We start from the raw sequence: 228,849 nt of genomic DNA, 5'->3' as shown, positions 1-228,849 counted from the left end.
GCGATCCACTTCGCGCGCATCGGGTCACCGGGCAGCAGGACGACGGGGGCGATGGCGCCCTCGGGCGCCCCGATGTGAGTGCTCATCGCCCCAGCATAGGCATCGACGGCCTCCCCCGGACGGGAAAACCCGCCCGACCCGCGGACCAAGCTGACAGCACGGCTCCCGATGGGTAACCCTGGAGGCATGAGTACCGATCTCGCCGCGCGCCGACGCGCCCTCCTCGCGGAGACCGAGCGTCTCGATCCGGGGCTGCACCCCCTGCTGGAGCAGGTCGTGGCCCACGTCGCGACCGAGGACCTCCTCGACCGCTCCCCCGCCGGGCTCGTCGGCGCCGCGGGATCCCTGCGCGAACTGGCCGCCCTCCGCCGGCCGGGCGAGGCCCTCGTGCACGTGTTCACCCCGACCGTGAGCGAGCACGGCTGGACCTCGCGGCGCACGATCGTCGACATCTGCATCGACGACGCCCCGTTCCTCGTCGACTCGATCACGGCGGCCGTCGTCGCGCTGGGCTGCTCGCTGCACCTGCTCGTGCACCCGATCCTCGACGTCGAGCGGGACGCGGGCGGGGAGCTGGTCCGGGTGCACCCGGGCCCCACCGAGCACACCCGGTCGGAGTCCTGGATGCATCTCGAGGTCTCACGCCTCACGACCGCTGCCCATCACGAGGAGGTCGGCGCGCGCATGCGCGCGGTGCTCGGCGACGTCCACGCCGCCGTGACCGACTGGCAGGCGATGCGCGCGGCCTGCCGTGACATCGTCACCGGCCTGCGCGCCGGCGCCCCGACCACGGTTCCGCCGGAGACGGTCGAGCCCACGATCGACTTCCTCGCGTGGCTCGCGAACGATCACTTCACCTTCCTCGGCTACCGCGAGTACGAGCTGACCGAGCGCGACGGCGAGGACGTGCTCGTGCCGGTGGCCGGCTCCGGCCTGGGGATCCTGCACGCGGAGTCGGCGGCGGTCGTGCACCTGCGCCCCGAGGCCCGCGCGAGCGCCCGCGCGGCCCGGCTCCTGACGATCACCAAGGCCAATTCGCGGGCGACGGTGCACCGCGACGCCTACCTCGACTACATCGGGGTGCGCACGTTCGACGCCGCGGGGAACGTGACCGGCGAGCGCCGCTTCCTCGGCCTGTTCACCTCGACGGCGTACGCCTCCTCGGTCACCGAGCTCCCGATCGTCGGGGCGAAGGTCGCCGAGATCCTCGCCCGCTCCCACCTCTCGCCCACCTCCCATTCGGGCAAGGACCTGCACCAGGTCCTCGAGAACTACCCGCGCGACGAGCTGTTCCAGGACTCCCTCGAGCACCTGGCGGCCGTCGCGGGCGAGGTGGTGCTGCTGACGGAGCGGCGCCGCCCGCGGGTGTTCCTGCGCCCCGACGAGTTCGGCCGCTTCGTCTCCGCGCTCGTGTACCTTCCGCGCGACCGGTACACGACCACGGTGCGCCTCGCGATCGAGGCGCTGCTGCGGCAGACGTTCGGTTCGGACGCGATCGATCACACGACGAAGGTGAGCGACGCCCCGCTCGCCCAGCTCCACTTCGTGGTCCGGCTCCCGAAGGGCACGCCGGTGCCCGACGTCGACGAGGGCGCCCTGAACGATCGCCTCGCCGCCGCGATCCGCACGTGGCAGGACCGGCTCGTCGATCACCTGCAGCACACGCTCGACGACGACGAGGCCGCCGCCGTCCTCAGCCGGTACGGGCGCGCGTTCCCCACCGCCTACACCGAGTTCACGGACGTGGCCGAAGCCGCCGCCGACATCACCCGGCTCGCCTCCCTCGAACGCGACTCGGACGTGCGCCTGCACCTGTACGCCCCCGCCGAGGGCGATCCGGGCTCCGCCGCCGGCGAGCTCGAGGACGGCGCAGCGCACCCGGGTGGGATGCGCCGGTTCAAGATGGTCACGTTCCGCGAGTACCCCCTGACCCAGGTGATGCCCGTGCTCACCGCGCTCGGGGTCGACGTCGTGGACGAGCGCCCCTATCGGCTCACGCTCGCCGACGGCACCACCCGGCACATCTCCGACTTCGGTCTCACCCTCCCCGCCGGCGCCGACCCGCAGCGGCCGGCCCGCTGGGGCGGGCAGGAGGAGGCCACGGCCTTCGAGGAGGCCTTCCGCGCGACGTGGACCGGCACGTGCGAGAACGACACCCTCAACTCGCTCGTGCTCACCGCGGGCCTCGGCTGGCGCGACATCGTGATCCTGCGGGCCCTCGGCCGCTACCTGCGCCAGGGCGGCACGGCGTTCTCGATGGAGTACATCGAGGTCGCCCTGCTCGCCAACGCCGCCCTCGCGGCCGGCATCGTGGCCCTCTTCCACACCCGCTTCGACCCCGACCTCGAGGGCGACCGCGAGTCGAGGAGGCAGCGTGAGGACGAGCTCGCGGCCGACCTGCACGAGCGCCTGGACGACGTCGCCAGCCTCGACCACGACCGGATCCTGCGGTCGCTGGTCGCCATCGTGCAGGCGACCTGGCGCACGAACTTCTATCGGGTGGACGCCTCCGGGCAGCGCCGGCCGTGGCTGTCGGCGAAGATCGACTGCACCCGGGTGCCGGGGCTGCCGAAGCCGCATCCGATGGCCGAGATCTGGGTGTACTCCCCGCAGCTCGAGGGCGTGCACCTGCGCTTCGGGGAGGTGGCCCGGGGCGGGCTCCGCTGGAGCGACCGGCGCGAGGACTTCCGCACCGAGGTGCTCGGGCTGGTCAAGGCGCAGATGGTCAAGAACGCGGTCATCGTCCCGACGGGGTCGAAGGGCGGCTTCGTGGCCAAGCAGCTGCCGCCCGCGAGCGACCGGGCCGCGTGGCTGGCCGAGGGGCGCAGCGCGTACGCCTCGTTCATCCGCGGCCTGCTCGACCTGACCGACAACCGGGTCGGGGACCGGGTCGAGCCGCCGGATCGGGTGGTGCGCCACGACGGCGACGACCCCTACCTCGTGGTGGCGGCGGACAAGGGCACCGCCTCCTTCTCCGATCTCGCGAACGAGATCTCCCGCTCCTACGACTACTGGCTCGACGACGCCTTCGCCTCCGGCGGCTCGGCCGGCTACGACCACAAGGGCATGGGGATCACCTCCCGGGGCGCCTGGGAGTCGGCGAAGCGCCATTTCCGCGAGCTCGACGTGGACATCCAGTCCGAGGACGTCACCGTGGTGGGGATCGGCGACATGAGCGGGGACGTGTTCGGCAACGGCATGCTGCGCTCGCGCCATCTCCGGCTCGTCGCGGCCTTCGACCACCGGCACGTGTTCCTCGACCCCGACCCCGATCCGGCGACCGGGTTCGCCGAACGGGAGCGGCTCTTCCACCTGCCCCGCTCCTCCTGGGACGACTACGACCGCTCCCTGCTCTCGGCGGGCGGCGGGATCCACCCCCGCACCGCCAAGTCCGTGCCGATCACGCCCGAGGTGCGCACGGCGCTCGGCATCGCGGACGACGTGGGCGAGCTGACGCCGTCCGAACTCATCCGGGCCTGCCTGCTCGCGCCGGTCGACCTGCTCTACAACGGCGGGATCGGCACCTATGTCAAGGCCCGGTCGGAGACCCATGCCCAGATCGGCGACCGGCTCGGCGACGCGGTGCGGGTCGACGGCGCCGACCTGCGCGCCCGTGTCGTGGTCGAGGGCGGGAACCTGGGGGTGAGCCAGCGCGGCCGGATCGAGGCGGCCCAGGCGGGGGTGCGGATCAACACCGACGCGATCGACAACTCCGCCGGCGTGGGCACCTCGGACAAGGAGGTGAACCTCAAGATCGGCTTCACCGAACTCGTGCGCTCGGGGGCGATGACCCTGACCGAGCGCAACGACCTGCTCGCCGCGATGACCGACGAGGTCGCCGCCCAGGTGCTCCGCGACAACTACGAGCAGAACGTGCTGCTCGGCAACTCGCGGGTGAACGCCGCCCGGATGCTGCCGCTGCATCAGCGGCTCATCCAGTCCCTCGAGGCCCGTGGCGACCTGGACCGATCCCTCGAGTTCCTGCCGGAGGACGCCGAGATCGCCACCCGGATCGACCACGGCCGGGGCCTCGAGCGCCCGGAGTTCGCGGTGCTCATGGCCTACGTCAAGCTCGCCCTCAAGGAGGATCTGGCGGCGACCGACATGGCGGCGGATCCGTGGTTCGCCGCCGCCCTGTCGTCGTATTTCCCCTCGGCGGTGCGGGAGCGGTTCGCCGGTCACCTCGCGGACCATCCGCTCCGCTCGCGGATCATCGTCAACGCGGTGGCCAATTCGATGATCAACCGCGGCGGGGTCTCCTTCCCGTACCGGGCCGCGGACGAGACCGGCGCCGGACCGGGCGAGATCGCGCGCGCGTTCGTCGCCGCCCGGGAGATCTTCTCGCTGACGGAGTTCACGGCCGCGGTCGAGGCCACGGACACGGTCGTGGCCACCGACGTGCAGACCCGGCTCTACCTCGACTTCCGGCGGGTCCTCGACCGGGCCTCGCGCTGGTTCCTGCACCACCGGGACCGGGTGCGGATCGGGGCGGAGGTCGAGGCGTTCGGCCCGGTGCTCACCGAGCTGCGCCCACGCATCGCCGACTTCCTGCGGGGCCGGGAGCTGGCCGAGTACACCGACGCGGTCGCCGCGTACCGGGCGGCGGGCGCGGACGCGGAGCTCGCCGAATGGGGTGCGGGGCTGCTCGCCTCCGTTCCGCTGCTCGACATCGCCGAGGCCGCGCGGGCCCACGGCCGGCCGGCGGCGACGGTGGCCCGCGTCTACTACGCGCTCGCGGATCGGGTCGGGTTCGCCGACCTGCTCGGCAAGGCGTCCTCGCTCCCGCTCGGGGACCGGTGGACGGCGCTGGCCCGCTCGGCGCTGCGGGACGACCTGTACGGGGTGATGATCGCGCTCACGGTCTCGGTGCTCGCGGGCGGCGCGATCCCGGCCGATGCCGAGGCCGACGCCGACGCCGTGACCGCCGCGATCGCCGACTGGCTCGAGGCCGGCGGCGTGACGAGCACGCGCGCGCTCGAATCTCTCGAGGCGATCGCGGCCGTGGATGAGCCCGGCATCGCCACGGTGTCGGTAGCGTTGAGGAAGCTGCGTTCGTTGACCCGCTGATATGGAGTGACATGACCGAGCACACCACCAGGAACGAACCCGAACCGCACACCGATTCCATCCCGGTTCCGGCTCCCGGGGTCGAGCTCCCCGAGGAACTCGCCGAGGCGGTGGAGACCGAGATCAGCTACGACGAGCAGTTCTATCCGGCCCGGCCGCGGTCGCTGCGTCCCCGGGCGCGGCGCCGGCACTCGTTCGCGGGGGATCTGCATCCGCCCTTCGACCCGGTCGCCTCGAACAAGGCGTACGTGGAATGGCTCGTGAACCAGTCGATGCTCCACGACGCCACCACCCTGAGCCGTCAGCTCTCCGGCCAGCCGGAGATGTGGTCGATGCCGTACGCGCGCCCCAACCCGCGCCGCGCGGTGGACACGGCCTCGGTGTGGTTCACCGCCTATCCCCTGAGCTTCATCACCCGGCCGGGGCAGTCGTTCCTGGCGGCCCTCGGCGGGGAGGACCTGTGGGACGCGTTCGCCCGGATCGGCATCCGCGCCATCCACACGGGACCGGTGAAGCTCGCCGGGGGGATCTCCGGCTGGTCCCCCACCCCGAGCATCGACGGCCACTTCGATCGCATCTCGCTGACGATCGACCCGCTGTTCGGCACGGAGGAGGACTTCCGGTCGATGCAGGAGGTCGCCGCGGCCCGCGGGGCCACGATCATCGACGACATCGTGCCCGGCCACACGGGCAAGGGCGCGGACTTCCTGCTCGCGCAGATGAACCACCACGACTACCCGGGGATCTACCACATGGTCTCGATCCCGCGGGAGGCCTGGTCGCTGCTGCCGGACGTGCCCGAGGGGCTCGACTCGGTCAACCTCGACCCGGGAACCGAGCAGCGGCTGAAGAAGGCCGGCTACATCATCGGCGAGCTCCAGCGGGTCATCTTCTACGAGCCCGGCGTCAAGGAGACGAACTGGTCGGCGACCCGGGAGATGCTCGGCACGGACGGGCAGACCCACCGGTGGGTGTACCTGCACTATTTCAAGGACGGTCAGCCGTCGATCAACTGGCTCGATCCGAGCTTCGCCGGGATGCGGCTGGTCATGGGGGACGCGCTGCACTCGCTGCTCGACCTGGGCGCGGGCGGGTTGCGGCTCGACGCGAACGGGTTCCTCGGCGTGGAGCGCGCGGAGGAGGACGACGAGGCGGAGGAGCAGGACGACGCGACCGCCCCCGCCTGGTCCGAGGGGCATCCGCTGTCCGTGGCCGCGAATCAGCTCATCGGGTCGATGGTGCGCAAGGTCGGCGGCTTCACCTTCCAGGAGCTCAACCTCACCGTGGACGCGATCCGGGCCACGTCGGTCTCCGGGCCGGACCTCTCCTACGACTTCATCACCCGGCCCGCCTATCACCACGCGTTCGCCACGGGGGACACCGAGTTCCTGCGGCTCACGCTGCACGAGGGGGTGAAGATCGGAATCGACCAGGCCTCGCTCGTGCACGCCCTGCAGAACCACGACGAGCTCACCTATGAACTCGTGCACTTCGCCACGGCCCATCGCGCCGACGAGTACACCTACCAGGGCCGCACCCTCCTCGGCGCGGAGCTCGGCGACCAGATCCGGGCCGAACTGCGCCATCACCTCACGGGTGAGGCCGGACCGTACAACGCCGTCTTCACGCAGAACGGCATCGCCTCGACCACCCTGTCGGTCGTGGCGGCGGCGCTCGGCTACCGGGACCTGGCCGAGATCACCGCCGACGACGTGCCGCGGCTGCGGGCGGGCCACCTCCTGCTGGCGGCCTACAACGCGCTCCAGCCGGGGGTGTTCGCGCTGTCCGGCTGGGATCTGGCGGGCATCCTCCCGCTCGACCACGGCGAGGTCGCCGACCTCATCCGGACCGGCGACACCCGCTGGATCGAGCGCGGCGCGCACGACCTCATGGATTGGAATCCCGCGGCGACCGAGTCCTCCGCGGGGATGCCGCGCGCCCGCTCCCTCTACGGCGCGCTGCCGCAGCAGCTGGAGGATCCGGACTCGTTCGCCAGCCGGCTCTCCTCGATGCTGCACCTGCGCGAGAGCCACGGGATCGCCACCGGCGCCCTGCTCGAGGTACCGGAGGTGGGCGACCCGGCACTCCTCGTGCTCGTGAACCGGCTGGCCGTGGGGGCGGTGCAGCTCTCGGTGTTCAACTTCTCCGAGCGGGAGCTGACCGTTCGGATCGCCTCGGAGCACCTGAGCGAGGGCCAGTGGATGAAGGACCTGGGCACGTGGCACCGCGCCGGGGACGTCGATGCGGCCGGCGGCTTCCTGCTCGAGCTCGGGCCCTTCGGATTCCGGGCCCTCATCGCCGAGGAGCCGGACGCTCCGGACGGAGGAGAGACAGGAGACACAGCGGACACAGCGGACACAGCGGACACTGGCGACACTGGCGACGTGACAGACACAGCGAGCGCTGCCTCCGACCGCGCCGTATCCTGATCCCGTGATCATTCTCGGCTCGAAGGGGTACCTGCGGATCCTGCGGACCCTGACCATGGTGTGCTGGAGCTGCCGGCAGGCCGCGCCGCACCGACTGATCGAGCACCTGACGAAGCTGACGCTGTTCTTCATCCCGACCGTGCCGGTCTCGCGCCGCTACCGCCTCGAGTGCGTCGGCTGCGGCGTGGCGCAGGATCTGGAGAAGCCGGTCGCCCGGCAGATCCTCCACGACGGTCGCGTGGCCCCGGCCTCGTAGCCCGGGGAGACGGGGTTCGTCCGTTCGGGCCGGACTCGGTAGCCTGCACACATGGCCGGTACCCACGTGGCAGCACGGATCGAGGACGGCGTCCACCGGCGCCTCACTCCCTACCTGCGCCGACGTGGCTGGCGCCCGCGCACCATCAGCTATACCGGCTACGGCAGCGAGAGCTTCGTGCGCGTCCTCGGCCGGGTGGTCCTCGGACGGCGGTTCGCCGCCGAGGCCAACGTGGAGCGGGCGAGCACGAGCGAGGAGCTGGCGCACGCGGTGTTCAACCAGCGGGGCTGGCGCTCCTACGTCACCGCCCCGGTCGGCTACATCCCGGTGACCATCCGGATCGGGGCGCGGGAGTTCCGCACGAAGACCGACCGCTCGGGCTATATCGACCACACGATCCGCGGCCACGACCTCGCACCGGGGTGGCACACGGTCGAGGTGCTCACCAAGGCCGCCGAGCCCGCGACCGCCCGGGTGCAGATCATCGGCGCGCGGGCACGCTTCGGACTCGTCTCGGACATCGACGACACGGTCATGATCACGTCCGTGCCGCGCCCGCTCATCGCGCTGTGGAACACGTTCGTGCGGCACGTGCGCGCGCGCCGGCTCGTGCCCGGGATGGCCCGGATGTACTCCGACCTCCTGGCCGAGCACCCCGGCGCCCCGGTGTTCTACCTCTCGACCGGGGCATGGAACATCACCCCGGCGCTCACCCACTCCCTCGCCGCCGGGGCCTACCCGGCCGGGCCGATGCTCATGACCGACTGGGGGCCCACGAACACGGGCTGGTTCCGGTCCGGTCAGGAGCACAAGCGCAATGCCCTGGGGCGCCTGCACCGCGAGTTCCCGGACATCTCCTGGGTGCTCATCGGCGACGACGGTCAGCACGATCCGATGATCTACCGCGAGTTCGCCGCCGACCACCCCGAGCATGTCTGCGCGATCGTCATCCGCGAGCTCACCCCCGGCCAGCAGGTGCTCGCCCACGGCACCCCGACCGCCAACCTCGACACCCTGTGGACCCCGCCGACCTCCGACGTGCCCGAGATCCACGGCGCCGACGGGGTGGCCCTCGGGCCGAGGCTCCGGGTGCTGCTCGCCGGGCGCACGGCCCCCTGAGGATCCCGGCCGCGGCGACCTAGACTGCGGGCGTGGAGATCAGGCTGCGAGTCGAGGGCGGGGTGTCCTGGCAGGGCCGCCCCGTGCCCGGGGACCGACTCCGCAGCCTGCTGACGGCGCTCGCCGCCGCGCATCCCGACGGCGCCGGCTCCGCAGCGCTCATCCGGGCGGTCTGGGGCGAGGACCTTCCGGCCCATCCCCTCAAGGCGCTGCAGATCCTCGTCTCGCGGGCCCGCGGCGCGACCGCACCGGAGGTGATCGAGCGGACCCCGGCGGGATACCGGCTCGGGCTGGCCCCCGGCTCGGTCGACGTGCTCGCCCGCGCCGAGCTCGCCCGCGCGGCCGATGCGGCCCTCACCGCCGGCGAGCCGGTCCGGGCGGGTGCACACGCCCGGGCCGCGCTGGCCCTGGGCCCCGAGCCGCGTGCCCGGCGCGTGCTGGCGCTGGCGGATTCGCGGCTGGGCCGGTTCGGACACGACCTCGAGGACCTCGAGGAGCTCGTGGCGGCCGAGCCGCGCGACGAGGAGCTGCAGGCCGCCCTCCTGCGCGAGCTGGCGGCGACCCGCGGCCCCGGCGCCGCGCTGGCCCGGTTCGAGGCGATCCGGCGCGGGCTGAGCGAGGACCTGGGAACCGGCCCCGGACCGGCGCTGCAGGCCGTCCACCGGGAGCTGCTCGCATCCGATCGGCCGGTGCGCTCCGGCGTCGCCCACGCCGCCACGAGCCTGCTCGGGCGCCGCGCGGATCTCGAGGCGGTGCGGGGGATGCTCACGACGGCCCGGCTCGTGTCGATCATCGGCACCGGCGGTCTCGGCAAGACCCGGCTGGCCCAGGAGATCGCGGCCACGAGCACCCGCCCGGCCGTACACGTCGTCGAGCTCGCCGGCGTCTCCGCGCCGGGGGAGGTCGCCGGGGCGGTCGCCACGGCCCTGAATATGCGCGAATCGGTCTCCCGTCCCGGCAGGCGCGGCCTGCCCGCGGACCTGCCGTCACGGGTGGCCGGGCAGCTCGAGGGCGCCCCGAGCCTCCTCGTGCTCGACAACTGCGAGCACGTCGCGGGTGCCGTCGCGGATCTCGTCGCGTTCCTGCTCTCACAGGTGCGAGACCTGCGGGTGCTCACGACCTCGCGGGCGCCGCTGCGGCTCACGGCCGAGCACGTCTATGCCCTCGGCGGCCTCGGCGCGGACGACGCCGCGCGGCTGTTCCGGGATCGCGCGACGGCGGTCCGGCCCGGCGCCGTCGTCGAGGAGTCCGACGTCGCGCTCCTGGTCGAGCGACTCGACGGCCTCCCGCTGGCGATCGAACTCGCGGCGGCGACGGTGCGGACGATGTCGGTGCCCCAGATCCTCGCGAGGCTGCCCGACCGATTCGCCCTGCTCCAGGGCGGGGACCGCAGTGCGCCCCGGCGGCACCGCACCCTCGAGGCGGTCATCGACTGGTCCTGGCAGCTCCTCGACGCCGGCGCGCAGGACGCGCTCGCGCGGCTGTCGGCCTGGCCCGACGGCTTCACCGCGGAGGCCGCGCAGTCGATGCTCGGTGCCGATGCGCCCGGTGCGGTCGCCGCGCTGGTCGACCAGTCCCTCCTCGGAATCGACGAGTCACGCGGGCTCCCGCGCTATCGCATGCTCGAGACCATCCGCGAGTACGGTGCCCGCCGCCTCGCCCGGGCGGGTCGCCACGCCGAGGCCCGCGCATCGGTGCGCGCATGGGCCGCGGGCGCCTGCCGTGAGTACCTGCGCGGCGTGTACGGGCCCGGGCAGCTCGATGTCCTCGATGCCCTCCACCGGGAGGAGGCGACGCTGGCCGACGTGCTCCGCGAGGCGTTCGAGCGCGGCGAGATGGACGTCGCGGTGCCGGTCTTCGCCGCCCTCGTCTCCTCCTGGCTCATCTGCGGCGAGCACCTCCGCATCGTCGACTCCTTCGGGCCCGTCGAACGGCTCCTCACCGGCAGATCGGTCCCGCCCGAGCTCGAGGAGGAGGCCCGGGCGGGGCTGTCGATCCTCGCCGTCACGTGGGCGATGTTGCCGGTCTCGAGCCCGCTGACGCAGACACACCGGGTGCTCGCGGACCTGCGGCGGCAGCCGGGCCGCGATCCGGTCGTCTCGGCCCTGACCCGCATCGCCGGACAGCTTGCGGATGCGCCCGGCCGGATGGCGCCCCTCGTGCCGATCCGGCTCCGGGGCCTCGCCGCCGACCCGGACCGGCTCACCGCCGTCGTCGCCGCGCCGTTCCTCGCGCTGCACCTCGAGAACGCGGGCGACCCCGCGGGCGCCGTCCACACGCTCGAGCGATCGCTCGGGCGGATGGCACCCGAGGATCCGCCGTGGCTGCTCGCGAACCACCACGCGATCCTGGCTCAGTTGCACGGCCAGCTCGGTCAGTTCGAGGCCAGCCGCGCGGAGGCCCGCCGGGCCCTGCCGGTGCTCGAGCGGCTCGGGGCCGTCGAGGACGTGCTCCAGTGCCGGGCGGTGATCGCCGCGGCCGCCCTCGCCGCGGGTGATCTGGCCGCGGCCGAGTCCGCGCTGCGGGAGATCGCCGCGCAGCAGCGCCGGGGCCGCGGGCTGGGCGCCCAGGTCGCCGTCCTGCTCGGCCTCGCGGAGATCTCCTACGCCCGGGGCGAGGTCTCGTCGGCACGGGCCCTCCTCGTCGAGGTGGGGCGACGCGGGGACGACGCGCGGGCCCTCTCCCTGCCCGCCCCGGACGGCCTCGATCCGTGGGCGTTGGTCACGCGCGCGGCCACGCTCGCGGTGCGCACCCGGCACGATCCCGACACCCCCGACGTCTGTCAAGACGCCTTCGACGACCTCGTGCGGCGGGCCCGGCGGGCGTCGGATCCGGTGCGCCGCGACTACGACTTCCCCGTGCTGGGGACCGTCTGCTTCGCCCTCGCCGCCGCCGGGATGCTGCACGACCGGCTCGAGCCGGTCGACGTCGCCGGACTGCTCGCCCTCGCGGACGCCTTCGGCTACAACAGGTTCCTCCCCTCGCTCGCCCGGGAGCCGCTCGCCGGCGCCGTGGCCGCGCGCGACCCGCTCGCGTTGCCCGCGGCCACGCGGGCCCTCGCCGGGCACCGGGGCGCGGACCTCGTGCCGCTCATGCACGAGCGGATCGGGCTCATCGCTCGCGCTGGTAGCTCCTGACCGACAGCGGGGCGAAGATCGCCACCACGACGGCGCAGCCGAGCAACGCCCACCCGACCTCGGCGGTGACGGAGCCGGTATTGGCCAGGTCCCGCACGGCCGAGACCACGTGCGAGATGGGGTTGACCCGGACGAATCCCTGGAGCCAGCCCGGCAGGGTGTCGACCGGAACGAACGCGTTCGAGAGGAACGTGAGCGGGAACAGGACCATCATCGAGATGCCCTGGACGCTCTGGGCGGACCGGGCGATGGTGCCGATATAGGTGAACGCCCACGAGAGCGACCACCCGGTGAGCACGACGAGCGCGAGCGCCGCGAGCACGCCGGCCGCGCCGCCGCCCGGGCGGTAGCCCATCGCCATGCCCGCGGCGAAGGTGAGCGACCCCGCGATCGCGTAACGGAGCAGGTCGGCGACCATCGGGCCGGCCAGGGGTGCGATCCGGGCGACCGGGAGGGAGCGGAAGCGGTCGAAGACTCCGGTGTCCATGTCCTCGCGCAGTTGCACCCCCGTGGCCATGCAGGCCGTCAGGCAGGTCATTGCTAGGATCCCCGGGATCATGATGGGCAGGTAGCTCGCCACGTCCCCGCTGATCGCCCCGCCGAAGATGAACGCGAACATCGCCGTGAACAGGAGCGGCTGAACGGTCACGTCCGAGAACTGCTCCGGGTTGCGGAACATCTTCTTGATCGCGCGGGAGGCGAATCCGAGGGTCTGGCTCCACGCGTCGGCCAGGCTCACGCGCGGGGGCAGCTCGGTGGGTACGGGCGGCCGGGTGCGTGCCGGGCCGGAATCGGTTGTCGTCAGGGTCGTCATGGCTCAGACCTCCTCGAGAACGTCGGTGCGGGTGGGCGACTCGGTGCGGGTGGGCGATCCGGGGCGGGTGGGCGAGCCGGTGATCGTCAGGAAGACCTCGTCGAGGCTCGGCTCCCGCACGGTCATGGTGTCGATGCCGACGTGGGCCTCACGCAGGGCCACGAGCACCCCGGCCGCCTCGTCGGCCGCCCGGAGCCCGACGCGGAGCTCACCCGGTCGGGGCTCGTACACGACATCGGCTCCCATGACCGCGCCTGCGAGCCGGCGGGCCGACTCCGATTGGGCGGGGTCGGTGAGCACGAGCTGCAGGCTCGAGCCGCCGATCGAGGCCTTGAGCTGCGCGGGGGTTCCCTGGGCCACGAGGCGTCCGTCGTCGATCACGGCGATCCGGTCGGCCAGTTCGTCGGCCTCCTCCAGGTACTGGGTCGTGAGCAGCACGGTCGCCCCGCCCGCCACGAGCGAGCGGATCGTGCTCCACATCTGGTTTCGCGTGCGCGGATCCAGCCCGGTGGTCGGCTCGTCCAGGAAGATGAGGGGCGGCCTGGTGATGAGGCTGGCGGCCAGGTCGAGGCGTCGGCGCATCCCGCCCGAGAACTTCGCGAGCGTCTTGTCGGCGGCCTCCGACAGCCCGAACTCCTCGAGCAGTTCGCCGCTGACCCGCCGGGCACGGGCCGAGCTCAGGCCCTGAAGTCCGGCGAAGAGCCGCAGGTTCTCCCGGGCGGTCAGTCCCTCGTCCACGGAGGCGTACTGACCGGTGACCCCGATGAGCTGACGCACGCGATGCGCCGAGGTGGCCACATCCACGCCGAAGATCTCGGCCCGGCCCGCGTCGATGCGCAGGAGGGTGGCCAGCATGCGGATCATGGTCGTCTTCCCGGCGCCGTTGGGTCCGAGCACTCCGAAGATCTCCCCGGGCTCGATGTCCAGGTCGATGCCGTCGACGGCGCGGTGGCTCCCGAAGGCCTTGACGAGGCCGCGGGCACGGACCGCGGGTGCAGATGTCCGGTCGTTCGTTGGTGTGGCTGTCATGACCTCAGTGTGCGACCGTGGGGTTTCACCGCAGTTTCATCGGTTGCCCCGGCCCGGTTTCACGACGCCGGCCCGCGGGCCCGCCCCGGCGCAGAGGAGGTGGCCGTGCAGGCGGACGTGTGCATCGTCGGTGGCGGGATCGTCGGGCTCGCCACGGCCCACGCCGTGCTCGGCCACGATCCGGGCGCCCGGATCGTCGTGCTCGAGAAGGAGCGCTCGGTCGCCGCACACCAGAGCGGGCACAACTCGGGGGTCGTCCATTCGGGCGTGTACTACCCGCCCGGAAGCCTCAAGAGCCGATTCTGCCTCGCCGGTGCCCGCGCCACCGAGGAGTTCGCCCGGGCCCACGGGGTGCCGATGCGCCGCTGCGGAAAGCACATCGTCGCCGTCGACGCCGCCGAGGTCGCCGGCCTCGAGGAGTTGGCCGCGAACGCGGCGGCGATCGGCCTGCCCCACGAGCTCATCGACGGCGCCGAGCTGCGGCGTCGGGAACCCGCCCTGGTCGGGGTGTGCGCCCTGCACATCCCGAGCACCGGGATCCTCGACTACGGCCTGCTCACCCGTCGCCTGGCGATGGACCTCGTCCGCCGGGGCGTCCGGCTCGTGCTCGGCGTGGAGGTGACGGCCGTCGACGAACGCCCCGGCCGCGTCGAGGTGGTCGCGGGATCCGGCACGGGCCGGCGGCGGATCGAGGCGGGCCGGCTCCTCGCCTGTGCGGGGCTGCAGAGCGACCGGCTCGCTCGCCTGGCCGGGCTCGATCCCGGGGTTCGGATCGTGCCCTTCCGCGGCGAGTACCACCGCCTGGCCGGACCGCCCCTCGCCCGCTCGCTCATCTACCCGGTGCCCGATCCGCAGCTGCCGTTCCTGGGCGTCCACATCAGCCCGCTCATCGGCGGCGGGACGAGCGTGGGGCCCTCGGCGGTCCTCGGCCGCGCCCGGGAGGGCTACGGCAAGGCGAGCGTGAACCTGCGCGACATCGCGGACTACCTCACCTATCCGGGTCTCTGGCACCTCGCGGCCCGGCACCTTCACGTGGGCTGGGACGAGGCCCGCGGCTCGGCGTCGAAGCACGCCTACGCCGCCCGGGTGCGCCGCTACGCCCCCTCGCTGCGCACGGCGGACCTGCGGCCGTTCCCGGCGGGGATCCGCGCCCAGGCACTACGCCCGGACGGCCGCCTCGTGGAGGACTTCCTGCTCGCCCGCACCGAACGGATGGTGCACGTGCTCAACGCCCCCTCCCCCGCGGCGACGGCCGCGTTCCCGATCGGGGAGCACCTCGCCGGCCTCGCGGGACTCGCGGGCTCAGCCGATCCGGCCGATCCCGCCGATCCCGCCGATGCCACCCACCCCGCCGAGTTCACGCGCCCCACCGACTCCACCCACCCCACCGGCTGAGCGGGGAGACTTCTCCGCCCCGGCGCCGGGCGCTCCTCCCCGCTCGCGCCGCCGGTCGACATGACGACATCCTCACTTTGACAACGTTGCCAGACGTGGACCACTATGACTGACATACCGCATCGACGCTGGTATAGGCCGGCGCACCATGGCGTGCCCGGCCAGATCGTCACGACCAAAGGAGTAGTTGATGAGTTCAACGTGGACCACACGGCCGCGACGCGTCGCGGCCGTCGCCGCGATCGTCGGGGCGGGAAGTCTGGTGGGCGCCGGCGGCGCGATCGCCGCACCCATCGACGCTCCCCCGACGAGCGCGTCCTACGTCGAGGCGCCCCTGGACTACGTCGACCCGCTCATCGGTACCGGTGAGGCCTCCGGCGCCGCGGTGACCGAGGTGAACAACTTTCCCGGGGTGTCGATGCCCTTCGGGATGATGCAGCTCTCGCCCGACACGCTCGGGGCGTATGCCGGCTATCGCTATGGCCACGACCAGATCCGCGGCTTCAGCATGACGCACGCCTCGGCCGGCTGCTGGATCTTCGGCGACCTGCCGATCCTGCCGGTCACGGGCGATGTCGGCGACGAGCCCTGGAACCTGACGGAGCACTTCTCGCACGACGACGAGACCGCTGCGGTCGGCCGCTACCAGGTGCGTCTCGACGCCGCGGGCACCGACGTCGACCTCGTATCCGCCACCCGTGCCGGCGGGTTGAGCTTCGACTACTCCAAGCAGGCGGAGGCCTCCCAGGTCATCGTCGACGCGGGCGGGTCGCTCGCCGACGTCCGCGACGCCGAGCTGACCGTCTCGGGAACACGAACGGTCACCGGATCGATCACGACCGGCGGCTTCTGCGGGAAGAACAACGAGCACACGCTCTACTACGCGATGGAGTTCGACCAGGACTTCGAAGAGTTCGGAACCTGGGAGGGAACCGACCTCGAGGTGGGCCGGGCGTCGGTGCGGGACCGCCGCGCCGGAGCCTGGTTCACGTTCGCGCCCGAGGCCACCGTGAAGAGCAAGGTCGGCATCTCCTATGTGAGCGTCGCCGGCGCCCAGGCGAACCTCGCCGCCGAGATCCCCGGATGGGACTTCGACGCCGTCGAACAGCAGAACCGGGACGCCTGGCTCGACCTGCTCGGGAGCGTGAAGGTCGAGGGCAGTGACAGCGACGACCTGACGATGTTCTACACCTCCCTGTACCAGTCCCTCCTGTTCCCCAACACGTTCAACGACGTCGACGGCCGCTATATCGGCTTCGACGACGCCATCCACGAGGTCGAGCCCGGACACACCCAGTACGCGAACTTCGCCGGTTGGGACACGTACCGCTCGCTCGGAGCCCTGCAAGCGCTCATCGCACCCGATCGGGCATCCGACATGGCGCAGTCGCTCGTCAACGACGCCGTCCAGGGCGGTTGGCTCCCCAAGTGGCCCGTGGCCAACAGCTACAGCGGGCAGATGACCGGAGACCCCATCCCGCCCCTGATCGCAAGCATGCACGCCTTCGGCGCCACCGACTTCGATACCGACACCGCGCTGGAATACATGATCAAGGGCGCCACCACGGCGGGCCAGGCGAGCAACGGCTACCGCCAGCGGCCCGGGGTCGAGGCCTACCTCGACCTGGGCTATGCCCCGCAGACCGAGGAGCTGCGCGGCGACCATCAGGTCGTCGGGGCCTCGGTCACACTGGAGTACGCCATCTCCGACTTCGCGATCGGGCAGTTCGCGCAGGCGCTGGGCGAGTCAGCGACGGCCACCGAGTTCGCCGAGCGCGGCCAGTCCTGGCAGAACGTGTTCAACCCCGCCACCCGGCTCAGCTCCGCCCGCACCGCCCAGGGCGCGTTCGTCATGCCCGGGGGCAGCGGATTCGGGCAGGCCGGCTTCGACGAGGGCAGCGACGTTCAGTACACCTGGCTCGTTCCTCAGAACGTGACCGCGCTCATTCAGGCCCTCGGAGGAGACGACGCCACGGTCGCGCTGCTCGACGAGTTCACGTCCGAGCACAACGCCGGCGGAAACAGCGACCACCTGTGGATCGGCAACCAGCCCGGCCTGGGCGTGCCCTGGCTGTACAACTACACCGGGCAACCGTGGCGCACCTCCGAACTGGTGGACGCCGTGATCGCCAGTTCGTTCCAACCCCGCCCCGACGGCAAGCCCGGCAACGACGACCTCGGTGCGATGGCCGGCTGGTACGTCTGGGCGGCGACCGGAATGTACCCCGTCACCCCCGGGACCGACGTCGTCAGCGTCAACACCCCCCGGTTCGACCGCGTGCTTTTCGAACGCGACGGCGCCAACTCGATCGAGATCAAGGCCCCGGGTGCGGCCGACGGGAAGCGCTATATCTCGGGCATGACGGTCAACGGAGAGGCATGGGATCGGACCTATCTCCCGAGCGACCTGTGGACCGAGGGCGGGGTCGTGGAGATGACGCTCGCGCAGGAGGCCGACGCCGAATGGGGAACGGCCCCGTCGTCGGCACCGCCCTCGTTCACCGCGGGTAGCGCGGACGTGATCATCGGAACGATGAGCCCGCAGATCACGGCGCAGCCCGGCGCGTCGGCGGAGGTCGACGTCACGGTGCAATCCTTCGGTGACGGTGGCGAGCGCGTGGACGTTCGGGTGACCGACTCCGCCGGAACCGAGCTGGGCGCCGAGGACGTGAGCCTCGACGACTTCGGTCGCGCTCACGCATCGATCCCGCTCGAGATCCCTGCGGACTCCGCCGAGGGATACTCGCTCCTGACCGTGTCGGCGACGGGCACCGGCTCCCCGGCGACCATGCCCGTCTCCATCCGCATCGCGCGCCCCGGCAGCCTGCTCGCCGCATACAACACCGTCGGCAGCGCCGACGAGTTCAATTCGGGGCTCGGAAACCTCGACAGCGTGGGCAACAGCCTCTCGCAGCAGGCGCTGGCGGACGTGGGGCTCACCCCCGGGGCCGAGCGCAGCGTGCACGGCCTCGACTACACGTGGCCGGATGTTCCCGCAGGGCTGCCGAACACGATCACGGCGGCAGGCCAGCAGGTGACCCTGGCCCACGAGTCGACCGCGATCTCGTTCGTGGGCACCGCCACGAACGGCACCCAGCGGGGCGAGGTCGAACTCACCCTCTCCGACGGATCCGTGGTCCGCGCGCCGCTCGCCTTCGGCGACTGGATGTATCCCACCGAGACCGATGAGCCGATCGACGGCAATTCGGTGGTGGCCAGGATGGACCGGCGAAACGGCGACAGGGACCGGGCCTTCGTGTTCGCCACGGACCGCTTCGAGGCCCCCGACGGGTTGCTGATCACGGCGGTCACGTTCCCCGAGAACAATCAGCTGCACGTCTTCGCCATGGCGACCGATGTTCCCGAGCCCACGGACCCGACCGAGCCGACGGACCCCACGGACCCGACCGACCCCACGGAGCCCACGGACCCGACGGAGCCCACGGACCCGACGGACCCGACCGAGCCGACGGACCCCACGGAGCCCACGGAGCCCACGGACCCGACCGACCCCACGGAGCCCACGGACCCGACCGACCCCACGGAGCCGGCCGAGCCCACGGACCCCACGGACCCGAGTGAGCCGACCGATCCCACGGACCCGGGTGAGCCGAGTGAACCGAGCGGGTCGAGTGGGCCGACGGATTCCTCTCCGGGGCCGGATTCCGAGGAGGACGGCCGCGCCCCCGCGCTCCCCGTCACCGGAGTCACAACGGCGGCGGGACTACTCCTCGCGGCGGGCCTGCTCCTGGGCGGCGCGGCCCTGCGTCGCGCGCGGGTCAGGCGCGGGTGACGAGCACGGAGAGGATGTCTCCGGTGCACACCTGAGCCATCCCGGGCGGCACACTGGCCAGCCCATCGGCGTGAGCCATCGAGCTCACCCGGTGGGCGGCCACGCCGCCGGGGATGACGGGGGAGATCCCCTCGGGCCCGATCGTCACGGGCACGAACTGGCGCAGGCCCGGGCGCGCCGTCCAGCCCCGGGCGACCGGCAATCGCAGCGGCGCGGGAAGGCGCACCCCGCCGAGACGGGCGAGCACGGGCCGCACGAGCGCGTGCAGGCTCGCGTGCACGGCGCCCGGATTACCCGGGAGTGCGAGCACCGGCACGCCGCGGACGATCCCGAAGCCCTGGGGCTTCGCGGGCTGGATCGCGACCGCGGCGAACCGCACGCCCCGGGTGGTGAGCACCTGCCGGGCCACGTCGTGCGCGCCGACCGAGGCCCCGCCGGTCGTGATCACGAGGTCGACATCGGCCGCGGCGTCGTCGATCAGGGCGCCGAAGGCCTCCGGGGAGTCGCTGCAGGTGTGGTGCCGGCGCACGTCGGCACCGAAGTCGCTTAGGGTGGCCCGCAGCAGGATCCCATTGGAATCGGGCACCTGCCCCGGGGCCAGGTCGGCCCCCGTGGCCGCCAGCTCGTCACCCGTGACGATGATCGCCACCCGCACGCGCGGATGCACGCGCACCGACCCCACCCCGACGGCCGCGAGCGCGGCGAGCGCCGCGCCGTCGAGCCGGGTGCCGGCCGCGAGGATCTCGGCCCCGGCCGGAACGTCGGAGCCCCGGCGCGCACGTTGCGGCCGGCCGGCCAGTCCGCGGGGATCCGAACGCGGGCGGGCAGCGGGGCGCGCATGAGGGGCTGATCGGTGAACTCCACCGGGACGACCGTGTCGGGACCGTCGGGACCGGACGGCAGCGGCGCACCCGTCATGATCCGCACCGCGGTCCCCGGCCGCCACGGCGGTGCCGGCACGCACGCGCCGCGGGAAGGTCCGCGCTCACCTCGAGTCGGACGGTCGACCCGTCGGCGGCCCCGACCTCCCCGCCGGCGGCGGCCGCGACGAGATCCGCGGCCCGCACGGCGAAGCCGTCCATCGCCGAGTTCGTGAACACCGGGGCCGGCAAGCGCGAGCGCACGGGCGCGGCGGTCACGAGCCCGGCCGCCGCCAGGGGATCCCCGAGCCCGACGTCCTCGGACGGGAGCGGACCCGTGGCCGCGAGGATCCCGGCGAGGTAGTCCTCGTAGGGAACCCGTTCGCCGGTGCCGGTCGGGGTGGTCATCGGCCGCTCACGCCCGGTCGCCGCCCGCACGCGGGTCGGCCGCCTCCTCGGGCAGGGTGGCGACGATCCGGTCGACCAGCTCCCGGGCGAGCGCGGCCTGGTCGGCGCCGCCGTCACCCGCTGCGCGTCCCAGCGCGACGCCGAGGAGGAAGGAGGACACGGGTGCCATCGGCCGGTCGTACCGGTGCGCGACCTGTTTGGTCAGGTCGTGGATGAGCGGCACGTCGACGCACGCCGGGTCGACCCCGGCCGCCGCGGCCGCCCGCTCGATCCACGGCCGCCAGACGTCGCTGCCCATGTCGCCGTTCGTGCTCATCTCTCCCGTCCTTCCCCGGCTCGCGCGAGCCAGTACCGATGGTCCTCCCACGTGTCGACGTCCCGCGTGGATCCGGGTGGTGCCGCGATCGTCGCCTGCCGCATCGAGGCGAAGAGACGACGCACGGATCCGTCGATCAGCCCCTCCCCGCGCGCTGCGATCACCCGCCGCAGGGCCCCGGCCCGGTGGATGCCGGTGAGCCATTCGGTGCGGCCCTCGACGTCGCCGGCCCGAGCGCCGGCCCGGTCGCCGGCCCGATCGCCGCCCCGATCGCCGCCACGGTCGCCGGGGGGCAGGTCCGCCGCGGGGGTCCGGGCGAGGATGCTCTCCACCTGCGCCGGCGCCGCCGCGGCGGCCGCGAGGAGCTCCGGCACGATCTCCCCCGCCCCGGGCAGGTCGCACGCGAGCACGAGCACCCAGTCGGCGCCCGCCCCGACCCGGGCCATCCCGGCGGCGATTCCCGCCGCGGGCCCGGACCCGGGCGGATCCTCGCGGGTGAGCACGACCCCCGCGGGCACGTCCAGGTCCGGGAAGCCGACCACCACCCGCTCCGAGCACGCCTCGACGGCGGCGAGGACGTACGCGAGGAGCGCGTCGCCGTCCACACGCAGTTCGGCCTTGCGCACCCCGCCGAGCCGCGAGCCGCGGCCGCCGGCGAGGATGACCGCCGCGCACCGCATCGTCAGAAGCCGACCTTCTCCCAGCCCCGGCGCTCCCGCTGCGCGCCCCGGCTGCGGTAGACGATATAGGGGCGGGTGAGGTAGCCGATCGGCGCGCTGAACACGTGCACGAGGCGCGTGAACGGCCAGATCGCGAAGATGAGCAGGGCGCTGATGACGTGCAGCTGGAAGAAGACCGGCGCGCTGGTCATGTGCGCCGGGTCGGGCTGGAAGCTCCAGAACTCACGGAACCAGAGCGAGACCCCCTCCCGGTAGTCGTAGGTGCCGATGGCCGTGTGCACGACCGTGGCGAGCACCCCGAACACGATGACGAGGGCCAGGAACAGGTACATCGCCTTGTCCATCACGGTCGTCACGCCGAACACGCGCCGGTTGGTGCGCCTGCGGTAGATGAGCAGGATGAGCCCGCCGACGCAGGCGACCGCGGCCGCGAGCCCGATCGTGATCGCCATGATGTGATACCAGTGGTCGGACAGCCCGATCGCCCGGGTCCACGTGTTCGGGACCCCCAGGCCGACCACGTGGCCGAAGAAGATGCCGATGATGCCGAAGTGGAAGGCCGGCGAGCCGATCCGCAGCAGCTTCGACTCGTACATCTGGCTCGAACGGGTGGTCCAGCCGAACTGGTCGGAGCGCCACCGCCAGATGTGCCCGCCGATGAAGATGGCGAGCACCACGTAGGGGAAGGCGACCCACAGCATGGTCTCCCAGGTCGTCGTCATGAGCTCGCTCCTTCTGATCGGGCCGGGGTGAGCGGGAACTCGCGCATACCCTCGGGAACGGTGCGGCCTTGGGTGGGGCCGGTGCCGGGCACGGTGCCGGGTCCGTACCCGGGCTGCTCCGTGGCGGAACCGCAGCCCGTCGGGCCCGGGCGCGAGGCGGGATGCAGGTTGTGGGCGTCGGCCCCGTAGCCGTCGAGGCCGACCTCCTCGGTCTCGGGGCCGTCGGCGGCGAGCTGGGCCATCTGCTCGATGTCGACGTCGCCGAGCGGGGGCATCGTGGCGCAGATCGCCTCGAGCGCGCCGTGCCACGGCGAGGAGATCGCCTCGAGGTGCATCCGCAGCAGCTCCACCCCGGGGCGGTTCTGGGTGAGGATCTTCATGCCGCCGGCCGCGTCGTGCCCGGCGGCGAACTCGAGCACGAGGGTCAGGTGGTCGGGCAGTTCGGTCTCGGGCACCTCGAGCCCGGCGCGCCGGTACGTGTCCTTGATCCGCACGAGCGCCATCCCGCGCCGGCGGGTGTCGCCGTTCGAGTAGTAGGTGAGGAACAGGCAGCCGCGCCGGCGCGTGTCGAACGTGTCCACGTAGAGGCTGCGCAGCTCGAGGACGTCGGAGCTCGCCAACGCGCGCGCCGTGCGTGCCAGCGGCTCGCCCAGGCGCGGGTCGAGTCCCGCGGCGATCTCGCCGAGCTGCGGCAGCCGCTCGATCAGATCGTCGCCCGGATAGCCCACGAGCCAGGAGGCGCAGGCGTGGGCGGCGCGGACGTCGGGCAGCGCGAGCTCGGTGTTGCGGCGCCGGTCCAGCAGGGCCTTGAGCATGCTCATGCCGGGGCCGTTCCGAGGCGCGGCGGGAACATCTTCTCCGGCCGGTCGTCCGGGTTCCAGGCGAGGAGGGTCACCTTGCCCTTGCCGCCGACGCCCACCCCGAGCGGGTCGCTGCCCATGGCCTCGGACATCCCGGGGCCGCCCTCGCCGTTGAGTGGGCAGTCCGTGTGGCTGCCCTCGATGTCGTGCGCCTGCTCGGAGTGGGCGGCGGGGATGACGTAGCGCTCGTCGTATTTGGCGATGGCGAGCAGCCGGTACATCGCCTGCATCTCCCGGCCCGTGAGGCCCACGGCGTTGGCGATGCCCTCCTTCGGCTCGTTGCCGAGGTTGATGTCGCGCATGTACGAGCGCATCCCGGCGAGCCGGTAGAGCACCCGCTCGACGGTGGGCACGTGCCCGGCGGTGAACAGGTTCGCCAGGTACTCCACCGGGATCCGCAGCGTGTCGATCGCGGAGAACAGGTTCTCGGCGTCCTCGGCGTCGTAGCCCGTGTCCTGCACGGCGTCGACCACCGGCGACAGCGGCGGGATGTACCAGACCATCGGCATGGTGCGGTATTCCGGGTGGAGCGGGAGCGCGACGCCGTAGGTGTGGATGAGCGCGTAGATCGGCGAGCGCTGGGCGGCCATGACCCAGTCGTAGGGGATGCCGGCCCGGTCGGCGGCGTCGAGCACCTCCGGGTCGTTCGGGTCGAGGATGAGGCTGCGCTGCGCCTCGTACAGGTCGTGCTCGTCGGGGGTCGAGGCGGCCTCGGTCACGCGGTCGGCGTCGTAGAGCACGAGGCCGATGTAGCGCAGCCGGCCCACGCAGGTCTCCGCGCACACGGTCGGCTCGCCGTTCTCGATCCGGGGATAGCAGAACGTGCACTTCTCCGCCTTGCCGGTGCGGTGGTTGAAGTACATCTTCTTGTACGGGCACCCGGAGACGCACATGCGCCAGCCGCGGCACTTGTCCTGGTCGACCAGCACGATGCCGTCCTCGGCGCGCTTGTAGATCGCGCCGGTCGGGCAGGAGGCCACGCACGTCGGGTTGAGGCAGTGCTCGCAGATGCGCGGCAGGTAGAACATGAAGGTGTTGTCGAAGTCGAGCTTCACCTTGTCCTCGATGCCCCGGATCATCGGGTCCTTGTCCTTGTGGGCGTACGTGCCGCCCAGGTCGTCGTCCCAGTTGCCCGACCACTGGATGTCGACCCGCTCCCCCGTGATGAGGGACTTCGGCGGCGCCGTGACGATCTGCTGCTGGGCGGGGGAGTTGAGGAGCTTGTCGTACTCGTACGTCCACGGCTCGTAGTAGTCCTCGATGCCGGGCAGGCGGGGGTTGGCGAAGAGCTTGAGCAGCTTGGCCACGCGGCCGCCGTCCTTGAGCTTGAGCCGGCCGTTCTTGCCGAGCTCCCAGCCGCCGCGCCACTTCTCCTGATCCTCGTAGCCGCGGGGATAGCCCTGGCCGGGCCGGGTCTCGACGTTGTTGAACCAGACGTACTCCATCCCGGTCCGGTTGGTCCACGCCTGCTTGCAGGTGACGGAACAGGTGTGACAGCCGATGCACTTGTCGAGGTTCATCACCATTGCCATTTGGGCCATGACGCGCATGTCTTCAGTCTCCTTCTTCCGACGCTTCAGTAGGTCACCGGGCTGGTGCGCTTGCGGATCACTGTGACCTCGTCGCGCTGGTTGCCCGTGGGCCCGTAGTAGTTGAATGCGAACGCCAGCTGGGCATAGCCGCCGATCAGGTGGCTCGGCTTGAGCATGATCCGGGTGAGCGAATTGTGGATGCCGCCCCGCTGGCCGGACGTCTCGGAGATCGGCGTGTTCACCGTGCGGTCCTGCGCGTGGTACATGAACGCCGTGCCCTTCGGCATCCGGTGGGAGACGATCGCGCGGGCCGAGACGACGCCGTTGCGGTTCGTGGCCTCGATCCAGTCGTTGTCGGCGATGCCCACGGCCTCGGCGTCCTCGACGCTCATCCAGATGGTCTGCCCGCCGCGGGACAGGTTCATCATGAAGAAGTTCTCCTGGTACATCGAGTGGATCGCCCACTTCTGGTGCGGGGTGAGGTACCGCACGGAGATGCCCGTCTGCGCGTTCCCGTCGCCGATCGCGGGTTCGCCGAACAGCGCGGTCATGTCGAGCGGGGGCCGGAACGCGGGCAGCTCCTCGCCCATCTCGAGCATCCAGTCGTGGTCGAGATAGAAGTGCTGTCGGCCGGTGAGCGTGTGCCACGGCTTCTTGCGCTCGACGTTGATCGTGAACGGGGAGTACCGGCGCCCGCCGGCCTCCGATCCCGACCACTCCGGGGAGGTGATGACCGGCACGGGCGCGTTCTGGGTGTCGGAGAAGGCGATCTTCTTGCCCTCGTGCTCGGCGGCGAGGTCGTGCATCAGGTGCCCGGTGCGCTTCTCGAGGGTCTTGAACCCGTCGGTGGCCATCTCCCCGTTCGTCGTTCCGGACAGCCGCAGGATGAACTCGCAGGCGTGCAGATCGTCGGTGAGGCGGGGCTGCCCCGCCCCCACGCCGCTCGCGACGACGCCGTTGAGTCCGCGCAGCTCGTCCACGTACTTGCGCACGTCGAAGGTGAGGCCCTTCGTGGTCATGCCGAGCTTCTCCAACAGCGGGCCCACGGAGACGTACTTGTCGTAGACCGCGGCGTAGTCGCGCTCCACCTCGACCAGGTTCGGCAGGGTGATGCCCGGGATCGGCTCGCACTCGCCCTTCTTCCAGTCCCGCACCCTCCCGCGGGGCGTGGCGAGCGCGCCGATGCTGTCGTGCTGCAGCGGCGCCGCGACGACGTCGGTGCGCACCCCCAGGTGGGTGGCCGCGAGTTCGGAGAACTTCTCGGCGATCGTCGCCCACGTCTGCCAGTCCGTGCGCGACTGCCACGGGGTGGAGATCGCCGGGTTGAACGAGTGGATGAACGGGTGCATGTCCGTGGTGTTGAGATCGTATTTCTCGTACCAGGTCGCCGCCGGCAGGATGATGTCCGAGTGGAGCGTGTGGGTGGTCATCCGGAAGTCGAGGGTGAGCACGAGGTCGGTCTTGCCGGTGGGTCCCTCCTCGCGCCAGCGCACGTCCTTGGGGCGGAACTGCGGCGCGGTCTCCTCGGCGCCGACCGTGTTGTCCACGCCGAGGAGGTGCTTGAAGAAGTACTGGTCGCCCTTGGCCGAGGAGCCGAGGGTGTTGGCCCGCCAGATCGACCAGATCCGCGGGAAGTTCTGCTCCGCGTCCGGATCCTCGACGGCGAAGTTGATCCCGCCGCTCTTGAGCTGGTCCACGAGGTACTCGACCGTCGGGCGCTCCGCGGCGGCCGCCCGGTCGGCGATCTCGAGGGGGTTGACGTCGAACTGCGGGAAGAACGGCTGCCAGCCGAGCCGGGCCGACAGGGCCACCGCGTCCGCGGTCGTCATGTCGGCGAACGAGCCGGCCCCGGTCGTCGCCGCGAGGGTGTCGGCCCCGAACTGGTCGTAGCGCCACTGGTCGGTGTGCATGTACCAGTAGGTGGTCTGGGTCATCTGCCGGGGCGGGCGGGACCAGTCGAGCGCGTTGGCCAGGTGGGCCCAGCCGGTGAGCGGGCGCACCTTCTCCTGCCCGACGTAGTGGGCCCAGCCGCCGCCGTTGACCCCCTGCGTGCCGCACAGGGTCGTGAGGGTGAGGAAGGCGCGGTAGATGAGGTCGGAGTGGAACCAGTGGTTCGTGCCGGCGCCCATGATGATCATGGAGCGCCCACCCGAGTCGATGGCGTTCTGGGCGAACTCCCGGCCGATGCGGGCGCAGATGCCGCCCGGCACCCCGGTGATCGCCTCCTGCCAGGCCGGGGTGTAGAGCGCATCGGCGTCGTCGAGGCCGCGCGCCCACTCACCGGGCATGCCCGGGCGACCGACGCCGAACGTGGCGAGCATGAGGTCGTAGACGGTGGTGACCAGCCGCTCGCCGAGACGCCGAACGGGAACGCCGCGGACGACGTCCCCACGCCCTCCCTGACCCGTCGTGTCGAAACGCGGCATGAGGATCTCGACCGTATCGGCTGTATCGGCTGTATCGGCTGTGCTGTCGAGGAGGCTGAGCGCCGGCTCGATCCCGCCGAGGTCGAGGTGCCAGCGGCCGATGCCCTCGTCGTTGAAGCGGTGCCCGAGGGTGCCCGGGGGCACGACCGGTGCGTTCGTGCGCGTATCCATCATGACCGGCTTGAAGTCGGCGTGCTCGCTCGCCTGCTCCGGCACGGCGGCCGGGTCGAGGTCCGCCGCGACCACGAACTTGCCCGGGCGGTAGGCGCCCGCGTCGTCGCGGCTCACCTCGACGAGGAACGGCAGGTCGGTGTACTGCTTGGCATAGGAGACGAAGTACTCGTTCGGGTTCTCGACGTAGAACTCCTTGAGGATGGTGTGACCCATCCCGAGGGCGAGCGCCGCGTCGGTGCCGGGGTGCGGGCGCAGCCACTCGTCGGCGAACTTGACGTTCTCGGCGTAGTCCGGGGCGACCGCGATGACCTTCTGCCCCCGGTAGCGGGCCTCGGTCATCCAGTGCGCATCCGGGGTCCGGGTGAGCGGGACGTTCGAGCCCCACATCATCAGGTAGGCCGCGTTCCACCAGTCGCCCGACTCGGGCACGTCGGTCTGGTCGCCGAAGACCTGCGGGGAGGCCGGGGGCAGGTCGGCGTACCAGTCGTAGAACGAGAGCATCGGCCCGCCGATGAGCTGGTGGAACCGGGCGCCGGAGGAGAAGGAGATCTGGCTCATCGCCGGGATCGGTGAGAAGCCGGCGATCCGGTCGGGGCCGTACTCCTTGATCGTGTGCACGTAGGCCGCGGCGATGATCTCCGTGACCTCCTCCCACCGGGCCCGCACGAGGCCGCCCTTGCCTCGCTGGGCCTTGTAGCGGGCCGCGCCCGCGCGATCGGCGACGACGGCCGCCCAGGCGTCGACGGGGTCGCCGAGGCGCTTCTTCGACTCGCGGAACTGCCGGAGCAGTTCGGCCCGGACGTACGGGTACCGCACCCGGGTCGGCGAGTAGGTGTACCAGGAGAACGACGCCCCGCGCGGGCAGCCGCGCGGTTCGTACTCGGGCAGGTCGGCACCGGCCGTGGGGTAGTCGGTCTGCTGCGACTCCCACGTGATGATGCCGTCCTTGACGTACACCTTCCATGAGCACGAGCCCGTGCAGTTGACGCCGTGGGTCGAGCGGACCACCTTGTCGTGACTCCACCGGTTCCGGTAGAACGCGTCGCTCTCGCGGCCACCCTGCCGGTGGATCTCCCGGTTGTCCTCGGTGATCCGCGCCCGGGGCTGGAAGAGCTTCCGGGTTCCGATGAGCGCGTCGACCAACGCGTTGTCGGGTCCGGCCGATTCGGTGGTGGTCATGAGAGTGCCTCCTCAGCGGCAGAGTCCGGGGTCTCCTCGGCGGGAGCCCCGGCGGAACGGGCGGGACGGGCGGTCGCAGCGGCCGGCTGACCGGCCCACACGGCGACGAGCATCGCGAACACGGTGGCCATGGCGAGCAGGGCGATCCCCGTGGAGTAGTCGCCCCGCTGGACCCACATGAAGCCCAGCAGGAGCGGCGGCACGAAGCCGCCGAGGCCGCCGGCGGCGCCGACGAAGCCCGTGATGGATCCGACGTCGGCGGGATCGGAGCGCTTGGCGATGAGCGCGAACACCCCGCCGGACCCGAGCCCGAGGCCCGCGGCCATCCCGATGTAGCCGACCGTGCCGACCGGGATGAGCGAGGGCGCGTCCTGCCACATGTGCAGCACGATCACCACGATCGCCATGACGGCCACGACCGCGTACCCCACGAGCAGGGTCGTCGTGGCGCCGATCCGGTCGGAGAGGATGCCGCCGAGGGGTCGCATCGCGACGGCGACGATGACGAAGCCCGCCATCCGCAGCGACGCGTCGCCGATCGAGACGTCGTACCAGTTGTGGAGCAGGGTCGGCAGGTACACCGAGAACGCCACGTACCCGCCGAAGGCGACCGCGTAGAGGTAGCAGGCCTGCCAGGTGAGCCGGATCCTCGCGACGTGGGCGAGCTGGGAGATCATCGACTTGGTCGCGGGCGCCCAGGTGGGCGCGTTGCGCATCATGGTCCAGGCGGCCAGGGCGTAGACCGCGAGCACGACGGCGACGAGCACGAACGGGGCGACCGAGCCGACGTTCTTGAACAGCGGCACCGTGACGAATGCGCTGATCGCGGTTCCGCCCATGCCGATCCCGTATACCCCCGTGGCCATTCCGCGCTTTTCCGGGGGGAACCAGCTATTGACGTACGGCACCCCGATCGAGAAGGTCGCCCCGGCGATTCCCAGGAAGAATCCGCCGACGAGGAGCGTGCCATAGGTGTATTGCCCGATGAATCCCACGAAGAGCACGGGCACGATCGTGATGATCGACAGCAGCGGCATCATGACCCGGCCGCCGAAGCGGTCGGTCAGGGCGCCGATCGGGATCCGCCCGAGCGAGCCGACGATCACCGGCACCGCGACGATGAGGGCGGGGCTGGAGACCATGCCCTCGCTCACGAAGAGCGGCCCGAGCGGGCTGAGCAGCGCCCACGCCCAGAAGTTGACACCGAATCCGAGCGTCGCCATAATTAATGCGACGCGACGATTGCGTAAATGCGTGGAGTCTGGGGTGGTGGTTCCGCTCGAGGACATCGACTCTCCAGGGGAAAACAGGAACGCGCTCGATCAGAGCACTGAGGACTCACGCTAGTTACGCTCTGTTGCCTGGCCCTAGGCTATAGGTCCCAGAGCGAGCTGTCAGGGCCTCGCTCGGGCACGACGGCGCGCTCAGGCTCCCGAGTTGAACAGCAGCCCGAGCGCGTAGGTCGCCGCCGCCGCGCCCCAGCCGATCGCCAGTTGCCGCAGCGCGCGCAGCGCCGGCGGCGCCCCGGAGAGCAGCCCGACGATCGAGCCGGTGATCACCAGCGCCAGGCCCACGAGCGCGGCCGAGACGACCACGGCCGCCATGCCGGTCATCCCCACGAGGTAGGGCAGCACGGGGATGATCGCCCCCATCGAGAACAGCAGGAACGAGGACAGCGCCGCCGACCAGGCGGAGCCGATCTCCTCGTGATCGTCCGCCTCGTGGTCGCCGGCGAAGTCGAGCCGGGCGAGCACGTCCTCGGCGTGGGCGTCCGCCTCGTGCGCGGGCATCCCCCGGGCGCGGTAGACGAGGGCGAGTTCGTTGGCGTCGACGTCGAGGCCGGGCAGCGCCTCGTTCGCGGTGGGGCTCGGGCTGGAGGCGGCGAGCAGTTCGCGCTGCGACCGGATGGAGACGTACTCCCCCGCCCCCATCGACAGGGCCCCGGCGAGCAGGCCGGCCATGCCTGCGAGGAGGATGGCGACGGTGTCGACACCGGCGGCCCCGACCCCGAGCACGAGCGCGAGGTTGGAGACGAGCCCGTCGTTCATGCCGAAGACGGCGGCCCGGAACGAGCCGGACATGCGCTGCCGGCCCCGGGCCGCGAGGGAGCGGACGACCTCCTCGTGGATCCGCTCGTCGGCCGCCATGGTCGGCGTGGCGTGCTCGTCCTCGGCGTAGGCCGACCGGGACTCGGCCCGTTGCGCGAGGGTGAGCACGACGACGCCGTTGAAGCGACGCGCCATGAAGGTGAGCATCCGCGAGGCCAGGCTCGGGCGCAGCGGCAGGCCGATGTTGACGCCGAGCAGGTCCTCCCAGTGCGCCGCGTGCCGGCCCTCGGCCTCGGCGAGCTGGAGCAGGATGTCACGTTCCTCGCCGTGACGGCGCATCGCCAGTTCCCGGTAGAGCGCGGCCTCGGCCCGTTCCTCGGCGAGGTAACGGCGCCACCGGCGAATCTGACTGGCGCTCGGCCCGACGGAAGACGTGGTCACTGTGCCTAGTCTGCCAGTTCCGCGGCGCGCCTCGTCTGCCACACTGGGCGGGCCGGCACACCGGCCACCGCCGAGGAGGAGGACGACCATGAGATCCACGCTGACGTTCGCGCTCGGGGCGGGGGTGGGCTACGTGCTCGGGACCCGCGCAGGCCGGGAGAAGTTCGATCGAATGTCGGCGGCACTACGGCAGGCCTGGGAGACCCCGGCCGTGCAGGAGCAGTGGGGCCGGGCGAGCGAGCGAATCGCCGAGACGGTCCGGGAACAGCGTGCCTCCCTCACCGAGCGCGCCGTGCACGCCGCGAAGGACACCCTCGGGATGGCGCCGCCGCGCCGCCCGGACACGCCCGCGGGCTGACGCCGGCCGGCGCGTCGGACCCGCTGGGGCTCACCGGGCGCGTCACCTCCCGGGCTGCGCCGCCCGCGCGCGTCACCGCCCGCGTTTCGTCTCGAGTGGCCGGAGCAGTCGCGCGAGCGCCGCGACGCCGGGGAGCACGTCGGCCTCGCGTGGCATGGTCTGGAGCAGTTGATCCGAATGGACGACGCGGATCACCTCCCGCGCCCGGCCCACCAGGCGCTCCCACACCTCGCGATCGAGGATGGAGGCCGGTCCGCCGACCGCCTCGGCCAGGGTCGAGGCGACGACGCTGACGATCACCGCATCGGCCGGTTCGGTGCCGGATTCGGCGACCGCCTCGACCCGGACCGAGGGCATTCCCGCCGCCGCGAGCTCATCTCGCAGGAGGTCCGCCTGGTCCGACGTGAACGCCACCACGAGCACGTCCGCCGGCCTCGGTCCCGAGTCTCGCACCGCATGCCGGCCCAACTCCCCGGCGGGCTCGCGGCCCGAACGCTGATCCGAACCCCCACCCGAATGTCGGCCCGAATCCTGCCCCACTGCGGCCCCACCCTCCGGTCCGAGCAGCCGGTCGCGGATGGCCGCGGCCTCCTCCGGGGCGGTCGCGCTGCGATGACGGTGCGCCACCTCCTCCGACTCGATCCGCGGGCGCGACGCGGAGGCCGCCCACCCCGACCCGCCCCCGAGGCGCCGGGGTTCGGGCATGCCGTCGACCGCCGCGCTCTCGAGCCTCGCGCCCGGTTCGCCCGGTTCGACCGACTCACCCGGTTCACCCGGGTCGCCTGGTCCACCCGGTTCACCCGGGTCGCCTGGTCCACCCGACTCACCCGGTTCACCCGGGTCGCCTGGTCCACCCGGGTCACCCAGTTCGCCTGGTCCACCCGGTTCGCCCGGGTCTCCCAGCTCAGCCGGGTCGTCGCGATGGGCGAGCAGCCAATCGCGCAGCCGTTCGGTGGAGCGGCAGTCGTAGGCGTTGTACTCGGCCAGGTCGGCCAGCCGCTCGCGCCAGGTCTGCCCGTCCCCGCGCTGCCTGGCGCGGGTTGCCTCCTCGTAGACGAGGATCGATGCTCCCCCGTCGGTCACGGCCGAGTCGGTGCGCAGCTCCTCGCCCATGTAGAGCGGTTCGAGCTTCTTGAGGGAGAAGGAGCGCTGCGAGACGTGCACGCCGTGCTTGACCACGTCGTAGAGATCCACGAAGACCCCGGCGTCGAGCAGGTCGGTCACCTCCTCCGCGCCGACCCCGTGGCGCTGCGTGAGCCGTCGGAGCGTGGCGGGCTCGTAGAACGCGTAATGGTAGATGTGCATCCCGGGACGGGCCCGTCGCCGCTCCCGTACATAGTCGAGGAATCCCAGGAGCGCGCGCTTCTCCTCAGCGAGTGAATGAGCCCAGAAGGTCACGTAGTCGCTCGTATCGGCTTCCCTGATCCCGAAGAGGTATTCGAGTCCCCACTCCCGGCCGTCGTGCCACCACGGGTCCCCCTCGAAATCGAAGAAGAGGTCGCCTGGATCGGGCATCGGAAGCCGCGCGAGCACGCCGGGGGAATGCACCTCGGCGAACACGGTCACGTCGGCGCCGGCGGCCTCCGCCCGCTCCTGCCGGAGCTGCAGCCGGGCCTGGCCGCGGAGGCGGTCGAGATCGGCATGGTCGAGGTGGGGCACGGGCCCGTCCGTGGCGGCCAGCTCGTCGATCGTGCGGATGCCCGCACCGAGGAGGGCGGCGCGATGGTGGCGGCGCAGGCCCCAGACGAGGCGGACGTCCCGATGCTCCTCGATGCCCCGGCGACAGGGGGAGCAGTAGCCGCAGGACCACCAGGTCTCGTCGCCCCATTCGGGCCCCACATCCGCCCCGGCGCCGGTCGCGAGGAGTCGTTCGAGCCGCTCCCGGCGGAGCCCGGCCACGACCTCGAGATCCTCGAGGGCGTGGGTCGTGGCCGGGCCGGTGGATTCCACGACGGCCTCCGGGTCGAGCACGATGCCCGCCGCCCGGGCCGCGGCCGCGATGGCGCCGACGCGCACGAGGTCCTTGACCCGGGTCTGCCGGGCCGTGGTCACGAGTTGAATCCGATGACCCCGCGGCGTGGCCACGAGGAAGTCGGCACTCACCTGGAGTCCGTCGTGGAAGAAGGCGGCCCCCGCGACGACGGCGGCGCCCGAACGAATCGCGGCGATCGTTCGTTCCTGCTGCTCGACGTAGCCGCGTCGGGTGCGTTCTGCCCGCCCGATCCGGGTGAGGGCGGGCTTCGCGCCGCCCGCCTCCTCGACGAGTCGGGTCGCCACCTCCTCGCGGCGCTCGCGGGCGAGGGCGCCGATCCGCTCCCCGATCGTGCGGCCGCGCTCGGGCCGGCCGCCACGTCCGGCCCCACCAGCCTCACCAACCCCAGCGGCCCGAGCGGCCCCAGCAGCACGGCCTGCACGACCAGCGCTGCCGGCCGCACCCGCACGACCGGCATTGCCGCCCCGCAGCCGATCATGCAGTGCCGCCGCCTGGTGGAGGAGGCCATATTCGCACTCCTCCGCAAGGTCGGCGGCGGTGAGCACCAGCGTCTGGTCGAGTACGAACACGGTGTCTCTGCTTTCCGGACCGCTGGGGTCCCGGGTCGGTTCGGGGAGTGGACACAACGTATCCCGCCCGACCGACACGACCACGACCACGACCGCCACCACGACGCGTGCCCCCGTGCCGAGAGACACGTCCGCCCCTGGCCCGAGGCCCGCGCAGAGACGTGCTCCTGGCCGTGGCCCGTGACCCGCCCCGACAGCTGCCCCGAGACGTTCCCACGGACCCGCTCCGCCGCCCGGCCGCGCCGCCGGAGGCCGACCCGCCGGCGACCGACACGGGCGCGGGCGTCGGGCCGCTCGCGACCGGGCAGTCGCGCAGTTCCTCCCCCATCGCCCCGACCTCCTCGGAGCTGACGCCGAGCCCGTACGCCTCCTTGACGAGGATCTGTTGGACCACGTACGCGCACCGGTATCCGCGCGCGGGCGGCAGCCAGCCCGACGCGTCGGCGGCCCCCTTGGCCTGGTTCGCTGCGCCGTCCGTGGGAATGAGGTTGCTCACGTCGTTGGCGAAGCGCTGCGCACGCCCGCGCGGCCAGGCATGGGCGCCCTTGCGCCAGGCGTCGGCGAGCGCGATGAGATGATCGATCTGCACCTCCCGGCTCGTCCGCGGACCGCGCTCGAACGTGAGCATGGCGCCGGTGTACGGGTCCACGAACCAGCCTGAGTCCACGAGGCAGGGATTGCTCGGATCGACGGTCACGTCTTCGAGCCAGGCGGCGAGCACCCGGTTGCGGGTATCGCAGACCGCGCCGTCCGGGTCCTGCCAGGCGGGGCCGAAGAAGTCCCGCTCGTAGTCGTCGAGGTCGAGCGGGACCACGACGGGCAGCCGCCCGAGCGCCTCCTCCGCGACCGCCAGCTGTTCCTGCGCCACCGGGGTGGCGCCGTGGGGGCGAACGAGCATCCACCAGCGCGGGATCACGAGCGCGAGTGCGCAGGCGAGCAGGGCCGCGGCGATCACGGTCCCGGCCGTGCGCGCTCCGGAGCGGGATTCCTGCGCCATCGGGCCAGTGTGCGCGGCCTTCCCCGGCGGGTGCGCGGCCGGTGCGGGCACCTGTGGATTGCCCCGCAGCCTGGGGATCGCGCCGCGTCCCGGAGCCCGCGAGCACGGCACAATGGGTTCATGACCACCGACGCCGCGCCGCCGACGAACCGCCTGTGATCCACCGATGAGCCGGCAGTACAGCACGATCTCCGGGGAGGCCTCGGCAGAGATCGAGGTGAAGCGGTCCCGGTTCCGCTGCGACCTCACCCGGGTGGCGACCGAGGAGGCGGCCCGGGAGGCGATCGCCCGGGCCCGCGCCGAGTTCTGGGATGCCCGCCACCACTGCTCGGCCTTCGTCCTCGGCCCCGCCGGCGACCCGGACTCGATGGAGCGCAGCAGCGACGACGGCGAACCCGCCGGCACCGCGGGCGCCCCGATGCTCGAGGTGCTCCGCGGGGCGGAACTGCGCGACGTCGTCGCCGTGGTGACCCGGTGGTTCGGTGGCACCCTGCTCGGGGCCGGCGGGCTCGTGCGCGCCTATTCGGACTCCGTGCGGGCCGCGGTCGAGGTCGCCCCGATTCAGCGCCGGGAACTCGTGACCGAGGTCGAGGTGACCCTGGGCGAGGACGGCTACGTGCGCGCCGGCCGCCTCGAGGCCGACCTGCGGGCCCGCGGGATCGCGGTGCTCGACGTGGCCTACGCGGAGCGGGTCACGTTCCTGCTCGGAACCCCGGGTGAGCCGGGCGAGCTGGCCGCCCAGATCGCCGGGCTCACCGCGGGCACGGCGAACACGCGGGTGCGCCGCACCACCTGGGTCGACCGCTGAGCCGGCCCGGGCAGGCCGGCTGAACCCAACCGGGCCGACCCGCCACCAGGGCACAACCGTCGATCCTGCGATCGACCAGGGCCGAACCCGCACTACAGCGATCGACCAGGGCCAAACCCGCACTGCCACGATCGACCAGGGCCGAACCCGGGAAGTCGGTGGGGAAACCCCGGGTTTCACCCTGGTCGACCGCGATAGGCGCAGCGGGGGCCGACCGCGATAGGTCCAGCGGGGCCCCCGGGGCGGACCGCGATGGCCCGCCCCGGGGCGCGGCGCCACCGCCGGCGACCCGTGGCCGGCGCTATAGGCGCGCCCGGACCGCCTTCGTGGCACCGACGAGGTGCTCGAGGGAGGCGACCGTCTCGGCGTAGCCGCGGGTCTTGAGGCCACAGTCCGGGTTGACCCACAGCTTCCGCTCACCCACGGAGGCGAGCGCCGCCGTCAGCAATCCCTCGATCTCCTCGGCGGAGGGCACGCGCGGGGAGTGGATGTCGTACACGCCCGGGCCGATGCCGCGACCGAAGCCGGAGCCGGCGATCGCCGGGAGGATCTCCATCTTCGAGCGGGCCGCCTCGATCGAGGTGACGTCCGCGTCGAGGCCGTCGATCGCGCCGATCACCTCGCCGAACTCGGAATAGCACAGGTGGGTGTGGATCTGGGTGGCGTCCGCGGCGCCCGCGGTCGCGAGCCGGAACGAGCGCACCGACCAGTCGAGGTAGTCGGCCTGGGCGGCCTCCCGCAGCGGCAGCAGCTCACGCAGCGCCGGCTCGTCCACCTGGATGATGCCGATCCCGGCGGTCTCGAGATCGGCGATCTCGTCGCGCAGGGCGAGGGCCACCTGGTTCGCGGTCTCGGCGAGCGGCTGGTCGTCGCGCACGAACGACCACGCGAGGATCGTCACCGGGCCGGTGAGCATGCCCTTGACCGGGGCGTCCGTGAGGGAGTCGGCGTAGCTCGACCACTCGGTCGTGATCGGCGCCGGCCGCGACACGTCGCCCCACAGGATCGACGGGCGGGTGCAGCGCGAACCGTAGGACTGCACCCAGCCGTTCTGCGTCACCGCGAAGCCGTCGAGGTGCTCGGCGAAGTACTGCACCATGTCGTTGCGCTCGGGCTCACCGTGCACGAGCACGTCGATGCCGAGTTGGGTCTGCAGCTCGATCACGCGACCGATCTCCGCGCGCATCTCGTCGGTGTACTCGGCCTCGGTGATCTCGCCCTTGCGCAGCTTGGCGCGCGCCTGGCGCAGCTCGGTGGTCTGCGGGAAGGAGCCGATCGTGGTCGTCGGCAGCGCCGGCAGGTCCCAGGTCTGATCCTGGACGACGACGCGGCTCGCGTACGGGGTGCGGTCGAAGTCGGCGTCCGTGAGGTTCGCGAGCCGCTCCCCCACGGCGGGCACGTGCACGCCCGCGGCGGCCTCGCGGTCGTCCCGGGCGGCCCGCGCGGCGGCGAACTCGGATGCCGCGGCCTCGGGGCCTGCGGCGAGTGCGAGCACCTCGCCCACCTTCTCGTCGGCGAAGGAGAGCCAGCTGCGCAGCTGCTCGGGCAGGTCGGGCTCGTCGGTCGTCGTGTGCGGCACGTGGAACAGGGAGGTCGACGTGCTCACGGCGACCGGGACGCCGTCCCCTGCGGCCGAGCGGAGTGCGGTGAGCTTCGCGTGGGCGGCGTCGAGGTCGGTGCGCCACACGTTGTGGCCGTCGACGAGGCCGGCCACGAGCGTCGTGCCGGCGAGCGCGGCCCGCAGGTCCGCGTCGATCTCCGGCAGGCCGCCCTTGACGAGGTCGAGCCCGATGGCCTCGACCCCGGTGCGGGCGAGCGCCGCGAGCGCATCCCGGCCGAGCGTGTCGTAGGAGGTGGACACGAACAGCGCGGGCCGCTCGGTCGTCTCGATCGCTGCGAGGGTGGCATAGGCCTCCTCCGCGGCGGCGAGCACCTCGGCCCGGTCGGCGTCCCACGTGTCCGAGACCAGGGCGGACTCGTCCAGCTGGACCCACTGCGCCCCGGCGGCGGCGAAGGAGCGCAGCCAGGCGGCGTAGGCGGCCACGAGGTCGTCGAGGCGGGAGAGCGGGGCGAAGCCCTCGGGGGCGTCGTCCGCTGCCTTGGCCAGCAGGAGGAAGGTGAGCGGGCCGACCACGACGGGGCGCTGGGCCACGCCGGCGGCGATCCCCTCGGCGACGGCGTCCGCCGAGTCGCTCGCCACGAGCGCGAACTCGGTGTCCGGGCCGACCTCGGGCACGAGGTAGTGGTAGTTCGTGTCGAACCACTTGGTCATCTCGAGGGGGGCGAGGTCGCCCGCGCCGCGGGCCACGGTGAAGTGGCCGGCGAGGTCGAGCGCGCCCGTGTGGGAGTCGCCGGCGCGCAGGTGCGCGAACCGGGACGGGATCGCGCCGAGCTGGGAGGCGGCCGACCACACCTGGTCGTAGTAGGCGAAGTCCGCGGGGATCGCGGCCGGTTCGCTCAGGCCCGCGGCCTGGAGGCGCCGGCGCGTGCCCTCCCGGAGCCCGGCGGCCGTGACGGTCAGGTCCTCGGCGCTGCTGCGCCCGCCCCAGAAGGATTCGAGGGCGCGCTTGAGTTCGCGGCGGGGCCCGATCCGGGGGTAGCCAAGGATCGTGGCCGCCGGGAACGGGGTGGTGGGCTGGGGCTGCTGGGACATTCGTCGACCTCGGTGACTCGGTGTGAACGGTGGGTGATCAGTGGGTGATCAGTGGCTGATCGGGGGGTGGTGGGTGTGGGCGGTGCGCGCGAGCGGCTACCGGTGGGCGGCGCTCGTGGACGGGGCCGGTTCCCGCAGGCCCGCACCTCGAAGGAGGTCGAGGGCCGCGCGGGAGGTGTTGAAGGTGTACAGGTGGAGGCCCGGTGCGCCGACGGCGAGGAGTTCCTCGACCAGTTCGATGCTCGCGGCCAGCCCGATGCGGTACTGCTCGTCGGCGTCCCGGGCGGCGCTCAGCCGGAGCTCGAGCGCCTCGGGAACGGGCACCCCGGTCAGCTGGGTCAGCCGCTGCAGCCGGGCCAGGTCGGTCAGGGGGATGACCCCGGGCACGATCGGCAGCCGGATCCCGGCAGCGCGGGCCGCCTCGACGTGGGCGGCGTACTCCGGCGCCGAGTAGAACAGCTGGGTGATCGCGAAGTCCGCCCCGGCCTCCTGCTTGGCGTGGAGGGCCTCGAGGTCGCGGGGCGCGGCGAGCACGCTGCCCTGGGCCGCCTGGAACGTGCGGGCGGGGTAGGCGGCCACGGAGATGCTCAACGGCCGGGGCTGCCCTTCGGCCAGTTCGAACCGCTCCGATTCGATCTCCCGCAGCAGGCCGACGAGTTCGGCCGCGCGGGTGAGCCCGCGCGGGTGCGGCTCCCACGGCGCGCCGCCGGTCGGCGGATCCCCCCGGAGTGCGAGGACGTCGCGAACGCCGTCCTCGAGCAGTTCCTCCACGGTCACCCGCAGCTCCTCGCGACTGGCCCCGACGCAGGTGAGGTGGGCGATCGGGGTGACGTCGGTCTCGGCGAGGATCTGACGGATGAGCCCGCGGGAGGTCGCATGCGTGCGGCCTGCGGCGCCGTAGGTCACGGAGAAGAAGTCCGGACGCGCGGCGGCGAGCTCGGCCACGGTGCGGGTGAGGCGCTCCTGCGCGGCCGGACTGCGCGGGGGGTAGAGCTCGAAGGAGACCCGCGGCGTGGTCCCGGGCACGCTGAAGAGGCCGGCGGTGCTCATCGATCCCCCGGGCAGCGGCGGGCAGGTCGGGCGTCGGTCGACATCGATTCCTCCATCGAACCTGGCGTTAGCACCTGCCCCGGGCACGGGGTGGTTGCTGCGGCATCAGCGAGCCAGGACTCTCCGCCGCTCTGGATGGGATGTCTCGAGCGTACGTGCCCGATCCGCGACCATCGCGCCTGGACGAAACCGTCTCGCCATCTGGAATCGGGGCGGCCAGGCCGGGGGAGGGCAGGATCGGTGGACCGGCCGCCCTGCCGGCCGACCCCGGTCACACGGTGACGACGCGAAGCTCTCCCAGTTCGGCGAGCGGCCCATAGTCCGCATCCCGTGTGTAGACGGCGAGTCCGTTCGCCCGCGCGACCGCGGCGATCCACAGGTCGTTCACGTTGACGCGCCGTCCGCTCTCGGCCAGCCGAACCCTCATCCGCGCCCAGTGCGCCGCTGCGGCCGCGTCGATCGGGAGCGCCACGAGCGCCGAGACCCGTGTCAGGGTCGCCAGCCGGCGGGACCGGATCGTCTGATCGCCTGCTGCGAGGACTCCGGCCTCCAATTCGGCGAGTGTGATGACGGAGACGTACCCCTCCTCCGGGAGTGACGACGCCTCGAGCCGGCGCCCCGACTCGTGCGCGATCAGGACGCTCGTGTCGAGCAGGCCCCGCTCGTCTCGATCGGGCACACCGGGTTGCTTCACGATCACGCGATCGGTCCGAGGTCGTCGGTGGTCTCGCCTGCGAGGATCGAGAGCTCGTCGCGGAGAGCGGGATCGGCCTGGCCGGCCAGGAGCAACTCCGCCAGCTCGGCACGGGAGAAGAATGCGGGCCGCGTGGGGGCGGCGGGGCTGATCTCGGCCACCGGACGACCGTGCTGTGTCACCGTGATGCGCTCGCCCTCGGTCACGCGCCGCAACACGTCACCGGTGTGATTTCGCAAGTCTCGGGACGCGACGTTTGCCATGTGCGCAATCGTAGCCGACTGCGCACGATCGCGGGAGAGCACCTCGCCATCGCCCCCGGGAGTCGTTCGGCACGGGGACTCCCAGCGGACCGTCACCATGGGCCGCGGGGCACCTGCACGGCCCACGCGCTCGCCGAAGCCGGCGGGTGATACCGCGACCCGGCGCGCAGACGCCGGGGGATACTGAAGGAATGACGGGCGACGGCGACGTACTCCACTGGACCGAGGGCCACCTGGGCCGGATCCGCCTCAACCGGCCGCGAGCGCTCAACGCGGTGTCGTCGGCGATGGTCGAGGAGGTCTCCGCCGCCCTGGCCCGCTTCGACGCCGACGATCGGGTCCGTGCCGTCGCGCTCGACGGCGCCGGGGAGCGCGGGCTGTGCGCGGGCGCCGACGTGCGATCGATCCGCGCGGGCGCCCTCGACGGCAGCGCCGATCCGGTGGCGTTCTGGGAGCGCGAGTACGCGCTCATCCGATCCCTGCTCACGCCGGCGACGCCGCTGGTCGCGTTCATGGACGGCATCGTCATGGGCGCCGGCGTCGGCCTCTCCGCGTACGCCGGGCTGCGGCTCGTGACCGGCCGCACCCGCCTGGCCATGCCCGAGACGGGGATCGGCCTGTTCCCCGACGTCGGCACCCTCTTCCCGCTCTCTCGCGCGCCCGGGGAGATCGGCACGCACCTGGCGATGACCGGTGAGGTCGCCACGGGCGCCGACGCGATCGCGCTCGGCCTGGCCGATGCGCTCGTTCCCGCATCGATATGGGACGACGTGTGCGCGCGTCTGGCGGGCGGCGCGGCGGTCGCGCAGGTGCGCGCCGAGCTCGTGTCCGCCGAACCGTCCGAACCATCCGAACCCTCGGAATCATCCGAACCCGCCGCACTATCTGAACCATCTGAACCGTCCGAACCCGGGGCCGCCGCCCCGCTCGTCGAGGCGACGTGGATCGGCGAGTGCTACCGGGGCGGGGACCCGGTCGCCATCCGCGACCGACTCCGCTCCCACCCGCACCCCGGAGCCCGGGCCGCGGCCGAGGTGCTCGACACCCGGTCGCCGCTCTCGGTCGCGGTGGCCCTGGCGGCGCTGCGCCGGGCCGCACACTGCCGCGGCGTCGAGGGCGTGATCGAGCGGGACCTGCGGATCGCGCGGGCGCTCATGGATCGGCCGGACTTCAACGAGGGGGTCCGGGCCCTGCTCGTCGACAAGGACCGCGCCCCGCGCTGGGAGCACGCGGACCTCGCCGAGGTGGACCCGGCCCTCGTGGCCGGCATCGTCGGGCCCTGAACTCGCAGTGATCTTCATTCCACTAACCGGACTCCGCGTGACCACCACGCGAGAACTTGACATGATGGCGGTTGCGTTTTTGCACTGCACGCGACTGTGATTGGCTGAAACATGACCTCTGCAACCGAAGATCCCGTGCTCGTCGAGTCCGCGGGAGCGACCCGAACCGATCGCGACTCCCTCGGCCCGGTCGAGATTCCGGCGACCGCCTACTACGGCGCCCACGCGGCCCGCGCCCTCGAGAACTTCCCGATCTCCGGCCGCCCCACGCACACGATCCCCGAGCTCGTCATCGCCCTCGCGGAGGTCAAGAAGGCCGCCGCGCTGGCGAACGGCGAACTGGGCGCGCTGAGCGCGGAGAAGGTCCCGGCGATCGTCCAGGCGTGCGAGGAGATCGTCGCGGGGCGGTGGCACGAGGAGTTCGTCGTCGACTGCATCCAGGGGGGCGCGGGCACGTCGTCCAACATGAACGCGAACGAGGTGATCGCGAACCGGGCGCTCGAGCTGCTCGGCCACCCCCTCGGCGCCTACGACGAGCTCCACCCGCTCGACGACGTCAACCGCAGCCAGTCCACGAACGACGTGTTCCCCACGGCGCTGCACATCGCCGCGTACCGTGCCACGGGCCGGCTGCTCGAGGCGATGTCCGCGCTCGAACTCGCCTTCGAGGAGAAGGCGGCCGAGTTCGCGACCGTGCTCACGATGGCGCGCACGCAGCTGCAGGACGCGGTGCCCATGGCGCTCGGGCAGACCTTCGCCGGCTTCGCCGCCGGCCTGGCGACCGACCGCGCCCGGGTGACCACGGCGCGGGAGAACCTCGCCGAGATCAACCTCGGCGGCACCGCGATCGGCACCCAGATCAACACCCCGGCGGGCTACACCGCCCGCGTGACCGAGCTGCTGCGCGAGATCACGGGCATCGAGCTGCGCTCGGCCGACGACATGATCAACGCCACGAGTGACCTGGGCTCGTTCGTGGAGCTGTCCGGCGCGCTCAAGCGCACGGCGGTCAAGGTCTCGAAGATCAGCAACGACCTGCGCCTCATGTCCTCGGGCCCGCAGACCGGCCTGGGCGACGTGCAGTTGCCCGCGATGCAGGCGGGCTCCTCGATCATGCCGGGCAAGGTGAACCCGGTCATCCCCGAGGTCGTGAGCCAGGTCGCCTTCGTGGTCATCGGCAACGACGTGACCATCTCCATGGCCGCCGAGGGCGGTCAGCTCCAGCTCAACGCCTTCGAGCCGGTGATCATCGCGAAGCTGTACGAGTCGATCACCCAGCTGACCCGCGCCATCCGGACCCTCACCGAGCGGTGCGTGCGCGGGATCACCGCCGACCAGGAGCAGCTTCTCGGCCGCGTGCACCGCTCGGTCGGGCTCGCCACGGCCCTGACGCCCCTCATCGGATATTCGGCCGCCGCGACCCTGGCGAAGGAGGCGCTCGCCACGGGCGCCAGCCTCGTCGACCTCGTGCTGCGCGACGAGCTCGCCACCGCCGAGCAGCTCGAGGCCGCACTCCAGGCCGATCGGCTCGCCCGCCCGCACGCCTGAGTAGCAGCGTATGGACGACGCCCGCTCACCTCGCGAAGGTGAGCGGGCGTCGTCGTCCATCTGCCGGCGAACGCGCGCTCGATCCTGGTGGCCGATGCGCTTCAGTACGCGCAGCGCAGCGGCGCGTGCGTCGATCTCGTAGGACGCGGCGCTACCACCCGAGATCGGCCTCGACCTGCTCCCAGGGAGTGGTCGGCCCGTCCTCGGCCATGGCCGCGTCGAAGGCGGCGATGTCATCGAGCTCCTCGGCGGCGTCCACGAGCCGCTCGTACTCCGCGGGGCTGAGGACGATCGCCTGAGGCTCACCGGCGAGGCGGACTCAGCCGGTGACGCCGGCGCGGATGAGGCCGACTCCGGCCGTGACGAGCCCGGCCGTCAGGCAGAGGGCGCCGACCCACACCAGGGCGATGAGCCGGTTCGGGCGCTGCGGATCGCGACCGAGCACGGAGAGGAAGAACCCGGCCGGCATGAGGATCGCCGCGACCGGGACCCCGAGTCTGGCCACGGTCATCCAGGCGCCGTCGAGCCGTGCGGCGTCGATGAGGCCGAGGATGGCGATGCTCAGCACGAGCAGGACGCCGGCATGGGCGTGTCCGGCCCGGAAGAAGCTCGTCTGCAGCGCGTTGGCGTCGTGGTGGCCACGGCTGACCCGGGTGAGGAACCAGCCTCCCGACTCCACCGTGACGAGCGCGAGGAGGAGGATGCCGGCAAGCAGGAGGGTGGAGGGGTTCATGCGAGGCTCCGATAAGATAGTGAGACTATCCAGGGTAGATAGTTCCCCTATCCTTGTCGAGGCCAATTCCATGCGCATCTCCGAACTCGTCGCCGAATCGGGCGTCCCGCTGCCCACCGTCAAGTACTACCTGCGCGAGGGGCTCCTGCCCGCCGGGGAGGCGACCGGGGCGCGCAGCGCCGCGTACGGCGACCATCATCTGCGGCGCCTGCGCATCATCCGCGCGCTCGCCGAGGTCGCCGGGCTGCCACTGGGGCGCATCAGGGTGATCGTCGCGCTGATCGACCATCCCCGCGACGATCTGTTCGACGCCCTCGGTGCCGCGGTCGCCGCGCTCCCCCCGCAGGTCGACACGGCCGCGGACTACCCGCGTGCCCGCGCCGCGCTCACCCGGCTCGGGCAGCTCTATGATCCGCAGTACGCCGCGGTGGCGCAGCTCGAGGAGGCGCTCCGAGCGGCCGACGAGGCCGGGCTGCCCATCTCCGATGCCCGCATCGACGCCTACGGCGGCGCGGTGCGCGCCCTCGCCGAGTTCGATCTCGACCATGCCCCGGAGCCCGCGGACGCCTCGGCCGTCGTCGAATACGCCGTGCTCGGAACGGCACTGTACGAGCCGGTGCTGCTCGCGCTGCGCCGGCTCGCGCATCAGCACCTGGCGGCGGAGCGCTGGCGGGCACCGGAATCCTGAGCCCGGAAGCGACCTGGGTCGGCTCGACCCTCCGGGGTGGGGTCCCGACGGCCCAGTCAACCCAGTCAGTCCGGGCAGCCCGAGTAGGCCGTGTCGGCCGTGTAGCCCGCGCGGCCCGGCAGACCGCTCGGCGCGCTCAGCCCACGGCCTTGAGCCCGACGATGCAGCCGACGAGGCCGCAGATGAGGAGCAGCCGCACGAGGGTCACGGGTTCGGCGCCGGTGATCATCGCGTAGACGACCGTGAGCGTCGCGCCGATGCCCACCCAGACGGCGTAGGAGGTCCCCGTGGGCAGGGTGCGCATCGCGTAGGCGAGCCCTCCCATGCTCACCACGAGGGCGCCCGCGAAGATGAGGGTCGGCACGAGCCGGCTGAACCCCTCCGACTTGCCGAGGGCGGTCGCCCAGACGGCCTCGAAGGCGCCCGAGACGATGAGAACGGTCCATGCCATGACGAACTCCCGACCTGCCGTCTTGTCGCGCACCGGGTACGGCAGCCTCGTCCGGAGAACCTGGTCGGCTCCGCATCCATCGTGGCACAACTCGAGCCTGCGAAGAGGGGTCGGGCGAAGCAGGACGGCGGCGACGGCACGGTGGGGCGCGGCCGGCCGGGTAGGTGGACACCGGATGCCGTCGACCGCGGCGCCGCGGGCTGCACCGAGCCTGCGGCCGGGGGCTACTCGGGCGGGATGCGCTCGAGCGTGGATCCCTTGTGTGCGGCGACGTGATCGGTCTTGTCGGAGGCGATCTCGTACTGCGGCTCGTCCTCGGACGCGCGGCGGTTGTGCCCCTTATAGGTGAAGTCGCTCGTGTGCACCCTCGTGATCGTGCCGGTCACGTGCCCCGCCTCGGAGTTCCAACGCACGTGATCGCCGACCTCGAACCGCTCGCTCATGATCGCCTCCCTCGTAGTTCGGGACCCTTCGACCGTATCGCCGCGCGGGCCCGGGCGGGAAGGTCCCCGGCGAGTCCGCGGCGGCCCGCGATTCCGCGCGGGCGCACCGGCGGTCGACCGCTCAGGCGGCGGCGAGCTCCTCCACGGCCGACAGCACCGGATGGCCCAGGCGCGTGAGGGTCCAGGCGATCTCGCTCCCGGCGATCGAGTCGGCGTTGTAGTCGACGTGCACCTGGTTCGTGGAGAACCGCACCGACACGTGGCGCACGCCCGGCGCCCGGCCGAGGACCCCCTCGATCGTCGCGATGCAGTCGGCGCATGTCATCGGCTGGGTCGTCAGGGTGAGTGTGTGCATGGCTTCCTCCCGGTGCCTCTCGACTGCCTCTCGTCTCGGCGGCGTCACCCACCAGTGGAACCCATTCCCGACCCCGGCGCCTTGATCCGGGTCAAGTGCGCCGGCCGTGGGCACGAGCGCGCCGCTACGCTCCATCAGATGCAGCCCGACGTGCTCCGGGCCGGCCCGCGCGGCCGGCGCCTGTGCCTCGAACTCGCCGGCACCCTCGACGACGGGATCCGGGAGTCGATCTTCTGGCGCGCCGACGAGCGGGAGGAGTCGAGCGGCACGGCGATGCTCACCTTCAGCCGGGGAGGGCGCCGGCTCCACCACCTCCTGCGGCTCCTGTACCGCCTCCCCGGCGGCCGGGCGATCATGCGGTGGCGGGCGAACGCGGCGGTCGCGGCCATGTCCGCCGAGGCGCCGAGCCTGACCGAGCTGGCGGGACTGCTCGAGTCGGTGCCGCTGCCCGCCGGCGGCCCGGACCCGGACGCGCTCCATGCGGCACTCGTGGCCGCCGTCGGTTCCGCGATGTACTGGCAGCCGCCCGACGGGACGGACGTGCTCGCCGCCGAGCCGCAGCTCCGGGCCGGCCTGCACCGCATCGCCGCCTGGGCCGCCCCCGCCGCCCCGGCATGGTGGACGGCGCCGGCCCCCGGAGAGCAGCACACGCTCGGCTGGTGGGGCCACGATCCCCGCGAGGCGAGCACGCCGATCGGCGAGTGGCGGGCCGGGACGCTCGCGGCCGAGGAGGAGGCCCGGCGCGAGTATCCAGCGGAGGTGACGGCCCCCTATTCGGGCACATGGTGGTCGTTCCCCGACGGCGTCGCCGGTTGCCGCGAGGTGGACGGCGCCCCCGCGGGTCTCGACCTGGAGGAGGACATCGGCGGCACGGAGGACGTCACCGTGCACGAGCTCCGGCTCCCCACCGGCGCGCGGATCCTGGAGGTCGACTCGCCGCGCGTCTGGGCCGAGCTCTGCCGCGCCCACCCGCTCGAGGTGACCGCCTCCCGTCGCCACGACTGGTACCGGGTGACCGGCCGGGACGGCCGCTGGGTCATCCCGGACTGGGCCGCCGTCGCCGGCGAGTGGGACGGCGTCCACCTCACCGTGGCCGCATACCTCGCCGGCGCGACCCGCGCGCTCGACGTCGACGAGTCCACCGCGAGCCTCATCGCCGGCTGGACGCCGGACTACACCCGCTGGCTCACCGGGCCGACTGGCGGCCCGGAGATCGGCCCGCCCGTCACGTGGCGATGGAGCGAGGACGGCGGCTACCGCCCGGATGGGCGGCCGATGCCGACATGAACCGGCATGAGTCGGGGCCCGCACTAGGCTGAGCGGGGCACACGCGCCCGCGGGCCCCGGACGGAGCAGAGGAGCCACCCGAGTGGAGAACCTCGACGACGTCATCCGCCTGCTCGACCTGCTCGGGGTGTTCTTCAACGCGATCCTCGGCGGTGTGCTCGCCCGCGCCCACCGGCTCGACGCGGTCGGCTTCGCGGTGCTGGCGATCCTGTCGGGGCTCGGCGGCGGCATCATTCGCGATACGCTGCTGCAGGCGGGTCCACCGGTCGCACTCACCGACACGTGGTACCTGCTCGTCGCCCTGGTGGGGGCCGGGGTCGCGTTCGCCATCCGGGTCGAGGGCCGGATCTGGGACAGGGCGTTCGCCCCCATCGACGCCCTCGCTGTGGGGTTGTGGGCCACGGTCGGCGCCCAGAAGGCCCTCGGGGCCGGCCTCGGGCCGATGCCCGCGATCCTACTTGGGGTGATCACGGCGGTCGGAGGCGGCTTCACCCGAGACGTCGTGCTGCGGCGCATCCCCGGAATCCTCGGGGGCACGCCCCTGTACGCCACGTGCGCGTTCGCGGCCGCGCTCGTCATGGTGCTGTTCTCCTACACGGACGCGGTGACGCTCGGTTCCCTCGCCGCGACCGTGGTCGGCACCGCGTTCGTGCTCCTCGCCCGCCATCGCGGCTGGATGCTTCCGCCGGGCGCCGGTTGGAAGCCGCCCCGCCCGAGGGCGCCGGGCTTCCGGCGCGGCCGGAGGCCGATGGACGACGCGGCGTGAATCCCACAGGCACCTCACCGGCGCGGGCCGGTAGCCCCGCCCACCGTTTCGACTCGAGGCCGCTCCCGGTTCGATAAGGTCGGTCGACACCGGCGTCAACTGTCGACGTCGGTCCCCTCGCGAGCAGGGGTACTCGAAGAAGAGGAGAGAAGAGTGTCGATCATGAAGAGGATGATGCGCAGGGGGGGGTAGTTGTTGTTGGCCTTGCGCTCATGGCCGCCGTACCGACCGCGGCGAGCGCAGATTCACCGATCCAGCCCCTGGCGTCGTCGACGCGGCAGTGCACGAACATGGGCCAGATCTTCGGTAGCAACAACAGCACCTCGGCCGTGACGAGCAGTAACAACTGCGGACAGATCGGCGTCCGAGTCCACTACGTCCACCCGGGCGGATCGACCTGGAAGCCATGGAAGTACCAGTCGTCCGGGACGGTGGAACAGTTCGCGACCAACATCACCCAGAGTCAGCACTTCGGCGCGAACTACGGGACGTTCACGCTCAACCGCTGAGCCGCCGCCAGTTCTGCGGCCCGGGGCCCGTTCTCCCGCCGCAGACCCGGCAGCGCCGTGCACGGCGACCGACAGCAGAGACACCTCAGAGGGCATGTAATGACCGCGAAACAAGCAATGACCAGAAGGCTCGGTATTCCTCTGGCCGCCGTCGCGCTCCTCACCGCGCCGACCCTCTCCGGCTGCGGGAACGAGGCCGACGAATTGGAACCCGGCACCGTGGCGGTGACTAATCCCGACCCGCGGCCGATGATCCGCGAGTTGGAGGGCGTGCCGATGAGCCCCGAGCAGACCTCGGCGCTGGCCGACGCCGTTGTCACCGAGGAGGAATACCTCGCCGGCTTCGAGCGATTCCGCGCCTGCGTGCGTGACGGCGGCTTCGACCTCGAATCCGTCACACGCCACGGCCCGCTCGTCTGGTACGAGTACACGGAGGAAGCGCGTCCGACCGCCGACGAGTGCTACTGGCGCGAGTGGCAGGAATTGGACGGTTCGTGGCAGATCGGGCATCCCGACGCCACCGAGGAGTTCGAGGCATTGAACTACTGCCTGGAGCTCGATGGCCATCACACCGGCACCACGATCGAGGAGGTCGAGAAGCTCTTCGCCGAGTCCGGCCTGGATCGCCAGACGTGCATCGAGCAGTGGCTGGACAGCGGCTTGGCCTGGGGTGAGTGAGGTGAGCTCGTGATGCGTTCCGTATGGCGGATCGTGATCATCGCCGCCCTGTGGGTGATCCCCATCGCCGCCGTGGTGGTGGCGGTGCCGCTGGCCTCGCAGCGGGAGGAGGCGAGCGTGAGTGTCGATCCACCCGCTGTGGTGACCGTCGGCAGCCGCTCGATCGACAATGCCACCTCCGTCGAGGTCCAGGTCCGACACGCCGAGCCGGTGGTCGCCACCGCACCGATCGGCGGCACCGTGACCACGCTGCGCGCACCCGGACCCGTGGAAGTCGGGGACCAGTTATTCTCCATCGACGGTGTGCCGGTGCTCGCCTACCTCGGCTACCCGCTGTTCCGCGACCTGAGCTACGGGGATCGGGGTGAGGACGTCGCAGGTCTCGCCGATTTCCTCGTCACGCTGGGACTGCTCGATGAGCACGCGGCCGACGACCGCTACGGCGAGAGTGTCCGGGCGGCGGTCCGAGCGCTCCAGGACGATCTGGGGGTGCGGGTCGACGGGGTGTTCCGCGCCGCCTACGTCACCCGGATGCACCCCGAGCTCGATCCGACCGTCACCCACCTCGTCGAGGTCGGTGACGTCGTCGATTCCGGAGCCGCGGTGCTCGAGGGCGACCGGCCGGTCGCCGCCGTGACGATCACGTCCCCGGAGGGCGCCGCCCTGACCCGGCTCAGCGGCGAGCCGCTCGTGCTGCGCTTCCGCGACGTCGAACTGGATCTCCCCGATGCCCGCCCCACCGGGGTCCGGGCAGTGGACCTCGCCGAGGAGCTGGCCGAACTGGCCACGCGAGGAGACATCACTGGCGCCGGTGAGATGGGCGCATCGGGCAGCCTCCCGGAGGGCACGATCGCGTACGGCGGTGGCGTCGTGGCCCTGGCCGAGCCGGTCGAACGCGGCGTCGTGCCGGCGAGCGCGGTGCGCACCGATGCCGCGGGCGCCACCTGCCTCGTGGGTGCCGATGGCGTGACCATCGCGCTCAGCGAACTCACGAACGGCAATGAGCTGGGCACCGCCCTGGTGGACCGGGCGCTGGCCGGGACCGCCGTGCTCCGCGACGGTGGTAGCGGTGAGTGCTGAGGCCGTGCGGGTCGAGGTGCACGACGCGGCGATCGCCTTCGGCGATGACACCGTCTTCTCCGGACTGAGCGCGTCGTTCGAGGCGGGGCACGTCACCGCCCTCGTGGGTCCGTCGGGCAGTGGGAAGTCGTCGCTGCTGGCGGCGATCGCCGGCCACCAGCCGCTTGCGCGCGGCCGCGTCGAGATCCACCGCGGCGACGGCGCCGATCCCCACCGCCCCTCGGCCGCCCTGGTGGCCTGGGTGCCCCAGGGGTCCAACGCTCTGGGGCGACGCGACGTGCTCGACAACGTCCTCATCGCCTCCCTGGCCGACGGGCGCCCGATGTCGCGGGCCCGGGCCGTGGCGATGACGGCGCTGGACCAGGTCGGTCTGGCCGACCGCGCCTCGGAGCAGGCGCGGCGTCTCTCGGGCGGCGAGCTGCAGCGCGTGGCGCTGGCTCGTGCCCTGGCCTCGGGCCGGCCCCTCGTGCTGGCCGACGAACCCTCGGCCAACCTCGATGCTGCCAACACCGACATGGTCGCCGACATCCTCGCCCGCGTCGTGTCGCAGGCGACGATCATCGTCGCGACCCATGACCCGATCCTCGTCGAGGCCGCGACGGCGTCCGTGCACCTGCGTGGCGGCTCCCATGAGTGACGGCTGGCGGCTGCGGTACCTGGCGCGGGAGGCGGTGCGCAACGTGCTCGGACACGGCGCGCGGATGGCCCCGATGCTGCTGCTCGCCGTCCTGCTCGGTGCGGGCGCCGTGGCCTTCGCGGCCATCGAGACCGCCGCGCTGCGCACAGACCTCGACGACCTGGCCGCGCGCGGGCGCGGCGTCGCCGCCTACGCCTCGTCGGCCGCGGGTCAACCGGTAAGCATCACCCGCGCCTCCTGCGAATCGCTCACCGCTCAGCCCGGGGTGCTCGCCGCGGGGCTGGTCACCGACCCGGTCGAACGATCACTCGAACCCGGGGCGATCGAGATCATGACGCGCCGCGCCTCGACCACCCTGCTGCCCCAGCTCGCGCACACCGACGCGGTCATCGGCGCCCCGATCATCGACCGCGCCGGCACCTTCCGCACGCGCATCGACCAAACCCTGCTCGACGCCCAGACCGTGACCGAGCAGCGCGAGGGGCTCGGTGCCAGTCACTCGGTCTTCCTCGCGCTGGGCCCCGACGACACGAGCGGGCCGTACTGCCTTGCCGTGCTCGACCACTTCCTCGACGCCGCCACCATCGCCCCTGTGCACCTCGCCGCGCTCGACGTCGCCGGCGGGCCGTTGACCGCCACCGAGGCTCTCCGGGTGACGAGCGACCCGGTCGAGGCGTTCCTTGCCCGTCCCGCCCGATTCCTGCCACTGCTGCTCGGCCTGCTGGGCGCCGTCGCCACCGTCATCGGCTACCGGTTGCGCACGAGCGAGTTGGCCGTCTACCGACTCTCCGGCACCGCACGCGCCTCCATGCTCCAACTTCTCACCCTCGAGATCCTCACCATCACCGGCGCCGCCGCCACCTCCGCCACGGCAGCCGCCCTCACGTTGCGCGCTCACCTGCTCGACCCCGGCACCTCGGTGCTGTGGGGCCTGACGATGGCCGGCACCTGGGCCCTGGTCACCCTCATCGCCACGGCAGACCTGGCCGTTCGCCGGCCCACCGACCTGGCCAAGGACCGCTGATCCGCGGCCGAGCCGGAGTATGGACGACGCGGCCCGAGTCGGGCGACCAGCTCGCCTCTCGCGACGGCGCCGCCCGAGCCGAAGCCGGGCGACGCCGTCCATACGCCTGGATCAGCAGTCGATCGGATCGCGCACGATCGGGCAGGTCACGCAATGACCGCCGCCGCGGCCGCGGCCGAGCTCGGCGCCGACGATCGTGACGACCTCGATCCCGGCCTTGCGCAGCAGCGAGTTCGTGCGGGTGTTCCGGTCGTAGGTGACCACGACCCCGGGTTCGATGGCGACGGCGTTGTTGCCGCTGTCCCACTGCTGGCGCTCGGACTCGTACACGTCGCCGCCGGTGGGCACCTCGTTGAACCGGTCGAGGCCGAGGGAACCGGCGACGACGTCGAGGAAGCGCCGGTCGCCTTCGTCGGTCAGGTGCACGCCGCCGCCCTCGTCGGCGGGCCGCAGCGAGAAGGCGTGGATGCCGTCGACGATCGAGGGGAAGTAGGTGACGACGTCGCGGTCGGCGAACGTGAACACGGTGTCCAGGTGCATGGCCGACCGCAACTTCGGCATGCCGGCGACGATGACCCGCTCGGCTGCGCCGCGGGAGAAGAGCGCGGAGGCGACCTGGGTGATCGCCTGCCGGGATGTGCGCTCGCTCATCCCGACGAGCACGACGCCGTTGCCGATCGGCATGACGTCCCCGCCCTCGAACACCCCGCCCTCGAACGTCGCCTGGCCCCAGTCCTGCTCCGGATCGCCCCACCAGATCGTGGCGCCGGTGAAGTCGGGGTGGAAGGTGTAGATGAGCTTGTACAGCAGAGTCTCGTCGTGGCGGGCCGGCCAGTAGAGCGGGTTGAGGGTCACGCCGCCGTACAGCCAGCAGGTGGTGTCGCAGGTGTAGAGGGTGTTCGACAGCGGCCGCATGAGGTACTCGCGGCCGCCGAGCGACTCCCGGGCGAGGGCGACATAGGGCGAGCGCACCTCCTCCGGCAGGTCGTTCGTGGCGAGGCCGCCGATGAGGAACTCGGCCAGCTCCCGCGAGCCGAGGCCCTCGAGGAACGCGCGCGCCGGGCACGTCGAGGGTCCGGGCGAGCAGGTCGTGGAGTTCGACCACCTCGACGCCGCGGTTGGTCAGCTTGTTCACGAATTCGGCGCGATCGCCCATGCCGACTACTCGACCGGCGCGCGAATCGTCGTGACCGAACTCAAGGACCGCGTGATCCTCGAGAATGATGGTGGCTTCATCGATGGGCTGCCGGAGGACTACCTTCTCGCGGATCGGACACCGCGCCGGTACCGGAACCCGTTCCTGGTGGACGCGATGACCGAGCTGAACATGATCGACCACATGGGTTACGGGATCCAGCAGATCCACCAGTCGCAACGGAAGCGATTCCTGCCACTACCGGACTACGACCTGAGCCGGGGGGCGGTGAGGTTGACGATCTACGGCGCCGAGTTGAACGGGGACTACGGTCAGCTCCTCATGTCACGTCCCGATCTTCCGTTGGGTGATGTCGTCGCCCTGGACCGGGTCCAGGAAAACCAACCACTTCCCGTCGAAGCCGTCGCCAGACTGCGTCGGGCCGGACTCATCGAAGGGAGAACACCGAACCTTCGCGTCACCTCTCGCGTCGCGGCTGCCACAGGAAATCAAGCTGAGTTCATTCGGACTCGCTCCCAGGAGAAGCATTACGCGCTCCTTATTCGGGAGTTGCTCAGCGAGTACGGCCACGCGACGCGTCACGAGATCGACGACGTACTCGCCAAGTCCCTTCCAGAAGCGTTGACCGAGCAGCAACGTCGATCCAAGGTCTCGAACCTGCTGACCAAGATGCGGCGGGCGGGTGAGATCCGCAACTGCGGCACGCAGCAGAAGCCTCGCTGGGAGCTTGTTTACCACCCGGGACGAGAGCGCAACTAAGCAAGGTCTCTACACATGTCAGGATGTATCCGCGCAGGTCACAGCCATAGACCCTTGTTTTCTCAGGCAGCCACGAAAACAAGACTTAGTCATGACGGACCGGCACCGGCACCGATCCAGCAGACCGTCGCTTGCGGAACCGGGAGAGCATCGCACCGGTGGGCTCACCGGAGTATCAGCTCGCGCGACCTGCGAGAATGACCCGTTGTGAGCACCTCCGACCACGGCACCGCGGACCAGGGCCCGACCCGGCCCGGCGGCTCCGACGGCCCCCGCGACCAGGCCGGCGGGGCGGGCCGACGCGGCAACCGTCCGCGGCGGGGCGGACGATCGCGCGCCGGCACCCGCGGAGTAGGCGGAGTCGACCACCGCCGCTCCGGTCATCGGCCGCCGAGCGAACGGGTGCTCGCAGCCCGGCGCGCCGCGCTGCCGACGGTCACCTATCCCGAGGACCTGCCGGTGTCGGCCCGGCGCGACGACATCGCGGCCGCCATCAAGGAGCACCAGGTGGTCATCGTGGCCGGGGAGACCGGCTCGGGCAAGACCACCCAGCTGCCGAAGATCTGCCTCGACCTCGGTTACGGCATCGACGGCACGATCGGCCACACCCAGCCCCGCCGGCTCGCGGCCCGGACCGTGGCGGACCGGATCGCCGAGGAGCTCGGGGGCACCCTCGGCGACGCCGTGGGATACCAGGTCCGCTTCACCGACCGGTTGAGCGAGGGCACGCTCGTCAAGCTCATGACCGACGGGATCCTGCTCGCGGAGATCCAGCGCGACCCGCTGCTGCGCGCCTATCAGGTGATCATCGTCGACGAGGCGCACGAGCGCTCCCTCAACATCGACTTCCTCCTCGGGTACCTGCGCTCGCTGCTGCCCAAGCGCCCCGACCTCAAGGTGATCATCACCTCCGCCACGATCGACTCCGAGCGCTTCGCCGAGCACTTCGGCGCACCCGGCCGGCCGGCGCCGGTGATCGAGGTGACCGGCCGCACCTACCCGGTCGAGCTGCGCTACCGGCCGCTCGTGCCCGACACCGACGACGAGTCGGGCACCGGCGAGGCCGGCGACGAGGCCGGCGGCGGCGCCGGAGAGCAGTCCTGGGCGGACGACGACCTCGACCAGCCGAGCGCGATCTGCCGGGCGGTGGACGAGCTCATGGCGGCCGGGCCGGGCGATGTGCTCGTGTTCTGCTCCGGCGAGCGCGAGATCCGCGATGCGACCGAGGCGCTCGCCGATCACCTCGGCCCGCGCTACCGGCGCCCGGGCGAGGCGCGCTCGAGCGCCCACGCGGCCAGCGCCGTCGAGGTGCTCCCGCTGTACGCGCGGCTCTCCGCGGCCGAGCAGCATCGCGTATTCGAGGCCCACACCGCCCGGCGGGTCGTGCTCGCCACGAACGTCGCCGAGACCTCGCTCACGGTGCCGGGCATCCGCTACGTGGTCGACCCGGGCACGGCGCGCATCTCCCGCTATTCCACGCGGACGAAGGTGCAGCGCCTCCCGATCGAGCCGATCTCCCAGGCGAGCGCGAATCAGCGCTCCGGGCGCTCGGGGCGGGTCGCGCCGGGCATCTGCATCCGCCTGTACTCCCGCCGCGACTTCGACTCCCGCCCGGAGTACACCGAGCCGGAGATCCTGCGCACCTCGCTCGCCTCGGTCATCCTGCAGATGACGGCCCTCGGGCTCGGGGACATCGCGACGTTCGGTTTCGTCGATCCCCCCGATTCCCGGGCGATCCGCGACGGCGTGCAGCTGCTGCAGGAGCTGCGCGCGCTCGAGGAGGCGGCACCGCACGAGCCGGGCCCGCACCGGCTCACCGACGTCGGCCGCAAGCTCGCCCAGCTGCCGATCGACCCGCGGCTCGGGCGGATGCTCGTCGAGGCCGAGCGGCTCGGCTGCGTGCGGGAGGTGATGATCATCGTGTCGGGGTTGAGCGTGCAGGACGTGCGCGAGCGGCCGGCCGAGCATCAGCAGGCCGCCGACGAGAAGCATCGCCGCTTCGCCGACCCGACCTCGGACTTCCTCTCGATGCTCGCGCTCTGGGACTACCTCAAGGAGCAGCAGGCCGCGCTCTCGGGCAGCGCGTTCCGCCGCCTCGTCAAGTCGGAGTTCCTCCACTACCTGCGCATCCGGGAGTGGCAGGACGTCCACGCCCAGCTGCGCCAACTCGCCAAACCGCTCGGGCTCACCGTGCACGCGCGCGGCGACGCGACCGATCCCGACCGGGTGCATCAGGCCCTGCTCGCCGGCCTCCTCTCCCATATCGGCTCGTGGGACGAGCGCCGCCGCGAGTTCGCCGGCGCCCGCGGCACCCGGTTCGTCGTCTTCCCGGGCTCGCACCTGGCGAAGAAGCCGCCCGCGTGGGTCATGGCGGCCGAGCTCGTGGAGACCTCGCGGCTGTTCGCGCGCCAGGTCGCTCGCATTCAGCCCGAATGGGCCGAGGAGCTCGGCGCGCACCTGGTCAAGCGCAGCTATTCCGAGCCGTACTGGTCCACGAAGCACGGCGCGGCGATGGCCCGCGAAAAGGTGCTGCTGTACGGGGTGGCGATCGTGGCCGATCGTCCCGTTCCGCTCGCGCGTGTGGACGGCGCTCTCGCCCGTGAGATGTTCGCTCGCCACGCGCTCGTCGAGGGTCAGTGGCGCTCCCGGCACGCGTTCCTCGACCGGAACGCGGAGCTGCTCGCGGGCGCGGAGGACCTCGCGGCGCGCACCCGCCGGCCCGAGATCGTGGCCGATCCGGAGGCGCTCGTGGAGTTCTATCTCGCGCGGCTGCCCGAGAGCGCGACGACCGCCCGCCACTTCGACTCGTGGTGGAAGAAGGCGCGGCGCACCGATCCCGACCTGCTCACCTTCACCCCGGAGCTGCTCACCCCCGGCGCGGAGACCCTCGACACCGACGCCTTCCCGGAGCAGTGGCACCAGGGGGATCTCACCCTGCCGCTCACCTACCAGTTCTCCCCCGGCCAGGACGCGGACGGCGTGACCGTGCACATCCCGATCGCGGTGCTGCCGCGGGTGCGCCCGGGCGGGTTCGACTGGCTCGTGCCGGGGATGATCGAGGAGCTGACGATCGCCACGATCCGGGCGCTGCCCAAGCGGGTGCGGGTCCAGCTCGTGCCGGCACCGGACACGGCACGGCTCATCGTCGCCGCGCTGCCGGATGCCCGCGCCGCCGCCGAGGGGGCCGCCCCCGGGGCGGCCGGGCCCTCGTTCGCCGAGGCGTTCGCGGCGGCGGCCCGGCGGGTGCGGGGCGTCGAGGTGCCGGTCGCCGACATCGACCCCTCGAAGCTGCCCGCGCATCTGCGGATGACGTTCCGCGTGCACACCGAGCGGAGCGGGCACCGCGCGCTCCTGTCCGAGGGGCCCGACCTGGCCGCCCTCCAGCACGAGCTCGCCCGCGAATCCGGGGAGGCGGTGCGCACCGCCGTCCGAACGGCACTGACCGAGGCCCGCCGCCGGGCCGGGAAGTCCGACGTGCCCACTCCGGCGGAGCTCGCGGATCCGGCGGGCCCGTCGGGCGACGCGGCCGACGGGAACGATCCAGGCGGACCGGCCGGCACGGCCGAGGAGGGCGGCGACGCGCCGGGCCCGGTCACCGGGCCGATCGAGCAGGCGCCGCTGACCGCCTGGCCGGCCACGGCCGCGGGCGAGCCGTGGGGAGAGCTGCCGGGCGTCGTCTCCACGCGGCTCGGGACCGTGACGGGAGGCGCGCCGGGGACGGTCGGAACGGCCGGTGGAGCGCAGGTGCGCGGCTATCCGGCGATCGTGCACGAATCGGCCGGGACGGGTCCCGGGCAGATCGCGCTGCGGATCCTCTCGGAGGAGGCCGCGCAGGCGCCGGCGCACCGGGACGGCGTGCTGCACCTGCTCGCGACCACGCTCGCGCTGCCCACGAACCGGGTGACGAGCCGGTGGAGCCCGGCCGAGGCGCTCACGCTCGCCGGCGGTCCGGACCGCTCGACCGCGGCGCTCGTGAGCGATCTGCACATCGCCGCGATCCGGCGGCTGAGCGCGGGGGCGGACCTTGCGGGCGTACGGACGGCGGCCGCGTTCGCGCGCCGGCAGCAGCAGCTGCGGGACGGGCTCGAGGACGAGATCTACGCGGTCGCGCGGCTCGTCACGGCCATCCTGACCCAGGCCCGGGCGACCGAGAAGACCATCACGGCCACCACCTCCCTCGCCCTGCTCGACACGCTCACCGACGTCAAGGCGCAGGTCGCGGCGCTGCTCGCCCCCGGCTTCGTGGCAAGCACGCCCGCGGAGCGGCTGCCGCACCTGGGCCGCTACCTCGCCGCCGCCGAGCATCGGGTGCGCAAGGCGGCCCAGAATCCGCGCGCGGACGCCGACAAGGCCTGGATCGTGGGCGAGCTGACCGAGGCCTGGTGGGCGGCGACCCAGGCGGCCACGCACGGCCCGTCGCCGGATCCGGGCCGGCGGGAGGCGCTGGCGGCGGTGCGCTGGCAGCTCGAGGAGCTCCGGGTCAGCTTCTTCGCCCAGCAGCTCGGCACGGTGGGAACCGTGAGCGAGAAGCGGATCCGGCGGGCCCTCGCCGAGGCCTAGCTAGGGGCGGGCCGTGAAGTCGTATTCGCGGGGCACGACGATCATCGGCACCGGCAGTGCCCGCAGCATCTTGCGGGCCGAGGCGCCGATGAACAGTTGGCGCGGCCCGGCGAGCCTGCTGGAGCCCACGATGACGATCTCGCTCGGCTCGAAGTCGAGGCTCTGCGCGGCCTCCTCGAGTGACTTCCCGCGGCCGATGACGCTCGTGACCGGCGACGCCTCGGACAGGTCGGCGGCCGCCCGTTCGGCCAGCGCGCCCGCATGGAGCTCGGCCTCCTCCAAGAGGGCACGGTCACCGCGGTCGTCGGACTGGCCGGCTCCCAGGGCCACGAGCGACATGATCCGCAGCGGCACGCGCCGCCCGGCCGCCGAGTCGATCGCCACCTCGAGGAGCGCCTGGGCGCCCTCGCGGTTTCCGGTCGCGCACGTGACGCGGGTGACGGTGGGGTGACCGGGGTACCCGGCGGGCGGGAGGGCGACGGGCACGGGGGCGGCGTGCAGCAGCCCGGAGGCCACCGAGCCGAGCGTGAACCGTCCCTGGATGCCGCGGTGGGTCGCGCCGATCGAGATCGCGGCCGCGGTCTCGCCGAGCTCGGGATCGGTGGCGGCGGCGATGAGCCCCTCCGCGATGGACTCCGCGCGGCGCAGGTGCCCGGTGGCCTTGATCCCGGCGGGCACGTACTGCAGCGCCTGCTCGAGCCATTCGTGGCCCTGGCGTTCGAGCTCGAGCTGATACGACCGGTCGGGTGAGAGCGAGTCGTAGTGCTCGACCGGCAGCACGGCGACGATGTCGAGCGCGGCACCGCGGTTCGAGGCGAGCGTGGATGCCAGCCGCACCGCATCCGCACCGCGCCGATCTGGCGCATATCCGACGACAAAACGCATGGTGTCTCCTTCGGCCCGGGGTGATCCGCAGCCGGCGATCGCCGGCGGTGGCGGTGCCTCGAAGTTAGCAGCGTCGCGGGGGTGAGTCCACGCATCCTTGGTCACACCTTGGAGCCTCAGCCGTGCGCGCGGGCGGCGAGTTCACCGGGGTCGAGGATGTGCACGCGCGGGCCGTCGAGCCGCACCGTGCCGGCCTCCGCGAGGCCCGCGAGCCGCCGACTCAGGGTCTCCGGGGTGGTGCCGAGCAGGGCGGCGATGTCCTTCTTCGACAGCGGCAGGTCGACCGTGGCGGTGCCACCGGCCCCCCACCGCGCCGGCAGGTCGAGCAGGTAGGCCGCCAAGCGCGAGCCCACGTCCATGCTCACCTGCCCGAGCATCCGTTCGGCCTGATCGAGGCGGCGCGTGACGACCTCGAGCATCCGCACGGCGATGCTCGGATAGGCGCGCACGAGCGCGGCGAGGTCCGCGTGGTCGAAGGCGCACATCTGGACCGGGGCGAGCGCGGTGACCGAGTACTCCGGCGCCGCGCCGGTGAGGAAGCCGCTCTCGCCGGTGAAGTCGCCGGGGCCGAGCACGCGCAGCAGCTGCTCCTGCCCGAGCGGGGAGACGTGGGAGATCTTCGCGCGCCCCCGGTGCACGACCAGCAGTTGGGACGACGCCTCGCCGGGTCGCACGATGAGCTCGCCCCGGGCGCGGCGTACGGGGCGGGCGAACCGCGCGACCTCGAGTTGCTCGGCCGGGGTGAGCGCGGAGAACACGGGCACGATCGCCACGCACGTGTCCGGCTCCGTCACGCCGTCCCCGTCCGTCACGCCGTCGGTCGCGCCGGTCATGCGGTCCTCCTCGGATGCGGGAGCGTCAGTCACGACGAGTGTAGGCAACATGGTCATCGCCGCTTCCGCCATCGGGCATGGAGGTGGGCGTGACCGTCGGTGCGGGCGCGGGCCCCTCGCCGAGAGATCCCTGCGGCGCGCCGAACGCGGGTTCCTGTCGAGGTCCGGGGGCCACGCCTCCGCGTCCCGCGTTCGACCCGATCCGGGTGTGCCGGTCGCGGCGGCGCACGAGCCGGGTGGCGTTGAGGATGACGGCCAGCACGCTGATCTCGTGCACGAGCATCCCCCCGGCGAGGCCGACCACGTGCAGGAGCACGAGGGCGACGAGCACCGCGACGGTGGCCAGGGCCAGCGCGGTGTTCTGCTTCATGATCCGCACCATCGCCCGGGTGGTGCGGCGGGCGTGCGCGACCGATCCGAGCCGGTCGCCGAGGAGCACGACGTCCGCGCTGTCGATCGACACGTCCGCGCCGGTCGTGCCCATCGCGATCCCGACCCGGGCCGTGGCGAGCGCGGGGGCGTCGTTCACGCCGTCGCCGATCATGATCACCCGCTCCCCGGCGGCCTCGAGGCGGGCGACGAACTCGGCCTTCTCGTGCGGCAGCAGCCGGGCGTGCGCCTCGTCGATGCCGACCCGGGCCGCGACCGCACCGGCGGCGAGCGCGTTGTCGCCGGTGAGCATGACGACCCGGTCGATGCCGGTGGCCCGAAGGTCGGCAACCGCGGCGGCGGCGCCGGGCCGAACCGCGTCGGCGATCGCGATCGCGCCGAGGTAGTCGGCGTCCGCCGCGACGAAGACGACGCTCGCGCCCGCCGCCTCGTGCTCGGCGATCCACTCGCTCGAGCCGCCCACCCGGGCACCCGCCTCGGCGAGCAGGTCGGGATGCCCGACGCTCACGAGCCGGTCGCCCACCCGGGCCGTGAGTCCGCGCCCGGGGTGGGTGACGACGTCCGAGGGTCGACCGGGGTCGGGCGCGCCGGAGCGTTCTGCGGCCGCCACGATGGCGCGGGCCAGGTGGTGTTCCGAGGCGGTTTCCACCGTGGCGGCCAGTCCGAGAAGATCGAGGGGTCCGGCGCCGACCGGGTCGAGGGCGGTGACCACGGGCCGCCCGCCGGTGAGGGTGCCCGTCTTGTCGACGACCGCGACCGTGGCCGCGGCCAGGTCCTCGGCCGCGGCGCCGGAGGTGATGAGCACACCCGAGCGGGCGAGCGTGCCCAGCCCGGCGACCATCGCCACGGGCACGGAGCTCACGAGCGCCCCCGGGCAGGCGATGACCAGGAACGTGAGCGCGAGGGCCACGTCACCGGAGACGATCCCGGTGAGCACGGCCCCGGCCACGATCGCGGGGGTGTAGATCCGCGCGAACCGTTCGAGGAAACGCTGCCCGCGGGTGGCCGAGGACTGCGCCTGCGCCACGAGGTCGATGATGTGCGCGAACGTCGTGTCCCCGCCGACCTCCTTCGCCCGCACCTCGAGGTAGCCGAGTTCGACCGTGGTGCCGGCGTACACGGTCTCGCCGGCGGTCCGGATCACGGGCACGGGCTCGCCGGTGATCGTCGCCTCGGCCACGCTCGCGCTCCCGGTGAGCACCTCGCCGTCGACCGCGATCCGAGTGCCCGGGGTGAGGATCACGGTCTCGCCGGATCGCACCTGCCCGGCCGGCACCTCGGCGCGCGCGCCGTCCCGGATCACGACGGCGGTGGTCGGCGCGAGCGCCACGAGTCCCTGGAGCGAGGAGCGGGTGCGGGCGAGCGTGCGGGCCTCGATCCACGCCCCGAACAGGAAGAGGAAGGAGACGACCGCCGCCTCCACGTATTCGCCGATGACGAGGGCGCCGATCACGGCGACCGTCACGAGCAGGTCGATGCCCAGTGCCCGCACGCGCAGCGCCCGGGCCGCCCGCAGCCCGATCGGCCCGAGTGCCACGAGGGCGGCGGTGACGAGCACGCCGTCGCGCAGGCCCGGGGCCCCCGCCAGGTGGGCCCCGGCCGCCGCCGCGAGCAGGACGGCGGCGGCGAGGGTGATTCGGGCACGGCCGAGCGGGCCGAGGAGGCCGTCGAGGGCGGACGTGAGCGCCCGGGGCATCCGCATCTCAGGCCGCCACGGGCGCCGGCGCGCTCGAGAGCACCGGGTATCCGAGCCGGGTCACCGTCGTGGCGATCTCGGCGGGGGTCACGGCGGCCGGGTCGTAGTCCACCTGCACCCGGCTCAGGGCGAAGCGCACGCCCACCGCGGTCACGCCGGGCAGCCGGCCGAGCGCGCGCTCGATGGTGGCCACGCAACTGGGGCAGGTGAACGGCTGGGTGGTCAGGGTGATCGAGCTCATGGCTTCCTCCGCGGGTCCGGATCGAATGTGATGACCCCAGTCCATCGCCGACGGCCCGGACCCGCCTTGACCCACGTCAACGAGCGGCTCGCCCGGTTTGTGAGACGCGGCATCTCGTTCCCCGGTATTGGCCCAAGATGGACGGGAGCGCGTGTCGACCACGACCACGACGAGTCGCAGCCACCCATGGAGAGTTCATGACCGCATCCCGCCGTATCCTCGCAGCCGTGACCGCGACGGCCGCCGCCCTCGCCCTCGCCGCCTGCGGCAGTTCCGCCGGCGACGAGCCGGCCGAGGGGTCCGAGTTCCCGGCCATCAGCTTCATGTACTCCCCGTACGCCGACTACGCCCCCTTCTTCGTGGCGTTCGAGAAGGGCTATTTCGACGACGCCGGCGTCGAGGTCGAGCTCATCGCCAAGGGCGGCAGCTCCGGGGAGACGTTCCAGCACGTGAGCACCGGCAACGTCACCGGCGGCGGGGCCTCCTGGGCCGCGGGCCTGTACAACGCGACGGCCGCCGGGGCCTCGCTCGCCGTCGTCTCGAGCGTCTCGCGGGTGCCGGAGTCCGGCCCGAACCCGGCCCCGCTCATGGTCCGCGAGGGCTCGGGGATCACCGAGGGCGCGGACCTCGCGGGCAAGAAGATCGGGACCACGGGCGAGAGCGGCTTCTCCTACTACTCGATCAGCCTCGCGCTCGCGTCGGTCGGCCTGAGCCTCGAGGACGTCGAGACGGTCAACCTCGGCGCGGGCGACATCATCCCCGCGCTGGCGAACGGCTCGATCGACGCGAGCTGGACCATCGAGCCCATCAGCACCGCCGTGGCCGACGAGGGCTTCGGGCACGAGCTGCTCGACATCGACTACCACGCCGGCACCGAGCTCGGGGCGATCATCTTCAACGCCGAGTTCACCGACGAGCACCCCGACGCGGTCGTCGCCTTCCTCACCGCGTACCTGCGGGCCACCCAGGAGCTCGCGGGCGGCGGCTGGGAGGACCCCGCGACCCAGGAGATCATCGCCGAGTACACGAACCTGCCGGTCGAGACCCTCACCTCGCTCGCCCTCTCGGACGTCGACCCGGAGGGCAAGGTGAACTGGGAGTCCGTGCGCGCGCAGGAGGAGTTCTTCCGGGAGCAGGACTCCCTCGAGTTCGAGGGCGACTCCGGGATCGAGGACGTCTACCGCGACGACCTGCGCCAGCAGGCCGTCGACGCGCTCGAGGCGCTGCAGGAGTCCTGATGAACCCGGCGAACGCAGTCGAGGTACGGGACCTGTGGAAGGCCTATCCGCACGCCGAATCCCCGGGCGGGATCCGCGTCGTCCTCGAGGACGTCTCGGTCGACATCGCCGCGGGTGAATTCGTCTCCGTGGTCGGCCCGTCGGGATGCGGGAAGAGCACGCTGCTGCGGCTCGTCGCCGGGCTCGAGCAGCACAGCCGCGGACAGATCACCACCGGGAGCCGGCCGGCGGTCGTGTTCCAGGAGCACGGCCTGTTCCCCTGGCTCACCGTGACCGAGAACGTCGGCTACCCGCTCCGGCTGCGGGGCCGGTCCCGCAGGCAGCGTGCCGCGGTCGTGGCGGAGTTGCTCGACATGGTCGGGCTCACCGACTTCGCGGACTACTATCCCGGCCAGATCTCCGGCGGCATGCGCCAGCGCACGTCCGTGGCGCGGGCACTCGCGGACGATGGGGACGTGCTCCTCATGGACGAGCCCTTCGGCGCGCTGGACGAGCAGACCCGCATCTCGCTCCAACTGGAACTGCTGCGCATCTGGGAACGCACCTCGAAGGCCGTCCTGTTCATCACGCACAGCGTCGACGAGGCGCTGCTGCTCTCGGACCGCGTGCTCGTCATGTCGACCCGGCCGGGCCGGATCATCCACGAACTGCACGTGCCCTTCGGGCGTCCCCGCAACCTGCTCAGCCTGCGGCAGGATCCGCGTTATACCGAGATCACGGCCCAGATGTGGGAACTGCTCGGGCAGACTTCCGCGCTGGGGAGGGAGTGACATGAGCGAGTTGCACACCGACACGACAGACACCACCACCGGCACTGCCGGCACTGCCGGCACCGGCGGCACCGGGGCACCGGGCCGGGCCGCGATCGAGGCGGAGCTGGTCGAGGCCGTCGCCGCCACCCAGGGCTCGCCTCTCCTCCGGCGGATCGGGCCGTTCATGCCGATCGCGCTCCTGCTCATCTGGGAGGTGTCCGGGCGCGTGGGTCTGCTCGACGAGCGCTTCTTCCCGGTGCCCACCTCGATCGTCGGCACGTTCCTCGAGATGCTCACGAGCGGTGACCTCTTCGACGACGCCTCGATCACCCTGACCCGGATCGCGATCGGCTTCACCATGGGCGCGGTGCCCGGGGTGCTGCTCGGGCTCCTGCTCGGCTCGGTGCGCCCGCTGCGTCAGCTCCTCGAACCGGTGTTCTCGAGCCTGCTGCCGATCCCGAAGATCGCGATCTTCCCGCTGCTGCTGCTCATCTTCGGCCTCGGCGAGACGAGCAAGTACCTCATCGTCGCGATCGGCGTGTTCTTCTACCTCTTCTTCAACACCCTCACCGGGGTGATGCAGACGCCGCCGCTGTACAACGACGTCGCCGTGGCCAACGGCGCCTCCCCGCTGCAGCGCCGGCTGACCGTCTCGCTGCCGCACGCGTTGCCGTCGATCTTCACCGGCACGAAGCTCGCCGCCGGCGGCGCGTTCGTGATCATCGCGGCCGCCGAGTTCGTGGGCTCGCAGAGCGGGCTCGGCTACCTGATCTGGAGTGCGTGGTCCACGTTCGCCGTCTCGAAGATGTACGTCGGGATCGTGACGATCTCCGTGCTCGGCTACGTGGTCACGCTGCTCATCGGGCTGCTCGAGCGCAAGCTCGTGCCCTGGGTGAAGTACTGATCGCCGTGCCGGAGGAGTCGATCGAGCTCGGGCGGGAGGAGCTGGCCGGCCTGCTGCGGGCCTCGCTCACGGCCCGCACGGCGGCGGGACCCTTCACGCCCGCGGACGTCGACCTCGCCACCTGGTGGCTCCTGCAGGCGGAGCTGCTCGGGCTGCCCCAGTTCGGGCTCGCGATGCTCGTGCGCGAACTCGCGCGCCTCGACGCCGCGGCGGCCCCGATCGCCTCGGGCGACGCAGGAGCCCCGGCTCGTTCGGGTGGCTCGGCCGGCTCACACGATCCGGCCGCACTGATCGACTCTGCCGGCTCTCCCGACTCGGGCGGTGCCGACCGGACGTGGATCGACGCCCGCCGCGTGCCCGGCCACGTCGCGATGGCCGCGGCCGTGCGGCTGGCGAGCCGCGTGGCCCGGGAGCGCGGCGACGCGATCGTCTCCCTCACCGGGGTGGGCGCGCTCGGCATCCTCGGGTCGCCGGTGCGCAGCCTCGCGGACGGCGGCCTCGTGGGCGTGGCGTTGGCGAACTCGGCGCCCATCGTGGCCCCGTGGGCGGCCACGGACCGGCGATCGGCACGAACCCGATCGCCGCCGCCGCACCTCGGGCGGGCGGACCGCCCCTCGTGGTCGACTTCGCCACCTCCCCGACGACCGTCGCCGACCTGCGGCGGGCACGCGACCGGGGCGCCGACCTCGACGGCCCGGGCGGCTTCGACGCCGCCGGCCACCCCGTCCGGGCCGCCGCCGATGTGCGCGCGCTCGCCCCGGCCGGGAGGCTCGGATCCCTCACGGGGCTCGTGGTCGAACTCCTCGCCGGGATCGGGGCCGGCGGGCGCGGCATCGGCCCGGAGCCGGCGGGCCGCAGCGCCCTGGTCATCGCCCTCGATCCCGGAGCCCATGGCGGCATCCGCGCGGCCGAGGTCGCGGCCGGGCTCGGGGTCGACTGGGGTGCGGCCGGCGGACACGTGCCCGCCCGCTTCGACTCCCTCCCCGCGACCCTCGCCGCCGCCCCCGCCCGGCTGCGGGTGGCGCGCGCCGCCGTCGAGGCGCTCACCGGTGCACGGGCCGGACGGGCCGGATGGACCCAGGCACCACAGGGGACCCAGACATCACAGGGAACACAGGCATCACGGGAAGGACGATCATGACCGAACACTCCGCCCTGCGGCTCGAGGTCTCCCCCCGCACCGGCCCGCTGAGCCGGCGCCGGGAGATCCGGGTGAGCGGCGCCGTGCCCGGGTCGATCGTGACGATCCGGTCGGCCACGCAGCGCCCGGGCGGCACGTGGTCGGCCCAGGCGCGCTTCCTCGCCGACGATGCCGGCACCGTCGACCTGTCCACGAGCGCCCCGGTCTCGGGCGACTACCGCGTGGCCGATCCGATGGGCCTGTTCTGGGCGCAGCAGCCCGAGGACGCGGCCGGGCCGCTCGTCGGCGACGACGCGCGCGTGCCGCTGCGCACCCGGCTCAGCGCCACGATGGTCCCCGGCACCGGTCTCCTCGACGGCGCGCACCCCACCAACCCTGGGGCCGGCTCCGAGGCGGACGGGATCGGCGAGGCGCACGCCGAGGTCGAGCAGTGGCTGCTCTCCCCCACGACCGAGCGGATCGAGGTGCGCGAGGACGGCCTCGTGGGCACCCTGTTCCGGCCGGCGGGCCCGGGCCCGTTCCCCACGATCATCGTGCTCAACGGCTCGGGCGGCGGGATCAACGAGCATCGCGCGGCGCTCTACGCCGAGCGCGGCATCCAGGCCCTCGCCCTCGGCTATTTCCGCGCCGAGGGCCTGCCCCGGTACATCTCGCGCACCCCGCTGGAGTACTTCGAGCGCGGCCTCGACTACGTCGTGCGGACCTGCGACCCACTCGGTGGCCGGCCGCTCGTGAGCGGGCAGTCCCGGGGCGGGGAGCTCACCCTGCTGCTCGCCTCCCGCTTCCCCGAGAAGATCGCCGGCGTCGTCGCGTTCGTGCCGGGCGCCTTCGTCTTCGGCGCGCAGGGCGCCGCCGATCCGGCCGAGGGCTGGGACGGCCCGACCTGGACGAGCGGGGGCGCGCCGCTCGAGCACTTCTGGCGCGCGAACGCGGGCGTGACCTGGCAGCCGTGGGACGGCGCCCCCCGCCCCCACCGGCACACAGACGTGTTCATCGACGGCCTCCGCGACCGCGACCTCGCCCGCGCCACCCGGATCCCGATCGAGGCCTTCGACGGCCCGGTCGCGTGCGTCTCGGGGCTCGACGACCGCGCCTGGCCCTCCTCCCTCGCCTCCCGCCTGGTCATGTCGACCCTCGAGCGGCACGGACACGCCGCCGAACGGCTGCACCTGGACTACGAGGCCGCCGGTCACACGATCGGGGTGCCATTCCTGCCGGCCACCCGGATCGAGGTGACCCACCCGGTCTCGGGAACGACCTACTCCAACGGCGGCACCCCCGCCGGGAACGCCCGCGCGAGCGAGGACTCCTTCGAGCGGGTCTGCGAATTCATCCACCGGTCCGCCGCCGATCGACCCCGGTGAGCGCCGGCGGTCGCTCGATCCGGTCGCCGGCAGTCCCCCAGAGCCACCAGCAGTCCCCAGTAGTCACCAGTAGTCACCCGAAACGAGAGGTCCCGGTCATCATGACGGTCGTGGAGCACCTGGAAGGTCAGTGGCGTCAGTGGCGCCACGACCACGTCGCGGAGATGTTCCGCCCCTACGGCTGGACGGCGCTCGTCGCCCAGCACTGGCTGCGGCCCGGCGACGAGGGGGTCGAGCTCGACGACCTGCCCGGCACGTGGTCCGTCGCGGACGGCCGGGTGATCTTCACCCCGCCGGCCACGGGCCCGACGCTCGCCGTCGACGGCTCCCACCCCACCGACCCCGTGGAGATCGTGCCCGGGCGCAACCAGACCTACGGCCACGGCCGCAGCGTGCCGGTCTACTTCGGCGTCTGCGAGGTCGAGACGATCGAGCGCTCCGACAACGCCGGGAACCGGCTCTTCGCCGTGCGCGTGCGCGATCCCCGCTCGGCCGCGAGCGCGGGCGACGCGGGCGTGCGGGCCTTCGACTACGACCCCACCTGGCGGATCCCCGGGGTCTTCACCCCGTTCGACCGGCGCGACGTCGAGGCCGAGACGGTCGAGGCCGGGGTCCGCGAGCTCACCCCCCACATCGGCACGTTCACGTTCACCCACGCCGGCGCGAGCCACGAGGTGGTCGTGCTGGGCAAGGAGACCGCCACCGGGGTCCAGCCGGTCGTGCACTTCCGGGACGCGACGAACGGCGACCTCACCTACGGCGCCGGTCGCGTGGTCGAGATCGACTTCGTGGACGACGGGGCCCCGCATCCGGCCCGGATCGACTGGATCGACTTCAACTACGCGGTCGCGCTGCCGTGCGCGTTCACGAACTTCGTCACGTGCCCGCTGCCGCCCGCTCAGAACCGGCTCGACCTGGCGGTGCGCGCGGGCGAACAGCGGCCCGCCCGCGACGTCGCCCGCGTGCTCACCTTCGACGAGGAGTGAGAGCGCCCGGGCGGCACTAGGCTTCGTGTCCGTGGGAGGTCGAGTGAGCACGCGCCGCCGGGCCGAGGCGCGCGCCGGGTACCTGCTCCTGATCCCGAGCCTCATCGGCGTCGTCGGGTTCCTGCTCGTTCCGGTGGTCATCGTGATCGGGCTGTCGTTCACGACGTACGACCTGCTGAGCCCGCCCGAATGGTTCGGCCTGGGCAACTACGCCTACCTGCTCACGTGGGACAAGTTCGGCAACTCCCTGCTCGTGACGGCGCTGTTCACGCTCATGGCCATCCCCACCTCGATCGCGCTCGGGCTGTTCCTGGCGGTCGCCGTCAATCGCAACCTGCCGGGCACCTCCTGGCTGCGGGTGCTGTACGTGCTGCCGTGGGTGTGCGCCCCGCTCGCGCTCGGCGTCGTGTGGAAGTGGCTGCTCGATCCGACCAACGGCGCCGTCAATGCGCTGCTGGGGCACCGGGTCGAGTGGCTCACGAGCCCGGGGACGGCGCTGCCGGCGGTCGCGTTCGTGCAGGTGTGGTCGAGCGTGGGCTACATCTCGCTGTTCTTCCTCGCCGGTCTCCAGCAGATCCCCGAGTCGGTGTACGAGGCCGCACGGATCGACGGTGCCGGCCCGGCGCGCACGCTCTGGTCGATGACGCTGCCGCTGCTGCGCCCGACCATGTTCTTCGTGACCGTCACCTCGATCATCGCGAGCTTCCAGGTGTTCGACACCGTCTACGCGATGACCGGCGGCGGCCCGGGCGGCCGCACCGACGTCATCGCCTCCCGCATCTACAACGAGGCGTTCGTCTCGCTCCGGCTCGGGCGGGCCGCCGCGATGGCCGTGATCCTCTTCCTCATCCTCGTCACGGTCACCCTCGTCCAGCAGCGCTATTTCCGGCGCCGGATCACCTACGACATGTCGTGACGCCATGAGAATCCAACCCACCACCCCACCCTCACCCCCGCCCGTGGCGACCGCGCCTACGAGGGGCGCGGGGACGTCGTCCACACGCCTCGAGCAGGACGGGCGGAGGGCACGCCGCGCTCGCCCTGCGCGCGTGGCCCGGTTCTGGGCGAACCTGGCCACCTACGCGTTCCTCGTCGCGGGGGCGCTGCTCATGCTCGGGCCGTTCGTGTTCTCGGTGGTCACCTCGCTCAAGACGCCGCACCAGTTCAACACGACGTGGCCGCTCACGCCGCCCGATCCGGTCACGACGGAGAACTACACGGCCCTGTTCGGCGAGCAGTACGACTTCTTCGTGCCGATCGCGGTGACCGTGCAGGTGGTCCTCGTGCTCGTGGCGGGGCAGCTGCTCAGCTCGATCCTCGCGGCGTACGCGTTCGCGCAGCTGCGGTTCCCGGGGCGGGACGCGCTGTTCTGGGTGTACCTGTCGACCCTGATGATCCCGGCGGTCGTGACGATCATCCCGCTGTATTCGATGATGACGGCCCTCGGCTGGAAGAACACGTTCGCGGGCCTCGTCGTGCCGTTCATGTTCGGATCCCCGTATGCGATCTTCCTGCTGCGGGAGAATTTCCGCTCGACGCCGGCCGACGTGCTCGACGCCGCCAAGATCGACGGGGCCGGGGTGCTGCGGCGGCTGTGGCAGGTGATGGTCCCGATGAACAAGCCGATCCTGGCGACGCTGCTGCTCATCACGGTGGTGAGCCAGTGGAACAACTTCATGTGGCCGCTCATCATCGCCCCGGCCGAGGAGTGGAACGTGATCACCGTGGCCACCGCCGCCCTGCAGACGCAGTACGCAGGCAATTGGACCCTCGTCATGGCGGCCACGACGATCGCGCTCGCGCCGCTGGTCATCCTGTTCCTGGCGTTCCAGAAGCAGATCACCTCCTCGCTCGGGGTGACCGGCGTGCGCTGAGCCGTGGTCGGGACCCGTGGTCGGGAGCCGGATCGGGGGTCGGCGCGCGGGGCCGCTGGTAGTCTGCCCGTGGCCGCCCATTCCGTCCCGAGCCGATCCTGCGCTCCAGCGCGCGATGAGTCGACCACACCGCCGTGCGCCGACCCCGAGAAAGGCAATGATGACGAGTAGTCGACCCATGCCCACCGCCCGGCCCCGCCGGGCCCTCGCCGCGCTCGCCGCCACCGGCCTGCTCACCCTGGCCGGATGGGGAGGATGGGGCGCCACCGCGGCGACCGCGGCCACCGGCACGACGACCGACGGGCTGACCTTCACCACCTCGGCGGACGGCGCCACGATCACCGGCTACACGGGCGAGGACGTCGTCCTCACCCTCCCGGCCGAGGTCACCACCGGCGGCGAGACCGTTCCGGTGACCGGCATCGGCTACCGCGCGTTCAGCGGCGCCGGACTCACCGCCGTCACGCTGCCCGAGACGCTCGTGACGATCACGGCCGCGGCGTTCGAGGCGAACGAGTTGACGGCGATCGAGATCCCCGCGGGGGTCGAACGGATCGGGAACAACGCGTTCGACGGGAACGGGATCACGGGGCTCGTGCTGCCCGACTCCGTGACCAGCCTCGGGAGCATGGCCTTCGCCGACAATGCGCTGGTGAGCCTGGAGCTGTCGGCGGGCCTGACGGAGATCCCCACCCGGGCCTTCGAGGACAACCGACTGGAATCGGTGACGATCCCGCCCGCGGTCACCTCGATCGGGGACTACGCCTTCAACAGCAACGCGCTCGAGGAGCTGGTGCTTCCGGAGGGGATCACGTCGATCGGCATCAACGCGTTCCAGTTCAACGAGCTCACGTCGGTATCGCTGCCCGAGTCGATCACCGAGATCCCCGAGTACGCCTTCAGCGGCAATCGCCTGACCACGGTGACGATCCCGGCGTCGATCACCGCGATCGGTGCGGGCGCCTTCAAGGACAGCCCGCTCGAGTTCGTCGTCTTCCTCGGCCAGGCCCCGGCCCTCGGGGAGGCGGACGGCACCGGCGCCCTTCCCGCGGCGGTCGGCACCGTCTACGTGATGCCCGGGGCCACCGGCTTCGACGGCCCCGCGTGGGAGCCCTATTCGATCGAGGTGCTCGAGCTGACGGTCGCCGTGACCGGGCCGGCGGCCGGGCCCGTGGCCACCGGTGACGACGTGGTCGTCTCGGGCACGTGGCCCATCGCGGGCGCCGAGGTGGCGCTCAGCCTCGATGGAGCCGACCTCGGCACGGCCACCGTGGGCGAGGACGGCGACTACTCGATCACCGCGACGATCACCGCCGAACCGGGCGACCACTCGGTCCTCGCCACGACGGTCATCGGCGGCGTCACGATGGAGGCCGCGACCGGCCTCACGGTCGCCGCCCCGCCGGTGGAGGAGCCGGACCCCACGGATGAGCCCGACCCCACGGATGAGCCCGAGCCCACGGATGAGCCCGAGCCCACGGAGGAGCCCGCGGCGAGCGACGAGCCCGGTTCCACCGAGGAGCCCGCGGGCGAGGACGTCGTCGTCGGAGCCGGCTCCGACGAAGCGACTCCCCCGGGTGAGGCCCTGGCCGAGACCGGCCCGCCCGCGCTGTTGCCGTGGGCCGTGACGGCGGCGGTGCTCGGCCTCGCCGGGCTCGCGCTGCGGCGGCGCGCGCACCTCGCCCGCTGAGCCTTCGCGTCGGCCGGGCGTTCGCGTCGGCCAGGCGTTCGCGTCGGCCGGGCACGGCCGGGAGTTCTGGCCGGGCCGGGCAGGCGCGATCGGCCGTTCCAGATGGTGACCCTTCGCGGCATCGGCGGGCCGAGACGCCCCGTTCCCGTTACCGTGGGACGGGGCGGGGCGAGCGCCACCGCCGAGGACGGAGAGAGACATGACCATCGGACTGCGGCGTTCGCTGCTGTCGACCTGTGCCATCGCCGGCGCTGCCGCGCTCGCGCTGTCGGCCTGCTCGCCCGGGGCGCAGGCGGAACCCGACCCCGACGAGAGCGGGGAGACCACCACGGTGACGTTCCGGCTGTGGGACGAGAACGCGGCGGACGCCTACGAGAAGTCGTTCGACGAGTTCACGGACCAGAACCCGGGGATCAAGGTCGATATCGACGTGGTGCCGTGGGGGAACTACTGGGATCGTCTCCCCCAGGACATCTCCTCAGGCACGATGGCCGACATCTTCTGGACCAACACGTCGAACTACGGCATCTACGCCGACCAGGACCGGCTCATCGACATCGGCGCGGCCCTCGGCGACGACCACGACGCGTGGAACCCCTCGGTGGTCGACCTGTACACGCGCGACGGCTCCCTGTGGGGGGTGCCGCAGCTGAGCGACTCGATCGCGCTGTTCTACAACAAGGACCTCACGACCGCCGCGGGCGTCGACCCGTCGGCACTGACGTGGAGCCCCGACGAGGCGGCCGACACCCTCCTGCCGGCGCTGCAGAAGCTCACGGTCGACGCCGCCGGCAAGCACCCGACCGAGGAGGGCTTCGACGCCACCGACGTCGACGTCTGGGGCTTCAACGCCCAGGCCGACCTGCAGGCGATCTGGCTCGACTTCCTCGCGCAGAACGGCGGCACCTTCCAGAACGGCGACGAGTACGCGTTCGACAGCCCCGAGGGCGTCGAGGCGTTCCAGTACCTCGTCGACCTGATCAACACCTACCAGGTGGCCCCACCCGCCGCCGACACGAACGCGAACGGCGACCTGAGCCGCGACCTCTTCGTGCAGGGCAAGCTCGCGCTGTTCCAGTCCGGGCAGTACTCGCTGCCGGCGATGGCCGACGCGACCGACTTCGAGTGGGCGATCGCCCCGATGGTCGCGGGCCCGCAGGGCCGCATCGGGGTCGTGCACGGCGTGGCCGCCCTCGGCAACGCGGACACCCCGCACCTCGAGGCCACAACCGCCGTGCTCGCCTGGCTCGGCTCGGCCGAGGGGCAGCGTCCGCTCGGGGAACAGGGTGCCGCGTTCCCGGCCGCCCTCGACGCCCAGGACACCTTCACCGCCTACTGGGACGAGCAGGGAGTGGACACGAGCGCGTTCGCCGAGGCCGCCGCGGGCCCCACGACCCCCGCACCGGTCGGCCCCCGCTCGAACGCCGGCCTCAACGCCATCGGCGAGGTGTTCCCGGAGATGTTCGCGGGCCGCCTCGCGGTCGCGGATGCCCTGGAACAGGCACAGCAGAACGCGAACGAGGCGATCGCCGACTGACCTCGGCCGGATGCCGCAGCGAGCGCCGGTCCCGATGTGGGCCGGCGCTCGCTGCCGATCAGCCGGCCACCGTCGGACCGGCCTGTTCGGGGGTGAGCACGACGACGCAACGCTGCTCGCCGATCATCGCCGCCCGGTAGTCGTCCCAATTCTCGTGCTCCCCGCTGGCGCGGCGGTAGTAGTCGATGAGCAGGTCCATGGCCTCCGGCAGCGAGACGATCTCGACCGGGCCGGTGAGCTGGACCCAGGCGCCGAAGAAGGCGTCGGGCAGCACGAGCAGGGAGGCGCGGGGCTCGCGCCGCAGATTGCGGGTCTTCATCGCCGTCTCCCGGGTGCTCACGAGCACCCGGCCCGCCTCGTCGGCGACGGCGAGCACCGGCGAGAGCTGGGGATCGCCGCTGCGGCGCCGGGTGGCGAGCACGGCGCGGTGGTTGGTGCGCAGGAAGTCGAGCGCGTCGGGGAGGTCCATCTCCCAGGTGTACCGCAGTTGTGCCGCCAGGGCACGGCATGATGGCCGCGGGGTCGATCACCTACCCTGACGGTGGTCGATCGACCCCACTACGCGATGTGGTGCTCGGGCGGCGTCCTCAGCCGAGCCGCTTGCGCAGCCAGGCCATGTCGGCCCGGTGCTCGTCGACCCCGCCGGGGGTCTCGAGCATGACGGGCGCCCCGGCCTCGGCGACGACGGCCACGAGGTCGGCCTCCGGGATCGTGCCGTGGCCGAGGCCCGCGTGCCGGTCCGCCCCGGAGCCCTGCGCGTCGCGGGAGTCGTTGCAGTGGAGCAGGTCGATCCGGCCGGTGATCGCGGTGATCCGCTCCGCGAGGCCGGGCAGGTCTTCGCCGCTGGCCCACGCGTGGCAGGTGTCGAGGCAGAAGCCCACCCGATCACCGCCGTCGGCCGCGCCGATCGCCTCCCAGAGTCGGGCGATCCGCTCGAGGCCCCGGGCCATTGCGCCGTCGCCGCCGGCGGTGTTCTCGATGAGCACGGGCACGCGCTGGTCGAGGCCGTCGATGCACTTTCGCCAGTTGTCGAAGCCGACCGCGAGATCCTCGCCCGCCCGCACGTGCCCGCCGTGGACGACGATCCCGGCCGCACCGATCTCGGCGGCCGCATCGATCTGCACCTGCAGCTGCTTCCGGCTCGGGATGCGGATCCGGTTGTTCGTGCTCGCCACGTTGAGCACGTAGGGCGCGTGCACGTACAGCTCGACCTGCGCCGCCCGCGCGGCCACGGCGAGGGCCCCGGCCCCGCCCGGGTAGGCCACGTCGGCCCCCTTCCACCCCTTCGGGTCGCCCAGGAAGATCTGCACGTGCGCGGCCCCGCGCTCCCGGGCGCCGGCGATAGGGTCGGCCGCATCCACGTGCGCACCCAGTCCGAACTCAGGCATGCCGTCTCCTCCACAGTCTGCTGGACCATCCACAGGTCAACGTACCGGCCGGCGGCGCCGGGAGCCAGGCGTGCGAGCATGAGTCATGGCCAGGTGTTTCGGGGACGGTGATCCCCTCTACGAGAGCTACCACGACCACGAATGGGCCGTGCCACCGCCGGCGGGTGCCGACGAGCGCGAGCTGCTCGAGCGCCTCAGCCTCGAGGCGTTCCAGTCCGGCCTGTCGTGGCTGACGATCCTGCGCAAGCGGGAGTCGTTCCGCCTCGCGTTCGCGGGTTTCGATCCGGCCGTCGTCGCGCGGATGGGTGAGGACGACGTCGCCCGCCTCCTCGCCGACGCCTCGCTCGTGCGCAACGAGCGCAAGATCCGGGCGACGATCACGAACGCGCGGGCCCTCGAGGAGCTGCACGCGGGCGGCACCCGGCTGTGGGACGTGCTCGCCGCCCACACCCCCGATCGGGCGTTCTACGCCCACGACGGCACCCTCGTGCGGTGGCAGACGCACGCGCAGGTGCCGTCCCGGACCCCGTACTCGGTGGCCCTCGCCGCCGATCTCAAGTCCCGCGGCTTCACGTTCCTCGGGCCCACGACCGCCTACGCGACCCTGCAGGCCGTCGGCCTCGTGGACGACCACCTGGCCACCTGCCCGGTCGGCCTCGCCCGCGCCGAGGCCGAGGCGCGGGCACGGTCCGACGGCCGGTCGGTGAGGCCCCTCACAGCCCGCACCCCCGGCGATCCGATCCCCCTACAGTGGAGCTACTGTTGAAAACGTAACTACCTGTGGAGGTTCATTCGTGAAGATCGCGATCATCGTCGGCAGCACCCGTCCCGGACGCCTGGGCAGCCAGGTGGGCGCCTGGGTCGCCGCCCACGCCACCGACCGCGACGAGGCGACCTTCGAGGTGCTCGAGGTCGCCGACTTCGGGCTCTCGCTCCTCGACGAGGCCACGATCCCCGGCGCCGCCGATCGCGAGTACGAGAACCCCCGCACCCGGGAGTGGAGCACGGCGGTCGATTCCTACGACGGCTTTGTGTTCGTGGCGCCCGAATACAACCATTCGGTATCGGCCGCAATGAAGAACGCGTTCGACGTGCTCTACCCCGAGTGGGCCGGCAAGACCGTGGCCTTCGTCGGCTACGGGGCCTCCGGGGGGATCCGCGCGGTCGAGCATTGGCGCGGCATCGTGGCGAACGCCTCGATGTTCGCCACGCGCAACCAGGTCGCCGTGAACACCCTCACGGACTTCCCGGGCGGCGAGCTCGCGCCGTCCGACCGGCTCGCGGCCGACCTCACCGGGGTTCTTGATGAACTTGTTACATTAACTTCCCGGATCGGGTCGCCCGCGCTGGCGATCTGATGCATACTGGGTCCAGGATCTGCACTTAGCAGGTCCCAAGGCCGTCCCCCCTAGCGGCCTTAGATCGCTCAGCGATCCGCTCGGGCGCGCACTTCCCCTCGTGCGCGCCCGACGTGTTTCTCCAGGCGGTTACTCCGCCACCCGGAGCTATCGCCGGGTCAGCCGGCGATGCCGGAGAGGGAGAGGAACTCCTGGCGCGATCGCGGGTCGTCACGGAGTTGCCCCAGCAGCGCGGACGTCACGGTGGCCGCCCCCGTGGCCCGCGCCCCGCGCAGGCTCATGCACGAATGCTCGGCGGTGACGACCACCCCGACCGCCCGGGGATGCAGGTGCTCCTGCAGCCAGTCGGCGACCTGCTTGGTCAGCCGCTCCTGCGTCTGCGGGCGGCAGGCGACGTACTCGACCACCCGGGCGAGCTTCGAGAGCCCGACGATCCGCTCGTCCGGGAGGTAGCCCACGCAGGCGCGGCCCGTGAACGGCAGCAGATGATGCTCACAGACCGACCGCACGGGCACGTCGCGCACGACGACCATCTCGTCGTAGCCCTCGTCGTTCGGGAAGGTGGTCAGGTCGAAGGGGCGGGGAGTGAGCAGCTCGGCCCACGCCCGGGCCATGCGCCCGGGCGTGGCGGCCAGGTGCGGCTGGTCGAGCCGGATCCCCAGCGCCCGCAGGAACTCCGCGGCCGCGAACTCGGCCCGGTCCAGGTCGGCGGCGGGCCGCTCGGAGGCGACGCGCTCGGGCACGAGCTCCAGCGTGGTCATCGCGCGACCACCCCGCCCCACGGCCGGTCGTAGGCGGCGGCGAGCCGCGCGAGCGCAAACGCCGCGACGAGCAGGCCGACGTCGCGCAACGCCACGTCGTAGAAGCCCGAGTAGGTGAGCAGATTGATCACGATCCCGGCCAGCCACAGCGCCACCACATAGCTCGCATACCGCGGCTTGATCGCGATCGCGACGCCCGCGAGGATCTCGACCACGCCGACCACCATCATCGCCGTCGCCGCCGAGAACGGGATGATCCCCACGATCCACGGCGCCAGGTAGTCCGGCCAGAACGTGAGGCCGTCGATGAACTTGTCGATCCCCATCCACATCGGCAGGACCACGAACCCGACCCGCAGGAGCCAGTAGGCGGAGAACGCGGGCTCGCGGCGGAGTCGCTGCCCGAAGCCCACCCGATCGACCGTGCTCGATCCGCCCGATCCGCCCGATCCGCCCGACCCTCCCGCGCCGTCCGGCCCACTCGAGCCGTCCGGCCCACTCGGTCCACTCAGTCCACTCGATGTGCGCGATTCACTCGATCGGCTCGATGCGCTCGACACTCGCGACGCTGACTCGGTCATCTCCGACTCCTTCTAACGAACAATTGTCTTGTTCTTAGATTGCTCACCCCGACCCCTGTTTGTCAAGATCCGCTGTTGCTAGACTCGTGGCATGAGTTCGCACACCTCCCGCACCGCCCTGGCCGAGCTCAGTTCGCTGGCCGACCCGCTGCGCCGGCGCCTCTACGACTTCGTCGTGGCACAGGACGCCCCGGTCGGCCGGGACGAGGCCGCCACCGCCGTCGAGATCGGCCGCACCCTCGCCGCCTATCACCTCGACAAGCTCGCCGGCGCCGGCCTCCTCGACGTGAGCTATGCGCGCCGAGAGGGACGCACCGGCCCGGGAGCCGGCCGGCCGGCCAAGCTCTACGCCCGCGCCGAACGCGAGGTCGCGGCGAGCGTCCCCCCGCGCAACTACGCCCTGCTGGCGCGCCTGCTCGCGGGCGCCGCGGCCGCCGACGAGACCGGCGAGGTCTCCGCTGCCCTCGCCCGCGCCGCCGCCGCCGAGGGCACGCGCAGCGCCGACGGCGGCGCGGACCTCCTGGACGCCCTCACCGGCCTCGGCTTCGAGCCCGCGGTCTCGGAGTCCGGCGACATCACGCTGCGCAACTGCCCGTTCCACGCCATCGCCCAACACCAGAGCGAGCTCGTGTGCGGGATGAACCACGCCCTCATCCGGGGCCTGCTGTCCGGGGCCGGGTCCGATCCGGACCGCGCCGAGCTCGCCCCGCGCCCCGGGCGCTGCTGCGTGGTCATCCACCCGGCCGGCGCCCGACCCGCCGGAATCTCCTGAGGACGACCGCGGTTTAATCCCTGGCGCGAGCGCGGGCGGCGACGTAGCGTATGCGTACGCAAGGAAGGAGGTGATCCCAGCAGTGATCGAACGTGGGACATGTGAGGTGACTGTCCGCTGAGTCGGATGCCGGCATTCGCTCAGCGAATTCCAGCAGTCATCGGCGCCCGTGGGGGCCGCACCCAGTCCAGTGCGGCGGCCTGATCCAGGACCCCACGGGCGTTCCCCTGCCCACGGCCGGTCGGAAGGCCGATCAGAGCAGCGCCTCGGCGAGGGCAGGCAGGGCGCGCGGGTCGGTCTGCACGATGAGCCGGGTCACGCAGGTCGCCTCCCAGCGCCGCGCCTGCTCGCGGATCTCGGCGGGTGAGCCGGCGAGCGCGAGGTCGAGCACGAGCTCGGTGGGCACCGCCGCGGCCGCCGCGCGCCGGTCGCGCGGATAGAGCTCCGCTATCTCCTCGCAGGCCTCCGCCCAGCCGGCGCGGGCGATCGCCTCGCGGTGGAAGTTCGCCTCGCTCGAGCCCATGCCCCCCACGTAGAGGGCGACGTGGGGGGCGAGGAGCCGGGCCGCCTGCTCGACGTCGGCCCCGAGCGCGACCGGCACGATCGCGCTCACCTCGAAGGCGGAGGCCGGGCTGCGCTCCGGGGAGCGCCGGTCGAACCCGGCCGCCAGGTGTTCACGGGCCTGGGAGTCCCGACTCGGGGTGAAGAAGGCGGGCAGCCAGCCGTCGGCGATCTCGGCGGCGAGGGCGACGTTCCGCGGGCCCTGCGCCGCGAGGTGGATGGGCAGGTCCGCGCGCAACGGATGAACCGTCGAGGTGAGCGCCTTGCCCCGACCCGACCCGCCGTCGTCCTCAGGCAGTGGGAGCGGATAGTGCGGCCCGGGCGCGGTGAGTGGACCGCTCCGGGCGAGCACGGAGCGCACGATCTCGACATACTCGCGCGTGCGGGCCAGGGGCCGGGCGTACGGGCGTCCGTACCAGCCCTCGACCACCTGCGGGCCGGAGACGCCCAGGCCGAGGATGAAGCGGCCGCCGCTCAGGTGGTCGAGCGTGAGGGCGGCCATCGCCGTGGCGGCCGGCGTGCGCGCGTCGAGCTGGGCGATGCCGGTCCCGAGCAACGCGGTGGACGTGCGGGCGCCCCACCACGCGAGCGGGGTGAGGGCGTCGGAGCCGTAGGCCTCCGCGGTCCAGACGGAGTCGAATCCGAGGGCGTCGGCGCGGGCGACCGCCTCGGCGGCCCCCGGGGGCGGCCCGGCGGACCAGTAGCCGGTGTGGAATCCGATCTTCATCCACCCATCCTGACCGATCCGATTCGTGCCCGCAGGGCGGATGCGCCAGGCTGGTGGCATGGACTTTCGCATCTTCACCGAACCGCAGCAGGGCGCCCGCTACGACGACCTGCTCACCGTGGCCCGAGCGAGCGAGCGGCTCGGCTTCGAGGGCTTCTTCCGGTCGGACCACTATCTGGGGATGGGCACCGACGGGCTCCCCGGCCCGACCGACGCCTGGACCACGCTCGCGGGCCTCGCCCGGGAGACCGAGCGGATCACGCTCGGCACCCTCGTCGCGTCCGCGACGTTCCGCCACCCCGGCGTGCTCGCCATCCAGGTGGCCCAGGTCGACGACATGTCCGGCGGGCGCATCGAGCTCGGGCTCGGGGCCGGGTGGTACGCCGAGGAGCACGCGGCCTACGGGATCCCGTTCCCGGCGCGCCGGTTCGGCCTGCTGACCGAGCAACTCGAGGTGCTCACGGGCCTGTGGAACACGCCGGTGGGCGGGCGCTTCGACTACGCGGGCGAGCACTATGAGCTCGTCGACTCCCCCGCCCTGCCCAAGCCGACCCGGAGCGTGCCGATCATCGTCGGCGGCCACGGCGCCAAGCGCACCCCGGCGCTCGCGGCCCGCTTCGCCTCGGAGTTCAACACGCCGTTCGCGAGTGAGGACGACGTACCCCGGCTCTACGCGCGGGTGCGCTCGGCGTGTGAGGAGATCGCGCGCGACCCGGCCGAACTCACCTATTCGAGCGCGTTCGTCGTGTGCGTGGGCGCCGACGAGGCCGAGTTCACGCGCCGCGCCGAGGCCATCGGCCGGGAGCCGGGCGAACTGCGCGAGAACGGGATCGCCGGCACCCCGGCCGAGGCGATCGAGCGGCTCGGCCGGCTGCGCGCGGCGGGCACCGAGCGGATGTACCTGCAGGTGCTCGACCTCGCCGACCTCGACCACCTCGAGCTCATCGCCACGGAGGTCGTGGCGCGGCTCTGAGGCTCTGAGGCTCTGAGGCCCCCGAAGCCGCAGTCCCGGGACTGCGGCCCGGGGCTGCGGTCTGGGCGGGTCAGCGGCTTTGGGCGGGTCAGCGGCTCAGGGCGAGGTCCGCGGCCAGCGCGTCCACGACTCGGCGCGCGAGCAGCGGGTCGGTGCGTTCGTAGCCGCCGTCGTCGGCGGAGCCGAGCGCGAGGGCGTCGCCGGCGACGATCTCCTTGGCGGAGAAGTGCACGGCGTCGACCCCGGTGGCGGCGACCGCCGCGACGTTGCCGGGGTTGATGCCCGAGCCCGCCATGACCTGCATCCGGCCGGCGAGCCGGTCCACGAGCTCGCTGAGCACGGCGGTGCCGTCGGCCGCGAGGAGCGCGCCCCCGCTGGTGAGCACGCGCGTGATGCCGTGGCCGAGGAGCGTGTCGGCCACCTCGAACAGGTTGCCGCTCACGTCGATCGCCCGGTGGAACGTCACCTCCGCGCCGTCCGCGGCCGCCACGAGCGCATCGACCGCGGGAAGGTCGACCTCGCCGGTCGGGGTGAGCGCGCCGATGACCACGCCGGCGGCCCCGGCGGCCACGGCGTGGCGCACGTCCGCGATCATGACCGCCGTCTCGGCGGGGGTGAACACGAAGTCACCGGCGCGGGGCCGGATGAGCACATGTACCTCGACCCCGTGCGGTGCGCCGGCTGCGACGGCCGCCTCGATGACCCCGCGGGAGGGGGTGAGACCGCCGACGCCGAGCGCCGAGCCGAGCTCGACCCGGTCCGCTCCCACCTCGGCCGCGACGAGGGTCCCCGCCACGTCCTGCACGGCCAGTTCGATCGCTGTGTTCATCCTCGTCAGGGTAGTCGACCCACCGCCCCGAGCATGAGCGGCCGTGATCGGCTCCACACGGGATCACTCACCAACTGTGCGCAGCCTCACCCGTCGGCGGCGGCGAACTCGGAGTTGATCCTGAGTACGTCGAATTCGCAGTCGTCGGTGGCGCAGTACGCCTCGCCGATCGCATCGATCGTTGCGAGATCGCCGTCGTAGACGGCGTCGAGGAAGGCGGGCACGAGCCGGCGCGAGGCCTCCGCGTACTCCTCGGCCGTGATCTGCGTATAGGGCATCTGAGGGTAGGTGACGTTGCCCTGCGGCAGGAACGAGGCGGTCTTCAGCCGGCCGGAGAAGTCGGCGAGCACGCCGGCGATCTGGTCGGCCTCCGACTCCGGCTCGAAGGAGAGGGTGACCGAGACCGAGTTGTCCGACCAGTACGCCTGCGCGAGCGCCGCCAGCTCCGCCTTCTCCCGCAGCGGCACGTCCCGCTCGGAGCGGCGGGCGCCCGACTTGATGGGGAAGAAGACGACGGAGGTGCCGGCGGGATCCTCGGCGGCCGCCTCCACCCGGTACCCGGCGGCCCGGAAGAGGGTGACGAGCGGATCCTCGTTCCGGAAGCGGATGGCGCGGTTGAAGTAGGTTCCCCCCGGCGCCCAGTGCACCCCCGGGGAGACGCCGGCGACGATGCTCACGGTGCCGCTCGGCTTGACGGTCGTGGTTCGGATCGACTCGCGCACCGCGAGCCGCTCCGACAGCTCGCGGTCCCAGTCCCGGACGAGCCGGTAGCCGTCGTCCATCCACTCTCGCAGCGCCTCCCGGCCGTGGGTGTCGGCGAAGTCGGCGATGCCGGACATCGACGTGCCCACGCGCCGGTTGCGCTGCATCACGGCGTTGGTGCGCTCCCAGTGGGTGGGCAGCAGGGTGACGATCTTTCCGTAGAGGAACGCGATCCGCAGGGTGGCCAGGTAGTCCTCGAGCGACGTGGCCCGGGAGGGGAAGGTCTCCACGAGCGTGCAGCATTCATAGGATTCCAGCGGCTGCTCCGCGCAGGGGTTGTAGCCCGCGACCCGGTGATCCCGGTGATCGGCGGGGTCGGCGAGCCGGCCGTACGCGCGGGTCGTGTCGAGCCAGATGACGCCGGGTTCGCCGTTGCGGGCGATCGCGCCCGTGAGGGGCGTCAGGTCCGTCTCCGTGTCGACCACCACGGAGTTGTTCGACATCCACGCCCAGCCGGGTCGGGCGGGGTCGTAGGAGTTGCGTTCGGGGAAGACCTCGGGGTTCTTCAGGTCGAGGAAGTCCGGGTCGTCGATGCGGCCGAGGAGGATCTCGGCGGAGCGGCGCACGTTGCCGGCCACGACGCACACGCCGATGAGGTTGCCGAGGTCGGCGATGTCGCGGGTGCTCAGGGGCTCGCCGCCGCGACCGTGGAGGACCCCCGCGAGCGCGGTGTGCAGCCGGTGCAGCGGCTCGGGCCCCGCGGCGGTGCCCCCGAAGGTGCGGATGGGGGCGCCCTTGGGGCGTACGAGGGAGTAGTCCATCACCGGCAGGTCGGCGCCCGAGAGGTAGGCCTCGAGCACCAGGACCGTGGAGTCGACCCAGCCCTCGCGGGTGTCGGGGATGCGGAACACCGGTGTTCCCGGCTCGACGACCGGTGCCGACGCCGTCCCGCGGGCGTCGAGCTCGAATCCCGTGGTCGCCGCGTGCACGACCGGGTCGTGGATTGTCAGCCCCTGCGCGGCGCCGGCGGTGTCGAATCCGACGCCGACCCCGAGCATCGAGGCCTCCATGAGGAACGCGAACGGGGCGGCGGGGTTCGCGGGCGTCATGTCACCGGTGGAGACGAAGGCGCAGTTCTGCAGGGGCGCGGAGTTTCCGACCTCGTTGACCAGGGGGGTGCCCATGATCCACAGGCCCCGCCCGGGCGGGGTCCACTTGAGTTCGAAGAGCCGCTCGTAGGCGTCCTGGGCAAGTTCCTGCGCAGCGGCCTCGTCCCAGGGCAGGCGGCGGGTGCGCTGATGGTCGGCGAGGATGGAGAACATCCCCTCGACGACGCGCCGGCACACGTGGTGCCAGCGCTCCTTCGATCCGTCCTCGCGTTGGCGCGAGTAGGTGCGCAGGAAGGTGATCTCGCCGAGGGAGTTTCCGGCGGCATCGGCGAAGCCCCAGGGCACGGGGCGGTCGGCGAAGCGGGCGAGGAAGGAGTCGGGCAGCTGGAAGGAGAGCATCGGAGCGGTCTTTCGTCTCGGGATCGGTGGGGTCGGCCGGTCGGTGTGGTTGGTCGGCCGGTCGGTGGGGTCGGCCGGTCGGTGGGGTCGGCCGGTCAGTGCGCCGGCTGGAGCGCGGCGGCGGGCGCCTCGAGCCGGCCGCGCAGGGCGTGGGCGGCGACCGCGGCCGCGGGCACGAGCACGAGGTTCGCTGCGAGCGGGTAGAGGTAGAACGGCAGCCCCATGCCGTACGCGGTGAGCAGGCCGGCGAATGAGTCGGCGTACCACTCGCCGCGGCCGAGCATCCAGGTGCCGAGGTTGGTCACGAGGAAGAACAGGGTGGAGGCGCCCGCACCGATCCCGAGGCCGACGAGGGCCGTGGCCGTGCGCGACCGGTCCCGGCGCATGACGAGGGCAGCGATCGCGATGACGACCCAGGCGCCCCACACGTACAGGAAGATGACCGAGTGCGAGCCGAGCACGAGATCGCCCACGGCCACGGTCAGCAGCGGCACCGCCACCGCGACCACCCGCGGCAGCAGGATCGCCGAGACCACGGCGAGCACGGTCACGAGCTCGACCCCGGGGGCGAGGAAGGTGTTGAGGTTGTAGTCGCGCCACAGCAGCGAGGCTGCGGCGAGCAGGACGACGACGGCGTACCGGAGGGCGGTGGACATGGCGGGCTCCTTGGCGAGGACGATCGATGATCGGCTCGGCTTGTCGAGAACGATTGAGAACTGTTGAGGATCGCTGAGAACTGTTGAGAACGGGACTGGGCGGATGACGGTGGGGTGGCCTGGCGCGGAGGCCGGGAAGGCCGCCGGGGTGGCGGGGCGAGGCCGGTGCGACGCGGACCCGGACTCGCCGCCGACCTCTCCCACCGGCCGCGAATCACATGGGCGTCATTCATGAACTCTCAGTCACAGACACTACACCTTGTGGTTGCGCGATCCAACGACCACTAGATGTTGTGTTTTCTGTCGTCTTGTCATTCAAAACCGGGACCATGGTCCATCGCCGTGATGGCATCCTGGGGGTATGCGCGCCCCCACGGTCCTCCTCACCTGTGGCTCGGCCGGCTCGGGCAAGACCACCTACGCCCGCGCGCGGGAGGCCGAGGGCTACGCGATGCTGTCGATGGACTCGCTCGTGCGCTCCCGCTTCGGCGTCTACGGGGTCGACATCCCGGTCGAGCGCTTCCAGGAGTACAACGATGCGGTCCGCCCCGAACTCGAGCGCCGGCTCGTCGACCACCTCCGGGCGGGGCGCGACGTCGTGCTCGACAGCCCGCTCCCCCGCCGCGCGGACCGCGACGCGTATAAGGACCTCGTGCTCTCGGCCGGGGGCCGGTGGCGGCTCGTCTACTTCGACGTGCCGCCGGCCGAGCGCCGCCGCCGGGTGCTCGCCCGACGGGAGCGGGGCACCGACCCCGATGCGTTCCCGGCGACGGACGAACTCCTCGAACTCTTCCACGCGAACTTCGAACCGCCCCACGGCGAGGGCGAGGAGGTAGTGCATCCATGAGCAACATCAGCGTGACTCACGCCGAATCCGGGCTCGTCCACACCACCGTGCTGCGCGCGGAGCGCGTCACCCCGAACATGATCCGGGTGACGTTCTCCGGCGGCGACCTGGCCCACCTCGCCTATCGGGGCTTCGACCACTGGGTCCGGCTGGCGATCCCCGTCCACGCCGGGGACCGGTTCGACAACCTGCCGGAGCGGTTCGGTCTCGGCGGCTACCTGCGGTACCTGCGGCTGCCGAAGGGCACCCGCCCGGTGATCCGCAACTACACGATCCGTCACTTCCGCGGCGAGGCGGAGGAGCTGGACATCGACTTCCTCGACCACGGCCCGGGCGGCGTGGCGGGCCCGTGGGCCGCGTCGGTTCGGCCGGGCACCGAGGTGGCGCTCATCGACCAGGGCTGCGGCTGGCAGCCGAGGTCGGCGAGCCGCTCACTCATCGTCGCCGACGAGAGCGGCCTGCCCGCGGCGCTGGGGATCCTGCGGGACCTGCCACGCGACGCCACCGGCGATGCGCTCATCGAGCTGTTCGACGAGCGCGACCGTCAGCACGTCGACGCACCGGCCGGGATGACCGTGCACTGGCTCACGCGGGAGCCGCACGCCGTCCCGGGCGCGGCGGCGCTCCCGGCGCTCAGGGCGCTCGCGCTCCCCACCGACCTCTACGCCTTCACGGTCGGGGAGTCCGCACTGGCGACCGGCGCCCGCCGTCACCTCGTCTCGGAACGCGGCGTTGCGAAGTCACACGTCACGTTCTCGGGCTACTGGCGGCTCGGAAGGGCCGCCCACTCCTGAGGTGCCCCCGCAGACGACGCCGGTCCAGCCGCCCTCACGTCCGCGCAGCGCGGTCTCGAGCTCCTCGGGTCCTCCTCCCGCGCGACGTTCGACGTGCCCCGCGGCGGGGGTGAGGAGATCCCCCGAAATCGATCGGCCCGGGGGTGATGTGCGACGGCGCCGGCGGAGGCACACTCGTGACTTCGCCTCACCCACCCCTCACCTGGAGCACGCGATGACCGATCACACGACCCCGTGGCCCGCCGGCGCGCCCGCCTGGACCGACCTCTCGGTCACCGACGTCGCGAGGAGCACGCAGTTCTACACCGCCGTGTTCGGCTGGGTGTTCGAGGGCGGCGACGAGGAGTTCGGCGGCTACCTCAACGCCACCTCCGGTGGCCGGCTGGTCGCCGGGATGGCTCCTCCCATGGACGGGATGCCCGAGCCGCCGCACGTGTGGACCACCTACCTCGCGGTGACCGACAGCGCCGCCACCCAGCGCGCCGTCACCGCCGCCGGCGGCACGACGGTCCTGGACCCGATGCAGGTCGGCCCGTTCGGAACGATGGCGCTCTACGCGGACCCGACCGGCGCCGGCTTCGGCACGTGGCAGCCGGGAGATCACGCGGGCTTCGGCCGCACCGGCGAGCACGGCTCCCCCTCGTGGTTCGAGGCGATGGTCGGCGACTTCGCGGCGGGGAAGGCCTTCTACGCCGCCGCCTTCGGCTGGACCTACTCCGACGACCTGCCCGGCGACATGCGGTACGCCATGTTCGGAACGGCCGGTGAGGAGCCGCCGATGAGCGGTGGCATCGGCGAGGTGGAGGCGGGCACGGCCCCGTACTGGGCCGTCAGCTTCGAGGTCGACGACGTCGACGCCGCGGCCGACCGGGTCCGCGGCCACGGCGGGGCGATCACGACCGAGCCGTTCGACTTCGAGTTCGGCCGGCTGGCGCTGGCGACCGGCCCGGACGGTGAGGCCTTCGGCCTCGTGGCGAGCACCCCGATGGAGTCGAGCACGACGCCGTGATGCGCCGCCGGACCGACGCCCCGCAGACGGCCGTCAGACGACGCCGGTCCAGTCCACGTCGAGTCCGAGCAGGGCGTTCTCGAGCACCTCGGACATCGCGGGGTGGATCCAGAACTGCCCGCGCGCCATCTCCTGCACCCGCAGGCCGAACTGCATCGCCTGGATCGCCTGGTGCACGATGACCGAGGCGTCCGGGCACATGAGGTGCGCCCCGAGCAGCCGCCCGCTCGCCCGGTCGGCGACGAGCTTGACGAGACCGGTCGCATCCTCCATCGCCCAGCCGTAGGCGACGTCGCCGAAGGCCTGGACCGCGGTGGTGACGTCGAAGCCCTGGGCGCGGGCGTCGTCCTCACGCAGTCCGACCGAGGCGATCTGCGGATGGGTGAACACCGCCGCGGGCACGAACCGCTCGTCGATCGCGCGCAGATCGCCCGGGTGGGCGAGGTTGTGGGCGACGATCCGGGCCTCGGCGTTGGCCACGTGCTTGAGCTGGTGCGCGGAGGAGACGTCGCCGAGCGCCCACACGCCCTCGGCGCTCGTGCGCCCGTGGGCGTCGACCTTGATCCGCCCGTCGGGATGGGTCTCGATCCCGCCGGCGGCCGGGTCGAGCCGGTCGGCGTTGGTGGTCCGGCCGGTCGCGACGAGCAGGAGCTCGGCCTCGGCGTGGGTGCCGTCGGTCAGGTCGAGGCGGACGCCTCGCTGCGTGCGGACGGCGGAGCTCACCTGGGCGCTCAGCCGCACGTCCCAGCGGCTCACGGCCTGCGCCGTGAAGGCGGCGGCGATGTCGGGATCCTCGGCGCGCAGCATGGCCGGGCCGCGGGTGACGATCGTGACGGCGACGCCCAGGGAGGAGAAGACGTGCGCGAACTCGGCCGCGATGAATCCGCCGCCGACGATGGCGATCGAGGCGGGCAGCTCGTCGATGCGCATGACCGTGTCGGAGGTGTGGAACGGCACCCCGGATTCCGCGATGGGGGCGGGGATCACGGGCCGGGAGCCGGAGGCGAGCACGATCCGTTCGGCGCTCAGCCGCTCCGGGCCGGCCGCGGTGGCGACCTCGAGGAGGCGGGGCCCGACGAAGCGCGCCTCGCCCTCGTACAGGCTCGTGTTCGGCTCGCCGCTGCGGCGGTAGTCCCTGCCGCCGGCCGAGATCGGGTCGATCCGGCCGAAGATGCGGTCGCGGATGTCGCGCCAGCGCACCCCGTCGAGGGTGGCGTCGATCCCGTAGCGGGCCGATTCGCGGATCGTCGTGGCCACCTGGGCGGCGTAGACGAACATCTTCGTGGGGATGCAGCCGACGTTGAGGCAGGTGCCGCCGAAGACGGGGTTCGCCTCGATCATCGCGACCGTCAGATCGTCGAAGTCGGGGGTGATGAGGGAGTTTCCGGAGCCGGAGCCGATGATCGCGAGGTCTACATGGGTCACGGGGTCAGGCTAGCCCGGCTCGCTCACCCGACTCGCCCGGGGCCGTGCCCCGCCACCGGATGGAGCGTTCGCGCGACGCTCAGCCCGAGCGTGCCGGGCGGGGCATCGCGCGGGCCCGGAGCACCGTGAGGTAGACGTGCCGGATCATCGCCACGAACACGGCCGCCCAGACCGCGATGGCGAGCCAGAGCTCGGCGGCGCCGATCCAGCCGACGATGGGCAGGTCGTCGGCCTGTCCGAGGTAGATGCCGGCCACGGCGTACATGCCGAGCGGGAAGACCATCGACCACAGGGTGGCCTCGTAGTCGAGCGGGATCCGGTGGCGCCAGTGCCGCCACAGCCCCACGCAGAACAGCACCGGGATGAGCCAGGTGGCGAAGCTCCAGAACACGACCGACAGGCCGGCCACGAGGCCGCGGGTGGCGTCGACCATCGGCGCGGCGGCCATCTCCACGACCCGGGCCCCCGCGAGCACCGTGATCGCGCAGGCGCCCATCGCCACCCAGTACGGCGGGTTGAGATCGACGGGCTTGAGCTCGTACTGCATCATCCGCAGCGCGACCATGACCCCGGCCGCCCCGTAGAGGAACACCCCGACCGACCAGGAGAGCACGGCCACGATCGCGAGCGCGCCGCGCACCTCCTCGCTCACCGGTTCGAGCGTGGCGGCCGCCACGGCCACCGACTGGCTCGCCACCACCCAGATGAACCACGTGCCGTTGGCGTACTTGACCACGGGGCGCTCCGTCTTCGAGAGCACCGCGGTCCAGGGCACGACGTAGCCGAGCACGATCCAGGCGATGAGGGTCGCGACGAGGAACACGGCGGTGATCGTGTGATAGCCGGCCATGAACAGCCGGACGCCGAGCACGTTCGTGCCGGCCACGTAGGTGAAGAAGCCGAAGGCCCGCGCCGGGTCGAGGAAGTCGGCCACGATCGATTCACGGTGACGCACGAGCCGGAGCACGGTGAGCGCCCCGAGCAGGAGGAAGCTCGCGATGCACACGACCAGGAGCACGGCGGAGACGACTGCGAAACCCTCGAGCGCCGTCCCCACCGACAGGATGCCCGTGGCCATGACGAGCGCGAAGTAGCCCGGCGTCAGGCCGGCGACGGCAGCGTCTGCGCGCGCGATCAGCGAAGTTCCCACGCCTGCGATGCTATCGGCGCTGCCCGCTGCGCCGTGGGCCAACCGTCCCACCCCCCTTCCGCGGTGGCCGCGGGATGAGTAGTGTTCCTCGAACCGCCCATCCGGCACCCTCATCGACGTGCGTGCCGGCACCGCGCTCGAGAGGTACATCATGCGTCAGCACACTGCCGGTGGCATCGTCGCCGCCGTCATCCTGGCCGGCCTGGCCGCAGCCCCCGCACACGCCGCGCCGGCGGACGGGGTCGATCTCACCCTGCTCGGCACGACCGACACCCACGGTCACGTCTACAACTGGGACTATTTCGCCAACGAGCAGTACACGGATCAGGACGACATCCTCGGTCTCACGCGGGTGGCGACCTACGTGAGCGACGTCCGCGACGAGGTGGGCGCGGAGTCGGTCATCGTCATGGATTCCGGCGACGCGATCCAGGGCACGCCGCTGACCACGTACTACGGCCTCGGGGACGGCGCCGCGGGCGTGCTCTCCGGCGAGACCGAGCACCCGATGTCGCAGGCGTTCAAGTACATCGGCTACGACACTCTCGGCATCGGCAACCACGAGTTCAACTACGGCCTCGACATGCTCAAGGCCTACGAGCGCGACCTCGACACCGCCGACGGCGGACCGACCCTGCTCGGGGCGAACGTCATCGACGTCGACACCGGCGAGCCCTGGCTCGAGCCGTACACGATCGTCGAGCGCGAGATCGACGGAGAGACCGTCAAGGTCGGGGTCATCGGGCTCGTGACGCCGGGCGTGCGGGTCTGGGACCGGAAATTCGTCGAGGGCAAGCTCGAGTTCCAGGACCTGGTCGAGGCGGCGCGGCACTGGGTGCCGATCGTCGCCGAGGAGGCCGACGTCGTCGCCCTCAACGTGCACAGCGGCAAGGGCGAGGTGCCCAACGAGGACTACGACACGTCCGCGCTGTACGAGAACGTGGTGAACAACGTGGCCTATCTCGTGCCGGGGATCGACTACATCCTCTTCGGGCACAGCCACCAGGACGACCCGGAGACGATCGTCACGAATAAGGACGGCGGGAAGGTGCTGCTCACCCAGCCGTACTACTGGGCCCGGTCGGTCACCCGCACGACCCTGCACCTCGTGCCCGACGGGGACGGCTGGCAGGTCGACTGGAGCGAGGGGAACGAGCCGCACGCGCAGGCCACCTACGGCTATCAGATCGGCGAGCCCGACGAGGGTCTGCGGGAGCTGCTGATGGACAAGCAGACTACGACGATCGACTACGTCAACACCCCCGTGGCGACGTCGGTGACCGACCTCAAATCCGAGAAGTCCCGCTACGAGGACACCCCGATCATCGACTTCATCAACCACGTGCAGCTCGAGGCGATCACGACCGCGCTCGGCGACGTCGGCGATGCGACGATCATCTCCGCCGCCGCCCCCTTCTCCCGCACGGCGATCTTCCCCGAGGGCGACGTGACGATCCGCGACATCGCGGGGCTGTACGTCTTCCCGAACACGCTCTACGGGGTCGAGTTGACCGGCGCGCAGGTGCGCGACTACCTCGAGTACTCGGCGAGCTATTTCGTGCAGGTGCCCGTGGGCGCGGACTTCGATCCGGCCACGGGCACGAACGCACCCACCGACCACTACCCCGACGGGATGCCGGACTACGCCTACGACGCGATCGCCGGAGTGGACTACTACATCGACATCTCCCAGGATGTGGGTGAGCGGATCACCGATCTGCGCTACCCGGACGGCACCCCCGTGGGCGACGACGACACGTTCATCCTCGCGCTGAACAACTACCGGCAGAGCGGCGGGGCGGGCTTCCCGCACGTGGCCGACGCGGAGATCGTCTACGACGGGCAGCAGCAGATCCGGCAGATGCTCATCGACTGGGCGGTCGAGCACGAGGTGATCGACCCGGACGACTTCTTCGTGCCGAACTGGTCGCTCATCACCGAACCGATCGCCGAGCCCACGCAGGAGCCGACCGACACGGCCTCCCCGACCGAGCCCGCCTCACCCACCGAAACGGGCTCGCCGACCGATACGGGCACGAGCCCGAGTGCCGGCCAGACGCCCGGCGGGTCGATGCCCGACACGGGTGCGCCGGTGGGCCCGCTCGCCGGCACGGTCGCGCTGCTCCTGCTCGCGGGCGCCGCGGTGCTCGCCGTGCGCCGCCGACTCGCCTGAGGCCGAGCCTGAGGCGTCGGCCCGCTACCGGTGGACCGACGCCTCAGGCGAGCGGATCGACCATGCGCAGGCCGTCGAAGCGGCGGAAGCCGCGGTCGGTCGTCGCCATGGTCGCCCCGGCCTCGAGGCAGAGGGCGGCCAGGTAGGCATCCGGCACGTCGTTGCCGCGCAGCTTGTTCTGCAGCAGGAGCTCGCGGAAGAACGGCCAATGCCGGTCCCTGCCGCGCACCACGCTCACCCGTGGGTGAGCCAGAAGCGAGTCGGCGAATGCGAGTGCCGATGCCGGCGTCGCGGGCTCGTTGAAGATGCGACCGTTCGTGGCTATCCGCACGAACGCCGAGAGCACCAACTCGCTGACACCCATCTGCTCACCTCGGTCGAGCCGGTCGAGGAGCCAGGTGCGCACGGCCGCAGCCCGCTCGCTATCCGATGGCCGGAACGCGTAGACGACCACGTTGACGTCGGGGAAGAGCATCAGCGGATGCCCGCGTCGTTCTCTCCGAGTAGCTCGGCGATCTGTTCTCGATCGTCGAGATCGACCCCGGGCCTCAGCCCCGGATCTGTCGGCTTGAACTCCGGCAATTCGGCCGGCTGACCCTCATCCTCGCGACCGCGCTCGTTCAGGTACCGCCGCAGCGCCTCCTCGAGGATCGAGCCCATCGGGCGGCGAGATCGGACAGCGAGCAGCCTCGCCTCCGCCAGCAGGTACTCATCGATGTTGACCGTCGTCCGCATACGTACATCTTATCATCGGCAGCTGCGCATCATGATGCGTCCCGGTGGGTCCAGCCGCGCGGGAGAAGTCGGGCGACCCGTCTGCGGTCATCGCGGACCGGCGCGACGAGACCCATCGGGCCGGTCGGCCCCGCGAAGCACCCCGAAGCACGGGCCGCCCGGCGTCGTAGCCGATAGTCTTGATGGTTCGATCCGTTGGGAAGTGGGAGCGCACAGATGCGAGCAAGACAAGCGGTGGGGACTACTGCGGCGGTACTCATCACCGCGGTCATCGGCGGGTGCAGCGCGGACGCGCAAGCCGTTGAAGCAGAGGGAACGCAGAATACGGCCGCCCCGAACGAATCGACCACGGGCGAGCAGGTACGCGACAAGCCGCTCGACGATGCCGCTCCCTGCGTGGGCTTTGGCGATGTGATGACCATCCTCGACAACGCCGACCTCGCACTCGATGAGGGTCGGATGGAGACGCAGGAGCACCAGGGCTGGTACCGCCTGGCGACGCGTGTGCTCGACCTTCTGCCCTCGGACGGCGACAGTACGGTCGCGCGCGCGATCGCCGAGCTCCAGGCGATCGCACCGGCCATACCGGCCGGTGGCGGTGAGGAACCGACGAGCGTGAGGTCGCCGGAGTGGATCACCGCCGAACAAGGCTTGAGTCTCGCCTGCGACGAGCTCGGCGTTCCCTTGACGATCAGCGTCTTCACCGGGGGATGAACGACTTCCCGGCTTGGGGGCACGTAGCGTCGACTCCTCGTCGAGGGCGCTGGTGGGGATGCGGGCGGGCCTTGGGTGAGGGATAGATGTGCTGAAACCGACCGATCCTCGCCCCAAGGCCTCCCGTGGAATCCACCTCCTGCGTCCCTGCCGGTTGTCCCGTCGTGGACGTGATCTGCCGAAGGACGGGACTCGACTTGACGATCACTGGCGCCCAGGCCGAGGGGAGGTAACGATCATCGAGGCTCGCCCGCGTGAGCTCCTGCCGTTCTGCCCCAAGCGCGGAGCCGGTGACGCCCTGCGTAGACCACATAGTGCGCCAGCCGACTGATGTCCCGGTCGCGGGGCATCCGACTCGACTGCACGTGCGCCAGCCCCGCTCCCTGTGCCCGGGCACGGAGTGCGGGTGCCGGATCTTCCACCAGCCCCTGACCGCGGGGCCCGACCCGAGCAACGCCGACCGTCGCCGCGCCCCGGGCCGACCCAACCGGCCCCACGTGAAGGTTCCCGTCCGGGAGGTGTTCGCGACCATCCTGGTCGACCCGACCCGATCATCGACCAGTCCGGCCCGGCACGGCTGCTCGACGTGAAAGCCGGCCGTTCAGCCAAAGTCCTCGAGGACTGGCTCGATCAGCGTGACCAGTGCTTCCGGGACCCGGTCGACGTCGTAACCGTGGACGGCTTCACCAGCTACCGGTCCACGACGAACGCCGCGCTGCCGGACGCGGCAGCGGTCATCGCACTGGCGGCGTGACTAGAACTGTCACCTATCCGTGCAGCAGTCCCAAACAGCAAGCGCTGTTCGCTTGCCCCTCGGGTGAGTGTGCGGAGCCTCGACAGGAAATCGTCCTCATCGACCGAGGCCGTCACCTCGACCTTACCCGGCGTCAGGATGGTGAGAACGCCGCTCCCCTCAGCTCAGGTAACGCCGCAGCGCCTCCTCGAGGATCGAGCCCATCGGACCGCGAGCAGCTTCGCGTCCGCCAGGAGGTGCTCATCATGTCGACCGCCGTCCGCACGAGCGCTTCATATCATCGGCGCCCGCGCATCATGATGAGAATGCTGCTCAGGGTTCAGGTGCCACCGCCGGGACCTCGGTGGTGCGGACCCGCTGTGATGGGGTCGGGACCACCCTTGTCGTCGAGTCTCGGGGACCCGGTGAACCCGACAACCACGAGGACCCGGAGGCGGGTCGAAAACGCCGTCCCGCACCCGGTTCTCCAGCGACCTATCCGACCATCGAAGCTCGACTACCGCGTGTTCCACGTGGAACCTCGTTCCGACGATACAGCGGACCGTAACGATCGGGTCGCCGGATATCCCCGCGAGCGCCCCGGGTCCGCGCTGACCGGCGACCGGCGACCGGCGCCGCACGATTCTCGACTCCGCTCAGGGATTCGCGTGTACCGCGGTGGACGTACTCACCGGCCCTCGTAGCGCAGCTCGACGCGGCGGTTGATGCGGCGGGCCTCGTCGTCGTCCGGTCCGCTCTCGCGCTTCTTCGGGCGCGTGTCCGCGAAGCCCTGGACGTCGAGGGTCAGATCGGAGCGCACGGAGCGGACGGCATCGGCCACCGCGCCGGCCCGCTTCTCGGAGAGCTCCTTGTTGTCCACGGCACCGTCGATCGAGTCGGTGTGGCCGTGGATGGCCAGGTCTGCTCCCTCGGGCACGTCGGAGATCAGCTCCTCGATCTTGGCCCCGGCGTTCGCCGACAGCTCCCAGCTGTCAGGGGTGAAGAGGATGTCGGACGACAGGGAGATGATCGTCTCGCCGGCCTCTTCCTCGGTGGTCTCCAAGGCTTTGATCGACCCCTCCGCCGAATACGCGATCGGCGAGCCGATCTCGTACACCCGGATCGACTCCTGTGCCTGGGCGGGCACGGGGGCCTCGAAACCCATCTCGGCGAGCGTCAGCCAATGATCCTGGACGGCGTCCGTGTTGGCGGTCACCGACGTGGTCGTGCCCCAGGCGAGGCAGCATGACATGAGGGCCGCGGCGGCGAGCCGGGCGCTCGTGCGACCTCGGCCAGAAGCAGGCTGCTGCGCGGTGTTCTCCACGGCGCTCAGTCCTCGAACGTCAGCGGGACATCCTCGAACAGAGGAAGATTCTCACCGAGTTCGACGTCGACGTGATCGATGTCGTCGACCGGGGCCGGATAGAAGGCCTGGAAGCCGACCGACTCCCCGAGCCTGGCCTTGACGTCACTGTCGGTCTGATAGAGGCCGCCGCCGTCGACCTCGGTGAGCACGGTGTACCGCTTGAGGTTCTCGCGGTCGATCAGGGCAATGGGGACCTCGTGCCACATGTTCTTCGTGATCTCGTTGAGCCGCACCTCCTCGACATTCTCCTCCGGGGTGAAGACGAGCCGAAGCTCCATCGTCTCACCGCTGACGACGATCGACTGGATGCCGATGCGGACCTTCTGCTTCTCCGACTTAAGGGTGGGGAAGACGTCCTCGGCGATGACGTCGTCGGGGTCGGGCCAGGTCGCGTTGATCGGGTCGCCGGAGGCGACCGGCTCGCCGTCCGGGTCCTCCGAGCCCCCCGTGGCGGACCGGCCGGAGTCGCCGGCAGCGGGCGACGACTGGTCCGCGCGGTCGAACTCGGCGTCCTGGCCACTGCACCCTGCGAGCGTCAGCACGCCGGCCAGGGCGATGGCCACCAACGGGCGGCGGATCGGCGTCTTCATCAGAGGTTCTCCTTGAGATCGGTGGGGCAACACATCCATGAGTCGGACGTGGTCGCCGGATAGTTGCACGCTGTAAGTCATGTCACAGGCGGCCGGGTCACTCGGTGACCACGAGGCGTCGCGTCGCCTCGATCGTGACGCCGGCGGCGTCGCGTGCGTGGATCGTCACGTCTGCGGTGCCCGCGCTGTTCGCGGTGAGGGACACCTCGGTCTGGTCGAGCACGTAACGGCCGTCGGGCAGGATCCAGACCCAGGTGTCGGCGCCGTGGACCTCCGCGGTGAACGATGCCCCCTCCCCGACCGGAACACTGCCGGGTCCGGTGATCGAGATCCGGGCGGCCCCGGTGTGATCCGGCGTGCCACCGAACCAGTGCGTGAGGCCCGCGCCGATGGTGCCGCCGATCACGAGTGCGCCCGCCGCGACGACGCCGGCAACGCGGTGCCCGCGGCGGCCCCGGGGCCGCCGCGGCACGCGGGGTTCGCCAACACTTGGTACGCCGGGCCCGAGCCGCGTCGGGACCAGCGCGGACCTGACGTCGGCCAACCAGCTCGCGGTGTCCGGGTGCCGTGCGGCGGGATCCGCGGCGAGGCTGCGGCGCAGCGCGACGCTCAGAGTCGAGGGAAGGTCGGCGCCCTCGGTGGCCCAGACGAGCAGCCGCGACATCGCCCACAAATCCGCGCGGTGGTCCACGAGCGCGGGGCCGCCATGCTGCTCGGGCGGCCGGAAGCCCTGCGTGCCGCCCGCGACCGTCAGGCCCGAATTGACGGCAAGATCCTTGCACAGGCCGAGGTCGGCCAACACGATTCGCTCACCGGGAGCCACGAGCGAGGCCTCACCAGTCGGCACCGATCCATTCCCGGGTTCAGCTGCCGCGGGGCGCCCGGGGCCGGCCGGGTCGGTGGCGAACAGCACGTTGCCGGGGCTCAGGTCCCGATGAACGAGCCCGGCGGCATGGACGGCCTCGACGGCAGCCGCCAACCCGTGGGCGAGGGCGAGGGCGTCGGCGGGGGACGTCGTCCATGAGCGTGCTCGGAGACGGCGCACTCGATCGGCGAGCGTGCCGCGATCGGCGTACTCGAGCACGAGGTAGGGCTGTTGGCGCTCGGTCTCGCCGATGTCGTGCACGGCGATCACGTGCGGGCTGGAGATCTTGCGCAGGCTGCGGCCCTCGCCGATGAAGCGTTCACGGATCTCGGGGTTGAGGCTGTGGTTCTCGGCGAGGATCTTGACCACGACGGTCGAGTCGAGCCAGTCGTCACTCGCGCGGTAGACGGTGGCGAACGAGCCGACTCCGATGACCTCGCCGAGCCGGTAGCGGCCGACCTCAGCCACGGGCCCCGCCCGGTGCCACAGCCTGGAGGGCGCCGGCGACCATCGCCCGGCCGCGGGCCACCTGGGACTTCGCCGTGCCGACCGGTACGTCGAGGCGGCCCGCGATGCTCGCATAGTCAAGGCCCTCGAGATCGCGCAGCACCACGGGCACCCGGTACAGGTCGGGCAGGCTCTCGAGCGCGGCGCGCACGGTGGCGCGGGTGGCGATCATGGAGCTCATCCGGGCGCCCTCACTCAGGTCGCTCTCGGGTAGGGGCGCGGTGGCGCGCTGCCGGCGCAGGTGGTCGGTCACGCGGTGGCGCACGATCCGGTGCGCCCAGGTGGTGAACTTCGACCGGGCCTCGAAGGTGCCGATCGCCGAGGCGATGGAGATGAGCGCCTCCTGGGCAACGTCGTCGACGGCCGCCTGGTCGAGGAGTGCGCCGCGGGCGAACCTGTGCAGGAGGCCCGCCGCTTCGATCCGCTCGAGCAGCAGTTCCGTGGCGAGCCTCGACCCCGCGGCGGCGCGGCGAGCCAGGGCGGTGAGCAGATCCTCGTCACGATCCGCGGCCGGCGTCTCGTGGTCGAGCGCCTGCACGCACCGCCGCGCCACGGTCGCCTCGCCGGCCGCGAGCGCGGCGTCGAGATCGACCCAGGGCGTTGCCATAGGGGCGATGCTAGCCGCCTTGAAGCGGCGGCCTGGCAGGAAGAAGCCCTCCGATCGTGCGCGGACGGCTCAACGGCGGTCGGTGTCGGAACAGTTCCTGTCGCTCCTGGTCGTCCGGGAGAGCTTCCACTTCCAGCTGGTCCTTCCAGACTTGAACAGCGGCGCCGTCAAACCCACGCCGATTCACCGTTTCGGAAGGGCGGGGGCGGCCACGACCGGCTCGCCGGGCTGGGCGCGCGCCCATCGCTCGCCGTCCAACTCGATGAACGACCGCGTGTCTGCCTCGCTGACCGGCACGACCCGCACGGCTACCCATTCACCCTTGACCGGCACCGGGAGCCCCAACCCCCGTGCCGCGTGTGGATGCGACTCCTGGTGCCCGAGTATCAGGATGCCCTCAGGCCGAAGCTTGATGCGTGCATCGCGCACGCGCTTCGGTGCGTCGTCCTGTTGGGCGACCGTGAGGATAGTCCGGCGACCGACCAGCTGTCCCTGCACTTCACGAAACAGCTGGTCGACCCGTTTCTGTCCGGACTTCGCGAAGGAGAAGACCCGGGATCGTGCGTCCGGCGCGAGGTGCAACAGGTGATTTCTCGGCAGGTCGGTCTGCCTCCCGCCCCAGAGCCAGTAGACCTCGCCTGCGACCGTATCCGACAGCTGCCGCTTGTTGTCACGGTTGTAGGCGCGGACCCGTCTGCCGTCGACGAGTTTCGCGCGCCGGCGCAGCCGCTCGTCCGTGATCGTGATGAGGCCGGCGGCCCACTCGCTCGAATCGTCGTTCATCCAGGTGAGAAGTGCCGGTTGATCGGCCTGTCCCTGCCGGTCCCCATGGTCCGAGCAGAGATACATCTCCATCGGTATCTCCCAGCCGCCCATGTCCTTCGAGAACTTGCAGTCGATGTCTCGGCCGTCAACGGACCAGTCGAGATCCATCCCGTTGGCGATCTCGAACTCCTTGGTGAGATTCACCTCGACGGCGGTACCGAGGTAGGTCTTCTCCGTCTTCGAGAGATGCTGATAGGCCCAACGGCCCGTCCGCTGTCCATCGAGCAGTTCATCGAGCGAGTCCCGCAACGCCCATCGAAACCGGTCGCGGTTGTCCTCACCGAACTCCAACCAGTTGGCGAACGGCGCCAGCTCCGGCTCCAGAAGTTGCTGCATCCCGCTGCCGATACACCACGCCGACGGAACGCGCCCCATGGGCTTGGTCGGAGCGGGGTGCGAGCGAAACACATTTCGGCGCCGCCGGATCGCCCGTGCACGAGAGTCCTGAATCGAGGGGGTGTCCTCGTCGAGGTCGTCGAAGTAGAAGCCTGCGTCTGGAGCCACAGCCGTAGTCTGGCAGTCCGACCGCTTTCCGGCCCTCGATTTGCCGTCGGCCGCGCTCTAAAGGTGCTTTTTGACGTGCCTCGCGATGGCCTGCGCGAGGCCGACCGGGACGGCGTTACCGATCTGTCGGGCGATCTCGATCTTGCTGCCGCACCAGAGGTAGTCCTCGGGGAAGCCCTGCAGTCGGGCGGCCTCCAGGTGGGTGATCGGGCGGTTGACCCGGTTCCGCCCTTCCACATCCCACTGGGGGTGCAGGTACGCACCCTTCTCCGGCTTGTAGAACTCGGTACGGATCGTGTGCGATGGGAAGTCCCACCGCATCCGCCCCATCACGTCGGTCGTTCCGGTCGGCTTCTCGCGCCAGCACCGCGGGAGCAGTTCGGTAGGGATGTTGAAGCGCCCTCCGCCCGGGGGCACGTGATCGTAACGGTCGAGCGACAGCTGGGTCGGATTCCTTCCGACATGGAGGTCGAGGCCCTTGAAGATGCCGGGAACGCGGACTCCGAAGAAGTCGCTGAGACTGTCCGGCAGCTTCGTCGTCGCCGGGCGCGCCGGGAGTCCCTGGATGCGCGTAGCCGTGCCCTGCCACGGTTCGAGAGCCGACCCCGCCTCGCGGGTCCGCGCGTGGGTCGGAGACGGCAGCTCGATGGGACCGACTCGTGAACCGATCACAATGGTGCGGATGCGCCGCTGAGCGACCCCGAAGTCGGCCGCGTTCAGGTGACCGTATCGCAACTCGTAGTCCTGTAGCGCGCCGCTCTCCACCTCGCTGAGCAGGAGTTGGAACTCGGAGGACTTCATGAAGCGGTCCACGTTCTCGATCACGAAGACCTTCGGGTTGGCGACGCCGACGACACGCAGGTACTCACGCCACAGCTTGTTTCGCGGGTCGTTGATGTCCTTGGATCCGAGGTTGGAGAATCCCTGACAGGGTGGCCCGCCGATCACGAGATCGGCGTCCGGGATCTGCTCTGCGGCGACATCCTGGATGTCCCCGTAGATCGTGTGCTCCTCACCGTAGTTCGCGGCGTAGGTGGCGGCCGCCGGCAGATTGAACTCGACCGAGAGTACCGGCGTGCACCCCTCGGCGACGAAGCCCGTCGTCATGCCGCCACATCCAGCGAAGAGGTCTATCAAATCCACCATACGTGCATGGTATGGGACACCACCGACAAGGGTTGAAGCCGCGCCGGCACGGCGTAGGGTCGGACGTTGTGGAGTGGGACACCTCGTGGGCGTCGTCACCCGGCGTGCGCACCTCGATGCGAGGAAACAAGGGACGGGACACCCGTCCCGAGCTGGCCGTGCGCCGGGCGGTCCACGCGCTCGGACTGCGCTACCGGGTGAATATCCGACCCGAGCCGGCGCTGCGGCGCACTGCCGATCTCGTGTTCACCAAGCAGAAGGTCGCGGTCTTCATCGACGGCTGCTTCTGGCACGGCTGCCCCGAGCATCACACGGTCGCGAAGACGAACGCCGACTACTGGGCGACCAAGGTGCGCGACAACATGGCACGGGATCGCGAGACGACCTCGCAGCTCGTCGCCGCCGGCTGGAGGGTCCTGCGGTTCTGGGAGCACGAGGGAACCGACGATGTCGCCCGGCGGATCCAGAAGGCGGTCCTGGGCTGACCCACCCGCGACTCCAGCCGTCGACGGCTCCCGCCCGCGGTGATCGGGTAACGCCCAAACGCTGGGCGAGTTGCGCCGTCCCCAATCCCCCACAACGAGAACCGCCGCCCCCTCCACTCGGGAAGGGGGTGGTCGGTGAGCGCTGCCGCCACCAGGACTCCTGACATAGCTATTGCTTGACCGGCGTGTTTACTGGCAAAGGTGCTGGTCGTCGCGGTCAGCATGTGAGATAATTATTGGGTGAGTTTGTATCGGTTGGTCGGGGTGGTGAGATGGCGGTCATGACTGTCCAGGCACCGCTACCGTTGGCACCGTTCGGCGCGGTTCAGATCGGTGAGGTGGCCGCGCTCGTCGAGGACGCCGACGGGGCTGGTCGGGTGTACGTGCGCGGGGAGCTGGCGTACCTGTGGGACGGCCAGGACGAGGCCGGACGCAGGCTCGCGGCGGTGGCGCTGGTGCGGATCGGGGCCGCGACGGGGGCGGCGGTGGCGACCGGGTTCGACATCGGCCGAGAGACGTTGCGCCGGTGGGTGCGGGCCGCGCAGAGCGCGGGGACGGCCGGGCTGGTCCCGGAGCGGCGCGGGCCGAGAGGCCCGTCGAAACTGACGCCGGCGGTGGTCGCCGAGATCGGGACCCGCCGCGCGGGTGGGGCCTCGTTGCGGGCGGTGGCCTCGGCGGTCGGGGTCTCGACCGATTCGGTGCGCCGGGCTCTGGCCGAGGGGGCGGGCGGTGGCGAGGCCGGGGTGGGGCCGGGCGCGGCGGGGGCGCGGGTCGAGGCCGTGCCGGTGGTGCTGGCCGAGCCGGAGCCGCGTGTTGGTGAGCGTGCCGCGGCTCGGGCGCATGTGATCGAGGCCGCCGACCCGTGTTCGCCCCGGCCGCGCGGGTCCCGCTGGCCGGGCTCCTACTCGCCCTGCCGGCCCTGGCGGCCACGGGTCTGCTGTCCTGCGCGAGGGAGGTCTACGGCAAGCTCCCGGCCGGGTTCTACGGGCTCGAGACGATGCTCCTCGAGGGGGTCTTGCGGGCCCTGGCCGGTCAGCCGCGGGCGGAGGGCGCGGGCCGGTTCGCGCCGGTCGACCTGGGCCGGGTGCTGGGGATGGACCGGGCCCCGGAGGTCAAGACCATCCGCCGCAAGATCGGCCAGCTCACCGCCCGGGGCCGGGCCGGTGACCTGCTCGCGGGCATGGCCGCCCACCACCTCGGCCGGCCCGGCGCTGCCAGCAGGGACGAAGACCTCGGTCTGGTGCTGTATGTCGACGGGCACGTCCGGGCGTATCAGGGCACGAAGAAGATCGCCAAGACGCACCTGTCCCGGCTGCGGTTCCCCGCCCCCGCGACGGTGGAGACCTGGATCAGCGATGCCGCCGGCGACCCGGTGCTGGTGGTGATGTCCGCACCCGGCGCCTCGCTCGCGATGGAGCTGCGGTCCCTGCTGCCGCAGCTGAGGAAGGCGGTCGGGGACGACCGGCGGGTCCTGGTCGGCTTCGACCGCGGCGGCTGGTCCCCGGCCCTGTTCGCCCACATGGCCGAGCACGGGTTCGACGTGCTGACCTGGCGCAAGGGCCACACCGAGAACGTCGCCGGCGACCTCTTCGCCGAGACCGTCTCGATCGACGAGACCGGTCGGGAACACCACTGGATCCTTGCCGACACGATCGTCGAACTGCCGATCAAGAACGGCGGCGGGACGTACCCGATGCGGCAGGTCACCCGCCTCGACACCAAGAAGGGCCTCACCAAGCAGGTGCACGTGCTGACCACCCGCACCGACCTGCCCGCGGTCGAGATCATGTACCGGATGGGATCGCGCTGGCGCCAGGAGAACTACTTCCGCTACGCCCGCGGCCACCTGGGCCTGGACTCTCACGACTCCTATGCCGCGAGCCAGGACGACCCGGACCGGTCAGTACCGAACCCGGCCAAACGCCATTCCCACCTGGCCGTGCAGAACGCCACGGCCAGGGTCGAGCGCGAACGCGCCCGCACCGACGCCGCCCTCCTGGCAGCCCGCACTCCCACGCCCGGCCAGGCCGGCGTGGTCGTAACAAACACCCTCCATAACGCCCTGACCGCGGACCTGCACGCCGCTGAGGACGACCTCGCCGCCGCCCGCGCCGACCACAAGCACGTCCCGGCCAGGGTCCGCCTCGGTGACCTCGCGCCCGGCCAGCAGGTCCTGGACACCGAGACCAAGCTGATCCACCACGCCATCAGGATCGCCGCGTTCAACACCACCACCGCGATCGCCCGCGATATCCGGATCAACACCGGCTACGCCCGCGCCGACCAGGAGGCCTACACCCTCGCCCGGCAGGCCCTGACCCAGCCCGGCGACATCATCCCCGACGAGGCCGCCGGCACGTTGACGATCCGGCTCGACCCGCTCCCCACCAGCCGTGAGACCGACGCCATCGCCGAACTCTGCGAGCACCTCACCGCCACGCGCACCACCTACCCAGGCACCGACCTGACCCTGCGCTACGAAATCAAGAACCGGACCTGACCCCCCACAAACTTTCATGACATGTCAGGAGTCCTGGCCACCTGGCCAGGCTCACGATTGCGCGGTGGCCGGCCTCGGGGTGCGCAATGACCGTACTTGCCGCAAATCTGTAGGGTCTGACCACCTCGACGGACGCGGCGCACAACGACTCCGACGTCTCCATCCCCGAGCGAGTGTCATCGGTGACGACTGCGTCAGCCTTACCGATGATGGCCGCGTGTACGACGTGCGCGTCATCCGGATCCTTGACGTCGTAGTGGTATTCCCCTGATTTTGGGGCCTCGATCGTGGACCCCGGAAAGGCAGCCTGCCAGTCCCTGGCCCGGATTCATCACTCAACGCGCGCGCCGGGCCTTCTCCAACGACTCCGCAACTTTCTCGGCTCTACGCGGTTCGTGGTGAAAGGCCTGCTGTGATTGGTGTTCGCGCTGCTGCTCGAGCGGCGCTGGCCAGGAGTATACGGGCCTTGTAGTTGGCGGAGTTCCTGAATCCGCGGCCGGTGCGTTTGATGTTCTTGATCGTGGTGTTCGCGGCTTCGACCTTCGCGGTCGTGGCGCCGGTGACGATGAGGACTTCGATGGCCTCCCACCAGGTCACGATGGTCTCGTAGAGGCGGTCGGTCTCGGCCATGTTCGCGGTCTGGACGTAGTGACCCAGTCTCATCCGCTCTTGCCACGCCTGGGCGAGGGTATCAGCGCCGAGGAGGCGGCGGAGCTGCTCCTTGACGCCCCACGCGGCGGAGAGCTCATCCGTGGGGTCATCGTCGGTGAAGACCTTCTCCAGCCTGGCCCAGCCACGCGGGGACAGCGTATCGGCGCCCCGCAGCAGCAGCATCCGGTGTGCCCAGGACGCGTCGCTCTTGCGCCCGCGGCGGCCGTGCTGGTCTCGGGCGAGGCGCTGGCGGACCTTGGTGAGCATGTCGCCTGCGAGTTTGACGAGGTGGAACTTGTCGACCGAGACCGCGGCGTGGGGCAGGTGCTCGCGCAGGGCCTTACGGAACGCGGCCGAGGGGTCGATCGCGACGACCTCGATACGGTCCCGCCATGACTGTGGGCGGGCGCTGAGCCACGCGCCCACGCCCGTGCTGTCGCGGCCATCGACGATGCCCAGGACCTGTCCTGTGGCCAGGTCGACCAGGGTCGTCATCCACGGCTCGAACCGGCGCCAGGCCCCGTGCTCATCACGGAAGAACCGCACGGACCGGTACCGGTGCTCATCGATGCCCAAGCGCGTCACGACCCAGTCGTCGGCGGCGGGTAGGACGAGCGCCGCGGCAGCCAGCGCCGATTGGACCAGCCACCATGAGACCCCGTGAGCGCGGGCAACCTCGCTGGCGGCTCGACCGGAGTCGACCACCGCGGCCACGACCTGATTCTTCAGCCGCGTAGTGGACCGGGCGAACCTGGGGACCTGGATGGTGGACTCGGCGAACGTGCCACGCCCGCACAGCTCTTCCCGGCAGAACCAGCGCCGCTTGGCCCACCACACCTCGACCGCACCCGCGATCGGCAGATCACGCAGACGCTGCCGGCGCCGGGAATGGATCTTCACCGCGATCACACCACACGCCGGGCAGCCAGGCGGGGCGAGTGACTCGATCACGACCCGACGGCCTCCGCCGGGAAGATCGATCGCGTCGATGACACGGTAGTCAGACAGATTGAAGATCGTGCTCGCAGCATCACGCTGCGAGCCAGTAAACTCGTCCATAGCTCGTGGTCCTCTGCTCTTGTGGATGTCTCGCAACACCCATCACAGCAGGACCACGAGCCCTCACACGCCTACGACGCGCGGGCCACTTTCACCACGAACCACGAAGAGCCACTTTCTCCGGGTGTTCGCCCACGTCATAGAATTCCTCCGAGGAATCAGAGATGAACTCAGTGCGGCGGGCGTGGAGGAGATCGCGATATTTCAGAACTTCAGCCAGCCGAAGTTTCCTGCGGCTCCTACCTGGGACGGTCGCTGTCAATTCGCCGTCTTCAATTAGCTTCACAACCGTTGGTCGGCTGAGGCCCAAGAGGTCCGCGGCCTGCTGTGTGCTGATCTCCTGCTCGAGGGCGAGGATACTGATCGATCGCCCCTTGCTGAGTTCGTCGGCCGCGGCCTTCAGGACGGTGAAGAGCTCTTGGGTCAACTCGACCCGCTCGTGGATGTCAGCACCGGACAGGTAGAACCGCGGCTCCGGAGCCGATCCGTACCGATTGATGTGCGCGTCGACGAAGTCGATGACGCGAGCTAGATCCTGAGCACCTTCCGGACTCGCCGCGACGACGTCAGCGCCGTCTCGATGCGGGTGAGCGTGGGCTGCGGTCATGTGCGCCACTTCCTCTCCTTAGGGGTTGCCACACTAACACGCGTTACGAAAGATCCGAAAGAGCGTTGGCTTCCCGTGGCGTGCGCGGCGCGCTACGCCGTCCCCAATCCCCCACAACGAGAACCGCCGCCCCCTCCCGTGCGGGGAGGGGACGGCGGCCAGGCGCGAAGAACCTCAGAAGTCCCAGTCGTCGTCCTCGGTCTCCTCGGCCTTGCCGATGACGTAGGACGAACCGGAACCGGAGAAGAAGTCGTGGTTCTCGTCGGCGTTCGGGCTGAGCGCGGCGAGGATCGCGGGATTCACGTTCACGGCCTCGGGCGGGAAGATGCCCTCGTAGCCGAGGTTCATCAGGGCCTTGTTGGCGTTGTACTTGAGGAACGCCTTGACGTCGTCGGTCAGGCCGAGCGGGTCGTAGAGGTCCTCGGTGAAGGTCTCCTCGTTGTCCATGAGGTCGTCGAGGAGCCCGAGGGTGAACCCGTACAGCTCGTTCTGCCGCGCCTGGGTCTCCTGCGCCACCGCCACCTGGTACTTGTAGCCGATGTAGTAGCCGTGCACTGCCTCGTCGCGGATGATGAGCCGGATGAGGTCGGCGGTGTTCGTCAGCTTCGCCCGGCTCGACCAGTACATCGGCGCGTAGAAGCCGGAATAGAACAGCAGCGACTCGAGCATGACCGAGGCGATCTTGCGCTTGAGCGGGTCGTCGCCCTCGTACAGCCCGATGATCGAGTTCGCCTTGTACTGCAGCTCCTTATTCGTGACCGACCAGTCGAACGCGTCGTCGATCTCGGCGGTCGAGAGCAGCGTGGAGAAGATCGAGGAGTAGCTCTTGGCGTGCACCTGCTCCATGAACACCATGTTGGCGATCACGGCCTCCTCGTGCTGGGTGCGCACGTCGGGAAGGATCGAGACCATGCCGACCGTGCCCTGGAACGTGTCGAGCAGCGTGAGGCCCGTGAGCACCTTGGTGGTCATGTCCTTCTCGGCGGCGCTGAGCGTGGCCCACGAGGAGATGTCGTTGCTCAGCGGCACCTTCTCGGGCAGCCAGAAGTTCTGGGTGAGGCGGTTCCACACCTCGAGATCCTTCTCGTCCTCGATCCGGTTCCAGTTGACCGGGCGCACGACCGCAGTCTTGAGGTCCACTTTGTCAGGCTCCTTCGATACACGCGAGCGGCGCCCGGGCGGGCGCGGGGAGGGATGGGTCGCCACGGCGGCGACTGGTCACAGCATGCAGGATACGCAGCCCTCGACCTCGGTGCCCGAGAGCGCCAGCTGCCGCAGCCGGATGTAGTACAGGGTCTTGATTCCCTTGCGCCAGGCGTAGATCTGCGCCCGGTTGAGGTCGCGCGTGGTGGCCGTGTCCTTGAAGAACAGCGTGAGGCTCAGGCCCTGGTCCACGTGCTGAGTGGCCGCCGCGTAGGTGTCGATGACCTTCTCGGGGCCGATCTCGTAGGCGTCGGCGAAGTACTCGAGATTGTCGTTGGTCATGTGGGGGGCCGGGTAGTACACGCGCCCGATCTTGCCCTCCTTGCGGATCTCGATCTTCGAGACGATCGGGTGGATCGAGCTCGTCGAGTTGTTGATGTACGAGATCGATCCGGTCGGCGGCACGGCCTGCAGGTTCTGGTTGTAGATGCCGTGTTCCATGACGCTCGCCTTGAGCTCGCGCCAGTCCGCCTGCGTGGGGACGACGACGCCCGCCCGCGTGAACAGGTCCGTCACCCGGTCCGTGGCCGGCTTCCACTCGTTCTCGGTGTACTTGTCGAAGTACGCCCCGCTCGCGTAGGTGGAGGTGTCGAAGCTGGCGAACTTGGTGCCGCGCTCGATGGCCAGCCGGTTCGAGGCGCGCAGGGCGTGGTAGAGCACCGTGTAGAAGTAGATGTTCGTGAAGTCGATGCCCTCCTCGGACCCGTAATGGATCCGCTCCCGGGCGAGGTAGCCGTGCAGGTTCATCTGCCCGAGGCCGATCGCGTGGCCCTCGTCGTTGCCGCGCACGATGGAGGGCACGGACCCGATGTGGGTCTGATCGGAAACGGCGGTGAGCGCCCGGATCGCGGTCTCGACGGTCAGGCCGAGGTCCGGGGAGTCCATCGCCATGGCGATGTTGAGCGAGCCGAGGTTGCAGGAGATGTCCCGGCCGATGTGCTCGTAGCTCAGGTCGTCGGCGTAGGTCGAGGCGGTCGAGACCTGGAGGATCTCCGAGCACAGGTTCGAGTGGGTGACCTTGCCCTCGATCGGGTTCGCCCGGTTCACCGTGTCCTCGAACATGATGTACGGGTAGCCGGACTCGAACTGGATCTCCGCGAGGGTCTGGAAGAAGTCGCGGGCCTTGATCGTGGTCTTGCGGATCCGCTCGTCGGCGACGAGCTCGTCGTACTTCTCGGTCACGTTCACCTCGGCGAACGGCATGCCGTAGATGCGCTCGACGTCGTACGGCGAGAACAGGTGCATGTCGGCGTTCTGCCGGGCGAGGTGGAACGTGATGTCGGGGATGACGACGCCGAGGGAGAGGGTCTTGATGCGGATCTTCTCGTCGGCGTTCTCACGCTTGGTGTCGAGGAAGCGCATGATGTCGGGGTGGTGGGCGTTCAGGTACACCGCACCGGCACCCTGACGAGCGCCGAGCTGGTTGGCGTAGGAGAAGGAGTCCTCGAGGAGCTTCATCACCGGGATGACGCCGGAGGACTGGTTCTCGATCCGCTTGATCGGGGCGCTGTACTCGCGCAGGTTGCTCAGCAGCAGGGCCACGCCGCCGCCGCGCTTGCTCAGCTGGAGGGCGGAGTTGATGCCGCGGGCGATCGACTCCATGTTGTCCTCGATGCGCAGCAGGAAGCAGGAGACCGCCTCGCCGCGCTGGGCCTTGCCGGAGTTGAGGAACGTCGGGGTCGCGGGCTGGAACCGGCCCTCGAGGATCTCGTCCACGAGGCTCAGGGCGAAGGTCTCGTCGCCGGCCGCCAGCGTGAGGGCGACCATGATCGTGCGGTCCTCGAAGCGTTCGAGGTACTGCTTGCCGTCGAAGGTCTTGAGCGTGTACGAGGTGTAGTACTTGAACGCGCCCATGAAGGTCTGGAACCGGAAGTCGTGCGCGTCGGCGTAGTCCCAGATCCGCTGCAGGAACTCGGGGCTGTACTGATCGAGCACGTCGGCCTCGTAGTAGCCGCCCTCCACGAGGTAGGCGAGCTTGTCGGCCAGGTTCGGGAACTGCACGGTCCGGGGCAGGACGTGCTGGAGGAAGTACTGCCGCACGGCCTCCCGGTCCTGCTCGAACTGGATCGTGCCGTCGGGCCCGTACAGGTTGAGCATCGCGTTGAGCGCGTGATAGTCGAGTTCCTGCCCCTGCTGCACGAAGGCCTCGGGGGCGGCGTCCGAGCCGGAATCCGCTGCGCTCGTCGGGCCGGCCGTCGTCTGCGCACTTTCTAGAATCGCTGCCAAAACTCTCCCAATCCCTCACGGACCCGCGCCACGTCGTGGCTCGTGCCCAGTAGTTCGAAGTTGTACAGGTGCGGCACCTGACATTTGCCGGAGATGACCTTCCCGGCGAGGCAGTACGCACTGCCGAAGTTCGTGTTCCCGGCGGCGACCACGCCCCGGATGAGCGCCCGGTTGTCGGGGTCGTTGAGGAACTTGATCACCTGTTTGGGCACGGCGCCCCGGGGGGTGCCCCCGCCGTAGGTCGGCACGATGAGCACGTACGGGTCGGTCGCCTTGAGGTGCGGCTCCGTCCGGCGCACCGGGATCCGCAGCGCCGGCAGCTCCAGCCGCTCGACGAAGCGGCGGGTGTTCTCCGAGACGGAGGAGAAATAGACGACGGACGACACGACCAACGCCTCCTCTGGGTGATGACTGGTTGAGCCTGCGCCGACCCGGGCCTGGTACCGGCCGGCCCTGGGCCGGTACCGGACCGGAGTCCGACCGGCGTGGCCGCTGTTGCGCCGCGAGGTGCGTCGCTTGTGGCGGCGCGGGCTCGATGGTGCCTGGTGCTCAGGCGGTGACCGCGACCGGGGTGTCCAGTCGGGCCGTCGCCGCGAGCGCCTTGATCTTGTCGGGGCGGAACCCGGACCAGTGGTCGCCGTCGGCGAAGACGACCGGAGCCTGCTGGTAGCCGAGCGCCTTGACGGACTCGAGCGCCTCGGCGTCGGTGGAGATGTCGACCACGGTGTACTCCAGGCCGTGCTTCTTCAGGGCGCGGTAGGTGGCGTCGCACTGCACGCAGGCGGGCTTGCTGAAGATGGTGATGGCCATGGCGTGGGCTCCCCTTCTCAAGGTGTCGGATCGCGGTCCCCCGTGCGGATCGAGCGACCCGGGCAAGAGAATCTCGTGATGATAATTACAAGGATGTGGTTCGTTCGCGCACGGTTTTCGCCGCCACCCCATCCACTGACCACAACACTACACCTAGTGTCTGGCCCCCGGGGAGACCCCAAGACCTAGTGGTCGGCGTGTCTTCACTTTCGCGCGGTCCGCGTGTCGTGCACAGGTCCGGGGCGCAGCTGTGGACCATGCCGGGGCTCCATGTGGACACCCCACGGGCTTCTGTGCACATCCTGCGGATAACCCTGTGGACGGACCTCGACCGACGTCTGACTGTCCACAGGCGGGGTCGCCCGTCCGAGTCCGAAATCTGCCCCCGACCCGCGTCCCGAATCGCCCCGCGACACCCGCGTGTCGGCGTGTCGCGTGACCATCGACGCATGAGTCCGAATCGAGCCGAACACCCCCGCTCGGCCCGAGCAGAGCACCCGGCGCGGCCCCAGCCGGCGACGTCGTATCAGCGCCGCCGTGTCAGCGAGCGGGCACCCCGCGCAGCGTGCGCAGCGCGAGCACCACGGCGCCGGCCATGAGGGCGGTGCCGACACCGGCCGTGAGCCACACCCCCGAGGCGAAGGCCTCCTGCGCCGCGGTCAGGAGCTGGTCGCCGGCGCCGCCGCCGAGGCGTTCGGCCACGGCGGTCGCGCCGCCGAGGGTCTGCCGCGCCGCCTCGGCGTCCGCGCCCGTGACCCCGGCGGGGATCGCGATCGATCCGCGGAAGTGTGCGGTGAGGAGGCCGCCGACGAGGGTCGTGCCGAGCACGGCCCCGACCTCGTACGCGGTCTCGCTGATCGCCGAGGCGGCGCCGGCCTGGTGGGGCGGGGCGGCGGTGAGGATGAGGTCGTTCGAGACCGTCTCCCCCGCACCCACGCCGGCTCCGAGCACGGCGAAGGCGACCATGAGCACGGCGGGCGTCGCCGCCCCGGCGCTCAGCGCGGCGATGCCGTAGCCGAGCGCGGAGAGGGCGAAGGCCGCGGCGACCACGTAGCCCGGGCGCACCCGCGAGACGATCGGCACGACCAGCAGGCCCGCGACGATCGTGGCCGCGAGCCCCGGCAGCAGCGCCATCCCGGCGACCATCGGGCTGAGGCCGAGGATGAGCTGGAGATCCTGGGTGACGAAGAAGAGGAATCCGACGATCGCGACGACGCTGAGCAGGTTGATGAGCACCGATCCGGTGAACACGAGGTTGCGGAACAGGCGCACGTCGAGCAGCGGGTGCTCGAGGCGGAGCTGGCGGCGCACGAACCCGGTTCCCGCGACGAGTCCCGCGGCGATCGTTCCGAGCGCCACCGGCGCGCCCCCGCCCGTGGCGAGCGCGGTGATCCCGTAGACGATCGGGGCCATCGTGGCGGCGACCAGTGCCACGGAGGCCAGGTCGAGGCGCCCCGGAGCCGGGTCGCGGGACTCGGGGATGAGCAGGGGGCCGGCGACGAGCAGCGGGAGCAGGATCGGCACCGCCATGAGGAAGATCGAGCCCCAGTGGAAGTGCTCGAGCAGGAAGCCGCCGACGATCGGGCCGAGCGCGGCGCCCGCCGAGAACGCCGAGGCCCAGATGGCGATGGCGAGCCGGCGGCGGCGCGCGTCGGGGAAGAGGTTGCGGATGAGTGCGAGGGTCGAGGGCATGAGGGCCGCACCGAAGAGGCCCATACCGGCGCGGGCCACGATGAGCGCCCCGGCGCTCGGGGCGAAGGCGGCGAGCACGGAGACCGCCCCGAAGCCGATCGCCCCGATGATCAGCATCCGCCGGCGTCCCCACCGGTCGGCCGCCGCGCCCATCGGCACGAGGAGCGCGGCCAGCACGAGTGGATAGACGTCCACGAGCCACAGCAGCTGCGCGCTCGAGGGCTCGAGGTGCCGGCTCAGCTGCGGAACGGCGAAGGAGAGCACGGTGTTGTCGACCGAGACGAGCAGCACCGGCAGCATGAGCACGACGAGCGCCCACCACGGGTGCCGGGCCGGACTCGGAAGACGGCCGGCGCGGGCCGGCCCCGCGCCGGTCTCCACCTGCCGCGGCGTGGCCGAGTCGTGGCGAACGGCGATATCGCCCCGGGTGTCGGGGTCGTGCGGTGCGGCGGAGGTGGTGCCGACGGTCGAAGCGGTGCTCATGCCGCCAGGTTACTGTACCGTCTGGACGGTTGGTTGAAGTTTTCTCGTTACACTGGCCACATGCCCCGCCCCCCGACCGCCCGCCGGCGCGCGCTGGACGCCTTCGTCGACCTCGTGGTCGAGTGCGGTGAACGGGCCGCCACGCTCGAGGCCGTGGCCAAGGCCGCCGGGATCTCCAAGGGCGGGTTGCTCTATCACTTCGGCTCCAAGGACGCGCTCGTCACGGGCCTCATCGAGCACCTCACCCGCCTGACGGAGGAGGACGTCGCCGAGATGCGCGCCGACCCCGACGGGGCCACGGCCCACATCCTGCGCACGAGCGCGGAATTCGACTCCGAGTTCGAGCCCGCATACATCGCGGCCGTCAACCTCGCCCAGGCCGGCTACGCCGAGGCCCGCGCCGCGCTCGCCGCGGCCGACGAGGCCTGGCGGGAGGCGGTGCTCGAGGAGGTGGGGGATGAGGCGGTCGCGCGCGCCGTCGTCCTCATCTCCGACGGCATCTACGCCCACGCGGCGATCCACGGCGGCCCCACCGGGCACGACATCGCCGAGCTCCGCGGCCTCGTCGCCGAACTGCTCGAGGCCCGCCGCGGCTGAGCGACATGCCGACCGGGTCACAGTTGCTGGCCCCACCCGGAGGAGCGACATATCGTTTCCGCTATGACCGCTGTGACCTCAGCCCCCGCCCCCGCCACCGAGATCGGCACCCTCATCCGGGCCGCCCGACAGGCCAAGGCCATCACCCAGAGCCAGCTGGCCGAGAGCCTGGGCACCACCCAGTCGGCGATCGCCCGGATCGAATCGGGCGGACAGAACCTCTCGGTCGACCTACTCACCCGGATCAACGCCGCACTCAACGCGGATCTGGTCACGATCGGCGCGGCGAAACCGACCCACCTGCGGGTCTCCGGCGGCACCCCCCTGAGCGGGACGATCAGCGTCAACTCCTCCAAGAACGGTGCGGTCGCCCTCCTGTGCGCCTCGCTGCTCAACAAGGGAACGACCCGGCTGCGCAACGTCGCCCGGATCGTCGAGGTCGAGCGGATCGTCGCCGTGCTCACCTCGATCGGGATGCGGGCCACCTGGTCGGCGGACGGGCGCGACCTCGAGCTCGTGCCGCCGGCGGTCTTCGACCTCGACGCGATCGACGCCGAGACCGCCAAGCGCACCCGCAGCATCATCATGTTCCTCGGGCCGCTCATCGCCCGTGAGGACGACTTCGCGATCCCCTACGCGGGCGGCTGCGACCTCGGCACCCGCACGGTCGAACCGCACATGATCGCCCTGCGCCCGTTCGGTCTCGACGTGCTCGCCACGACCGGCGCGTACCGCGCGACGGTGCGCGGGCGCAGCGGAGGCGACCTGACCGTCGTCCTCACGGAGCGGGGCGACACGGTGACCGAGAACGCGATCATGGCCGCGGCCGCGCACGAGGGCGTGACCACGATCCGCAACGCCTCCCCCAACTACATGGTGCAGGACCTGTGCTTCTACCTCGAGCTGCTCGGGGTGCGGATCGAGGGCATCGGCACGACGACCCTGCGCATCCACGGCCGCTCGGCCCTCGCGGCGGACGTCACGTACACGGTGTCGGAGGACCCGGTCGAGGCGATGAGCCTGCTCACCGCCGGCATCGTGACCGACTCGGAGATCACCGTGGCCCGCGCCCCGATCGAGTTCCTCGAGATCGAGCTCGCCACGCTCGCGGAGATGGGCCTGAACTACACGCTCAGCCCCGAGTACCTGAGCGCGAACGAGCGCACCCGGCTCGTGGACATCACCGTGCACCCGAGCGAGTTGCGGGCCCCGATCGACAAGATCCACCCGATGCCGTTCCCGGGCTTGAACATCGACAATCTGCCGTTCTTCGCGCTCATCGCCGCCTGCGCGAGCGGGTCGACCCTCGTGCACGACTGGGTCTACGACAACCGCGCGATCTACCTGACCGAGCTCACCCGGCTCGGCGCCCAGGTGCGCCTGCTCGACCCGCACCGCCTCGACATCACCGGGCCCACCCGCTGGCGCGGCACCGAGGTGAGCTGCCCGCCCGCGCTCCGCCCGGCCGTCGTGGTCCTGCTCGGAATGCTCGCCGCGACGGGCACGAGCGTGCTGCGCAACGTCGACATCATCGCCCGCGGCTACGAGCAGCTCGCCGACCGCCTCATCAGCCTCGGCGCGGATATCGAGACGTTCCGAGACTGAGGACGGCGCCCGCTCACCCGGGCGTGAGCGGGCCCGCCGTAGGGGGCGCGCCGGGTCGGGCGCCCGGCGTGCCCGGCCGCCACGGCGCCTCCCGGAATAGCGGTCCCCGGCCGGGGGTTGAGCCGGACATGAGCGCACGCAAGAGCATCGGCTTCCTCTCGTTCGGCCACTGGGTGGACCATCCGGCCTCGGCCACCCGGAGCGCGGCCGACGCGCTCGCCCAGAGCATCGAACTCGCCGTGGCGGCGGAGGAGCTGGGCGCGGACGGCGCGTACTTCCGGGTGCACCACTTCGCCCGCCAGCTCGGGTCGCCGTTCCCGCTGCTCGCGGCGGCGGGGGCGCGCACCGGGCGGATCGAGATCGGCACGGGCGTCATCGACATGCGGTACGCGAATCCGCTCGCCTTCGCCGAGGACGCCGCCTCGGCGGACCTCATCTCCGGCGGCAGGCTCCAGCTCGGGATCTCCCGCGGTTCACCCGAGCAGGTGATCGACGGCTGGCGGCACTTCGGTTTCTCACCCGTCGAGGGCGAGACGGACGCGGACATGGCCCGGCGCCACACCGACGTCGCCCTCGACGCGCTCACGGGCAGGCAGTTCGCCGAGCCGAACCCGCGCCCGATGTTCCCCAATCCGCCCGGGCTGCTGCGGATCGAGCCCTATTCACCCGGCCTGCGGGAGCGGATCTGGTGGGGCGCCGGATCGGATGCGACCGCCCGCTGGGCCGCGGCCAACGGCATGAACCTCATGTCCTCCACCCTCAAGGACGACGAGTCCGGCGAGCCCCTGCACGTGCAGCAGCGCCGGCAGATCGAGGCGTTCCGCACCGAATGGGCGCGCCACGATCACGGCTTCGAACCACGGGTGTCCGTGTCGCGGTCGATCTTCGCGATCACCTCCGACGAGGACCGCCGCCTCCTGCTCGGCAGCGGCGACCGCGCCGACCTATTCGGCTCGATCGGCGGGGTTCGCTCGGTCTTCGGGCGCACGTACGCCGATGAGCCCGAGGCGCTCGTCGATCAACTCCGCGCGGACGAGGCGATCGCCGCCGCGGACACCCTGCTGCTCACGGTGCCGAGCCAGCTCGGCGTCGACTACAACGCCCACATCCTGGGCGCGATCCTCACCCATGTCGCACCCGGCCTCGGCTGGCGCTGACGCTGACACTGACCATTTCACAGCGAGCACTCGGCCGCTCGATGGCACGATGACACGCGTGCCCATCGAGTCCATCGAGCCTTCCGTGCCCGCCAATTCTTCCGACCGGTCTATCCGGATCCGGACCTATGAGGAGCGGGACTCCGCCCCAACGCTCGCGATCTTCCTCGCCGCGATCACGCGGACCGCCGCGGCCGACTACACCCCGGAGCAGGTGCGGGCCTGGGCCCGGCCGGATGAGCGGGAGCCGGCGAGCTGGCACGCCGGGATGGCCGCCCGGAATAGCTTCGTCGCCACGGTCGGCAGCGAGGTCGCCGGATTCTCCGACGTCGACCGGCACGGCTATATCGACATGATGTTCGTCGCGCCCGAGCGGCAGCGGCGGGGCGTGGCCCACACCCTGCTGGCCGAGGCCGAGCGGCGGGCACGCGAGTACGCCGCGGACGAACTCCACGCCGATGTGAGCCTCACCGCCCGGCCGTTCTTCGAACGCCACGGCTTCCGCGTGGTGGTCGAGCAACACCCGGTCCGGGCTGGGGTCGAGCTGATCAATTTCCGGATGAGCAAGGCCCTCGATCGGCCCCGTCCACCCGCGTCTTGGTGAGCCCCGAGCTCATTCTCACCCGACGAGTCATGCTTGCTATGAGGTGCCGGCCTCAACTCACCCTGACAGGTCGGGGCACGACGACTTGCGCGCGAGCAACGCGCCCGCCCTACTGCTCCGGCCGGCCTGGACGTGGCGGTGCTCAGAATGCGCGAAGCCGCTCAATATTGTCGAGTACCGGCCCACTGGGCGGCGCTGCGACCGTGTACTTCAGCTTCCGAAGTGTTGCCGCTGCGGTCTCTGGAGCGTCTCGCACCGCGGCTGCGGTTTGTTGGAGCCGCCATGCCACGCGGCCCGCGATGAGGGCGCCGCGCCACCCATCTTCGTGGTCGATCCCTAGTTCGGAGATGAGTGCTTCGAGTACGTCTTCGAGGCACGGGCGGAAACGCTCACCACCGAGCGGGTAGTGGAAGTCCTGGTGCCTTGGGTACTTGCCGCGATCGATGTCTGCTTGGCGCACGCGGCCGCGACGGGTCGCCCCGCCGGACATCGCAATGACGGCATCCATGTCGGTCGGGCCATCATCGAACGGCGTTCCTGAGCCATGCACGTGGAAGTGCGCGACTGGGACGGATCGCGCCGCTCGCTGGAACTCGTATCGAATCAGCGGCGCATGACGAGGGCTCTCATTGGGCGAGTAGAAGAGAGTCATGCGCGACGCATCGACACGGAGGTACTCCTCTTCGCGATCGAGGCAGCAGTCGTACTCGGCCCGGAGTAGGTAGGTCGGCGTTCCATCTATCGCCAGGGGGATACCAGCGCTCGCACCCTGCCAGACCGTGAACAGCGAGGGTTCGTCGCCGACGGCTGTGGCAGTGAATTGCGGGCAGGAACGGCCGACGACGGCACGGGTCGTCGTCGTGAGAGAATCCGCGAAGTCGCCGGCGAGATCTTCGAGGCTCACCGAGAGCCGGTCAGGAGGAACTGCAGTCGCGAGTACTCCTCGGCGAGGACCTGGTCGTCGAAGTCGAAGTCGTACCGCTCGACGCGTTCGAGCAGATCATGAGCGCTCACGCGCAACGCCTTCAGGATCTCGCGCTGGCGCGCCAGTGCGTCCTGGCGCGAGATGCGTTGGATCGTTGCGCTCATCATCATCTCCTCACTCGCTGATATCCGCGTCGACAGTCAGCCATCCGCAGGACTGTCCACAGATTCGCCTGAGTTGTCCACAGTGCTGCATCGGTGTCTCCACGGTATACGACGAGGGAGGGTGATACTAGCCAGGCCGGGTGGCGGGTCCGTGTGATCTTGTCAGCTCGACGCCCCTCAGAAGGTCATGACCCGAAACATCTAGCCGGCGACCGTGATCCCCAGGTGCTCCGCGAAGAGGCCCGTGAGTTCGGCGGCCTGCCTGGAGGAGATGACGGCGCCGTCCATCGACTCAATCCCGCTGATCCCACTGATCCCGCCCAGCCCAAGGCCGCGAAGATCAACGTGGCGCAGCTGTGCATGATCGAACCGGATCCGCCCCACGGTGCAGCCCTCGAACGCGATCCGCTCGGCACGCGCCTGCGCGAGGTCGAGCTCGTCGATGACGCAGTGAGCGAAGTGCACATCCCGCAGCGTCGCCGAGCGGAGGTTCACGAACGAGAGCTTGCTATCCGAGACGCGCACGGATTGCAGATCAGCGTCGAACAACTCGACCGCGCCGAACCTGGAACCCTCGATCCAGGCGTCGCGCCAGGTGGAGCGGGCGGCCTGGAACATCGGTGCGTTGACACGCACGAGACGTGTCTCGGCGAACCGAGCTCCCCGCAGTTGTACCTCGTTGGCCGCGAGATCCAGGAACTCACACTCGCTGACAACCACCCCGGTCAGGTCACGACCAGCCAGATCGGCCCCGGTGTACCGACGTGCCTCGTAGTGCCCACCGGCGACGAGCTCCTCGCCGATCGCGTCGGCCAGGTCGACCAGGTGCAACCCGTCGATGATCGGGGCGGCGACCTTGGGGCGTCGGCTCACCACGTCAGGCGTTCCCGACCGGCTCACCACTCCCGGTGCGGCGGGATGAGTGTGCCCGGATTGAGGTTGCGCTTCGGGTCGGCGGACTTCAGCAGGCCGACCATGAGGTCGACCCCGCCCTCAGAGAGGTCCTGTTCGAGCCACGGCGCATGGTCCACGCCCACGCCGTGGTGGTGCGAGAGCGTGGCCCCGGAGTCCATGAAGGCCTGCTGGATCGCGGACTTGACCACGTCGTACTGGTCGAGCATCGCCCCCGTGGGGGCGGCCTCGCCGTTGACGTCGGCCGGCCGGAACGCGAACGTGAAGTAAAGGCAGGCACCCGAGTGGTACGAGTGCGACAGGTGGCACATGACGAAGCCCTGCACGCCGATCTCCGCGAATGCGCCCTTCGCGGCCCGCATCGCGCGGTGGTACACCTCGCCGAGCCGGTCCCACGGGGCGGCGGTCTCGGACACATCGCCCACGGCGCCGCGGTCGAGCAGGAAGTCGCGGATATAGGGCGTGTCGAACTTCTTCTGGTCGTACAGGTCGCCCGGCCCCTTGCCGAGCCGGATCCCACCGTTCTTCGACACGATCTTGCCCACGATCGACTTGTTCGAGCGCACGAGCGCGGAACCGCCCTCGTAGCCGATATAGCTCAGGCACACCTTGTCCAGGTCCCAGCCGCGCTTGGCGAGCAGGTCGAAGAGCATCGGCCCGACCTTCGAGGCGAGCGAGGTCGACTCCTTCTGGGTCGAGAGCGAGAACGCGGTCTCGGGGGCGTCGGAGACCCGGGTGATGCTCGGGGTCGCGTCCGAGATCGAGATCTGCCGCATCGCCTCGAGGCCGGCCGCCCAGTTCGGGAACAGGTAGGCGATGACCTCCCGGTTCTCCGGGAGCCGGTGCACGTTCACCCACGCCTCGGTGATCACCCCGAGGCGGCCCTCGGAGCCGAGGATCATCTCGCGCACGCTCGGGCCGGACGACGTCGCCGGCAGCGGGCGCAGCTCCACGACCTTCCCGGGACGCACGAGCCGCAGCCCCCGGGTGATGTCGGCGATGTCGCCGTACTTGTCGGACTGCATGCCCGAGGACCGGGTCGCGATCCAGCCGCCGAGGGTCGAGTGCTTGAACGAGTCGGGCTGGTGGCCCGTGGTCCAGCCGGCCGCACCGAGCTGGTCCTCCATGTCCGGGCCGAGCACGCCGGCCTGGATCCGGGCGAGCCCGGAGTTCTCGTCGATCTCGAGCACCCGGTTCATCCGCCCGAGGTCGAGGGAGATGATGAGCCGCTTCTCCCCCGCCTGCGGCGTGAGGGACCCGGAGATGTTCGAACCGCCGCCGTAGGGGATGAGGACGGCGTCCCGCTCGTCGACCATGTCGACGACCGCGCGCACCTCCTGCTCGTTCGCCGGATAGACGACGACGTCCGGCACCCTGGGCAGGTCACCCGCCCGCACGCGCACGAGGTCGCGCAGGCCCTTGCCGTAGGTGTGCACGACGCGCTCGAGGTCGTCCGTGGTCACGTGGTGGTCGCCGACGATCCCCCGCAGCCGGTCGGCGTCGCCGTCGCCGAGCAGGGAGGTCGGCACCGTGATGTCGTCGAACGCGGGCGGCTTCCCGCCCGGCTCGGAGAGGTCGATGGCGACCTTCTCCAGCACGAACGGGGCGAACCGCGGCTTGTTGTCGTGGGTGAACGCGATCCCCTCGACGCCCCAACCCCACCACTTGTGGTGCATGACTTCGCTCATCGCTCGTCCTCCTGTTCACGGATGTCCTCGTCGCCGCCGTCGGCGGCGGGCAACGCGGTGCCGGTCGTGTGCATGGTGACCACCCGGGCCTCGACCCGGGAGTTGAAATCTGTCAGTGACTCCCCGCTGCGCACGCGCACCGGCTCACCGATGAGCACGCGCACCTCGGGGCGGCCCGGCACCGGCCAGTTCCGGCCGACGGGCATCGCATCGTGGGCGCCCACGAGCGCGACCGGCACCACCGGCACCCGCAGCGCCCGCGCGAGCGCCGCCGCCCCGGGTTTGAACCGCGCCATCTCCCCTGTCCGCGAGCGCGTGCCCTCCGGGAAGATGAGCAGCGGGATGCCCTGCCGCAGCAGCGACACGCTCAGGCCCGCCCGCTTCGACTTCCTCCCCTCCCGGTCCACGGGATAGGAGTTGAAGAACACCGACGTGAGCGTCGAGCGCCACTTCTGCTCGTAGAAGTAGTCCGCCGCGACTGCGGTCGCGAGGTCCCGGGTGAGCGAGTACGGCAGCGAGGTGATGAGCACGGGTGCATCGAGGTGCGAGGAGTGGTTGGCGACCACGATGAACGGTCCCTCGAGCCCGGCGACGTTCGCCTCGCCGTCCACACGCACCGAGACGAGCGAGCTCATGAGCGCGCGCATCGGTCCGCGCTGGGCGACGCGCCGCAACGCGCGATGCCAGGCCCAGTGGTAGCGGTCGGTGGGCTTACTTCTCACGGCGTCCCTTCTTGATCCGGGAGGTCGCCCACTCCACCGCCGGTCGAGGTGCGTGCGAGGCGAGCCACGCGAGGATCTTGAACCGCTTCGACGGCACCACCCGCGACTTGCCCTTCTCCACGGCCGCCAGGGTATCGGCCGCGAGCCGGTCGGCGCTCAGCCACAGCCAGCTCGGGATCCGGGAGGCCTCCACCTTCGCGCGCTGGTGGAACTCGGTGCGCACCCAGCCCGGCAGCAGGGTCATGACGTGCACGCCCGTGCCGATGAGCTCGAGCCCGAGCGCATCGGAGAACGTGTTCATCCACGCCTTGATCGCCGAATAGTTGTTCATCGCGATGAGCCCGGCCACCGAGCCGACGTTGATGATGAGGCCGTGCCCGCGCGGGGTCATCGCCGCGGCGGCCGCGCTCCCGAGCAGCAGCGGGGCCGTGACCATGAGGTCGATCCCGCGCGTGTGGGCCGCCATGTTCTCGGTCACGAACGGCTCGTGCAGCCCGGAGCCCGCGTTGTTCACGAGGATGTCGATGGGCGGCTCCGCCGCCAACCGCGTGGTGACGGCGTCCGTGCCCTCGCGCGTGGACAGGTCCGCCGCGATGAGGCTCACCTCGACCCCGTAGGCCGTGCGCAGCCGCTCCGCCGCGCGTTCGAGCGCCGCCTGGGTGCGGGCGACGAGCACGAGGTCGCAGCCGCGGGCCGCGAGCGCCTTGGCGAACGCGAGGCCGATGCCGGCCGATCCCCCGGTGATGAGGGCCCGGCCGCGGACGACCGATGGTTCGGGTGCGCTCACCGGTCCTCCTTCACGGGGCGCAGCGAGCGCACGATCGAGGTGAGTCCGCGGTCGGCGGTCGTGGTCCAGCTGAGCACCGGCCACCGCTTCGACTTGGCGTACCGGTACAGGGCCGTGTCGGGGTTGACCACGCTCGGGTGCCCCACGATCTCGAGCCACGGCCGGTCGGCGTAGGTGTCCCCGTAGGCGTAGGAGGCGCTCAGGTCGAGATGGTGGTCGCGGGCGTACCGCTGCAGCCAGGCGACGCGGGCCTCGTCGACGAGCGGGGAGGTGGCCAGGTAGCCCGTCCAGAGCCCGGCGGCGTCCTTCTCCATCGAGCCGGCGGCGATCTCGTCGAAGAGGTCCGCGAGCGGCTCCACGAACACGTCGACCTGGCCGGTGATGAGCAGGGTGCGGTGCCCGGCGGCGCGGTGCTCGGCGATCCGGGCCACCGCCTCCTCGAGCAGCCGTGCCCGCAGCCTCGGGGCGATCTGGGAGGCGATGACCTCCCGCAGCTCGGACTCGTCCACCCCGGCGTAGCGGCGCATGAAGTTGCGGATGAAGTCGCCGCGGTCGCGGTGCTCGGCCTGCAGGTACGTGGGCGAGGAGGCGACCATGGCGCTCAGGTCGGCCAGGGCCCGGCCCTTCCCGGTCGCGAGCGAGACCCAGACGTAGTGCTCGAGCAGGTTCGCGGCCGCGACCGTGCCGTGCATGTCGAACACGGCGAGCACGTCGGTGCGCTGCGGCAGCGCCTTGGGCGCGCCGCCCGCGGTCGGGCGGGCCTGTCGGGATCGCGTCAGGCCCGGCACGTTCGGGATGTGGACGTCCTGGAGGTAGTGCTCCCAGTCGATCTCGGTCACGTCGAAGCCGTGCAGCTCCTTCGACTCCGCCGGGATCGCCTCGTGCAGGGCGCGGGTGTGGGCGTCGTCGAAGATGATCTCGGTCTGGGTGTACGGCTGGTACAGGTCGCTGAACTTGCGCAACGTGCCCAGGTCCCGCTTGGCCTTGTACAGACCCGAGAGCCACTCGCGGCTGCGGTTCGTCGCGGGCAGCCGGCCCACGGCCCGGTCGGCGACGTCGACCGCCCACTCGCGGCGGCGCATGCTCCGTTCGACCTGCCGGCCGAACGGGAACGACCACTTCGGCACCTGCACGACCGAACCGGCGTCGTCCTTGAGGGGGTGCTCCGAGAAGTAGTCGCGCACGATCCGCAGGAGCCGGCCGAACCGCAGCGGGTTCCGGATGCCGGAGGCCACCTGATAGTAGTTCGGCTCCGACGGCTCGGGCGGGGTGGCCGCGACGGCCAGGATCGCGTTGACCACGTGGTCGACGGGGATGATGTCGAGGATCGTGTCGGCCAGGGCCGGGAACTCCGGCAGCATGCCGCGCCCGTAGGCCGCAATGAGCGGGTCGGCGACCTTGAACCCGTCGATCCAGCCCGGGTACGGGTGCCTGAACGAGGACTCGATGACCGTCGGTCGCACGACCGAGAGCCGGTGGCCGGCCCGGCCCCACAGGTCCTCGGCGACCCGCTCGCCCAGGGCCTTGGTGAACGTGTACACGTCGGGCCAGCCGAGCGACTGCGAGCGCAGTCGGCCGGCGCGCACGAGCTTGTCGTGCACCCAGGTCGTGCGGGCCTCCTCGGCGGCCTCGGCGACGGCCTGGGCGCCGGCGCGGCGGTGCTCGGCGCGGGCCCGCTCGAGGATCGGTCCGAGCACGGCCGGGCGGCGCGATGCCGCCTCGAGTTCGGTGCGGGCCCCGAGGGCGCGGGCGGTCTCGATCACGCGGTCCACGTGGTGCTCGAGGGAGCGTTCCTCGCTCACTCCCTTGCGCATGCCGGCCACGTAGCAGGTCGACACGTGCACGACGTGCGGGTCGGAGCCGGAGGCGAGGAGCGCCTCGTAGAGCGAGACGGGGCCGTCGACGTTCGCGGCGAACGCCTCGTCGATCGGCGGATCGAAGGAGACGGTCGAGGCCGAGTGGACCACGACGTCGATGTCCCCCGGCAGCGGCGGCACGTCGCCGAGGTCGCCGGAGATCACGGTGACGCGCTCGGCGGCGATCCGGTCCGCCTCCGCGGCGCCGACGCTCTCGCGCCACGGGGTGAAGCACGCCTTGCGCAGCAGCTTGGTCACGCGGACCTCGGCGCTCAGGGCCCCCCGGGGCCGCACCAGCAGCGAGATGCGGGTCGTGGGGTAGCAGGCCAGCAGTTTCTCGAGCACGGCTTGCCCGACGAATCCGGTGGCACCCGTGATGAGGACATGGGCATTTTTCATCGGCTCGGACACCTCGGCCACTTTACGCGGATTCCCGCGACGGTGGGCACACTCGTCCGGCGCGCGGGCGCCGGCGGGCGAACGGGTGACATTCCCCGCCCGGCGTCACGAATGCGGGCCGGCGAGAATCCACGCGGCGGCCGAGGTCAGGGGGTGGGTGGGCCATCGGAGCGAGAGTCCGTTCGGCGCTCGGTCACGCCCCCGGGGCCCGACTGTTGGATCGTCGTCGTGGTCCGGCCGCGGCGGGCCGAGAAGACGACGCTGAGGATGAGGCCGAGGAGCCCCCCGGCCATGAGGATGTAGCCGATGAGCGTGAGGTTCACGCCCTCGACGACGTCCGAGATCGCGAAGGCCAGGATGGCCCCGATGATGATCAGGGCGATGCTCGATCCGATTCTCACGAGGGTCCACCTCCGGTTCGGCGTGCGGGCGCCCGCTTGGTCGGCGCTACTTCGAACGTACGGCCGGGGGCGACCGGTGTCCACGCCTGCGCCCGACGGGTTCTGCGCGGGTGGGCGGGCGAACGGGCCTCGGGGCGCGGCGGTGCGCGCGTAGAGTACGTCCATGGGCAAAGCATTCGACGACGTCGCCACCGATCGGGAGTTGGAGATCCTCACCTGGGAGGGTTTCGGTGAGGCGACCCGGGAGTTGGCGAGGTCGGTCGTGGCCTCGGGCTGGATGCCCGATCTCGTCGTCGCCGTGGCGCGCGGCGGGCTGCTGCCGGCCGGGGCGCTCTCCTACGCCCTCGGCGTCAAGGCGATGGGCACGCTCAACGTGGAGTTCTACACGGGCGTGGGCGAGACGCTCGCGGAGCCCGTCGTGCTGCCGCCGCTCATGGACACCTCCGAGTTGCCCGGGCGCAAGGTGCTCGTGGTCGACGACGTGGCCGACTCGGGCAAGACGCTGCGGCTCGTGATGAACCTCGTGCGCGACAAGGGCATCCTGGCGGAGGTCGACGACGACGGTAGCCCGACCGAGATGATCTCCGTGGAGGCGCGCTCGGCCGTGCTGTACACGAAGCCGGTGAGCGTGATCGAGCCGGACTACACGTGGAAGCACACGCCCCAGTGGATCGCCTTCCCGTGGTCGGACAAGCCGCCCGTCACGCAGGAGTAGCGGCTACGCGCCGGTGGCATCCTCGAGATCGGCGGCATCCCCGATCTCAGCAGTATCCCCGATATCAGCGGCATCGGCAGCATCAGCAATCGCAGGAGGCCACACGAGCGTGAACCGCTCGAGCAGGAGTTCGTCGGTCTCGGCGAAGGTCGCCCCACGCGCGGCGCACGTGCGCTCGCAATAGCGGCGGTGCTCGCGCCGCCACGAGGCGAGTGAGCCGTCGTCCTCCCCCTCGTCGCGCGCGAACCGCTCGTCCACCTCGGCGAAGCGGGCGATGCGCAGCTCCGTCGTGCGCAGGATCGCCCGCGGCACCCCGTGGCCATCGCACGCGACCCAGTGCGCGCCGATCACCGGCGGCGCCTCGCCGGCCGCCTCGAAGTCCGCGAGCAGCGAACTCGTGGCCCGCTTGGTTCCGTGCGTGACCGCCGCGAGCAGGCTGTTCGCGAGCTCGAGGGAGTCGCCGAAGGTGTCCGCCTCGTAGGTCTGATCATGGACGGCGCCCGTGGCGGCCCCGTAGGCCGCCCACAGCCGGCGGGCGGCGTCGTGATCGATCGGCTCGGCCGGTGTGCGGGTCGCGACGGGGACGTCGGGGGTGCGGGACGCGACGGGGGCAGCGGGGGTGCGAGTCGCGTCGGGGTCAGCGGGGGTGCGGGTCACATCAGGGGTGTGGGTCGCGTCGGGGGCAGCGGGCATGCGGGCCACGGTAGCGGGCCCGCAGCGGGACATCACTCGGCCCGTCGATCGGTCGGTCGGCACGTCGGGGTCGGCCCGTCAGTCGCTCGGTCGGCACGTCGCTCGGTCGGTCGGTCGGTCGGCACGTCGCTCGGTCGGTCGGTCGGCGAGAGCCTGGACAACGGCGGCGCCGACCAGGGCCAGAACCCTGAACCGACAGCCGACCAGGGCCAGAACCCTGAACCGACAACCGACCAGGGCCAGATCGTTGATCCGACAACCGACCAGGGCCAGATCGTTGATCCGACAACCGACCAGGGCCAGATCGTTGATCCGACAGCCGACCAGGGCCAGATCGTTGATCCGACAGCCGACCAGGGCCAGATCGTTGATCCGCGCCGGGATTTCAACCCTTCGGCCCTGGTCGACGTCAGGTAGCCACCCGCGGCCGCCCGCGGTCACCCCCGGCGGGGCGTCACTCGGCCCGGTCGACGAGCACACCGCGCTCGAGCACGTCTGCCTTCGCTGCGTCTCCTGTGTCCACCGTGTCCGCTGCGTCCACTGCGTCCACTGAGTCCACTGAGTCCACTGAGTCCACTGCGTCCACTGCGTGCGCTGTGTCCCCTATGTCTCGTGTGTCTCGTGTGTCTGCTGTGCCTCCCGCGACCGCTGCGTCCATGACAGCCGCTGCGCCCACTGCATCCTCAGCATCCTCGGCATCCTGGGCGGCGTCCTCGGAGAGCACCTCCTCGACCTGCTGCCCGGACGGCTCGTGCAGGGTGTCGCGCAGGGGCAGCTTCTTGATGAACAGGGTGGCGAGGAAGGCGATGAGCACGATCGGCGTGGCCACGACGAAGACCTGATGGAGGGCGTCCGACATGCCCATGCGGACCGCGTCGACGATCGGGCCCGGCAGGTGCGCGAGCTTGTCGGGGTCGAGCACGCTGCTCGCATCCATGCCGCCGATCGCGCCCGCATCGGCCCCCGGGGCCAGATGCCCGGCGATCGCCGGGCCCATGCGGGAGGTCATGATCGTGCCGAGGATCGCGATCCCCACGGTGCCCCCGGCGCTGCGGAAGAACTGCACGGCCGAGGTGGCCACGCCCATATCGCGCATCGGCACCTTGTTCTGCACCACGAGCACATAGGTGCTCATCCCGGTGCCGAGGCCGAGGCCGAGCACGACCATCGCGATCCGCAGGTGCCAGATCGGGTCGCCGTAGGAGAGGTCGACGAGCAGGAGGAAGCCGACCACCATGAGCAGGTTCCCGGTGAGCATGAAGCCCTTGTACCTGCCCGTGCGGGTGATGAGCAGCCCGACCCCCACGCTCACGAGGATCATCGCGAGCGACATCGGCATGACGATGAGGCCCGAGTTCGTGGCGTTCACACCCATGACGCCCTGGGCGTAGACCGGGATGTAGAAGATGGAGCCGAACATGCCCATCGCGATGACGAACGAGGCGATGTTCGCGGCAGTGAAGGTGCCGTCCCGGAACAGGTGCAGCGGCATCACCGGCTCCTTCGCCCGCAGCTCCACCGGGATGAAGATCGCCAGCATCACGAAGCCGAGGATGTATGCCCCGAGCACCTCCCACGAGCCCCACGGGTAGGTGGTCCCGCCCCACGAGGTCGCGAGCAGGATGGCGACGAGCGCGACCGTGAGGAGCGAGATCCCGGCCACGTCGAGCTTCGCCTCCCGCCGGGTGTGCGGGAGGTGGAGGTTCTTCACGATGAAGACGAGGGCCGCGATGCCGATCGGCAGCGTCACGTAGAACAGCCAGCGCCAGCCCCAGTGGTCGGTGATGAACCCGCCCGCGAGCGGCCCGGCCACCGACGTGATGCCGAAGACGGCGCCCATGATGCCCTGGTACTTGCCGCGCTGCCGGGGCGGGATGATGTCGCCGATGATCACCTGCGACAGCGGCATGAGGGTGCCCATGCCCAGACCCTGGATCACCCGGGCGCCCACGAGCCACCAGAAGTTCCCGGCCAACCCGGCGAGCACCGTGCCCAGCATGAACAGCACGAGGCCCCAGATGTAGAAGACCCGGCGCCCGTACAGGTCCGAGAGCTTGCCCACGACGGGCACGATGACGGCCGAGGCGAGCATCGCCGAGGTCGCCAACCAGGAGTAATAGGACATGCCGCCGAGCTCGGCCACGATGATCGGCATCGCGGGCGACACGATCGTCTGGCTGCCGGCGGCCACGAGCATGCCGAGCATGAGGCCGATGAACACCCGCTTCGACTCGGGTGTGAGGGTGAAACCGGCCGGCTGTTGGGACGTCCTGGAGACGGGGGTGGCTGTCACGAGGGGGCGGGATCCTTCCGAAGTGCGAGCCCTCATGCTAGAACCGTCATTGCAGATTGTGCAAACATTCATCGCATGCATATATTGGGTTGTGATGAACATCGCCGCGCATGAGGACCGCCCCGGCCTGCGGGAGCGCAAGAAGCGCGCCACCTGGGCCGCGCTCCACCGCGCCGCGCTCACCCTCGTGGACTCCCGCGGCCTCGACCAGGTGACCGTCGACGACATCGCCGCGGCCGCCGACGTCTCACCCCGCACGTTCTTCAACTACTTCCGCACGAAGGAGGATGCGCTCACCGGGGTCGACCCCCACTACGTGGACGAACTCGTGGCCACGCTCCGCGACCGGCCGGAATCCGAGTCGCCCGTCGCCGCCTGCCGCGCCGTGCTGCTGTGGGACTGCGAGCGCGTCCTGCGCGGTGAGGACCTCTGGGAGAAGCGGGTCCGCGTGGCCACCCGCCATCGCGACCTCTTCCAGTCCGCTTGGGCGACCTCCGCCCACCTGGAGATCGAGCTCACCCGCGCCCTGGCCCACCGCATGGGCCTCGATCCCAAGCGCAGCCCCCTGCCGGGGATCCTCGCCGGCACGACGATCGTCGTGCGCCGGAGCGCCGTGCGCACGTGGGTTCTCGGCGGCTTCACGCAGGGCTACCGGGACGTGCTCGACTCCACCCTCGCCCAGCTCGCCCACATCGCCGCCCTCGATCCGGCCGCGACCGGCTCGAGTCCCCAGAGTCCCCCGAGTACGCCGAGTACGCCGAGTACGCCTGGGCCTCCCCCGCCCGCGTGAGCGCGCGCCGGCGCCTCATCCGAAATATGGATTGCGCCGCGGCGGCGAAGCCCGAACAATAGACCGTCGCACCATCACGCCATTCCGTCCCGAAACACCTTCCCCTCCCGACGCCTCCCCTCCCGACGCCCCGGGCCGATCGCCCCCATTGGATGAAACCGTGTCACTCCTGCACCTGGCCTGGAGCCACCTCAAGCCGTATCGCGGCTGGGCGCTCCTGGTCATCCTCTTCCAGCTCATCGCCACGATCGCCGCACTGCTGCTCCCGAGCCTCAACGCCGAGATCATCGACCGGGGCATCGCGCTCGGCGACGTCGACTTCATCTGGTCCACGGGCGTCTGGATGCTGTTCGTCTGCTTCGTCCAGGCCGTGAGCGCCGTGCTCGCCGTCTACTTCGGCGCCCGCACGGCCATGGCGCTCGGGCGGGACATCCGGCGCAGCGTGTACCGCCAGGTCGACCGGCTCTCCGCCCTCGACCTGGGCCGGTTCGGCTCGGCCACGCTCATCACCCGCGGCACGAACGACGTGCAGCAGGTGCAGATGCTCGTGCTCATGACCTTCAACTTCATGGTCACCGCGCCGATCATGTGCATCGGCGGCATCATCATGGCGCTGCGCGAGGACGTCGGCCTGTCGTGGCTCGTGTGGGTCTCGGTGCCGCTGCTCGTCGTCGTCGTCGGTCTGCTCGTGGGCCGCCTCATGCCGCTCTTCCGGCAGATGCAACACCGCATCGACGGCATCAACGGCGTGCTGCGCGAACAGATCATGGGGATCCGCGTCGTCCGTGCGTTCGTGCGGGAACCGCACGAGACCAAGCGCTACGACGACGCCAACGAGGCGCTGACGAACGTCTCGGTGCGCGTGGGGAACATCTTCGTGCTCATGTTCCCGATCATCATGATGGTCCTGCACGTGGCCACGGCCGCCGTGCTGTGGTTCGGCGGCTACCGGGTGGAGGCCGGCCAGATGGAGGTCGGGGCGCTCACCGCGTTCCTGCAGTACCTGCTGCAGATCCTCATGGCGGTCATGATGGGCGTGTTCATGACGATGATGATCCCGCGCGCGGTCGTCTGCGCCGAGCGCATCGAGGAGGTGCTCGAGACGGAGCCGTCCATGGACTCCTCCGGACTCACCGACGACCTCGCGGCCCAGCTCACCGCCGAGGGGTCCGGTCGGGTCGAGTTCTCCGGCGTCTCCTTCGGCTACCCGGGGGCGGAACGACTGGTGATCGACGACGTGAGCTTCGTGGCCGAACCGGGCCACACGACCGCGATCGTCGGCTCGACCGGCTCGGGGAAGACGACGCTGCTCCAGTTGGCCTCGCGGATGTTCGACCCCGCCTCGGGCGAGGTGCGCATCAGCGGGGTCCCGCTCACCGCGCTCACGACCGAGGACCTCGCGGGCGTGGTCGCCGTCGTACCGCAGAAGCCGTACCTGTTCTCCGGCACGATCGCCACGAACCTGCGCTTCGGCCGCACGGACGCCACGGACTCCGAGCTGTGGGAGGCGCTGCGCGTGGCCCAGGGCGAGGACTTCGTCCGGGACCGCCCCGGCGGGCTCGATTCCGGGGTGTCCCAGGGCGGCACGAACGTCTCCGGCGGGCAGCGCCAGCGGCTGTGCATCGCCCGGGCGCTCGCCGCGCGGCCCCGGGTGTACCTGTTCGACGACTCGTTCTCGGCCCTCGACGTGGCCACCGACGCCCGGCTGCGCGCCGCGCTCGCGGAGGCGACGACGGACGCGACCGTCATCATCGTCGCCCAGCGCGTGGCGACGATCCGCGACGCCGATCAGATCCTCGTGCTCGACGCGGGCGTGCTCGTCGCGCGCGGCACCCACGACGAGCTGCTCACCACGAGCGAGACCTACCGCGAGATCGTGGAGTCCCAGCTCAGCACCGAAGGAGCCGACCGATGACCCGGGAGGACGCGCCGGCCGAGGGCCCTCTGAACGAGGTGCCCGAGGAGGAGTTCATGGGCGGCGACACCGACATCTTCAGCGAGGGCCCGCCGCCCCGGAAGGCCCGGAACTTCTGGTCCTCCGCGAAGCGGCTCGCCGGCCTCATCCGGCCGGAGCGGGTGCTGTTCTCCCTCGTCATCGCGCTCGTGGTCGTCTCCGTGGTGCTCACGGTCATCGCCCCGAGGATCCTCGGCCAGGCGATGGACGTCATCTTCTCCGGGTTCATCGGCTCGAAGCTGCCCGCGGACGTGAGCCTGGACGAGCTCATCGCGCAGGCGCAGGCGAGCGGGAACGGCCAGTACGCCGAGATGCTCGGCAAGTCCGGGGTGGTGCCCGGGCAGGGGATCGACTTCGGCCTGCTCGGCGAGAAGATCCTCATCGTGCTCTCGCTGTACATCGTGGCCTCGGTGCTCATGTGGGCCAGCGGCTACCTGCTCAACCGCATGGTCATGCGGATCGTGTACAGGCTCCGGGCCGATATCGAGACCAAGCTGAACAACCTGCCGCTCTCCTATTTCGACACCCGCCAGCGCGGCGACCTGATGAGCCGCGTGACGAACGACGTGGACAACATCCAGCAGGCGTTGCAGCAGGGCTTCAGTCAGCTCGTCCAGTCGGCGCTGCAGGTCGTCGGGATCGCGATCATGATGTTCGTCGTGTCCTGGCAGCTCGCGCTGCTGGCCCTCGTGGCGCTGCCGCTCAGCGCGATCATCGCCGGCACGGTCGGCGCCCGTTCCCAGAAGCGCTTCCAGGCCCAGTGGAAGGAGACCGGCTCCCTCAACGGCCACATCGAGGAGACCTTCTCCGGGCTTGAGCTCGTGCGGATCTTCGGGCGCTCCCGGGAGATGATCGCCGAGTTCGACGAGCGCAACGAGCGGCTGTTCAAGGCCTCGTTCGGCGCCCAGTTCCTCTCCGGCTCGATGATGCCGCTCATGCAGTTCACGTCGTACCTGACGTATGTGCTCATCGCCGTCGCCGGCGGGCTGCGGGTGGCCTCGGGGCACCTCACCCTCGGCGACGCGACGGCGTTCATCCAGTATTCGCGGGAGTTCTCCCAGCCGCTCGGGCAGATCGCCGGGCTCGCCCAGATGATCCAGTCGGGCGTCGCCTCCGCCGAGCGCACCTTCGAGCTTCTGGACGCCGAGGAGCAGGTTCCCGAGGTCGTCACCGCCGAGCTGCCGCGCCGGACCGACGGGCACGTGGCGTTCGAGCACGTCTCGTTCTCCTACGACCCGGACACGCCGCTCATCGACGACCTCTCCCTCGAGGTGCAGCCCGGCCAGACCGTGGCGATCGTGGGGCCCACCGGCGCCGGGAAGACCACCCTGGTCAACCTCGTCATGCGCTTCTACGAGCTGAACTCGGGCCGCATCCTGCTCGACGGGGTGGACATCACCGCGCTCAGCCGCCACGCCGTGCGCTCCCGGGTCGGGATGGTGCTCCAGGACGCGGTGCTCTTCGAGGGCACGATCGCCGAGAACATCCGTTACGGGCGGCTCGACGCCACGGACGAGGAGATCGTCGAGGCGGCCCGGGCCACGATGGTCGACCGCTTCGTTCGGCAGCTCCCGGACGGCTACGACACGGTCGTGGACGAGGACGGCGACGCCGTCTCCGCCGGCGAGCGGCAGCTGCTCACGATCGCCCGGGCGTTCATCGCGAATCCGTCGCTGCTCATCCTCGACGAGGCTACGAGCTCCGTGGACACCCGCACCGAGCTGCTCGTGCAGCACGCCATGAACGCCCTGCGCACCGATCGCACGAGCTTCGTGATCGCCCACCGGCTCTCGACGATCCGCGACGCGGACCTCATCCTCATGATGGAGTCCGGCCGGATCGTTGAGAAGGGCACCCACACCGAGCTCCTCGAGGCCCGCGGCCCGTACCACGACCTGTACATGACCCAGTTCCTCGGGGCGGCCGTCGACATCGACGCCGATCCCGACCTCGCACCGGTCGGAGCGGCCGCACCGCCGGCCGCCGCGGGGGCCCCGGGAACGGAGCCGAGCGGCGCGCCCGCCGAGGGGGCGCAGGCCGGGTCCGAGGAGGGCTGATCGCTCCTGGCCCGTGAGCGCTGCCGGCCACCCGCATCCCACGCACCTCCCGACGCCTGCCCACCCCACCTTCGTCGAAGGGCCGGCACCCCGCGTGGTATCGGCCCTTCGACGCGTTCGCGCAGGGACGGTACACCTCGCCCAGGGTGCGGCCCACCGCTATCGTGACCGCCTCGGTCAGCCATCAGAACTCAGCAGCCACAGGTCGGCGGCCGGCAGTGAACGGGTCAAGAGTGAAAGGTGGACCTCAGCACGAGCCCCTGCGGCGGCCGCGTGGGCCCCATCACCGTTCGCTCCAGGCACGTGCCGACGGCGCGGCTCTCATCCCAGGTGGCTGACCGGCGGTCACCGGCGACTCGACGCGCCGGTGGATCCGGCTAGGAGGTCTCGTAGTCGCGGATACGCGCCACCTTCTCAGCCGATGCCGACGTGTCGTCGAAGCGGTAAGCGAGCCATTCGGATGCCAGCCGGCGGGCGAGCTCGAGGCCGATGACCCGCTGACCAAAGGTCAGCACCTGGGCGTCGTTGGACAGGACCGACCGCTCCACCGAGTAGGAGTCGTGAGCCGTCACCGCCCGGACCCCGGCCACCTTGTTCGCCGCGATTGCCACCCCCATGCCGGTGCCGCAGATCAGCAACGCCCGGTCGACCTCGCCGCGAGCGACCTTCTCTGCCGCCGCTATGGCGACATTCGGGTAGTACGTGCCGTCGTCGGCGGCGCCGACGCCCACATCGACGACGACGGCGACGCGTGCGTCTCCCTGGAGGTCTCGCTTGATGGCCTCCTTGTACTCGAAGCCGGCGTTGTCCGCGCCGACGGCAATTCTGAAGGTCATGGTGATCGTGTCCAATCGCTTGAGGGTCTATCGATTCGTGGATCGTGTCGATGCGTCAGGCTTGCGTCGCGAGGCGCTCGACTGCACCCCGCAGCGCACTCGCATTCGTTCGTAGGTCGCCGCGATGGAGCGCGCCACCGACCAGATACACGGCGTCGGCGCCGTAGGTGTCGTAGAGAGCACCCACCCGCTCGATCGACATGCCGCCGCCGGGCACGGGCATCGACGGCTCGACTGTCCCGAGCGGGCGGCGGCACTCATCCCGGATCCGCTCGCATTCCGCCGCGCTCGGGCCGAACCGGCCTCCATGGCTGACGAACACGCACAGGTCCGCTCCGCACAACCGATTCAGCAGGCCGTAGATCAGCCCCGGCTCGAAGCCGTGGCCTCCCCGTGCGGTCAGTGAGCCGAGGCCCGCGGGGTGGGAGATGACCGGCAGCCCGATCGAGGGATCGCTCGCCAGCACACGAACCATCTCGAAGGAGGAGAGTCCGGGAAGTGCGAGCAGAGCACCGGCGCCCGCCTCCCGCGCCGCGTGGGCGCAGTCGACCACGCGGTCGAGCGGAACGTTGAGAGACGGCGCATAGAGCGCCGACCGACCTGTCCGCTCGTTGGCTTCGGCAACGGCCTCGGCGCACCGGACGAGCCGCTCGCGCCAGCGAGCCCACGGCTGATCAGCCAGGCCATGGTCGTCTTTGATGACGTCGATGCCGGCACCGGCTAGCAGGCCCGCATGAGCCGCGAGCTCATGTGCCGGCATGCCCATCGGCTTGAGTGCGGTCATGAGGAGTGGACGTTCGGCCGCGCCGACGAGCCTGCGGACCCCGGAGGTCCCGAAGCGGGGCCCGGGCAGGGAGTCGAGAAGCGTCCGCGGCGGCTCGATCGAGACCACCCGAACGTCGTCCATGAGCGAGACGTTGCCCCAGACGACGTTGAGGAACTGGGTCACTGCGCCGTCGGCCTCGAGGATCCTCGGGTCATAGGAGAAAGTCACCCGATCACCGGCGACTTCCTCGACCCGGCCGACGAGCGTCTCCCGAATCCACTCCTGCGCCAAATCATGCGGGAACTCGATGGTCTGCTCGACCCTGATCGCCTCGATGGTCCCGGACAGGTCGGCGGAGCCGAGCCGGTACGTCACATACAGACGTTCGGGATCGGTCAGCACCGTTCGTCCTCTGCTGCGAGGCTGGCGACCACAGCACGAGCGATGAGGGCGAAGGAGACCGCGCCAGGATCGGGCGCCCCCCGGCTCCGGCCGGCGTTGGGGCGGGCTCGGCCGATCCTCGGCTCGAGGTCGGCCGTCGCCTGAGCCGCGGCCTCGGCAGCGCGCACCGCCGCCTCCGCTGCACCCGGTCCCGAGCCGATCTCGGCGCCGAGGGAGGCCGAGAACGGAGCCATCGCATCGAGCATCGTCTTGTCTCCCACCCGGGCTCCGCCGAGCCCGCCGATGGTTCCCACGAACTCCTCGACCGCGGCGGCGACCCTCGCCGGGTCGACATCGCCGTCCCCGAGCCGCCGCCCCGCGGCTCCGAGTGCCGAACCCCACAGCACACCGGACGTACCGCCCGCTGCATCCGCCCACGCCTCGCCCGCGCGCGCGATTGTCGTGCCGAGCCCGGCGCCGGCACGGGCCGCCTCCCGAGCACCGACGCACGCGGCGCTCACCCCGCGCGTCATGCCACGGCCGTGGTCGCCGTCACCGGCGACGGCGTCCAGCCGCCCCAGCTCGGCCTCGTTCGCCAGGATCGCGGCGAGCGCCTTCTCGGCGGCGCGCACCGCACTGCGCGCATGCTCCAGGGAGGCGGCCGTGGCCTCGGGGATCTCCACCACGTCCGCGGCTTCCTCGGCCCCGGCGCCGTCCTCGACCGATGCCGGGGTCGGTGTCTGGGCCGATGCCGATGCCACCGTTGTCCCGCGCCGCCAGGCGGGCGTGTCGCAGGCGGCGCGCCATAGCGGTTCGAGTTCATCGTTCAGCCAGGTGATCGTGAGGGAGACGCCGCCCATGTCGAGGCTGGTCACGATCTCGCCCACCTCAGGCTCGACCAGGTCGTAACCGGCCGCGGTGAGCAGGGGGGCGATCTCCGCCCAGAGCAGGAAGAGCTCCTCGTACTTCGTGGTTCCCAAGCCGTTGAGCACGACGGCGATCCGCCGATCGTCACCGGGATCCTCGGCGAGCAGGGGCTCGACCAGGTGGTGGGCGATGTCCGCGGCGGTGCCGAGCTCGACGGTCGTGATGCCGGGTTCGCCGTGGAGCCCGAGACCGATCGCCATCGTGCCTGCCTCGACCGTGAAGAGCGGCTCGGCCTTGCCAGGCATGGTGCAGCCCGACAATCCGATCCCCACCGTCCGGGTGCGGTTGTTGGCCAGGTTACCGAGCCGTTCGACCTCGTCGATCGGCGCACCGGTCTCGGCGGCCGCGCCTAGGACCTTGAAGACCGTGAAGTCCCCGGCGATCCCCCGTCGGCGCGAGATCTCGTCCGTGCCCGCCGCGTGGATGTCATCCGTCACGACGACCTGACGCGCGTCGACCCCCGCGTCGAGGAGGGCCTGCGTCGCCATCCCGAAATTCATGACGTCGCCCGCGTGGTTTCCGTATGCGAAGATCACCCCGCCTCCGCGCTCCGAGGCCCGAGCGACCGACTGCGCGTACTGGGCCGACGGGGCGCTGAAGATGTTGCCGACCACGGCGCCGTCCGCGAAGCCGGGACCGACCCAGCCGGCGAAGGCGGGATAGTGTCCGGTCCCGCCGCCGACGAGAACGGCGACCTTTCCGTCCGGTCCGGGGGAGCGCCGGACGACTCCGCCGCGGACTGCGCGGACGTATCGCTCGTTGACCATGCAGAATCCGCGCATGGCATCTTCGGTGAAGGTGGCCGGGTCGTTGTGGATCTTCGTCATCGTCACTCCATGCTCGGAAATGGTCGCCCGCTCGGGCTACTCGAAGTTGCGGTGCCGGGCAGCCAGGGCATCGAAGTCGAGGCCGCGCGACTCGGCGAGCCGGAGCACGATGAGGTCGAACATCAGCCCCGTCGCCTGCTCGAACAGGCTGCCCATCGGTTGGATCGAGGTCACCAGGTCGCCGCTGCCCCGGTAGACCGTGGCCGGGATCGCGATCGTCAGATCCGCCTCCCGCGGAGTGCGCCCATCGGGCACGCCGGTGACCACGAGGGTCTGTGCGCCCGCCGCGCGCACCTGCTCGAACACGTAGTCGAGGTGGCCGATCGCGCCCGAACCGTTGACGAGGAGGAACGTGTCTCCCTCGGCGACGTTCGGCGTCGTGTCGTCCCAGCCCCAATGGCAGTCGAAGCCCAGGTGCATGAGCCGCATGGCGAATCCGCGCGCGGCGAGGCCCTCGCGGCCGACCCCGAGCACGAAGACGCGACCCGCACGCTCGAGCGCAGCCACGAGCGCGTCGATCCGGGTGGCATCGATCCGGCCGAGCGTCTCGCCGAGCTCGCCGAGGACCGTGCGCGCGTCCGTCTGGAAGTCCGACATCTCAGGCCTCCGCGTCCACGAGCGTCTGCTGCGGGCCGGCGATCGGCGGTGTGCCCGGCTCCTTCTCGCGACTGCGCCGGCCCGAGCCGATGTTGAGCACGTGGTGGATCACCATGATCAGGAGCAGCGCGGCGCCCCAGATGAAGGTCTTCATATAGGGGTCGAACCGGAGGATCGTGAACGCACTCTGCAGCGATTGGAGCAACACGAGGCCCAGCACGAGGCTCGCGACCCGACCGCGCCCACCGTAGGGGTCGAACCCGGCGAGGACAACGACGAGGATCGCCTGCAGCAGATAGGACTCGCCGAATCCGACGCGCGCGGAGTTGACGCGCGAGACCATGATCATCGCCGCAACGCCGACGATGAGGCCGATGAGCACGTAGGTGATGATGACGAGCCGCTCGTTGCGAACCCCCGTGAACCGCAGGGCGACGTTGTTCTCGCCGTAGAGATAGATCCGTCGGCCGGTCCGCGTCCGTCGGAGCATGAAGCCGACGACTAGGAACACGAGCGCCATGACCACGAACACCACCGGGACCGTGGCCACCGTGGCGACCCCCAGCTCGGCGAAGCCCGGGATCGTCACCGGTACGCTCTGTCCGTCGGTGATCACCATGCCCACTCCGGCGAAGAAGATGAGCGTCGCCAGCGTCGCCAGGATGGGCGGCACGGAGACCTTGGCGATGAGGAGGCCGTTGAGGAGTCCGCACGCCATCCCGGTCACGAGCATCGCGACCGCGCCGAGGACCATGACCATCGACTCGTTCCCCGGCGTGATGGCGATGACATCGCCCGCGAGGAACTTCGTGCCGACGATCCCCGCCAGGACCGCCGCCGAGACGATCGACAGGTCGATCCCGCCGAGCAGCATCGCCAGGCCCATCGCCAGTGCGAGCAGGCCGAACTCGGCCACCTGGGTACCCATCGACTGGAGGTTGCCGGCCGAGAGGAACCGGCCGCCCAGCGTGGCGATGAGCACCATGAGGGTCGTCAGGGTGAGCACGCTGATCACCGAGAGGTTCCGGTCCTGCGAGAACTTTCGCACGACTGCGTTCATTGTCTGTCTCCAGTTCTGGGTCACGCCGCGGCGAAGACGAGGTTCTTGCGATCACTCAGGCGCTGACGGCGATACATGACGCCCAGGCTGATGAGGAGCACGGTTCCGAAGAAGAGGCCGTTCCACGAGGAGCTGAGCCCGAGGAAGACGAGGGTCGCGCCGAACAGCCGGAAGATCACGACACCGAGGAAGGCACCGAGGATCGTGCCCTCACCGCCTGTGAGCTTGGCCCCGCCGATGACCACGGCCGCGATGATGAAGAGCTCCTCCCCGATGAGCGACGTGGGATTCACGTACTTCAGCTCGGAGAAGTAGAGGATCCCCATCATCCCGGCCAGCGCGCCGGTGTAGCAGTACACGAAGAGCTTGGTCCGCAGCACGTTGATGCCGAGGCGCTGCGCGGACTCCTCGCTCGATCCGATCGCGAAGACGGACCGGCCCAGCATCGTGCGATAGAGCAGGAACCAGGTGAGCACGGCCACCGCGAGCACGATCGGCAGGAAGACAGTCAGACCGAACACTCCCGCGTCGGTACTGATCGTGACGAGGTAGCTCGATCCAAACTCCACCAACGAGGCGGGCATCTGGCCGACCGAGTACGACTTCGTGCCGAGCAGGACCGCCATGAGGCCGTGGTAGACGCTCATCGTTCCCAGCGTCACGATAAGCGTCGAGAGCTTGAGGTAGTGGATGAGCAGCGCGTTGACGGCGCCGAGCAGGAGGCCGACGACCACCGCGACGATCAGGGCGAACAGGATGTCGTCCACCCCGAGCGCCAGCATCGTCCTGACCGAGATATAGCCGGAGACGACGGCGACGGCGGTGAACGAGACGTCGATCCCGCCCGAGACCAGCACGACCAGGACCCCGAGGGCTAGCAGCATGACGCCGGAGCCGCTGTAGATCATGTCGAACAGGGTTTCGACGCTGAAGAACAACGGGTTCTTGAGCGCGACGATCACGACGTACGCCACGATGATGGCGCCGAGGTACTTCTCCATGCCCGTCGCACGACGGTTCATGATCGCTCGGAAGGGTGAGCTTCTCATCGGGTCTCTCCTGGTGCAAGGGCCTGAGCGCTGGTGGGATCGGCGATGACGTCCGCGAGCCGCTCCGTGAATCCGGGCAGACGACGGTCGTCGTCGCCGAAGGTCGCGATCACGTCGCCCTCGTGCATGACGATGACGCGATTGCAGTTCGCGACGATCTCCTCGGGCTCGTCCGAGATGAGGACGACGCCCATTCCGGCGGCGGTCAGGGTCTGGATCTGGTCGTAGATCTCGGCCTTGGAGCCGATGTCGATCCCGACCGTCGGACTGTCGAGGATGAACACGGCCGGATCCGTGGCGATCCACTTGCCGATGACGACCTTCTGCTGATTGCCACCGGACAGCCGCCCGGCGATCGCGTCCGGGTTCTTGTTGTTCACGCGCATCTCGTCGATGACGGCCGTGGCGATGTCGTGTTCCGCCTTCTGATCGAGCGTGCGCCACCGGGTGAGGATCTTGTCCAGCTGAGGCGACGTCGAGTTGATCGCAGTGCTTTGCTCTCCGAAGAGCCCCTGGGTGCCGCGGTCCTCCGGCACGAGGGCGATGCCGAGATCGATGGCATCCCAGGGTTGCTCGATCCGCACTGCCCGGCCGTTCACCAGGATCTCGCCACTGTCGGGCTTGTTCAGGCCGTACAGGCTCAGGGCGAGTTCCGTACGCCCCGCCCCGAGCAGGCCCGTGAGGCCGACGATGTCCCCCGCGCGCACGGCGAAGCTGATGTCGCGGTAGTTCCCCCGGCGGGTGAGATTGCGGACCTCGAGCAACGGCGGCCGGGTCGCGTCGTCGGGCCTGGGGAAACGCTCGAACTCGTTGTACAGCACCTCTCGGCCGGTCATGTGGTAACTCAGAGACGCCGAGTCCAGGTCCTCGGCCGCGAAGTCGCCGACCTTGGCGCCGTCCCGGAAGACCGTGATCGTGTCGGCGATCTCGAAGACCTCGTCCAGCTTGTGACTGATGAAGACGATCGCGAGGCCCGACTCCTTCAGCTCGTGGACGATCGTCAGGAGTCGCTTGACCTCTTTCGTGGTCAGCGCCGTGGTCGGCTCGTCCATGAAGAGGATGCGCGCGTCCAGGCTCAGGGCCCGGGCGATCGCGACGAGTTGCTTGTTCGCCATGGACAACGTGCCCACCGACGCATCGAGAGGCAGGTCCACGCGCATCCGCTCGAGCTGCACGGCGGCGATCTCCTGCTGGCGTCGCCGGCTGACGAGGCGGGCGCCATGGTGCAGCATCGCGTTCATGGCGATGTTCTCGGCGACGCTCAGGTGGTCGAAGAGTGATAGGTCCTGGTAGATCACCTGGACGCCGGCCGCGATCGCAGCGCGTGGATCATTCGCCTCGATCCGGCGGCCGTTGACCGTGGCGGTGCCGCCCGTAGGCTCGTACACGCCCGAGACGATCTTGACGAAGGTGGACTTGCCGCTGCCGTTCTCGCCGGCGAGGCAGCGGACCTCGCCTCTGGCGATCGTCACGTCGACGCCCTTGAGGGCGCGAACATCGCCAAACGAGATCGACAGGTCCTCCGCCACGAGGATGGGATCACTCATGCGAACTCTTTCCGGGAATGGGGGCGTCTCGCCCCGAGGTGGGCGGTGCCGGGCGGGTCCGGGCCGTGGGGCCCGCCCGGCGCGGTCAGACGATCAGAACGGATAGCCGTCCGGGAACTGCCCCTTCTCGAGCATCATGATCGCGTCGCCGACGACCATCTCGCCGTCGACCGTGACCGACTCGTAGCCCTCGAAGCCGAGGTCGATGCCGGACTCGATCGTCTCGCCCTGGAGGAGCTTGAGCGCGAGCACGTTGCCCGCATAGCCGGCACCGGCGGGGTTCCAGGTCTGCGCGGAGTAGGTCCAGCCCTCCTCGAGATAGGGCCCGGCGACCGACGGCAGCGACAGGCTCGACACGGTGACGTGGGTGTTGTTCTTCTCCTTGAGCACGGCCGAGAAGTTCGCCCCGGCCGACACCGAACCGTTGACGAAGCCGTCGAGGTCCGGGTAGGCGCGGAGGATCTCCAAGGCGTTCGCCCGGGCGGTCGCGTCGTCGTTGTTGTCCTCGTACGGCTGCGCGGTCACCGGCGTGATCTCGGGATAGTTCTCCTCGAGGTAGGCGATGCCGGCGTTGTACCAGGCCATGTGGGTCTCGGAGGTGAGCGAGCCGACCATGCCGACGAACGTGCCCTCGCCGCCCATGCCCTCCGCGAGCTTCTCGAACATCCGCTCGCCGAACACCGCGTTGTCGAACGCCTCGAGGTCGTAGTCGACCGCCTCGGTGCCCGCGAGGGCGGGCGCCTCGTGCGTGATGACCACGATGCCGCGCTCACGCGCCTTGGTCAGCGCCGGCTCCAATGCCTGCGGGTCGTTCGGGACGACGACCATCGCGTCGACGTTCTGCGCGATCAGGTCTTCGATGATCTGTACCTGCTTCGCCGCATCCTCCGTGTCCGGGCCGATCTGCCAGGCGTCGACCTCATCGCCGAGGTCCTCGTCGAACTGCTCGACGCCGTTCGCCATCGCCTCGAACCACGAGATGCCGTCGACCTTGGGAACCGTGGCGATCTGGTACGGGCCGTCCTTCCCCTCGCCCGTCGGTGCACCGCCGTCCTGGCTGCCGGTGGTGCCGCAGGCGGCGAGTGCTCCGATCGCCCCCAGGGCGGCGATGCCGCTGAGCGCCGTGCGGATACGAACCTTCATGGGTTCTCCTTCGAACTGTCGTGGGCTGTGCAGCAGTCCCAGTTGTAACGTCGTTGTCACAGTAATGAGTCAATTGTAACACGTCAAGTCACAGGATGATCACGATGGAACCGCACCGTACCGGTGCTACATCCGCATTGTGGCGCGGATGCAACCGGACAGTGGTCGATCGGCGCGTAGATGTGATTTACTCAGGTCGGCTGTTACATCGCGGTCCGCCCGACGTGACACCGCACACGCGCCGGTCACTCGGGCCGGACGTTGAGAGCGGGCGCACAGCGTGCGCCTGGGGACGAACGCCCCGGTCCGACGACGCCCCGCCCACCCGACGAGAGGAAGTCACATGTCACAGGTCGTCTCCTTCGGCGCGCACATCGCGGACGCGCTCGGCTGGCCCTTCACCGCCGTGCCGCCCGGACAGCAGCTCAGCTTCCTCGAGGAGATCAAGTTCACGGTCGCCGGAACGGCCGCGGCACCCTCGGTCAACCTCGCGAAGCTCGGTGTGGACGTCACGACGGTCGGGCGCGTGGGCGACGACACGATCGGCGAGTTCGTCCGCACCACCATGGCTCGCTACGGCGTGAACACCGAGCACCTGCTCGTCGACCCGGGGCTGCAGACCTCCGCGAGCCTCCTGCCCATCCGAACCGACGGATCCCGGCCCGCGCTGCACGTCATCGGCGCGAACGCCGCACTGACGGAGGACGACGTGCCGTGGGACGTCGTCGGTGAGGCGAGCGTCTTCCATCTCGGCGGGGCGTTCATCCTGCCGGGGATCGACGGCGCCCCCATGGCCCGCATCCTGCAGCGCGCGAAGGCGTTGGGAGCGACGACGACCGTCGACTTCCTCATGAGCCCGCGACCGGACGCCCAGGAGCTCATCGCCCCAGCCCTGCCGTTCATCGACTACGTCATGCCGAACATCGAGGAGGCAGGGTGGCTCGTCGGCACGGAGGAGCGCGGTGAGATCATCGGCTGGCTGCACGAGCACGGCGTGGGGTGCACCGTGCTGACCCTGGGCGGCGACGGCGTGAGCATCGCGCCGGCCGGCGCCGAGGAGGTCGTGCTGCCCGCCTACGCGATCGACGTCGTCGACACGACGGGGTGCGGAGACGCGTTCACCGCGGGCTTCATCTCCGGACTCCTCGAGGGACTGTCGCCCGCCGAAGCAGCCGAACGCGGCCTCGCCTGTGGCAGTCTCGTTGCTACCGGATTGGGATCGGACGCCGGGATCGTGGATCTGGCTCAGGTCGAGGAGTTCCGCGTCGCACACCCCCGACTCTCGAGCTGATGACCCACGGCACGCACACCGTTTCGAGACCACAGCGCCAGAGGAGAAGAACTTGGACGACGACGTGAGCCGCGACCACACCGAGACGAATCCACGAGCGAAGGGCGATCGGCTCGAGTACATCACGAGTGCGGTGCGCGAATCCGGCTTCGTTAACGTCGACCGGCTCGTCGACTCCCTCGGCGTCAGCCGGATGACGATCCATCGCGACCTGCACGAACTCCAGGAGCTGGGGGTTCTGCGCAAAGTCCGCGGTGGTGCCTCCGCGCAGCGGTCGACCGGCTTCGAGAGCGACCTGCTGTACCGGCGCGGCCACTCGGTCGAGGAGAAGCAGCGCATCGCCGCCGCTGCGGCCGAACTGGCCTCCGACGGCGACGTCGTCATCATCGACGACTCGACCAGCGCCCTCGCGGTGGTGCCGCACCTCGTCCAGCGCGATCCGCTGACGATCATCACGAACTGCCTACCGGTCATGCAGGGGGCGAGCGCCCACCCGCACGTGAAGCTCATCGGCCTCGGCGGACAGTTCATCCCGGGTTACGGCGCATTCCTCGGGATGATGTGCGAGGGCAACCTCGAGGACCTCTACGCCGACGTGCTGTTCGCCTCGACCTCCTCGCTGCGGGGGGCGACGCTCTACCATCAGGATCAGCGGGTGGTCACCACCAAGCGGGCGATGGTGGCCGCCGCCCGGCGCCGGGTCCTGCTCATGGATCACACGAAGTTCGCCCGGGGCGCCCTCTATCGGCTCGGCGAAGTCTGCGAGTTCACGGACGTCATCGTCGATGACGGCGTGCCGGAGGCGGACCTCCAACCGATTCGCGACGAGGGCGTCAACGTGCTCGTCGCCTGACCAGTCGCGCATCCGCCGCGCACGGCCTCATCCTCTTCACGTCCTTGGGGGACACCTTGACCATCATCTTGACTCCGACCGAGCACCATCTCATCGAACAACTCGTCGACGCCGGGAACGTGGCCGTCACTCGCGGCCTGGTCCACGCCACCGGCGGCAATCTCTCGGCCCGCGAACCCGGATCCGACCGATTCCTCGTCACCGGGGCCGCCACCCAGTTGGACCGGCTCACGCCCGCCGACTTCACCGTCGTGTCGCTGTCCGGGCGGCGGCTCGGCGGCGCCGACCGCCCCTCGAGCGAGTGGAAGCTCCACCAGCGCACCTACGTCGAGCGCTCCGACGCCGGGGCGATCGTGCACGTCCACCCGCAGTACGCGGTGCTGCTCGACGCCCTCGACCTGCCGATCCGCCACCTGACGCTCGACCACGCCCACTACGTCGCGTCGATCGGCCAGGTGCCGTTCTTCCCGAACGGGTCGGACGAACTGGCCGACGGGGCCGCCGCCCAGGCGCACGATCACAACTGCATCGTGCTCAGCAACCACGGCTGCTCGACGATCGGGGACGACGTCCTCATGGCACTGCGGCGTGCCCTCCTGCTGGAAGAGTCGGCGACCATGACCTTCCGCGCGCTGCAACTGGGCGACCGGACCACGACCTTCGGCGAGGGCATCCGACTCATGCACGCGTAGTCGCCCTCGCGTCACCTCAGCTCACCTCACCTCAATTCACGAGGACGGTCGGGAAAGGCGCACTTCGCGCTGGTGTGGCTCACGGGTGGGGCGGACCTGCTCGTCCGGGCCTGGCGGGGGCGGGGGAACGGCCGAGCCCGCCGGAAGGGGTCGGGCTCGAACGGGTCGGGGCCGCCCGCGGCCGCGTCGGCGCGAAGGAAGGGGCCGGCATACAGGTGCGGAGGGGGCAGGCGCGGTCGGACAGTTCGGCACCGAGACCCTCGACCGGGCCCGATCACTCAAGGACAGGCTGGCCGGCGGGCTGCGCGCATTCCACCGAGCCGTCCGGGACGACGACGTGCGGGATGACGCGTGAGGCACCACGCGACTCGGCTCAGCTGACCAGGAAGTGCCACCCGAGCCACCACCAGAACACGAGCAGCGTGATGCGGGCGGCCCGGGCGGAGAGGATCGAGTCGAGCAGCCCGGCGACCGGCGTCACCCGATCCGGATGGCGGTGCGACCAGGCGGTCAGGATGAGGGCCGCGGCGAGGCAGAGCGAGTAGACGGCGATCGTGATCAGGCGCATCGATCCTCCCCCGTCCGCCAGGCGCGGATCAGGAGGCCTGCGCCGCCGGCGAGCCAGATCGCCGCGAAGGCCGCCTTCCCCGCGAAGGTGTCGAGAATCGGGTCGAGGACATCGGAGATCGAGGGCATGATCCCGTCGGCCAGCACGCCCCAGCGCCAGGTGAGGTAGGCCGTCAGCTCCCACAGCCCGGCGAGCACGATGATCGCGCCCCAGGCGCGCCCCGCCCGCCGCAGCCCGGGGTCGCCGCGCTCGTCGCCCCGCCTGTGGTCCACGGCGGGGGCCGGTTCGTTCAGTCCACTCGGCCCGCGCGGCCAGCCGCCGAGGACCGCGACGGTGACGGTCGCGGCGCCGAGCAGACACACGACGACTCCGGCGCCGAGGCCGTGCCGCGGGGTGAAGGTGAGCACGAGGAGGGCCGCGAGCGCCGTCCCCACGATCGCTGCGATCGGGGCCCGCCCCGCGAGGGCGTGCCGCGGGCGCCGGGGCGAGCGGGTCTGCACGGCGGCCAGGACGATGGCGACCGCGAAGAAGATCGCATCGGCCCAGGCCGCGCGGATCACGTCGACGGCGGTGACGAGCGTGAGCACGACGAACGGCGCGAGCCAGGAGCGCGACGACGTCACTGCCATGGATCGACTGTACCGCCGGCCCCGTCACGCCCCCGCCGGCGCGGCACGCAGTCCCGCGGTGAGCAGCTGCGCGACCGCGCGCAGGTTCGCCACGGCATGGATCGCCCCGCGACCGTCCCCCTCGCCCCCGAGCGGGCGGGCCGTGATGAGCGCGGCCCACGCCGCCGCCGCTGCCCGGATCACGTCCTCGTTGATGTGGCCCGGCAGGCTGGCCGCCAAGGCGCGTTGGATCGAACCGTTCAGTGCCTGCCGGTAGCGCGTGAGCGCGGCGAGCACCTCGGGCCGCGTATGCGACTCGTGCCAGATGATCTCCCGCAGGATCTCCGATTCGGCGTGGTTGCGCAGTACCCGCTCACTCAGGTTCATGAGGGTCTGAGCCGGATCGCCCCGCACGGTGAGCGGCCCCGTGTCGAAGGGCGCCACCACGAACCGCTCCTCCAGGAGCGCGCCGAGGATGTCCGGCTTGGTCGGGAAGTAGTAGAAGAGCAGCCCCTTCGGCACGCCCGCGGCGTGCGCGATGCGCGCCGTCGACGACCCGTCGAAGCCACGCTGGGCGAAGAGCACAGCCGCGGCGTCGAGAATCCGCTCACGGGCGCGGGTGCCGGCCTCGGCGCGCATCTCGCCCTCCGTTCAGTTGTCGGAATCCCCCGAGTTCTCGGGCGTTCCTCGATTCGGCGACGGGCACGTGGGCGGTGGTCTCCCACCGGCCCCGTGCCGATCGTCGATCACGCGTGCGCGACCTGGCCGCCGCCGTGCGTCGTGTGGTGCACCTTCTCCGCGGGCGCGAGCGCCCACAGGCCGGCGATCACACCGACACCTCCGCAGATCCATGAGGTCCAGGCGGGGCCGGACATGCCGGCGTAGCTCGTCACCCATGGGGAGATGAACAGCAGCGCCGAGAGCACTGCGAGTATCCACTCCATCGATACGAAGCCCGGCGCGGCCAGGCTCCATAGCCCTGCGATGATCATCAGCACGCCCAGCACGATCATCAGGGAGACCGTCGCGCCGGTACGCGGGGTCGTCCAGATGCTTGCCAGGGCCGCATACAGGCCGGCGGCCACCGCCACCCAGTCCTGCCATCGTGTCCACCTCTTCATCGAACTCATCCTCCTTCTCGTCAGATGGCTCCCGAATCGGGGGTCGTTTTCGATGGTACACACGCTCTTGACCGGTCGGTCAAGAGCGTCGGGTTACTTCAGTTCAACGCGATCCGTCACGTTCCGGCTTCCAACTGCGCCACACCGGCCGACACTCGAACGCTCTGGACTCCCTCGCCGCTTCGTGATCACTGGAACCGTGCCGGCCGCGGCACCGGCAAGCAACGCTGCCACAGCCCCATCGACCGCAATCACTCCTCGGGGCCGGGCCGACGGCTTCGCCTCGGGACCTGCCCCATCCGCGGCCGCGATGCGTACGCTTCGACCATGAGCAATGTCGTCAGCCGACTCGACCGGATCACGGTCGACCCGTCGATCTGCCATGGCGCCCCGACAATCCGCGGCATGCGACTGCGCGTGCACGACGTCCTCGAACTGCTGGCCTCCGGCATGACCTACGAAGAGATCCTGACCGACTACGACGAGCTTGAACGAGACGACATTCTCGCCGTTCTGGAGTTCGCCGCACTCGACTCCGCCGGCCGTCGCCAACGCGTCGTGGCGTGAGTGCGATCCGCGTCGATCGGCAGGGGCCGACCGCGTCGCAGCACACCTCGAGCCACGCCCGGCGCTGAGCGCGCGTCGGCATAGAAGACGACGAAAGGCCTCCGCCCTGCGAATCGTCTCCGCAGGCCAGAGGCCATTTCTTCACTCGTGCGCGAGGGGGGACTTGAACCCCCACGCCCTCACGGGCACACGGACCTGAACCGTGCGCGTCTGCCAATTCCGCCACTCGCGCGAGCGCCGCGGTCGCCCGCAGCGTCGAAAGCCTAACACGTGCCCGGGCGGGCCCCGGACCGGGCGAGCGGGCGCCGTCCGCAATCCCCGCGGGCGGCTCCCACGGGCGGTGAAGACCGTCACATCCGGCCCCCTCCGGGCGACCGGGAGACCCCCACGCGCGCCCGCGACAACGCAGCGCGTGACCAAGCCAACTACGATGTGCACTGATGCACTGAGTGGTGCCTACGTGTCGTGGGTACCCGGCTGATGAGGAGGAGGTGCGCAGTGGGAGTTCTCGACCGGTTCGAGAAGGGCGTCGAGCGTGCCCTGAGCAACACGTTCGCCAAGGCGTTCAAGACCGAGCTCAAGCCGGTGGACATCGCCTCGGCGATCCGCCGCGACATGGACGAGCGCACCGCCGCGCTCTCCCGTGGGCGCACCGTGGTGCCGAACGCGTTCGTGGTCGAGCTCGGACCGACCGACTCCGAGCAGGTCGACTCGTGGGGCTCCGACGTCCTCGCCGACGAGCTCGCCGCGAGCGCCACCGAGCACGCGACCGCCCAGCGCTACGTGTTCGTGGGCCCGGTCGAGGTGACCTTCGAGGAGGTCGAGGATCTGCAGGCCGGCCGCTTCCGGGTGCGTTCCTCCTCCCGCCGCGGCACGGTCGCGCCGGCGACCACCGCGCCCGCCCGCAACCATCCGATCGTCGACATCGACGGCCAGCGCTACCTGCTCACGGGCGCGGTCACCGTGATCGGCCGCGGCAGCGAGGCCGACATCATCGTCGACGACTCCGGCGTCTCCCGGCGCCACCTGGAGATCCGGGCCACGCCGGACGGGATCATCGCGACCGATCTCGGCTCCACGAACGGCACCTACGTCGAGGGCCACCACATCGAGGCGGCCACGCTCGTCGACGGCAACACCCTGACGATCGGGCGCACCCGCATCCTGTTCTGGACCGGTGCCGATTCGGGTGACGGATGAGCAACCTCTCCGAGCTCGTGGTCACGGTGCTGCGCCTGGGATTCCTGGCGATGCTGTGGCTCTTCGTGCTCAGCGCGATCGGGGTGCTCCGCCGCGACATCTTCGGCACCCGCATCTTCGCCCGCGGCAGCGTCCACGCGACCCGCCCGGCCCGGGAGCGCGCCGAGAAGGACGACCGCGCCGACCGGTCGAACCGGGCGCTGGGCCGACTCGTGGTCACCGCCGGCCCGCTCGGCGGCACGAGCATGCGGCTGGGCGAATCCGCCATCCTCATCGGCCGCGACCCCTCCTGCACGCTCGTGCTCGACGACGACTACTCCTCCTCCCGACACGCCCGCATCTTCCCCGCCGGCGGCGCCTGGTACGTCGAGGACCTCGGGTCGACCAACGGCACGTTCGTGGCCTCGCGGCGGATCTCGACCCCGGTCGTGCTCGGCGCCGGCACCCCGATCCGGATCGGGCAGACGATCATCGAATTGCGCAGGTGACGATGGCGATCTCGCTCCACTACGCCGCGCGCTCGGACGTGGGCCTCATCCGGGCCAACAACCAGGACTCCGGCTACGCGGGCCCGAACCTGCTCGTGCTCGCCGACGGCATGGGCGGGGCCGCCGGGGGCGACATCGCCTCCTCGGTCGCGGTGGCCCACCTCGCGGCCCTCGACGGTGACGACCACGGCGCGGACGACATCCTCGAGCTGCTCACGGGGGCGCTGACCGACGCCCACACGGACCTGATCGAGTACTCCCGCGCCCGCCCCGAGCTGGCCGGGCTGGGCACGACGGTCGTGGCGATGCTCGTCTCGGGGCGCACGGCCGCGATGGTCCACGTCGGCGACTCCCGGGCGTATCTGCTGCGCGAGCACTCCCTGCACCAGATCACCCAGGACCACACGTTCGTGCAGTACCTCATCGACACCGGCCAGATCACCCCGGCCGAGGCCGAGAACCATCCCCAACGCTCCGTGATCCTGCGGGTGCTGGGAGATTCGACGGACGAGGTCGAGCTCGACGAGACCGTGCGCGAGCTCAAGGCCGGCGACCGGTGGCTGCTGTGTTCGGACGGGCTCTCGGGGATGGTCTCGGACGAGACGATCGCCGAGACGCTGCGGCACGTGACCGATCCCGGCGCGTGCGCCGAACAGCTCGTGGATCTCGCGCTGCGCGGGGGCGGGCAGGACAACATCACCGTGGTCGTGGCCGACGTGACCGACGACTCGGCCGGTGCCTCGACCGTGCCGCAGGTGGTCGGTGCCGCCGCGATCGACCGGGCCCGGCCCACCCGGGGCGGTTCGAGCGCGGCCGCCCGCGCCGCCGCGCTCGTGGCGGCGCACACGGGGGCCGCCCCGGGGGCGGACGAGCTCGAGGACGACGCCCGCGACGTCGACGCCCCACCTCGCCGCCGGCCGTGGGTGCGGCTGCTCGCCGTGCTCGTTCCGCTCGCGCTGCTCGTCACGGCCGTGGTGCTCGGCTACCAGTGGACCCAGACCCAGTACTTCGTGGCCCCGGACGGGGACTATGTGGCGATCTACCAGGGCGTGCCGCAATCGATCGGGCCGGTCGAGCTGTCCCACGTGACCGAACGCACGGTCATCCGCCTGGACGACCTGCCCCCGTTCGCGCAGTCGCGGGTGGAACGCGGGATCAGCGCCGTGAGCCTCGCCGATGCGACGACGATCGTGGCCGAGCTGACCGGGGAGGCCCGCTGATGGCCACCGTCGCCGCGGCCCGCCCGGGCGCCGGCCGCGGCTCCGAGCTCGTGCTGCTCGCCGTGGCGGTGGCGATCGGGGTGGGCGGGCTCGCCCTCGTCGGCCTCGGCGTGGAGGGGGAGATCCCGGGTGACCTGCCCGTGTACGCCGCCGTGCTCGCCGGGGTGAGCGTGGCGCTCCATCTCGTGCTCCGGTGGCGCGCACCCCACGCCGACCCGGTCATGGTGCCGATCGTCGTCGCCCTCACGGGCCTCGGGCTGGCGATGATCTACCGCCTCGACCTCGCCGCCGTGGCCCGGGGCCGCGCCGGCGGCGCCGCCGACCGGCAACTGCTGTGGACCCTCGTGGGCGCGGCCGCGGCGATCGCCGTGATCGTGCTGCTCACCGATCACCGGCTGCTGCGGCGGCTGCCCTACCTCGCCGGGGGCGCCGGCCTGCTGCTGCTGCTCTCGCCGCTGCTGCCCGTGATCGGCCAGCGGATCAACGGCGCCCAGCTGTGGGTGAACGTGGCCGGCGTCCAGTTCCAGCCGGCGGAGCCCGCCAAGATCCTGCTGGCGATCTTCTTCGCCGCGTATCTCGTGACCCATCGCGACTCCCTCACCCTCGCCGGGCCGAAGGTGCTCGGGATGCAGCTGCCCCGGATCGCCGACTTCGGGCCGCTGCTCATCGTGTGGGCGGCCTCGATCGTCGTGCTCGTGGTGCAGCGCGACCTGGGCACGAGCCTGCTGTTCTTCGGTCTGTTCGTGGCGATGCTGTACGTGTCCACCGAGCGGGTGAGCTGGATCCTCATCGGGCTCGGATTGTTCGCCGTCGGGGTGATCCTCGCCGTGAACACGTTCGGGCACGTCGCGGCCCGCTTCGACATCTGGCTCCACGCCCTCGACCCGGACGTCTACTTCGCCCCGTACGGCTCCGGCCAGCTGGTCGACGGGCTCTTCGGCCTGGCCGCCGGCGGGCTGCTCGGCACCGGCTGGGGCCAGGGCCACCCCTACCTCGTGCCGTACGCGAACTCCGACTTCATCATCGCCTCGCTCGGGGAGGAGCTGGGCCTCACGGGCCTCATGGCGATCCTGCTCATGTATCTCATCCTCATCCAGCGCGGGCTGCGGGCCTCGATCGGCGTGCGCGACGGCTTCGGCAAGCTCCTCGGCTCGGGCTTCGCGTTCGTCATCGCCTTCCAGTGCTTCATCATCGTCGGCGGCGTCACCCGCCTCATCCCGCTCACCGGCCTGACCACCCCGTTCCTCGCCGCCGGCGGCTCGAGCCTCGTGTCCAACTGGATCATCGTGGCGATCCTGCTGCGCATCTCCGACGCCGCCCGCAGCCCCGCCCCCGAGGCCGGACCGCTCGGGAACGAAACCGTGGCGATCGCGATCGACGCACTGCGTACGGACGACGCAGCTCGCCCCGGGCGCGAGCGTCCGGTCACGCCGGGCACGCCGGTCACGCCGGTGGCCCCGGGCGACGAGTACCCAACCCAGGAGCTGCGGCGATGAACACTCCGATCCGCCGGCTCAGCGTCGTGGTGCTGCTCATGTTCGCCGCGCTCATGGTGCAGGTGACCCTCGTGCAGTACGGGCGCGCCGACGCCCTGAACAACAAGGAGTTCAACACCCGCTCGGTCTACCGCGAATACGGGCGCGATCGGGGCCCGATCGTGGTGGCGGGCAACGAGATCGCGTTCTCCGAGCCCGTCGACGACGCCTTCGGCTATCAGCGGGTGTACACCGACGGTCCCGCCTACGCGCCCATCACCGGCTACTTCTCGGTCGTGTTCCAGGCCTCCGGCATGGAGAAGGCCGAGAACGACGTGCTCAACGGGTCGGACACCTCCCTGCTGCTCTCGCGGATCCGCACGCTCTTCACGGGCGGGCAGCAGCGCGGCGGCACCGTGGAGCTCACGGTCGATCCGGCGGTGCAGGAGGCCGCGCTCGAGGCCTTCGGGGACCAGCGCGGCGCGGCCGTGGCGATCGAACCGGCCACGGGCAGGATCCTGGCGCTCGTGTCCACCCCGAGCTTCGACCCGAACGTGCTCGCCGGCCACGACACGGTCGCCGTGAACGAGGCCTACCAGGAGCTCATCGACGACCCCGACCGGCCGCTGATCAACCGGGCCATCGGCGGCGACCAGTATCCGCCGGGGTCGACCTTCAAGCTCATCGACCTGGCGATGATCCTCGAATCGGGCGACTACGGGCCCGACTCGGTGGTGCCGGCACCCACGGAGCTCGACCTGCCGGGAACGAGCGCGACGATCCACAACCCCGGGGGCTCCGTCTGCGGCAGCGGCGGTGAGGCGACCCTCATGTACTCCCTGCAGGTCTCGTGCAACACCCCGTTCGCGAACCTCGCGATGGAGTTCGGCGCCGAGGCGCTGACCGAGCAGGCCGAGGCGTTCGGATTCGGGCGGGACCTGACGATCCCGCTCAAGGTCACGGGCTCCCGGCTCGGCGATCCGCAGAACGACGCCCAGCTCGCGATGACGGCCATCGGCCAGTTCGACGTGCGGGTCACCCCCCTGCAGATGGCCATGGTGTCCGCCGCGATCGCGAACGACGGCGTGCTCATGAAGCCCTACCTCGTGCAGACCGAACGGGGCCCGGACCTGCGGGTCACCTCCTCGACCGAGCCGGTCGAGTTCTCCCGGCCGGTCTCGCCCGAGACGGCCGCGACGATGACCGAGATGATGGTCAACGTCGTGGACAATGGCACGGGCGCCCCGGCCCGGATCGCGGGCGTCGACGTCGCGGGCAAGACCGGCACCGCCCAGACCGGCAACGAGGAGAATCAGCACGCCTGGTTCACCTCCTTCGCCCCGGCCGACGATCCGCAGGTCGCGGTCGCGGTCGTGGTGGAGAACGGCGGGGATCTCGCCGGCGAGGCCACCGGTTCGAAGGTGGCCGCGCCGATCGCCCGCGCGATGATGGAGGCGGTGATCGGCGAGTGAAACCGGTCGAGGGCCTCCTCCTGGGCGAGCGGTACCGCCTGCTCGATCTCATCGCGATCGGCGGCATGGGCGAGGTGTGGGCGGCGCTCGACGAGCACCTCGAGCGCCGGGTCGCGGCCAAGGTGCTGCGCCCCGAGTTCGCGGGCGATGCCGCCTTCCTCGGGCGGCTGCGCGCCGAGGCACGCAACGCCGCCGGGCTCTCGCACCAGAACATCGCCGCGATGTACGACTACGGGGAGCAGGACGACTCTGGCTACCTCATCATGGAGCTCGTGATCGGGGAGCCCTTCTCGGACCTGCTCGCCCGGGAGCGGACCCTCGATGCGGTGCAGGTGCTGCCGATCCTCGCCCAGACCGCCCGCGGCCTCCACACCGCGCACATGGGCGGGGTCGTGCACCGCGACATCAAGCCCTCGAACCTGCTCATCACCCCCGACGGCTACGTGAAGATCACCGACTTCGGGATCGCGCTCGGGGCGAATCAGGCCCCGATGACCGCGACCGGGATGGTCATGGGCACGGCCCAGTACCTGCCGCCCGAGCAGGCGATGGGCCGGGCGGCGACCGGGCTCGGGGACATCTACGCCCTCGGGGTGATCGGCTACGAGGCGCTCGTGGGGCGTCGTCCGTTCACCGGCAAGACCCAGGTGGACATCGCGTTCGCGCACGTGAACGAGGAGGTGCCGCCGATGCCCGACCGGATCGACGCGCGGGTGCGGGACCTCATCGGCTCGATGCTCGCGAAGGATCCGGAGGACCGCCCCCGCAGCGCCGCCTCCCTGGCGCGGATGATCGAGGAGCTCCTGCCCGAGCTGGCTCCGGGCGCGGAGTCCGCCCGGCCCGGGCACCACGCCGCGATCCCCACCGAGGTCGAGCTCAAGGCGAACGTGTCGGTGCGGCCGCCGATCGCCGTGACGAAGCCGACCCCCGCCTCCGGGAACCGGGCGACCCCACCCGGGGAGGCGGCCACGCGTCCCCGCTGGCATCCGACGCGCACCGAGCCGGAGGATGCGGCGGCGCCCGGGCCGCCGGCCTCGCGGCGCTCCCTGCGCGGGGAGGGCGGCTCCGAGCAGAATCGGCGGGGCCGGCGTGGCGGAGCTCTCATGCTCATGGTGATGCTGCTCGCGCATCCGGCCGCCGCGGAGGTCGGTAGGCTGGGCAACTGCACTGGCGAGAATCCCCCCACCGCGGCGTGTGCCGCGATGTCGATCGACGAAAGGCCGATAGGTGGCTGACAACGTACCCCGCCTGCTCGCAGAGAGGTATGAGGTCGGAGAGCTCATTGGGCGCGGCGGCATGGCCGAGGTCCATATCGGCCGCGACACCCGGCTCAACCGCACCGTGGCGGTCAAGGTACTGCGCTCCGACCTGCTCGCGGATGTGACCTTCCAGGCGCGGTTCCGGCGCGAGGCCCAGTCGGCGGCGTCGCTCAATCACCCCGCGATCGTGTCGGTGTACGACACCGGCGAGGAGGTCACGACCGATGCGGCCGGCGCGCAGAGCCGGTGGCCGTACATCGTGATGGAGTACGTCGAGGGCCACACCGTGCGCGATCTGCTGCGCGACGGCTCGGCCCTGCCGATCGACGAGGCGATCGAGATCACCCTCGGGGTGCTCACGGCGCTCGAGTACTCCCACCACAGCGGGATCGTGCACCGCGACATCAAGCCGGCGAACGTCATGCTCACCCCGACCGGTGCGGTCAAGGTGATGGACTTCGGCATCGCCCGGGCGCTGGCCGACACCTCGGCCACGATGACCCAGACCCAGGCCGTCGTCGGCACGGCCCAGTACCTCTCCCCCGAGCAGGCCCGCGGCGAGGTGGTCGACGCCCGCTCGGACCTGTACTCGACGGGCTGCCTGCTCTACGAGCTGCTCACCGGCCGCCCCCCGTTCGTGGGCGACTCGGCCGTGGCCGTGGCCTATCAGCACGTCGGCGAGGAGCCCCAGCCGCCGTCGGCGTTCGCGCCGGACGTTCCCGAGGCGCTCGACCGGATCCTGCTCAAGGCCCTGACGAAGGACCGCGAGCAGCGCTACTCCTCCGCCTCGGCGTTCCGGGCGGACCTCGAGGCCGCCGCGGTCGGCGGGCTCGTGCAGGCACCGGCCATGGCCGCCGCCGCGCCGGCCACGCAGGTGCTCGGTCAGCCGGCACTCGCCCAGCCCTCCCCGTTCCCGCCGGTAGCCGAGGACGAGGCGGCCGAGGAGGAGCCCCCGAGCCGCAAGGGCCTCATCTGGACCCTCGTGATCCTCGGCGTGGTGATCGCCGGTGTCGTCGCCTTCCTCCTGCTCAACCAGGACAAGGAGCCGCCGCCCACCCCGCAGGTCGCCGTGCCGACCCTGACCAACGAGATGGACAAGGGCGATGTGACCGCCCTCCTCGAGGAGGAGGGGCTCGTGCTCGACGACCAGGGCGGGGAGGCCTCCACGGACGTGGCGGCCGGCAACGCCACCCGCTGGTCGCCCGCCGTGGGCACGATGGTCGACGAGGGCAGCTCCGTCCAGGTGTGGTTCTCCACCGGACCGGACGCGATCGCGATCCCGAACGTGGCCGGGATGGAGCAGAACGCGGCCCGGGACCGGCTCGTGGACGCCGGCTTCAACGCGGGCAACTTCACGATCGAACCCGCGAACATCGCCGACAAGTCGCAGGGCACGGTCGACCGCACCGAGCCGGCCGCCCAGACGGAGGTCTCCCCGGACGCGGACATCACGATCATCGTGGCGACCGGGAACGTCGAGATCCCCGACTTCGTGGGCGACCAGTTCGAGGATGTGGCCGCCGAGCTCAAGGACCTCGGGATCAGCGCCGCCACGACCTTCCTCGAGTCCGACGAGACACCCGGCACGGTCATCGCCCAGGACGTCTCCGGGCTGCGCCCGGTCAACTCGAGCATCAACCTCACGGTGGCCAAGGCCCCGCCGCCGCCGACCGAGGAGCCGAGCACCCCGACCGAGTCGCCGAGCGAGACCGAGACCACGACCCCGCCGCCCACGGACGACAACCCGTCCCCGCCACCGACCGACGGGTCCGGGGACGCGGGGGACCAGGGCCGCAGCTAGGCCCCGGTCGGCCGGGTCGGGTCGCCACCGAACGGGGGCACCCGCTCACCGCGGAGGGCGTCGATCCTTCCCGCTGCCGCGCTCCAGCCGGATAGGACTCTTGCGACCCGACGCTGGGAGCTGCCAGTCGGTCTCAGGTGGGCAAGTCTGAACGAGGGCGGCAGATCCCGACAAGATCGCAGCTCTGACACTGTCTGGAGCCAGCCCGGAGGCGAGGTAGGTCGTTCCTTCGCAGGCTGTCCCCGGCGCCCGCGATTCGAGCCCGCACATCCGCGAGGAGAGGGTCTTGGATCACCTCGCGGGTGTTCCTCCCGTCCTCGTCGAGGTTGAGCACCTCGACGAGGTCCGCGCCATCTGCGGTGAGTTCGGCATAGCCGAGCGCATACACATGCAGTTGATCCTGCGTGACTTCCTCGGCCTGCGCTCCAGCAGTGGACTTGAAGTCGACGATCGAAACCTCGTCGGTCGCCAGCCGCTTCACCAGATCGATGCGACCGTCCACAGTGATCCCCGGCGCGACATGGACCTGGATCTGCTTCTCGGAGTGGATGGTTCTAGGCAGATCGTCACCATTGTTGAGCGACACCGTGGCTGACCACGTGTAGGTGGGTTGGCGTCATCGAATATGAGGACGTGTTCGGCGTCGCGGGGGCTGGCCTGGTTCTATGGTCGGCGTCAAGGGCGTGACCACGTTCTGTTGAAGCGCGACGGCCCTCCCATGCTTTGGCGAGCAGGAGGGCCGTCACTTGGTGCTTGGGGGCACCCGATGTTGATGGTAGGTAGCGACCCGGTCGAGGTCGAGCGGTCGCTGGTGTCGGGGGAGTTGTCCTGCCCCTCGTGTCGAGGCGTGCTGGGTCCGTGGGGCCATGCCCGCCAGCGGTCTACGCGCGGGCCGACGGGCATGGTGCGCCATCGTCCGCGGCGGGCGCGCTGTATCTCCTGCGGGGCGACGCATGTCCTGCTGGCCCAGCTTTGGCTGTCGCGTCGGGCGGATGCGGGCGCGGTGATCGGAGCGGCGCTGGAGGCCAAGGCCGCCGGTTCGGGTCATCGGCCGATCGCGGCGGCGCTGGGACGGCCGGCCTCGACGGTGCGGGGCTGGCTGCGCCGCGCGGCCGTCAACGCCGAGCAGGTCCGCGTCGAGTTCACCCGGCTGCTGGGGGCGCTGGACCCGCTGGCGGCAGCGCTGAGGCCGCGGGGCTCAGCGCTGGCTGACGCGGTGGAGGCGATCGGCCGGGCAGCGGCCGCCGCGGTGGTCAGGCTGTCGCTGGTGGCCCCGTGGGAGTTCGCTGCCCGGGTCAGCGGCGGGCGGCTGCTGGCTCCCTCGCTCGGGGTGGGGTGGTGAGCAACACGAGTTGACCCTGGGCAGGGCCATATCGGCCCGCCATGCTCGGCCGGGATGGGTGTTTCCGACGAGGTGAGGGCAAGGGATGAAGCACAAGGACAGACCCGGAGGTAACGAAGCGCGCCGGGCCGAGCGGGCACGAGACGTGGCCCTGTTCCGGTATGCGCTGATCCGCGAGGCGGCGGACGTGTCGTTGACGACCCGCCAACGCGGGGCGCTGGTGCGCCGGCTGGCCGCCGCCGAGCACACCGGCCCGCACGGGCAGAAGGTCCGCGTCTCGCGGGTGAGCCTGGATCGGTGGATCCGAGCCTGGCGTGCTGGCGGGTTCGACGCGCTGATTCCCACCGCCCGGCACGTCGAGCCCCGCACCCCGGCGGCGGTGCTGGAGCTGGCCGCGGCGCTCAAGCGCGAGGTCCCGGGGCGCACCGCAGCGCAGATCGCCAGGATCCTGACCGAGCACGGGACGGGTTCGGTGCCCTCGGACCGGACGCTGCAGCGGCACTTCGCCCGCCTGGAGCTCAACACTCGCCCCGACGGGCAGGCACCGACGGCGTTCGGCCGGTTCGAGGCTGCCGCGTCGAACGAGCGGTGGACCGGGGACGCGCTGCACGGGCCGGTGATCGCCGGGCGCAAGACCTACCTGATGGCGTTCATCGATGACCACTCCCGGGCCCTGACCGGGTATCGGTGGGGCCACAGCGAGGACGCCCTGCACCTGGCCGCCGCGCTGCGCGCGGGGCTGGCCGCCCGCGGCACCCCCGCCGTCCTCTATCTGGACAACGGGGCGGCGATGGTCTCCAAGCAGCTGCTGCGCGCCCTGGCCGTCCTGGGGATCCGGATGACGCACTCCCGGCCGGGCCAGCCGGAGGGCAGGGGCAAGATCGAACGGTTCTTCCGCACCGTCCGCGAGCAGTTCCTCATCGAGCTGACCGCCCCCGGCGCCGCCGAGAAGATCACCGACCTGGCCGCGTTGAACGAGTTGTTCGCCGCCTGGGTGGAGAGCGTCTACCACCAGCGCGTCCACTCCGAGACCGACCAGACGCCCATCGAGCGGTTCCTGGCCGGCGGGACACCCCACCTACCGACTCCGGCTCAGCTGCGTGAGGCGTTCTTGTGGTCCGAGCACCGCGCGGTGACCAAGACCGCCACCGTCTCCCTGCACGGCAACACCTACGAAGTCGACGCCGCCCTGACCGGCCGACGCGTCGAGCTGGTCTTCGACCCCTTCGACCTGACTGACATCACCGTCCGCTACGCCGGACGCGACATGGGCGCCGCCGTCGCTCACCAGGTCGGCCGGCACGTCCACCCCGCCGCCACACCCGCCGAGGCCACCGGCCCGGCGCCGGTGACCGGGATCGACTACCTGGCCCTGGTCCGCGACCGCCACACCACCACCCTGGCCCAGCGCGTCAACTACGCCGCCATGTCCGGCGAGCCACTCACCGACGAGCCCGCCGCCGAGGACGTCAACGCCGCCCTCGCGGCTGACATCGCCTCCTTCGCTACCCACCGCGACCGGCTCGCTGCCGCCACCGGCGACATACCGGTCCTGCCCGGACAGACCGACCTGATCGAACTGCTGGCCACCACTCACGACGACGATCTTCAGGAGACCCAGTGACTCTCGACCGCCTCCAGGCCCACTACGGCTTCACCCGCATGCCCTTCGGCCGAGCCCTGGCCCCCGGCATGCTGCACCGCCACACCGCCCACGCCGAAGCGGTCGCCCGCATCTCCTGGTGCATCGGTGAACGCGCCCTGGGCGTGATCACCGGCGAGGTCGGCGCCGGCAAGACCGTCGCCGTCCGCGCCGCCCTCGCCACACTGGACGCCTCCCGGCACACCACCATCTACATAGGCAACCCCGCCGTCGGCGGCCGAGGCATCTACGGCCAGATCGTCACCGCCCTCGGCGCCGTCCCGCGCTTCCACAAGGCCAGCCTCATCCCCCAGACCGCCGACCTGCTGGCCGCCGAGGAACACGAACGCGGCCGCACCGTCATCCTCATCCTCGACGAGGCCCACCTGCTCACCGCCGAACAGCTCGAGGAACTGCGTCTGCTGACGAACGCCGAAATGGACTCCCACTCACCCTTCGCCTGCCTGCTCATCGGCCAGCCGACCCTGCGCCGCCGGATCAAGCTCGGGACCTTCGCCGCGCTGGACCAGCGCATCGCTCTGCGCTACGCACTGACCGCGATGAACGACGCCGAGACCAAGAGCTACCTGGCCCACCATCTGGCCCTGGCCGGGCGCTCAGACACGCTGTTCTCCGACGACGCTACCGCCCTCATCCACCAAGTCGGGCGCGGCACACCACGAGCGGTCAACAACCTCGCCGTACAGGCACTCGTCGCCGCCTTCGCCACCGGCAAGGCCATCGTCGACGAGTCCTCAGCCCGCGCCGCCGTCACCGAGGTCACCGCCGAATAACCACCCCGACACACTGACCACCACCGCGACACCCTGACCACCAAGGCCCCGCCGGGAACCACCGGCGGGGCCACTTCTCAGCACAATCCGTCCTCACCGATCACGACGCGCACATCATCACCCGACGCGGCCGGCAACAACCATGGCGCTCGAGGTATCGGCCGAGGCTGGCCTGTGCCTCCCGCTCAAGCACCTCCCGAAGCGTGGAGAAGGCGTACGGAGTGTGCAGGTGTCGGGCTACGAGTGCCTCGGCGTCGCTCGAAGTAGCGATATCACCGTCGAGCGCGCGCTTGTGCATCTCGGCGATCGCGTCATGCAGGCCCTTGCCGTACCCGAGTGCCTCATGAATGGGCGGGTTGAAGCCGTACATGAAGCGGAGTTTGAACTGATAGGAACACTCGAACAGGTACTTGAGCTCGGAGAACGAGAGGGACACCTGCGGGAGGTCGATCTTGGACTGTGGGTCCAAGCGGGGAGCAGTCGTGAAGTCCCGCAGGTCGGCGGTCGATACGTGCGGTACGGACCTCACCTCCTGCATGAACTCTGAGGGCTTTCGGTACATCGAGGAGTCCCCGGGTGAGTAGGACATCGTGAGGTACTTCTCCGCCCGTGTGACGGCGACGTAGAAGAGCCGCCTCTCGTCCTCGTTCGTCCCCCGGTAGCGATCGGCATCCGGCACCGCCACTTCGGGGATCACGTGGAAAATACTCAGGCCTCCGTGGCGCTTGCCTGGAAACCGATTGCGCCGCAGGCAGGGAAGGAATACGGCCGGCCACTGCATGCCTTTCGCCCGGTGAACAGTCGAGATGAATACGGCGTCGGGTTGGGCGTAGCCCGCGTCTGCGTCGGCGTCGTCGTAATATCCCGGAGCCTGATGGGTGAGCCAGTCCACGAAGCTGCGGTACTTTTCGGGCGGCTCGGATAGGAAGTTGATGGCTTCGAAGTCCGAGATGACCTGAGAGAACTTCCCCAGTTGGTAGTAGGTCAGCTCACCTTGAACGGGGTCTCCTGGAATCGTCTCCTCGCGGAGATCGAGTGACTCCAGGGCTTGTAGGTAGAGCCGCTGGATGTTGTAGGTGCCCCATCGTTCGTCACGGTCGAAGTCCCGGCCCTCATCGAGCACCGCGATCAGCGGTTGGAGGTCCCTGTCGGCCGGAACAAGGTTCGCACCGCGCCAGACTGCTGTCAGGACGGCCTCGGGGACGTCGCCGACGACGTAATGGAACATCGCCTGCACGGCTTTGATCGCGGGTGCCTCGAACAGTCGCGTGAGCCCTTTGACGAGGTAGGGGATGCCACGGCGGTCCATCTCCTCGACGATCGGACCGGCGTCCTTCGCCACCGATCGGAGCAGCACCCCGAAGTCGGACCAGGAGAGGCCACGAGGCTCGGAATCCGGGGAGTCTTGAAACGGGACTCCTCGGAGCGACTCGATGCGATCGCAGATCGCCCGAGCCTCGTCGTCGGATGTCTCGTGGTCGAGGGCCAGGATGTCTCCGCGCTCCCAGGTCTGGTGCGAGGCGTGGAGCATTCCCTTGGCCAGTCGATGCCCGTCGGGAATGGACTCGGCCACGCTTCGTCCGACGGCGATCACGCCTTCGGTCGAGCGGAAGTTCTCCGCCAGGGTCACCTGCTCGACGTTCTCTAGCGGTCGGCGAAGGTCAGGATATTGGAGACGGCGGAGCCGCGCCATTGATAGATCGTCTGATCGTCGTCGCCGACCACGCAGAGGTTCGCACCGAACCGCACGAGGGCCGCCACGAGGCGCTCCTGGAGCGGATTGACGTCCTGATATTCGTCCACCACCACGAAGCGGACGGCATCACGTACGTGGCCCACGAGTGCCGCCGCATCCGGGTCGTGCTCGTCGGCCTCGAGCAGTTCGACCGCGAGCTCCAGCATCATCGTGTAGTCGAAATACGCATGCTCGCGAAGGAGGGTCTTGTACATGTACTGGGATTCCAGCACCTGCGCCGGTACGAGGTCCTTGTCGGCGTCGTCTTCAGCGAGCACGGAGAGGACCTGCGCGTAGAGGCCGGAGTTGACGTAGCGCCGCAGATTCCTGGTCTCTCCCTTGACGACCGCGGGCGTGAGGGTCAGGCCCGACCGCCGGCTGTTGCGGTCGATGAGGAGCCGCTGGGTGATCTCCGTGAGGACCGAGTACTTGAAGGTCTGGGGCACGTGAGTCTGCAGAACGTCGAGGCAGTAGGCGTGCATCGTGCCGATGAACATCTCCGCCAGGCCGGTCGTGTCCCCGCCGTCGGCTCCGACGATGCCGAGGACACGCTCCTTCAACTCGGCGGCGGCCTTCTCGGTGAAAGTGAACGCCACGATGTTCGACGGCGTGACGCCGGGGCGCTGGAAGATCTCCGCGATCCGCTGTGAGATCACTTGGGTCTTGCCCGATCCCGCGCACGCGATGATCTGCAGCGTCCGATCATGGCTCGCGATCGCCTGCGCCTGCGCAGCGGTGTACGAGTGCACTGTTCCTCCTGTCGACTCCGAACGGTCTCGGCTAGGAGACGTCGAAGACCTTCATGACCTCATCGCCGTAGTCGTTGATGACCTTGACGGCGATCTGGCCGGAGGCCGGCTTGTCGAACGGGCGGGAGACGGTGCCGTACATCGTCGCCCAGGCGTCGGCGTCGATCTCCGCCTTGAGCGCCGTCTTGAGCCGCTTGAGCGGATCGTTGCCACCTGTGAAGTAGCAGTGCCGTACGAAGAACGACTCACCGTTGTAATCGGTGTCGACCATCCACAGCGCGATCTTGTCCGCGTTGTCGGAGCGAACCTCGCCGGTCGTGGGGTCGTAGACGTCGACGCCGTGTAATTCGACCGTGAGCCGGTCGTCCTCGACACGATGGAGCTCGATGTCGGGCTCGCCGAAGACCGTGAAGAGGTTGGCCGCCTTGGTCTTCTTCAGGGCCTCGCCCATGAGGAGGTCGACGTTCATGCGGACGAAGAGCACCTGCACCTTGCCGATGGAGCGCTCGGCGACGTGCGTGAAGCCGTCCTCGGTCTCGAGTGTGACGCCATCGTCGCTCACACCCATCGCCTGCGGATCGAATGCGAATCCGAGCACGCACAGGAGATCGATGCCCTCGGCGCGCAGTGCCTCGCGGGCAGCGTCCTTGATGAACTCCTGACTGACGGTTCCATACTGAGGTCCGATCGCGATCGCGACACGGGAGGGGGCGGCGTCCGGCTCATCCACTGCGGCCCTGCGTTCTCCAACCGCCTGCACATGCAGCCCTGGAAACCGATCGAAGGTGGCGAACTCGATCCGCTCGGACTTGGTCCCGGTCTGGATTCCGGACTTGGCGAGGTTCTCGAGGATCGTCTGCTCGAACGTCTGAGCGTCGGCCCCACGATCAGCTGCTACTTCTCCACCGGACTGTCCCGACTGCTCGAAGGCAAGGGCGCGGTGGGGTGAAAGGGACTCCACCGTGAACGGCCCCGACACCCGCACCCGCCTCTTGTCTTCATACGGCCGGTCGTAGAGGTATTCAAAGTCTGCGTGTCGCCCGATTGCTGCTTCAATCTCCTGGCGAGACATCCCCTCATGAATATCCGGATTATTTACAATCGATCTAAGAGTAATGTGCTGCACGCGCTCATATACGAAGCCGTTTCGAATGTCATGGCTCAATTTAGTCGCTGACGTCGGACGACCCGCAATCTCCTGCGCCTTCACGCGACCCGCTTGGGAGTCGGCGAGCAGGTAGTACGGGTAACGCGCCCCCATCAGTCGCTGGCGAGCGAGGGCGAGCGCAACACGCGAAGTGTCGATCGTGATCCAGCGGCGTCCCCATTGTTCAGCAACGTGTGCTGTAGTTCCCGAGCCGCATGTGGGGTCGATTACAAGGTCGCCCGGATCGGTAGACATGAGCACGCATCGTTCAATTGCAAGTGCAGCGGTCTGAACAACGTAGTACTTCTCTTCTCCCTTTAAGTATCCTCCGAGCTGAGTATCTATCCAGTAATTCCCAAGACCCGATACCGGAAAGTCCGCAAAATAACGCCGATACAATAGCGTCGTACCGGCATTCGCGAGACGATTGGCATACGCGAGCCTCCTCAACCCGGCCTGATTGGTCTTCCAACCGCCTGACCGTGGCCTGTACACATCGCCCTGCCAGATGAATTCCCCTTGGGTCGCGACACTTCCGCTCTGTGACACCATGTCTCCAAGCGCGAGGAGTTTTCCATCAATCACACCCGATTTGCGCTCACCGCTCGAGAGATTACGGATTTTGCCATCGTCAGTTTCGACTTTTCTGTAGGTGCCATACATCGCCGAAGGTTCTTTCTGCAAGAACAATGGCCGATACTTTGTCGCGTCTCTATCCTTCCCATACCAGATGATGTAATCATAGGTTGCTGGAATGAACTCACTTGTCTGACTTGTAGTTTTCGTAAAGGCAATCTGGTTAATGAAATTTGCGCTACCAAATACCTCATCCAAGAGAGACCTAACCAGATGTGAATTTTCATCACCGATCTGAACGAAGACGCTGCCACTTTCAGTCAGCAGGTCGCGTGCCACCATCAATCGGTCGCGCAGGTACGATAGGTAGGAGTGGATTCCGAGTTCCCACGTGTCACGGAAGGCCTTGATCTGTTCGGCCTCGCGTGCCGCATCCGAATCCTTGCCGTCCTTCACATCGCGTTTGCGAGCGGAGGCCTGCCAGTTCGAACCGAACTTGATGCCGTACGGCGGATCGATGTAGATCATCTGGACCTTGCCACGGAGTGCCTCCCGCTCGGCGAGGGAGGCCATCACCTGGAGAGAGTCGCCCAGGATCATTCGGTTCGACCAGTTCGCCTGATGCTGGTAGAAGTCGACGGAATCGAGGTCGTCAAGTCCGTCGAAGGTATCGAAGAGGGTCGCCTCGGGCTCCGGTTCGCCGGCTGTGGCCGTCTCGCGAAGGTTCTCCACGAGCACACGGGCGTCGATCTTCTCCTGGATATAGATCGGCGGCGCGTCCGCGACCAACTCGGTTACGTCGCGGTCGTACTTTCCGCGCCACACGAGCTGCGGGTCGAGCGACGGATCTCGTTCGTACACGACCGTCGGCACCTGGCGATGTTCGTCCGGCACCCACTCCTGGGCGTCCGCCGTCGGGATGTTGAGGCGCTTGTCCGGGTGCTGAATGACGTCGATCGGGATCGGACCCGACGGCGTCTTCTTGCGTGGTGGCACGTCAGGCCGCCCCTCTCCCTGGTCGGTCGGCACGGGCGTAGTCGAGGAGGTCGTGGTCGCCAATGATCGGTTCATCGTCGTAGAGGGCCGCGATGGCGTCCTTCACCTGGCCCATCAGGTCGCCGATCGCCGTGAACTCGATATAGCCCCATCGGCCGAAGCCACCGTGGTTGTTCACCGCAGCGCACCAGGAGTCGCGGGCGGTATCGGCCTTCGTGTGCGTAGGTCCTGGACTCTTCTGGCCGCCCGAGATCTCCACGATGAGGTACCGGTCCACGTCCCCCTCGCGTGGCCGGATCTTGAGCAGGAAGTCCGGTACGTACTGATGTGAGCGTCCTTTATGCACGTACGGGATCGTGAAGCCGAGGCGTTCGTTCTTCACATACGCCTCGACGTCGGCGATCGACTCGCAGACGGCCGCCATCTCGGCCTCCCAGGTGTTGCCGTCGATACCGTCGAGCACCACGTGCGAGATCTCGGACTTCTCGGTCACGATGGTCGACTTGCGCGTTTGAAACTCGACCTCACCCGTGTCCCCCTCCGGGTCGAACGGATCGAGCACTGCGCGGATCTTCGGAAGGCGATTCGCGTTCTGCCAGGTGATCGCCTCGTAGACCGCGTCCGCGAGCTTCGCCTGGACCTCCGCCCATCGGAGGGCATTGTGGTAATCGGGCGCGACGTCCACGAATCGCTCGATGAAGTCTCGCGTGATTCGAACCAGGCGTGGGAAGAGCCACAGTCTCACATCACCTGCACCCGATCGCAGATGCTGCTTTATCAACTTTTTCGCCACGTTGTAGGCGACCGTCTGATGACGCACCTTTTCGGATGCGGACAGAGAGTCGTACTCTTCGTCACCTGCGACACCCCCGGATCTGGTCCAGGTCGGTACCGTTTCCTTCCCAACGTAGAACCGGTTGACATCCTCGTCGTCGTCGATCCAGGGAACCTCGTCCGGCACTTCAAGTCGGTAACCGACGAGGCGTGGGAACCGGATACGCAGGTGCTCACGGCCCGGCACGCTGTACACCTCGGTCGCCGGCTTCGGTGGATCGACCGGCGGAGGGTTCTTGTCCGAGGGGATGAACGCGAAGGGGATGCCGTAGACGTTCGCGTATTCGGGTTCGAAGCGGCCCTCCTCGTTCAACGCGTAGGACCGACGGCGCAGGCCTCGGCCCACGACCTGCTCGCACAGGAGCTGCGAACCGAACGCGCGTACACCGAGGATGTGACTGACGGTGTTGGCGTCCCATCCCTCGGTGAGCATCGAGACCGAGACGACGCATCGGACGTGTTCACCGAGACTGCCCTTCTTGCCCACGGTGTTCATCACTTCCCGCAGGAGGTCCCCCTCACCGATGGCATCGACATCCGCACCCGGGTACCGGCGGCGATACTCCTGCTTGAACGCCTCGATCTCCTCGGCCGCATCGGCCAGGAACTCCTTCGTCAGAGCCTCGCCGGACTCGAGCTGAACCGAGTCGATGAGGATCGTCGGCGGGCGCGCCACGGCGCGACCGGAGTCGATGTTGGTGAACAGCGGAAGGCGCCCGGCTTTGACCACGGGAGTGCCGTCCGACGTAAGGACCGGGTTTCCCTCGCCGTCGTGGGAGGGTCCGCCGGCGATCCAGTCGTAGATCAGCTTGGACACCACGGTGTTGTTCGCCACGACGATGAAGACCGGTGGCGGCTCACCCAACGGCTTGAGCAGTTCCTCCCACCGCGCATACGACTTCTCGTACGAGCGATACAGGCTCTCGAGCGCCCCCTGGAGCTCCGCCGGAATCTGCCACGTTCCGGGAAGCGTTGTCGCCGTCCTCCGCTTGGGGAGAACACCCGGCCTACCCAGGTGGTCCCAGAGACGAAGGTAGGTCACGCGGTCGTCCTCAGCGTCGTCGTCGACCGGAGTTCGCGGCACCTTGACGATGCCGGCCTCGATCGCGTCCATGAGGGAGTAGTCGCAGACCGTCCAGGGGAAGATGAGCCCCTCCCGGTACCCGGAACCAGCGATATAGAAGGGGGTAGCCGAGAGGTCGTAGACGGTCTTGAGCCCTACGCGGTCCATGGCCCACTGAAGGCCGGTGAACCACGTGCCCGCCTCCTTGTTCGCCTCCTTCTGATCCTTGGTGAGTTTCGCCGACCCTTCCGGGTTGTAGCGATAGCAGTGGTGCGCCTCGTCGTTGAACACGATGATCTCGCTTCCCGCTGTCTTCCGTCGGCCCCCGCCCGGCAGGGTGAAGCCGCGCAGCACGCGCGAGATGACGGCATCGGGCGACTCCCGAAATGGATCATCGGTCGTACCCGCTGCGTCACCGAGGAGGATCTGCCGAGTCGTCCGATGGACCCCCCGGATCTCCTTCGCGTCCCGCGGCTGAAACGCGTGATAGTTCGTGACAACCACCTGCGCCTCGCGCAACGCCTTCTGATACTGCGCCGGTACGAGTTCACGCAGGTCGTAGTAGTTGCCGGGTTCACCGGGCTGGAGCACGCGTAGCCGATCACGGATCGTAATGCCGGGCGTCACAACGAGGAAGCGCTTGGCGAACCGCGCATCACGCGGGTTCATCACCTTGTTGATGGCCTGCCATGTGACGAGCATGGCCATGACGACGGTCTTGCCGGAGCCGGTCGCCATCTTGAGCGCAAGCCGCGGCAGGCCCGCGTTGTGCTCGTCGTTCCGTTCCCTCAACGGCCCACGCCAGTCCGGATTCCCTTCCCGGCCGGCCGACTCGGCGAGGTAGATCGCGGTCTCGACCGCCTCGCGTTGGCCGAAGAGCACCCGGTTCTCTCGGTGCGGATCCGCCCAGTGCTCGAGCAGGGTGCGGGTGACTGGGGTGACGTGAGCGTAGCCGCGTGAACGCCAGAGTTCGACCTCGCGCCGCAGGTCGTTGATGAGTTCATTGCGATCCGCCCGCTCACCGGTGAGAGACAGGTCCAGTTCGCGCTGCAGGCCGGTGCCGGTGCCCGCGCCGGACGCACCCCTCTTCCTCTCCCTCGCGATCGGGATGAAGCTCATACTCGCTCGGCGCCCCGGCTCGATCCTCCCCGTCGGTCCGTTCGCCCCGAACTCGAAGTGATGGGCCGGAGGGTCGTAGGGGCCGTTGAGGATGGGATTGGAGAGCGAGGCCCCGCTGCCCTCACTCATGGCCGGACCAACCGAGGATCTCGCCGGGCCTCCGTGGCGACGGTGCGTAGGAATCGATCGGCATCGGTCTTCGCGAACCCTCCTCGGCGTCCCTCAGTGGACCGGCGCATCCGTCGGGTACGGACGCGATCGTCCTCGAGCACGCCATGTTCACAAGGCATTGTTTACATGGCAGACATTAGCGCACGAGGGCAACATGGTTGGACGCGTGCCCAGCGAGTCCCCCGTCGAAGCTCAGCTCGCGCTGATGCTCGCACTCCGACTTCGCCATCAGCGCGAGGCCGTCGGGCTCACCCAAGAGACGGCCGCAGAGCGGGCACGAATCAGTCGAAACCACTACCAACTACTCGAGTCCGGCTACTCCGACCGGGCGAAGGGAACTCCGGCCAATCCGCGGCTCTCCACGCTGTTCGACCTGGCACATGCGCTCGACTGCACGGTCGTCGATCTGATCAGCGGACTCGCGCAGCCGGCGGTCATCGAGGCGCATACTGCAGTGGACGACTCAACCCGGCCGAAACGGTGAGGCGACCACGTGATGCGCGGTCAGCTCAGGTGCCGCCTGATCTCGCCCATGAGAGTCGGGCAGGGGTCGGCCATTGACCGGCGGGATGCCCGGAGCACGCCCCAGATCTGCTTCAAGGGCTCGCCGGCGATGTAATATCGGCCCCGCCGTTCACCGATGGCATCGAGCAGTCCGAGCGCTGCAGCGCCCACCAGGTCCCGCGTTGCCGTGCGGTCGTCGAGCCCGGTGAGCTTCACGTACGACGGCCGGGTCACGCGCAATCCCAGCAGCGCATCGAAGAGCGCGCTTCCCAGCCTGCCATCGAGCCGGTGACCGGTCAGCAGCTTATCGAGATGGCGCCAGATGGTCTCCGCCTCGTCCATCACGAATCCCGGCTCGGTCGCCACATTGAGCATACGTGAGCACGCGACGGTATCCGACGATTTCGGCCCAGGTCGCCTCGTCTGCCGTCAACGGCGGTCCATCGTCGACGGCCGTGACCGCGTCCCCGTCGCTCACGAGGTATCCCTCGATGGTGTTCGACCCCGGGATGGCCTTCGCTGCTGAGGTGCGGCGGAGTAGGCCGTTCCAACGCTTGGGTGCGCGAAGAACGTCCGCCAACGAGGCGCGAAGGGCACGGGTCTCGGTGATGACGTGCTGACCTTCAAGATCCGGGTCGGGTGTCCGATAGAGCCTCATCGGCGTCCTTATGTCTCGTATTAAAGGACAAGTCTGGTCCTGGACTACGATGCGTGTCACTTAATAAGAGACAAAGCGACACGGTGACGCGCCCCCGCAGGTGCTCAGCCCGCCGCGAGCCCCGGACTCAAGCCCTCGGCCGTCTCGACCGCCCCGGCGACCCCCGCGAGTTCGAGCCAGTTCGCCAGCAGCCGGTGCCCGCCGGTGGTGAGCACCGACTCGGGGTGGAACTGCACGCCGTGCAGGGGCAGCTGGCGGTGCGCGAGGCCCATGATCACCCCGTCGGGGGTGGTCGCGGTGACCCGCAGCTCCCCGGGCACCGTGCCGGTGCGCACGGCGAGGGAGTGGTAGCGGGTCGCGACCATCTCGGCCGGCAGCCCCGCGAACACCCCGGTGCCGTCGTGCTGGATCCGCGAGGTGCGCCCGTGCATGAGCTGCGGCGCGTGACCCACCTCGGCCCCGAACACCTCCGCGAGCGCCTGGTGCCCGAGGCAGACCCCGAGGAGGGGCTTCACGTCCCGAGCGCACGCGGCGATGAGCTCCTCGCTGCGCCCGGCCTGCGCGGGCGTGCCCGGTCCGGGCGAGACGAGCACCGCATCGGCGAGCTCGTAGGCGCCGGTGAGGGCTGCGTCGTCACAACGCAGAACCTGCGTGACGGCCCCCAGCTGCTCGAGGTAGCCGACGATCGTGAAGACGAAGCTGTCGTAGTTGTCGACGACGAGAACGCGCCTCATGCGCCGTCGATCGTGTTCTCACCGAGGGGAAGGAGCGGGTAGGCCCACGGGAACACGTACTCGAACAGCACGTACACGATCGCCGCCACCACGAGCAGGAGGAAGATCGCCTTGAACCAGGCCGGCCCGGGCAGGCCGCGCCACAGTGCTCCATACATCTACAGACTTCCTTCCGGCAGGTCGGCGGGTCGGCCATCGGACAGGTCCGTCCAATAGTCGAGCTCGGCGTGCACGATCCAACGTTCCTTGATCGACCAGAGCGGGTGGCACGTGGTCAGGGTGAGCAGCTGCTGCTCGGGCGCGGCCCCGGGATCGAACGGGTTCGCCGCGATCACGCGGGTGTCGGTGGGTTTGACGATCTCGTGGCTGCTCACGCGGTAGACGTAGAAGGCGTCCTTGGTCTGCACGATGAGCGGATCGCCCTCCTTGAGCTCCTCGACGTACCGGAACGGCTTGCCGTGGGTCTGCCGGTGGCCGGCGAGCGCGAAGTTGCCCAGTTCCCCGGGCACCTGGGTCTCCGGGTAGTGGCCGACGTATCCGTCGTTGAGCACGTCGAGGCCGACGCCGTCGGTGATGGGCATCCGGTAGTCCTCGCCCCACCGGGGCACGTACAGCACCCCGATCGACCCCTCCTTGACGCTCGCCACGGGCGCGTCGCCGGTCTGCTCGGGCGCGACGGTGTCGGGCACGGGCGGCAGCGACTGCTCGAACACCTCGATGTGCCCGGCGGCCTCCCGCGCGCCGATGACGTCGGTCCAGTACACCTGCCACACCACGAACAGGCCGATGATGAGGCCGGCGGTGATGAGCAGCTCCCCGAACACGCCGACGATGATCGAACCGACCGAGGCGCGCCGACGACCGTGGTGCGCACGCCGGGACTTGCGCGAGGGAAGCGGCTCCGGCTCGGTGTTGAGCTCGAAGACGTCGTACACATCTGTCATGGAGTGGACCCGTTCGCAGGTGAGGGTTCTGTTGTAGGCAGGGTAATGGGTTCCTGCCCGGGCTTGTGCGCATAGGCCATCGCGATCGACCCCTCGGCCGCCGGGAACTCCAGCTCCGACTCCTCGTCGAGCGACCAGCCCAGCTGGAGCGCCTCGACGTAGTCGAGGTAGAGGGCCACCGGTGCGCTGCTCACGAGCACGCGCCGCAGCTGGGCCGGATCCCCGATCGCCGCGATCGCGTACGGCGGGGAGTAGACCGACCCGTCGATGAGCAGCACGTTGCCCACGCAGCGGATCGAGGAGGTGGCCGTGACGCGGTGCCCCTGCACCGTCATGGCCTCGGCGCCGCCCGCCCACAGCCCGTTCATCACGCCCTCGAGGTCCTGCTGGTGCACCACGAGATCGTCCGGCTGAACGCCCGGGGGCAGGGTGTCGCGCCGGGGCGCGTCCCACAGCTTGACGACGACGCCCGGTCCCGTGACCGCGGATCGTCCCGCCGCGTACTCCACCTCGGGATCGGGGCCGGCCTGACTGAACTCGTCGGCCGAGGCCACGAGATCGGCCACCTCCGCTCGAAGCTCGATCACGTCGGCGTTGGTCTGTTCGAGCCGGTCCCGTTCGACCCGCACGAGGTCGACGAGGTTCTCCGGGCGGCGGGTGTCGGCCTCCGCGAAGAGTCGCGCGTTGGTCGCGAACAGGATGCCCGCGAGCACGCCCACGACGGCCAGACTCCAGTGCCCGGTGCGGCGCGCGCGGCCCCGGCGCGGCGGCGGCACTGTTCCCGACATGGCGCCAGTGTAGGTGCCGATCCCGACAGTGGCCGAGGGGGAACGCATTCTCCCCTAGAATCGGGGCAGTCTGCATCACTGAGGAGTAGTGGCATGCCCAAATCGAAGCCCCGCAAGAAGTCGACCTACACGCCGCCACCGGCATCGACCGAGGCCGTACCGAATCCGGTCTGGTGGGTTCCGGTCATGGTCACGCTCGGCCTCGTCGGCCTGGCCTGGATCGTCGCGACCTACGTGTTCAACGGTCAATACCCCGTCCCCGGCATCGGCAACTGGAACCTGGGCATCGGCTTCGCCCTCGTGTTCGCCGGGTTCATCATGACCATGCGCTGGCGCTGAGCGCCCACCCCTCGCCCCTGTCCGAGTCGGGACCATGACGGTCCCGGCCCGGACGGCTCCCTCCCGCAGCGGTCCCGTCGACGACGACGCTCCCCGGACCACGCGGCCCTCACGATCCTGACGATACTGGCGGCCCTCACGATACTGACGGCCCCGACGGCGCTCACCCGCATCGAGGGCACCGACGCCGCATCCACAGCGCCCGCAGTGCCCACAGTGCCCACAGTGCCCATGGCGCCCGGCCGGCCCGCCCGCCGGACGGGTCCCCACCCGGGCGCACTCTCATGGCGTCGATCCGCAGCGCGGAAGACACGTGAGGATGCGGGGTGCGATCTCCGCGGGCGCCCGCCCGGGCTCGGCGCCGACCGCTGTCACCCGCAGGTTCTTCGTACATCTGTACACAGCGTTACCCACAGCTGTGGAATTACAGCCGTGTGACTATCCCCAGGTGTGGACACAGCTGTGGATAACTGGGGATAAGGGCGGCCCCACCGGTGGATATCCGCCACGTCGCCGTGGATGAACCTGAGGATGACGCCGCAACCTGTGGATAAGCATGGGGCTCTGTGGACAGCTGTGGACAACCCTGTGGACGGCGTCGCGGCGACCGGTCGCCGTCCTCGCGCACGACGAACGGCCGACCCCCGCACGGATGCGGAGGCCGGCCGTCGAGGAGCGGGTGCTACTTCACGGCGTACATCGCGACGAAGCCCGCGACGAGGGCGGCCGCGACGGCGACGACACCGATGACGCCGCCGACGTGCTGACGCTCGCGCGGCAGCTTGGTGAACAGGAGCCCGAGCACGCCACCGGTGATGAGGCCACCGACGTGCGCCTGCCAGGAGATCCCCGCGATCACGAAGGAGATCACCACGTTGATCCCGATGACCACGAGGATCTGTTGGGCATTGCGCCCGGTCTTGCGCAGCACGAGCGCGATCGCCCCGAACAGCCCGAACACGGCCCCGGAGGCGCCGACGACGCCCTGATACCAGCTGTCTGCCGAGGGGCCCGCCGAGAAGACCACGACCGCGAGGCTGCCGCCGATGAGGCTGAGGAGGTACAGGGCGATGAACCGCCAGCGCCCGAGCATCTTCTCCAGGAACGGGCCCACGATCCACAGCGCGTACATGTTGAACGCGATGTGGAAGATGCCCGCGTGCAGGAACCCGCTCGTGACGATCCGCCAGGGCTCGGTCTCGCCGACCACGGGCGCGAACATCAGGTTCCATGTGAGGCCGGGAACGACGTAGCCGAGCAGGAACAGGGCCACGTTGATCCCGATGATCACCTGGGTGACCACGGGGTGACGGCTCGGCGTGATCCGGCCGCCGAGCACCGTGCGCTGGGCCGGCACCTGCTTCTGGGCGGCGCGCACGCAGTCGATACAGTGCACGCCGACCGGCGCCTGCCGCTGGCACTCCGGGCAGACCGGCCGGCCGCAGCGCTGGCAGCGCACGAAGCTGACCCGGTCGGGGTGACGCGGGCAGACCGGCTGCCCCTGCCCCGGGGACCCCGGAGTGCCGCCGCCCGGGCCGCCGGACCATCCCGCCGACGGCGGCGGAACCTGGCCCGGCTGCTCGGGGCGCCACCCGGGATTGGGGGCGGAGGGGTAGTCGGTCACCTGATCGGCCGAATCAGTCGACGATCTCGATCGAGTTGATGACGATGTCCTGCACGGGGCGGTCGTTGCGTCCCGTGGCGGCGTTGCCGATCGTGTCGACGACGGCCGTCGAGGCCTGGTCCTTCACCTTGCCGAAGATGGTGTGCTTGCCCTGCAGCCACGTGGTCGGTGCGGTGGTGATGAAGAACTGGGAGCCGTTCGTGCCCTTGCCCATCCGCTTGCCGGCATTCGCCATGGCGAGGATGTACGGCTGGGTGAAGTCGAGCTCGGGGTGGATCTCGTCGTCGAAGGTGTAGCCGGGGCCGCCGGTGCCGGAGCCGAGCGGGTCGCCGCCCTGGATCATGAAGTTCGGGATGATGCGATGGAAGATCGTGCCGTCGTAGAGCGGCTCGGTGCTCTCCACACCGGTTCCGGGGTGGGTCCAGCTGCGGTCACCGCGCGCCAGCTCGACGAAGTTCTGCACCGTCTTGGGGGCGTGGTTGGGCAGCAGCTCGACGACGATGTCGCCTTCGGAAGTGTGAAAGATAGCGTCCATGCCGCCTATTCTCGCATCCACCACCGCGGACGGCACACCAGCGGCACACGGGCGACACACCGCCGGCCCCGCCGATCGGCACCGCGATGCGCTCGGGTCCGCGTGTCCGCTGCGCGGGCATCCGCCGATAGCCGTATGCGAAAGAACACTCCAGATGGCACGATAGGGAGAGTTCCACAGAATCGACCGCTCCCCGCGACCACGCGGCGGACAACGCAAGGGGCAGATATGTCGCAGAAGAAGCTCTCCACCGATCAGGTCCGCGATGGTGCGAACGAGGCCGGCAAGGCTGCTCGGCAGTTCGCCGACGACGCGAAGGAGTGGGCGGGCCCCAAGGTGGAGGCCGCGATCGAGTGGGCCGGGCCGCGGGTCGACAAGGCGTGGCGCAGCGGCGTCGAGGTGACCGCCCCGAAGGTCGCCGAGCTGGCCGAGAAGAGCAGGGGCGCGGTCGACATCGCCCATGACAAGCTCGTCGACTCCGTGCTTCCGCGCGTGGTCACCGCGATGGAGGACGCCGCGAACGCGGCCAAGGCCGGGGCCGACGCCGCCGCCGACAAGGCGGCCGACAAGGCGGCGTCCGCGCTGAGCATCGTGGAGAAGGCCGCGAACGAGCAGACCAAGAAGAAGAGCAGCGTGGGCAAGGTGCTCGGCTGGACCGCCGTCGGCGCGGCCGTCGCCGGGGCCGGCGTGCTCATCTGGCGCCGCACCCAGCCGGTCGACGACCCGTGGGCGGAGGAGTACTGGGACGACGTCCCGGCCGCCCCGGCCGCCCCGGCCGACCCGGCCGCGGAGCCCCCCCCCCCCGCCCCGCGGTCGAGGCCAAGGACGCCGCCGACAAGGCGGCCGGGGCCGTGGCGGAGAAGACCGGCGACGCCGCGGGCAAGGCCGCCGAGGTCGCCGGCGACGCGAAGGCGGCCGCCGCGGACGTGAAGGACGCCGCCGCGGAGAAGGCCGGGAATGTGAAGGACGCCGCCGCGGACAAGGCCAAGGACGCGGGCAAGGCGGCCGAGAAGGCCGCGACCGAGGCGAAGGACAAGGCCAAGGACGCCGCCGACAAGGCGACCGGGGCCACCCGCCGAGACAAGAAGGCCTGACCCCGGGCAGGTCGCGGCCCGGCCCCGGAGGCGGCGGTCCCCCGGGGCCGCCGCCTCCGGCGTGCCGGCCGGCAGGTCGACGGGCAGGTCGGCCCAGCGCGCGAGGTCGCCGGGCGATGGAAGAATGGTCGCGTGACCTCCTCCGTGCCCTCCCTCGCCCAGCGCCTCGATGACACCCTCGCCCGCGCCATCGCCGCGGCCTACCCCGAGCAGGCCGGTGCCGATCCGCTCGTGCGACCCTCGGATCACGCCGACCTCCAGGCCAACGCGGCCCTGGCGCTGGCGAAGAAGGTCGGGGCGAACCCGCGGCAGGTCGCCACCCGGATCGTCGAGGAGCTCGGCCGGGCCGGCCTCATCGGATCGGTCGAGATCTCCGGACCCGGATTCCTCAACCTCACCCTCTCCGACGCCGCCCTGTGGGACCAGGTGCGCGAACGGCTGGACGACGACCGCCTCGGCGTGCCGGCGAGCCGGGCGGGGACCCGCACGGTCGTCGACTACTCGGGGCCGAACATCGCCAAGGAGATGCACGTCGGGCACCTGCGCTCCTCGATCATCGGCGACTCCATCGCCCGCATCCTCGGCTTCCTCGGCTCCGACGTCGTGCGGCAGAACCACCTGGGGGACTGGGGCACCCAGTTCGGGATGCTCATCCAGTTCATCGACGAGAACCCCGACGTCGCCTGGCGCGCCGAGGAGCTGAGCGACACCTCCCCGGTCTCGGCGCTCGACGGCCTCTACAAGCGGGCCCGCGCCCGCTTCGACGCCGACGAGGACTTCGCCGACCGCGCCCGGGCCCGCGTCGTGGCCCTGCAGGCCGGCGACCCGGCCACCCTGGCCACCTGGCGCGAGATCGTGGACCAGTCGCAGCGCTTCTTCTCCGAGGTGTACGGCCGGCTCGGGCTCCAGCTCACGCCCGCCGACGCCGCCGGGGAGTCGTTCTACAACCCGATGCTGCCCGTCGTGGCCGCCGAACTCGCCGACGCGGGCGTGGCGGTGGAATCCGACGGCGCGCTCGTATTCCTCTCCGAGGAGGTCACGGGTCCGGACGACAAGCCCGCCGCCCTCATGGTGCGCAAGTCCGACGGCGGCTACGGCTACGACACGACCGACCTGGCGACCCTGCGCTACCGCGTGCGCGACCTCGGGGCCGACCGCATCCTCTACGTGGTGGGCGCGCCGCAGGCGCTCCACTTCCGGCTCGTCTTCGAGGCCGCCACGAAGGCCGGCTGGCTGCACGACGGCGTCGGCGCGGCCCACGTCCCCTTCGGATCCGTGCTCGGCGCCGACGGCAAGCCCTTCAAGACCCGCGCGGGGGTCTCGGCCAAGCTCATGGACCTGCTCTCGGCGGCCGTCGACGCCGCCCGCGCGGTCGTGCGCGAGGCCGCCGAGGAGAAGGGCGCCGACCCCGACGACCCCGCCCTCGACCTCATCGCCGAGCAGGCCGGGATCGCGGCGATCAAGTACGCCGACCTCTCCTCCAACCGGATCAAGGACTACACGTTCGACCCCGAGCGGATGGTCTCCTTCCACGGCAACACCGGCGTGTATCTGCAGTACGCGCACACCCGGCTCGCATCGATCCTGCGGAAGGCGGCCGAGCGAGGCCTCGAGGTCGAGGCGAGCGCCGCCGTCCATGCGCTGAGCGAACCGCTCGAGAGCGCCGAGCGGGCCCTCGCGCTCCAGCTGGACCAGTTCGGGGCCGCGGTCGAGACCGTGGCCGGCACGCTCGAACCACACACGCTGTGCACCTACGCCTACGAGTTGGCACGCACGTTCACCGAGTTCTACGACCAGTGCCCGGTGCTCGCCTCCTCCGGGGCGGTGCGGGAGCGGCGGCTGCTGCTCGTGGACCTGACCCGCCGGACCCTGGCGCGCGCGCTCGACCTGCTCGGCATCGCCGCCCCCGAGCGAATGTAGGCGGATGTCGATGGCCCATTCGCACGGCACTCCCACAGCCGGGACCGCCGCCGGGCAGCACCGGTCCCGGCTGATCGTCGTGCTGGTCATCACCGGCGTGGTGGTGGTGTTCCAGCTCGTCGGGGCGATCGTCTCCTCCTCGCTCGCGCTGCTCGCGGACGCCGGGCACATGCTCACCGATGCCACCGGGGTGCTCATCGCGCTCGTGGCGATCACGCTCGCGAGCCGGCCCGCCACCGATTCGCGCACATGGGGGCTCATGCGCGCGGAGATCCTCGCGGCGCTGGTCAACGCGGTCATCCTCGGCGGCATGGGCGTGTACGTGATCGTCACGGCCCTGGCGCGCTGGGATTCGCCGCCGGAGGTCGCCACCACCCCGATGCTCATCGCGGCCGGGGCGGGCCTGGTCGCCAACGCGATCTCGCTGACGTTCCTGCACGGCTCCCACCGCGAATCGGTCAACATGCGCGGGGCCTACCTCGAGGTGCTCGGGGATCTCGTGGGCTCCGTGGCCGTGATCGTGGCCGGGATCGTCATCGCCACGACCGGCTATCAGCGGGCGGACATCTTCGCCTCGCTCGGGATCGGGCTGTTCATCCTGCCGCGGGCGTGGTCGCTGCTGCGCGAGGTCACCCACATCCTCCTCGAGGCGACCCCCAAGGGCCTCGACCTGGCCCGCGTGCGCGAGCACATCCGATCGGTCGAGGGCGTGATCGACGTGCACGACCTGCACGCGTGGACCATCACCTCCGGGATGCCCGCGCTCACGGCGCACGTCGTGGTCGAACCGGAGTACCTGGCCGAGTGCGGGCCCGTGCTCGATCGGGTGACCGCCTGCCTCGAGCAGCATTTCGACCTCGGCCACACGACCCTCCAGCTCGAACCCGTGGGCCATGCCGCCCATGAGGTCGAGCCCGGCTGCTGAGCCGTGATCAGGCGAGAACCCTCGCCTCATCCCTGAGCCCACGCAGGCACCACAGGCCCCACAGGCCCATGGCGATGTCATGGCCCACGAGGAAGATCCACAGCAGTCCGCCGTGCAGCCCGGTGATGTGGAGGAGCAGGTCACCCGTGGCATGGATCGCGATCAACAGCCAGATGGCGTTGGTGCGCCACCGCATGAGCGAGAATCCCACGCCGAAGCAGAACGCACCGACAGCCTGGGCCAACGTGACGGCGATCGGTTGCCCGAACACGACGTTCGCCAGGTGGGTGCCCGCGAACAGGGCGCCACCGAGAATGGCCGATCGGCGCACTCCGAGCCCACGGAGCACATCCAGGATCAGGCCGCGATGCCAGAGCTCCTCGAAGACGCCCGTCGCCACGTAGCCGACCACAAGCACAATCAGCAGGCTCCCGCCCGGTAGCTCGATTCCGGTCACGATGGGGGCCAGGGCGATGATCCCGGGCACGATGAGCAGGCCAGGCTGCCGCCACCCGGCGGGGCCTCCCGCACCGACCCGTCCCCAGGCGCCGGCCCCGCCGACTACGACGCACGCACCGACGGCCAGGAACAGCACGGCGGCGAGCCGGACCGATATCGGATCTGCGGTCGGAGCAAAGACCTGTCCGCCGATTCCGATCGCCGCCGTCAGGAGCATCGTCACCGCCGCAAGACCGACAGCCAGCCGCACCGGATGTCTTCTCCCCACCCACCAGGGCGTCGTTCCCGGCCGTGGCTGGAGAGTCGACTCCCGGATGAAGCCCGGTTGTTGAACGCTCATGATGGATCCTCCTCACGGGGTCCGGTCTCCGCCAACCGGATAGCGGTCGATCGGTACCTGCCGACGACCTCGATGATGCGCAGGAGCAGGAGAATGAGCAGGGCGAACAGCCCACGCTCCGCGTGCACGGCGCTGATCAGGGCACACGCCCCGAAGACGGCCGTGGTGACCCATGCCCAGCCGAGTCGATGATCCGACCCGACGTTGTCGTCCTCGTTCCGGTGATGACCGGCGATGGTCACGATGGTCGATGTGAGCACGGAGAGCACAAACATGGTGCCGATATAGAAGGGGGCCGAGGTCGTGTCGAGCTCATGTCCCACGACCGCCGTCGGGAACGGCAGGAACGCAATGAGGAGGAGCCACAGCATCGTGAGCACGCGCACGGCCCCCATCGTGGAGCGGTCTCCGGCAGCGCGCAATGCGGCCGCGTGAGCGGCCCAGAAGACGTAGATCACGAGAAAGCTGAGGACGAACGAGAGCATCAGATCCCCGTGGATGGCGAACCATCGTCCCGGATGCGCGACATCCCACTGGTCCGCCACGTCGACGACCGGAAGCACGAGCAGCGTCATCGCAATCGCGACGATCGCGTCCGTCAAGGAGATTATGCGCGTGCGCCCCGGCCCGTCGGACCGGTCACGTGCGGCACTCGTGGCCACGCGCAAATCTTCGCACACGGTCCCCGGCACCGCTATCCCCGATTCGCATCCACCGCTGGACGACGCTCGCCCGGGCGCTACGCTTCCGCCATGACGTCACTCACCACCGCCGATGAGTCCGGGTTCTTCGGTTCCTACGGGGGCCGGTTCCTTCCACCACATCTCGAGGCCCCGATCGCCGAGGTCGCCGCGGCCTACGCCCAGGCCAAGGACGACCCGGCCTTCCACGCCGAGTACGAGTCCCTGCTGGCCGACTTCGTGGGCCGGCCCTCGCCGTTGTTCCTCGCCCGCGGCCTCACCGCCCGGCTCGGCGGAGCGCGGGTGTACCTCAAGCGCGAGGATCTCAACCACACCGGCGCCCACAAGATCAACCACACCCTCGGGGAGGCGCTGCTCGCCAAGCGGATGGGCAAGCGCCGGCTCATCGCCGAGACCGGCGCGGGCCAGCACGGCGTGGCACTCGCGACCGCGGCCGCGCTGCTCGGACTCGAATGCGAGATTCACATGGGCGCGATCGACATCGCCAAGCAGCACCCGAACGTCGTTCGGATGCGCCTGCTCGGGGCAACGGTCGTGCCCGTGGAGTCCGGGGGCCGGTGCCTCAAGGACGCCGTGGACTCCGCGTTCGGGGTCTGGGCTGAGGACTTCTCCGACACGATGTTCGCGATCGGCTCGGTCGTGGGCCCCGATCCGTTCCCCTCGATGGTGCGCGACTTCCAGGCGATCGTCGGCCGGGAGGCGCGCGCGCAGGTGCTCGAGAAGGAGGGCCGCCTGCCCACCGCGCTCATCGCCTCGGTCGGGGGTGGCTCGAACGCCATCGGCCTGTTCAGCGCATTCCTGGACGACGCCGACGTCGCGATCTACGGGGTCGAGCCCGCGGGGCGCGGACTGGAGCAGCCGGGGGATCACGCCGCCACGATGACCCTCGGCAGCACCGGCGTCATCCACGGCATGCAGACCCGCCTGCTCCAGGACGAGGCCGGGGAGCCGTGGCCGGTGCACTCGATCGCCTCCGGGCTCGACTATCCCGGCGTCGGCCCCCAGCACGCACACCTGCGTGATCTCGGCCGGGTCGAGTACGTGACCGCGACGGATGAGGAGACCCTCGAGGCGTTCCGGCTGCTGTGCGCCACGGACGGCATCATCCCCGCGATCGAGTCGAGCCACGCGCTCGCGCACGCGATGAGGCTGGCGCCGCAGCTCACCCCCGAGGACGTCCTCGTGGTCAACCTCTCCGGCCGCGGCGACAAGGATCTGGACTTCGTGGCCGAGCGGCTCGGGATGGACTGAGCCGTGCGGATCGGGGTCAAGGCCTTGGTCTCGAGCGGATCCGTCGACCACATCGAGTATGGGAACTACGTCGTTCGCACCAAGATGGGTCTGCTTGCCACGAATGACCCTGTCAGCCGCCGACCGGTCGTGACGCAATCGGCGTGGCCCGTGATGGTGCGCGACTCATCCGGGAAGTCCGTTCACGACGCACGCTTCATGGTCCAATACCTGCACATCGAGGAGAAGGGCAGCGATGTGAACGTCGCAGCACACCTGCTACTCGACGTACTCTCCGGCAGCATCGATGGCGCCGTCGTGGTGTCGAATGACAGCGACCTGGCATTTCCTATCAGGGCAGCCCGTCAGCGAGTCCCGGTCGGACTCATCAATCCGCGGGGCGGTAGGACGGCCGGAGACCTCGCCGGCCACAAGTCCGATGGGGTCGGCGATCACTGGTGGTGGAGACTCAACGGCGTCCGGACTGTTCATGCGCTAACGTAGTAGTACTTACTCACCCGGCCCCTCGTGGGCCGGGTCTTTTCTTTGTCCCGCCCGATGCGGCGAATGCAGGCCGGGATGGACTGAGCCGCCCGGCCCGCGTCCCCCCGGACGCGGGTCAGGCGGGCCGGCTCCACCAGAACTCGAGCTGGATGTTGTCGGGATCGCGGAACACGAGCGCCGTGCCCGCCCCGGAGGCGGCATCGGTCACGGGCGAGTGGTCGACGCCGTGCTCGGTCAGGTGCCGTTCCCACGAGTCGAGCTCGGCCCGGTCCGCCACGGTGAGGCCCACGTGGTCGAGCCCGGGCCGGCGCTCGTCGAAGGCGCCGGCGTGGGAGTCGGCATGCTGGTTGAGGCCGATGATCAGGCCGGTGGCCTCGTGGCGAAGCACGATCATGATCCGGTCGGCGCACTCGGCCCGCTTGAGCCGCCTCAGGCCGAGCACGCGCGCGTACCAGTCGGCACTCGCCTCGACGTCCGACACGGTCAGGTCGAGGTGGGAGGTTCCCTGGAATCCCGGCATGGCATGGCCCTTCGTCGACTCATCGGCTCCTCGCTCCGACGATAGCCGCCGCTCCGCTCACGCGGGCCGGAAGCGCAGCGTGAGCGTGCGCGCCTCCGGCCGCAGCTGGTGGTCGGGCCACACGTCCGGGCCGCACGAGCGGGAGCCGAGCCCGTTCTGGGCGGCGTCCAGGTACAGGTACGTCGCTCCCGGCGCGGGCAGCTCGTGCGGGTGCCGGGCCCGGTCGAGCTCCTGGGCGGTGTGCGGCGTGAGCGTGAAGCCGGGGCGACGCCCGCGCGCGTCGGCGGCGGCGTCGATCCGCAGCCAGTCCACGTCCCCCGCCCGGAGGGTGAGCGAGCGCAGGTCGCTGCGGTGGCCGGACTCCTGCGGGCGGGCGTACGCCGGCGCGAGGCCCGCCAGGTCGGCGCTGAACCGGCCCACCCGGGCGGCGCGGCGGCTGTCCGGATAGGACTCGAGCGGCCCGGTGCCGAACCAGCTCGCGGCGTCGATCGCGCGCGGCAGGTCGAATCGCAGGCCGATTCGCGGCCAGAGCATGTCCCAGCCGGTGCTCGGCACGATCTCGGCCCGCAGCCACAGCTCGCCGTCCGCGAGCCGCCAGTGCTCCTGCGTCTCGACGCTCGCCCGCTCGTTCGCCGCGGCCCAGCGGCGCCGGACCACCAGTGCGTCGCGGCCGGCGCGCACGTCGATCAGCCGGGCGGTCATCCGGTCCAGGCCCGCCGCCCGCCACCGGTCGGCGTGGGCCGGGGCGTCCGCATCGGGCGGGCTCGTCCACGGATCGACGTGCTCGTACGATCCGAGCCCCGTGAGCCGGTCGTTGTCGGTCGGCGCCCGCCACAGCTCCAGCCGCGGCCCGCGCACGGGCCGGCCGGCGAGCTCGACGAGTCGCCCGTGACGGAACGTGGCCGGTCCGAGCTCGAGCAGCTCCGGTGCGGGCGTATGGACGGCGCCCGCCCGGGTCGCGGCCGCCGGCGCACCCGCCGCCGGGGGACCGGTGGGCGAGCCCTCGGCGCCGGAGTCGGCGGCGAGCTCGTGCTGGGTAAACACGAGCGGATGGCCCGCCGGTGCCCACGAACTCGCCCGGGCGAGCACGGCCTCGACGGTGAGCCACAACTCACCGGACCGGGCGCCGTCCATACGCATGGCGGGAAGCGGGAACACGCCCTCGCCGCCGGCGGGAACCGGGCCGGCGTGCACGGTTCCGCCGGTGACCGGCTCCCCGTCCCGCTCGAGGGACCAGCGCAGCTCGAGGTCGCTCGTGTCCGTGCTGTGGCGGCGGTTCGTCACCCGCACCCGCAGGCCGCCGGACTCCTCGATCGCCAGCCGCACCGGGGAGGAGACCTGCTTGAACTCCGCCAGCCCCGGGGTCGGGGTGGAATCGGAGAGCACGAGCCCGTCCATGACGAAGTTGCCGTCGTGGACGACCTCGCCGAAGTCGCCGCCGTAGCCGAGGAACTCGGTGCCGTCGGCGGTGCGGGTGCGCAGCCCGTGGTCGCGCCATTCCCACACGAATCCGCCGTGCACGCGCTCGTGCGCGCGCGTGAGCTCCTCGTACTGGTCGAGCCCGCCGGGCCCGTTGCCCATGGCGTGGGCGTACTCGCACAGCAGGAACGGCTTCGTGCGCTGGCGCGCCGACTCCGCGGCCGTGGCCCCGAGCACGAGGGAGCGATTGTCGTCACTACCGATGGCCGCCACCTCGGGGACCGTGGCGTACATGCGCGAGTACACGTCCGTGTAGGCGCCGGCATGGTCGCCCTCGTAGTGCACGGGACGCTGCGGGTCGCGGGCGCGGACCCAGGCGGCCATGGCGGCCAGGTTCGCCCCCGTGCCGGACTCGTTCCCGAGCGACCACAGCAGGATGCTCGGGTGGTTCTTGTCGCGCTCGAGGGTGCGGGCCATCCGGTCGAGGTAGACCTCGGCCCAGGCGGGATCGTCGCTCGGGTTCCCGATCCACCCCTCGCGTTCGAACCCGTGGGTCTCGAGGTCGCATTCGAGTACGACCCAGAGGCCGAGCTCGTCGGCGAGGTCGAGCAGCCGCGGGTGGGGCGGGTAGTGGGACGTGCGGATCGCGTTGATGTTGTGCCGCTTCATCATCGCCAGGTCGGCGCGGGAGAAGTCCTCGTCGAAGACCCGCCCGCGGTCCGGATGGGTCTCGTGCCGGTTGACGCCGTGGAAGACGACCCGGCGCCCGTTCACCAGGAGGCGGCCGCCGTCGATCGAGACGGTGCGGAATCCGAGCCGCAGCGAGACCTCCTCGCCGGTGCTCGCGATGCTCGCCTCGTAGAGGCGGGGCGACTCGGCCGACCAGGGCTCGACCGGGCCGACCGCGAGCGGGGCCACGTCGCCGGGACCCTCCCAGCGGTGGGAGATCCCGAGTTCCGGCACGCTCAGGGTGAGCGGCCAGGCGCCCGCGCCGGCCGTGACCTCCGGGGTGATCGTGCCGGCGCCATCGTCCCGCGTATCGTAGTCGGCGCGGATCCACACGTCCTCGATCCCGCCGGCCGGGCGGGCGAGCAGGGTGACGTCGCGGAAGATCCCCGGGAGCCACCACTGGTCCTGATCCTCCACGTAGGAGTCGGCCGACCACTGGTGCACCCGCACCGCGATCGTGTTGCGGCCCGCCCGCACGTGGGCGGTCACGTCGAACTCGGTGGCGAGCCGGCTGCCGGTGCCGACCCCGATCTTGGTGCCGTTGATCCACACCTTGTAGCGGGACTCCACCCCGTCGAAGCGGAGCACGATCGCCTCGACCCCCTGCGCATCCCTCCAGGCCTCGGGCACCTCGAACGTGCGCCGGTAGTCCCCGGTCGGGTTCTCGTCGGGCACGTGCGGCACGTCGAGCGGGAACGGGTACTGCACGTTCGTGTAGGCGGGGGCGCCGTGGCGGGGGTCGAGCACCCAGTGCGAGGGCACGGTGAGCTCTCCCCAGCCGTTGGCGGTGCCGTCGTCGTAGGACTCGCGCGCCATCGCCTCCGGCTCCTCCCCCTCGGGCAGCACGCCGCCCGCCCCGGGCGAGCCGGGGGCGCCGTCCAGAAGCCGGAAGCGCCAGCTGCCGTTGAGGCTGAGCGAGGGCGCGTCGGTGTGCAGCCACGAGCGGGCCGGGCGGCGGGGACCCGAGCCGGGGCCGATCGCGGTCACATACGTCATTCCTTGACTGCTCCTTCGGTGAGGCCGCCGCGCCAGAAGCGCTGCAGCACGATCATGGCGATGCCGAGCGGGATGACCGACAGCAGCACGCCGCCGGTGGTGAGTTGGTAGAACTCCGGCAGCCTGTTCACCTGGCTCAGCCACGTGTTCAGGCCGAGTGTGATCGGGTACAGCGTCGTGTCGGAGAGCATGACCAGGGGCAGGAAGTAATTGTTCCAGATGCCCACGAGCTGGAAGAGGAACACGGTCACGAGCGCGGGGGTGAGGATCCGCAGACCGACCACGTGGAAGATCCGGATCTCCCCGGCGCCGTCGAGGCGGGCCGCCTCCAGCAGCGAGTCGCTCACGGTCGCATCCGCGTAGATCCGGCACAGGAACAGCCCGAACGGGGAGACGAGCGAGGGGATGAGCACGCTCCAGTAGGTGTTCGCCATGCCGAGCTGGCTGAACAGCAGGAACAACGGCAGGGCCGTGGCCGTGGCGGGCACGAGCACCCCGCCGAGGATCGTGCCGAAGATGAGCGTGTTCCCGCGGAATCTGTACTTCGCCAGCGCGTAGCCGCCGGCCGCGGCGAAGTACGTCGCCAACACGGCGCCGACGCCCGCGTAGAGGATCGAATTGGCGAACCAGCGGATGTAGATGCTGCCGTCGTAGGTGAGCACCTCCCGCAGGTTGGCCCACAGCGAGAACTCGCTGCCGAACCAGAGGCCGTTCGTGGAGAACAGGTCACCGGTCGTCTTCGTGGCGGCGACGATGACCCAGTAGACGGGGATGAGGAAGTACAGCGCGACGAGGACCAGGATCGCGGTGACGATGATCGTGGTCGAGGCCTTCGTGCCCGCCATCCGCCGGACCTTCCCCGGCCGCGGGCGTGGCGTGATGGGACTGGCGGTCGTGCTCATGTTCGTGCCGGTCTCGAGGGTGCTCATGGGTCAGCCCTTCCGGTTCGTCAGGCGCAGGAATGCGAAGGAGAGGAGGAACGCGGCGAGCGCGATGAGGACCGCCTGCGCCGCGGCGACGTTGTAGTCGTTGTAGGCGAAGGCGGTGGTGTACGCGCTCAGGTTCGGCGTGTACTGGCTGTCGATCGCCGGGGAGACCGCCTGGAGCACCTGCGGTTCGGCGAAGAGCTGCAGGGTGCCGATGATCGAGAAGATGGTCGTGAGCATGAGCGCCGGCGCGATGAGCGGAAGCTGGATACTCCGGGCGATCCGCAGCGGGGAGGCGCCGTCGACCCGCGCCGCCTCGTACAGCTCGACCGGGATCGACTTGAGCTGGGCGATGATGATGAGCATGTTGTAGCCGGTGTAGGACCAGGTGACGATGTTCGCGATCGACCACAGCACCGTGCCGCCGCCGAGGAAGTCGATGTCGACGCCCATCCAGGAGGCGACGTCGACGATCGGGCTCAGGCCCGGCACGTACAGGAACGTCCACAGGATCGTGGCGATGACGCCCGGCACGCCGTAGGGCAGGAAGAAGGCGGCCCGGAACGCGCTCGGCCAGCGGGCCGAGGCGGACTCGAGCAGGAACGCCAGCACCGTTGCCGCCACGATCATCACGGGCACCTGCACGATGCCGAAGAGGAACATCCGCCCGATCGAGGCGAGGAAGCTGCCGTCGGAGAGGGCTTGGGCGTAGTTGTGGAGCCAGGCGAACTCGCTCGTGACCCCCGCCTCGCCGAAGAGTCCCGAACGGGTGACCTTGACGAAGCTCGAGCCGACCGCGGCCGCGATGGGCAGCACGAACGTGAACACGAAGACGGCCAGGAACGGGGCGAGCAGCAGCCACGGGGCGCGCTTGCGGCCGCCGGAGGTCGTGGCGGCGCCGGTGCGCGTTCGCGGGGTACGGGTGGTGGTCGAGGTGCTCATGCCGTCTCCTTCCGGATGCTCAGGCCCTTGTTCTCGAAGGCGCTGATGATCTGCCGCTCGGCGTTCGCGACGGCGTCGACGAGGCTCTGCCCGGAGGGCTTGCGCCGGAACTCGTCGGCGAGGATGTTGAGGGACTGCTGGGTGATCGGCCACCAGGACCAGTCGGGGTTCTGCTCCGTGGACGCCGGGAGGAACACGTCGGTGTTGTAGTCCTGCCCGCCGAAGAACGGCGAGGGCTGCATGCGGGAGGCGCCGATGTAGTCGGGATTCGCCGACCAGCCGATGCCGCAGTGCTCGATCAGCCCGTCGATGCCCGCGCGCGATCCGTTGAGCCAGGTGGCGAACTCGAGGGCCTCGGCCGGGTGGGCGCTGTGGGCGAGCACGGTGGTCGTGGATCCCCCGCGGAAGCTCGAGCCGAAGCCGCCGTGCTCCCACCGGGGCATGGGCGCGACCCGCCATTTCCCCTCGGCGCCGGAGACGCCCTCGAGGAGGGCGTCGGCCCAGCTCGCGTCCGTGAGCGAGGCGAGCCCGCCGGCTGCGGCGGCCGCGAACCAGGGCGGGGAGTAGAGGCCGTAGTCCGTGGTCACGAGGTCGGAGTCGATCGCGTGGTCGAAGAAGCGGGCCACGGTGAGCGTGGCCTCCCCGGTCATGTCGATGACCCAGCCGTCGTCGGTCGGGGTGAGCCAGGTCGCGCCGGCCTGGGTGGCATACGCCACGAATGAGCTCGGATCGGCGATCGGGAAGACGTCGATATAGGCGCCCGCCGTGCGGAACTCGGCGGCGACCTCCGCCCACTGCGACCAGGTGTCGGGCGGCCTCGCGCCGATCTTCTCGAACAGCTCGGTCTGGTAGAACGTCGCCATCGGGCCCGAGTCCTGCGGGATCCCGTAGACCCCGCCGGTGAACGACACCTGATTCCACAGCGTGGGATCGAAGGTCGGCGCGGCGGCGTCGGCACCGTAGCGGGAGAGGTCCACGAGCCCGTTCACGAGCATGAACTCGGGCACGGCGCGCAGCTCGACCTGGGCGAGGTCCGGGCCGCCGCCGGCGGCGAGCGCGGAGTACAGCTTCTGATATCCGCCCTCGTTGCCGCCCGGGATCCAGACGGTCTCGACCTGGATGTGCGGATTCTGGGCGTTCCAGATGTCGGCGACCTTCTGCAGGTCCTTGAGCCAGGCCCAGTACGTGAGCCGGACGGGATGGCCGGAGGGCTCCGGCGGGATCGTGGGTGCGGCGTTGACCGAGGTCGTCCCGGGGGTCGCGCAGGCGGCGAGCGCGCCGGCTGCGGTCGCACCGAGGCCGAAGGTCAACAACTGCCTTCGTGTCAGTGATGTCATGTGAGGCCACTTCGTTGTGGGGCGGAGGAATCGGTGCTGCCCATCGGCCAGGTGCGTGATCCCGGAGCCCGTTCGGTTTCGGACCCCCTGCGGTGGCCCGTGCACCCACCCTACGTCAATTTCGAGTGAGTACTCAAGATTCGAATGGATCACATGTCCCGGGTAGCGTGGTCGCCATGGAGACTCGGGTGACGGGGCGCAGGCGTGGACCGTACGCGAAGTCGGCCGAGCGCCGACGCAGCATCGTGGACGCCGCCTTCGACGTGTTCGCGGCCCGCGGCTACCACGGCGGATCCCTGCAGGAGGTGGCCGACCGGGTCGGGATGAGCCAGACGAGCCTGCTCCACCACTTCCCCACGAAGCGCCATCTACTCGTCGCGGTGCTCGACCGGCGCGATGAGATCGACGGCGAGCGCCTGCCCGAGGAGGAGGCACACGACTTCCCTTCGGCGCTCGTGCGACGGGCCCGCATCAACGAGGCGACCCCCTCGCTCATCGAGCTCTACTCGGTGCTGTGCGGGGAGGCCATGACCGAGGGGCACCCGGCCCGGGACTACTTCACGGCCCGCTTCGCCGGGCTGCGCACCGCCTACGCCGACCAACTGCGCGAGCTCCGCGACCAGGGCCGGCTGCGCTCCGGCACCGACCCCGAGCGCGCCGCCGCGACGATCATCGCGATGTGGGACGGCCTCCAGGATCAGTGGCTCCTCGACCCCGCGATCGACATGGCCGGCTGCCTCGCCGACTATCTCGCCCTCATCATCCTGCCGGAGCGCTGAGCACGCCGGGGCAAGACCAATTGTGATCAAGTTGGGCGACACAGCCTTGCACGAGAACCCCACCGAATGTGTTAGGCACCCGCTCCCTTGCCCCGGTACTACCAGCGCCCCCGTGTTTCGATCGCGACGCACGCTAGTTCGTACGAAGTGCTTCCGCCGGGCTAAGCCTCACGGCACGGGATGCCGGGTAGAGACCGGCCAAAGCTCCAGTCAGGAAGCCCCCGCACGTGGGTGCCCACCACGCCCAGGTGGGCACAACAGCCTGCCACCCGTTGATCAAGCAGATACAGATAAGTACCGCGACACCCAAGATTGCTCCAGTCACGGCACCGAGCAGACCAATAAGGCTTCCTTCGAGAAGAATCTGCACCGCGATGTGACGCGGGCGAGCGCCGATGGAGCGCTGTAGACCAATCTCACCGGTGCGCTGTGCAACAGCCGATACCATCACACTCATGATGCCAACACCGCCGATGAAGATCGCCAACCCTGCGGCGACGAGCGCCAGGGTGTTGAGTGACTCTTGAATACCCCCTCTCAAATCGCGGGGCTCGGGCGGGTAGGAGATCCCGACGCTCACAGGGTCAAACGGTCGCAACGTGAGTGGCAGCGAAAGTGCAACAGCCCGTACTGACCCAACTTCGGTGCGCACCAAAGCGGTATACTCCTCCGGAACCCGGAGTCCAAGTTCGGCAGCCACACGCGGATCCACGATAATTGCCTCGGACAGCTGAGGCTCAGAGCCGGTACTGGCAAGAATCCCTCCCACCGCAACAGGTTGTCCCGCAACGATGAGACCTGAGTCTGCGGTCACTTCGGTAATGCCGAGCCGTTCAGCTACCACAGGGCCCAGCACAACGATCGGCTGGCTAAGAGCTGCGGAGGTCGCGTCGTAGAAGATTCCAGCGTTCAAGGTTGCCAAGGACGCTGGTAACGCCCCCGGTGTGGCAAAGACGATGGTGAACTGTTCCCGTGGCCCAAACAGGCTTGAGCTCACCGGCACTGATGCAGATTGCTGATCGGTGCTCAGATACCCGCCCGCAATAACTCCTGGCACCCCGGCGAGCTGATCGTCAACACCGTGAAGATCGAAGAGCGGGTCACTGACGATCACGCGGTTGTCCTGGACCACGATCCGTGTTGCACGCAGGCTGTCGAAGGTGGCGTTCACCTGTGCGTTGAGAGTCGCTGCCATCCCGACAGATGCCACCAACACGGCAACCCCAAGGGCAACCCCGAGTGTCGCAAGGAGCGTCCGCAGGGGGTTCCTGGTGACCGTTCGCAGGCTCAGGCGTGATATCGCCGAGTAGATCCGTCGCGGTCTCCTAGTATTACCTCCTTGCCTCATGCGTCATTGTCGATTCGCCCGTCGCGCATCCGCAGGCGTCTATCCGCCCGTGCCGCCGTCTCTTCATCGTGCGTCACCATGAGCACTGTCACGCCACTCGCCCGAATCATCTCGAACAGGTCAAGCACTATGTCAGCGTTCGCCTGGTCGAGGTTGCCTGTTGGTTCGTCAGCTAGAAGGACGCTTGGGCACCGGGCGAGGGTCCTGGCGATGGCAACACGCTGACGCTCGCCACCGGAAAGGGTGCTCGCTCTCGCTGAACTTCGGTGTTGCAGTCCTACATTGATGATCGATTCGGAAATCTGCGTTTGGCACGTCGATCTCGACCAGCCGGTGTACGTGAGACCGGCTTCCACATTCTCAGAAACGGTCAGATAGTCCACCAGATGAAAGGACTGGAACACCAGGCCAAAAACCCGACTGCGAAGCACATCAGTAGCCTGTACGCTCATCGTAGTCGTCTCACGGTCCGCTACCGAGTATCTTCCCGCAGTCGGCTGGTCCAGAAGGCCGATCAGGTTAAGAAGTGTCGACTTTCCAGAACCGGAACGACCAGTCACTGCTACGTAATCGGCCGGTTCAATCCGAAGGTCGACACTCTCGAGGGCCTTGACCTGCGTATCACCTTGCCAATAGCTTCGACCAACCCCCCTCAGCATAAGCTCAGGCGCTTGTATCATCACCCCTTCAGGCACTCCCTGCCTGGCAAACAAGCCCGCTCGGATCGGCCCCACTGCTAATGAATCTCGTTAGTAAGCCAGAGCCGGTCACCGTACTGCAAGTCGCCGTCGACTGCCACGTACCCGCCTTCAGCCGCAACGCCGGTCACCTCCACTGCGACAGGATCGGATCCTGCCACTGCCTTGACAACATAGGTTCGCCCAGAAGGATCGGTTCGGACAGCGGTCACCGGAACGATCCGATCGAAGACTTCATCTGTACCGGTGGCTACCGTGTAGGTCCCAGTCGAACCTACCGAGCCTGGATCAAGCTCTTGCGGTAGTTGCAAACGTAGTACGAAGACAGGCTCGCCGGCGCTACCCGTGGTTGGCTCTGAGGGCAGCGTGGGAAGTGGAACCGTGATCGAGGTGCCGCCAAGATCGAGCACCGTCTCTTGACCCTCTTGGAGGTCAAAACGAACAGCTGGTTTCAGCTCGACTTCAAAGAGGTATGAACCGTCAGATACGTGAAGGACTGGATCATCCACGACAGTCCCAACCGGGACGACCTCAGTAACGACCGCTCCTTCGCGGATGTATTCGATTTCGTTCGCTGGGACGACGACGAGTTTTCGCGCCGCGGATGCTCGGCTGGCCGGAGCATCGTCTGTTTCGATTGCCACGCCATCCATAGCCGGTTCGGATAACTCGATCATCTCCTCGCGCTCCACCACGCGGTACCCGTTATCCCGATACCACAAACGTACCGTGGCGGCGGTTTCGGGACCGAACACACCGTCTGCAGCGATCTGATATCCGCATTCACGCAGCGCGCTTTGGAGGCGAGCTACGTCTTCACCTCCGTCGCCCTGCACCAGATCCCGGTATGCAGGGATCTCGCCTGGGAGTGCGAACAGTGGACGGTCCGAAATTTCGACGAGGATCCCGCACGCCCGAACCTGCTCCCCCGGAGCCAAAGCTTGAGAAGTGACAACTGGTGTTCTCTCACCCGCGCGAATATTGATAGGGACCTGCTCAGGCGCGACTACCGTGCCAGTCCCGGTGTGGCTCCCAGACAAGGTGCCATTCGTCACTTCAGCCCATACAGGCTCTGGAATCGATTCCGGTACAATGGCATTCTCCGGTGTAACAGTGAGACGACTTAACCCAAATCCGCTGGCCAAGGCGAGAGCGAGTGCAGTAATGACAGGCACACGAAACCTCCATCCTGACTGTTCACCACTTGAGCCTGCCACTGTCGACTCCCATCTCCTCCACGCACCTGTCCCAGCCCTTCTACCGGCTTCCTTAGCCAGACTTTGTCACCTTCGGTTGCATGTACTCAAGATAGGTGGTAAGGAGGCCGGGATGCTGGGCAAGAAGCCCCGCTTCGGCTTCTGCCCGCAATTGTGACCATGTTCTCAGGAGTCCAGTGTCTCGCTTGCATTCAGCGTCGATAGTAGCGGCGGCTATCTCAGCTGCGCCAGGCGGCCCTTCCATCAGGAAGCCTTCGCGCCCTCCGACTAGCTCTCTATAATTGTTGGTTCTGATCCCGCCCTTAGATTCCACACAGTCGTTCCAGTGGGTGAACGCAGACTCAAACTCTTCGGTGTCCTGTGCTTGCCGGCTCGCCTCCCCGGCTAGAGAAACCAACTGCTCCTCGAGTTCGATACCTTCGAAATAGTTCGGCCGCACTGAGAGCATGCCGATGTTCATACAGGCATCGGGTGCGTAACGATAGACGATGATGCCCTCTGAATTGAGAACTTCCGCGGTCAAATCCTCGTCCGCACCCACCAGCGCCTCAAGCTCATCAGTCATCGGCTCTGGTTGCATGACCTGAGGTCCATCGTCGGGAAGGCCCTCAAAAGACTCGGGAGCGCCAGAGTTCCGGTAGCCCCACACCGCTGCTACTTCTGGATCGGTAACGCCGTACCATTCGTTCACGAACGGCTCATCCACCTCCCAACGGAAGGCCGGAAAGCCCTTCTCTGCCATGCACTCGTTGATCGCGCGCGCTTGTGCCTCTTCGATTGCGCTGAACTGAAGTGGGTCGGGGTTGATGACCGAGTCCAACGGCGTCGCAAATGCCCCAGGAAACAAGGCCGACTCCAGCAGTCCCGGTTCGTCACCAGGCCCCCCACCCGGCGACCCCTCCCCGGCTGAAGGATTGCTAGGACCATCTGCTTGTGACAGCGTTGGCGGGGACGGCTGCAATGATGACGCGCCAGAGCACCCGCTGAGGACCGCGAGAGTGAGGGCGACGGTGCCAGGCAATAGCCGGCCAGACTGCCACCGCCTGCCCACGCGCATCGTCAGTACGCCCTTAGCGACTTAACGAAGCCGTAATCGACCCAATTACCGGAATATCCACCATTACCGATATTCGATGTATAGGCGGGCGCCTTCCAGTAGCCGCTGCGGGGGTAAAAGGTCCTGTAATCCCCTCGATAGTTCGTTTCTGAATACAGCCTGAGTGTGTCGATGCGGAATTGATTATTGATCGCGCCCGTTTTACTATTACCCACGCTGGTACCGGGCTGAGTGATGTATCCGCCGTTGTTGTAGATACCCCACTGGTGAGTATTCAGATTAGCAACACTGAACTGGTACCCACGCTCATAACCGTTGGTGTTTCCTGGCTTGTTGAACAGGCATACCCACCCCCCGGCGCACCCTGTTCCAGCATGTGCTGGCGCGGCGAGAGCAAATGTCCCCGTTACCGCCACAGCCACTACGGCTAAAAGCGAGAGAATTCTCTTCCTGAGAGTCATCGTAGCCAATTCAGTCTCCTTCGACTACGGTGGCCGACGTTGGCCACCGATGATCAGAAAAATCAACTTGGATCGAAACACGTGCCCCACACTCCCCTGGGGCACAACCGAGACCGTATCCTCGAAGGCTGGGGCTGTCAAGACCTGCTAGTACCCGTGCCCGTGAAGCGCCACACCCGACATCCGATCAGCGTGTGAAGGTCTGACGCGGGTCCTGTCGGGATGTCATATTCCCGCAAGGATCCGCGTATGCTGAGCCATCGATGACCGAACGGATCTCCATGAATTCGATGCTCTCCGCGCTGCCGTCCCCGGCAGCGAAGCCTCGAGCGACGGCACCGGCGGCACGGCCCGTCGCCACGGGCGCGGCCCATGCCAAGGCCATCCTCCTCGGCGAGCACGCCGTGGTCTACGGCGCGCCCGCGATCGCCCTGCCGCTGCCCGACCTGCGGGCCGAGGTGACCGTCCGATCGAGCGCGGTGCCCGGGATCCACATCCTCACCGACCTGTACAGCGGCGTGACCTCCGATGCCCCGGCCGCGATCCAGCCCGTTGTCACCGCCCTGCATGCCGCCCTCGCCGAGATGCTCGCGGGAACCCCCGGGATCGAGGTGCACGTGAGCAGCGCCATCCCGTACGGGCGCGGCCTCGGCTCGAGCGCCGCCGTCGCGGCGGCCGTGACGCGGGCGGTCGCGGACCTCACGGGTCACGACCTGAGCCCCGACACCTGTTACGACATCGTGCAGGTCGCCGAACGGGTCGCCCACGCGAACCCCAGCGGTCTCGATGCCCGCGCCGTCGTCGCCGGCCACGCCATCCGGTTCGAGCGCGGCCATGCCACCACCCTGCCGATCGCCGAGTCGCTCACGTTCGTCATCGCGGATTCCGGCGTCCACGGATCGACCATGGACGCCGTGCGCTCCGTGCGCGCGCGCTTCGGCGAGGACCCGGCCGCCGTCGAGAGCCTGATCCGCCGTCTCACGGAGGCGACCCTCGGCGCCGTCGACGACCTGGCCACCGGGGACCTGCACCGGCTGGGCCGGCGCATGACCGACGGCCACGGGGCCCTGGGCGAGCTCGGGGTGAGCAGCACCGTCCTCGATCGGTTCGTCGAGGACGCCGCGGCGGCCGGCGCCCTCGGCGCCAAGCTGACCGGCGGCGGCATCGGCGGCTGCGTGCTCGCCCTCGCCGACTCGCCCGCGCAGGCGGATCGGATCGCCGCCGCGCTGCGGGCCGCGGGCGCCCCGCGCACGTGGACGACCACGGTCCCGGCGGCATGAGCACCGCGCGCGCCTTCCCCAATCTCGCCCTCGTGAAGTACTGGGGCAAGCGGGACGAGGTCCTCATGCTGCCCGCCGCCGGCAGCCTCTCGCTCACCCTCGACACCTTCGAGACCCGCACCACCGTCACCCTCGACCCCTCGCTTCGGCAGGACGCGTTCGAGCTCGACGGCGCCGAGAACACCGGCGACGCCCGCGACCGCGTGCGCGCCTTCCTCGACCTCGTGCGCGAGCGCAGCGGCAACGCCTCCCACGCCCACGTGACGTCGACGAACGAGGCCCCCACGGGCGCCGGGCTCGCGTCCTCGGCGTCGGGCTTCGCGGCCCTGGCCACGGCCGCCGCCGCCGCGTACGGGCTGCCCTCGGATGCGGCCGCCCGCAGCCGCCTCGCCCGCCGGGGATCCGGCTCGGCCGCCCGCTCGATCATCCCGGGCGTGGCGATCTGGCACGCCGGCGACGGCGACGAGACCTCCTTCGCCGAGCCGATCGCCGCCCCCGAGATGCGCATGGTCATCGTCATCCTCGACGGCACCAAGAAGGCCGTCTCGAGCCGGGACGCGATGCGCCTGACCGCGCTCACCTCCCCGTTCTACGACGGCTGGATCCGGGCCACCGAGGCGAGCCTGGAGTCGATGGTCTCGGCCTGCCGCGCCGGGGACTTCACCCGCATCGGGCGGATCACCGAGTCCCACGCGCTGCGCATGCACGCGGTGATCGCCTCGACGGATCCGCCGATCCGCTACCTCTCACCCGCGAGCGTCGCCGTCTTCGACGCCGTCGGGGCCCTGCGCTCGGAGGGTATCGAGGCCTACGCGACCGCCGACGCCGGGCCGAATATCGCGGTGCTCACCCGGCCGGAGGATTCCGCCACCGTCGCCACCCGGCTGTCGGTCTTCGGCCGCGTGCACGACGTGGGCCCCGGCCCCGGCGCCGAGCTCGTCGACACCGGGGAGCCGCCCGGGGCACCCCGATGATCGAGACCCGGGCCCCCGGAAAGCTGTTCGTCGCCGGCGAGTACGCCGTGGTCGACCCCGGCGAGCCCGCCGTGCTCATCGCGGTCGACCGCTATCTCACCGTGCGCCTGACGGAGGCGACCGGCGCCGGCCGGGTGCACTCGGGCGAGTACGGCCCGGAACCGTTGCGGTGGGTCCGCAGCGACGACGGCCCGCGCATCCTCGCCACCGGCCCCCCCGGCGACCACGTCCTCGCCGCCATCTCCGCGATCGAGGAGCTGCGCCACGACCGGGGACGGGCTCCCCGCTATGTCGACCTTGAGATCGCGAGCGACCTCGACGACCCGCGCGGACGCAAGTACGGGCTCGGTTCCTCCGCGGCGGTGACCGTCGCCGTCGTCGCCGCACTCGACGAGTTCTACGGACTCGGCCTCACCCCGCTCGAGCGGTTCCGCCTCGCGCTGCTGGCCACGATCACGGTCTCCCCGCGCGCCTCGGGCGGCGACGTGGCCGCGAGCACGTTCGGCGGCTGGATCCGCTACACCTCGCCCGACCGGGACGCCCTCGCCCGCCATCGCGCCGAGCACGGCCTGACCGCCACGCTCGCGGATGCGCCGTGGGCCGGCTGCTCGATCACCCCGCTGCCCCCGCCCGCCGGGCTGTCGCTGCTCGTGGGCTGGACCGGTTCGCCCGCCGCCACCGACACGCTTGTGGACGGCGTCCGCTCGCCTCGTCCGCGGCACGCGCCCGGGTATCGGCTCTTCGTGGCGCAGTCCCGCGCGTGCGTCGACGACCTCGTGTCCGCGCTCGGTGCGGGCGGGCGCGGCGTCCCGGACGTGATCCGCCGCGCGCGCCGGCTGCTGGTCGGCCTCGGTTCGGAGGCGGGGATCGCCATCGAGACCGAGCAGCTGCGGCTGCTGTGCGAGATCGCCGAGAGCCACGGCGCGGCGGCCAAGTCCTCGGGCGCCGGCGGCGGCGACTGCGGGATCGCGCTGGCGCCGGCGCATGTCGACCCGGCCGGTATCCTGCGGGAGTGGGACTCATGCGACGTCCGCCCGCTCGCACTGTCGGTCCACCGAGGAGAAGGAGCGCGACGATGACGGACGAATCCGCCCCCACCCGGGCCCAGCGCAAGGACGATCACGTGCGCCTCGCCGCCGCGCAGCAGGAGGGCGCGGTGCGGGGCAACGAGTACGACGACCTCGACTTCGTCCACGGCGCGCTGCCGACCACCGACCCCGACCGGGTCGACCTGAGCGTCACGGTCGGCGACTGGCGCTGGCCCACGCCGTTCTACGTCAACGGCATGACCGGCGGCACCGAGACGACCACCCGGATCAACCGGGATCTGGCGATCGTGGCCGCGCGCACCGGGATGCCGATGGCCTGCGGCTCGGTCTCCGTGGCCCTCGACGAGCCCGAGGCCGCCGCCGGCTTCACCGTGATCCGGCAGGAGAACCCGCGCGGGTTCGTCATGGCGAACCTCGGGGTCGGCCGCAGCGGCGACGACGCCCGCCGCGCCGTCGACCTGCTCGAGGCCGACGCGCTCCAGCTCCACCTGAACGCGGTGCAGGAGACCGCGATGCCCGAGGGATCGTGCGACTTCTCGACCTGGCGTCGCTCGGTCTCCGAGATCGTGGCCGCCTCCCCCGTCCCGGTCATCGTCAAGGAGGTCGGCTTCGGCCTGAGCCGGTCCACCCTGACCGAGCTGACCGACCTGGGCGTGCAGTTCGCGGACGTGAGCGGCCGGGGCGGCACGGACTTCCTGGCGATCGAGAACGCGCGCCGCACCGGCCCCGACTACTCCTTCCTCACGGGCTTCGGTCAGTCCGCGCTCGCCTGCCTGCTCGACGCCCCCGCGGCTGGCCCCGCCCTGCTCGCCTCGGGCGGCGTACGCAACCCCTACGACGTCGTCAAGGCGCTCGCCGCAGGCGCACACGCGGTCGGGGTGGCGGGAGTGTTCCTCAAGACCGTGCTCGACGGCGGGCCCGAGGCGTTCGAGGAGCTCGTGACCGGCTGGCTCGACCAGACCCGCGGGCTCATCGCCCTCCTCGGCGCCGGCCGGGTCGCGGACCTCGGCGCGACGGATCTGCTCGTGCGCGGGCGCCTGCGCGAATTCCTCGAGCTGCGCGGGGTCGACACCGGCGCACTCGCCCGGCGTTCCACGGAGCGCCGGCCGTGACGGCGACCCGCGCGGCCCGCCACCCCGACACGAAGGACGACCATGACCGGTGAGGAGCCTCCCACCACCACGATCCCCACCCGCTGGGTCGGCCCGCTCCGGGTGAGCGGCGACGCCGTCGAGGGGGAGATCGAGGTGCCGCTGGCGACCTACGAGACGCCGCTGTGGCCCTCGGTCGGTCGGGGCGCGCGGATCTCCCGGCTGATCGACGGCGGCATCCGCACCGTCTCGATCGGGGAGCGGATGAGCCGCTCGACCCTGTTCGTGGCCGACAGCGCCGCCATCGCCCACGCGGCCGCCCGGCAGATCGAGGACCGGTTCGGGGAACTGGCCGAGGTCGTGACCGCGGGTAGCCGGTTCGCGCGCCTCGAGGAGATCCATCCCGAGGTCGTGGGCAACCTGCTGTTCGTGCGGTTCGCGCTCACGACGGGGGACGCCTCGGGCCACAACATGGTCACGAACGCCGCCGATGCGCTGATGGAGCGGATCCTCTCGTGGCAGCTCGGCCTGGAGTACGGGTCGATCTCGGGCAACTACTGCTCCGACAAGAAGGCCACGGCCGTCAACGGCATCCTCGGCCGGGGCCGCAGCGTCGTGGCCGAGATCCTCATCCCGCACGAGATCGTGCGCACCCGGCTGCGCACCGACGCGGCCAAGGTCTGCGATCTCGTGCTCCGAAAGAACCTCATCGGCAGCACGATCGCCGGAGCCCTGCGCTCGGCGAACGCCCACTACGCGAACATGCTGCTCGCGTTCTACCTCGCCACCGGGCAGGATGCGGCCAACATCGTCGAGGGCTCCCAGGGGATCACCTCGGCGGAGAACCGCGCCGACGGGCTCTACTTCGCCTGCACCCTGCCGCATCTGATCGTGGGTACGGTGGGTAACGGCAAGCATCTGCCGCACGTGGAGTACGCCCTGGAGCGACTCGGCTGCCGGGAGGAGCGTGCCGGCGGCGCGAATGCCCGCCGGCTCGCGGCGCTCATCGCCGCCACTGTGCTCTGCGGGGAGCTGTCGCTGCTCGCGGCTCAGACGAACCCGGGCGAACTCATGGCGGCGCACGTGCGATACGAACGACGGAACGGACCTCGAGCATGACGAGCATCGGCATCCACGACCTGGAGGTCGCGACCGCCCACCACGTGCTGGATCTCGGTCTGCTCGCCGAGTCCAAGGGCATCGATCCCGCGAAGTACCGGGTCGGGCTCGGCCAGGACGAGATGAGCATGCCCGCACCGGACGAGGACATCGTCACGATGGGGGCCTCGGCCGCCTGGGAGATCCTGCGCCGGCACGGGACGGACGGGATCCGCACCCTGCTGTTCGCGACCGAATCAGGGCTGGACCAGTCGAAGGCGGCGGGGGTGTGGGTGCACGAGCTGCTCGGGCTGCCCTCCCAGGTGCGCGTGGTCGAGGTCAAGCAGGCGTGCTATTCGGCGACCGCGGCGATCCAGGCGGCGATGGGGATCGTGTCGCGATTCCCCGAGGAGCGCGTGCTCATCATCGCGAGCGACGTGGCCCGCTACGAGCTCGACTCCCCCGGGGAGCCGACACAGGGGGCGGGCGCGGTCGCGATGCTCATCGGCGCCGATCCCGCCATCCTCGAGATCGAGCCGCCCTCGGGGATCCACACCGCCGACGTCGACGACTTCTGGCGCCCGAACGACTCCTCGACCGCCGTGGTCGACGGCGCCCTCTCGGTGCGGGCCTACCTCGACGCGATGACCGGCTCCTGGGACGATCTCGCCGGCCGCGGCGGACCCGCGATCGGGGACATCGACCGGGTCGTCTACCACCAGCCGTTCACGAAGATGGCCCGCAAGGCGCAGCAGCGCCTCGATCGTCACGCCGGCGGGTCACTCGGAACGCTCGGCCTCGATTCCGGGTCGGTGTACAACCGCCGGCTCGGCAACACCTACACGGCCTCGCTCTACTCCTCACTCGCCTCCCTCCTCGACCACGAGGAGGAGGACCTCACCGGCAAGCGCCTCGGCCTGTTCAGCTACGGGTCCGGCTGCGTGAGCGAGCTGATCACCGGGATCGTCCGGCCCGGCTACGCCGACGCCGACCGATCGGCGCGGGTGCGGGCCGCCCTCGACACCCGGGTGCCGCTCGACGTCCCCTCCTACCGGTCTCTCCACGCGCTCGAGCACTCGAGCGTGAACGACCTCGAGACCTCGCACGTGACCCGGGCACCGTTCCGCTTCTCCGGCGTGCGTGGCCGCGCCCGCCAGTACGAGCGCACGGACGGCGCCGCCCGGCTTCCGTAGCCGCCGCACCCGGGCTACTCGGTCCTCACCCGCCGACGGGTCGTGCCGAATGGCCCGGGTCGCCGCGGACGTCCCGCCTCCCTCGCACCCACCCTCGACAACATCGCCCCATATCGATACCATCGTGTTATGACGATGAATCGAGGAACGGCGTCCGCCGTCGACGAGGCGGCCACGGTGGCCTACGCGCACCTCTTCCAGGCACTCGCCGAGCCGGCGCGCCTGGAGATCGTGCAGCACCTGGCCTCGGGGGAGCACCGGGTACGCGACCTGGTCGAGCACCTGGGCCTGGCGCAGTCGACGGTGAGCAAGCACGTGGGCTTCCTGCTGGAATGCGGGATCGTCACGGCCCGCCCCGAGGGACGGTCGAGCTGGTACGCCCTCGCGGAACCGGCGCTCCTGCGCATCCTCGTCGCGGCGGCCGAGCGGATGCTCGACGCCACCGGCAATCCCGCGACCCTGTGCGTCCACCTGCGCCACGACGACGCCACGCCGGCCGCGGCCGAGGGGGCGTGACCGTGGGCGCCGGACACTCGCACGCGCCCGCTGCCACGGCGAGCGGGTCCTCCGCGAACGGGGTCGGGGACTTCCGCACGAGGCTGTGGATCGCGTTCGTGATCACGACCCTGGTCGTCGTGGCTCAGGCCGTCGGCTCCGTGCTCACCGGGAGCCTGGCGCTGTTCACCGACACGGTGCACGCCGCGGTCGACGCCTCCGGGCTGCTCATCGCCCTCGTCGCCGCGACGTTGATGCATCGGCCCGCCACCTCGGGGCGAACGTGGGGGTTCCGCCGCGTCGAGGTGATCGCCGCGCTCGGTCAGGCCGCCCTGCTCCTCGCCGTGGGTGCGTACGCGGCGATCGAGGGCATCCGGCGGCTCGTCGATCCACCGGCGGTCCAGGGCGGGGAGCTGCTGCTGTTCGGCGTCATCGGCCTGCTGGCCAACATCGTCGCGATGGTCGTGCTCTCCTCCGGCCGCGCCGCGAACTTCAACATGAGGGCGGCATTCCTGGAGGTCCTCAACGACGCCCTCGGTTCACTCGGGGTGATCGTCGCCGCCGTCGTCATCGCGACGACCGGGTACGAGCAGGCGGATGCCCTGGCGAGTCTGCTCATCGTGGCATTGATCGTGCCGCGCGCGCTGACCCTGCTTCGGGAGACGATCCGCGTGGTCATGGAGTTCACCCCCGCCGGGCTCGACCTCGACGCCGTGCGCGACCACATCCTGGCGCTCGATCACGTCACGGACGTCCACGATCTGCACGCGACGACCGTCGCGACCGGCCTGCCGACCCTCACCGCCCACGTCGTCGTCGAGGACGGCTGCTTCGGGGACGGTCATGCCGCCGAGCTGCTCCGCGCCATCAAGGGATGCGTCGCCGAGCACTTCGCGGTCGCCGTCGAACACTCGACCATCCAGATCGAGACCGCACACATCGCCGAGCGGGAGCCGGTCGGCGCGATCCACGGCTGAGCCGCCGGATTGCGGGCTCTTCACAGTCCAGGATTGCGCCGCGCGCGGGCGCGATTCGCCCATCGTGGGCGCAATGGAGCGCTGCGGGAACACGCGACAGCGGGTTGAGAGGCTTGTTTCCGTGTGGAATCAAGAGATCCGCGCCGATGCCGAGTCTGACGGCGAGGTCGATGACCCTCTGATCGGCGCGTCAGCGGAACCAAAGCAACGACCTCGAACACGGCTCACGGACCAGGAAGTGGACGCTATACGAAAAGCCCGTGCGCAAGGGGTGGGTGTGAACATGCTGGCGCATCACTTCGGGGTTCACCGGGGCACGGTGTGGGCGAAGACGCGCGGGTAATGCTCCAAAGAGTGCGCAGTCGGGGCGTCACCAAGCTTTGAACGGTCTTCACCTGTATGCTCGACACGCGTGGCCGCAGCCCGGGTGGGTCGGCTATCACCTCGCCGCGGTTGGAATGTTGAATCGCCCGATGCGGAAACCTCCCCAAAGTCGACGCAGGCCAGCGCGACGACGGCACAACGAGGCTCTACGCGGTTCGTGGTGAAAGGCCTGCTGTGATTGGTGTTCGCGCTGCTGCTCGAGCGGCGCTGGCCAGGAGTATACGGGCCTTGTAGTTGGCGGAGTTCCTGAATCCGCGGCCGGTGCGTTTGATGTTCTTGATCGTGGTGTTCGCGGCTTCGACCTTCGCGGTCGTGGCGCCGGTGACGATGAGGACTTCGATGGCCTCCCACCAGGTCACGATGGTCTCGTAGAGGCGGTCGGTCTCGGCCATGTTCGCGGTCTGGACGTAGTGACCCAGTCTCATCCGCTCTTGCCACGCCTGGGCGAGGGTATCAGCGCCGAGGAGGCGGCGGAGCTGCTCCTTGACGCCCCACGCGGCGGAGAGCTCATCCGTGGGGTCATCGTCGGTGAAGACCTTCTCCAGCCTGGCCCAGCCACGCGGGGACAGCGTATCGGCGCCCCGCAGCAGCAGCATCCGGTGTGCCCAGGACGCGTCGCTCTTGCGCCCGCGGCGGCCGTGCTGGTCTCGGGCGAGGCGCTGGCGGACCTTGGTGAGCATGTCGCCTGCGAGTTTGACGAGGTGGAACTTGTCGACCGAGACCGCGGCGTGGGGCAGGTGCTCGCGCAGGGCCTTACGGAACGCGGCCGAGGGGTCGATCGCGACGACCTCGATACGGTCCCGCCATGACTGTGGGCGGGCGCTGAGCCACGCGCCCACGCCCGTGCTGTCGCGGCCATCGACGATGCCCAGGACCTGTCCTGTGGCCAGGTCGACCAGGGTCGTCATCCACGGCTCGAACCGGCGCCAGGCCCCGTGCTCATCACGGAAGAACCGCACGGACCGGTACCGGTGCTCATCGATGCCCAAGCGCGTCACGACCCAGTCGTCGGCGGCGGGTAGGACGAGCGCCGCGGCAGCCAGCGCCGATTGGACCAGCCACCATGAGACCCCGTGAGCGCGGGCAACCTCGCTGGCGGCTCGACCGGAGTCGACCACCGCGGCCACGACCTGATTCTTCAGCCGCGTAGTGGACCGGGCGAACCTGGGGACCTGGATGGTGGACTCGGCGAACGTGCCACGCCCGCACAGCTCTTCCCGGCAGAACCAGCGCCGCTTGGCCCACCACACCTCGACCGCACCCGCGATCGGCAGATCACGCAGACGCTGCCGGCGCCGGGAATGGATCTTCACCGCGATCACACCACACGCCGGGCAGCCAGGCGGGGCGAGTGACTCGATCACGACCCGACGGCCTCCGCCGGGAAGATCGATCGCGTCGATGACACGGTAGTCAGACAGATTGAAGATCGTGCTCGCAGCATCACGCTGCGAGCCAGTAAACTCGTCCATAGCTCGTGGTCCTCTGCTCTTGTGGATGTCTCGCAACACCCATCACAGCAGGACCACGAGCCCTCACACGCCTACGACGCGCGGGCCACTTTCACCACGAACCACGAAGAGCCCACAACGAGGACAGGGATGCACGAGAACGGAAACATAGACGACGCTCTGACGAGAATGATCACTTCGGGTGCTGGTGCACTCGGCATAGCTGCGGGAGCGGTGCTCGGCACGGCGGTGGCTGGCCCTCCCGGAGCAGTTGCTGGAGCTGCGGCCGGTGCGCTTCTTCAGGACGGCATGAAGGCCGTCGCAGGCGATGTCGCGGCGCGGTTTACGGCACAGACCGAGCAGGATCGTATGGGCTCTTTGTACGTGCTTGCTCAGAACCAGATTGTGCAACGACTGAACGGAGGCGAGCAACCGCGGTCAGAGTCGTTCTTCAGGCCGCGCGAGCGAAAGAATGCAAAGAAGCTTCGCTCCGAGGCAGATGAGCTACTCGAAGGAGCCTTTCTCGGCTCTTCACAATCCAGGGTGTAGTTGGGGTCTGAATCCGCCGGCCTCGAGCAACGATCTGGCTACATAGTTGGTCAGGTTTCGGAAGCCGAGGGCTGAGCCTGGATCCACCGTGCTGGTTTGAGTCTGGGTGGCGTGGGCGCATGAGAATGCCCTCCTGACCTGGGATAATGCGTGTTGTCAACGCACGCAGTCCCAAAAAAGAAGGGCATCTCGTAGATGCAACTATCTCATGTCTCCTCGGTACGGTTCGACGATCCGAATCTGGTCGGCGTGGCGGGTCTTATCCCGGTGATGGCGCTGGCCGAGCGTGCCGGGCTGTCGGCGCTGGTCGGTGAGCATCTGAGTCTGTCGGGTACGGGCAGCGCGAACCCAGGGGCGAAGGTGTTGGCGCTGGTCGCGGGCATGACCGCCGGGGCCGACTCCATCGATGACATGGACCTGTTGCGCCACGGCGGGATGGGCAAACTGTTCCAGGATGCGCGTGCGCCCTCGACGCTGGGCACGTTCCTACGCGCGTTCACCTTCGGGCATGTCCGCCAGCTCGACGCGATCGCCTCCCGCTTCCTGACCCGCCTGGCCGGGCAGGCCCCGGTGCTGGCCGGTGCCGGTCAGATCGCCTACGTCGATATCGACGACACGATCAAGGAGACCTACGGGTACGCCAAGCAGGGCGCCGGGTACGGCTACAACAAGGTCAAGGGCCTCAACGCGCTGATCGCGACCATCTCCACCCCGGTGGCCGCGCCGCTGATCGTCGGCACGCGGCTACGCCGGGGCCCGGCCAACAGTGCGCGCGGGGCGGGCAAGTTCGTCGCCGACGCCCTCGCCACCGCCCGGACGGCCGGCGCCGGCGGGGTGGTGATCCTGCGCGCCGATTCGGCCTACTACAGCCGTGAGGTGGCCGCCGCGGCGGGCCGGGCCGGTGCCCACTTCTCGTTGACCGCGCGGATGAACCCGGCCATCACCGCCGCCATCACCAGCATCGACGAGCAAGCCTGGACCCCGATCCGGTACCCGAACGCGATCTGGGACGAAGACGAGGCCCGCCTGATCTCCGATGCCCAGGTCGCCGAGCTCCCCTTCACCGCGTTCACCTCCCGTCCCAAGGCCGAGCACATCACGGCACGGCTGATCGTGCGCCGCGTCAAACGCCTCAACCCCGCAGCCACCAGGGCCGGTCAGGACGAACTATTCGCCACCTACCGGTACCACGCCGTCTTCACCGACTCGCCCCTGAGCATGCTCGAGGCCGAGAAGGCCCACCGCGCCCACGCCATCATCGAGGGCGTCCACGCCGATCTACGCGCCTCGGCCCTGGCCCACGCACCCTCGGGCAAGTTCACCGCGAACGCGGCCTGGCTCGTTCTGGCCGCGATCGCGTTCAACCTCACCCGCGCCGCCGGGGCCCTGGCCTCCCTCTTCCACGCCCGGGCCACCACCGCGACCATCCGAGACCACCTCATCCGCATCCCCGCCCGGCTCGCCCGCTCGGCACGACGGCTGACCATGCACCTACCCCGGAACTGGGCCCACCAAGACCCCTGGGAAGCGCTCTATGTCGCGGCCTGCGGGCCACCCCCAGCCCCGGCGACCTGACCACCAGCCCCCACGGGCACGACCGGAACACAAGTGGAAAAGCCGGGCAGACCGGCAGCCCCGCCATGCCCACACGACCCGACCCGCCATAACCCGGACCTCACACCATCACGACGACCCGGACGGTGGATCCAGGCTGAGCCGCGGAGGTGTTCGAGCCGGCCGTTGATCGCCTCAGTGGGGCCGTTGGAAGTGCCGGGCCGGTCGAAGTAGGCCAGGACGTCGCCGGCGCGGCGTGTCAGGGTGCGGCCGAGTCTGCGTAGTTCGCTCAGGGCGGCGGGAACGCCGTGGGCCAGGGAGTCGATCAGGCCGGACATCATCTGCCGCCCTCGTGTCCTGTCGGGGTCGCGGTAGGCGGCGACCATGCGCTGGTAGACGCCCCAGGTCGCCTCGACCTCGATGTGAGCCTCGTCGGCGAAGAGGGCCTCGATGCGGCGGGTCTGCTTCTGGGTGAGCAGGTCGGCGCCGGTGTGCAGGGTGCGGCGGGCGCCATAGAGCGGGTCGCCGGTGCGGCCACGGTGCCCACAGGTGTCCTGCTGTACCCGGCGACGGGCCTCATCGAGGGCGTCACCGGCTAGACGGACGACGTGGAACGGATCCATGACGGCTACCGCGCCGGGTACCTCCTCGGCGGTGGCCGTCTTGAAGCCGGTAAAGCCGTCCATAGCCACCACCTCCAGGCCTGCCCGCCAGGACTCGGGACGATCGGCGAGCCACTGCTTGAACGCCGCCTTGGAGCGTCCCTCGACCATGTCCAGCAGGCGGGCGGGCCCGGTGCCCTCGCGTATGGGCGTCAGGTCGATGATCACGGTCACGTACTTGTCTCCGCGGCGGGTGTGGCGCCATACGTGTTCGTCGACCCCGAGGACCCGGACCCCGTCGAACCGGTGCGGGTCACTGATCAGGACGCGCCGCCCTTCGGCCAGGATCGCGTCGTTGGCGGTGTTCCACGAGACGGCCAGGCCCTCGGCGACGCGGGCCACGGTCAGGTGCTGACACACGATCGCCTCCAGAGCCCACCGCAGCGCGCCGCGGGAGAGCCGCCCGCGCGGTTCGGCCGCGGCGCTGGTGTCCTGACGCCAGACATGACCACACCCGCTGCACCGGTACCGGCGCACCCTGATCTCCAGTGTGGTCGGGCGCCAGCCCAGCGGCACGTGCGCCAGGCGCCGCACCACAGTGTCACGAGCCGATCCCTCGCAGCCGCACCGCCGGCACCAGTCATCAGGGGTCGCGACCCGGCAGGCGAGCACCGCCCGGCCAGGGTCCAGCCGCTGGCCGAGGACCTCCAGGCCGAGGCCATCCAGCCGAGCGAATGTGGTCAAGTCAGGGCGAGTGAAGGTAGCGTCAGGCACGTCGAGGTCTTCCCGGTGGGCAGTGTCAGAACCCCCATCATCGGAGGACCTCGACCCCTATCCGACGAGCGACGCGCCCACGACCTCTACACCCTCAACTGTGAAGAGCCCCTTTCTCGCCGCGCGGAAGGCTTTTGAAGAGCGCAAGGTAGCGCTTCTCGCGAACTTCTACACCAACGTGGTGTTCCGGAATGATCTTGACTCTGGACACGCCAACTACATCTTGTCGCTCATGGAGTCGCTGACCTACAGACAGCTCACTGGCATCTTCATCATCGGCAGTGGTGAGCTATCAAACATGGTGAGAGCAAGAGACTTCCGAGGCGGGGAAGCTCTTGAACCGCTCCAGGTCGGCGTTCTTTTCGAGCTCTATCAACTGGTAAGACTCGATCTGGTGGCGGACTCTGGAGCGAGCTACATACTTGGAGTTGCCGACATCAATCCGTCGCAGCTGCGGCTCCAGGGAACCGGGGCTGAATTGTTCAATCTCATGAGACCGCTGGCACTCGATTTCGACGAATACGGGTACTTCATCAACGCGTTCAGGCGAGATTTCCTGAACTCTCAATAGGCGGCGGGGTGGAAGCGGTAATCCGCCACCATCGCCGTTTCCCTTCGTTGGGCGACTCGATCCAGCCCTCCTGGCCTAATCTGCGGAAGAAGATTCCAAGGCCGCGGCAACCGCTTCGAACTCAGCGAGGGCAGCAGTAAGGTCTTCGACGATTTCGCGGGCGATGACGTCGGGGGCAGGCAGCGAGTCAAGATCGTCGGGGGAGTCATCGCGCAGCCAGGTGATGTCGAGGTTGACCTTGTCGCGGGCGATCAATTCGCCGTACTCGAACGACTTCCAGCATTCTGATTCCAGGCGCGCGTCGCGTGATGAGCCTGCCAGGTACGACTCGACGAACTCGTTCAGATGGGCTCTGCGCAGCGGGTTCTGCTTGAGAGTGAAGTGCTGGTTCGTGCGCAGATCGTACACCCAGAGCTTCCGAGTCCAGGGAGTCTCACTCGCGGGCCTCTTGTCGAAGAACAGCACATTCGCCTTGACACCTTGGGCATAGAAGACGCCGGTCGGGAGACGGAGGATGGTATGCAGGTCGAAGTCATTGAGGAGCTTGCGTCGCAGCACTTCACCTGACCCACCTTCGAACAGCACGTTGTCGGGGAGCACGACGGCGGCGCGCCCGTTGATGTCGAGGATCGTCATGATGTGCTGCAGGAAGTTGAGTTGCTTATTCGAGGTGGTGGTGACGAAATCAGCCCGTTCGATCTCGGTGTCTTCCTTGGACTCGCGTCCATCGGCACCGACCATCGTCATCGACGACTTCCGCCCGAAGGGTGGATTGGAGAGCACCACGCTGTAGCGGTTGCCAGGGTCGGCGATGAGCGCATCGCGCACGTCGATCAGTGAGTCTCCGTCGGGCGTACCGATGCCGTGAAGTAGGAGATTCATCGCGGCGAGCCGTGCAGTACCGTCCACGAGTTCTGTGCCGTGAGCGAAGTCGTCGCGCAGGCGATCACGTTGGATCGGCGTCAGCCGCTCGGCGTGGCTCGATGCATAGTCATGGGCGACGAGGAGGAAGCCGCCGGTGCCGCACGCGGGGTCGATCACCGAGTCGTCGGCCGACGGCTGGATGACGTCGACGATTGCCTGGATCAGATCGCGAGGGGTGAAGTACTGGCCGGCCCCCGAGCCCTTGTCAGAGGCACCCTTTGCGAGAAGCTGCTCATAGGCGTCACCCTTGAGATCGGTTCCGGAGGCGGACCACTGCTCCTTATCGATCAGGTCAACGATGAGGCGCTTGAGTTTCGCCGGGTCTTGGATGCGGTTCTGGGCCTTGCGGAAGATGACTCCGAGAGTTCCCGGCTGCTGAGCAAGGCCGACCAGGATGCGCGTGTACTCGAACTCCAGCGCCACCCCCTCCGCGTCGAGAAGCCGCTGCCACGAGTACTCGTGCGGCACGATCTGCTGCGGCTTGAGCTTCCTCGTCGCACGCTCGTGCGCCATCTTGAGGAACAGCAGGTAGGTGAGCTGCTCGATGTAGTCGAGCACCCCCACCCCGTCGTCACGTAGCAGGTTCCGGAACGAGTCGAGTTTATCGACCAGACGACGGGAATCGGTCATTGCGGCCTCCTCGACCAGAACGGATCGTCACACCATGCTTCGGGGAAGCCCATCTCTCCGACGTGACGACCATGGAGTTGAGCGAACGATGTATCGACAAGCTCCCGGACCTTGGCGCGCCACGTAGTACCCGGCGAAGCGGCTTCGAGCAGGAGACCCATGACGCACAGCGCACCGTAGACCCGCTCGCTTTGCCCGTCGGGGAGGGAGACGAGGGCTGGAACCGTCCTCAGTGCCGCGGTGCTGGCCGGCGCGAAGGATCGGTTCCACAGCCGCGCATGATGTGCACTCGTATTACGCACGATCGCCAGTTGCTCGAACCAGCGCACGAGTGGATGGTTCTTCTTGGCCCGGTCGGCCTGACTCTTGCTCAGCGCGCCAAGGTCGATCTGCACGCCGAATTGCTCCGCGATCTCCCATTGCACTCTCGCGGGCAACCCCTCATAGAGGCGGGACACGTCCGCGAAGTCGAGCACCTCCGAAAGTACCCAGATCGGTAACCGCCCACCGTAGTGCTCATCATGATGTCGCACGGCATCGTTGCGGCGGCGCGAACGAGCGACGCGCCTCTGCACGGTATCCAGCCATGCCGCGTGATCGAACGTGGGGCGAAAGTGCGCTCGGTCGAGGTACGCCAAAGCACCATACGCACCGACGGACTCGTTGAGCCGCGTGCGGAGCATCACCTCGACCCGCTCTACGCCGTCATGGACGAGCGTCCGGAGCTTCCGGTCGAACTCGTACAGGGCAACCACGTCGGCAAAGGACGTGCCCGCCTCGAAGGAGTCGCCGCGTCGGCTTCCATTCAGGACGCGGCACGGATACCAGTAGCCGCTGAGCCGGTAGTAGCCGACGCTCCCCAGCCACTGCGCCGCGAACTCACGCTCGAGCGTCATGCCGCGCTGCTCCAGCTTGGCAAGGTGCTCATCGGGCGAGCCGTACGGCTTGACACGGCGCGTCACTCGAACCATCCCCGAACAGAGATCCAGCCCACACCAGGAGACTGGGCGGGCTGAACTGTTGACCCGAGTGTAACCCCGCCCCGGGTCGTTGACCAAGTGCCTCGAGGTTCAATCATCCTCGACCCCGCGGCTCTCCCACGCACCGAACGACCCCTCGCTACTGGCCCACTCGACGCGCCCGTTGCACGACCGGCCGAGCGCTACCGCTCCCGCCGTCGAGGGTGAACCGAAGACGATGTCGCGCATCGTGCGAGCAGCACCCCCCTCAACGACGATGGAACCATCGGCGACCAAGCCCTCGTGCTGGGCGCGGTAGCTCGCGTATGCCTTCTGGGTACTACGAGCATGCCCCACACCGTGCCACGTGGGGACGACGACGGACCCGCTGAGCATGATGAACTCGCCGTCGATCTGCTGAGCGCGGGCGTCAACGGTCCTGTGCTTGTTCGTCAACGTGAACACCGGTGACTCTGAGGTTGACGAGGCGATAACTTGCGACATCGCGGGGCGCACACGGATGACGTTCACCCCGAGCACGGGAAGCACGATCTGCAGCTCACCGAGGAAGTACTCCATGTCAGACACGTCGGCCTCGGGCAGTCGGGGCCTCGGCGGTGCCGTACCGTTCTCCAGCGTGACGCGACCGGCCTGCTGGGCGAGCTCGATCAATCGCGACTCCAGGTAGCGCACGTGCGATTTCGTGAGGTTCGTGTCCTTCGAGGTGATGAGCACCGCCTGGTTCCAGAACGACTTCTCCTTGACGTGAGCGCGGAGTCGCGTCGCCACGACATCGGCCTCGCCGACATAGCAGCGTGTATCACCGACCGCGTCTTCGTCCTCACCGAGCAACAGGTACGCGCCGGTGCGCTCGGCCTCCTCACGCCGCAGGAGCTCGGCGAGGTCGGAACGGCGCGCGGAGAGCACGCTGCCCGTCCAATTCGTGATCTCCGCCGCCGTCAAACCACCGCGAGTGCCGTCTACGAGGAAGAGCTTGACCTGCTTGCCGTTCATGCCTCAACCCTCCCCTCGACCACTGACATGTCCGACGAGGATCCCGTGAGGCGACCCGAGAAGGCAGCTGCCAGGAGGGAGCGGCGGAGAGCACCGGAGCGTTCACGTGCAGCACCCGTAGCCTGTGTGAGCCGTCCGAGAGCCTCGCGTCCCGCTGCGACCTCGGCGAGGATACGGCGCTGATCCGGCAATGACGGAACCGGGACGACAACGCGACCCAGATCTCTCTGGTTGACCTTATAGATTCCGGCAGTTGTCCTGGCAACTTGCTCGATCTGGCGACGGACGCTCGTCGAGTTCCACACGAGCGCGAGAAATCCTGCGTCGACTAGGTCAGCACGCGGGCGCGCTCGTATCAACGTATCTGGGAAGGCGACAGGATCGGGGTCCTCCGCAACGAGCCCGCCTCGACCTACCAGATGCAGACTTCCGTTTCCCCGCGAGATGAGAAAGTCGCCTTGATGTACAAGGAATCGCTCCGCCTCGTCCGCTGTCCACGCGCCCGGCTTGCGCTCTCGAAGATCGACCATGCCGTCGGTGAGTGCCGAAAGCCGAAGGACCGGAAATCCGCCTTCGCAAGTCTTCACCGAGCGCCCGTTGGCGAGATCGCGGCCGAGCAGACTTGTCAACGGGACCTCATCGCAGGTCGCATCTGCCAACGCGTGGGCAAGCACATGGGCGCTGAGAGCCGATATTCTCATTGCCGCGGCATCAAGTTGTGAATCGGCCGCATCGAGGTGAGAGAGGTGGTCTTCGAGGATCGCGACGATCCGGCGCTGCTCCTCGAGCGGCGGGACAAGGATCTCCTGCGCTTCGAGGTCCTCTCGGCGAAGACTGGGGGTCGCCGTTGAGCTATCAAGCTTCCCGAGTGGTAGGGAGCGCAGTTGCCAAGTCAGGAAGCGCTCATCCAGGCGCTCTGGAATCGCGGCGTAGTAGGTGGTATCGATCGGCCAGCAGCCCGCCGTCTCAAGCTGAACCTGCCCGACGTTGCCCTTTCGGCCAATAATGACGACGGGATCGAACGCGAGCGGCTCTGCGGTACCTGTCATCCGCCCCGCAGAACCGAGGACTGGGAATGGCGCAGAGTCGTCCCGCTGGTCCTTTGGTAACGCCTTGCCATACCGAACCTTCAGGACCGCACCGATTCGTTCGCGAGTCCAACTGACCTCGCTCACGCGGCGAGCTCCCGGTTGAGTTCTTCGATGAGGTCGCCGGCGTTGTCGCCGAGGTCACGGAGGGCGCCGTCGACGCCGCCGCGCTCGTTGAAGGGCGCGTTGTCGAGGTCGTCGGCGTCGATGCCCGCGGAGGACGCGATGATCCGCATCATCCGGTCGAGCCACCACCGCTGAGTCTCGGTGAACGTGGCTCCTGCCTGCTCTTGGCGGAGGAGCCAGTTCTCGTAGCGATCCTCGACTTGATCGGCGTACGGCACGAGTACCTCGTCCACTCCAGCCTCGAGCCGCAGCAGGGAGATCAGGTCGGTTGCCGCGTGCCGGTTGCGGTTCTCGGCCTGGCCTTGGTACTCGATTCCGAGGGAGAGGTAGGAGTTCCAGATGACATCGACGGTCCAGTTGTACGGAGGACGTGCGATCCTGTCGGCGAGTTCCTGGATCTGGTCGAAGCGGATGCCTCGCCCCTTTGCCTCCAACATGAGCTCGATTGCGCTGATCTCGTTACGGTGCTCGGCGAGGTACTCCCGCCACGAGTTGATCGTGTGCTTCGCCTTGTCGGGGTCCACGACCCCGTACGCTTCGAGCACCTCGTCGCGGCTCACCTCGTCGATGATCTGATCCTTCGCGTGGCGCAGTTCGATGATCCTCGTGCGCAGTTCGGGGTTGGCGGCCAGCGGTTCGACGGCCGTGTCGAGAAGGACTTGCACCACGTCGGCGGGAGCGCGATCGGTTTCTGCGGCAATGGCGCCGGCCTGGGTCTCGGGGTCGACTGCAGCTACGAGTGCCCGCACGATGTCATGCATCGATGCTTCTGCATCATGCAGTCCGGCAACTTCGTCGAGTTCGTTCCGCTCGGCGGGAGTCAGCTGTCGATCGAGAGCCGCCAGTCGGCCGGCCAGTGTGGCGACCTCGTCTTCGGTGAGAGTGAGCGCCGCGGCTTTGTCGAGCAACTTCTTCAGACTGATCGACTTTTCACGGTTGAGGGGCGGTTCGACGAAGTCGTGTTCGGTCACGCCGATGGCATCCACGATCACGAATCGCGTCTTCGCATCGGCGTCGTCGGTCACCGCCTTGAGGTCGGCCGGTGCGATGGTTCGGGCACCGCGGCCCTTCATCTGCTCGTAGTATTGACCGCTGCGCACGTCGCGCATGAACATGACGCATTCCAGCGGCTTGACGTCGGTGCCGGTCGCGATCATGTCGACGCTCACTGCGATGCGCATGGCGGGACTGGTGCGGAAAGCCTTCAGACGACCCTTCGGGTCTTTCGCCGAGTAGGTGATCTTCGCAGCGAAGTCGTTTCCCTTCCCGAACACTTCCCGCACGGTCTGCACAATCTCCTCGGCGTGGTTGTCGTCCTTGGCGAAGATCAGCGTCTTCGGCACGGTGTGGCGTCCCGGGAAGATCTCGGTGAAGAGCCGGTCGCGGAAGATTTCCAGCACGAGTCGGATCTGGTGCTTCGACGTCACCGCCCGGTCCAGTTGGCCGGGTGTGTAGTCGAGATCGGCGTCGAGCCGGATCAGCTTCTGCTCCCGGGTGCTGCGATCGACCGTCGGAACGTAGGTTCCGGCCTCGATCGTGGAACCGTTCGTGGTGATCTCGGTCCGGATACGGAAGATGTCGAAGTCGACGTTCACGCCGTCGGCAACCGACTGTGGATAGGTGTACTCCGAGACCAGGTTCTGCTGGAAGAAGCCGAAGGTCTGCTTCCCCGGCGTGGCCGTGAGCCCGACGATGTGCGCGTCGAAGTATTCGAGCACCCCGCGCCAGACCCCGTAGATCGAACGGTGTGCCTCGTCGACGATGACTAGGTCGAAGGTCTCCGGCGGAATTTCGGGGTTGTAGCCGACCGTCACGGGTTCGTCGGGACGAAACTCGTCGAGACCCTGGTCGTCACCTTCGGGCACGTCCTCGTTCTTGATCGCTTTGAACACACGCTGGATCGTCGAGATCGCGACCTTCGTCGAATCCGGCATCCCACCCCTGGCGAGCTTCGTCACGTTGTACAGCTCGGTGAAACGGCGGCCGTCGTCGGGCGTGCGGTAGTTCTGGAACTCTCCCATCGTCTGATCCGCGAGGTTGTTTCGATCCACGAGGAAAAGGATGCGCTTGAAACCACCCCACTTGAGGAGTCGATATGCCTCCGTGACGGCGGTATAGGTCTTGCCCGCGCCGGTAGCCATCTGCACCAGCGAACGCCCGAAGCGCTGCTCGACGAGGCTCCGTTCAATGCCGTTGATCGCATCGACCTGCGCTCGGCGCAGCGGCACGGGGTCCAGGGCAGGCAAGCTGCGCACCTTGCCCCGCCAGGTCGGAGCCTGACCGGGATGCTCCGTTGCGGCGCGGACGGTCGCTGCGAGGGACTCGGGCCTGGGAAACGCGAAGATGCGGCGGGCGCGTGGTGCCGGGTCGAAACCATTCGTGAAATGGGTCTCGGCGCCCGACGCCTCGAAGACGAAGGGCAGGCGTCCCTCTGGGTTGAGTGTCTTGCGACGCACATACTCAGGGAGCCCGGTGGCGTACATCGCGGACTGCCACTCGACACCAGACAGCGGCGTACCCATCGGCTTCGCTTCGATCACACCGACGACATCCTTGTCGACGTACAGCAGATAGTCGACGCGCCCATGGCCCGGCTTCATGATGACCTCTCGGACTGCGACACCCCGCTGCGGAACGAAGAGGTTGAGCGCGCTGCGGTCCTGCACCGCCCACCCCGACGCAACCAGCTGGCGATCGATCAGCACCCGCGCACGTTGCTCCGCCGCCAGGCGCCCATCATCGCTCTCGGTCACGACACAGATTCTATCCGTGAGCCCCGCCTCGATGTCGCAGGGTCGACATGTCGACTCCGTAGCAACTGCCAATCACACCTCACGCGTCTTGCAGATCAAGGTACGTACTGGACTGTACGAAATTGATGGTTTCTTAGTTTGGCCACAAAGCAAGGAGTGGGTGCGATGGTGGAGATGCGGCGTGGGCCGGGGCGGCCGGCGTATGACTCGAAGCAGAAGCTCGTCGCGACGACGTGTCCGTTGCTGACGGAACGGGGGTTCGAGGCGACGAGCCGCCTACAAGGACCGCAATGTCGTCGAGCGATCGTTCGCACTGCTCAAGCAGTGGCGCGAGATCGCATCCCGCTACGACAAGCTCGCCATCACCTACCGCGCCGGAGCCGTTCTCCATGCCGCCCTCACCTGGGCAACACGATTAGGAGACACGCCCTAGGCACGTCCAACACGCGCACCACCTCAAAGGACTCCTGCACTGCGGCGGTTGCGGGTCGCGGATGCTGCTCGACTTCGCCACCAACCCGAGAGGCACGACCTACGCCTACTTCGTCTGCTCGGGCAGGGCCGCAAAGAAGACCAGTTGCACCCGCCGCGCGGTGCCCGGCCAGGTCACAGAACGCCTACTCGCGGACTCCTACGCGTCGATCAGCGAGCATGACTACCAGCACACCTCGCCGTCGAGGTCGACGCCGCATTCGACGCGCGCGGAGCGGGACGCGATCAGGAGTTCACCGACCTCACCTCGAACCGGGCGCGCCTGGATGCTGCCGCTCGCCGCACACTTCGCTGACGCCATCGACCTGCCGACTCTCAAACGGTACCAAGACCGAATCCGCGCCGGGCTCGCCGACATCGAGCTCCGTCTGCGCGAGCACGACGAGCAACACGTCGGCGGTCGAGCGTTCCTCCACGACAGCCTGCGGCTCCTCACCGACGCTCACCGCGCCTACGCGCACTCCGATGACGGGAGCAGGAGGCTGGCGAACCAAGCGTTCTACACGCGCCTGGAGATCACCGAGGAGGACCAGCTACGCCCACGCCTCGCGGGACACTTCGCGACCATCGTTCACGAGGCAGTCGGAGGCAAGGAAGCCAAACGGGAACACTCCACATCTTCCGATGTCGCGTGTCCTGTAAGACACTCTGGGTGGAGCCAGCGGGACTCGAACCCGCAACCCCCTGCTTGCAAAGCAGGTGCGCTACCAATTGCGCCATGGCCCCGCGATCCGCACAGGACCGGGGAGGGGCGGGCGGCCGACGGCCGCGCCCCGGGTGTGGGCGTGCCTCAGACGGGGTCGGAGACCTCGGTCCACAGCTCGCGCTGGGCCTTCTCCTCCTGGACCTTGCGCCAGACGAAGACACCGCCGGCCACGACGGCCGCCAGGAACAGCAGCTTCTTCATGTCTCGACCTCCCGATCGCGATCCAGTGGGCCTAGCTGGACTCGAACCAGCGACCTCTTCCTTATCAGGGAAGCGCTCTAACCGTCTGAGCTATAGGCCCGCCGCCCCACACGTGGGGCCGGTAGAGAGTATCGCAGGCCTGAGCCCGGATACTCAAATCAGATCCTAGTCATCGGTCAAAGTGAGATGCAGGCCACCCACCATCGCCGCGACGAAGTTGTAGATGAACGCCCCCAGGGTCGCCAGCGCCGTGAACAGCACGATGTCGATGACCGCGATGACGGTCGCGACCGACAGCACCCGCGAGAACTCCATGTACTCCAGGATCGGTCCGAAGGAGGTCGCCTGCAGATCATTGATCACGAGGTTGTTGATCTTCGCGAACACGCCCATCTGGTTGAGCACCATCCACGAGAGCGCCGCCGCCACGACGATCATGATCCCGATCGCGATCGAGAGCAGGAACGCGAGCTTCATCACGGACCACGGATCCATGTGCGAGAGCGTGAGTCGCACCCGCCTGGGCCCGGGAACGCTCGAGGACGACGCAGCTCCCCCCGCGGGGGCGGGCGTGGGCGCCGTAGCCGGTCGGGTGGAGTGGAACTCGCCGCTCCGTTGCCCCGGCCGGCCCAGTTGCCCCTGCTCGACGAACGAGGTCTGGCCGGCTCGGGACGCCGCCGGGGGCACCGGTCCGGCGGCGGGCCGGATGGTCGGCGGCGTGGACGTGCGGGGCACGCCGGCCGTCGGGGCGTCTGCGTTCACCCCCGCGGGAGCGGGCTCGCCGCTCGTGCTCGTGCGCGTCGAGGTCCGTTGCGGGGGCACGGCCGGCGCCTGTTGCGTCACCGGCGGCTGCTGGGGGTTCTGGCTCATTCGTCACCTTCCTCGGCCGCGTCGTCGGCCTGGTCCTCGCCAGACGCTACGCCATCGACCAGGGAATCGTCATCCTCCTGCGGCGGGACCTCGTCGATCTCCTCCTCGACCGATTCGTCGTTGCGGGCCACGGCGATGATCCGGTCGCCCTTGTCCGGCCGGGCGAAGGTGACCCCCTGGGTGTTGCGACCCGTGAGGGAGACCTCGTTCACGGCGGAGCGCACGATCTTGCCCTTCGACATGATCACGAGCACCTCGTCGTCGGAATGGGTGATGAGGGCGCCGACGAGATCACCGCGAGCCTGGACGAGGTTGGCCACCTTGATGCCCAGTCCGCCGCGGCCCTGCAGCCGGTACTCCTCCACGCGCGTGCGCTTGGCGAAGCCGCCCTCGGTCACCACGAAGAGGTCGGCGCCCGGCTCGACCACGGTCATGTTGAGCAGGGAGTCCTCACCCCGGAACTTCATTCCGGTGACCCCGCTCGTGGCCCGGCCCATCGGCCGCAACGCGTCGTCGGTGGCGGTGAACCGGATGGACTGACCGCCGCGGGAGACGAGCAGGAGATCGTCGTCGCTGTCGACCAGCCGGGCGGCGACCACCTCGTCCGGCGTGCCGTCCGCCTGCTCGCGCAGGTTGATCGCGATGACCCCGCCGGTGCGGGAGGAGTCGTACTCGCTCAGGCGGGTCTTCTTCACAAGCCCGGACTTGGTGGCGAGCACGAGGTACTCGGCCTGGGTGTAGTCGCGGATGGCGAGCACCTGGGCGATCGTCTCGTCCGGCTGGAACGCGAGCAGGTTCGCCACGTGCTGACCCTTGGCGTCCCGGCCGCCCTCGGGCAGCTCGTACCCCTTGGCCCGATAGACGCGCCCGAGGTTGGTGAAGAACAGCAGCCAGTGATGCGTCGTCGTGGTGAAGAACTGATCCACCACGTCGTCGCCCCGCAGCTGGGCCCCCCGCACGCCCTTGCCGCCGCGATGCTGGGCACGGTAGTTGTCGGTGCGGGTGCGCTTCGCGTAGCCGCCGCGGGTGATCGTCACCACGACGTCCTCCTCGGGGATGAGGTCCTCGATGCTCATCTCACCGTCGAAGGGCAGGATCGTCGTGCGGCGTTCGTCGCCGTAGCGGTCGACGAGCTCGGTCAGCTCGGTGGCGATGATCTCCCGCTGCCGCACCGGGGAGGCGAGGATCTCCCGGTATTCGGCGATCTCGGCCTCGAGGGTGGCGAACTCGTTGAGGATCTTCTGTCGCTCCAGCGCCGCGAGGCGGCGCAGCTGCATCTCGAGGATCGCGTTGGCCTGGATCTCGTCGATCTCGAGGAGGTCCATGAGGCCGGTGCGGGCCGCGTCGACCGTGGCCGACGCCCGGATGAGCGCAATGACCGCGTCGAGGGCGTCGAGGGCCTTGATGAGCCCGCGGAGGATGTGGATGCGGTCCTCGGCGCGGCGCAGCAGCCACTGCGTGCGGCGCACGATGACCTCGACCTGGTGATCGGTCCAGTGCCGGATGAAGGCGTTGAGGGAGAGGGTGCGGGGGACGCCGTCCACGAGCGCGAGCATGTTCGCGCCGAAGGTGTCCTGCAGCTGGGTGTGCTTGTAGAGGTTGTTGAGCACGACCTTGGCGATCGCGTCGCGCTTGAGCACGATGACGAGGCGCTGGCCGGCGCGCCCCGAGGTCTCGTCGCGGATGTCGGCGATGCCCTGCAGGCGGCCGTCGCGGGTGAGCTCGGCGATCTTGGCGGCGAGGTTGTCCGGATTGACCTGATAGGGCAGCTCGGTCACCACGAGGCACTGCCGGCCCTGGATCTCCTCCACCTCGACCACCGCGCGCATCGTGACCGACCCGCGGCCGGTGCGATACGCGTCCTCGATCCCCCGGATCCCGAGGATCTGCGCGCCGGTCGGGAAGTCGGGCCCCTTGATGCGCTGCATCGAGGCCGCGAGGAGCTCCTCCGGGGTGGCGTCCGGGTGATCGAGGAACCAATGCACCGCGTCGGCCACCTCCCGCAGGTTGTGCGGGGGGATGTTCGTGGCCATTCCGACGGCGATGCCCGCCGAGCCGTTGACGAGCAGGTTCGGGAACCGGCTGGGCAGCACGAGCGGTTCCTGCGTGCGGCCGTCGTAGTTGTCGCCGAAGTCGACCGTGTCCTTGTCGATGTCCCGCAGCATCTCCATCGCGAGTGGGGCCATCTTGCACTCGGTGTACCGGGGCGCGGCCGCCGGGTCGTTGCCGGGGGAGCCGAAGTTGCCCTGGCCGGCCACGAGCGGGTAGCGCAGCGACCACGGCTGCACGAGCCGCACGAGCGCGTCGTAGATCGCGCTGTCGCCGTGCGGGTGGAACTGCCCCATGACGTCGCCGACGACGCGCGAGCACTTCGAGAACGAGGAGTCGGGGCGGTAGCCGCCGTCGTACATCGCATAGAGCACGCGCCGGTGCACGGGCTTGAGACCGTCGCGGATCTCCGGAAGTGCGCGCCCGACGATGACGCTCATGGCGTAGTCGAGATAGGACCGCTGCATCTCGAGCTGGAGGTCGACCTGTTCGATCCGGCCGGTGGACTCAGGAACCGAGGTGGGGGTGTCGCTCACGAATTAGATCCTTACGTCGTTCGAGCAGCGGGTCAGATGTCGAGGAAGCGCACATCGCGGGCGTTGCGCTGGATGAACGCCCGGCGGGATTCGACGTCCTCGCCCATGAGGATGGTGAACGTCTCGTCGGCCGCGGCGGCATCGTCGAGGGTGACCTGCTTGAGGGTGCGGGAGGACGGGTCCATCGTCGTCTCCCACAGCTCCCGGTAGTCCATCTCGCCCAGACCCTTGTAACGCTGGATGCCGCCGTCCTTCGGCAGCCGCCGGTTCTTCGCGAGTCCGGCCTCGACGTGGGCGTCGCGCTCCTTGTCCGAGTAGACGAACTCGTGCGGGGCGTTCGTCCACTTGAGCCGGTACAGCGGCGGGGTGGCCAGATACACGTGGCCGGCGGTGAGCAGCTCCGGCATGTACCGGAACAGGAGCGTGAGCAGCAGCGTGGCGATGTGCTGGCCGTCGACGTCCGCATCGGCCATGAGGATGATCTTGTGGTACCGCAGCTTCGAGATGTCGAACTCGTCGCCGATCCCGGTGCCGAATGCGGTGATGAGCGCCTGCACCTCGGCGTTTCCGAGGGCGCGGTCGAGCCGGGCCTTCTCCACGTTGAGGATCTTTCCCCGGATCGGCAGGATCGCCTGCGTCTCGGGGTTGCGGCCCTGGACGGCGGAGCCGCCGGCCGAGTCTCCCTCGACGATGAAGACCTCGCTGATCGAGGCGTCACGGCTCGAGCAGTCCCGCAGCTTGCCGGGCATGCCGCCCCCCTCGAGGAGGCCCTTGCGGCGGGTCGCCTCCCGGGCCTTGCGGGCCGCCATCCGGGCCTGCGCCGCCTGGCTGGCCTTGCGGATCACGTCGCGGGCGTCGTTCGGGTTCTTCTCCAGCCAGTCGCCGAGCTGGTCGTAGAGCACCTTCTGCGTGAACGTGCGGGCCTCGGTGTTGCCGAGCTTGGTCTTCGTCTGCCCCTCGAACTGGGGTTCGCCGAGCTTGATCGAGATGACGGCGATGAGCCCCTCGCGGATGTCCTCACCCGTGAGGTTCTCCTCCTTCTCCTTGAGCAGCCCCTTCTCCCGGGCGTAGCGGTTGACGAGCGTGGTGAGCGCGGACCGGAAGCCCTCCTCGTGGGTGCCGCCCTCGGTCGTGTTGATCGTGTTGGCGTAGGTGTGCACCCCCTCGCTGTAGGAACTCGTCCACTGCATCGCGATCTCGATCGAGATCGTCTGCCCGGCGTCCTCGGCCTCGAAGTCGATGATCTGGGCGTGCACCGGATCGAGCTTGCGCACCCGCACGAGGTGGTCGACGTAGTCGAGGAGGCCGCGATCGTAGCGGTAGACGACCGAGCGTGGCTCGTTCGCGGCCGCCTCGTCGCCGGCGACCTCGTCGACCTCCTCGCTCTGGCGCTCGTCCGTGAGCGAGATGGTCAGGCCCTTGTTGAGGAAGGCCATCTGCTGCAGCCGGGCCCGGAGCGTCTCGAAGTCGAACTCGGTGGTCTCGAAGATCTCCGGGTCCGGGTAGAAGGTCTGGGTCGTGCCGGTCGCCTCGGTGGCCTCGACGCGCTCGAGTTCGCCGACGGGGTGACCACCGTTCGCGAACTCCAGCCGCCACGTGTAGCCCTGCCGGCTCACCTCGGAGACGAGGCGGGAGGAGAGCGCGTTGACCACGGAGATGCCCACCCCGTGCAGCCCCCCGGAGACCGCGTAGCCACCGCCGCCGAACTTGCCGCCGGCGTGCAGGATCGTCATGACGACCTCGAGGGTCGGACGGCCCTCGGTCGGGTGGATGTCGACCGGGATGCCGCGGCCGTTGTCCACGACCCGAAGTCCCCCGTCCGCCTGGAGCACGATGTCGATCCGGTCGCAGTGTCCGGCGAGGGCCTCGTCGACCGAGTTGTCGACGACCTCGTACACGAGGTGGTGCAGGCCGCGCTCGCCCGTCGAGCCGATGTACATGCCGGGCCGCTTGCGCACGGCCTCGAGGCCCTCCAGGACGGTGATGCTCCCGGCCCCGTAGCTCGGATCCTCATGGTTGTTCGTCGATGATGAGAGGGTCGATTCAGCCACGTCTACTTGGCGCTCCTTGTACTCTCGTGCATGTCGGGCGCTCGGGCGCCCACCCGCGAGCGGGTACACATGTGCAGGGCCCCAGCGTGAACTTCCTGCCCGCCGGTCGCGTCGTGCGCACACCGAATGCGGCCAGGGGCACAAACGCCCGGGGACAGAACACCTCAGTCTACCGTGGATGACCCGGATTCCGTGCCGTTCCACAGGATTTCGGCATGTGATCCGCCCCTTCCGCCGGGCTGTCCACAGCCTGCCCGGAGCCGGCGCGATCGGCTCGTGGACGACGCCCGCTCGCCTCAGCCGTACGTGTCCCGCGGGCCGCGCCCGGGGACCGACCGGGGGCCCCGGCGCCAGCTCGGTCCGCCGGGTCCGAGCACCTGGATCCCGGTGACCACGCCCTCGCCGATCTCCTCGGCGAGGCGCCGCTCGAGTTGCGGCAGCAGGAGGCGCAGTTGGGTCGTCCAGGCGGTCGAATCCGCGCGGACGACGAGCTTGCCCTCGATGAACGTCTCGGGCGTGCAGTGGTCCGCCACCTGATCGCCCACGATCTCCCGCCAGCGCCCGATGACCCCCGCGATCGACAACGGCCTCCGCCAGCCGAGCTGCGCGGAGAGCCGGTCCATGGAGTCGCCGACCGACTCGGGGTCCCGGCCCGCCCCCGGAACCACGTCGGGATGATGGCCCACCGTGCCCCTGTAGCCGCCGCGGCGTCGCAGGCTCGGGGCACCCGGCGTGGCACCGCGGTCCCGCGCGGCCGCGCGTGCCCGGGCGAGCGCGGTGCGCGCCGCCTGGAGCGGATCGGCCTCCTCCGACGGGTCGTCGGGAAGCTCCGGTCGCTCGGGTCGCCACTGCCCTGTGCCGCGGTCGGGATCGGCGGACCGGTCGGGGGGCGGCTCAGCGGACACGCGTGGCCACCGATTCCATCACGTCGATGCGGCCGCCGCTCAACTCCACGGGAACGTCCGTGGCCACGGCGGCCGTGATGATCACCTGCTGGGCCGACGCCACGAGTTCCGCGAGCCGGGCCCGGCGGCGGGCGTCGAGCTCCGCGAACACGTCGTCGAGGATGAGCACGGGCTCGCCGTCCTCGGTCCAGTCGTCGTGGCGAAGCAATTCATACGACGCGAGCCGCAGCGCCAGCGCGAACGACCACGACTCCCCGTGACTGGCGTACCCCTTGGCCGGCAGCCCGCCGAGGACGAGGTCGAGGTCGTCACGGTGTGGGCCCACGAGGCTGACGCCCCGGTCCAGCTCCTTGCCGCGCAGCCGCGCCATCGCCTCGAGCAGCCGGGCCTCGACGAGGGCGGCGTCTGCGAGCTCGGCCTCCTCGGCCGTCGCGACGAGGACGTCCCGAGAGCCGCCCGTGCCGTCGACCGGGCCGGCGACCGGGCGGGCGACTTTGCCGCCGACCGGCCGGCGCGAATCGGCCTCGAGGCTCGTGCGGTAGCGAAGCTCGGCCGACCCCTGACCGCCGGAGACCTGTTCGTAGGCGGTCGCGACGTGGGGCCGCAGCTCCGCGAGCAGCCGCACGCGCGCGGCGAGCAGCTCCGCCCCCGCGGCGGCCGCCTTGGCGTCCCAGATGTCGAGCGTGCTCAGGTCGGCGCCCCGGCCGCCCCGGCGCGCCGCGCCGGCCGACTTGAGCAGGGCGTTGCGTTGCTTGATCACGCGTTCGTAGTCGGTTCGCACGGATGCGAACCGCGGACTCAGGAGCACGAGCAGCTCGTCGACGAAGCGGCGCCGGCCGTCCGGATCGCCCTTGACGAGGGCGAGGTCCTCGGGTGCGAAGAGCACCGTCCGCAGATGTCCGAGCAGCTCCCGGGTGCGGGTGACGGGTGCCCGGTTGAGGCGGGCCCGATTCGCGCGACCCGCGACGATCTCGACCTCGAGCGTGGTCGGCCGGCCCGCCCGCACGACCTTGGCCTGCACGATCGCCCGCGGAGTGCCCGCGCGCACGAGGGCGGCATCGCCCGCCACCCGGTGGGAGCTGAAGGTGGCGAGGTAGCCGAGGGACTCGACGAGGTTCGTCTTCCCCTGCCCGTTCGGTCCCACGAGCGCCGTCACCCCGGGCTCGAGCGCGAGCACGACGTGCGGATAGGAGCGGAAGTCGGTCAGCGCGAGGTCGGAGACATACATTCAGACCGCAGACACGCTCGGACCGGGGACGATCACTGCTCCTCGGCCGCCCGCACGGCATGGCCGCCGAACTGTTGGCGGAGTGCCGCCACCGCCTTCATCGCCGGGGAGTCCTCCTGTCGGGAGTCGAAGCGCGCGAAGAGCGCGGCGCTGATGACCGGCGCGGGAACCGCGAGGTCCACGGCCTCCTTGACGGTCCAGCGCCCCTCCCCGGAGTCGGCCACATAACCCTGGATCTCGTGGAGGCGGGGATCGGAGTTGAGCGCCTTGATGAGCAGCTCGAGCAGCCACGACCGCACAACCGTTCCCCGCTGCCACGCCTGGAAGACCTTGCTCACGTCGGGTACGAGATCCGGGCGGGCGGCGAGGATCTCGTAGCCCTCGGCGTAGGCCTGCATGATGCCGTACTCGACGCCGTTGTGGATCATCTTGGCGTAGTGCCCGGCGCCGACCGGGCCGGCGTGCACGAAGCCCTCCTCGCGCGGCCCGTCGGGGCGCAGTGCGTCGAAGACGGGCATGAGCTCGGTGATCGCCTCGTCCTCGCCTCCGACCATGAGCCCATAGCCGACGTCCTTGCCCCAGATGCCGCCCGAGACGCCGGCGTCGACGTAGCGGATTCCGCGCGCGCCGAGTTCCCTCGCGCGTCGGAGATCGTCGTGATACCGGGTGTTCCCGCCGTCGATGACGAGGTCGCCGGCCCGCAGGTGCCCGGCGAGGCCGGTGATGACCGATTCGGTCACCTCGCCGGCCGGAACCATGACCCACACGATCTTCGTCGAGGGCAGCGCGGCCACCAGGGCGTCCAGATCGGCGACGTCGGAGACCTCGGGGTTGGGGTCGTAACCGGTCACCTCGATTCCCGCGGCTCGGAGGCGGGCACGCATGTTGCCCCCCATTCGACCGAGGCCGATGAGTCCGATGTGCATGAGAGCCCTCCTAGAGCGGGGATGGGGTGGCGGCTCCGTGGCCGGTGCGGTCGCGGGGCCCGGCGTCAGCTCGCGAAGCGAATGGGCATGAGCAGGTAGCGGAACTCGTCGAAGTGATCCTCCGAGTCGAGGCTGTCCTGCCCGGTCATGACCACGGGCTTGGACGCCTGCGTGAACGAGAGCCGAACGAAGTCCGTTCCCAGCGCGGCCAGGCCCTCGAGCAGGTACGTCGGGTTGAAGGCCGTGCTGATCTCCTCGCCCACGAGGGTGGACTCGAGCGCCTCGGAGGCCTGGGCGTCGTCTCCCTGACCGGCTTCGAGCACGACCTGCCCCTCGCTGAACGTCAGCCGGATCGGAGTGTTGCGTTCGGCCACGAGGGCGACGCGCTTGGCGGCCTCGATGAGCGCGGCCGTGTTCGTCACGGTGTGGATCGAGGTCTGATCGGGGAAGAGTCGGCGCACCGGGGGGTAGTCGCCGTCCACGAGCACCGAGGTGCTGTGGCGCCCGCCCGCCTCGAACCCGATGATGTCCGACCCCTCGGAGAGGGACAGTTCCACGTTGCCGGCGGAGGTGAGCGACTTGGCGACGTCGGTGAGGGTCCGCGCCCGCACGAGCGCCTCCCGCTCGATCTGCGGATTGACCGGCGCCCACGAGATCTCCCGCAGGGCGAGCCGGTAGCGGTCGGTCGCCATGAACGTGAGCTTGTCACCACGGATCTCGAGCTTGACGCCCGTGAGCAGGGGAAGGGTCTCGTCCCTGCCCGCCGCGATCGAGACCTGGGCGACCGCGCGGGAGAACGCGTCGACGGGGATCGAACCGGCATGCGCCGGCATGTCCGGGAGCGTCGGATACTCGTCGACCGGCATCGTCGCGAGCGTGAAGCGCGAGGATCCGCACGTGACCTGGACCTTGGTGCCCTCGATGGTCATCTCGATGGGGCGGGCCGGCAGGGCCCTGGAGATGTCGGCCAGGAGCCGTCCGGAGACCAGGACCTCTCCCGGCTCCTCCACGTCGGCGGCCACCTGGGACCGGGCCGAGACGTCGTAGTCGAAGGTCGACAGGGTCAGGGTGCCGTCAGCGACGGCTGTGATTCGCACTCCGGACAGGACGGGAACGGGTGGACGCACCGGCAAGGTGCGAGCTGTCCACGTCACGGCTTCGGCGAGGACGTCTCGCTCAACTCGAAACTTCACGGTGCTGGAATCTCCTTCTTCCTGGCTGGGTCGAGCATTCCTGGGATCTCCCAGCAGCCCAACTCTACCGGTCGCGTCGAGGAGCGTGGTGAGTGCATGCGAGGTCGGTCCCGCGGGTCGGAGTCGGGCGCAGCATGGTGATTGTTGGCTGTCCACATCTTCGGGAGCCCCATAGGTCTCGTCATCGTCATAGGGGGTGTGGATCATGTGGATAACCGGCGTCCATGCAGGTCAGAGGTTGGACCGGGGTGTGGATCGACGACGGACCGGCCTGTGTGTGAGTCGAGGCGGTCTGTGGATATCTCAACGGCGGGGTTCTCTGTCCACGGATTCACAGGGAGTTATCCACCGGTCTGGACGCTTCCTCCACGGTTGTCCACAGAGTTGTCCACAGCTGTGTATGGCGGGGATCTGGGCCAGACGTTCCCTCGGCGACGTCCTGGTGCCGCTCCTCGGGCCCGGTCCGCTCATCGAGCCCGATCAGGCCCGGTTCTGCTGCTTGATGCGGTTGGTCAGCTCGGTGACCTGGTTGTACGTGGCTCGTCGCTCCGCCATGAGCTGGGTGATCTTGCGGTAGGCGTGCATCACAGTCGTGTGGTCGCGGTTGCCGAAGACCTGACCGATCTTCGGCAGCGACAGTTCAGTCAGTTCCCGGCACAGGTACATGGCGATCTGGCGGGCGTTGACGAGGACTCGGGAACGGTCGGCACTGCACAGCGCCTCGATCGAGACGGAGAAGTAGGCCGCGGTCTGAGCCATGATCACCGACGGGGTGATCTCGGGGGTGTCGTCGTCGCTGATGAGGTCCTTGAGCACGAGCTCGGCCAGAGACGTGTCGACCGCCTGACGATTGAGGTTGGCGAAGGCGGTCACCCGGATGAGGGCGCCCTCGAGCTCACGGATGTTCGTCGAGATCTTCGAGGCGATGTACTCGAGCACGTCGCTCGGGGCCTGGAACTCCTCCGAACTGGCCTTCTTGCGCAGGATGGCGATCCGGGTCTCGAGGTCGGGCGGCTGGACATCGGTCAGCAGGCCCCACTCGAATCGCGATCGCATCCGGTCCTCGAAGCCCGCGAGCCGTTTCGGCGGCAGATCCGAGGTGATGACGACCTGCTTCGCGTCGTTGTGGAGGGTGTTGAACGTGTGGAAGAACTCCTCCATCGTCTGTTCCTTGCCCTGCAGGAACTGGATGTCGTCCACGAGGAGCACGTCGACCTCGCGGTAGCGCCGCTGGAACGCCTCGGCCTTGTCGTCCCGGATCGAGTTGATGAAGTCGTTGGTGAACTCCTCCGAGTTCACGTACCGGACCCGCACTCCCGGATACAGGTGCTGGGCGTAGTGGCCGATCGCATGGAGCAGATGGGTCTTGCCCAGGCCCGACTGACCGTAGATGAACAGGGGGTTGTATGCCCGTGCCGGCGCCTCGGCGACGGCGGTCGCCGCGGCGTGCGCGAACCTGTTGGAGGAACCGATGACGAACGTGTCGAACGTGTAGTTGACGTTGAGCCGGGCGTTCGGATCCACGAGGCCGTCACGCGGGCCGGTCGTGGTCGACGTGGACCACCGGTCCGGTTCGTCGTCGGAGACCGGTGCGAGATGCTCCGGAAATACGGGGCTCGCGGGGACCGGCGGCGCCGGCGGTGCGGCGGGGGAGTCCTCGAGGCTCGGATCGACCGTCACGGCCACACGGACCGGACGGGACAGGGAGGTCGTCAGGGCGGAGATGATCGATTCCCGCGCACGGGTCTCGATGAAATCCTTGGCGAAGTCGCTCGCGACGGCCAGGAGCACCGTGTTGTCGATGACGCCCAGGGGCTTCGTCAGGCGCACGAAACCCATCTGTGCTCCCGAGAGTTCGCCGCGATTGGCGAGGATCTCGACCGCACGGTTCCACCCGACGGCGACGGCTTCGGTGTCCAACGGCGCTTCGGACAAGAGCCCTCCCTGGGTGTACGACGACTGGATCCACAACCTTATCCACAGCTGTGGGTATGACACGGATGTAGTTTTCACGCGGCCGTCCGGACGGCGGGAGCGTCGGGATCCGAGTGGGCGAAGTGTCCATCGTACGGTCTATCCACAGCCTGTGCATCGGAGACCGAGGCGCGATGTA

At 70.0% G+C, this 228,849-nt stretch carries 200 protein-coding genes, 3 tRNA genes, 7 pseudogenes and 2 riboswitches (1 of these 212 only partly in view); of the genes and pseudogenes, 88 read left to right on the top strand and 122 right to left on the bottom strand.

Going from position 1 to position 228,849, the window contains the following annotated elements; translation table 11 throughout:
* Positions 1-86: the 5' portion of a purine-nucleoside phosphorylase gene (gene deoD, locus GCE65_RS01025; protein ID WP_153877070.1), read on the bottom strand. Its footprint begins 664 nt before the window's first position; 86 of the gene's 750 nt are visible here — the first part of the coding sequence; its start codon is at positions 84-86; its stop codon lies beyond the left edge, outside the window.
* 100 nt (positions 87-186) lie between these two features.
* Here deoD and GCE65_RS01020 point away from each other — a divergent pair, with 100 nt between their 5' ends.
* The 5 genes from GCE65_RS01020 to GCE65_RS01000 are packed head-to-tail and all read left to right on the top strand — an operon-like array spanning position 187 to position 12,008.
* Complete coding sequence (locus tag GCE65_RS01020) at positions 187-5,067, top strand: NAD-glutamate dehydrogenase (RefSeq protein ID WP_153877069.1); 4,881 nt, start codon at positions 187-189, stop codon at positions 5,065-5,067.
* A gap of 11 nt (positions 5,068-5,078) precedes the next feature.
* A complete protein-coding gene (gene treS, locus GCE65_RS01015; RefSeq protein ID WP_153877068.1) occupies positions 5,079-7,496 on the top strand; it encodes a maltose alpha-D-glucosyltransferase in 2,418 nt (805 codons plus the stop codon).
* Positions 7,497-7,500: 4 nt separating this feature from the next.
* On the top strand, positions 7,501-7,752 hold the full coding sequence (locus tag GCE65_RS01010) for a zinc-ribbon domain-containing protein (protein WP_152817863.1): 252 nt from the start codon (positions 7,501-7,503) through the stop codon (positions 7,750-7,752).
* 51 nt (positions 7,753-7,803) lie between these two features.
* Entirely contained in the window at positions 7,804-8,871 is a 1,068-nt protein-coding gene (locus GCE65_RS01005; RefSeq protein ID WP_152817864.1) for an App1 family protein, read from the top strand.
* A 32-nt stretch (positions 8,872-8,903) separates the two neighbouring features.
* Entirely contained in the window at positions 8,904-12,008 is a 3,105-nt protein-coding gene (locus GCE65_RS01000) for a BTAD domain-containing putative transcriptional regulator (protein WP_153877067.1), read from the top strand.
* Here GCE65_RS01000 and GCE65_RS00995 read toward each other — a convergent pair.
* Positions 11,983-12,822 (bottom strand): ABC transporter permease, encoded by an 840-nt coding sequence (locus GCE65_RS00995; protein ID WP_153877066.1) that lies wholly within the window; start codon positions 12,820-12,822, stop codon positions 11,983-11,985. The two genes, GCE65_RS01000 and GCE65_RS00995, sit on opposite strands and share 26 nt — an antisense overlap.
* 3 nt (positions 12,823-12,825) lie before the next feature.
* A complete protein-coding gene (locus tag GCE65_RS00990) occupies positions 12,826-13,851 on the bottom strand; it encodes an ATP-binding cassette domain-containing protein (RefSeq protein WP_153877065.1) in 1,026 nt (341 codons plus the stop codon).
* Between the two features lie 105 nt (positions 13,852-13,956).
* Between GCE65_RS00990 and lhgO the strand changes: the two genes are divergently transcribed.
* Both lhgO and GCE65_RS16145 read left to right on the top strand, forming a co-directional pair.
* A complete protein-coding gene (gene lhgO, locus GCE65_RS00985; RefSeq protein ID WP_228760044.1) occupies positions 13,957-15,246 on the top strand; it encodes an L-2-hydroxyglutarate oxidase in 1,290 nt (429 codons plus the stop codon).
* A 190-nt stretch (positions 15,247-15,436) separates the two neighbouring features.
* Entirely contained in the window at positions 15,437-19,039 is a 3,603-nt protein-coding gene (locus GCE65_RS16145; protein WP_194928765.1) for a GH92 family glycosyl hydrolase, read from the top strand.
* Here GCE65_RS16145 and GCE65_RS00970 read toward each other — a convergent pair.
* From GCE65_RS00970 to GCE65_RS00925, 11 genes and pseudogenes are all read right to left on the bottom strand, one after another.
* Positions 19,026-19,712 carry a molybdopterin-binding protein gene (locus tag GCE65_RS00970; protein ID WP_228760043.1) on the bottom strand — a complete coding sequence of 229 codons (687 nt, stop codon included), beginning with the start codon at positions 19,710-19,712 and terminating at the stop codon, positions 19,026-19,028. The genes GCE65_RS16145 and GCE65_RS00970 overlap by 14 nt on opposite strands.
* Positions 19,713-19,870: 158 nt before the next feature.
* Positions 19,871-19,957, bottom strand: a pseudogene (locus GCE65_RS16930) (hypothetical protein); the annotation flags it as partial.
* A complete protein-coding gene (locus GCE65_RS00965) occupies positions 19,954-20,307 on the bottom strand; it encodes a hypothetical protein (RefSeq protein ID WP_153877062.1) in 354 nt (117 codons plus the stop codon). The gene GCE65_RS00965 and the pseudogene GCE65_RS16930, both read right to left, overlap by 4 nt.
* A gap of 7 nt (positions 20,308-20,314) precedes the next feature.
* The gene (locus GCE65_RS00960; protein WP_153877061.1) at positions 20,315-20,623 is read right to left on the bottom strand and encodes a DUF6457 domain-containing protein; all 309 of its coding nucleotides are present in this window, start codon (positions 20,621-20,623) and stop codon (positions 20,315-20,317) included.
* On the bottom strand, positions 20,620-21,303 hold the full coding sequence (locus tag GCE65_RS00955) for a molybdenum cofactor guanylyltransferase (protein WP_153877060.1): 684 nt from the start codon (positions 21,301-21,303) through the stop codon (positions 20,620-20,622). The genes GCE65_RS00960 and GCE65_RS00955 overlap by 4 nt, the downstream gene beginning before the upstream one ends.
* 2 nt (positions 21,304-21,305) lie before the next feature.
* Positions 21,306-22,025: a respiratory nitrate reductase subunit gamma gene (gene narI, locus GCE65_RS00950; protein WP_153877059.1), complete on the bottom strand. Its 720-nt coding sequence runs from the start codon at positions 22,023-22,025 to the stop codon at positions 21,306-21,308.
* Positions 22,022-22,846 carry a nitrate reductase molybdenum cofactor assembly chaperone gene (narJ, locus tag GCE65_RS00945; RefSeq protein ID WP_152817871.1) on the bottom strand — a complete coding sequence of 275 codons (825 nt, stop codon included), beginning with the start codon at positions 22,844-22,846 and terminating at the stop codon, positions 22,022-22,024. The genes narI and narJ overlap by 4 nt, the downstream gene beginning before the upstream one ends.
* A complete protein-coding gene (gene narH, locus GCE65_RS00940) occupies positions 22,843-24,435 on the bottom strand; it encodes a nitrate reductase subunit beta (RefSeq protein WP_152817872.1) in 1,593 nt (530 codons plus the stop codon). Before narH ends, narJ begins: the two co-directional genes overlap by 4 nt.
* A gap of 26 nt (positions 24,436-24,461) precedes the next feature.
* Positions 24,462-28,196, bottom strand: a complete 3,735-nt coding sequence (locus GCE65_RS00935) for a nitrate reductase subunit alpha (protein WP_153877058.1) — start codon at positions 28,194-28,196, stop codon at positions 24,462-24,464.
* The gene (locus GCE65_RS00930; protein WP_228760042.1) at positions 28,193-29,419 is read right to left on the bottom strand and encodes an MFS transporter; all 1,227 of its coding nucleotides are present in this window, start codon (positions 29,417-29,419) and stop codon (positions 28,193-28,195) included. Before GCE65_RS00930 ends, GCE65_RS00935 begins: the two co-directional genes overlap by 4 nt.
* Positions 29,420-29,620: 201 nt before the next feature.
* Complete coding sequence (locus GCE65_RS00925; RefSeq protein ID WP_153877056.1) at positions 29,621-30,775, bottom strand: VIT1/CCC1 transporter family protein; 1,155 nt, start codon at positions 30,773-30,775, stop codon at positions 29,621-29,623.
* Here GCE65_RS00925 and GCE65_RS00920 point away from each other — a divergent pair.
* Positions 30,774-31,043: a YtxH domain-containing protein gene (locus GCE65_RS00920; protein ID WP_152817876.1), complete on the top strand. Its 270-nt coding sequence runs from the start codon at positions 30,774-30,776 to the stop codon at positions 31,041-31,043. The genes GCE65_RS00925 and GCE65_RS00920 overlap by 2 nt on opposite strands.
* Positions 31,044-31,115: 72 nt before the next feature.
* Here the strand turns inward: GCE65_RS00920 and GCE65_RS00915 are convergent, their stop codons facing one another.
* Together GCE65_RS00915 and GCE65_RS00910 are read right to left on the bottom strand one after the other, a co-directional pair.
* Positions 31,116-33,320, bottom strand: coding sequence for a TM0106 family RecB-like putative nuclease (locus tag GCE65_RS00915; protein ID WP_194928762.1), 2,205 nt, complete (start codon positions 33,318-33,320; stop codon positions 31,116-31,118).
* A 190-nt stretch (positions 33,321-33,510) separates the two neighbouring features.
* Positions 33,511-34,602, bottom strand: coding sequence for an HNH endonuclease family protein (locus GCE65_RS00910; RefSeq protein WP_153877054.1), 1,092 nt, complete (start codon positions 34,600-34,602; stop codon positions 33,511-33,513).
* Positions 34,603-34,768: 166 nt separating this feature from the next.
* Here GCE65_RS00910 and GCE65_RS00905 point away from each other — a divergent pair, with 166 nt between their 5' ends.
* Positions 34,769-35,410 carry a YigZ family protein gene (locus GCE65_RS00905; protein WP_153877053.1) on the top strand — a complete coding sequence of 214 codons (642 nt, stop codon included), beginning with the start codon at positions 34,769-34,771 and terminating at the stop codon, positions 35,408-35,410.
* Between the two features lie 301 nt (positions 35,411-35,711).
* On the opposite strand, the gene metE is transcribed toward GCE65_RS00905, so the two are convergent.
* The 4 genes from metE to GCE65_RS00885 form a co-directional block, all read right to left on the bottom strand.
* Positions 35,712-38,063 carry a 5-methyltetrahydropteroyltriglutamate--homocysteine S-methyltransferase gene (gene metE / locus GCE65_RS00900; RefSeq protein ID WP_153877052.1) on the bottom strand — a complete coding sequence of 784 codons (2,352 nt, stop codon included), beginning with the start codon at positions 38,061-38,063 and terminating at the stop codon, positions 35,712-35,714.
* Positions 38,064-38,159: 96 nt separating this feature from the next.
* A complete protein-coding gene (locus tag GCE65_RS00895; RefSeq protein WP_152817881.1) occupies positions 38,160-39,113 on the bottom strand; it encodes a methylenetetrahydrofolate reductase in 954 nt (317 codons plus the stop codon).
* A 49-nt stretch (positions 39,114-39,162) separates the two neighbouring features.
* Positions 39,163-39,255: riboswitch (SAM riboswitch) on the bottom strand.
* Positions 39,256-39,384: 129 nt separating this feature from the next.
* Entirely contained in the window at positions 39,385-39,792 is a 408-nt protein-coding gene (locus tag GCE65_RS00890) for a PIN domain-containing protein (RefSeq protein WP_194928761.1), read from the bottom strand.
* A 17-nt stretch (positions 39,793-39,809) separates the two neighbouring features.
* Positions 39,810-40,070 carry a type II toxin-antitoxin system Phd/YefM family antitoxin gene (locus GCE65_RS00885; protein ID WP_152817882.1) on the bottom strand — a complete coding sequence of 87 codons (261 nt, stop codon included), beginning with the start codon at positions 40,068-40,070 and terminating at the stop codon, positions 39,810-39,812.
* Positions 40,071-40,261: 191 nt separating this feature from the next.
* On the opposite strand from GCE65_RS00885, the gene GCE65_RS00880 reads away from it, so the two are divergent.
* Positions 40,262-41,353, top strand: coding sequence for an enoyl-CoA hydratase/isomerase family protein (locus tag GCE65_RS00880; RefSeq protein ID WP_153877051.1), 1,092 nt, complete (start codon positions 40,262-40,264; stop codon positions 41,351-41,353).
* Positions 41,354-41,464: 111 nt separating this feature from the next.
* Positions 41,465-42,901 carry an aspartate ammonia-lyase gene (locus GCE65_RS00875; protein WP_152817884.1) on the top strand — a complete coding sequence of 479 codons (1,437 nt, stop codon included), beginning with the start codon at positions 41,465-41,467 and terminating at the stop codon, positions 42,899-42,901.
* 319 nt (positions 42,902-43,220) lie between these two features.
* On the opposite strand, the gene GCE65_RS00870 is transcribed toward GCE65_RS00875, so the two are convergent.
* Positions 43,221-43,634, bottom strand: coding sequence for a hypothetical protein (locus GCE65_RS00870; protein WP_153877050.1), 414 nt, complete (start codon positions 43,632-43,634; stop codon positions 43,221-43,223).
* A gap of 70 nt (positions 43,635-43,704) precedes the next feature.
* Between GCE65_RS00870 and GCE65_RS00865 the strand changes: the two genes are divergently transcribed.
* Complete coding sequence (locus tag GCE65_RS00865) at positions 43,705-44,322, top strand: MerR family transcriptional regulator (protein WP_153877049.1); 618 nt, start codon at positions 43,705-43,707, stop codon at positions 44,320-44,322.
* A 136-nt stretch (positions 44,323-44,458) separates the two neighbouring features.
* On the opposite strand, the gene GCE65_RS00860 is transcribed toward GCE65_RS00865, so the two are convergent.
* From GCE65_RS00860 to GCE65_RS16135, 3 genes are all read right to left on the bottom strand, one after another.
* Complete coding sequence (locus GCE65_RS00860) at positions 44,459-44,773, bottom strand: multidrug efflux SMR transporter (RefSeq protein WP_152817887.1); 315 nt, start codon at positions 44,771-44,773, stop codon at positions 44,459-44,461.
* Between the two features lie 11 nt (positions 44,774-44,784).
* A riboswitch (guanidine-III (ykkC-III) riboswitch) is annotated at positions 44,785-44,848 on the bottom strand.
* A 149-nt stretch (positions 44,849-44,997) separates the two neighbouring features.
* The gene (locus GCE65_RS00855) at positions 44,998-45,216 is read right to left on the bottom strand and encodes a DUF2945 domain-containing protein (RefSeq protein ID WP_153877048.1); all 219 of its coding nucleotides are present in this window, start codon (positions 45,214-45,216) and stop codon (positions 44,998-45,000) included.
* 121 nt (positions 45,217-45,337) lie between these two features.
* On the bottom strand, positions 45,338-45,571 hold the full coding sequence (locus GCE65_RS16135) for a heavy-metal-associated domain-containing protein (protein ID WP_194164914.1): 234 nt from the start codon (positions 45,569-45,571) through the stop codon (positions 45,338-45,340).
* 138 nt (positions 45,572-45,709) lie between these two features.
* Between GCE65_RS16135 and GCE65_RS16130 the strand changes: the two genes are divergently transcribed.
* The 7 genes from GCE65_RS16130 to GCE65_RS00820 all read left to right on the top strand — a co-directional run bounded on the left by GCE65_RS16130 (position 45,710) and on the right by GCE65_RS00820 (position 51,552).
* On the top strand, positions 45,710-46,858 hold the full coding sequence (locus GCE65_RS16130; protein ID WP_194928760.1) for a hypothetical protein: 1,149 nt from the start codon (positions 45,710-45,712) through the stop codon (positions 46,856-46,858).
* A gap of 82 nt (positions 46,859-46,940) precedes the next feature.
* Positions 46,941-47,624 (top strand): trimeric intracellular cation channel family protein, encoded by a 684-nt coding sequence (locus GCE65_RS00845; RefSeq protein ID WP_153877047.1) that lies wholly within the window; start codon positions 46,941-46,943, stop codon positions 47,622-47,624.
* A 212-nt stretch (positions 47,625-47,836) separates the two neighbouring features.
* The gene (locus GCE65_RS00840; protein WP_153877046.1) at positions 47,837-48,133 is read left to right on the top strand and encodes a hypothetical protein; all 297 of its coding nucleotides are present in this window, start codon (positions 47,837-47,839) and stop codon (positions 48,131-48,133) included.
* 57 nt (positions 48,134-48,190) lie between these two features.
* Positions 48,191-48,811, top strand: a complete 621-nt coding sequence (locus GCE65_RS00835) for a hypothetical protein (protein ID WP_153877045.1) — start codon at positions 48,191-48,193, stop codon at positions 48,809-48,811.
* A gap of 12 nt (positions 48,812-48,823) precedes the next feature.
* Positions 48,824-49,891 (top strand): peptidoglycan-binding protein, encoded by a 1,068-nt coding sequence (locus GCE65_RS00830; protein ID WP_228760217.1) that lies wholly within the window; start codon positions 48,824-48,826, stop codon positions 49,889-49,891.
* Positions 49,881-50,528: an ATP-binding cassette domain-containing protein gene (locus GCE65_RS00825; RefSeq protein WP_194928759.1), complete on the top strand. Its 648-nt coding sequence runs from the start codon at positions 49,881-49,883 to the stop codon at positions 50,526-50,528. The genes GCE65_RS00830 and GCE65_RS00825 overlap by 11 nt, the downstream gene beginning before the upstream one ends.
* Positions 50,521-51,552, top strand: a complete 1,032-nt coding sequence (locus GCE65_RS00820; RefSeq protein ID WP_153877042.1) for a hypothetical protein — start codon at positions 50,521-50,523, stop codon at positions 51,550-51,552. Before GCE65_RS00825 ends, GCE65_RS00820 begins: the two co-directional genes overlap by 8 nt.
* Before the next feature lie 111 nt (positions 51,553-51,663).
* On the opposite strand, the pseudogene GCE65_RS00815 reads toward GCE65_RS00820, so the two are convergent.
* A pseudogene (locus GCE65_RS00815) lies at positions 51,664-52,702 on the bottom strand (arginine deiminase family protein); the annotation flags it as partial.
* Between GCE65_RS00815 and GCE65_RS00810 the strand changes: the two are divergent.
* Together GCE65_RS00810 and hrpA are read left to right on the top strand one after the other, a co-directional pair.
* On the top strand, positions 52,643-53,467 hold the full coding sequence (locus tag GCE65_RS00810) for an ATP-binding protein (protein ID WP_153877041.1): 825 nt from the start codon (positions 52,643-52,645) through the stop codon (positions 53,465-53,467). The pseudogene GCE65_RS00815 and the gene GCE65_RS00810 overlap by 60 nt on opposite strands.
* 207 nt (positions 53,468-53,674) lie before the next feature.
* Positions 53,675-58,027: an ATP-dependent RNA helicase HrpA gene (gene hrpA / locus GCE65_RS00805; RefSeq protein ID WP_153877040.1), complete on the top strand. Its 4,353-nt coding sequence runs from the start codon at positions 53,675-53,677 to the stop codon at positions 58,025-58,027.
* Here hrpA and GCE65_RS00800 read toward each other — a convergent pair whose 3' ends face one another.
* The 4 genes from GCE65_RS00800 to GCE65_RS00785 all read right to left on the bottom strand — a co-directional run bounded on the left by GCE65_RS00800 (position 58,028) and on the right by GCE65_RS00785 (position 62,072).
* Entirely contained in the window at positions 58,028-58,912 is an 885-nt protein-coding gene (locus tag GCE65_RS00800; RefSeq protein WP_153877039.1) for a universal stress protein, read from the bottom strand.
* 116 nt (positions 58,913-59,028) lie between these two features.
* The gene (locus GCE65_RS00795) at positions 59,029-59,745 is read right to left on the bottom strand and encodes a Crp/Fnr family transcriptional regulator (RefSeq protein WP_153879104.1); all 717 of its coding nucleotides are present in this window, start codon (positions 59,743-59,745) and stop codon (positions 59,029-59,031) included.
* A gap of 25 nt (positions 59,746-59,770) precedes the next feature.
* Entirely contained in the window at positions 59,771-61,837 is a 2,067-nt protein-coding gene (locus GCE65_RS00790; RefSeq protein ID WP_153877038.1) for a cation-translocating P-type ATPase, read from the bottom strand.
* A gap of 1 nt (position 61,838) precedes the next feature.
* Positions 61,839-62,072, bottom strand: coding sequence for a heavy-metal-associated domain-containing protein (locus tag GCE65_RS00785; RefSeq protein WP_153877037.1), 234 nt, complete (start codon positions 62,070-62,072; stop codon positions 61,839-61,841).
* 197 nt (positions 62,073-62,269) lie between these two features.
* Here GCE65_RS00785 and GCE65_RS00780 point away from each other — a divergent pair, with 197 nt between their 5' ends.
* The 10 genes and pseudogenes from GCE65_RS00780 (at position 62,270) to GCE65_RS00735 (ending at position 73,558) form a co-directional block, all read left to right on the top strand.
* Positions 62,270-63,310 carry an ABC transporter substrate-binding protein gene (locus GCE65_RS00780; RefSeq protein ID WP_194164916.1) on the top strand — a complete coding sequence of 347 codons (1,041 nt, stop codon included), beginning with the start codon at positions 62,270-62,272 and terminating at the stop codon, positions 63,308-63,310.
* On the top strand, positions 63,310-64,080 hold the full coding sequence (locus GCE65_RS00775; protein WP_152817902.1) for an ABC transporter ATP-binding protein: 771 nt from the start codon (positions 63,310-63,312) through the stop codon (positions 64,078-64,080). Before GCE65_RS00780 ends, GCE65_RS00775 begins: the two co-directional genes overlap by 1 nt.
* Before the next feature lies 1 nt (position 64,081).
* Positions 64,082-64,966 (top strand): ABC transporter permease, encoded by an 885-nt coding sequence (locus tag GCE65_RS00770; protein ID WP_153877036.1) that lies wholly within the window; start codon positions 64,082-64,084, stop codon positions 64,964-64,966.
* A gap of 173 nt (positions 64,967-65,139) precedes the next feature.
* A pseudogene (locus GCE65_RS16925) lies at positions 65,140-66,107 on the top strand (Ldh family oxidoreductase).
* Positions 66,104-67,471 carry an acyl-CoA thioester hydrolase/BAAT C-terminal domain-containing protein gene (locus GCE65_RS00760; protein ID WP_153877034.1) on the top strand — a complete coding sequence of 456 codons (1,368 nt, stop codon included), beginning with the start codon at positions 66,104-66,106 and terminating at the stop codon, positions 67,469-67,471. The pseudogene GCE65_RS16925 and the gene GCE65_RS00760 overlap by 4 nt, the downstream one beginning before the upstream one ends.
* Positions 67,472-67,572: 101 nt before the next feature.
* On the top strand, positions 67,573-68,457 hold the full coding sequence (locus GCE65_RS00755) for a DUF1684 domain-containing protein (protein WP_153877033.1): 885 nt from the start codon (positions 67,573-67,575) through the stop codon (positions 68,455-68,457).
* A gap of 43 nt (positions 68,458-68,500) precedes the next feature.
* Positions 68,501-69,373: a carbohydrate ABC transporter permease gene (locus GCE65_RS00750; protein ID WP_153877032.1), complete on the top strand. Its 873-nt coding sequence runs from the start codon at positions 68,501-68,503 to the stop codon at positions 69,371-69,373.
* Positions 69,374-69,506: 133 nt separating this feature from the next.
* Entirely contained in the window at positions 69,507-70,331 is an 825-nt protein-coding gene (locus GCE65_RS00745; RefSeq protein WP_228760040.1) for a carbohydrate ABC transporter permease, read from the top strand.
* 178 nt (positions 70,332-70,509) lie between these two features.
* Positions 70,510-72,021, top strand: coding sequence for a leucine-rich repeat domain-containing protein (locus GCE65_RS00740; protein ID WP_153877031.1), 1,512 nt, complete (start codon positions 70,510-70,512; stop codon positions 72,019-72,021).
* 199 nt (positions 72,022-72,220) lie between these two features.
* On the top strand, positions 72,221-73,558 hold the full coding sequence (locus GCE65_RS00735; RefSeq protein WP_152817909.1) for a sugar ABC transporter substrate-binding protein: 1,338 nt from the start codon (positions 72,221-72,223) through the stop codon (positions 73,556-73,558).
* Between the two features lie 58 nt (positions 73,559-73,616).
* Here GCE65_RS00735 and GCE65_RS00730 read toward each other — a convergent pair whose 3' ends face one another.
* Together GCE65_RS00730 and GCE65_RS00725 are read right to left on the bottom strand one after the other, a co-directional pair.
* Positions 73,617-74,027 carry a PPOX class F420-dependent oxidoreductase gene (locus tag GCE65_RS00730; protein ID WP_153877030.1) on the bottom strand — a complete coding sequence of 137 codons (411 nt, stop codon included), beginning with the start codon at positions 74,025-74,027 and terminating at the stop codon, positions 73,617-73,619.
* A 118-nt stretch (positions 74,028-74,145) separates the two neighbouring features.
* Complete coding sequence (locus tag GCE65_RS00725) at positions 74,146-74,946, bottom strand: deoxyribonuclease IV (RefSeq protein ID WP_153877029.1); 801 nt, start codon at positions 74,944-74,946, stop codon at positions 74,146-74,148.
* A gap of 85 nt (positions 74,947-75,031) precedes the next feature.
* Here GCE65_RS00725 and GCE65_RS00720 point away from each other — a divergent pair, with 85 nt between their 5' ends.
* Complete coding sequence (locus tag GCE65_RS00720) at positions 75,032-75,712, top strand: DNA-3-methyladenine glycosylase I (RefSeq protein ID WP_153877028.1); 681 nt, start codon at positions 75,032-75,034, stop codon at positions 75,710-75,712.
* Positions 75,713-75,740: 28 nt separating this feature from the next.
* Complete coding sequence (locus GCE65_RS00715; protein WP_153877027.1) at positions 75,741-76,304, top strand: NADPH-dependent FMN reductase; 564 nt, start codon at positions 75,741-75,743, stop codon at positions 76,302-76,304.
* Positions 76,305-76,462: 158 nt separating this feature from the next.
* Here the strand turns inward: GCE65_RS00715 and folE are convergent, their stop codons facing one another.
* Together folE and GCE65_RS00705 are read right to left on the bottom strand one after the other, a co-directional pair.
* A complete protein-coding gene (folE, locus tag GCE65_RS00710) occupies positions 76,463-77,065 on the bottom strand; it encodes a GTP cyclohydrolase I (protein ID WP_153877026.1) in 603 nt (200 codons plus the stop codon).
* Entirely contained in the window at positions 77,062-77,646 is a 585-nt protein-coding gene (locus tag GCE65_RS00705; RefSeq protein WP_228760039.1) for a hypothetical protein, read from the bottom strand. Before GCE65_RS00705 ends, folE begins: the two co-directional genes overlap by 4 nt.
* 91 nt (positions 77,647-77,737) lie before the next feature.
* Between GCE65_RS00705 and GCE65_RS00700 the strand changes: the two genes are divergently transcribed.
* On the top strand, positions 77,738-78,418 hold the full coding sequence (locus GCE65_RS00700) for a metalloregulator ArsR/SmtB family transcription factor (protein WP_152817914.1): 681 nt from the start codon (positions 77,738-77,740) through the stop codon (positions 78,416-78,418).
* A 253-nt stretch (positions 78,419-78,671) separates the two neighbouring features.
* On the opposite strand, the gene GCE65_RS00695 is transcribed toward GCE65_RS00700, so the two are convergent.
* A complete protein-coding gene (locus GCE65_RS00695) occupies positions 78,672-79,706 on the bottom strand; it encodes an LLM class F420-dependent oxidoreductase (RefSeq protein WP_153877025.1) in 1,035 nt (344 codons plus the stop codon).
* 58 nt (positions 79,707-79,764) lie between these two features.
* Between GCE65_RS00695 and GCE65_RS00690 the strand changes: the two genes are divergently transcribed.
* Entirely contained in the window at positions 79,765-80,679 is a 915-nt protein-coding gene (locus GCE65_RS00690; protein ID WP_153877024.1) for an LLM class F420-dependent oxidoreductase, read from the top strand.
* An 88-nt stretch (positions 80,680-80,767) separates the two neighbouring features.
* Here the strand turns inward: GCE65_RS00690 and GCE65_RS00685 are convergent, their stop codons facing one another.
* The 3 genes from GCE65_RS00685 to GCE65_RS00675 all read right to left on the bottom strand — a co-directional run bounded on the left by GCE65_RS00685 (position 80,768) and on the right by GCE65_RS00675 (position 84,374).
* On the bottom strand, positions 80,768-81,508 hold the full coding sequence (locus GCE65_RS00685) for a copper homeostasis protein CutC (RefSeq protein ID WP_194928758.1): 741 nt from the start codon (positions 81,506-81,508) through the stop codon (positions 80,768-80,770).
* Between the two features lie 86 nt (positions 81,509-81,594).
* On the bottom strand, positions 81,595-83,718 hold the full coding sequence (locus tag GCE65_RS00680) for a fused protease/ribonucleoside-triphosphate reductase (RefSeq protein WP_153877023.1): 2,124 nt from the start codon (positions 83,716-83,718) through the stop codon (positions 81,595-81,597).
* 95 nt (positions 83,719-83,813) lie between these two features.
* On the bottom strand, positions 83,814-84,374 hold the full coding sequence (locus tag GCE65_RS00675) for a DUF6580 family putative transport protein (RefSeq protein ID WP_153877022.1): 561 nt from the start codon (positions 84,372-84,374) through the stop codon (positions 83,814-83,816).
* 361 nt (positions 84,375-84,735) lie between these two features.
* Between GCE65_RS00675 and GCE65_RS00670 the strand changes: the two genes are divergently transcribed.
* The 3 genes from GCE65_RS00670 to GCE65_RS00660 all read left to right on the top strand — a co-directional run bounded on the left by GCE65_RS00670 (position 84,736) and on the right by GCE65_RS00660 (position 87,024).
* Positions 84,736-85,221, top strand: a complete 486-nt coding sequence (locus tag GCE65_RS00670) for an ATP-binding protein (RefSeq protein ID WP_153877021.1) — start codon at positions 84,736-84,738, stop codon at positions 85,219-85,221.
* Positions 85,218-86,015: a siderophore-interacting protein gene (locus GCE65_RS00665; RefSeq protein WP_153877020.1), complete on the top strand. Its 798-nt coding sequence runs from the start codon at positions 85,218-85,220 to the stop codon at positions 86,013-86,015. The genes GCE65_RS00670 and GCE65_RS00665 overlap by 4 nt, the downstream gene beginning before the upstream one ends.
* 214 nt (positions 86,016-86,229) lie before the next feature.
* Positions 86,230-87,024, top strand: coding sequence for a VOC family protein (locus GCE65_RS00660; RefSeq protein WP_153877019.1), 795 nt, complete (start codon positions 86,230-86,232; stop codon positions 87,022-87,024).
* 33 nt (positions 87,025-87,057) lie between these two features.
* Here GCE65_RS00660 and GCE65_RS00655 read toward each other — a convergent pair whose 3' ends face one another.
* On the bottom strand, positions 87,058-88,449 hold the full coding sequence (locus GCE65_RS00655) for a mycothione reductase (RefSeq protein ID WP_153877018.1): 1,392 nt from the start codon (positions 88,447-88,449) through the stop codon (positions 87,058-87,060).
* A 79-nt stretch (positions 88,450-88,528) separates the two neighbouring features.
* On the bottom strand, positions 88,529-89,599 hold the full coding sequence (locus GCE65_RS00650; protein WP_228760038.1) for a tellurite resistance/C4-dicarboxylate transporter family protein: 1,071 nt from the start codon (positions 89,597-89,599) through the stop codon (positions 88,529-88,531).
* Positions 89,600-89,717: 118 nt separating this feature from the next.
* Here GCE65_RS00650 and GCE65_RS00645 point away from each other — a divergent pair, with 118 nt between their 5' ends.
* Positions 89,718-91,772, top strand: coding sequence for a bifunctional UDP-sugar hydrolase/5'-nucleotidase (locus GCE65_RS00645; protein WP_228760037.1), 2,055 nt, complete (start codon positions 89,718-89,720; stop codon positions 91,770-91,772).
* A 43-nt stretch (positions 91,773-91,815) separates the two neighbouring features.
* Here the strand turns inward: GCE65_RS00645 and GCE65_RS00640 are convergent, their stop codons facing one another.
* The gene (locus GCE65_RS00640; RefSeq protein WP_153877016.1) at positions 91,816-92,247 is read right to left on the bottom strand and encodes a TA system VapC family ribonuclease toxin; all 432 of its coding nucleotides are present in this window, start codon (positions 92,245-92,247) and stop codon (positions 91,816-91,818) included.
* Positions 92,247-92,507, bottom strand: a complete 261-nt coding sequence (locus GCE65_RS16125; RefSeq protein WP_194928897.1) for a type II toxin-antitoxin system VapB family antitoxin — start codon at positions 92,505-92,507, stop codon at positions 92,247-92,249. The genes GCE65_RS00640 and GCE65_RS16125 overlap by 1 nt, the downstream gene beginning before the upstream one ends.
* A 234-nt stretch (positions 92,508-92,741) precedes the next feature.
* Here GCE65_RS16125 and GCE65_RS00630 point away from each other — a divergent pair, with 234 nt between their 5' ends.
* Positions 92,742-93,221: a hypothetical protein gene (locus GCE65_RS00630; RefSeq protein WP_153877015.1), complete on the top strand. Its 480-nt coding sequence runs from the start codon at positions 92,742-92,744 to the stop codon at positions 93,219-93,221.
* A 385-nt stretch (positions 93,222-93,606) separates the two neighbouring features.
* On the top strand, positions 93,607-93,975 hold the full coding sequence (locus GCE65_RS16395) for a transposase (protein ID WP_153877014.1): 369 nt from the start codon (positions 93,607-93,609) through the stop codon (positions 93,973-93,975).
* A 667-nt stretch (positions 93,976-94,642) separates the two neighbouring features.
* On the opposite strand, the gene GCE65_RS00620 is transcribed toward GCE65_RS16395, so the two are convergent.
* From GCE65_RS00620 to GCE65_RS00595, 6 genes are all read right to left on the bottom strand, one after another.
* A complete protein-coding gene (locus GCE65_RS00620) occupies positions 94,643-95,278 on the bottom strand; it encodes an OmpA family protein (RefSeq protein WP_153877013.1) in 636 nt (211 codons plus the stop codon).
* Between the two features lie 5 nt (positions 95,279-95,283).
* The gene (locus tag GCE65_RS00615; RefSeq protein ID WP_153877012.1) at positions 95,284-95,910 is read right to left on the bottom strand and encodes a hypothetical protein; all 627 of its coding nucleotides are present in this window, start codon (positions 95,908-95,910) and stop codon (positions 95,284-95,286) included.
* Between the two features lie 97 nt (positions 95,911-96,007).
* Positions 96,008-97,243, bottom strand: coding sequence for a serine/threonine-protein kinase (locus GCE65_RS00610; RefSeq protein ID WP_153877011.1), 1,236 nt, complete (start codon positions 97,241-97,243; stop codon positions 96,008-96,010).
* Positions 97,236-97,889: an RNA polymerase sigma factor gene (locus GCE65_RS00605; protein ID WP_153877010.1), complete on the bottom strand. Its 654-nt coding sequence runs from the start codon at positions 97,887-97,889 to the stop codon at positions 97,236-97,238. Before GCE65_RS00605 ends, GCE65_RS00610 begins: the two co-directional genes overlap by 8 nt.
* 183 nt (positions 97,890-98,072) lie before the next feature.
* The gene (locus GCE65_RS00600) at positions 98,073-99,218 is read right to left on the bottom strand and encodes a NaeI family type II restriction endonuclease (RefSeq protein WP_228760035.1); all 1,146 of its coding nucleotides are present in this window, start codon (positions 99,216-99,218) and stop codon (positions 98,073-98,075) included.
* A gap of 57 nt (positions 99,219-99,275) precedes the next feature.
* Positions 99,276-100,364 (bottom strand): DNA cytosine methyltransferase, encoded by a 1,089-nt coding sequence (locus GCE65_RS00595; RefSeq protein WP_153879099.1) that lies wholly within the window; start codon positions 100,362-100,364, stop codon positions 99,276-99,278.
* Positions 100,365-100,432: 68 nt separating this feature from the next.
* Between GCE65_RS00595 and GCE65_RS00590 the strand changes: the two genes are divergently transcribed.
* From GCE65_RS00590 to GCE65_RS16860, 3 genes and pseudogenes are all read left to right on the top strand, one after another.
* Positions 100,433-100,849 carry a very short patch repair endonuclease gene (locus GCE65_RS00590; RefSeq protein ID WP_228760034.1) on the top strand — a complete coding sequence of 139 codons (417 nt, stop codon included), beginning with the start codon at positions 100,433-100,435 and terminating at the stop codon, positions 100,847-100,849.
* A gap of 272 nt (positions 100,850-101,121) precedes the next feature.
* Positions 101,122-101,427 (top strand): annotated as a pseudogene (locus GCE65_RS16920) (helix-turn-helix domain-containing protein); the annotation flags it as partial.
* A gap of 284 nt (positions 101,428-101,711) precedes the next feature.
* Positions 101,712-103,349 (top strand): putative transposase, encoded by a 1,638-nt coding sequence (locus GCE65_RS16860; protein WP_153877009.1) that lies wholly within the window; start codon positions 101,712-101,714, stop codon positions 103,347-103,349.
* Here GCE65_RS16860 and GCE65_RS16915 read toward each other — a convergent pair.
* The 8 genes from GCE65_RS16915 to GCE65_RS00545 all read right to left on the bottom strand — a co-directional run bounded on the left by GCE65_RS16915 (position 103,333) and on the right by GCE65_RS00545 (position 112,080).
* Positions 103,333-103,635, bottom strand: a complete 303-nt coding sequence (locus tag GCE65_RS16915) for a hypothetical protein (RefSeq protein WP_370460232.1) — start codon at positions 103,633-103,635, stop codon at positions 103,333-103,335. The genes GCE65_RS16860 and GCE65_RS16915 overlap by 17 nt on opposite strands.
* A 98-nt stretch (positions 103,636-103,733) precedes the next feature.
* Positions 103,734-105,059, bottom strand: a complete 1,326-nt coding sequence (locus GCE65_RS00575) for an ISL3 family transposase (protein ID WP_153876953.1) — start codon at positions 105,057-105,059, stop codon at positions 103,734-103,736.
* A gap of 91 nt (positions 105,060-105,150) precedes the next feature.
* Positions 105,151-105,666 (bottom strand): excisionase family DNA-binding protein, encoded by a 516-nt coding sequence (locus GCE65_RS00570; RefSeq protein ID WP_153877008.1) that lies wholly within the window; start codon positions 105,664-105,666, stop codon positions 105,151-105,153.
* A 174-nt stretch (positions 105,667-105,840) separates the two neighbouring features.
* Positions 105,841-106,806, bottom strand: a complete 966-nt coding sequence (gene nrdF / locus GCE65_RS00565; protein WP_153877007.1) for a class 1b ribonucleoside-diphosphate reductase subunit beta — start codon at positions 106,804-106,806, stop codon at positions 105,841-105,843.
* A gap of 78 nt (positions 106,807-106,884) precedes the next feature.
* Positions 106,885-109,008 (bottom strand): class 1b ribonucleoside-diphosphate reductase subunit alpha, encoded by a 2,124-nt coding sequence (gene nrdE, locus GCE65_RS00560; protein ID WP_228760216.1) that lies wholly within the window; start codon positions 109,006-109,008, stop codon positions 106,885-106,887.
* Between the two features lie 71 nt (positions 109,009-109,079).
* Positions 109,080-109,481 carry a class Ib ribonucleoside-diphosphate reductase assembly flavoprotein NrdI gene (nrdI, locus tag GCE65_RS00555; RefSeq protein ID WP_153877006.1) on the bottom strand — a complete coding sequence of 134 codons (402 nt, stop codon included), beginning with the start codon at positions 109,479-109,481 and terminating at the stop codon, positions 109,080-109,082.
* A gap of 163 nt (positions 109,482-109,644) precedes the next feature.
* On the bottom strand, positions 109,645-109,905 hold the full coding sequence (nrdH, locus tag GCE65_RS00550) for a glutaredoxin-like protein NrdH (protein ID WP_153877005.1): 261 nt from the start codon (positions 109,903-109,905) through the stop codon (positions 109,645-109,647).
* Between the two features lie 540 nt (positions 109,906-110,445).
* Positions 110,446-112,080 (bottom strand): MFS transporter, encoded by a 1,635-nt coding sequence (locus GCE65_RS00545; protein WP_153877004.1) that lies wholly within the window; start codon positions 112,078-112,080, stop codon positions 110,446-110,448.
* A 60-nt stretch (positions 112,081-112,140) separates the two neighbouring features.
* Between GCE65_RS00545 and GCE65_RS16775 the strand changes: the two genes are divergently transcribed.
* The 4 genes from GCE65_RS16775 (at position 112,141) to GCE65_RS00525 (ending at position 116,043) form a co-directional block, all read left to right on the top strand.
* Complete coding sequence (locus GCE65_RS16775; RefSeq protein WP_152817929.1) at positions 112,141-112,677, top strand: TetR/AcrR family transcriptional regulator; 537 nt, start codon at positions 112,141-112,143, stop codon at positions 112,675-112,677.
* Positions 112,678-112,740: 63 nt separating this feature from the next.
* Complete coding sequence (locus tag GCE65_RS00535; protein ID WP_152817930.1) at positions 112,741-114,282, top strand: UDP-N-acetylglucosamine 1-carboxyvinyltransferase; 1,542 nt, start codon at positions 112,741-112,743, stop codon at positions 114,280-114,282.
* Positions 114,283-114,410: 128 nt separating this feature from the next.
* Complete coding sequence (locus tag GCE65_RS00530; protein ID WP_153877003.1) at positions 114,411-115,439, top strand: LLM class flavin-dependent oxidoreductase; 1,029 nt, start codon at positions 114,411-114,413, stop codon at positions 115,437-115,439.
* Between the two features lie 58 nt (positions 115,440-115,497).
* A complete protein-coding gene (locus tag GCE65_RS00525; RefSeq protein WP_228760033.1) occupies positions 115,498-116,043 on the top strand; it encodes a GNAT family N-acetyltransferase in 546 nt (181 codons plus the stop codon).
* A 142-nt stretch (positions 116,044-116,185) separates the two neighbouring features.
* On the opposite strand, the gene GCE65_RS00520 is transcribed toward GCE65_RS00525, so the two are convergent.
* The 8 genes from GCE65_RS00520 to GCE65_RS00485 all read right to left on the bottom strand — a co-directional run bounded on the left by GCE65_RS00520 (position 116,186) and on the right by GCE65_RS00485 (position 123,897).
* A complete protein-coding gene (locus GCE65_RS00520; protein WP_153877001.1) occupies positions 116,186-116,947 on the bottom strand; it encodes a hypothetical protein in 762 nt (253 codons plus the stop codon).
* A complete protein-coding gene (locus GCE65_RS00515) occupies positions 116,944-117,132 on the bottom strand; it encodes a hypothetical protein (protein WP_153877000.1) in 189 nt (62 codons plus the stop codon). The genes GCE65_RS00520 and GCE65_RS00515 overlap by 4 nt, the downstream gene beginning before the upstream one ends.
* Positions 117,133-117,333: 201 nt before the next feature.
* Positions 117,334-118,005, bottom strand: a complete 672-nt coding sequence (locus GCE65_RS00510; protein ID WP_228760032.1) for a pentapeptide repeat-containing protein — start codon at positions 118,003-118,005, stop codon at positions 117,334-117,336.
* A gap of 23 nt (positions 118,006-118,028) precedes the next feature.
* The gene (locus GCE65_RS00505) at positions 118,029-119,732 is read right to left on the bottom strand and encodes an FAD-binding oxidoreductase (protein WP_153876998.1); all 1,704 of its coding nucleotides are present in this window, start codon (positions 119,730-119,732) and stop codon (positions 118,029-118,031) included.
* Positions 119,729-120,454 (bottom strand): lysophospholipid acyltransferase family protein, encoded by a 726-nt coding sequence (locus tag GCE65_RS00500; RefSeq protein ID WP_152817936.1) that lies wholly within the window; start codon positions 120,452-120,454, stop codon positions 119,729-119,731. Before GCE65_RS00500 ends, GCE65_RS00505 begins: the two co-directional genes overlap by 4 nt.
* Entirely contained in the window at positions 120,444-121,241 is a 798-nt protein-coding gene (locus tag GCE65_RS00495) for an SDR family oxidoreductase (RefSeq protein ID WP_228760031.1), read from the bottom strand. The genes GCE65_RS00500 and GCE65_RS00495 overlap by 11 nt, the downstream gene beginning before the upstream one ends.
* Positions 121,238-123,496 carry an HAD-IB family hydrolase gene (locus GCE65_RS00490; RefSeq protein ID WP_153876997.1) on the bottom strand — a complete coding sequence of 753 codons (2,259 nt, stop codon included), beginning with the start codon at positions 123,494-123,496 and terminating at the stop codon, positions 121,238-121,240. Before GCE65_RS00490 ends, GCE65_RS00495 begins: the two co-directional genes overlap by 4 nt.
* Before the next feature lie 146 nt (positions 123,497-123,642).
* The gene (locus GCE65_RS00485) at positions 123,643-123,897 is read right to left on the bottom strand and encodes a DUF6458 family protein (protein WP_153876996.1); all 255 of its coding nucleotides are present in this window, start codon (positions 123,895-123,897) and stop codon (positions 123,643-123,645) included.
* Positions 123,898-124,060: 163 nt separating this feature from the next.
* Between GCE65_RS00485 and GCE65_RS00480 the strand changes: the two genes are divergently transcribed.
* Positions 124,061-124,612, top strand: coding sequence for a phosphoribosyltransferase (locus GCE65_RS00480; protein ID WP_152817938.1), 552 nt, complete (start codon positions 124,061-124,063; stop codon positions 124,610-124,612).
* Between the two features lie 3 nt (positions 124,613-124,615).
* On the opposite strand, the gene GCE65_RS00475 is transcribed toward GCE65_RS00480, so the two are convergent.
* The 3 genes from GCE65_RS00475 to GCE65_RS00465 all read right to left on the bottom strand — a co-directional run bounded on the left by GCE65_RS00475 (position 124,616) and on the right by GCE65_RS00465 (position 127,598).
* On the bottom strand, positions 124,616-125,305 hold the full coding sequence (locus GCE65_RS00475; protein ID WP_153876995.1) for an ASCH domain-containing protein: 690 nt from the start codon (positions 125,303-125,305) through the stop codon (positions 124,616-124,618).
* Between the two features lie 78 nt (positions 125,306-125,383).
* A complete protein-coding gene (locus tag GCE65_RS00470) occupies positions 125,384-125,746 on the bottom strand; it encodes a hypothetical protein (RefSeq protein WP_153876994.1) in 363 nt (120 codons plus the stop codon).
* Positions 125,747-125,759: 13 nt separating this feature from the next.
* Positions 125,760-127,598 (bottom strand): MDR family MFS transporter, encoded by a 1,839-nt coding sequence (locus GCE65_RS00465; protein ID WP_228760030.1) that lies wholly within the window; start codon positions 127,596-127,598, stop codon positions 125,760-125,762.
* A 94-nt stretch (positions 127,599-127,692) separates the two neighbouring features.
* Between GCE65_RS00465 and GCE65_RS00460 the strand changes: the two genes are divergently transcribed.
* The 3 genes from GCE65_RS00460 to GCE65_RS00450 all read left to right on the top strand — a co-directional run bounded on the left by GCE65_RS00460 (position 127,693) and on the right by GCE65_RS00450 (position 132,399).
* Positions 127,693-128,388 (top strand): TetR/AcrR family transcriptional regulator, encoded by a 696-nt coding sequence (locus GCE65_RS00460; protein WP_153876993.1) that lies wholly within the window; start codon positions 127,693-127,695, stop codon positions 128,386-128,388.
* Positions 128,389-128,548: 160 nt separating this feature from the next.
* Entirely contained in the window at positions 128,549-130,303 is a 1,755-nt protein-coding gene (locus GCE65_RS00455; RefSeq protein ID WP_153876992.1) for an ABC transporter ATP-binding protein, read from the top strand.
* Complete coding sequence (locus GCE65_RS00450) at positions 130,300-132,399, top strand: ABC transporter ATP-binding protein (protein WP_370460162.1); 2,100 nt, start codon at positions 130,300-130,302, stop codon at positions 132,397-132,399. The genes GCE65_RS00455 and GCE65_RS00450 overlap by 4 nt, the downstream gene beginning before the upstream one ends.
* 377 nt (positions 132,400-132,776) lie before the next feature.
* Here the strand turns inward: GCE65_RS00450 and GCE65_RS00445 are convergent, their stop codons facing one another.
* The 8 genes from GCE65_RS00445 to GCE65_RS00410 all read right to left on the bottom strand — a co-directional run bounded on the left by GCE65_RS00445 (position 132,777) and on the right by GCE65_RS00410 (position 141,532).
* Positions 132,777-133,235, bottom strand: coding sequence for a ribose-5-phosphate isomerase (locus tag GCE65_RS00445; protein ID WP_152818036.1), 459 nt, complete (start codon positions 133,233-133,235; stop codon positions 132,777-132,779).
* A gap of 55 nt (positions 133,236-133,290) precedes the next feature.
* Positions 133,291-134,403: a RuBisCO large subunit C-terminal-like domain-containing protein gene (locus tag GCE65_RS00440; RefSeq protein WP_153876991.1), complete on the bottom strand. Its 1,113-nt coding sequence runs from the start codon at positions 134,401-134,403 to the stop codon at positions 133,291-133,293.
* The gene (locus GCE65_RS00435) at positions 134,397-136,136 is read right to left on the bottom strand and encodes a dihydroxyacetone kinase family protein (protein ID WP_153876990.1); all 1,740 of its coding nucleotides are present in this window, start codon (positions 136,134-136,136) and stop codon (positions 134,397-134,399) included. Before GCE65_RS00435 ends, GCE65_RS00440 begins: the two co-directional genes overlap by 7 nt.
* Before the next feature lie 36 nt (positions 136,137-136,172).
* A complete protein-coding gene (locus GCE65_RS00430) occupies positions 136,173-136,733 on the bottom strand; it encodes an SIS domain-containing protein (protein ID WP_153876989.1) in 561 nt (186 codons plus the stop codon).
* Between the two features lies 1 nt (position 136,734).
* The gene (locus GCE65_RS00425; protein WP_153876988.1) at positions 136,735-137,793 is read right to left on the bottom strand and encodes an ABC transporter permease; all 1,059 of its coding nucleotides are present in this window, start codon (positions 137,791-137,793) and stop codon (positions 136,735-136,737) included.
* Between the two features lie 20 nt (positions 137,794-137,813).
* A complete protein-coding gene (locus tag GCE65_RS00420; RefSeq protein ID WP_153876987.1) occupies positions 137,814-138,842 on the bottom strand; it encodes an ABC transporter permease in 1,029 nt (342 codons plus the stop codon).
* Positions 138,839-140,389: a sugar ABC transporter ATP-binding protein gene (locus GCE65_RS00415; protein ID WP_153876986.1), complete on the bottom strand. Its 1,551-nt coding sequence runs from the start codon at positions 140,387-140,389 to the stop codon at positions 138,839-138,841. The genes GCE65_RS00420 and GCE65_RS00415 overlap by 4 nt, the downstream gene beginning before the upstream one ends.
* A 93-nt stretch (positions 140,390-140,482) precedes the next feature.
* Entirely contained in the window at positions 140,483-141,532 is a 1,050-nt protein-coding gene (locus GCE65_RS00410) for a substrate-binding domain-containing protein (RefSeq protein ID WP_153876985.1), read from the bottom strand.
* Between the two features lie 343 nt (positions 141,533-141,875).
* Between GCE65_RS00410 and GCE65_RS00405 the strand changes: the two genes are divergently transcribed.
* From GCE65_RS00405 to GCE65_RS00395, 3 genes are read left to right on the top strand one after another with little or no spacing between them, the layout of a single operon-like run.
* Positions 141,876-142,823: a carbohydrate kinase family protein gene (locus GCE65_RS00405; RefSeq protein ID WP_153876984.1), complete on the top strand. Its 948-nt coding sequence runs from the start codon at positions 141,876-141,878 to the stop codon at positions 142,821-142,823.
* A 52-nt stretch (positions 142,824-142,875) separates the two neighbouring features.
* Positions 142,876-143,676, top strand: coding sequence for a DeoR/GlpR family DNA-binding transcription regulator (locus GCE65_RS00400; RefSeq protein WP_194164922.1), 801 nt, complete (start codon positions 142,876-142,878; stop codon positions 143,674-143,676).
* A 56-nt stretch (positions 143,677-143,732) separates the two neighbouring features.
* Positions 143,733-144,368 carry a class II aldolase/adducin family protein gene (locus GCE65_RS00395; RefSeq protein ID WP_227993107.1) on the top strand — a complete coding sequence of 212 codons (636 nt, stop codon included), beginning with the start codon at positions 143,733-143,735 and terminating at the stop codon, positions 144,366-144,368.
* Positions 144,369-144,741: 373 nt separating this feature from the next.
* Here GCE65_RS00395 and GCE65_RS00390 read toward each other — a convergent pair whose 3' ends face one another.
* From GCE65_RS00390 to GCE65_RS00375, 4 genes are all read right to left on the bottom strand, one after another.
* Positions 144,742-144,936, bottom strand: a complete 195-nt coding sequence (locus GCE65_RS00390) for a DUF6186 family protein (RefSeq protein WP_153876983.1) — start codon at positions 144,934-144,936, stop codon at positions 144,742-144,744.
* Positions 144,927-145,565: a hypothetical protein gene (locus tag GCE65_RS00385; protein ID WP_153876982.1), complete on the bottom strand. Its 639-nt coding sequence runs from the start codon at positions 145,563-145,565 to the stop codon at positions 144,927-144,929. Before GCE65_RS00385 ends, GCE65_RS00390 begins: the two co-directional genes overlap by 10 nt.
* Before the next feature lie 24 nt (positions 145,566-145,589).
* Positions 145,590-146,183, bottom strand: coding sequence for a TetR/AcrR family transcriptional regulator (locus GCE65_RS00380; protein ID WP_153876981.1), 594 nt, complete (start codon positions 146,181-146,183; stop codon positions 145,590-145,592).
* Positions 146,184-146,290: 107 nt separating this feature from the next.
* On the bottom strand, positions 146,291-146,665 hold the full coding sequence (locus GCE65_RS00375; RefSeq protein ID WP_152817954.1) for an SPW repeat protein: 375 nt from the start codon (positions 146,663-146,665) through the stop codon (positions 146,291-146,293).
* A gap of 327 nt (positions 146,666-146,992) precedes the next feature.
* On the opposite strand from GCE65_RS00375, the gene GCE65_RS00370 reads away from it, so the two are divergent.
* Positions 146,993-147,232 carry a DUF433 domain-containing protein gene (locus GCE65_RS00370; protein ID WP_152818040.1) on the top strand — a complete coding sequence of 80 codons (240 nt, stop codon included), beginning with the start codon at positions 146,993-146,995 and terminating at the stop codon, positions 147,230-147,232.
* Between the two features lie 148 nt (positions 147,233-147,380).
* Here the strand turns inward: GCE65_RS00370 and GCE65_RS00365 are convergent.
* Positions 147,381-147,464: transfer RNA gene (locus GCE65_RS00365), tRNA-Leu, on the bottom strand.
* A gap of 266 nt (positions 147,465-147,730) precedes the next feature.
* Here GCE65_RS00365 and GCE65_RS00360 point away from each other — a divergent pair.
* Genes GCE65_RS00360 through pknB form a run of 7 tightly spaced genes read left to right on the top strand, consistent with a single transcriptional unit; the run spans position 147,731 to position 156,147 of the window.
* Positions 147,731-148,432 (top strand): DUF3662 and FHA domain-containing protein, encoded by a 702-nt coding sequence (locus GCE65_RS00360; protein ID WP_153876980.1) that lies wholly within the window; start codon positions 147,731-147,733, stop codon positions 148,430-148,432.
* A complete protein-coding gene (locus GCE65_RS00355; RefSeq protein ID WP_153876979.1) occupies positions 148,429-148,920 on the top strand; it encodes an FHA domain-containing protein in 492 nt (163 codons plus the stop codon). Before GCE65_RS00360 ends, GCE65_RS00355 begins: the two co-directional genes overlap by 4 nt.
* Positions 148,921-148,922: 2 nt before the next feature.
* Positions 148,923-150,140 (top strand): Stp1/IreP family PP2C-type Ser/Thr phosphatase, encoded by a 1,218-nt coding sequence (locus GCE65_RS00350; RefSeq protein WP_152818042.1) that lies wholly within the window; start codon positions 148,923-148,925, stop codon positions 150,138-150,140.
* Positions 150,140-151,636, top strand: coding sequence for an FtsW/RodA/SpoVE family cell cycle protein (locus tag GCE65_RS00345; RefSeq protein WP_152817957.1), 1,497 nt, complete (start codon positions 150,140-150,142; stop codon positions 151,634-151,636). The genes GCE65_RS00350 and GCE65_RS00345 overlap by 1 nt, the downstream gene beginning before the upstream one ends.
* Entirely contained in the window at positions 151,633-153,087 is a 1,455-nt protein-coding gene (locus GCE65_RS00340; RefSeq protein ID WP_152817958.1) for a penicillin-binding protein 2, read from the top strand. The genes GCE65_RS00345 and GCE65_RS00340 overlap by 4 nt, the downstream gene beginning before the upstream one ends.
* Positions 153,084-154,322: a serine/threonine-protein kinase gene (locus GCE65_RS00335; protein WP_153876978.1), complete on the top strand. Its 1,239-nt coding sequence runs from the start codon at positions 153,084-153,086 to the stop codon at positions 154,320-154,322. The genes GCE65_RS00340 and GCE65_RS00335 overlap by 4 nt, the downstream gene beginning before the upstream one ends.
* Positions 154,315-156,147 (top strand): Stk1 family PASTA domain-containing Ser/Thr kinase, encoded by a 1,833-nt coding sequence (gene pknB, locus GCE65_RS00330; RefSeq protein WP_153876977.1) that lies wholly within the window; start codon positions 154,315-154,317, stop codon positions 156,145-156,147. The genes GCE65_RS00335 and pknB overlap by 8 nt, the downstream gene beginning before the upstream one ends.
* Before the next feature lie 133 nt (positions 156,148-156,280).
* Here the strand turns inward: pknB and GCE65_RS00325 are convergent, their stop codons facing one another.
* Entirely contained in the window at positions 156,281-156,733 is a 453-nt protein-coding gene (locus GCE65_RS00325; protein ID WP_153876976.1) for a PD-(D/E)XK nuclease family protein, read from the bottom strand.
* A gap of 315 nt (positions 156,734-157,048) precedes the next feature.
* Between GCE65_RS00325 and GCE65_RS00320 the strand changes: the two genes are divergently transcribed.
* From GCE65_RS00320 to GCE65_RS00310, 3 genes are all read left to right on the top strand, one after another.
* The gene (locus tag GCE65_RS00320; protein ID WP_228759933.1) at positions 157,049-157,489 is read left to right on the top strand and encodes a hypothetical protein; all 441 of its coding nucleotides are present in this window, start codon (positions 157,049-157,051) and stop codon (positions 157,487-157,489) included.
* 85 nt (positions 157,490-157,574) lie between these two features.
* On the top strand, positions 157,575-159,113 hold the full coding sequence (locus GCE65_RS00315) for a DDE-type integrase/transposase/recombinase (RefSeq protein WP_228759932.1): 1,539 nt from the start codon (positions 157,575-157,577) through the stop codon (positions 159,111-159,113).
* Positions 159,110-159,925, top strand: coding sequence for an ExeA family protein (locus tag GCE65_RS00310; RefSeq protein ID WP_228760029.1), 816 nt, complete (start codon positions 159,110-159,112; stop codon positions 159,923-159,925). Before GCE65_RS00315 ends, GCE65_RS00310 begins: the two co-directional genes overlap by 4 nt.
* Before the next feature lie 100 nt (positions 159,926-160,025).
* Here GCE65_RS00310 and GCE65_RS00305 read toward each other — a convergent pair whose 3' ends face one another.
* The 4 genes from GCE65_RS00305 to GCE65_RS00295 are packed head-to-tail and all read right to left on the bottom strand — an operon-like array spanning position 160,026 to position 168,273.
* A complete protein-coding gene (locus tag GCE65_RS00305; protein ID WP_228760028.1) occupies positions 160,026-161,618 on the bottom strand; it encodes a 3'-5' exonuclease in 1,593 nt (530 codons plus the stop codon).
* Positions 161,570-162,409, bottom strand: coding sequence for a UvrD-helicase domain-containing protein (locus GCE65_RS16380; protein WP_228760027.1), 840 nt, complete (start codon positions 162,407-162,409; stop codon positions 161,570-161,572). The genes GCE65_RS00305 and GCE65_RS16380 overlap by 49 nt, the downstream gene beginning before the upstream one ends.
* Positions 162,410-162,440: 31 nt before the next feature.
* Positions 162,441-165,161: a site-specific DNA-methyltransferase gene (locus GCE65_RS00300; RefSeq protein WP_228760026.1), complete on the bottom strand. Its 2,721-nt coding sequence runs from the start codon at positions 165,159-165,161 to the stop codon at positions 162,441-162,443.
* Positions 165,130-168,273, bottom strand: a complete 3,144-nt coding sequence (locus GCE65_RS00295) for a BPTD_3080 family restriction endonuclease (RefSeq protein ID WP_153876974.1) — start codon at positions 168,271-168,273, stop codon at positions 165,130-165,132. Before GCE65_RS00295 ends, GCE65_RS00300 begins: the two co-directional genes overlap by 32 nt.
* A gap of 208 nt (positions 168,274-168,481) precedes the next feature.
* Between GCE65_RS00295 and GCE65_RS00290 the strand changes: the two genes are divergently transcribed.
* Positions 168,482-168,799 carry a helix-turn-helix transcriptional regulator gene (locus GCE65_RS00290; protein WP_228760025.1) on the top strand — a complete coding sequence of 106 codons (318 nt, stop codon included), beginning with the start codon at positions 168,482-168,484 and terminating at the stop codon, positions 168,797-168,799.
* Between the two features lie 20 nt (positions 168,800-168,819).
* On the opposite strand, the gene GCE65_RS16375 is transcribed toward GCE65_RS00290, so the two are convergent.
* The 5 genes from GCE65_RS16375 to GCE65_RS00270 form a co-directional block, all read right to left on the bottom strand.
* Positions 168,820-169,194, bottom strand: a complete 375-nt coding sequence (locus tag GCE65_RS16375) for a hypothetical protein (protein ID WP_228760024.1) — start codon at positions 169,192-169,194, stop codon at positions 168,820-168,822.
* 387 nt (positions 169,195-169,581) lie between these two features.
* Complete coding sequence (locus GCE65_RS00280) at positions 169,582-170,211, bottom strand: aminodeoxychorismate/anthranilate synthase component II (protein ID WP_153876972.1); 630 nt, start codon at positions 170,209-170,211, stop codon at positions 169,582-169,584.
* Positions 170,208-170,369, bottom strand: coding sequence for a hypothetical protein (locus GCE65_RS16110; RefSeq protein ID WP_194164925.1), 162 nt, complete (start codon positions 170,367-170,369; stop codon positions 170,208-170,210). The genes GCE65_RS00280 and GCE65_RS16110 overlap by 4 nt, the downstream gene beginning before the upstream one ends.
* Positions 170,370-171,155, bottom strand: coding sequence for a class E sortase (locus GCE65_RS00275; RefSeq protein ID WP_152817962.1), 786 nt, complete (start codon positions 171,153-171,155; stop codon positions 170,370-170,372).
* On the bottom strand, positions 171,152-171,943 hold the full coding sequence (locus GCE65_RS00270; protein WP_153876971.1) for a DUF881 domain-containing protein: 792 nt from the start codon (positions 171,941-171,943) through the stop codon (positions 171,152-171,154). Before GCE65_RS00270 ends, GCE65_RS00275 begins: the two co-directional genes overlap by 4 nt.
* A gap of 93 nt (positions 171,944-172,036) precedes the next feature.
* Between GCE65_RS00270 and GCE65_RS00265 the strand changes: the two genes are divergently transcribed.
* Positions 172,037-172,282 (top strand): cell division protein CrgA, encoded by a 246-nt coding sequence (locus GCE65_RS00265; RefSeq protein WP_152817964.1) that lies wholly within the window; start codon positions 172,037-172,039, stop codon positions 172,280-172,282.
* Between the two features lie 682 nt (positions 172,283-172,964).
* Here the strand turns inward: GCE65_RS00265 and GCE65_RS00260 are convergent.
* Positions 172,965-173,660 carry a rhomboid family intramembrane serine protease gene (locus GCE65_RS00260; RefSeq protein ID WP_228760023.1) on the bottom strand — a complete coding sequence of 232 codons (696 nt, stop codon included), beginning with the start codon at positions 173,658-173,660 and terminating at the stop codon, positions 172,965-172,967.
* A gap of 259 nt (positions 173,661-173,919) precedes the next feature.
* On the bottom strand, positions 173,920-174,441 hold the full coding sequence (locus GCE65_RS00255) for a peptidylprolyl isomerase (protein ID WP_152817965.1): 522 nt from the start codon (positions 174,439-174,441) through the stop codon (positions 173,920-173,922).
* Between the two features lie 228 nt (positions 174,442-174,669).
* Between GCE65_RS00255 and GCE65_RS00250 the strand changes: the two genes are divergently transcribed.
* The 4 genes from GCE65_RS00250 (at position 174,670) to GCE65_RS00235 (ending at position 178,380) form a co-directional block, all read left to right on the top strand.
* Positions 174,670-175,371, top strand: coding sequence for a hypothetical protein (locus tag GCE65_RS00250; RefSeq protein ID WP_153876969.1), 702 nt, complete (start codon positions 174,670-174,672; stop codon positions 175,369-175,371).
* Entirely contained in the window at positions 175,293-175,535 is a 243-nt protein-coding gene (locus GCE65_RS00245; RefSeq protein WP_153876968.1) for a YtxH domain-containing protein, read from the top strand. Before GCE65_RS00250 ends, GCE65_RS00245 begins: the two co-directional genes overlap by 79 nt.
* A gap of 132 nt (positions 175,536-175,667) precedes the next feature.
* Positions 175,668-177,455, top strand: a complete 1,788-nt coding sequence (argS, locus tag GCE65_RS00240) for an arginine--tRNA ligase (RefSeq protein WP_153876967.1) — start codon at positions 175,668-175,670, stop codon at positions 177,453-177,455.
* Positions 177,456-177,465: 10 nt separating this feature from the next.
* Positions 177,466-178,380: a cation diffusion facilitator family transporter gene (locus GCE65_RS00235; protein ID WP_370460160.1), complete on the top strand. Its 915-nt coding sequence runs from the start codon at positions 177,466-177,468 to the stop codon at positions 178,378-178,380.
* Between the two features lie 7 nt (positions 178,381-178,387).
* Here the strand turns inward: GCE65_RS00235 and GCE65_RS16105 are convergent, their stop codons facing one another.
* Together GCE65_RS16105 and GCE65_RS00225 are read right to left on the bottom strand one after the other, a co-directional pair.
* Positions 178,388-178,867: a CPBP family intramembrane glutamic endopeptidase gene (locus tag GCE65_RS16105; protein WP_194928754.1), complete on the bottom strand. Its 480-nt coding sequence runs from the start codon at positions 178,865-178,867 to the stop codon at positions 178,388-178,390.
* A gap of 308 nt (positions 178,868-179,175) precedes the next feature.
* Positions 179,176-179,841 (bottom strand): TMEM175 family protein, encoded by a 666-nt coding sequence (locus GCE65_RS00225; RefSeq protein WP_153876965.1) that lies wholly within the window; start codon positions 179,839-179,841, stop codon positions 179,176-179,178.
* A 90-nt stretch (positions 179,842-179,931) separates the two neighbouring features.
* Between GCE65_RS00225 and trpB the strand changes: the two genes are divergently transcribed.
* The gene (gene trpB / locus GCE65_RS00220; protein ID WP_153876964.1) at positions 179,932-181,131 is read left to right on the top strand and encodes a tryptophan synthase subunit beta; all 1,200 of its coding nucleotides are present in this window, start codon (positions 179,932-179,934) and stop codon (positions 181,129-181,131) included.
* Between the two features lie 3 nt (positions 181,132-181,134).
* Positions 181,135-181,614: a hypothetical protein gene (locus tag GCE65_RS00215; protein ID WP_228760022.1), complete on the top strand. Its 480-nt coding sequence runs from the start codon at positions 181,135-181,137 to the stop codon at positions 181,612-181,614.
* Positions 181,615-181,729: 115 nt separating this feature from the next.
* Here the strand turns inward: GCE65_RS00215 and GCE65_RS00210 are convergent, their stop codons facing one another.
* From GCE65_RS00210 to GCE65_RS00190, 5 genes are read right to left on the bottom strand one after another with little or no spacing between them, the layout of a single operon-like run.
* Positions 181,730-182,134, bottom strand: a complete 405-nt coding sequence (locus GCE65_RS00210; protein WP_153876963.1) for a VOC family protein — start codon at positions 182,132-182,134, stop codon at positions 181,730-181,732.
* 57 nt (positions 182,135-182,191) lie between these two features.
* Complete coding sequence (locus GCE65_RS00205; RefSeq protein ID WP_153876962.1) at positions 182,192-185,278, bottom strand: glycoside hydrolase family 2 TIM barrel-domain containing protein; 3,087 nt, start codon at positions 185,276-185,278, stop codon at positions 182,192-182,194.
* Complete coding sequence (locus GCE65_RS00200) at positions 185,275-186,180, bottom strand: carbohydrate ABC transporter permease (protein WP_152818052.1); 906 nt, start codon at positions 186,178-186,180, stop codon at positions 185,275-185,277. The genes GCE65_RS00205 and GCE65_RS00200 overlap by 4 nt, the downstream gene beginning before the upstream one ends.
* A gap of 30 nt (positions 186,181-186,210) precedes the next feature.
* Complete coding sequence (locus GCE65_RS00195; protein WP_153876961.1) at positions 186,211-187,146, bottom strand: carbohydrate ABC transporter permease; 936 nt, start codon at positions 187,144-187,146, stop codon at positions 186,211-186,213.
* Positions 187,143-188,483 (bottom strand): extracellular solute-binding protein, encoded by a 1,341-nt coding sequence (locus GCE65_RS00190; RefSeq protein ID WP_153876960.1) that lies wholly within the window; start codon positions 188,481-188,483, stop codon positions 187,143-187,145. Before GCE65_RS00190 ends, GCE65_RS00195 begins: the two co-directional genes overlap by 4 nt.
* A gap of 176 nt (positions 188,484-188,659) precedes the next feature.
* Between GCE65_RS00190 and GCE65_RS00185 the strand changes: the two genes are divergently transcribed.
* Positions 188,660-189,262 (top strand): TetR/AcrR family transcriptional regulator, encoded by a 603-nt coding sequence (locus GCE65_RS00185; RefSeq protein WP_152817975.1) that lies wholly within the window; start codon positions 188,660-188,662, stop codon positions 189,260-189,262.
* A gap of 133 nt (positions 189,263-189,395) precedes the next feature.
* Here GCE65_RS00185 and GCE65_RS00180 read toward each other — a convergent pair whose 3' ends face one another.
* The 5 genes from GCE65_RS00180 to GCE65_RS00160 all read right to left on the bottom strand — a co-directional run bounded on the left by GCE65_RS00180 (position 189,396) and on the right by GCE65_RS00160 (position 194,052).
* Positions 189,396-190,610, bottom strand: coding sequence for an ABC transporter permease (locus tag GCE65_RS00180; RefSeq protein ID WP_152817976.1), 1,215 nt, complete (start codon positions 190,608-190,610; stop codon positions 189,396-189,398).
* On the bottom strand, positions 190,607-191,269 hold the full coding sequence (locus GCE65_RS00175) for an ABC transporter ATP-binding protein (RefSeq protein ID WP_152818053.1): 663 nt from the start codon (positions 191,267-191,269) through the stop codon (positions 190,607-190,609). The genes GCE65_RS00180 and GCE65_RS00175 overlap by 4 nt, the downstream gene beginning before the upstream one ends.
* Before the next feature lie 77 nt (positions 191,270-191,346).
* Entirely contained in the window at positions 191,347-192,483 is a 1,137-nt protein-coding gene (locus GCE65_RS00170; protein ID WP_194164929.1) for a peptidoglycan-binding domain-containing protein, read from the bottom strand.
* Between the two features lie 94 nt (positions 192,484-192,577).
* Positions 192,578-193,267 (bottom strand): hypothetical protein, encoded by a 690-nt coding sequence (locus tag GCE65_RS00165; protein WP_152817978.1) that lies wholly within the window; start codon positions 193,265-193,267, stop codon positions 192,578-192,580.
* Positions 193,268-193,584: 317 nt separating this feature from the next.
* Positions 193,585-194,052: a hypothetical protein gene (locus GCE65_RS00160; protein ID WP_152817979.1), complete on the bottom strand. Its 468-nt coding sequence runs from the start codon at positions 194,050-194,052 to the stop codon at positions 193,585-193,587.
* 254 nt (positions 194,053-194,306) lie between these two features.
* On the opposite strand from GCE65_RS00160, the gene mvk reads away from it, so the two are divergent.
* The 8 genes from mvk (at position 194,307) to GCE65_RS00120 (ending at position 202,200) form a co-directional block, all read left to right on the top strand.
* Positions 194,307-195,323, top strand: a complete 1,017-nt coding sequence (gene mvk, locus GCE65_RS00155; protein ID WP_152817980.1) for a mevalonate kinase — start codon at positions 194,307-194,309, stop codon at positions 195,321-195,323.
* Positions 195,320-196,297 carry a diphosphomevalonate decarboxylase gene (mvaD, locus tag GCE65_RS00150; protein WP_153876958.1) on the top strand — a complete coding sequence of 326 codons (978 nt, stop codon included), beginning with the start codon at positions 195,320-195,322 and terminating at the stop codon, positions 196,295-196,297. Before mvk ends, mvaD begins: the two co-directional genes overlap by 4 nt.
* Positions 196,294-197,376, top strand: coding sequence for a phosphomevalonate kinase (locus GCE65_RS00145; protein WP_153876957.1), 1,083 nt, complete (start codon positions 196,294-196,296; stop codon positions 197,374-197,376). The genes mvaD and GCE65_RS00145 overlap by 4 nt, the downstream gene beginning before the upstream one ends.
* On the top strand, positions 197,373-198,458 hold the full coding sequence (gene fni, locus GCE65_RS00140) for a type 2 isopentenyl-diphosphate Delta-isomerase (protein ID WP_153876956.1): 1,086 nt from the start codon (positions 197,373-197,375) through the stop codon (positions 198,456-198,458). Before GCE65_RS00145 ends, fni begins: the two co-directional genes overlap by 4 nt.
* A gap of 42 nt (positions 198,459-198,500) precedes the next feature.
* Complete coding sequence (locus GCE65_RS00135; protein ID WP_153876955.1) at positions 198,501-199,556, top strand: hydroxymethylglutaryl-CoA reductase; 1,056 nt, start codon at positions 198,501-198,503, stop codon at positions 199,554-199,556.
* Entirely contained in the window at positions 199,553-200,728 is a 1,176-nt protein-coding gene (locus GCE65_RS00130) for a hydroxymethylglutaryl-CoA synthase (RefSeq protein ID WP_153876954.1), read from the top strand. Before GCE65_RS00135 ends, GCE65_RS00130 begins: the two co-directional genes overlap by 4 nt.
* Before the next feature lie 129 nt (positions 200,729-200,857).
* Entirely contained in the window at positions 200,858-201,244 is a 387-nt protein-coding gene (locus tag GCE65_RS00125) for an ArsR/SmtB family transcription factor (protein ID WP_370460159.1), read from the top strand.
* Positions 201,245-201,246: 2 nt separating this feature from the next.
* Positions 201,247-202,200, top strand: coding sequence for a cation diffusion facilitator family transporter (locus tag GCE65_RS00120; RefSeq protein ID WP_153879090.1), 954 nt, complete (start codon positions 201,247-201,249; stop codon positions 202,198-202,200).
* A gap of 530 nt (positions 202,201-202,730) precedes the next feature.
* On the opposite strand, the gene GCE65_RS00115 is transcribed toward GCE65_RS00120, so the two are convergent.
* Positions 202,731-204,056 carry an ISL3 family transposase gene (locus GCE65_RS00115; protein ID WP_153876953.1) on the bottom strand — a complete coding sequence of 442 codons (1,326 nt, stop codon included), beginning with the start codon at positions 204,054-204,056 and terminating at the stop codon, positions 202,731-202,733.
* Positions 204,057-204,077: 21 nt separating this feature from the next.
* On the opposite strand from GCE65_RS00115, the gene GCE65_RS00110 reads away from it, so the two are divergent.
* Complete coding sequence (locus tag GCE65_RS00110; RefSeq protein WP_153876952.1) at positions 204,078-204,584, top strand: hypothetical protein; 507 nt, start codon at positions 204,078-204,080, stop codon at positions 204,582-204,584.
* Positions 204,585-204,779: 195 nt separating this feature from the next.
* Entirely contained in the window at positions 204,780-206,159 is a 1,380-nt protein-coding gene (locus GCE65_RS00105; RefSeq protein WP_153876951.1) for an IS1380 family transposase, read from the top strand.
* Positions 206,160-206,293: 134 nt separating this feature from the next.
* Here the strand turns inward: GCE65_RS00105 and GCE65_RS00100 are convergent.
* Positions 206,294-207,514, bottom strand: a pseudogene (locus tag GCE65_RS00100) (ISL3 family transposase); the annotation flags it as partial.
* 100 nt (positions 207,515-207,614) lie between these two features.
* Here GCE65_RS00100 and GCE65_RS00095 point away from each other — a divergent pair.
* A complete protein-coding gene (locus GCE65_RS00095; RefSeq protein ID WP_153876950.1) occupies positions 207,615-208,085 on the top strand; it encodes a hypothetical protein in 471 nt (156 codons plus the stop codon).
* A gap of 75 nt (positions 208,086-208,160) precedes the next feature.
* Here GCE65_RS00095 and GCE65_RS00090 read toward each other — a convergent pair whose 3' ends face one another.
* The 5 genes from GCE65_RS00090 to GCE65_RS00065 all read right to left on the bottom strand — a co-directional run bounded on the left by GCE65_RS00090 (position 208,161) and on the right by GCE65_RS00065 (position 215,579).
* Entirely contained in the window at positions 208,161-209,639 is a 1,479-nt protein-coding gene (locus GCE65_RS00090) for a class I SAM-dependent DNA methyltransferase (RefSeq protein WP_152817987.1), read from the bottom strand.
* Positions 209,636-210,601, bottom strand: coding sequence for an Abi family protein (locus GCE65_RS00085; RefSeq protein ID WP_228760021.1), 966 nt, complete (start codon positions 210,599-210,601; stop codon positions 209,636-209,638). The genes GCE65_RS00090 and GCE65_RS00085 overlap by 4 nt, the downstream gene beginning before the upstream one ends.
* A gap of 108 nt (positions 210,602-210,709) precedes the next feature.
* Positions 210,710-211,612, bottom strand: a complete 903-nt coding sequence (locus GCE65_RS00080; protein WP_152817989.1) for a GIY-YIG nuclease family protein — start codon at positions 211,610-211,612, stop codon at positions 210,710-210,712.
* Positions 211,609-212,787 carry a restriction endonuclease subunit S gene (locus GCE65_RS00075; protein ID WP_152817990.1) on the bottom strand — a complete coding sequence of 393 codons (1,179 nt, stop codon included), beginning with the start codon at positions 212,785-212,787 and terminating at the stop codon, positions 211,609-211,611. The genes GCE65_RS00080 and GCE65_RS00075 overlap by 4 nt, the downstream gene beginning before the upstream one ends.
* The gene (locus tag GCE65_RS00065; RefSeq protein WP_228760020.1) at positions 212,784-215,579 is read right to left on the bottom strand and encodes a DEAD/DEAH box helicase family protein; all 2,796 of its coding nucleotides are present in this window, start codon (positions 215,577-215,579) and stop codon (positions 212,784-212,786) included. The genes GCE65_RS00075 and GCE65_RS00065 overlap by 4 nt, the downstream gene beginning before the upstream one ends.
* A 268-nt stretch (positions 215,580-215,847) precedes the next feature.
* On the opposite strand from GCE65_RS00065, the pseudogene GCE65_RS00060 reads away from it, so the two are divergent.
* Positions 215,848-216,012, top strand: a pseudogene (locus GCE65_RS00060) (IS5/IS1182 family transposase); the annotation flags it as partial.
* A gap of 61 nt (positions 216,013-216,073) precedes the next feature.
* Positions 216,074-216,142 (top strand): annotated as a pseudogene (locus tag GCE65_RS16770) (hypothetical protein); the annotation flags it as partial.
* 171 nt (positions 216,143-216,313) lie between these two features.
* On the opposite strand, the gene GCE65_RS16365 reads toward GCE65_RS16770, so the two are convergent.
* The 12 genes from GCE65_RS16365 to dnaA all read right to left on the bottom strand — a co-directional run bounded on the left by GCE65_RS16365 (position 216,314) and on the right by dnaA (position 228,656).
* Positions 216,314-216,517, bottom strand: coding sequence for a hypothetical protein (locus tag GCE65_RS16365; RefSeq protein WP_227993996.1), 204 nt, complete (start codon positions 216,515-216,517; stop codon positions 216,314-216,316).
* A 207-nt stretch (positions 216,518-216,724) separates the two neighbouring features.
* Positions 216,725-216,797: transfer RNA gene (locus GCE65_RS00050), tRNA-Ala, on the bottom strand.
* A gap of 64 nt (positions 216,798-216,861) precedes the next feature.
* On the bottom strand, positions 216,862-216,978 hold the full coding sequence (locus tag GCE65_RS16360) for a DLW-39 family protein (RefSeq protein ID WP_227993997.1): 117 nt from the start codon (positions 216,976-216,978) through the stop codon (positions 216,862-216,864).
* 26 nt (positions 216,979-217,004) lie between these two features.
* Positions 217,005-217,078: transfer RNA gene (locus GCE65_RS00045), tRNA-Ile, on the bottom strand.
* Positions 217,079-217,143: 65 nt separating this feature from the next.
* Positions 217,144-217,848: a DUF3566 domain-containing protein gene (locus tag GCE65_RS00040; protein ID WP_153876947.1), complete on the bottom strand. Its 705-nt coding sequence runs from the start codon at positions 217,846-217,848 to the stop codon at positions 217,144-217,146.
* Complete coding sequence (gene gyrA, locus GCE65_RS00035) at positions 217,845-220,433, bottom strand: DNA gyrase subunit A (protein WP_153876946.1); 2,589 nt, start codon at positions 220,431-220,433, stop codon at positions 217,845-217,847. The genes GCE65_RS00040 and gyrA overlap by 4 nt, the downstream gene beginning before the upstream one ends.
* Positions 220,434-220,465: 32 nt before the next feature.
* Positions 220,466-222,484, bottom strand: a complete 2,019-nt coding sequence (gyrB, locus tag GCE65_RS00030; RefSeq protein WP_153876945.1) for a DNA topoisomerase (ATP-hydrolyzing) subunit B — start codon at positions 222,482-222,484, stop codon at positions 220,466-220,468.
* Positions 222,485-222,780: 296 nt separating this feature from the next.
* On the bottom strand, positions 222,781-223,389 hold the full coding sequence (locus GCE65_RS16355; RefSeq protein ID WP_153876944.1) for a DUF721 domain-containing protein: 609 nt from the start codon (positions 223,387-223,389) through the stop codon (positions 222,781-222,783).
* The gene (recF, locus tag GCE65_RS00020) at positions 223,379-224,617 is read right to left on the bottom strand and encodes a DNA replication/repair protein RecF (RefSeq protein ID WP_153876943.1); all 1,239 of its coding nucleotides are present in this window, start codon (positions 224,615-224,617) and stop codon (positions 223,379-223,381) included. Before recF ends, GCE65_RS16355 begins: the two co-directional genes overlap by 11 nt.
* A 32-nt stretch (positions 224,618-224,649) precedes the next feature.
* Positions 224,650-225,543 (bottom strand): phosphogluconate dehydrogenase (NAD(+)-dependent, decarboxylating), encoded by an 894-nt coding sequence (gene gnd, locus GCE65_RS00015; protein WP_153876942.1) that lies wholly within the window; start codon positions 225,541-225,543, stop codon positions 224,650-224,652.
* Positions 225,544-225,608: 65 nt separating this feature from the next.
* On the bottom strand, positions 225,609-226,736 hold the full coding sequence (gene dnaN, locus GCE65_RS00010; protein WP_153876941.1) for a DNA polymerase III subunit beta: 1,128 nt from the start codon (positions 226,734-226,736) through the stop codon (positions 225,609-225,611).
* Between the two features lie 480 nt (positions 226,737-227,216).
* On the bottom strand, positions 227,217-228,656 hold the full coding sequence (gene dnaA / locus GCE65_RS00005) for a chromosomal replication initiator protein DnaA (protein WP_152910617.1): 1,440 nt from the start codon (positions 228,654-228,656) through the stop codon (positions 227,217-227,219).
* Between the last annotated feature and the right edge of the window lie 193 nt (positions 228,657-228,849).

This window comes from Pseudactinotalea sp. HY158, from assembly GCF_009660225.1.
Classification (GTDB): Bacteria; Actinomycetota; Actinomycetes; order Actinomycetales; family Beutenbergiaceae; genus HY158.
Note: the sequence above shows the minus strand (reverse complement) of the source record. Positions and strands in the feature narration are given on the sequence as shown.

What these genes read in the sequence shown, in the direction of transcription:
- GCE65_RS00935 (WP_153877058.1), bottom strand. Translation starts at nt 28,196, where the DNA reads ATGACCACCACCGAATCGGCCGGACCCGACAACGCGTTGGTCGACGCG.
- GCE65_RS00675 (WP_153877022.1), bottom strand. Translation starts at nt 84,374, where the DNA reads ATGTCCACCGCCCTCCGGTACGCCGTCGTCGTCCTGCTCGCCGCAGCC.
- GCE65_RS00210 (WP_153876963.1), bottom strand. Translation starts at nt 182,134, where the DNA reads ATGCCGGGATTCCAGGGAACCTCCCACCTCGACCTGACCGTGTCGGAC.
- recF (WP_153876943.1), bottom strand. Translation starts at nt 224,617, where the DNA reads ATGTATGTCTCCGACCTCGCGCTGACCGACTTCCGCTCCTATCCGCAC.
- GCE65_RS00685 (WP_194928758.1), bottom strand. Translation starts at nt 81,508, where the DNA reads ATGAACACAGCGATCGAACTGGCCGTGCAGGACGTGGCGGGGACCCTC.
- GCE65_RS00680 (WP_153877023.1), bottom strand. Translation starts at nt 83,718, where the DNA reads ATGCTCTCCTTCCAGCTGCCCGACTCCTTCCTCGCCCGCTTCGCCGAC.
- GCE65_RS00340 (WP_152817958.1), top strand. Translation starts at nt 151,633, where the DNA reads ATGAACACTCCGATCCGCCGGCTCAGCGTCGTGGTGCTGCTCATGTTC.
- GCE65_RS16360 (WP_227993997.1), bottom strand. Translation starts at nt 216,978, where the DNA reads ATGAAGAAGCTGCTGTTCCTGGCGGCCGTCGTGGCCGGCGGTGTCTTC.
- GCE65_RS00990 (WP_153877065.1), bottom strand. Translation starts at nt 13,851, where the DNA reads ATGACAGCCACACCAACGAACGACCGGACATCTGCACCCGCGGTCCGT.
- GCE65_RS00930 (WP_228760042.1), bottom strand. Translation starts at nt 29,419, where the DNA reads ATGGCGACGCTCGGATTCGGTGTCAACTTCTGGGCGTGGGCGCTGCTC.
- GCE65_RS16125 (WP_194928897.1), bottom strand. Translation starts at nt 92,507, where the DNA reads ATGCGGACGACGGTCAACATCGATGAGTACCTGCTGGCGGAGGCGAGG.
- GCE65_RS00640 (WP_153877016.1), bottom strand. Translation starts at nt 92,247, where the DNA reads ATGCTCTTCCCCGACGTCAACGTGGTCGTCTACGCGTTCCGGCCATCG.
- GCE65_RS00665 (WP_153877020.1), top strand. Translation starts at nt 85,218, where the DNA reads ATGAGCAACATCAGCGTGACTCACGCCGAATCCGGGCTCGTCCACACC.
- GCE65_RS00415 (WP_153876986.1), bottom strand. Translation starts at nt 140,389, where the DNA reads ATGAGTGATCCCATCCTCGTGGCGGAGGACCTGTCGATCTCGTTTGGC.
- GCE65_RS00375 (WP_152817954.1), bottom strand. Translation starts at nt 146,665, where the DNA reads ATGAAGAGGTGGACACGATGGCAGGACTGGGTGGCGGTGGCCGCCGGC.
- GCE65_RS00430 (WP_153876989.1), bottom strand. Translation starts at nt 136,733, where the DNA reads ATGTCGGACTTCCAGACGGACGCGCGCACGGTCCTCGGCGAGCTCGGC.
- narI (WP_153877059.1), bottom strand. Translation starts at nt 22,025, where the DNA reads ATGACGACGACCTGGGAGACCATGCTGTGGGTCGCCTTCCCCTACGTG.
- GCE65_RS00840 (WP_153877046.1), top strand. Translation starts at nt 47,837, where the DNA reads ATGGCCGCCGTACCGACCGCGGCGAGCGCAGATTCACCGATCCAGCCC.
- gnd (WP_153876942.1), bottom strand. Translation starts at nt 225,543, where the DNA reads ATGCACATCGGACTCATCGGCCTCGGTCGAATGGGGGGCAACATGCGT.
- GCE65_RS00115 (WP_153876953.1), bottom strand. Translation starts at nt 204,056, where the DNA reads ATGGACGAGTTTACTGGCTCGCAGCGTGATGCTGCGAGCACGATCTTC.
- GCE65_RS00200 (WP_152818052.1), bottom strand. Translation starts at nt 186,180, where the DNA reads ATGAGCACGACCGCCAGTCCCATCACGCCACGCCCGCGGCCGGGGAAG.
- GCE65_RS00920 (WP_152817876.1), top strand. Translation starts at nt 30,774, where the DNA reads ATGAGATCCACGCTGACGTTCGCGCTCGGGGCGGGGGTGGGCTACGTG.
- GCE65_RS00595 (WP_153879099.1), bottom strand. Translation starts at nt 100,364, where the DNA reads ATGGTGGATTTGATAGACCTCTTCGCTGGATGTGGCGGCATGACGACG.
- GCE65_RS00800 (WP_153877039.1), bottom strand. Translation starts at nt 58,912, where the DNA reads ATGCGTTTTGTCGTCGGATATGCGCCAGATCGGCGCGGTGCGGATGCG.
- GCE65_RS00670 (WP_153877021.1), top strand. Translation starts at nt 84,736, where the DNA reads ATGCGCGCCCCCACGGTCCTCCTCACCTGTGGCTCGGCCGGCTCGGGC.
- GCE65_RS00855 (WP_153877048.1), bottom strand. Translation starts at nt 45,216, where the DNA reads ATGAGCGAGCGGTTCGAGGTCGGCGATCACGTGCGTTGGAACTCCGAG.
- GCE65_RS00135 (WP_153876955.1), top strand. Translation starts at nt 198,501, where the DNA reads ATGACCGGTGAGGAGCCTCCCACCACCACGATCCCCACCCGCTGGGTC.
- GCE65_RS00190 (WP_153876960.1), bottom strand. Translation starts at nt 188,483, where the DNA reads ATGACATCACTGACACGAAGGCAGTTGTTGACCTTCGGCCTCGGTGCG.
- GCE65_RS00405 (WP_153876984.1), top strand. Translation starts at nt 141,876, where the DNA reads ATGTCACAGGTCGTCTCCTTCGGCGCGCACATCGCGGACGCGCTCGGC.
- GCE65_RS00205 (WP_153876962.1), bottom strand. Translation starts at nt 185,278, where the DNA reads ATGACGTATGTGACCGCGATCGGCCCCGGCTCGGGTCCCCGCCGCCCG.
- trpB (WP_153876964.1), top strand. Translation starts at nt 179,932, where the DNA reads ATGACGTCACTCACCACCGCCGATGAGTCCGGGTTCTTCGGTTCCTAC.
- GCE65_RS00370 (WP_152818040.1), top strand. Translation starts at nt 146,993, where the DNA reads ATGAGCAATGTCGTCAGCCGACTCGACCGGATCACGGTCGACCCGTCG.
- GCE65_RS00275 (WP_152817962.1), bottom strand. Translation starts at nt 171,155, where the DNA reads ATGACAGATGTGTACGACGTCTTCGAGCTCAACACCGAGCCGGAGCCG.
- GCE65_RS16135 (WP_194164914.1), bottom strand. Translation starts at nt 45,571, where the DNA reads ATGCACACACTCACCCTGACGACCCAGCCGATGACATGCGCCGACTGC.
- GCE65_RS00860 (WP_152817887.1), bottom strand. Translation starts at nt 44,773, where the DNA reads ATGGCATGGACCGTTCTCATCGTCTCGGGCGCCTTCGAGGCCGTCTGG.
- GCE65_RS00660 (WP_153877019.1), top strand. Translation starts at nt 86,230, where the DNA reads ATGACCGATCACACGACCCCGTGGCCCGCCGGCGCGCCCGCCTGGACC.
- GCE65_RS00740 (WP_153877031.1), top strand. Translation starts at nt 70,510, where the DNA reads ATGCCCACCGCCCGGCCCCGCCGGGCCCTCGCCGCGCTCGCCGCCACC.
- GCE65_RS00320 (WP_228759933.1), top strand. Translation starts at nt 157,049, where the DNA reads ATGGTGCGCCATCGTCCGCGGCGGGCGCGCTGTATCTCCTGCGGGGCG.
- GCE65_RS00705 (WP_228760039.1), bottom strand. Translation starts at nt 77,646, where the DNA reads ATGACCGAGTCAGCGTCGCGAGTGTCGAGCGCATCGAGCCGATCGAGT.
- GCE65_RS00165 (WP_152817978.1), bottom strand. Translation starts at nt 193,267, where the DNA reads ATGGCAGAGAAGGGCTTTCCGGCCTTCCGTTGGGAGGTGGATGAGCCG.
- GCE65_RS00730 (WP_153877030.1), bottom strand. Translation starts at nt 74,027, where the DNA reads ATGGACCTCCCCGACGCGCTCGACTTCCTGCGCACCAACCACCGCGCC.
- GCE65_RS00255 (WP_152817965.1), bottom strand. Translation starts at nt 174,441, where the DNA reads ATGGACGCTATCTTTCACACTTCCGAAGGCGACATCGTCGTCGAGCTG.
- mvaD (WP_153876958.1), top strand. Translation starts at nt 195,320, where the DNA reads ATGAGCACCGCGCGCGCCTTCCCCAATCTCGCCCTCGTGAAGTACTGG.
- GCE65_RS00305 (WP_228760028.1), bottom strand. Translation starts at nt 161,618, where the DNA reads ATGGCGCGGCTCCGCCGTCTCCAATATCCTGACCTTCGCCGACCGCTA.
- GCE65_RS00830 (WP_228760217.1), top strand. Translation starts at nt 48,824, where the DNA reads ATGCGTTCCGTATGGCGGATCGTGATCATCGCCGCCCTGTGGGTGATC.
- GCE65_RS00880 (WP_153877051.1), top strand. Translation starts at nt 40,262, where the DNA reads ATGACGGGCGACGGCGACGTACTCCACTGGACCGAGGGCCACCTGGGC.
- mvk (WP_152817980.1), top strand. Translation starts at nt 194,307, where the DNA reads ATGACCGAACGGATCTCCATGAATTCGATGCTCTCCGCGCTGCCGTCC.
- GCE65_RS00965 (WP_153877062.1), bottom strand. Translation starts at nt 20,307, where the DNA reads ATGACCACCCCGACCGGCACCGGCGAACGGGTTCCCTACGAGGACTAC.
- GCE65_RS00780 (WP_194164916.1), top strand. Translation starts at nt 62,270, where the DNA reads ATGACCGCATCCCGCCGTATCCTCGCAGCCGTGACCGCGACGGCCGCC.
- narH (WP_152817872.1), bottom strand. Translation starts at nt 24,435, where the DNA reads ATGCGCGTCATGGCCCAAATGGCAATGGTGATGAACCTCGACAAGTGC.
- GCE65_RS00910 (WP_153877054.1), bottom strand. Translation starts at nt 34,602, where the DNA reads ATGGCGCAGGAATCCCGCTCCGGAGCGCGCACGGCCGGGACCGTGATC.
- GCE65_RS00270 (WP_153876971.1), bottom strand. Translation starts at nt 171,943, where the DNA reads ATGTCGGGAACAGTGCCGCCGCCGCGCCGGGGCCGCGCGCGCCGCACC.
- GCE65_RS00720 (WP_153877028.1), top strand. Translation starts at nt 75,032, where the DNA reads ATGGCCAGGTGTTTCGGGGACGGTGATCCCCTCTACGAGAGCTACCAC.
- GCE65_RS00295 (WP_153876974.1), bottom strand. Translation starts at nt 168,273, where the DNA reads ATGAGTGAGGGCAGCGGGGCCTCGCTCTCCAATCCCATCCTCAACGGC.
- GCE65_RS16375 (WP_228760024.1), bottom strand. Translation starts at nt 169,194, where the DNA reads ATGCTCAATGTGGCGACCGAGCCGGGATTCGTGATGGACGAGGCGGAG.
- GCE65_RS00545 (WP_153877004.1), bottom strand. Translation starts at nt 112,080, where the DNA reads ATGAGCACCGCTTCGACCGTCGGCACCACCTCCGCCGCACCGCACGAC.
- GCE65_RS01005 (WP_152817864.1), top strand. Translation starts at nt 7,804, where the DNA reads ATGGCCGGTACCCACGTGGCAGCACGGATCGAGGACGGCGTCCACCGG.
- GCE65_RS00185 (WP_152817975.1), top strand. Translation starts at nt 188,660, where the DNA reads ATGGAGACTCGGGTGACGGGGCGCAGGCGTGGACCGTACGCGAAGTCG.
- GCE65_RS00250 (WP_153876969.1), top strand. Translation starts at nt 174,670, where the DNA reads ATGTCGCAGAAGAAGCTCTCCACCGATCAGGTCCGCGATGGTGCGAAC.
- GCE65_RS00775 (WP_152817902.1), top strand. Translation starts at nt 63,310, where the DNA reads ATGAACCCGGCGAACGCAGTCGAGGTACGGGACCTGTGGAAGGCCTAT.
- GCE65_RS00105 (WP_153876951.1), top strand. Translation starts at nt 204,780, where the DNA reads ATGCAACTATCTCATGTCTCCTCGGTACGGTTCGACGATCCGAATCTG.
- GCE65_RS00760 (WP_153877034.1), top strand. Translation starts at nt 66,104, where the DNA reads ATGACCGAACACTCCGCCCTGCGGCTCGAGGTCTCCCCCCGCACCGGC.
- GCE65_RS00480 (WP_152817938.1), top strand. Translation starts at nt 124,061, where the DNA reads ATGGGCAAAGCATTCGACGACGTCGCCACCGATCGGGAGTTGGAGATC.
- GCE65_RS00410 (WP_153876985.1), bottom strand. Translation starts at nt 141,532, where the DNA reads ATGAAGGTTCGTATCCGCACGGCGCTCAGCGGCATCGCCGCCCTGGGG.
- GCE65_RS00125 (WP_370460159.1), top strand. Translation starts at nt 200,858, where the DNA reads ATGACGATGAATCGAGGAACGGCGTCCGCCGTCGACGAGGCGGCCACG.
- GCE65_RS00960 (WP_153877061.1), bottom strand. Translation starts at nt 20,623, where the DNA reads ATGAGCACGAACGGCGACATGGGCAGCGACGTCTGGCGGCCGTGGATC.
- GCE65_RS00615 (WP_153877012.1), bottom strand. Translation starts at nt 95,910, where the DNA reads ATGAAGACGCCGATCCGCCGCCCGTTGGTGGCCATCGCCCTGGCCGGC.
- GCE65_RS00700 (WP_152817914.1), top strand. Translation starts at nt 77,738, where the DNA reads ATGAGTTCGCACACCTCCCGCACCGCCCTGGCCGAGCTCAGTTCGCTG.
- GCE65_RS00905 (WP_153877053.1), top strand. Translation starts at nt 34,769, where the DNA reads ATGAGCCGGCAGTACAGCACGATCTCCGGGGAGGCCTCGGCAGAGATC.
- GCE65_RS00195 (WP_153876961.1), bottom strand. Translation starts at nt 187,146, where the DNA reads ATGAGCACCTCGACCACCACCCGTACCCCGCGAACGCGCACCGGCGCC.
- GCE65_RS16130 (WP_194928760.1), top strand. Translation starts at nt 45,710, where the DNA reads ATGCAGCCCGACGTGCTCCGGGCCGGCCCGCGCGGCCGGCGCCTGTGC.
- treS (WP_153877068.1), top strand. Translation starts at nt 5,079, where the DNA reads ATGACCGAGCACACCACCAGGAACGAACCCGAACCGCACACCGATTCC.
- GCE65_RS00530 (WP_153877003.1), top strand. Translation starts at nt 114,411, where the DNA reads ATGAGCGCACGCAAGAGCATCGGCTTCCTCTCGTTCGGCCACTGGGTG.
- GCE65_RS00040 (WP_153876947.1), bottom strand. Translation starts at nt 217,848, where the DNA reads ATGAGCCAGAACCCCCAGCAGCCGCCGGTGACGCAACAGGCGCCGGCC.
- GCE65_RS00605 (WP_153877010.1), bottom strand. Translation starts at nt 97,889, where the DNA reads ATGGCAACGCCCTGGGTCGATCTCGACGCCGCGCTCGCGGCCGGCGAG.
- GCE65_RS00755 (WP_153877033.1), top strand. Translation starts at nt 67,573, where the DNA reads ATGACGGTCGTGGAGCACCTGGAAGGTCAGTGGCGTCAGTGGCGCCAC.
- nrdH (WP_153877005.1), bottom strand. Translation starts at nt 109,905, where the DNA reads ATGGCCATCACCATCTTCAGCAAGCCCGCCTGCGTGCAGTGCGACGCC.
- GCE65_RS00995 (WP_153877066.1), bottom strand. Translation starts at nt 12,822, where the DNA reads ATGACGACCCTGACGACAACCGATTCCGGCCCGGCACGCACCCGGCCG.
- GCE65_RS00380 (WP_153876981.1), bottom strand. Translation starts at nt 146,183, where the DNA reads ATGCGCGCCGAGGCCGGCACCCGCGCCCGTGAGCGGATTCTCGACGCC.
- GCE65_RS00450 (WP_370460162.1), top strand. Translation starts at nt 130,300, where the DNA reads ATGACCCGGGAGGACGCGCCGGCCGAGGGCCCTCTGAACGAGGTGCCC.
- GCE65_RS00575 (WP_153876953.1), bottom strand. Translation starts at nt 105,059, where the DNA reads ATGGACGAGTTTACTGGCTCGCAGCGTGATGCTGCGAGCACGATCTTC.
- GCE65_RS00235 (WP_370460160.1), top strand. Translation starts at nt 177,466, where the DNA reads ATGGCCCATTCGCACGGCACTCCCACAGCCGGGACCGCCGCCGGGCAG.
- GCE65_RS00080 (WP_152817989.1), bottom strand. Translation starts at nt 211,612, where the DNA reads ATGAACGGCAAGCAGGTCAAGCTCTTCCTCGTAGACGGCACTCGCGGT.
- GCE65_RS00385 (WP_153876982.1), bottom strand. Translation starts at nt 145,565, where the DNA reads ATGGCAGTGACGTCGTCGCGCTCCTGGCTCGCGCCGTTCGTCGTGCTC.
- GCE65_RS00515 (WP_153877000.1), bottom strand. Translation starts at nt 117,132, where the DNA reads ATGAGCGCAACGATCCAACGCATCTCGCGCCAGGACGCACTGGCGCGC.
- GCE65_RS00445 (WP_152818036.1), bottom strand. Translation starts at nt 133,235, where the DNA reads ATGACCTTCAGAATTGCCGTCGGCGCGGACAACGCCGGCTTCGAGTAC.
- metE (WP_153877052.1), bottom strand. Translation starts at nt 38,063, where the DNA reads ATGTCCCAGCAGCCCCAGCCCACCACCCCGTTCCCGGCGGCCACGATC.
- GCE65_RS00265 (WP_152817964.1), top strand. Translation starts at nt 172,037, where the DNA reads ATGCCCAAATCGAAGCCCCGCAAGAAGTCGACCTACACGCCGCCACCG.
- folE (WP_153877026.1), bottom strand. Translation starts at nt 77,065, where the DNA reads ATGACCACGCTGGAGCTCGTGCCCGAGCGCGTCGCCTCCGAGCGGCCC.
- GCE65_RS00425 (WP_153876988.1), bottom strand. Translation starts at nt 137,793, where the DNA reads ATGAACGCAGTCGTGCGAAAGTTCTCGCAGGACCGGAACCTCTCGGTG.
- GCE65_RS00570 (WP_153877008.1), bottom strand. Translation starts at nt 105,666, where the DNA reads ATGACCGCAGCCCACGCTCACCCGCATCGAGACGGCGCTGACGTCGTC.
- GCE65_RS00870 (WP_153877050.1), bottom strand. Translation starts at nt 43,634, where the DNA reads ATGAACCCCTCCACCCTCCTGCTTGCCGGCATCCTCCTCCTCGCGCTC.
- GCE65_RS00505 (WP_153876998.1), bottom strand. Translation starts at nt 119,732, where the DNA reads ATGAGCGAAGTCATGCACCACAAGTGGTGGGGTTGGGGCGTCGAGGGG.
- GCE65_RS00460 (WP_153876993.1), top strand. Translation starts at nt 127,693, where the DNA reads ATGAACATCGCCGCGCATGAGGACCGCCCCGGCCTGCGGGAGCGCAAG.
- GCE65_RS00420 (WP_153876987.1), bottom strand. Translation starts at nt 138,842, where the DNA reads ATGAGAAGCTCACCCTTCCGAGCGATCATGAACCGTCGTGCGACGGGC.
- GCE65_RS16110 (WP_194164925.1), bottom strand. Translation starts at nt 170,369, where the DNA reads ATGTATGGAGCACTGTGGCGCGGCCTGCCCGGGCCGGCCTGGTTCAAG.
- fni (WP_153876956.1), top strand. Translation starts at nt 197,373, where the DNA reads ATGACGGACGAATCCGCCCCCACCCGGGCCCAGCGCAAGGACGATCAC.
- GCE65_RS00280 (WP_153876972.1), bottom strand. Translation starts at nt 170,211, where the DNA reads ATGAGGCGCGTTCTCGTCGTCGACAACTACGACAGCTTCGTCTTCACG.
- GCE65_RS16775 (WP_152817929.1), top strand. Translation starts at nt 112,141, where the DNA reads ATGCCCCGCCCCCCGACCGCCCGCCGGCGCGCGCTGGACGCCTTCGTC.
- GCE65_RS00865 (WP_153877049.1), top strand. Translation starts at nt 43,705, where the DNA reads ATGCGCATCTCCGAACTCGTCGCCGAATCGGGCGTCCCGCTGCCCACC.
- GCE65_RS00925 (WP_153877056.1), bottom strand. Translation starts at nt 30,775, where the DNA reads ATGGTCGTCCTCCTCCTCGGCGGTGGCCGGTGTGCCGGCCCGCCCAGT.
- GCE65_RS00695 (WP_153877025.1), bottom strand. Translation starts at nt 79,706, where the DNA reads ATGAAGATCGGATTCCACACCGGCTACTGGTCCGCCGGGCCGCCCCCG.
- GCE65_RS00145 (WP_153876957.1), top strand. Translation starts at nt 196,294, where the DNA reads ATGATCGAGACCCGGGCCCCCGGAAAGCTGTTCGTCGCCGGCGAGTAC.
- GCE65_RS00725 (WP_153877029.1), bottom strand. Translation starts at nt 74,946, where the DNA reads ATGCCTGAGTTCGGACTGGGTGCGCACGTGGATGCGGCCGACCCTATC.
- GCE65_RS00535 (WP_152817930.1), top strand. Translation starts at nt 112,741, where the DNA reads ATGACCGCTGTGACCTCAGCCCCCGCCCCCGCCACCGAGATCGGCACC.
- GCE65_RS00130 (WP_153876954.1), top strand. Translation starts at nt 199,553, where the DNA reads ATGACGAGCATCGGCATCCACGACCTGGAGGTCGCGACCGCCCACCAC.
- GCE65_RS00390 (WP_153876983.1), bottom strand. Translation starts at nt 144,936, where the DNA reads ATGCGCCTGATCACGATCGCCGTCTACTCGCTCTGCCTCGCCGCGGCC.
- GCE65_RS00875 (WP_152817884.1), top strand. Translation starts at nt 41,465, where the DNA reads ATGACCTCTGCAACCGAAGATCCCGTGCTCGTCGAGTCCGCGGGAGCG.
- GCE65_RS00355 (WP_153876979.1), top strand. Translation starts at nt 148,429, where the DNA reads ATGAGCAACCTCTCCGAGCTCGTGGTCACGGTGCTGCGCCTGGGATTC.
- GCE65_RS00180 (WP_152817976.1), bottom strand. Translation starts at nt 190,610, where the DNA reads ATGAGGCAAGGAGGTAATACTAGGAGACCGCGACGGATCTACTCGGCG.
- GCE65_RS00435 (WP_153876990.1), bottom strand. Translation starts at nt 136,136, where the DNA reads ATGACGAAGATCCACAACGACCCGGCCACCTTCACCGAAGATGCCATG.
- GCE65_RS00490 (WP_153876997.1), bottom strand. Translation starts at nt 123,496, where the DNA reads ATGAAAAATGCCCATGTCCTCATCACGGGTGCCACCGGATTCGTCGGG.
- GCE65_RS00785 (WP_153877037.1), bottom strand. Translation starts at nt 62,072, where the DNA reads ATGAGCTCGATCACCCTGACCACCCAGCCGTTCACCTGCCCCAGTTGC.
- narJ (WP_152817871.1), bottom strand. Translation starts at nt 22,846, where the DNA reads ATGAGCATGCTCAAGGCCCTGCTGGACCGGCGCCGCAACACCGAGCTC.
- GCE65_RS00895 (WP_152817881.1), bottom strand. Translation starts at nt 39,113, where the DNA reads ATGAGCACCGCCGGCCTCTTCAGCGTGCCCGGGACCACGCCGCGGGTC.
- GCE65_RS01020 (WP_153877069.1), top strand. Translation starts at nt 187, where the DNA reads ATGAGTACCGATCTCGCCGCGCGCCGACGCGCCCTCCTCGCGGAGACC.
- GCE65_RS00735 (WP_152817909.1), top strand. Translation starts at nt 72,221, where the DNA reads ATGACCATCGGACTGCGGCGTTCGCTGCTGTCGACCTGTGCCATCGCC.
- GCE65_RS00690 (WP_153877024.1), top strand. Translation starts at nt 79,765, where the DNA reads ATGGACTTTCGCATCTTCACCGAACCGCAGCAGGGCGCCCGCTACGAC.
- GCE65_RS00790 (WP_153877038.1), bottom strand. Translation starts at nt 61,837, where the DNA reads ATGCGGATGCCCCGGGCGCTCACGTCCGCCCTCGACGGCCTCCTCGGC.
- GCE65_RS00795 (WP_153879104.1), bottom strand. Translation starts at nt 59,745, where the DNA reads ATGACCGGCGCGACCGACGGCGTGACGGACGGGGACGGCGTGACGGAG.
- GCE65_RS16145 (WP_194928765.1), top strand. Translation starts at nt 15,437, where the DNA reads ATGAGTTCAACGTGGACCACACGGCCGCGACGCGTCGCGGCCGTCGCC.
- GCE65_RS00955 (WP_153877060.1), bottom strand. Translation starts at nt 21,303, where the DNA reads ATGCGGTGCGCGGCGGTCATCCTCGCCGGCGGCCGCGGCTCGCGGCTC.
- GCE65_RS00175 (WP_152818053.1), bottom strand. Translation starts at nt 191,269, where the DNA reads ATGCTGAGGGGGGTTGGTCGAAGCTATTGGCAAGGTGATACGCAGGTC.
- GCE65_RS00345 (WP_152817957.1), top strand. Translation starts at nt 150,140, where the DNA reads ATGGCCACCGTCGCCGCGGCCCGCCCGGGCGCCGGCCGCGGCTCCGAG.
- GCE65_RS00820 (WP_153877042.1), top strand. Translation starts at nt 50,521, where the DNA reads ATGAGTGACGGCTGGCGGCTGCGGTACCTGGCGCGGGAGGCGGTGCGC.
- GCE65_RS00315 (WP_228759932.1), top strand. Translation starts at nt 157,575, where the DNA reads ATGAAGCACAAGGACAGACCCGGAGGTAACGAAGCGCGCCGGGCCGAG.
- GCE65_RS00090 (WP_152817987.1), bottom strand. Translation starts at nt 209,639, where the DNA reads ATGACCGATTCCCGTCGTCTGGTCGATAAACTCGACTCGTTCCGGAAC.
- GCE65_RS00885 (WP_152817882.1), bottom strand. Translation starts at nt 40,070, where the DNA reads ATGGCAAACGTCGCGTCCCGAGACTTGCGAAATCACACCGGTGACGTG.
- GCE65_RS00770 (WP_153877036.1), top strand. Translation starts at nt 64,082, where the DNA reads ATGAGCGAGTTGCACACCGACACGACAGACACCACCACCGGCACTGCC.
- GCE65_RS00350 (WP_152818042.1), top strand. Translation starts at nt 148,923, where the DNA reads ATGGCGATCTCGCTCCACTACGCCGCGCGCTCGGACGTGGGCCTCATC.
- GCE65_RS00475 (WP_153876995.1), bottom strand. Translation starts at nt 125,305, where the DNA reads ATGCCCGCTGCCCCCGACGCGACCCACACCCCTGATGTGACCCGCACC.